The organism is Streptosporangium sp. LJ11 (assembly GCF_051918945.1).
GTDB lineage: Bacteria > Actinomycetota > Actinomycetes > Streptosporangiales > Streptosporangiaceae > Streptosporangium.
Window position 1 is genome coordinate 1 of record NZ_JBPXMB010000005.1, and the last position, 228,963, is coordinate 228,963.

Here is a 228,963-nt window from a genome sequence, read left to right on the forward strand (position 1 = left end):
TGATAGGCTGGAAGTGGAAGCGCAGTAATGTGTGGAGCTGACCAGTACTAATAGGCCGAGGACTTGACCACAAAGCAACATGCTTGGTCTGTGCAGCGCTCTGTCCCTTCGCCGGGTCCGGAGCAGCGCCAGACCAAGGTCTTGCTCGCGTCCACTACGCAATTCTGAGACAACAAACAGTGTTTGTGTGTTTCATAGGGTTACGGCGGTTATGGCGAAGGGGAAACACCCGGTTACATTCCGAACCCGGAAGTTAAGCTCTTCAGCGCCGATGGTACTGCACCGGGGACGGTGTGGGAGAGTAGGTCACCGCCGGACAATCTTTTGAAGGCCCCCACCAACGGTGGGGGCCTTCATGCTTTCACGGGTTCTTCCCGCTCACGGCCCGCTCAGGGCCCGCTCACGGCCTTGCTCATGGCCCGCTCACGGTCCTCTCGCGATCAGGCTTCTCGCGATCTTTTTACGGGGCTCTCTGGAGTTCACCGGTCTTCCCGAGGTCGCCCCGGGTGCCGGAAAGACGACCTCGTAATCGGAAGCCCGTTAACCGGGAACCCCGATGACCGGGAGCGCTGTGAACAAGAATCCCGGACGAACGAGAGCCCTGGACAACGGAGAAGCCCCGGCCCAGAAGGGCCGGGGCTTCTCCGTTTGATCACCGCTCGTCAGGGCGTGATGAAGAGACCGTCGCCCACGGTCCGCTCCGCTCCGTCCGAAGGCCGGTTCACGGCCTTGTGACCGACGACCATCACGCTGGAGCCGCCACCGTCGAAGTTGATGGCCTGCTTGGCTCCCAGCCACCGCATCAGCTGGGCCGCCTCCACCATCGAGGCGCCCACGGCGACGCCCGGGTTGCGCCCGTCGACGGTGGCCAGGATCAGCCCGCCCGACTTGTCGATACCGACCATCGTGCGCGGGTGGCGCCGGAGCATCATGTTGATCGAGGCGTGTCCGTCGGCCGCCGCGGTGATGCGTACCCGCCCGTTCCTGACCAGCCCGACCCCGCCACCCATGACGTGTGTCTCCGGGGTGAGCGGTATGGCCCGCTGGGTACGCAGGTCGATGACCTTGTTGTCCACCTTCATCCAGGTTCCCTGCGCGTGTTCCTGGAGCCAGACGGCCATGAGGCCGGTGCCGTGGAGGAGGTAGGTGCCCCGGGCGACGATGCCGCCGGCCTGGCGAACCTTGATGACCTTGCCCTGGGCGGCGTCGACGACGACCTCGATGCCGCCGTCGGCGGCCGTCTTGCCGCCGAACTCCTCGGTGTAGAGGACGAGCTCTTCGGCCCCGGCGGCTCGGTTGATGCCGTTGACCTCGGTCTTCGTCCCGTCGGAGGAGATCGCGGTGACCGTCGTCTTCAGCTCGGTGATCCGTGCCTTGCGGCCCTGGGTGATGACGAGACCGCTACGGCCGGGCACGGCCTCGCTGAGGAGCCTGCCGCCCACGACGGACACGCCGACCGGGTCGCCCTGCAGCGCCTTGGCCGTGTGGATGTTGAAGAAGCCGCCGTTGACCCCGGCGATGGCACCGGTCAGCTTCGACATCGAGCTGGTGCTCTCACGCTTGGCCACGCTCTTGCCGACGCTGGTCTTGAAGGACCCCCTGAACACCTTCGGGTTGACCATCAGCACGCGCATGTCCCAGGGGCCGGTGGTCTCGGTGCCGTCGTCACCGAGATAGTCGGTCTTGGCCCGGACGTCGAACTCCTTGAGCTCCTTCACGACCTTGTCGGCCTTGGCCCGCTGGCCGAACGACCAGAGGCCGGTCCGGACCATGTAACGCTCCACGGCCGGCGCGTCCGAGGCGGCGGGCTGCACGACCTTCAGGATCTCGGGAGTGAATCCCGCGGCCTCCACCGCCTGGGCCACCGTCTGTGCGGTGACAAGGGAACCGGCATCATGCCCGTTGGGCATAAGAGCGGAAACTGTCCATCCTTGGGTGGATTTGCCGTGTTTCACACTGAAAAGGGTAATTCCTGGCGCCACGCTCTGCTGGTTCTTCACCGGGGCCATGCTCACGCCCAGCGGGAACGCGGAGGAGGGAAACCCCGAACTCGCCTGCTCCGCCGCGGCGGGAATCGCCACGGCGGTGAGTGTCAGGGCCGTCAATCCAGCGACAAGGTGTCGCGACATGTGCATCTCTCCCCGTTGGTCTCCGACTTCGTGCACCATCGTGCCGAGATCCACGGGTGCAGGGGAGCGAAACACGCGAAACATCCCAAGAAAGTGTCATTACTCACGCGAGACCGTGTGGCCGGAGGGGATCGGCGAAGAGGAATTCGCATACCCGTGAAGGCCTCGGCCGAGTCAATGGGCCGGGTCAATGGGCCGATAGGCCTGGTCAATAAGGATTAGTCCCCGGATGTTTCGCCACGCGGGCGGGAAAGCGGCGCTACGGTGCGGTAGGCCGCATTTCCTCAGATCAAGCGGCACATCTTTACGAGAGGCAGCCGTCATGGGGCTGAGCGTTCTCATCGTGATCACCGCAAGTGTGTTCCTCGGTGTCATCCTCGGAGCGATCCTGACGCGTCCGCGCCGCTGGGATCTCCACATCTGCGCGGACGATCCCGTCGACCACGTCCGCATGGACACCGCGTCCGACAGACACGGTTAACCGGACACCATCGATTCAGGCGGGTCCGGTCGCGGGGAAGCCCGGAAGCGTCCTGAGAGAAGAATCCCGCTGAGTCACGGAGAGTCCGCGGAGGTCACCGCACGACTTCGAGAACCGTGCACCTTCGGCAGTCCGCACGACCGCGAGGGGCCGCATCCCTTCGAGGAGCCGTATGGCTTCGCGGGGGCCTCACGTGACAGGGCGGGGAACGGACCGACAGGCCGGCGAGACGCGGTCACCACGAAAACGGTGATCGCGGACGGCGGCCGGACATCCGCGGGTCGTACGGCGTCGAGGCGCCGTACGACCCGGGTCCCCGATGCGGGTCAGCCCACGCAGTGATACACCTTGCGCAGGGTCTCGTGGACGATCCAGACGGTCTTGGCGCCTTCGGCGAGCAGGCAGACCGACCCGGGGACGAGCTCCAGGGTGGCGCCGCCGTCGACCTCCAGCGTGGCGCGGCCGGACAGGACCACGAACATCTCGTCACGTTCCACATCGGTCACCGTGCCCGGCGTGATCTCCCAGATGCCCCGGCTCTGCTTACCGTCCGGCGAGGACCACAGCTCGATCGACGAGACGCGCGGGGAGCCCGCCAGGATCTGGTGGGGCTCCAGTTCGCCGGGTGACAGCCGTACGTCGTCGGTGGGGACGGAGAACGCCCCGGCGGCGGTGACCATCCGGGACAGATCGGCGGTCTCGGGGACGAAGATCTCGGTCATGGGGGCCTTTCAGGAACGGGGGCTGTCTCTTCGGAAGGACTCCAGCGCCAGGAGGGCGACATGGAGGGAGAGACAGGATTCGACATCGTCCAGATCGGTGTCGAGGACGCGCTCCAGCCTACGGAGGCGGTCGTAGAAGGCGGGCCGGGACAGGTGGGCCCGCTGGGCGGCGACGGCCTTGTTGCGGCCCGCGTCGAGATAGACCCGCAGGATCCTGGTGAGATCGCCGCCGCGCTGGGCGTCGTAGGCGAGCAGCGGGCCGAGCTCGCGCTCGGCGAAGGTCTGCAGCCGGGCGTCGTCGCGCAGAAGATGGAGCAGACCCCTCAGGCGGAGGTCGGGCAGCCGGTAGAAGGGGCGGCCGTCGGGCTGCCTGACGGCGACGTCGGCGACCTGCTCGGCCTCCAGGAAACTCCTCCGTACGTCGCGGACCGACTCGACCACGGAGCCGGCGGCGAGGACGAAGGGGGTCGTGAAGGCGACGCGAAGGTGGTCGGAGAGCGTGGTCAGCGCGGACTCGGGCAGGACGCGCGGCGGCAGGGGAAGCAGGACGCCGACCCGGTTCTGGTCCAGTGCGCCGATCAGGGCGGGAAGGCGGGCCTCGCGGCAGGCGGCGGAGGCCGCGTCCGCCAGCTCGCCCAGCCGGGCGAGCTGCTCCTGGCCGTCGGGTGGATTCTCCGCCGGCTCGGCCAGGCGGAGCACCACGCTGACGAGCTTGCGGCCGGTGAGCGGCACACCGACCGCGCGGGCGCGCGCCGCGGCCTCCTCGGGGTCGGCGTACGCGTGGGTCAGGATGCCGGTGATGATCGTGCCGTGCGCCTGGCGTTCCAGTGACTCCTGGTGGCGCTCCAGCAGGCGGCCCAGGGCGAGAGTGGTCGCGGCGCGCTCGGCGAGCACGATGTCGCGTGGCCCCGGCTCCGTGTCGCAGAGCAGGATCAGGCGGCCCCAGTCCTGGCCCCGCGCGCCGACCATGGTGACCAGCCAGCCGGAGGTCGCGTCGTAGGCGGTGCGCAGGTCGGGGGCGACCGCGCGGGAGCGGGTCTCCCAGCCCGCCAGCAGCGATCCGGTGTCGCGCCCGGCGGTCTCGCAGGCCAGCACCTGGTGCGCGAGGTTCTCCAGCAGTGCCGGGTAGCCGGACAGCCGGGTGACCTGGCCGAGGACCTCCGCGGGAGAGGCGCCCTCGACGGACAGCTCGGTGAAGACCTCGTGCAGCTGCTCGGAGGCGCGAAGCTCCTCCAGCTGGGCGTCGATGATCCGGGCGTGCACCGACTCGGTGATCTGCACGAACGGTGTCTCCCTGGCCAGGGTGACCAGGGGAAGGCCGTGATCCTCGGCGGCGCGGACCACGGCACCGGGCAACTCGCCGATGAACTTGCGGCCCAGCTCCACGATCAGCCCCGACGTGCCCACGGCGACCAGCTCGGCGATGTAGTCGGCCAGCTTGCCGGGGTCGTCGGGCAGCGCTATGCCGGTGGTGAGCACGAGTTCGCCGCCGCGCAGCAGGTGCGCGATGTCGGTGACCTCGCCCACGTGCACCCAGCGCACCCGGCTGTCCAGCCGGTCGGCTCCCGCCACGACCCGTGGGTTGCCCCGGCGGACGGTGTCCAGAGCGAGGACGTCGGCGACAGTAGGGAGCACCCGCCAAGAATATCCGATCAGCATGTAAGCGCGAGTGGCATGTACTTTACAGCCTGTTTGCCCCTCGCCCGTTTCCCTTCCGCCTTCTCGCCCGTATGCCCCCGTTCCCCCGTTTCCCGGTCGCTTTTCGCCCGCCTAGGATTACCTCACCTTTTACGGCCGAGGGGCGCGATGGTGGACATGGTTGAGACCGCCGGCACGGTGCGGAGCAGGGCCACGAAGGGCGCTTCAGGCGTGGAGGAGCTCGATCTCCGGCAGCTCCTGGCGGGCCTGACCGCGGTGCGCGACGGCGACTTCGGCACGCATCTGCCCGAGGACGGCGACGGGCTGCTGCAGGAGATCGCCACCGTCTTCAACGGGATGGTGGACCAGCTGTCGCTGTTCACCTCCGAGGTGACGAGGGTGGCCCGCGAGGTGGGCACCGAGGGGCAGCTGGGCGGGCAGGCCGAGGTGCCGGGCGTCTCGGGCACCTGGAAGGACCTCACCGACTCGGTGAACGCCATGGCGGGCAACCTCACCGACCAGGTGCGCGACATCGCCCAGGTCGCGACCGCGGTCGCCACCGGCGACCTGTCGCAGAAGATCACCGTGGACGTGCGCGGTGAGATCCTGGAGCTGAAGAACACGCTGAACACGATGGTGGACCAGCTGTCGTCGTTCGCCGACGAGGTGACGCGGGTGGCCCGCGAGGTGGGCACCGAGGGCAGGCTGGGCGGGCAGGCGGAGGTGACCGGCGTCGCCGGCACCTGGCGCGACCTCACCGACTCCGTCAACTTCATGGCGGGCAACCTCACCGACCAGGTGCGCAGCATCGCGCAGGTCACCACGGCGGTGGCGAAGGGCGACCTGTCACAGAAGATCACCGTGGACGCCCGGGGCGAGATCCTGGAGCTGAAGAACACCATCAACACGATGGTGGACCAGCTGTCGTCGTTCGCCGACGAGGTGACGCGGGTGGCCCGCGAGGTGGGCACCGACGGCAGGCTGGGCGGGCAGGCCGACGTCAAGGGCGTCTCGGGCACCTGGCGCGACCTCACCGACTCCGTCAACTACATGGCGGGCAACCTCACCGACCAGGTGCGCAACATCTCGCAGGTGGCCACCGCCGTCGCCCGCGGCGACCTGTCGCAGAAGATCACGGTCTCGGCGCGGGGCGAGATCCTGGAGCTGAAGAACACGCTGAACACGATGGTGGACCAGCTGTCGTCGTTCGCCGACGAGGTGACGCGGGTGGCCCGCGAGGTGGGCACCGACGGCAGGCTGGGCGGCCAGGCCGACGTCAAGGGTGTCTCGGGCACCTGGAAGGCGCTGACCGAGTCGGTGAACGTCATGGCCGACAACCTCACCGCCCAGGTGCGGAGCATCGCGCAGGTCACCACGGCGGTGGCCAAGGGCGACCTGTCGCAGAAGATCCGGGTCGACGCCCGCGGCGAGATCATGGAGCTGAAGGAGACCATCAACACGATGGTCGACCAGCTCTCGGCCTTCGCCGACGAGGTGACGCGGGTGGCCCGCGAGGTCGGCACCGAGGGCAACCTCGGCGGCCAGGCCACCGTGCGAGGGGTCTCCGGTACGTGGAAGGACCTCACCGACAACGTCAACTCGATGGCCAACAACCTGACCAGCCAGGTGCGGAGCATCGCGCAGGTCACCACGGCGGTCGCCCGCGGCGACCTGTCGCAGAAGATCACCGTCGAGGCGAAGGGCGAGGTCGCCGCGCTCGCCCAGACCATCAACACCATGGTCGACACGCTGAGCGCGTTCGCCGACGAGGTGACCCGGGTGGCCCGCGAGGTCGGCACCGAGGGCGAGCTGGGCGGCCAGGCGCGCGTGCCCAACGTGGCCGGCACGTGGAAGGACCTCACCGACAACGTCAACTCGATGGCCAACAACCTGACCAACCAGGTGCGCAACATCGCGCAGGTCACCACGGCGGTCGCGCAGGGCGACCTGACCAAGAAGATCGACGTGGACGCCCGGGGCGAGATCCTGGAGCTGAAGACCACCATCAACACGATGGTCGACCAGCTGTCGTCGTTCGCCGCGGAGGTCACCCGGGTGGCCCGCGAGGTCGGCAGCGAGGGGCGGCTGGGCGGGCAGGCCGAGGTCGAGGGCGTGTCCGGCACCTGGAAGCGGCTGACGGAGAACGTCAACGAGCTGGCCGGAAACCTGACCCGCCAGGTGCGCGCGATCGCCGAGGTGACCAGCGCGGTGACCTCGGGCGACCTCACCCGCTCGATCACCGTCGACGCCTCGGGCGAGGTGGCCGAGCTCAAGGACAACATCAACTCCATGGTGAAGTCGCTGCGCGAGACCACCCTGGCCAACCAGGAGCAGGACTGGCTCAAGTCGAACCTGGCCCGCATCTCCGGGCTGATGCAGGGCCACCGCGACCTCGCCGTCGTGGCCGAGCTGGTGATGAACGAGCTGGCCCCGCTGGTCTCCGCCCAGCACGGCACGTTCCTGCTCGCGGAGGAGAAGCCGGACGGCTCGGAGCTGCGGGTGGTCGGCTGCTACGGCCACCGGGAGACCGCCCGCCGCCACTTCTTCGGGGACTCCCTGGTGGGACAGGCCGCCGTGGCCAAGCGGTCCATCCTGGTCGAGGACATCGCCGCCGGATACATCACCGTCTCCTCGAGCCTGGGAGCGGCCGGCCCGGTCAACCTCATCGTGCTGCCGATCATCGTCGAGGACCAGGTCCTCGGGGTGATCGAGCTGGCCAGTCTCAACCGCTTCACCCAGGTGCACCGGGCCTTCCTGGAGCAGCTGGTGGAGACCATCGGCGTCAACGTCAACACGATCGTCGCCAACGCCCGTACCGACTCCCTGCTCACCGAGTCGCAGCGCCTCGCGACCGAGCTCCAGGTCGGGCAGGAGGAGCTGCAGCGCTCCAATGCCGAGCTGGAGGAGAAGGCGGAGCTGCTGGTCCGGCAGAACCACGACATCGAGACGAAGAACAGGGAGATCGAGCAGGCGCGGCAGGAGCTGGAGGACCGGGCCAAGCAGCTCGCGCTGGCCTCCAAGTACAAGAGCGAGTTCCTGGCCAACATGAGCCACGAGCTGCGCACCCCGCTCAACTCGCTGCTCATCCTGGCCCAGCTGCTGGCACAGAACCCGGCCCGCAACCTCACCGCCAAGCAGGTGGAGTACGCCAACGTCATCCACTCGGCGGGCACCGACCTGCTCCAGCTGATCAATGACATCCTCGACCTGTCGAAGATCGAGGCGGGCAAGATGAACATCAGCCTGGAGCCGCTGCCGCTGCGCCAGCTCCTGGACTACGTCGAGGCCACCTTCCGCCCGCTGACCACGGAGAAGGGGCTGCGGTTCGACGTCGTGGTCGCCCCCGACGTGCCCGAGGAACTGCTCATGGACGAGCAGCGGCTCAGGCAGGTGCTGCGGAACCTGCTCTCCAACGCGGTGAAGTTCACCGAGAAGGGCTCGGTGGAGCTCCGCATCGAGCGGGTGGGCACGATGAACCTGCCGGGGGCGTACGGGCAGGAGGCGCTCGCCTTCCAGGTCGTCGACACCGGCATCGGCATCGCCGAGGAGAACCTCTCCCAGATCTTCGACGCCTTCCAGCAGGCCGACGGCACGACCAGCCGCAAGTACGGCGGCACCGGGCTGGGGCTGTCCATCAGCCGCGAGATCGCCGCGCTCTTCAACGGCGAGATCCGGGCGGTCAGCGCTCTGGGCTCCGGCAGCACCTTCAGCCTCTACCTGCCGATCGCCGCCCTCACCCCGGGCGCCGCCCAGGCGCGCATCGGAGGCGACCTCGGCGCCGCGTCCGCCCCGGTCCCGCCGGTGCATCCCGCGCCGGTGGCCGTGCCTCTCGAGAGATTCCCGGGGGCGGACGGGCGGCGCCTGCTCGTCGTGGAGTCCCGCCCCAACGGGCTGCTCTCGCAGCTGGCCCAGAGCGTCGTGGCCGACCTGCCCGAGACGCACGGTCCCGTCCAGGTGTCGACCGCCAACGACCCGGTCTCCGCCCTGGAGATCCTGGCCGCGGACGACCACCACTGCATCGTGCTCGACCTGGGCATGCGCCAGGACGGGGCGGCCGACTTCCTGCGCATGCTGGACGACGACCCGGCGCTGCGCGGGCTGCCGGTGCTCGCCCACCACACCCGCACGCTCACCCGGCCGCAGGAGAACCTCCTCAAGGGGCGGTCCAACACCCAGCCGCTGGAGCGCCTGCCCAGCCTCGACGAGCTGCGCGAGCGCATCACCCTGCACCTGTCGGCGCCGGAGCCCGGCGACGTGCTGCCCCTGGTGCAGGCCAGCCCCGACGAGCGGCCGCAGCCGGTGGAGGAGGCGGACGCCGTGCTGGTGGACAGGAAGGTCCTGGTCATCGACGACGACGTCCGCAACGTCTTCGCGCTCACCAACATCCTGGAGCTGCACGGCATGCAGGTCCTCTACGCGGAGAACGGCCGCAAGGGCATCGAGATCCTGTCGCGCAACGAGGACATCGACCTGGTCCTGATGGACATCATGATGCCGGAGATGGACGGCTACGCCGCGACCGCCGCCATCCGCAAGATGGCCGACTTCGCGGATCTGCCGATCATCGCGGTGACCGCCAAGGCCATGCAGGGCGACCGGGAGAAGACCCTGTCCGCGGGGGCCAGCGACTACGTCACCAAACCCGTCGACGCCCAGGAGCTGCTCCGCCGCATCCAGCGGTGGCTGGAGATCTAGGGCGAGGGCGGGGGCCGGCCGCCGTCCGCGTACCGTCTCCGGCGTCCCCCCCGGGTTCACCCCCGGCGTCCCCCGGGGGCACTGCCGGCCTCGTCCCCGGCGGCCGGGGTGCCCGGCTCCGGGCGGCCCCGCGACGCCGGAGGTGACGCGGCGCGGTTCAGGCGGGCCTCCAGGCCGTCGAGGAGGCAGGTCAGGCCGAACTCGAAGTTGAGCGCCCTCGCGGTGTCGACGTCCATGCGCCTGAACTCGGCGTAGCGTGCGGTCAGCTCCGGATGGTCGGCCGCGGCCTTCTCCAGCGTGGGCTGGATGGACGCGTTCAGCTCGTTGGAGGTGAGGCCCGTCCGATCCAGCATGGACCGCCAGGAGAGCTCGGGCGCGGTGACCCCGAACACGTAGGCCATGAGCGTCGAGGCGGCGTAGTCCTGGTCGAGGCCGCGGAACCCGGCGTGGTCGAAGGTGGCGAGGAGACCGCTCATCATCCGCATCGCGTTGGGGCCGATGGCGGGGGTCGTCCCGATGAAACTGATGACCCAGGGGTGTCTGAAGAGCGCCTGGCGGATGCCGTACGCGAAGGAGGAGGCGGCGTTGCGCCAGGTGGTCTCCTGGACGTCCAGAATGGTGAACTCGCCGTAGACCTCGTCGAGGGCCAGTTCGAGCAACTCGTCCTTGTTGGCCACGTGCCAGTAGACGCTGGTCGTCCCCGAGCCGAGCCTGGCACCCAGGCGGCGCATGCTCAGCGCGTCCAGCCCCTCGGCGTCGAGCAGTTCCATCGCCGCGCGCACGATCTGCGCGCGGCTGAGGGTGGGGCTTTTCGCGGTGCGCCGCTCGCGGGTCCAGACGGAGCCCAGGTGCTCTTTCACCGTTCAAGCATAAATCCGATGGCACGCTGTTCGAGGTTATCGTACAGTGTGCGAGTGGAATCGAACACTGTACGAGTCGAACGCGATCCGAGGCGCTGGTGGATCCTCGGAGTGCTCTGCCTGAGCCTGCTGGTCCTCGTGGTGGACAACACCGTCCTGAACCTGGCGATCCCCGCTCTCATGGTCGACCTGGGAGCCAGCCCGTCGGACATCCAGTGGATCATCGACGCCTACGTCCTGGTCTTCGCCGGGTTGCTGCTCACCTCGGGCAGCCTGTCGGACCGCTACGGCCGCAAGCGCTTCCTGATCATCGGCCTGGTGCTGTTCGGCGGCGCCTCGCTGCTCGCCGTGCTGGTCACCGAGCCCTGGCACCTGATCGGCGCCCGCGCGCTGATGGGCGTCGGCGGCTCCATCCTGATGCCGAGCACCCTGTCGATCCTGATCACCGTCTTCGACGAGGAGGAGCGCCGTAAGGCGATCGCCGCGTGGAGCGCGGTGGCGATGGTCGGCGTGATCGCCGGTCCGACACTGGGCGGCTTCCTGCTCGAACACTACTGGTGGGGGTCGATCTTCCTGCTCAACGTGCCGGTCGCGGTCGTCGCCGTGGTCGCGGCGGCGCTGCTGATGCCCGAGTCGCGCGGTCCGGCGAGAAGGCTCGACCCGGCCGGCGTGGTGCTGTCCACGGTCGGCATGAGCGCCCTGGTCTACGTGGTCATCTCCGCGCCGACCGCGGGCTGGACCTCGGCGGAGTCGCTGGTCGCCGCCGGGGTGGCGGTGGTCGCGCTGACGGCGTTCGTGATCTGGGAGCTGAAATCGGGGCACCCGATGCTCCCGCTCGAACTGTTCCGCAACCGGAACTTCAGCGGGGCGTCGTTCTCGATCGTGCTGATGTCGTTCGGCACGGGCGCGCTGCTGCTGATGCTCACCCAGTACCTGCAGTTCGTGCTGGCCTACGGTCCCATGCAGGCCGGTCTCGCGCTGCTGCCGTACGCCGTGGCCGCCGCGCTGTTCAACGGGGTCGGCGCAGGGCTGGGGCAGAAGGTCAGCAACCGGGTGCTGGTCGCCGTCGGTCTCGCCGTGATGGCCGGCGGTTTCGGGGTACTCGCCTTCATGACCGCCGACACCGGGTACGGCCTGCTGATCACCGGTCTGATGCTCATGGGGATCGGTGGCGGTCTCGCGGGCCCCGCGGCCTACGCGACGCTGATGGGAGCGGTGCCGCCCGCGCACGCCGGTGTCGGGTCGGCGCTCAACGACACCGTCCAGCAGGTCGGCATGGCGCTGAGCATCGCCGTGCTCGGCAGCGTGCTGGCCGGGGTCTACACCTCGTCGATGCCCGCCGACGCCCCGGCCACCGCGCGCGAGTCGATCGGTGAGGCGCTGCGGCTGGGGGACGCGGGGCTGATCGGGACCGCGCGCGAGGCGTTCGTCTCGGCCATGTCGTTCGGCTCCTGGGTGGGAGTCGGCTTCACCCTCGCCGCCGCCACGCTGGCGTTCCTGGTGCTGCGCCCCGCACCCGCGCCCGTGCCCGGGGCCGGTTCGGACACGGGCCTGGTGAAAGCGGAGAGCTGAGCGGTTCTCCAGGCCGTCGATGCCGTGCGTTCGCCCGCCGGCGGCCGGCCCGCCCGGGCGGGCCGGCCGCCGGCACGTCGTTGCCGTGCCCGGGGGCCGTCGACGCCCGGGGCCGGCCGTGAAGCCCCGGCTCCGGGTGCCGGGCGACGTACGTCACGTGCGTGCCCGGCGGCGGGTGACCATGAGAACCGGCCATTATTCATGCATTTCAGGTTGTTTTGATAGGAAATATGGGTGATGCTGGACTCACCCGGCCTCATGACTGGTGAAGCTCGGACGGGGAACCTGGGGGGTGCTCCGTCCGGCCCTCCTGTGCGGCTCGCGCCATCCGTCGCGTGGCGCGAGCCGCACGGGACGCGTCGCGGGGCGTGAGCCGCACAGTCCTTTCACGGAGGGTGATCCGCGCCGGCGAGACCTGACAGTGTGATGGGTTAGGCGCGAACATCCCGACATGTTGCAGGTATGAGCGGTGGCATCGAGAGGTGATACTCGATGTATGTCGGACCTCCTTGCGCGCCATCGCGCGGTAATGCCCAACTGGCTGGCCCTTTACTACGACGAGCCCATCGAGATCGTCTCGGGCAAGGGAAACCGTGTCGTCGACGCGTCGGGCAAGAGCTACCTCGACTTCTTCGCGGGGATCCTGACCAACATGATCGGGTACGACGTGCCCGAGGTGCGGGAGGCCGTCGAGCGGCAGATCGCCACCGGCGTGGTGCACACCTCCACGGTCTACCTGCTGCGCGGCCAGGTGGAGCTGGCCGAGAAGATCGCCAGGCTCTCCGGCATCCCGGACGCGAAGGTCTTCTTCACCAACTCCGGCACCGAGGCCAACGAGACCGCGCTGTTGCTGGCGACCTATGCGCGCAAGTCCGACCAGGTGCTCGCCATGCGGCAGAGCTACCACGGCCGCTCCTTCGGGGCGGTCAGCGTCACGAGCAACCGCGCGTGGAAGAACAACTCGCTGTCACCGCTGAACGTGCACTTCCTGCACGGCGCCGACCGGCACCTCACCCAGTTCCGCGGCCTGTCCGACGAGGACTACATCGCGGCCTGCGTCGACGACCTGCGCCACGTGCTCTCCACCGCCGTCGCCGGCGACGTGGCGGCGCTGATCGCCGAGCCGATCCAGGGGGTGGGCGGCTTCACCATGGCCCCCGACGGGCTGTTCGCCGCCTACAAGGAGGTCCTCGACGCCGAGGGCATCCTGTTCGTCTCCGACGAGGTGCAGACCGGCTGGGGGCGCACCGGCTCCGCCTTCTTCGGCATCCGGAACCACGGCGTCACGCCCGACATGATGACCTTCGCCAAGGGGCTGGGCAACGGCTTCGCGGTGGGAGGCGTCGTCGCCCGCGGTGACCTGATGGACGGCCTCCACGCGGTCGGGCTGGCCACCTTCGGCGGCAACCCGATCTCCATGGCCGCCGCCAACGCCACCCTGGACTACGTCCTCGACCACGACCTGCAGGCGAACGCCGCCAGGACCGGCGCCCTGATCATCGACGGGCTGCGCGAGGCCGCGCCGCGCCTGCCGATCGTCGGCGACGTCCGCGGCAAGGGCCTGATGTTCGCCGTGGAGCTGGTCGACCCGGCGACCGGCGAGCCCTCGCCGGCCCTCGCCGCCCGGTTCATGGAGGAGACCAGGAAGTCCGGCCTGCTCGCGGGCAAGGGCGGCCTGAAGGGCAACGTGCTCCGGATGGCCCCGCCGCTCACCCTCACCCTCGACGAAGCCGCCGAGGGACTCGGGATCATCGTCAGCGCGCTCGAGACCATCAACGCCGAGGTCGCCTCGTGAAGAACGTCACCCACTGGATCGGCGGCGGCCCCGTAGAGGGCTCCGGCCGCACCTCCGAGATCTTCGACCCCGCGACGGGAGAGGTCTCCGGGCGGGTCCACCTCGCGTCCGTGGACGAGGTCGACGCGGCCGTGGCCGCCGCCGTCGCGGCCTGGCCCGCGTGGCGGGACGCCTCGCTGGTCAAGCGCTCGCAGGTGCTGTTCCGCTTCCGTGAGCTGATGTACGCCAACCGCGACGAGCTCGCCCGCCTCATCTCGGAGGAGCACGGCAAGGTCCACTCCGACGCGCTGGGCGAGGTCGCCAGGGGCCTGGAGGTCGTGGAGTTCGCCTGCGGCATCCCGCACCTGCTCAAGGGCGGTTTCTCCGAGGGCGTCTCCACCCGGGTCGACTCCTACTCGATCCGGCAGCCGCTGGGCGTCGTCGCCGGGATCACCCCGTTCAACTTCCCGGCCATGGTGCCGATGTGGATGTTCCCGATCGCGATCGCCGCGGGCAACGCCTTCGTCCTCAAGCCGTCGGAGAAGGACCCCTCGGCGTCGCTGCTGATGGCCTCGCTCTGGAAGGAGGCAGGGCTGCCCGACGGCGTCTTCGGCGTCGTCCAGGGCGACAAGGTGGCGGTGGACCGGCTGCTGGAGCACCCGGACGTGCGCGCGGTCTCGTTCGTCGGGTCCACACCCATCGCCAGGTACGTCTACGAGACCGGCACCGCCCACGGCAAGCGGGTCCAGGCGCTCGGCGGCGCCAAGAACCACATGCTGGTCCTGCCCGACGCCGACCTCGACCTCGTCGCCGACGCCGCGGTGTCGGCCGGTTTCGGTTCGGCGGGGGAGCGCTGCATGGCGATCTCCGTGGTGCTGGCCGTGGACCCGGTCGGGGATGAGCTGGTCGACAGGATCGTCTCCCGGGTCTCCGCGCTGACCGTCGGCCCCGGCGACGACCCGGCCTCCCAGATGGGCCCCCTCGTCACCGGGGCCCACCGCGACAAGGTCGTCTCCTACCTCGACCTGGGCGTCTCCGAGGGCGCGAAGCTCGTCGTGGACGGCCGTCTGACCCCCGTCCTGGGCGGCGGCGCCGCCCAGGAGACCCCCGGCTTCTGGCTGGGCCCCACGGTCCTCGACCACGTGCCCGCCGGTTCCCGGGTCCACCGGGAGGAGATCTTCGGCCCGGTCCTGGCGATCGTCCGCGTCTCCTCGTACGAGGAGGGCCTGGAGCTGATCAACGGCGGCGAGTTCGGCAACGGCACCGCGGTCTTCACCAACGACGGCGGCGCGGCCCGGCGCTTCCAGAACGAGGTGGAGGTCGGCATGATCGGCATCAACGTGCCGATCCCGGTGCCGATGGCCTTCTACAGCTTCGGCGGCTGGAAGTCCTCACTCTTCGGTGACACCCACGTCCACGGCACCGAGGGCGTGCACTTCTACACCCGGGGCAAGGTCGTCACCTCCCGATGGCTCGACCCGAGCCACGGTGGCGTCAACCTCGGCTTCCCGACCAACGGGTAACCTCCGGACCGCGAGCCCGCGCCCCTCCTGCCGGGGCGCGGGCTCGCGTATTCTCCGGTCTCTTCCGGCATCTCCGACTCCTCCGGCGCGGCGTGCGGATTCCGCGCGTTCGCGGGACCCCGGGGCGGGGGAGGGCCGGTAGGCTCCCGGGCAGATCGGTGGCGACGTCGGGAGGAGACCTCGTGGGCCTCGTGGGCAGGGACAGGCTCCGCCGGGCGCGTCTCGGAGCGCTGCTGGGAGTGGGAGGGCTGGCGCTCGCCGCCTGCGCCCAGGCGGGAGCCGTGAGCGCGGCCGGGCCGGCGCGCGGCCCTTCGCCCTCCGCCACACCCGTGACGCCCACCGCGACGCCCACCTCCGGGCCCGGCTCGACCCCCGGCTCGACACCGACACCTGCACCGACGCCGTCGGCGTCCATCGGCAAGGGCGAGGGCACGCTCCAGGTGCTGACCTTCCAGGGGTACGTCGAGTACGGCGGGACCAGCTCGCGGGCCAACTGGCTCGCCCCCTTCGAGCAGGAGACCGGCTGCGTCGTCAAGCTCGACCGGGTCCGTACGAGCGAGGAGATGGCCGCCAGATTCGCCGCGGGCTCCTACGACGCCGTCTCGCCCGCCCCCGACCTGGCCGGTGAGCTGGTGGCGCGGGGGAAGGTGGCGGCGCTGGACACGGCGCTGGTCGCGGGCTACAAGCACATTCCCAAGCGCCTGCGCGAGCTGCCCGGCCTGCGCGTGGACGGCAGGGTCTATGGGATCCCCTACCTGTGGGGGGTCAACCAGGTGGTCCACGAGGAGGGCGGGCCCAAGGAACCGTCGGCGCTCTACGGAGCGGCTCCGGCGGCGATCAGGAACAGCCCGCTGAGCATCGCCGACGCCGCGCTCGCCCTCGGCGGGACGCGTCCGGAGCTGGAAGTCGAGGATCCGTTCCAGCTCACCCCCGCCCAGCTCGACGCCGCCGTGAAGCTCCTGGCCGAGGGCGCCGGTCCCGACCGCGTCTACTGGGACAGTTCCCTGGAGCTGGTCAGGGCCCTGTCGGCGGGACCGGTGCGGATCGCCCAGGCACTCCCGTACCACCTGGACCTCTTCCGGCGCGCGGGCCGGCCGATGAAGGCGTCGACGGCGCCGGTGACCGGGTGGGCCGACGCGTGGATGCTCGCGGCCAGGCCCGCCAGCCCGAACTGCGCCTACCGGTGGCTGAACTGGATGAGTTCGGCGTCGGCGCAGCGCCCCGCCGCGGCCTGGACCGGGCTCGCCCCGGCCAACCCGGAGGCGTGCGGCGGGCACGCCCGCCGGATGTGCGAGATCTACCGCGTGCGTGACGGCCGGTGGCTGCGCGACGTCCGCTTCGCCACCCGCCCGACGCGCGATTGCGGGGGCCGGAGCGGGGAATGCACCGACTACGCCGACTGGGTGGAGCGCTGGAAGCAGCTCGTGAAGTGACCGGTCCCCCTCGGGGCCGAGCCTGACGGATCAGGGTCCGGCGGGGTCCTGACGGGGCCGGTTGGAGCCTGACGGGTCCTGGGCCCGTGCCCTTCCTCGCGGGGCCCTTCCCCTGGCATGTCCGAATGTCTTGCTTATGGCCGCGCTTTTCGTTGCCTTGATCGCTTTCAACGATGGATTCGGTGGGAAAATCATGTTTCGACTATCGACTGGTCAACCAGTCAGTGGGTAGGCTACCCGTTATGAGAATCCTTCTTGTTGGAGCGGGCGGCGTCGGGTCCGCTGTCGTGCCGATCGCCGCACGCCGAGATTTCTTCGAACACATCGTGGTCGCCGACTCTCAACAGGACCGGGCCGCCGCCGTCGTGGCCAGGATCGCGGATCCGCGCTTCAGCGCCATCGGGCTGGACGCCTCCGATCGGGCCGGGGTCGAGGCCGCCCTCGCCGAGCACCGCTGCGACGTGCTCTTCAACGCGGTGGACCCCCGCTTCACCATGTCCCTGTTCGAGGCGGCGCTCAACGCCGGCGCCCACTACCTCGACATGGCGATGTCGTTGTCGCGGCCCCACCCGCGCAGGCCGTACGAGCTGACCGGGGTGAAGCTCGGTGACGAGCAGTTCGCCCTCGGCGAGGCCTGGCGCCGGAAGGGCGGGCTGGCGCTGGTCGGCATGGGCGTGGAGCCGGGGCTGGCCGACGTGTTCGCGCGCTACGCCGCCGAGCACCTGTTCGAGACCATCGAGGAGATCGGCATCCGTGACGGCTCCAACCTGGTGGTCGACGGCTACGACTTCGCGCCGACGTTCTCCATCTGGACGACCATCGAGGAGTGCCTCAACCCGCCGGTGATCTGGGAGAACGGCGGCTGGCACACCACCGAGCCGTTCAGCGAGCCCGAGGTGTTCGACTTCCCCGAGGGGATCGGGCCCGTCGAGTGCGTCAACGTCGAGCACGAGGAGGTGCTCCTCGTGCCCCGCTACATCGACGCCAAGCGGGTGACGTTCAAGTACGGCCTGGGCGAGGAGTTCATCGGGGTGCTGAAGACCCTGCACAAGCTCGGCCTGGACAACGCGAACAAGATCAAGGTGGGCGGCGTCGAGGCCTCGCCGCGGGACGTGGTCGCGGCCAGCCTTCCCGACCCGGCCACACTCGGCGACCGGATGCGGGGCAAGACCTGCGCCGGGACCTGGGTGAAGGGCGTGGGCAAGGACGGCGCGCCGCGCGAGGTCTACCTCTACCACGTGGTCGACAACGAGTGGTCGATGCGGGAGTACGGCTGCCAGGCCGTGGTCTGGCAGACGGCCGTGCACCCGGTGGTCGCCCTGGAGCTGCTGGCCACCGGCGCCTGGTCGGGCAGCGGGGTGCTCGGCCCCGAGGCGTTCGACGCGGTGCCCTTCCTGGAGCTGCTCAACGCCTACGGCTCGCCGTGGGGCATGCGCGAGGAGACCACCAGGACGCTCCTGTCCGCCTGACGCCCTCTCCGCCGCCTCCCCGGCCCACCTCGAAGGCTTACTTCGTAAAGGCCGCCTAGGGTTCCGGCCGCGCCAGCCGGGCGGCCCTGCCCTCCAGGTAGCGCTGCTCGGGGAGGCTGGTGGTGCGGCGCGCGGCCTCCCGGTAGCCCGCGCGGGCGGCCTCGCGGTCACCGGCCGTCTCCAGCAGGTGCGCGCGCACCGCGTGCAGGCGGTGGTGCCCGGCCATCCGGTCGTCGCCCTCCAGGGTCGTGAGCAGGTCGAGCCCGGCCTCCGGGCCCCGCACCATCGCGAGCGCGACGGCGTGGTTGAGCGTGACCATCGGGTTGGGGGCGAGGCGTTCGAGCAGCCGGTACAGCGCGAGGATCTGCGGCCAGTCCGTCTCCTCCGCGCGCACCGCCTCGGCGTGCACCGCGGCGATAGCGGCCTGGAGCTGGTACGGGCCGAGCGGGGCCCGCGCCAGCGCGCCGGTGACGAGCGCCACCCCTTCGGCGATCGACGTCCCGCTCCACAGGCTCCGGTCCTGCTCGGCGAGCGGGATGAGCGCGCCACCGGGACCGGTGCGTGCCGCCCGCCGGGCGTCGGTGAGCACCATGAGGGCGAGCAGCCCGGTCACCTCGCCGTCGTCGGGCAGCAGCCCGTGAACCGCGCGGGTGAGCCTGATCGCCTCGCCGGTCAGCTCGCGGCGCTGCAGGTCCGGACCCGAGGTGGCCGTGTAGCCCTCGTTGAAGATCAGATAGAGCACGTGCAGGACCACCCGCAGCCGCTCGGCCCGTTCGGGCTCGGGCGGCGGCGCGAAGGGGATGGCCGTGCTCTTGATCCGCTGCTTGGCCCGGCTGATGCGCTGGGCCATGGTCGTCTCGGGGACGAGGAACGCGTGGGCGATCTGCGCGGTGGTCAGACCGCCGACGGCCCGCAGGGTGAGCGCGATCTGCGAGGCGGGGGTCAGGGCGGGGTGGCAGCACAGGAACAGCAGGGTCAGGGTGTCGTCCTGCCCGCCGGTCGGCTCGGCGTCGGCGGCGGGCGACAGGAACTCGTCGGCGGGCGCCCGTGCCGCGACCATGTTCTCCCTGCGGTTGCGCGCGTACTCGCTGCGCAGTTCGTCGGTCAGCCTGCGGGACGCGACCGTGATCAGCCAGCCTCGGGGGTTGTCCGGCGGCCCCTGCTCGGGCCACTGCAGGGCGGCGGCCAGCAGCGCCTCCTGCACCGCGTCCTCGCACGCGTCGAAGTGCCCGTAGCGCCGGACGAGCACGCCGAGGACCTGCGGCGCGAGCTCGCGCAGCAGGTCCTCGGCCTCGGTGGAAACGGTCATGCCTCGGTGCCGGCCCCGTCCATGATCGGCCGTACCTCCATCGCGCACAGCCGTGCGTCCGGCCAGCGCGCGGCGATCTCGGCCGCCCGCTCGGGGGTCTCGCAGTCGATCACGCAGTATCCGGCCAGGTGCTCCTTGGCCTCCAGGAACGGTCCGTCCGTGGTCGCGGGGACGCCGTCACGTACCCGCACGGTCCTGGTCTGCGACGGATCGGCCAGCGCCTCCCCGCCGACCCACTCTCCGGAGTCGGCGAGTTCCTTCATGAGGGCGTCGGCCTCGCCCATCAGGCCGTCGAGCTCCTCCTTGGAGAGGGTCTCCCAGATCGCGGTGTTGCTGTAGATCAGCAGCATGTACTTCACGGTCTCGCTCCTCGTGCTCGCGGCACCCGGTGCGGGCGCCTCTCACAGGCATGTCGGAGCGGGGGAGCCGGTCTCGACATCCGTCCGCGCGGGAGGGGTCCCGCCGGCCGGGGGCGCGCGTGCCGTTCCCGCCCGTACGGCGGCTCGATCCCGGGCGTGTGGGCGCGCTCCGCCGCTCCGATGTTTCGATGGGGAGAAACTACCGGAGTGACCGCTTCGGATGGGCTGTCGGGCGGGACGTCTCAGGCGGGCTGCCGGGGAGCCGGTCCCGGTGGCCGGCGCGGGGCCCGCGCCGGCGGTCCGGGGAGGTCCGGGATCCAGGAAGGGGCAGAAGTCCGGGAAGGTCAGAAGAAGGCCGCGCGCCGGGGGAGGGAGCGGGTGTCGTCCTGCTGCGGCAGCAGCGCGTCGGCGCACTCCGGGCAGGCGAAGAGGGCTGTGCCGTCGGGAAGGCGGCCGATCCTGATCCGCGGGCGGGGCCACTTCTTGTGGCAGGCCACGCAGGCGTCGCCCTCACGCTGGGTGCGGGTCAGCCCTTCCGGATCGAAGGTCATCGTGACGTGTGCCGTTCTGGGCGGCCCCCAGTTCATGCTAAATACCTCCAGCGTGGTGACTCCTTGTTTTCTCCCGTGGCTCGGCCGCGGGGAGGACGTCGACACGTTTCCTGTGTTGATCGCGCACTTTCTTATCGGAACCGTTATAACGCGGTCGCAGCCCGTGATCGCTGTGGCAGATGTCAAGCGGGGGTTAAATCACGGCCTACATGCGAGCCGCATAACGGCAAAAGGGACACTCGGCATCAAGCCGGGTGCCCCTTTTGGTGCGTTCTAAACGATCAGACCTCGTTCACGGCCTTCTCCAGGATCGCGAGCCCCTCCTCCAGGAGGTGGTCGGGGATGACCAGCGGCGGCAGGAAGCGCAGCACGTTGCCGTACGTGCCCGCGGTCAGCACGACCAGGCCCTCGGCGTGGCATCTTCTGGCGATCTCGCCCGCCGCCGTGGGGTGCGGCTCCTTGGTGCCGGGGACGACCAGCTCGATGGCGATCATGGCGCCCCGGCCGCGCACGTCGCCGATCACCGGGTTCCGCTCCGCCATGGCGCGCAGCCGGGGGAGCATGGTCTCGCCGATGCGGCGGGCCCTGCCGGTCAGGTCGTCGGCCTCGATGCTCTCCATCACGCCCAGCGCCGCCTCGCAGGCGAGCGGGTTGCCGCCGTAGGTGCCGCCGAGGCCGCCCACGTGGACCCTGTCGAGGATCTCGGCGCGGCCGGTGACGGCGGCCAGCGGCAGGCCGCCCGCGATGCCCTTGGCGGTGACGATGATGTCGGGCACGATGCCCTCGTCCTCGCAGGCGAACAGGTGGCCGGTACGGGAGAAGCCGGTCTGGACCTCGTCGGCGACGAAGACGATGCCGTTGGCGCGGCAGAACTCCAGGATCCTCGGCAGGAAGCCCCTGGCGGGCTCGATGAAGCCGCCCTCGCCCGCGATGGGCTCGATCACCACGGCGGCGACGTTCTCGGCGCCGATCTCCTTGGTGATCTGGTCGATCGCCTGGGCCGCGGCCTCCTCGGCGCAGTTCTCCGGGCCGGTGGGCCAGCGGAACGGGTAGGCCAGCGGCACCCGGTAGACCTCGGGAGCGAACGGGCCGAAGCGGTGCTTGTACGGCATGTTCTTGGCCGTCAGCGTCATCGTCAGCAGGGTACGGCCGTGGTAGCCGTGCTCGAAGACGACGACCGCCTGGCGGCCGGTGGCGTGGCGGGCGACCTTGACCGCGTTCTCCACGGCCTCGGCGCCGCTGTTGAGCAGGAAGGTGCGCTTCTCGTGGTCGCCGGGGGTGATCTCGTTGAGCCTCTCGGCGACCCGCACGTACGACTCGTACGGCGTGACCATGAAGCAGGTGTGGGTGAAGTCCGCCACCTGCCTGCGCACCCGTTCGACGACGCGCGGGGCGGAGTTGCCGGCGCCGGTCACCGCGATGCCGGAGCCGAAGTCGATCAGCGAGTTGCCGTCGGCGTCGACCACGACACCGCCTCCCGCGTGCGTCACGAAGACGGGCAGCGTGGTGCCGATGCCCGGGGGCACGGCGGCCTGCTTGCGCGCGAGCAGCTCGCGGGACCTCGGGCCGGGAATCTCGGTGACGAGGCGGCGCTCCTGCGGAAGCGAGGGGCCGCCCTCGGTGACGGTGCTCATGATGTGAAGCTATGTCGCGAATGCCGGTGTGCCGATGATGCACTATGGCAAAATTGCAGGGAGCAGAATAGACATAACGTATAAAACGGGGGTGGTGGTGGCGCCGACGCTGAACACCGTCGTACGACGGCTGCCGCTCGGGCTCGTCGTGCTCGCCGGGCGGGAGGCGCTCGACCGGCCGGTGCGCTGGGTGGCGGTCAGCGAGCTGGAGGACCCCACCCCGTTCCTGGAGGGCGGCGAGCTCGTCCTCACCACGGGCATGCGCCTGGACGCCGGCAACGCCGGTCCCTACGTCGAGCGCCTGGTCGCCAGGGGGGTCGCCGGGCTCGGGTTCGGCGTCGGGCTCGGACACGAGACGATCCCCGAGGCGCTGGTCGAGGCCGCCGCGCGGGCCGGGCTGCCGCTGGTCGAGGTGCCGCGCGACACCCCGTTCGTCGCCGTCGGCAAGACGGTCAGCGAGCTGATCGCCGCCGAGCAGTACGACGAGCTCAGCAACGCCTTCGCCGCCCAGGGCCGCCTCACCCGCGCCGCGCTGCGCCCGGAGGGCCCGCGCGCGGTGATCGACCGCCTGGCCCGCGAGCTGGGCGGCTGGGCGATCCTGCTCGACGAGGCGGGGACCGTACGGCACCTGGCGGGTAAGGGCGCGGCGGCCGCCGGAGACCTCGGCCCCGAGCTGGAGCGGCTGAGAAGGATCACGAGCCGGGGCGCTCCCGCGAGCGTGGCACTCTCCTCGCCCGAGGAGCACGTCATCGTGCGGCCCCTCGGGGCCCGCCGCGTCAGGGGATTCCTCGCCGTCGGCATCGGCCGGTCCTTCACCCCGGTCGCGCACACCGTGGTCAACGCCGCCGCGTCCCTGCTGACGCTCGCCGTCGAGCACGGCGGGGAGCACCTGGCCGCCGAGCGCCGGGTCCGCTCCGCGGTGCTGCGGCTGCTGCTGGCCGGGCAGGCGGACGCCGGGCGCGAGACGCTGGAACGGCTGGGGGAGCGGCTCGACGACGGGCCGCTGGTGGTGGTCGCCTGCGCCGGCGAGCCGGAGGCGCTGCTGGAGGCCGCGGGGAGCGAGTTCGCGGCGGCCGACGGTGACGCCGACGGTGACAGGGTGGTCCTGCTGGTCCCGGCCTCGCGGGCCGGTGCCGTGGCCGCGGCGCTCGGCGAGCACGGCCTCGTCGGCGTCGGCGATCCGGTGGGTCTCGGCGACCTGCGCGCGGGGCTCGACCAGGCCGACCGGGCGCTCGCCGCGGCCGGGCGCGGCACCACGCGGGTGGTGCGCTTCGCCGACCTGGCGGGTCAGGGACTGCTCTCCCTGCTCGACCCCGGCGTGGCGGAGGCGTTCTCCTCGGCGCTGCTCGCCCCCCTCAGGGCGTACGGCTCGCGCGCGGACCTGCTGGGGTCCCTGCGCGCCTACCTGGACTGCAACGGCCACTGGGACGCGGCGGCGCAGCGGCTCGGGGTGCACCGCCACACCCTGCGCTACCGCATGCGCCGGGTCGCGGAGCTGGTCGGCCGCGACCTCGAGGATCCCGCGGTCCGCGCCGAGCTCTGGGTCGCCCTGGCCGTCGCCAGGTGACGAGCGCGCCCGGGTCTCCGGCCCGAGTCCCCGGGAGGGGGTGACCGGCGGGCCCGTCCGGAGGGCGCCGTCAGGAGCGGCGGCGGTCGACGACCAGGTAGCGGGAGATGACGGCGTAGGTGACCGTGTCGTAGGTGTCGCCGTCGCGCAGGTGCCCGGCACGTTCCAAGCTGATCGCGCCCTGGGCGGCGGCCCACACGGCGTCGGCGATCTTCCTGGGCTGGGTGGGGACGATGTATCCGGCCGCGATGCAGTCGGCGATCACCCGGTCGACGATGTTCAGCGCCGCGCGGGCGAGGGTCCTGGCCCGCTCACTCGGCACGAAGCCGGGGATCGCGCGCTCGAACATCAGGGCGTAGTAGCCGGGCTCGTCCAGCGCGGCCTCCCGGTAGGCGGGGCCCAGGGCGATGAGGTGCTCCAGCGCGTCCTTGCGCGAGGGGACGGCCTCCAGGCGGCGCCGGAAGCGCTCGAAGCCCTCCAGGTACAAAGCCTCGGCCAGGCCTTCCTTGCTGCCGAACATGGTGTAGATGACGGTCGTCGAGCATCCCGCCTCGGTGGCGATGCGGCGCATCGACAGGCTCTCCGGCCCGACGGTGACCAGCAACTGGCTGGCGACGTCGAGCAGCCTGGCGCGAAGCTGGTCCTGGGACGCCCGTTCACCGATCAGATAGGCACCCTGAAGGCCGCGCGGCGCCGAGGAGGTCATGCGCCCACGCCCTTCCGCTCTCATCGTGCATCCGGTGACCTAGCCACGCTCGGGATCATTCAAACCGGTACCTGTAAGGAATATCCCCGAATACCCCTGTTTTCGTTACAGGGGTTGGGGGCGGATTTTATGCGGAACGGTGTGCCGTCCCGGGACTGTTGTGCGGAGTGGAGTAAGGCCGCTTCCGCGCCGGTGACATAGCGTCGAAACATGGACGTGCGCCCCTTCTGGCTCGCCGGACGCCCCGCCACGGGCGAGGCCGAGCTCACCGTGACCAACCCGCATGACGGCCGCGTCGTCGCCGTCTGCTCCGTGCCGACCGACGGCCAGGTCGAGGAGGCCGTCGCCGCGGCGGCGGCCGTGCGCAAACAGGCGGCCGCGCTCCCGATCCACGTGCGGGCCGAGGCTCTCGCGCACGTCTCGCGCCGCCTGGCCGAGCGGGCCGACGAGATCGCCGCCCTGATCACCGCCGAGAACGGCAAGCCGATCTTCTGGGCCCGCGGCGAGGTCGCCCGCGCGGTCTCCACCTTCAGGTTCGCGGCCGAGGAGGCCCGCCGCCTCGGCGGAGAGACCGTGCGCCTGGACACCGAGGCCGCCTCCGCCGGCCGCCTCGCCTACGTCTCGCGCGTCCCGTACGGCCCGATCCTGGGCATCAGCCCGTTCAACTTCCCGCTCAACCTGGTGGCGCACAAGGTGGCCCCCGCCATCGCCGCCGGGGCCCCGATCGTCCTCAAGCCCGCCCCCGCGACGCCGGTCTCCGCGCTGGTCCTGGGCGAGATCCTGGCCGAGACCGACCTGCCCGAGGGCATGTTCTCCGTGCTCCCGGTGTCCAACGACCGCGCCGCCGCGCTGGTCGAGGACCCGCGCCTGCCGGTCGTCTCCTTCACGGGTTCGGCCCCCGTGGGGTACGCGATCATCGATCGGGTCCCGCGCAAGCACGTGACCCTGGAACTGGGCGGCAACGCCGCCGCGGTCGTGCTCGCCGACGCCGACCTCGACTGGGCCGCCTCGCGGATCGCGCTGTTCTCCAACTACCAGGCCGGTCAGAGCTGCATCGCCGTCCAGCGCGTGATCGTCGAGGAGTCGGTCCACGACGACTTCGTGTCCCGGCTCGTCCCGGCCGTCGAGGCCCTGGTCACCGGTGACCCCGCGGACGAGAAGACGCAGGTCGGCCCGCTCGTGTCGGCCGAGGCCGCCGATCGCGTGGAGCGATGGGTCGGCGAGGCCGTCTCGGCGGGGGCCCGCCTGCTGACCGGCGGCACCCGCGACGGCGCCACCTTCGCGCCGACCGTGCTCGCCGACGCGCCGGCCGACGCCGAGGTCTCCCGCGAGGAGGTCTTCGGCCCCGTGATGGTCGTCCAGAAGGTGTCCGGGGTGGACGAGGCGTTCGCCGCGGTCAACGACTCCAGGTACGGGCTGCAGGCCGGGGTGTTCACCCGCAGCCTCGACAACGCCTTCCGGGCGAACCGGGAGCTCGAGGTCGGCGGCGTGATCATCGGTGACGTGCCGTCGTACCGTGCCGACCAGATGCCCTACGGAGGGGTGAAGGACTCGGGGGTCGGCCGCGAGGGCCTCCGCTCGGCCATCGCCGACTTCACCTACGAGAAGGTCATGGTGCTCACGGGCCTGACCCTTTAGAACCGGCCGCGCCTCAGCGCCGCCTCCGCGCCGGGGTCACGACGCGGAGGCGGTGGCGTAGAGGGTCTTGGCGGAGGCGCCGAAGTAGGGGCCGTACATGGTGTGGCGGTCGTCGCTGTACTTGAAGCTGCTGACCGAGACGATCGTGCCGCGGCCGGTGGAGGCGTCGAAACCGCTCAGCCACGGGCCTCCGCTGGATCCGGCGGTCATGTCGCAGCGCATGCCCTGGTCGCCGGTCTGCCCGTTCGGGTCGTCGCGCAGCGGGCCCGCGCAGTAGACCAGGTGCTCGCCGTCGTAGGGCGAGTCGGCGGGGAAGCCGAAACCGCTGGCGAGGCGTCCGCGGGGGGCGCCGAAGGCGATGTCCTGGCCGCCGACGGCGTCGCCGAGGTGCTTGCCGCCGCTGGTGCCGACCGCCACCATGCCGATGTCGTGGCTGTCGTCGCCCTCGCGCGACCAGGGGCCCGCGACGAACATGCGGCGCGCGGTGTACTGCCCGTACGGGCGGCGGCCCTGGCTGTAGCCGGGGACGAAGGTCCAGTTGTCGGCCCAGGCGCCGGTGCCGTCCTTGACGCAGTGGCCGGCGGTCACCACCAGGTCCTTGTTGGCGCTCTTGACCGAGCTGGCCGAGCACACGAAGTCGCTGCCCTTGATGGTGAGGAACACCCGCCCCGTGGTGCGCCCCACCGCCCCGCCGGAGGTCCAGCGGGCGCCCGCGGTGCGGGACGCGGCGCCGTGCGGGCTCCGGCGGGGGGCGACCCCCCGCCCGGCGGCGGAGAGCCGCCCGAGCATCCCGGTGACCTTGGCGAGCCGGTCGACGGGGAGCGCCGAGGCCATCCGGCGGGGGGTCCAGTAACCGAGCACGCGCTCCCGCTCCGACGCGGTGAGAGCGGTCGCGTGCCCGACGACGTCCGGCATGCCGGACGCCGCGCCTGTTGTCTGGGTGAGAGATGTGACGAGGGTCTTCACGGCCCGCTGCCCGGACGCGGTGGCCGTCTGCCAGGTGGCCGTCGCGCCGGTCGTCGGGGCGCTCAGCAACCCGGCGACGAGCGGGGCGGCCGCAAGCAGGGGGAGGCTTGAGGTCATGAAACCCGAGTTTGCACTACGAGGGGTGTTCTTGTGATTACTTCTGGTGAATATCAGGGGGCGCCGGTGGTCTGGGCGGCCTCGTAGACGGCCTGCGCCTCGGTCCCGAAGTAGGGGCCGAACATCCAGCCGGTGGCGAAGGCGTACTTGAAGCTGTTCACCGAGTTGAGGGTGCCCAGGCCGGTGCTCTCGTTGAAGTCGAGGAACCAGGGCCCGCCGCTCGACCCGCCGGTCATGTTGCAGTTCAGCCCGATGTCGCGGGACATCAGGAAGTCGTCGAACGCCCGGCCGGCGCAGTAGATCAGCCTGGAACCGTTGTACGGTGCGGCCGCCGGGTAGCCGAAGGAGTGCATCTGCCGGCGGCGCGCCTGGTTGAAGGAGACGCCCTGGCCGCCGACCACGTCGGTCAGCGACCTTCCGTTCAGCGGGGCCACCACGGCCGAGGCCACGTCGTAGTTGACGTCCTCGCTGTTGTTCCACTGGGGGGTGGTGTAGAGGGTGGTCGCCACCCAGGTGCCGTGCGGCCGGTCGCCGTTGTCGTACCCCGGCACGAACACCCAGTTGCCGTGGAAGGCGCCGCCCATCCGCACGCAGTGCCCCGCCGTGATCACGGTGCTCTTGTTCTCGCTGGTCACCGCGTTCGCCGAGCACGAGGCGTTGCGGCCCTGATAGGTGAAGAACACGCGTCCGGCGGTCTTGACGATCGCCCCGCCGCGGGTCCACGCCGCGCCGGTGGAGGCCCGGACGGCCGCCGAGCCCCTGGTGGCCGTGACGGGGTCGCCGCCGGGCTCGGTCGCGGGGACGGAGACGGGATCGGCCGCGGCCTGGGCCGCGATCGCCCCGGCGGTGAGCCGGGCGCCGTCCTTCTCGGGGACGAGGGCGGCGAGCGGCCGGGCCGCCTCCATCTTCGCCTCGGTCCAGTAGCGCTGGACGGTCTGCTGTTCCTTCCTGGTGTCGGCCGCCTCCTTCTCGACAGGCTGGGGAACGGCCCGTGCCGAGGTGACGCCGCCGCTCGCGCCCGCTGTGCCCGCCGTGCCCGCTGTGCCCGCCGTGCCCGCTGTGGCGCTCGCGCCGGCGTCCGCCGTGGCGCCGTGCGCGATCGTCGTGGAGAGCAGGGTGCTTCCCGCGATGGCGGTGAGAATAGGGACGAGCCGTGCCTTGCGCCGCATATGTACCTCCCGAGGGCCTGTTGCTGTTCCGGGAAGCTAGTGCGCCGTACGTACGCATTTCTCAGGCTTTACAACTATTGATATGACGAAATTCGGACTTAAATACTGACTTTTATCCTGTGTTCCACGCCTAACAGATTTTCGCCATGATCCAGTCCGATCACGAGTGGTACGGCCCGGTACGGCCGATTCGACAGCGCGGTCCGAGCCGGGAGAATGGGGCGGTGCAGCCAGACACCGTTCGTTCCGTCGTCCTGCTCGGCTCGACCGGGTCCATCGGGACCCAGTCCCTCGACGTCATCGCCCGCAACCCCGGCAGGTTCCGGGTGGCCGCGCTGGCCGCCTACGGCGGCCGGATCGACCTGCTCGCCAGGCAGGCGGCCGAGTTCCGGCCCGACGTGGTCGCCGTCGCCGATCCCTCCGCCGTGCCGGAGTTGCGCGAGGCCCTGACCGCGTACGGGGTGGGCGCGCGCGTGCTGGCCGGGCCCGAGGGGGTGGCGGAGGCCGCCGCCTGGCCCGCCGACGTCGTCCTCAACGGCATCACCGGAGCGCTGGGGCTGACCTCCACGCTGGCCGCGCTGGAGGCCGGCCGGGTGCTCGCACTCGCCAACAAGGAGTCGCTGATCGTCGGCGGGCCGCTGGTGAAGCGCCTGGCCAAACCCGGCCAGCTGATCCCGGTCGACTCCGAGCACGCCGCGCTGGCCCAGTGCCTGTGGGCCGCGGGGCCCACCGGCCCCGACGCCTCCGCCGTGCGCCGCCTGGTCGTCACCGCGAGCGGCGGGCCCTTTCGCGGCAGGTCGCGCGCGGACCTCGCGGACGTCACCCCCGAGCAGGCCCTCGCCCATCCCACCTGGTCGATGGGGCCGGTCATCACGGTGAATTCCGCCACACTCGTCAACAAGGGACTCGAGGTCATCGAGGCCCATCTGCTCTTCGACATCGGCTTCGACCGCATCGAGGTCGTCGTCCACCCGCAGTCGGTCATCCACTCGATGGTGGAGTTCGTCGACGGCTCGACCATCGCCCAGGCGAGCCCGCCGGACATGCGCCTGCCCATCGCGCTCGCCCTCGGCTGGCCCGAGCGGGTCGCCGACGCCTCCCCCGCGGTCGACTGGACCACCGCCCACACCTGGACGTTCGAGCCGCTCGACGACGAGGCCTTCCCCGCCGTCGCGCTGGCCCGGCGGGTCGGCGAGGCCGGCGGCACGGCCCCGGCCGTCTACAACGCCGCCAACGAGGTCTGTGTCGAGGCCTTCATGGCCGGGCGCCTGCCGTTCCCCGGCATCGTCGACACCGTGGCGGCGGTGGTCTCCGAGCACACCGTGACCGAGGCCGGTTCGGTGGCCGAGGTCCTCGACGCCGACTCCTGGGCGCGGATACGGGCACGCGAGCTCACTGGGACTGCCTAGACTGATGAGTGTCGTCGACTCTTCAAGGGCTGAAAATGACTTCTGTTGCTCTCGGAATCCCGTCCGTAAGGACCAGGCCGATCGCCGAGCGACGCATATCCCGTCAAATCATGGTCGGCTCCGTCCCCGTGGGCGGGGACGCACCGGTCTCCGTCCAGTCGATGACCACCACGGTCACCGCCGACGTCAACGCGACGCTCCAGCAGATCGCCGAGCTGACCGCCTCGGGCTGCCAGATCGTCAGGGTCGCCGTCCCCTCCCAGGACGACGCCGACGCGCTGCCGATCATCGCCAGGAAGTCGCAGATCCCGGTGATCGCCGACATCCACTTCCAGCCGAAGTACGTCTTCGCCGCGATCGAGGCGGGCTGCGCGGCGGTCCGGGTCAATCCCGGCAACATCAAGAAATTCGACGACAAGGTCGGTGAGATCGCGCGGGCGGCCGGCGAGCGCGGCGTGCCGATCCGGATCGGCGTCAACGCCGGCTCGCTCGACCCCCGGCTGCTGCAGAAGTACGGCAAGGCCACCCCCGAGGCGCTGGTGGAGTCGGCGCTGTGGGAGTGCTCGCTGTTCGAGGAGCACGGCTTTCGCGACATCAAGATCTCCGTCAAGCACAACGACCCGGTCGTGATGGTCCAGGCCTACCGCCTGCTCGCCGCCCGGTGCGACTACCCGCTGCACCTCGGCGTCACCGAGGCGGGCCCGGCCTTCCAGGGCACGATCAAGTCCGCGGTCGCGTTCGGCGCCCTGCTCGCCGAGGGCATCGGCGACACCATCCGCGTGTCGCTGTCGGCTCCTCCGGTCGAGGAGGTCAAGGTCGGCAACCAGATCCTGGAGTCGCTCAACCTGCGCGAGCGCGGCCTGGAGATCGTCTCCTGCCCCTCCTGCGGGCGCGCCCAGGTCGACGTCTACACCCTGGCCGAGCAGGTCCAGGCGGGGCTCGAGGGGCTGAAGGTCCCGCTGCGCGTCGCGGTGATGGGGTGCGTCGTCAACGGCCCCGGCGAGGCCCGCGAGGCCGACCTCGGCGTCGCGAGCGGCAACGGCAAGGGCCAGATCTTCGTCAAGGGCGAGGTCATCAAGACCGTCCCCGAGTCGCAGATCGTGGAGACCCTGATCGAGGAGGCCCTGCGCCTCGCCGAGGAGATGGGCGTGGAGGTCGACCTCGACGACGACGCCCCGGGTCCCCAGGTCGTCGTCGGCTGACCGCTCGCCCGGCCGCTCGATCCTCTGGTCCCTCCGGCCGCCCGGCCGGAGGGATTTCCGCCCGCCCCCGGGATCGCGCCGGGGCGCGGGCGGCTCCGTGTGGCGGCTTCTCCTCCACGGATCCGTACCGGGGTGGAACGGGCCTTTCGTGAGACCCCCGCGCGTGACCCGTACCGGGGTGGACCGGTCTTTCCGGGACGCCCCCGCGCGGGACCTCCGCCCGGACCTCGTGTCATTACACTTAGCAATCATCTGACTACACTTTGCCAGGCATCCGGCTGTGTTCCGGATGATCGCGCCGCCCCCGGGAGACCATCGCCTCTGCCGTACGAGTAGGGGGATCACACAGTGAAGAAGAGGGTCGTCGGGATCGCCGCGAGCATCGCGATGCTGGCCGCGGCGGTGGGGGTGCCGCAGGGGGCGGTGGCCCAGGAGAGACAGGGGCTGGTCTGGGGGCCCTGCGAGGGAGCGGCCCCGGTGACCGGGGCGGTGCCCGCTCCCGCCGGACGGGTGGACAACCCGATGGAGTGCGCCACCGTGAGGGTGCCGCTTGATTACGCCAACCCGCAGCAGACCATCGGCATCGCCCTGAACCGGATCAGGGGGAAGGCCACCCACGACCGTCTCGGCGCGCTGCTGGTCAACCCGGGTGGTCCCGGGGCGTCGGGCCGGGACCTGGTCAGGGGCGTCGCGGCGGGGCTTCCCGAAGGCCTGGCCGACCGGTTCGACGTGATCGGCTTCGACCCGCGCGGAGTGGGGGCGAGCGAGCCCGCGCTGAGGTGCGTCGACCCCAAGAAGTATTACGAGGCGCCCCGTCCCGACCAGGTGCCGGTCACCAGGCGCGACGAGAGCGTGCTGATCGCCCGGGCCCGCAAGTACGCCCAGGCGTGCGGCGAGCGGTGGAGCTGGATGCTGCCGCACATGACCACCGAGAACTCCGCCAGGGACATGGACGTGATCAGGGCCGCGCTCGGCGAGTCGAAGATCAGCTTTCTGGGTTACTCGTACGGGACCTACCTGGGCGCGGTCTACGCGACGCTCTTCCCCGACCGGCTCAAGCGGCTCGTCCTGGACAGCGTGGTCGACCCGCGCGGCATCTGGTACCGCTCGAACCTCGACCAGAGCATCGCCTTCCAGGACAGGCACGAGGACTTCCTGAAGTGGATCGCCCGCCACAACCCGGTCTACCGGCTCGGCGCCACCGAGAGGGCGGTCTCCTTCGCCTGGAACGCCATGCGGGACCGGCTGGGCGACCGCCCGGCCGGAGGGGTGGTCGGCCCGAGCGAGCTCGACGACGTCTACACCCTGGGCGGTTACTCCGACGCCGTCTGGCCGCAGCTGGCCAAGGCCTTCTCCGCCTACGTCAAGAAGGGCGAGGCGACCCCCCTGGTCAACACCTACCGCAAGCACGCGGTGAACGACGCCAAGGACGAGAACAGCTACGCGGTCTACCTCGCGGTGCAGTGCCGCGACGCCGCCTGGCCGCGCGACTGGGCGCGCTGGCGGGCCGACATGACCAAGGCCAACGCCAAGGCGCCCTTCCTCACCTGGCCCAACGCCTGGTACAACGCGCCGTGCGCGTTCTGGCCGCAGCCGGCGGGCAGTCCCGTGCAGATCCGTGACAACGCCGGGCTGCCGCCGATCCTGCTGATCCAGGGCGAGCGCGACGCCGCCACCCCGTACGCCGGGGCGGTGCGGATGCGCGCCATGTTCCACCGCTCCCGGCTGCTGGCCGTGCCGGGCGGCAACCACGGGGTCGCGCTCAACGGGAACGCCTGCGTCGACCGTCGCCTGGCCGCCTACCTCAGGGAGGGCACCCTTCCCGGCGGCCGACAGGGCTCCGGCGCACCTGACGCCCGGTGCCCCGGAATCCCCGCGCCCGTACCGGTGGTCGCCCCCGCGACCGTCCGCGTGCCCACCGGGCACACGGCAGGACGAGGTGACCAAAGCAGGTAGATGAGAGGCTCTGTGTTGGTTCCTGCCAAATTCGAGGGGGTCGCGTAGGCTGAGCACGTGATGCTGCGCACAACGGCGTCGCGCGTGCTCGACGACAACGATCGAGACGAGGTCCTGGCGCTTCTCGACACCGACCCCGTCGGCAATGTCTTCGTCGCCTCCAGGGTCCGTTCGGTCGGGCTCAATCCGGCCAGGCTCGGTGGCCAGATGTGGGGGTTCGGGCCGCGCGGCGGCCTGACCTCCATCTGTTACGCCGGGGCGAACCTGGTTCCGGTCAACGCCGGTACGGACGCCGTCTACGCCTTCGCCGATCGCGCGCGCAAGCAGGGCCGCCGCTGCTCCTCGATCGTCGGCCCGGCGGACGCCGTGGAGGTGCTCTGGGAGCGGCTGGAGCCGTACTGGGGGGCCGCCCGCGCGATCCGCTGGGCACAGCCGGTCATGGTGATCGGCGAGCCGTCGCCCGTCCCCGCCGACCCGCTGGTGCGCCGCGTCCGGCCCGACGAGTTCGACATCCTGCTTCCGGCCTGCGTGGCGATGTTCACCGAGGAGGTGGGCGTCTCCCCGGAACTCGGGGACGGCGGCGCCCTCTACCGGTCCAGGGTCGCCGAGCTGATCAGGATCGGCAGGTCCTACGCCCGCATCGAGGGCGGCAAGGTCGTCTTCAAGGCCGAGATCGGCGCGGTGACGCCGCACGCCTGCCAGATCCAGGGCGTCTGGGTCCACCCCGACATGCGCGGCCGCGGCCACGCGGTGGCGGGGATGGCCGCGGTGATCAAGCACGCGCTCGACTACTTCGCCCCGGTGGTCTCGCTGTACGTCAACGACTACAACGCCCCCGCCAGGGCCGCCTACCGCAGGGCCGGTTTCGTCGAGGTCGGCACCTTCATGTCGGTGCTCTTCTGAGATCTCTCGCGAGGCCGGGACTCAGGGGCTGCGGACCAGCCGGGTCACGAGGTGCTCCAGCTCGGCCTCCGGGTCCGCGGTGAGGCCGGCGTGGACCGGGCCGGTCTGCACGATCGTGCTGCGCGGAGCGGTCAGCCAGCGGAAGCGGCTGCCCAGCGGTTCCTCGGTCAGGGGCCCCGAGTCACTGCCGCAGGAGCGCTGGTAGGCGCCGAGCGCGTGCCGTACCCCGTCGAGGTCCACCTCGGTGTCGAGGGCGCGCAGGCGCGCCTCGTCCAGCTCCACCCGGGCGCACAGGTAGCCGCGGGACTGGCAGTACAGCAGCACGCCGGCGTTGATCAGCTCGCCGCGCTCCACGCGGGGGATGACCCGGATGACCGCGTACTCGTAGACGTCCTTCACCGGTTGTCCTTCCAGAACGCGCCCACCGAGCCGGTCTTCCTCTCCTGGTCCTGACGGGGCTCCTGGCCCGAGGGCCGCGGCAGCCAGGTGCGCGGTCCCTGGGCGCGGGCCAGCAGGTGCTCGACGTACGCCTGCCGCACGGCCTGCGCCCCGTCGAACCCCGGCTCGTCCTCCAGCCACTCGTCGGGGACCTCGTCCACCACCCCGTCGAGCAGGTCCCTGGTGATCAGCTCGCTGAACTCGGCGTCGGCCTCGGGCATCCGGGTGGCGAAGGGCGCCATCACGTGGTCGCTCGCGTCGAAGTCGCGCAACGGGTTGGCCGAGGGCCAGTTGTGGTGGAACCAGAGCGCCGCGCCGTGGTCGATCAGCCAGGTGTCGCCGTGCCACAGGAGCAGGTTCGGGTTGCGCCAGCTCCGGTCGACGTTGTGGATCAGCGCGTCGAACCAGAGCAGGCGGGAGGCGAACCCGGCCTCGGGGGGCCAGGCCAGTGGCTCGAAGCCCAGCGCGCCCGGCAGGAAGTCGACCGCCAGGTTGTTGCCCTCGCTGGCCTTGAGCAGGTCCTGGATCTCCTCGTCGGGCTCGCGGGCGCCGAGCTGCGGATCGACGTCGATCACCTTCAGCTCGGGCGTACGGAATCCCAGGCGCCGGGCCAGCCCGGCGGACACGATCTCCGCGACCAGGACCCGGCGGCCCTGCCCGGCACCGCGGAACTTCACGACGTGGGTGCCGAGGTCGTCCGCCTCCATGATCCCGGGCAGTGAGCCGCCCTCGCGCAGCGGCGTCACGTAACGGGTGGCTTTGATCGCTTCAAGCACCTCGCCAGGCTACCGGGTCGGCTCGCGGTTCCCGTCCAGGCGGGGGGACGGTCCGCGCGGGGCGGGGGCGGAGGGAAGGGGCCGGGAGAAGGGGGCGGTCCGTGCGGGAGATGGGAAAAGGGTGGGGGAGGGAGGGCGAAGAGAAAAACGGCACGGTGGGCCGGAAGAAAAGGCGGCCGCGTATTCGCGGGGGTGTGTTGTGTCTTGCCCTGACCTGAGCATCACATGAGTGTCACGGTGAGGAAGACAAGACCTTCATTCCCGTTGACTGTCGGCGATGCTTCTTCTTGAGTGAGAAGGGTGGCGGCGAGGGGAGGCTCGCGTGCCGTATGCGCAGCCGCTCAAAACGGGGGATCCGGCGGCGCTCGGTGAGTACGAGATCATCGGGCGTCTCGGAGAGGGTGGGCAGGGGGTGGTCTACGTCGGGGTGCGCCCCGACACCGGCTCCGAGCCCTACGCGGTCAAGCTTCTGCACGGTTCGGTGGGGGAGGATCCCGAGGTCTTCCTGCGCGAGGTGGAGCTGGCGAAGCAGGTGGCCCGGTTCTGCACGGCCCAGGTGATCGGCGCCGGGCTGGACGGCGACCGCCCGTACATCGTCAGCGAGTACGTCGACGGCCCGTCGCTCCACCGCGAGGTCGCGGTCAGCGGACCCCGCGAGGGAGGCAGGCTGGAGCGCCTGGCCATCGGCACGGCCACCGCGCTGGCGGCCATCCACCGGGCCGGGATCGTGCACCGCGACTTCAAGCCGCAGAACGTGCTGCTCGGTCCCGACGGGCCGAGGGTCATCGACTTCGGGCTGGCCAGGGCGCTGGACGCCGCGGCCACCCAGAGCGGGCGCGGCGCGGGCACCCCCGCCTACATGGCGCCCGAGCAGGTGGAGGGCGCCGAGATCAACCCGGCGGCAGACGTCTTCGCCTGGGGCGCCACGATGTGCTTCGCCGCCAACGCCCACGCGCCCTTCGGGCAGGACTCGATCGCGGCCGTCCTGAACCGGATCCTCACCGCGGCCCCTCAACTGGGCCGTCTCGACGGGCTGCTCGGCGCGCTGGTGGTCGACTGCCTGGACAAGAATCCCCGCAACCGCCCCACCAGCAGGGAACTGCTGCTCGCGCTGCTCGGTGACGACGGGGGCCGGTCGGTGATCGAGTCCCGATTCTCGCCGGTGCCGGGATTCCCGCCCGCGCCCGGCGGGCCTGACGCCTCCGGCCCTCCGGTCTCCTCCGGCCCTTCGGCTTTCTCCGCCCAGTCCGGTGCCACGGGCCTTTCCGGCCGGCGAGGCGCGACGGGGACCGGTTGGCGGGCCGGGCTCGGCGGGACCGGTGAATCGGGCGGTGCGTCCTCGGCGGGCGCGCCGCCCGGCGGGCGCGCGTTCCCCGCCGGAGGCGAGGACTTCGACGAGCCCAGGACCCACCCCGGGCAGGCGGCCACCAGGGCCTCGGTCGCGGTCTCCGGCGCGCTGCTGATCAGCGCGGCCGTGCTGGTGGGAGTCCTGGTCCCGGCGCTGAGCGGCGTCGCGCCGGGCGGCGCGCCCGTCCCGCCGGTCGTCCCGGCGGTGGAGTCCACCTCCCAGGGCGACACCACGTCGCACGAGGGCAGGGCGAGCGCTCCGATCAAACCGCTCCCGGCCCCGCCGACGGTCCCGGCCAAGCCCCCGCGCGCGGAGGGCGTCAAATCCTCTCCCCTGCCGCCCCCCGCCGCCACGGTGGTCGTGCCCGCGCTCGTCGGGCTGGATCGTTCCGAGGCGGCGCGTCTGATCAAACAGGCCGGGCTGGTCACCGGGGCCGTCAGGGCGGTCGACTCCGACCGGCCGCTCGGCGAGGTGCTCGCGAGCAGCCCGGCGCCGGGGACCGCGCTGCCGAAGAGGGGAAGGGTCGACCTGCGGGTCTCCGGTGGTACCCAGGTGCCCACGCTGGTCGGCCTCGCCAGGAGAGCCGCCCAGGCGGCGCTGGCCCAGGCAGGGCTGGTCGCCGGCGGGGTCAGCACGCGTTGCTCCGACCGGCCGGCCGGGCGGGTGCTCGCCAGCACCCCCGGCGCGGGCAGGCGCGTCTCCCCGGGGAGCGCGGTGGAGCTCGTCGTCTCCAGGCACGGTGTCCCGGTGCCACCGGTCGCCGGTCAGAGCGCGACCGACGCCTCCAACACCCTCGGCGGGGCGGGCTTCGCCGTACGGACGCGGGCGCGGCTGGTCACCGGCGCGGGCCAGGACGGGGTGGTGCTGGCGCAGAGCATGGCGCCCGGCACCTGTGCCAGGCCCGGTGCGACGATCGTGATCACGGTCGGTGTCGGGGGCCAGAGCGGACCCGGACCCGGGCCGGGGCCGGGGGAGAGCACCGAGCCTCCCGATCCCACGGTCCCGCCGGTACCCGTTCCCGGGGAGGCCGCCCCTTCCGGATGAGACGTCCGGGGTGACGGGACGCGAGGAGCCCCGGGAAGGGGTGCTTCGGAATCAGAAGGAGGCCAGGACGAAGGCCAGGAGGGTCTTCCTGACCTCTTCCTCGGGAAGCTCGATCGTCTTGACCACCGACTGGAGCGAGCCGAGTACGGCCCAGGCCCAGATCCGGCGGGCGGGGTCCGGGTCGGGTCCGGCCAGGCGGCGGTAGATCGCGTCGCGGAAGGCGCGGATGGCCTCGCCGGGGGAGCCGGGGGGCGCGTCGTCGGCGCCGCTGATGTCCTCCATGATCAGCCGGATGATCGCCCGATGCCTGACCGTGAAGGTCACCAGGGCCTCGACGAAGGCGCGGTCGTCGTCGAAGTCGTCTTCGATCAGGGCCACGATGTCCTGGCCGGCGGGTGCGATCAGCTCCGTGGCCAGGCGGTCCTTGGGATGGAAGTGGTAGGCGACGGCCGTCTTCGTCAGGCCGACGGCGGAGGCGATGTCGGCGAGCGAGGTCGCCGCGTAGCCGCGTTCGGCGAACAGCTGGCGGGCGGCGTCGAGGATCCGCTCCCGCGTGTCGTGCCCGTGCTCGAGTGTGGTCATCGTCTCAGTCCCACGCCGCCTAGAGCATTTCCGGATTTGTCCCCCTACTCTTATACCGTAGGTTCTGTACGAGCGTACAGTACGGCTTTTCAGGGCGTTTGACACTCTAAAGCGGGGCGGTCACCGATGTCTGGTTTGCTGGGGCGGCTGGGAAGCTGGTGCGCGCGGCACGGCAAGGCCGTGCTGGCCCTGTGGGTGGTCGCGGCGGCGCTGCTGACAGCGGGATCGGTGTTCTTCCCCGGCCCGGTCAGCAACGACGTCAGCATTCCCGGCACCGACGCCCAGCGGGCCGTCGACCTGATGAAGGACGGCTTCGGTCCCGGCTACGGGGCGGGGAGCTCGGCCCAGATCGTCCTCTACTCGCCCGACGGCCCCCTCATCTCCGAGGACAGGAAGCGCGCGGTGGAGCGCGCCGTGGACCGGATCCGCGAGGTGCCGCACGTGGTGGAGGTGAAATCCCCCTACCAGGTGGGTGGCCTCGCCCCCAGCCTGGAGATCGGCATCATCGCGGTCAAGCTGGAGGGGAACGACACCGCCAAGCCGGCCGAGACCACCAGGCTCCTCTCCGAGGCGGCCGAACCCGCACGGGCGGCGGGCATCGAGGCGGTGCCCGCCGCCTCGGGCAGCCCGGCGGACAAGGAGATCAAGACCGGGACCAGCGAGATCATCGGCGTGCTCTGCGCGCTGCTGGTGCTGCTGCTCGCGTTCGGCACCCTGGTCGCCGCGATGATCCCGATCTTCACCGCGTTGATCAGCATCGCGACCGGGCTCGGCGTGGTGAGCCTGCTCGGCCACGTCGTGGACGTGCCCAAGCAGGCGTCGATCATGGCGACGATGATCGGCCTCGGCGTCGGCATCGACTACGCGCTCTTCCTGCTCAGCAGGCACCGCAAGCTGCTGGCCGACGGCCTGCCGGTCCGCGAGGCGGTCCGCCGGGTGGTCGCCAGCTCCGGCGGCGCGGTGGTGTTCGCCGGGGGCACCGTGATCATCGCGCTCAGCGCGCTCATGCTCGCGGGCTTCCCCCTGCTGCAGACGCTCGGCTGGATCACCGGCATCTCGGTCGTCTGCGCGGTGTTCACCTCGGTCACGCTGGTCCCCGCGCTGCTCGGTCTGCTCGGGCACCGGGTCAACGCGTTGCGCCTGCCGTTCACGGGGCGGCGGGGCAGTCACGGCTCCTCCGGCTGGGCCTCGCTGGGCAACTGGGTGGCCCGGCGGCCGTGGAGCGTGCTCGCGCTCAGCGTCGCCCTCCTGGGCGCGCTGGCCGCACCCGCGCTCGCCCTCAAGCTGGGCCCTCTCGACAACGGCTACGCCGATCGCGGCACCGACACGCGGCGCTCCTACGAGCTCCTGCAGGCCGGGTTCGGGCCCGGCATGAACGGCCCGCTCGTCGTGGTGGCGGACCTGGACACCAGGGTCGTCGACCGGGAGCCGAGCCCGGCCGTGCTGCGGAACCTGAAGGATCGCGTCGCGGACGTCGAGGGAGTGGTCCACGTCGGCGACCCGGTCCTCAACAGAAGCGGTACGGCGGCGCTGGTGCAGGCGATCCCCGCCTACGCCCCCGGTGACCCCCGGGCGCTCGAGGTGGTCAGGGCGGTGCGCGCTCTCGACGTCGAGGGAGCCCAGGTGCACGTGGGCGGGCAGGTCGCCGGCATGGCCGACGCCGGTGACAGGATCGCCGGGCGTACGCCCCTGGTCGTCGGCGTCGTGGTCCTGCTGAGCGCGCTGCTGCTGCTCCTGGCGTTCCGCTCGCCGGTCGTCGCGATCAAGGCCGCGTTGATGAACCTGGTCTCCCTCGGTGCCGCGTTCGGCGCGCTCTCGCTGGTCTTCTCCCTGGGACTGGGCAGCCGCCTGGTCGGCATGGACCCGCCGGTCAGCGCGGACGGCTCCTACCTGAGCACGGTGTTCTTCACGGTGCCGATCGACAGCTACATCCCGCTGATGCTGTTCGCGATCCTGTTCGGCCTGTCGATGGACTACGAGGTCTTCCTGCTCACCGCCGTGCGGCAGGCGTACCTGAAGCACGGCGACAACCGCAGGGCGGTGGCCGAGGGGCTGGGGTCGACCGGCAGGGTCATCACCTCCGCCGCCCTGATCATGGTCGCGGTCTTCGTCGCGTTCGTCGCCTACCCCGATCCCATGGTCAAGATCTTCGGTGTCGGCCTGGCGGTGGCCATCGCGGTGGACGCCACGATCATCCGGGGCCTGCTGGTCCCGGCGACCATGGCCCTGCTCGGCAGGGCCAACTGGTGGTGCCCCGCCTGGCTGGACCGCATCCTGCCCGACCTCTCCGTCGAGGGCCACGAGGAGGACGAGGAGAGGCCGGAGAGGCCGGAGGAGCCGCGCAGGGAACTCGTCGGCGCCGGCCGCGGCTGACGGGAGCGGGCGTCCGCCCCGTGCCGCCGGGAACGCCGGCCGGTGTCCCAGTCGCTTCCAAGTCCTCCCCAAGCGGCCTCCGCCATGCTCTCGCCCGGGAAGCGAGTTTGGGGAGAGTACGAAGATGTGGGGAAGAATCAGCGCCGTCGCCGGCCTGGTGCTGGCGAGCACGCTGGCCCTGCCGGGCGCCGCGGTGGCGAAGCCGAAGGAGGTCGACGTCCCCGTCGGGACGTGGCTGGCGGCCAGGACGCATCCGGCCGTCCAGCTGACCTCGGTGTCCTACACGGCCGACGTGGCCGTGCCGACGCCCGAGGCGAACCTGGAGGCGATCAGGACCCTGACCCAGCAGGGGGTCAACGCCGTGCAGAGCGGCAAGATCTCCTCCGACGAGAACAGCATCTACCGCTGGGTCGTCCAGCAGATGGCCAAGGACCCGGGCCGCTACTTCTCGCCCGGCGGGCGGGAGCGGGTCGTCGAGGCGACGGCGGGCGGGCTGTGCACCGGCTGGTGGGTCACGCCGGACGGCTACATGGTCACCGCGGCGCACTGCGTCGGCCAGGAGGAGACCGAGCTGGCGCGGACCTTCGCGGCCCAGGCCCTCACGAAGATCAACGAGAAGGACGCCGCCGACCTGGTGGCCGACCTCGGTGAGATCGCCTCCGACGAGGAGATCCTCAGGACGGCGACGAAGATCTTCCAGGTCTGGAACGCGGACAACATCAAGATCCGCAACGTCAAGAGCTCGCTCTCGCTGCTGCAGAGCCTGCCGGGCGGTGGTGTCGACAAGACCACCAAGACGGTGCCGATCGAGCTGGTCGCCAAGGGCACCGTCTACCCGGGCAAGGACGTCGCGATCCTCAAGGCCAACGGGCAGAGCAACCTGCCGACCGTGCCGCTGGGCGAGGACTCCGACGTGCGTGTCGGCGACACCCTCTACATCAGCGGATTCCCCGGTACGGTGACGCAGACCTCGATCTTCAACCTGGAGTCCAAGCTCGATCCGGCGTTCACCGAGGGCCCCTACAACGCCGCCCGCCAGACCCCCGAGGGGGTGCCGTACATCCAGACCCAGGCGCCCTCGTACCCGGGCAACTCGGGCGGTCCGGTGTTCAGCAGGGACGGCAGGGTCATCGGCATCCTCGTCGGCGGCCTGATCCAGCAGGACGGCGGCTCCACCGAGGGCGAGAGCTTCGTGCTGCCGGTCAGCATCGTCAAGGAGAAGCTGAACGAGAAGAACATCAAGCCGGCCGAGTCGACGACGACGAAGGCCTACAACGAGGCACTCGACCTGTTCTTCCAGAACCGGTACTCCGACGCGCTGCCCAGGTTCCGCGAGACGCAGGCGCTGCAGCCGAACCACCCGTACGTCGCCAAGTACATCAGTGACTCCCAGCAGGCCATCACCGCCGGCAAGGACGAGAGCGGCACGCCGATCCTGCCGTGGCTGCTGTGGGGTGGCGGCGGCCTGATCGCCCTGTTCGTGATCGGTACGATCGCCTCGGTCGCCAGGGGCAGGCGCCGTGCCAGGGGGCCGGCCTCGTTCCCGCCCGTTCCGTACGGCGCGCAGCCCGGCCACCCGGCGCACGGCGGCCAGTACGGCCCGCCGCACCACGGGCAGCAGGGACAGCCGTACGGTGCGCCGCAGCAGTACCAGCAGCGGGCGCCCTACCCGCTCCCGGCCGCGCCCGAGGACACCCGGGTGGTCCACCCGCACTCGCCCTACGGCCCGCCGCAGCCCCAGCGGGGCCCGGGGGGTCCCGGAAGGCCGGGGGGTCCGGGGGCCAACACCCGGATCGCCGGGCTGGAGGCGGAGCTGGAGCAGCTGCGCCGCACCATGGGACACCCGCCCGAGCAGCGCTGAGCGCGCTCGCCCCGACGAGGCCGGGACGGCTCCCCCGCAAGGGGCCGGCCGGCTGTACCGACCACGGAGGCCGAGTACGGCTAGACCAGCGCCTCCGCCCGGCGGCGTCCCCGGTAGCCGCTGTGGACCAGGATGTCGCCCGGTTCGGCGAGTGGCGCGGCGGGGCGGGCCGTGATGGCCGGGCCGGCCGGATCGCCCTGACCTGTCCGGGCCGCCGGGACGGGAGCGGCCGCTCCCGGGTCGGTGACCGGGCGGACGGGCGAGGCGAAGCGGGCGGGCGCGGCAGGGCGGGTGGGACGGGCGGGACGCACGGGGAGGACCGGGATGGCGGTGGTGGCCACGGGGTCGGCCCGGCGGTGGCGGCGACCGCGCGGCGGGGAGTCCTGGACCAAGGTCGACGACTCCACCACGGCATGCTCGTGCAGGCGACGCCTGCCCCGGTAGGGGGCGCGGGGGCGGTCGTCGCGACGGTCGGGCACGTCGGGCTCCTCGACGTGGGCGACGGAGGTGGTGACCGAGGGGAACCCGGTGCTCGCGGCCGGGGCGAACGTGCTCTCGGGGGCGAACTCCCGGGGGGTGACGGACCCCCGGACCGGGGCGGGGGCGTTCCCGGCGGCGCGGGGGCCGGGCCTGTGGGGTGCGGCGAACAGGTTCTCGCTCGCGGGGGAGAGAGGGCTCTCCACGAGGTCGGGGGGGAAGGGCACGTTCGCGGCGGCGCGGGCCGGGGCCGGCGCGTGCGAGAGGTCGCGGGCGGGGGCGTTCCTGGGCATGCGGCGGCGGCCGGGGGCGCGGCGGCGGCCCGGGGTCCTGCGGGCCGAGGGGGAGAGGGAGAGGGCCGAGGCGGGTGCGAGGAGCCGTACCCGCGACTGCCGGGCCTTGCCGTGCGCGAGGATCGCGACCGCGGCGAGCAGCACCGGCGCGAGTACGGCGGGGGTGTCGAACCCAGGGGCGGGTGTGGCGAGGTCGCGGACGGTGGCGGTGGGCGTGACGGCGAGCGCGCCGGTGTCGGCGGTGGAGGCCTTGGCGTGCTTGCCCGGCGAGGTGCGGCCGGCGGAGGCCGGCGCCTGGGTTTTGACCGGCGCCTTCGCTGCCGTCCGGTCGCTCTGCGGGGCGCTCGCGGCGGGGTTCTTCCCGGACGCGGTCCTGCCGTCGTTCCCCGAGGCGGCCCTGACGTGCTCGCCGTCCTTCCCGGCTTTGCCGGTCGTCGTCCCGGCGGCGTGCCCGGGGGCGGCCTTGGGCCTGCCCGGACCCGTGCCCGGCCCGGTGGGCGTGCGGGTCTCCCGCGCGGGTACGGGGGCGGGGAGCATGGCGAGCAGGCCGGGCCCTGGACCGATCACCACCATGTTGTCCCCGGCCGCGTCGGCGGGCTTGACGAGCGTCTGCTTCTCGGTCGCCTCCCGGTCCAGCCGGGCCTTGATCTTCTCCGGATACCCGTAGCCGACGACCTTGCCGGTGTCGCGCTCCTTGCGCTTGGCGATCCCACCGTCGATGTTGCCCTCGATCGTGTGGATCCTGCCCCCCTCGACCCCGGTGACGATCCCGACGTGGTCGATGTGGTCGATCCTGTTCGAGCCGCTCCAGTCGAAGAAGACGATGGCCCCGGGCTTGGGGACGGTGCCCCAGGCGTCCTGCTGCCGGAACCACTGGGCGTGGTGGACGGTGTAGGCGAACTGGCCGACCCACTCCTGGTAGCCGAGCTTCTCCGCCGCCCACGACAGGTACATGTCACACCAGGGGGCGGCGGTGTAGTCGGCGTCGAACTCGACGTTCTTGCCGTACCACTCACCGAACTTGGTGTGGCCGCCGTTCTTCTCGGAGTATCCGAGCTGGCTCTCCAGCAGCTCGATGAACTTGCGCATCTCAGGTGTCATTGAGGGTTTCGGGGGACCCCCGGCGGCCGTGCGGGCATGGTCGCTCCGCCTCGCGACCTGGCCACCGGGAGACGAGGTTGAGCGACGGCGCGTTCACGCGAGCCCACCGGGGGTGTGGAGGGACGCGTGCGGCGGCACCACTGGCCAGTTGTCTTCCGTGACGAGGGAGGTTACCCGGCCCCAAGGACAGGTCACGACATACTAAAGGGCGCGTCAAGTCGCTCGACGTCACACATGCGGGCAAAAGACGACGTCAGGGGGCCTCCGGATGATCTCCGATGGTAAACCGTCCGGGAAAAAGATCTACCGGATCGCCGCGACCGGGGCCGGGACCGCCGTATCCGCCCCGTTCGATCTTGCCGATCGTTCTTTGCGCCAGCGCCCGGTTTCTTTACCTATCGGGGCAAATGGGTAGACATATGGGTATTTATCCCGCTATGTGCGTATGGCCGTTGGGAGATGCTGGTCACATCAGGAAAGGCTCAATCAACAACCACCAGCAAAGATTAAAAGGTACGAGCCATGTGTCAGCACCAGCCGCGCTGCCCACTCGCAAGCGCACCCGATCACGAAGCCGCGGCTCTCGTGGCCTTCCACCCCGAGCAGGGGTGGGGCCTGCTCTGCAACGGCGTGGTGGTCTTCGACGACACCGGAGCGCTCCTGCCTGACGGTCGCAGCACTCCCGTCCACGGCATGCCTCTGCACCGCGTCTCCTTGGGGCAGGCGGCATGATCTCGCCGCGTGTGCCCGCCGGATCGGGACCGAACACGCCACGCGGGCGAACCGCTCCGCGGCGGCCCGAGGTCTCCGGCGGCGGACGCGCGTGCGCACCGCACCCGATCGAGGTAACCGCCGACCACGTAGGTGAACGCTCATGAACGCTCTCCTCGGATCGCCGTACGGCCAGGTGACGTCGTGCTCCTTCGCACCCGAGTCGGCGTCTGTGCCCCAGGCACGCCATCTGACCCGCGCCTGCCTGGCGGACTGGGGACTGCACGAGCACAGTACGGTCGCCGAGCTGCTCGTCAGCGAGCTGGTCACCAACGCGCTGCGCCACTCGCGGGGAACCATCGGGTTCGCCCTCTCCTTCCAGGACGGCCTGCTGCGCTGCGAGGTCGAGGACGCGGACCCCTCCCTGCCCCGCGTGCACCGGGCACGCGACGACGAGGAGCGGGGACGAGGGCTGCACCTGCTCGAACTCCTGTCCTGCTGCTGGGGCAGTGCCCGTACGACCGACGGCAAGGCCGTCTGGTTCGAACTCATCGCGAACGACGCCGAGGCCTGACCGCGAGGTCGATCGACGCGCCGCCTCCGCACCGGCCGGCCCCGCGCCCGCCGTACACGCCGAGAGCCGACCGCGCGAGATCGGCCGCACGCGCCGCCCCGGAGATCTGCCCGGAGGCCCCGGCCGTGAAGCCCGGCCGCGCCGTCCCGGGCGTACAGAGACGCATACCCCGGCCACGGGCCGCAGGACCACCGCCCCGGGCCCCCGCCGCCCGGTTCCACGAGGGCCGGGCGCACAGACCACCTCCGAAGGCCGGAGCCGAGTCCCCCGACCCGGTTCCAGCCGGACGCCGGAGCCGACGGGATCATCGCACTCGTCGGCTCCGGCGTCCCAGCCTGTCCGTCAGGCGTCCTTGCCCGTCAGCCGTCGGGCGTGCGGTTCCCGCTCGCGTTCCGGATGCGCTCGCCGGTCCAGACGGCGATCTGGGCCCGCGAGTGGAAGCCGAGCTTGGTCATGATGTGCTCGATGTGACCTTCCGCGGTGCGCTGGGCGATCGTCAGCGAGGCCGCGATCTCCTTGTTGCTCAGCCCCTGGGCGACGAGCTTGGCGATCTCCGTCTCCCTGCGGGTCAGCGGCGACGGCTCCTCGGCCTCGCCGGAGGGCTCGCCGCCGGGCGCCTCCTCCTCGAGAGCGAAGGCGAAGGCCTCGTCGCACCGCATCTTCGAGCCCTGCCTGACCAAGGTGTCGAAGGCCTGCTTTCCGAGAGCCTCGCGCGTGCGCTCCTCGCACTCGTCGTGGTAGCGCGTCAGGTGCCCGTAACCGGACAGCGGCGCCCCGATCACCTGCCAGACCGTCTCCAGCACCCCCAGCAGCCTGGCAGCCCGCCGGTGGTCGCCGTCCGCGGCGGCGATCCAGGCCAGCACCTCCACGTTGACGCCGACGCCCAGAAGATCGTCGAGTGAGCGGTTGAACCTCAGGCTCTCCCTCTCCAGCTCCGTGGCGCGCGGGGCGTCGCCCTGGCACCAGACCCCGACGCCGAGCGCCATCATCGCGTACGCCCGGTGCCAGCGCTCCCCGTGGGCGTCGCACAGCGCGATGCACTCCTCGCCGGCGGAGACGGCGCTCGGCCAGTCGCCCCGGAAGGAGTGGGCGAGGCAGAGCCGGACGAGCGCCAGCGCCTGGCCCGCCGGGTCGTCGTCGGCGCGGTGGCGCGTCGCCGCCTCCTCGTACAGGCTGATCGCGAGATCGACGTCCCTCCGGAACATGGCGATCATCCCCGAGTAGAGCGCGACGTAGGCCAGGACCGGCTCGTGCCCGGGACGCCGGCCGAGTTCCCTGGCCTCCTCCAGCATCGTCGCGGCGGAGACGATGTCGGCCTGGATGACGGCCAGCCAGCTGTTGGACCACAGCGCGCGGCCCCGGATCTCGTCGGAGCCGGTGCCGGAGAGGAGGCTCTGGTCCAGCCAGTGGCGCCCCTCCCTGATGTAGTGGCTCGTGATCCAGTGGTAGAGCAGGTCGGTGGCCATGCCCAGGGCCGCGGAGGTCTCCCCGGGCTCGCCGAAGCAGTACTCCAGCGCGGTGCGCAGGTTGGCGTGGTCGAGGTTCAGCCTGCCCAGCCAGGACACCTGGCGCGGGCCGAACCGCTCCGCGTACGCCTCCGCCGCCAGCCGGCGATAGTGGTCGCGGTGCAGCCGCTGCAGGGCGCTCTCCTGCCCCGAGGCCACGAGCCTCTCCCGGCCGTACTGCCTGATCGTCTCCAGCAACCGGTAGCGGGTCGCGGTGGACGTCGCGGGAAGGTCCTCCCGGACCAGGATCGACTTGCCCACCAGCTCGATCACCAGGTCGACCACCTCCTCGTGCTCGATGCCGTTCCCCGAGCAGACCTCCTCGGCCGCGTCGAGGTCCAGGCCGTCGGTGAACACCGAGACGCGCTCCCACAGCAGCCGCTCCTTCTCGGTGCACAGGGCGTAGCTCCAGTCGATCAGCGCGCGCAGCGTCTGCTGGCGGGGCATCGTCGCGGGTGAACCGCCGGTCAGCAGCCGGAACCGGTTGTCCAGCCGGGCCAGCAGTTCCTCGGGGGAGAGCGCGCGCAGCCGCACGACCGCCAGCTCGATCGCGAGCGGGATGCCGTCCAGCCGGCGGCAGATCTCCTCCACCGCGGACCTGTTGGCCTCGGTGAGCGTGAAGTCCGGCAGGACGGCGGTGGCCCGTTCGGTGAACAGGCGTACCGCCTCCGACTGTGCCGGCGGCTCCGCGGACGGCCTGGGGCCGCCGGGGCCCGGCGGCGGTGGCAGCGGCAGGGTGGGCACGACCAGTGTCTGCTCGCCGGAGATGCCCAGTGCCTGCCGGCTGGTGGTGAGGACCCGCAGGGAGGGGGCCGCCCGGACGAGGGTTTCCGCCAGTACGGCGCAGGCTCGCAGGAGATGCTCGCAGTTGTCGAGGATCAGCAGTGCCCGCTTCTCCCGCAGGTGGTCGATGAGCACCTCCACGGGGGGCTGGTGGGAGACGTCCCTGATCGCCAGGGCCTCGTTCACCGACGCGGCGAGCAGCTCCGGGTTCTCCAGCCCGGCGAGCTCGACCAGCCACACCCCGTCGGGAAACGCCCGCTGGACGTCGGCGGCGACGCGCAGGGCCAGCCGGGTCTTGCCGACCCCGCCGGGGCCGGTGAGGGTCACCACGTGTGCTCCGGACAGCAGGCGCTTGACCTCGGCCATCTCGTGCCGACGCCCCACGAAACTGGTCACCTCGGGGGGCAGATCCGTCGCCTGCCACCGCTTCGGGGTGACCGATGCCACCTCATTCATCAGTGCCTCACGCCGGCTTCGGCGAGCGGATCGCCGTATGTCCGGATCCAACCGGCACAATCCACACTATGTGCAGGCCGTTTCCCCGCGCGTGTCCCGTGACCCGGGCGGGCACCGGCGGGGGCGCGGGCCGGTGAACCCGCCGCCCCGGACCGGGGGTCCCGGCGACCGGGTGTGCCGCCGGCCGGCGGGTCCGGTTCGGTGGCCGCCGCTCATCACGTCGGCGCGGACCCGATCACCTCACAGGAGGCCGTCCAGGAGGCCGCCCAGGTCGATGTCCACCAGGGCGGGCCCGTTCCCGGGAGGACTCTCCGAGTCCCGGGGTTCGCGCGGGCCCGGGTCCGTGCTCGTGTCCGGGGCCGGTTCCGTGTCCGGGCCCGTCTCCGGAGTCGTTTCCGGGTCCGGGTCCGGGTCCGGGTCCGGGTTCGTGCCCGGGTCGGGGGCGCAGGGGGGCAGGTCGATCCGGACGGTCCGGGAGGGCGTGTCGCCCATGGGATCGGTGTTGACCACCACCACCCGCGTGACGTGCCCCCCGCACCGGGGCGGGGCGGCGAAATCCCCGGTCACCTCCCGCTCGTACTCGGTGTCGCCGGACAGCTCCAGCTCCCGCGTGCTGCTGGTCAGCGTCTCTCGCGTGTCCCCGATCGTCTGGGCGAACCCGAGCCGCACGGTCACCGGCGAGGTGCTGGGGGCCTTCACCCGGAAGCCGACCGTGGTGCCGTCGAAGGAGGTGATCGAGACCGTGGACGGCGCGCACGGCTCGCCGCGGACCCTCTCCGTGCGGCCGGCCGCCCCGCCCGGAGAACGGGGCACGGTGGAGACCGTGACCCGGCGGTAGAGGGTCTGCTCGCAGGCGGGGACGGTGAAGTCGTGCGGGACGGTGTGGGAGTAGGTCTTCAGCCCGCCGATCACGGAGGTGCGCGGGGCCGCCCGGACGAGCCGGCCGGGATCGGGCCCCTCGGCGAAGGTGACGGTCACCGCGACCTTCCCCGTGGTGGAGGCGCGGAAGCCGACCGTGGTCCCGAGCGCGTCGATTCCCACGATCCTCAGGCCGCTGACCGCGTGCACGGGCCCCGTCGCCCCCGTCCCGGTGGGTTCCGGTACCGGCGGCCGGGTGGACGTGGGTACGGGCGTGGGCGGGCGGGTGGGGGCCGCGGTTCGCGAGCGCGTGGGCGACGGGGGCGGCGGCTGCGAGCCGGTCGGCGAGGGGGGCGAGGGAGGAGCGGGGGGCGGGGAGACCGGTGTCCGGGTGGGGGCCGGTGACGGGGGCGAGGTGACCTGGCCGGGGTTCGCGCCGTTCGAGGAGGAGCCGGGCTTCCTGGCGGCGGCACTTCCCGAGGGGCGGCCCGGCCCGGTGGAGGGGTCGGGAGGCGCCGACGCCTGGCTCCGCCGCCGCTGCGCGGGGGTCTCCTCGATCATCGCGGAACCGGGCGGCGGGGTGAAGATCGTGTCGGCGGAGAGCCGGTCCTGCGGCCGGTTGGCCGCGATCACACCGGCGGTCATCGCGACGGTGATCACTCCCAGCCCGGCCAGGGTCCTGGGGCCCAGCCGGGGACGGCGCACCCGCCCCACCCGGCCGAGTACCGTCTGGGCCACCGAGGAGGCGGCCTTCGGCGCGGGCTTGGCCAGCGGGAACGCCAGTGCCAGCAGCGTGGCGAGCTCGGCCAGGTGCCGCCGCCCGCGCTGCTCCCACTCCGGCCCGTACGCCGCCAGTGCCGCCGCCTCCAGCTCCTCCAGGAACGCCCGCGCGCTCTGCGGCCGGTCCGCCGGGTTCTTGGCCATGCCCCGCGTGACCAGCCCGCGTACCGAGCCGGGCACCTCCTCCACCGGGATCGCCTCGTGCCGGTGGCGGTGCATCAGCACGAGGCGGTGGTCGGCCAGGTAGGGCCTGCGCCCGGTGAGGCACTCGAAGAACACGCACGTGGCCGCGTAGACGTCGGTCGCCGCGCTCGCCGGCGCCCCCTCCCACTGCTCGGGCGCCATGTAGGCCGGGGTGCCGGCGGTCATCCCGGCCTCCCCGACGTGGGCGGCGATGCCGAAGTCGGCCAGCTTGCTGCCGCCGTCGGCCTGGATCAGCACGTTCTCCGGCTTGTAGTCGCGGTGCACGACACCGGCGGCGTGCGCGAAGGCCAGGCCGAGCAGCGAGCCCTTGAGCACGGCCAGCGCCGCCTCCGGGCTCGTGCTGCCGTGCTCGGACAGGATCCGCCTGAGCGCGACCCCGTCGACCAGCTCCATCACGATCGCGGCTTCGAGCACGTCCTCGTAGTACTCGTAGAGCTGGACCACGTTCGGGTCCTGCAGTTCCACCATGACGCGCGCCTCCGCGCGGAAGCGCGCCAGGAAGCGGTGATCGTCCTTGAGGGTCGCGTTGAGGTATTTGATGGCCACGTAGGCGCCGGTGGGGGCGTACGTGGCCAGCACCACGCGCCCGCCCCCGCCGGCGCCGAGTTCCCGAACCTCGCGGTATCCCGGAACCATCCCGTCCCCTTCCGAGTGCCGTCGACTTGTTCGACGGTCTCACCCCTGCGGTTGGTTGTCACGATTGGTCAACTTTTGCGAATGGGTGACGTTGGAATCGTGCGCGGTGGCCGACCGTGCCGGGGCAGCGGGCAGCGGGCAGCGGGCAGCGGGCCGGGTGGGTGCGGGGGTCAGCGGGCAGAGTGGGCGCGGGGGAGCGACTCGTAGACGGCCTCGGCCAGGCGGTGGGCGCGGAGGTTCCCCGAGGCGGCGCCCGCCATCCTGTTCATCGTGTACGCCATGCCCAGGCCGTGCTCGACGTCTCCGAGACCCAGCGACCCGCCCATGCCGGTGTGGCCGAACGCGGTCTCCGCGCCTCTCGCGGGGGTGAGGAAGGTCAGCGCCGGGCGCATGTAGCCCAGGCCGAAGGAGCTGTCGAGGAACAGCACCCTGTCCGGGCCGTTCACCCTCCTGCGCGTCGCGCCGCGCAGGGTCTCCGGGCGCAGGATCCGCCCGGCCACCAGGTCGCGGTAGAAACCCGCCAGGCCCCGAGCGGTGGTGACGGCGCCCATCGCGGGCCAGCCCGCGCGCAGCACGACCGGGTGGTTGGCGCCGCCCCGCAGCCGGTGGATCGGAGGGTTGCCCAGGGCCCGGTTCAGCAGGCTGTCCTTGTCGAGCGAGGCCCTGGCCATCTCGTAGACCGGGTCTCCCGGCCCCTGTCCAGGCAGCTCCGGCGCCGCGGGTTCCGCGGGCGGGGTGGACGGCGAGGCGACGGGCGGATCGGCGGGCGGGGCGGCGGGGGGCGCGGGACGATCCCCGGCGGACAGCCGGGCCGCCCGCGCCGCCACGTCGTCCGGGGCGCCGACCCAGAGCTCCAGGCCGAGGGGACCGGAGATCTCGGCGGCCACGATCTCGCTCACGGACTTGCCCGACACCCTGCGGACCACCTCGCCGACCAGGAACCCGTACGTCAGCGCGTGGTAGCCGTGCGCGGTGCCCGGCTCCCAGATCGGCTCCTGCCCGGCCAGCCGGTCCGCGATGGCGGCCTGGTCCTCGAACTCCTCGACGGGAACCTCCTCCTCGATCACGGGCAGCCCCACCTGGTGGGTGAGGAGATGCTCGACGGTGACGCGCTCCTTGCCGCGCCGCGCGAACTCCGGCCAGACGTCCGCGACCGGGGCGGCGACGTCGAGCAGGCCGCGTTCGGCCAGCAGCTGCGCGACCGTCGCGGTCACCGCCTTGGTGCACGAGTACGCCAGCACGGGGGTGTCGCGCTCCCAGGTCCGCCCGCTGCGGCGGTCGGCGACCCCGCCCCACAGTTCCACGACCGGCTCGCCGTCCAGGAAGACCGCGAACGCCGCGCCCAGCTCCTCGCCGCCGGCGAAGTGCGCGTCGAACACCTCCCGTACCCGCGAGAAGCGTGGGTCGCAGTGCCCGTACGTCTCCACACGACCCTCGGTCCCGCCGTCTGCCGCCATCGCCCGTCCTCGCCCGTCCCGGTGCCCTGGAGTGAGCACTTGCTTGGTGGCCGAGCCTAACAACCGGAGCCGTCCGCGCCCAGGAGACCAGGGGTTCTCCGCCCGCCGGTCCCACGGTGTGGCCGGGCATGGCGACGCGCGGCGCGACCTGGGAAACTCTCCTCACGCGCGATACGGGCGGGCCGTGCCCCGCCAGGTGGGAGCGTGGCAGAAAAGCCAGGTCCGGCAGTGACTAGAGTAGTTGTACTAACATCTGAAATTACTTCCCCGGGGGAGAAGCATGAGCCGTCCACAGCGGGGGACCCTTCGTGACGTGCGCAAGGGCAACCGGTCCGTGGTCCTGTGGACGCTGTACTTCGCCGGCGAGCTGAGCAGGCACGATCTGGCCCAGCTGACCGGCCTCAGCGCCGCCACGGTCAGCAACGTGATCGGCGACCTCATCACGGACGGCATCGTGGTGGAGACCGGTTCCGTCGACTCCGACGGCGGGCGACCGCGGATCATGCTCAAGGTCGACCCCTCGTACGGATACGTGGTCGGGGTGGGCGTCGGGGAGACGCGCGTCCGCGTGGAGCTGTACGACCTGGCGATGGAGGAGCGGGCGAGGAAGGAGTTCGCCCTCGACCCCAGCCACCACGAACCGGCCGTGGTGGCCCGGCACATCCTCGACGGTCTCCAGGCGGTCCTGTCCGACGCCGGAGCCACGGAGTCCGAGGTGCTCGGCATGGGCCTCGGCGTTCCCGGCGTCGCCGAGCAGGGCTCCGACCTGCTCATCCACGCCCGCGCGTTCGGCTGGGACGGCGTACCCCTGGGCGCGCTCCTCCGCGAGGGCACCTCGCTCCCGATCTTCGCCGACAACGGCGTCAAGACGACGGGCCAGGCCGAGCTCTGGTTCGGTGCGGGCAAGGGCGCCCAGCACCTGGTCATGACCTTCATCGGCACGGGGGCCGGGGCGAGCATCATCAACGGCGGCGTCACCTACCGGGGAACGGCGAGCGGCGCGGGCGAGTGGGGCCACACGAAGATCGTCCTCGACGGGCGCCCCTGCCGCTGTGGCGGCCAGGGCTGCCTGGAGGCCTACATCGGCGCCGAGGCGATCCTGGCCGGCGCGGGAAGGGACCTGGGGGGTGACGACGAGGAGAGCGTCTTCGCCGAACTCCTCGCCGACCCGCTGGCGCGGCCCGCGCTCGACGAGGCCGTCCGCTGCCTGGGGGCCGGGCTGGCCAACCTGATCAACCTCTTCAACCCCGAGCGCATCATCCTCGGCGGCTGGGCCGGATCCCTCCTCGGGCGGAGGTTCCTTCCCGAGATCCGCGCCGCCGCCGCCCGGTACGCCCTGCCCCTGCCCTTCTCGCAGGCGTCGATCGAGCTGGGCAGGCTCGGGGCCGAGGCGGTCGCCCTGGGCGCGGCCACCCTGGTCGTCGAGGACTTCCTGCTGCGCAGCCACGCGGTGCGCCCCGCGGGCCGCGTCACGCCCCCGACCCCGGAGCCGGCCGGGCACGCGCCCGTCTGACCTCGGGAGGCGAGGACCGCGACCGCCCTCACGGTGTCCCCTGGGACTGTTGACGCCGCCTCCGTTCAGGACTTATTTTGCATTCTGTACTAAGCGTGATGATGAAGTAGGGGATGGCTGTGGGCAGGTTGTACATCGACGGGACGTTCCAGGATGCCGCCTCAGGAGGCGCCGCCCCCGTGCACGAGAAGGCGACCGGTGCGCGGATCGGCACGTACGCGCTGGGAGGTCCCGCCGACGTCGATCGGGCCGTCGCCGCCGCCCGTGCCGCGCAGCCCGCCTGGGCCGCCCTGTCGGCACCCGAGCGGGCAGGATACCTGCGGGGCCTCGCCGAGCACCTCCAGGGCCGCTACGAAGAGCTGGTCGAGCTGAGCATCCGTGAGACGGGCGGCGTGCGGGCCAAGGCCGAGGACGAGGTGAGCACGAGCATCCGCCAGCTCCTCATCTCGTCGGTCCAGGCGACCGAGAACGCCGGGGACATCCTGCCCCCGTACAAGGCGGGCAAGCTCTCGCTGTCGCGCGCGGTGCCGCTGGGAGTGATCGGCGTCATCACGCCGTGGAACTACCCGATGAACCTCGCCATGCGGATGGTCGCGCCCGGCCTGGCGTTCGGCAACACCCTCGTGCTCAAGCCCGCCGAGCTGACCCCGCTGGTCGGCGGCCACGTGCTGGCCGAGGCCGCCGAGGCCGTCGGGCTGCCCGCCGGGGTGTTCAACGTGGTCACCGGGGACGGACCCGAGGCCGGCTGGGCACTGGCCGAGCACCGGGGGCTGGACCTGCTGGACTTCACCGGCTCCCGCGAGGTCGGCCTGCTCATCGCGGCCTCCGCGGCCACCGACCTGCGCGCGATCCGCCTGGAGCTGGGCGGCGACAACGCCTTCATCGTCCTGGAGGACGCCGACGTCGAACTGGCCGCCTCTCACGCCATGATCGCCTCGCTGGAGTTCCAGGGGCAGACGTGCATCAGCACCAGCCGGCACATCGTCGTCCGAGAGGTCGCCGACCGCTACCTGGAGGCCGTGACCAGGCGGGTCGAGGCACTGCGCCTGGGCGACCCGATGTCGCCGGACACCGATCTGGGTCCGCTGATCAGCGAGGGCCAGCGGACCCGGCTGCACGAGCGGATCGTCGCGCCCTCGATCGCCAAGGGCGCCCGGCTGGTCGCCGGCGGCACCTACGACGGGCTGTTCTACCGCCCCACCGTGCTGGCCGACGTGACCCCGGACATGCCCGCGTTCACCGAGGAGATATTCGGGCCGGTCATCCCGGTGACGGTGGTCGACTCCGAGGACGAGGCCGTCGAGCTGGCCAACCGGCACCCGATGATGATGGACTCGGTGTTCACCGCCGACCTGATGCGCGGCATGGACGTGGCCGAGCGGCTGCGGGCGGGCGAGGTCCACGTCAACGACGCGCACGCCCGTCACGGGGCGGAGAACCAGATGCCGGGCTTCACCAGGCGCCAGTGGATCGGGGTCCAGCGCACCCCGCTCACCCTGCCCGAGTGGGCGAGCGACCCGGCCGGCCGCCGATGAGGAGGGCGCTGGTCGTCCGCGGCGGCTGGGAGGGGCACGTCCCCGTCGAGGCGACCGAGCTGTTCGTCCCCGAGCTGGCCGCCGCGGGCTTCGAGGTGACCGTCGCCGACGACCTGGAGGTCTACGCCGACGGGCCGCTGCTGGCCGGGACCGACCTGATCGTGCAGTGCTGGACGGGCGGCGTCCTGACGCCGGAGCAGGAGGCGGGACTGGTGTCCGCGGTCCGCGCGGGCACCGGCTTCGCCGGCTGGCACGGCGGCCTGGTGGCGACCTTCGACGGCAGCCACGACTACCTGCGGATGGTCGGCGGGCTCTTCCTGCACCACCCCGCGGACTTCCTCACCTACGACGTCGTCATCGACCCCGCGCACGCCGGGCACCCGATCGTCGCCGGGCTGGACGACTTCACCGTCGAGACCGAGCAGTACTGGATGCTCACCGACGCCCACAACGAGGTCCTCGCCACCACGCGGTTCGTCTCCCCGCAGACCCCGATGCCCGTCGTCTGGACCCGCCGGTGGGGGAGGGGGAAGGTCTTCTTCTCCGCCGTCGGCCACCGGATGGAGGACCTGCGGCACCCCACCGTGTACGAGCTCACCCGGCGTGGCCTGATCTGGGCCGGCCGGTGACCGCCGGTCCGCCGTCGGTGGTGCTGGCGATGTATCCGGGGCTGCCCGCCCGCCTGTTCCCCCCCGGCGTCGGTGACCGCCTCCGCGCGGTCGCCGAGGCCGATCTGGCGGTGCCGCTCACCGAGTTCGGGTCCGACGAGGCGCGGGTGCGCCTGGAGCGGGCGGAGGTCCTGGTCACCGGCTGGGGCTGCCCGCTCATCGACGAGCCCGTGCTGCGGCGCGCGCCGCGCCTGCGGGCCGTCGTGCACGCGGCGGGGAGCGTCAAGGGCCACGTCGGCCAGGCCGTGTTCGCCCGGGGGATCCCGGTGAGCTCGGCCGCCTCGGCCAACGCGCTGCCGGTCGCCGAGTACACCGTGGCGATGATCCTGCTCACCGGCAAGTCCGTCCTCGCGCTCGCCCGCGAGTACCGGGCCAGGAGGGAGGACCTGCGCCTGTACCAGGGGCGAGACGGCCACGGCGACTACGGGGACTACGGCAACTACGGCAGGACGGTCGGCCTGGTCGGGGCCTCCAGGATCGGCAGGAGGGTCGCGGAGCTGCTCGCCCCCTTCGACCTGGACGTGCTGATCGCCGATCCGTACCTGGACGTCCGGGGCGCGCGGGCGCTCGGCGCCCGCCTGGTCGGGGTCGACGAGCTGTTCGCCGCCGCCGACATCGTCTCCCTGCACGCCCCGGCCACCGACGCCACGACGGGGATGGTCACCGCGGCCCGCCTGGCCGCGATGCGCGACGGCGCGACGCTCATCAACACCGCCAGGGGCTCCCTGGTGGACCACGGGGCGCTCGTCGCCGAACTGGTCACCGGCAGGCTGTCGGCGGTGCTCGACGTGACCGAGCCCGAGGTCGTCCCCGCCGACTCGGTGCTGTGGGACCTGCCCAACGTCATCCTCACCCCGCACGTCGCCGGGGCGCTGGGCAACGAGCTGGCCAGGCTGGGGGCGTACGCGGTGGACGAGGTGCTCCTGGCGCTGGCGGGCCGGCCGCTGCGCCACCCGGTGGACCCGGAACTGCTGGCGATCACCGCGTGACGCGCGGAGGGGCCGCCTGTCGGCGGTGGCCGCCGTGTCCGGCCGTACGAGGTGACGGAAACGGGCCTGCCTCGAAGACGTGAGGTTCGTACGGCATCACGGACACGGATCGGCTTTGCGAGGCGGCGAAAACGGATGCTCCCCCGTCCCTTTCCAAGGGCGGGGGAGCATCCGTGTCAGGTGATGTCCGGGACTCCCGGGTCAGATCCCGTTCCTGCCGATGACCCCGCTGTACCACAGGGCGCTGTCCTTGGGGATGCGCGTCTGGGTGTCGTAGTCGACGTGGACCAGCCCGAACCGCTTGTCGTAGCCGTAGGCCCACTCGAAGTTGTCCATCAGCGACCAGGCCAGGTAGCCGCGCAGGTCGGCTCCCTCCTGGATCGCCTGGTGGGCGGCGAGCAGGTGGGTGCGCAGGTAGTCGACGCGCTCGGCGTCGGCCACCCTGCCGTCCTCGGCGGAGTCGGGGTAGGCGGCGCCGTTCTCGGTGATCATCAGCGGGGTGGACGGGTAGTCCCGCGCCAGCCGTACCAGGAGCCTGCGCAGGCCGTCCGCCTCGACGGGCCAGCCCATGGCGGTCACCGGCAGGCCGGGGTCGGGGTGCTCGACGCCCTCGGTGCCGGGGAAGCGGTCGGAGGAGGGCGTGCCGACCTTCGCCGCGACGTGGGTCGGCGCGTAGTAGTTGACCCCCAGGAAGTCGATCGGGGCGCCGATGAGCTCCTCGTCGCCGTCGAGGATGTGGTCCAGGCCGGTGAAGCGGGCCGTGTGCTCCAGCATGTCGGCCGGGTAGCGGCCGTACACGATCGGGTCGAGGAAGATCCGGTTGTGCAGGCCGTCGACGAGCCTGGCCGCCGCGACGTCGTGCCGGTCCTGCGGGTCGCGGGGGGACACCGGGGTGAGGTTGACCGTGACCGAGACCTCCCCGGCGCCCGCCGCGCGCAGGGCGCGGGCCGCCAGGCCGTGGCCGAGCAGCAGGTGGTGCGCCGCGAGGAAGGCCGAGGCCGGCTCGGCTCGGCCGGGAGCCTGGTCGCGGGTGCCGTACCCGAGGAAGGCCGAGCACCACGGCTCGTTGAGGGTGGTCCAGGTCCTGATCCGGTCTCCGAGCCGGTCGTACACCGCCTCCGCGTACCCGGCGAAGTGGTGGGCGGTGTCCCGTACGGTCCACCCGCCCCCGTCCTCCAGGGTCTGCGGCAGGTCCCAGTGGTACAGCGTGGCCATGGGGTCGATCCCGGCGGCCAGCAGGGTGTCCACCAGCCGGTCGTAGAAGTCGAGGCCGCGGGGGTTCACCGGTCCGGTGCCGTCGGGCTTGATCCGGGGCCAGGAGACGGAGAAGCGGTAGGTGTTGACGCCGAGGTCCCTCATGAGGGCCACGTCCTCGGCGTAGCGGTGGTAGTGGTCGCAGGCGACGTCGCCGGTCTGCCCGAGGTGCACCCGGCCGGGGGTCCTGGAGAAGGTGTCCCAGATGGAGGGGGTGCGGCCGTCCTCCGCGGTGGCGCCCTCGATCTGGTAGGCGGCGGTGGCGACCCCCCAGCGGAAGGCGGGCGGGAACAGGGCCAGGCCGGTGCCGGTCCGGTCGTCGGTCTGGGTCATCCCTTGATCGCTCCTTGCGTGGTTACGCGGATGTGTCGCCTGACGAGCAGCGCCGGGACGACGATCGGTGGCCGGGCGCCGGGCAGTGCCCAGCCGATGCCCGGCCGGTGCCCCGCCGATGCTCTCTGCGCATCGAGTCACCCTCCCGCGCTTTGTGAGCGCTCACGGGGAGTGGCGACTGCTCAACTTCGAGGCTTAATTCATATTGAAATTTAAGAGGCAAAGCTCTGTCTGCGTCAAGGTGGTGTTATCGAGTCGTTTCCCAGGTTACGGACAGTGTCGATCCGTGCCGAAGGGACGGCCGAACCTCCGGTCGCCGCCCGCCACCTGGAGCGGAAGCCGTCGCCCGGGTCCGATAGCTTTCCGTGGGTGACTGTCCTTCTGCCCGGTGTGGCGCTCACCGACCACGTGTTCACCGTTCCCCTCGACCACGCCGACCCCGGTGGCGAGACGATCGAGGTCTTCGCCCGTGAGGCGGTGGACCCGGCGCGGCAGGGGGAGGACCTGCCGTGGCTGCTCTTCCTGCAGGGCGGTCCCGGGGGCAAGTCACCGCGCCCGGCCGCCGCCGACGGGTGGCTGGGGCACGCCTTGAAGACCCACCGGGTCCTCCTGCTCGACCAGCGGGGGACCGGCCGCAGCACCCCCATCACCGCGAAGACCGCGCGCGGCACGGACGCCGAGCTCGCCGCCCGCCTCGGGCACTTCCGGGCCGACTCGATCGTGGCCGACGCCGAACTGATCCGGCGCGAGCTCTGCGGCGACCGGCCGTGGGAGACCCTCGGCCAGAGCTACGGCGGTTTCATCACGCTGACCTACCTCTCCCGGGCTCCCGAGGGCCTGGCGGCCTGTTACGTGACCGGGGGCCTGTCCGGGCTCGACGCCACCGCCGACGACGTCTACTCCCGCACCTACCCGCGCGTTCGCGACAAGGTGAACCGCTACTTCGCCCGCTACCCGCACGACTCGGGCCGTCTGGACGCGATAGCCGACCACCTGCGCCTTCACGAGGTCCTCCTCCCGGACGGCGACGTGCTGACCGTGCGCCGCCTGCAGACCCTCGGCATGTGCCTGGGCATGAGCGACGGGGCCGAATACCTGCACTGGGTGCTGGAGGAGGCCTGGACCGGCGACAGGCTCTCCGACCTGTTCCTGTACGAGGTCATGATGGCCACCGGCTTCGTCGGCAACCCGCTCTACGCGGTCCTGCACGAGTCGATCTACGCCCAGGGCGCCGCCACCGGCTGGGCCGCGCACCGGCTGCTGCCCGAGGAGTTCGAGGAGGACGCGGCGACGACGCTGCCCACCGGGGAGATGATCTACCCGTGGATGTTCGACGAGATCGCCGCGCTCCGCCCCTTCAAGGGCGCCGCGGAGATCCTCGCCGCGGCCACCGGCTGGCCCGCCCTCTACGATCCCGCCCGGCTGGCCGCCAACCGGGTCCCGGTGGCCGCCGCCGTCTACTACGACGACATGTACGTCGACGAGGGCCTGTCCATGCGCACCGCGCGGGCGGTGGGCAACCTGCGGACCTGGGTGACCAACGAGTGGCAGCACGACGGTGTCCGCGTCTCCGGGGGCGCCGTCCTGGCTCGCCTGATGGACATCTCCCGCGGCGTCCACGGCTCCTGAACGTGCCCGGCTTCCTGGACGCCCACGGCTCCTGAACGTGCGCGGCTCCCGCGACGGCCAGGGCCCCCGGGCGTCCACGGCGCCCGGACGGCGTGGGCGTCATGGCACCTCCCGCCGCCGGGCGGGAGGTGCCGCCGGGCGGTCTCAGGTGGAGGAGTCGGCCGTCTCGGTGAGGGGGAGACGCACCTGGAAGCGGGTGTCGCCGGGCTCCGACTCCACGCGCAGGTCGCCTCCGTGGCGGCCGGCGACGATGCGGAAGGAGATGTCCAGGCCGAGACCCGTGCCCTCGCCGACCGCCTTCGTGGTGAAGAACGGCTCGAAGATCCGCTCGCGCAGGGCCTCGGGGACGCCGGGGCCGGTGTCGCAGATCTCGATCAGCGCGATCGTGTCGTGTTCGAGCCGGGTGCGGACGGTCAGGACGCCGGTGCCGGCCATCGCGTCCAGCGCGTTGTGGATCAGGTTGGTCCACACCTGGTTGAGCTCCCCGGCGTAGGCGGGGATGGGCGGCAGCTCGGGGTCGTAGTCGGTGGCGATGGTGATCCCCGGCGGGATCTTGCCGCGGAACATGGTGAGGGTGCTGTCCAGCAGCTCCCGCACGTCCACCGTCTGGTACGGCGCCCGGTCCATCTGGGAGTACTGCTTGGCGGAGGCGATCAGGGAGGAGATCCGCTCGGTCGCGTCGGTCACCTCGTTCAGCATCTGGGTGATCTCGACGGCCTCCGACAGCCAGTGCATCGCCCCGTCCAGGTAGCGCTCGCCCAGCGCCTCGCGGATCTTGTCCATCTTGGCGATCTTGAACCCGGCCGCCACCAGCGGCGGAGCGATCTCCCAGGCGTCCTCCACCCCCGCCTCCTCCAGGGCGTCGGCCAGCTCGTCCTCGGCGTCGGAGATCTCCAGCGGGGAGCGGGGCGACGGCTCGGAGATGCTGGCGGCGCACGCCTCCTGCAGGTCGATCAGGGCGCGCAGCCGCTGGGGCTCGATGCCGTCCTCGGCCAGCGCGGCCAGCCTCCTGCGCGTGCTCTTCACCTTCTCCCGCAGGTCGTCCACGGCCCGTACGGCCGCCGCGGCCGGGTTGTTGAGCTCGTGGGTGAGCCCGGCGGTGATCGTGCCGAGCGCGGTCAGCCGCTGCCGCCGGTCGATGAACTCCCGCTGGGCCATCCCGCCCAGCCGGGCCCCGTCCAGAAGGTGCACCGCCATCGGGAACCACTCGGCCATGATCATGCCGTACTTCCTGGCCGGAAGCATGAACATGCGCGTCGGCTTGGTGGCGCGCAGCGTGTGGCCGTAGGTGGCCGGGGCGCGGTCGCCCAGGTAGGCCAGGACCGCGCCGCCGTAGACGCCGGGTTGCGAGTTCGGGGTCATCGTGACCGGCCCGGCGGTGGTCTCGGTGATCATCACCACCTCGCCGTCGATGAGCACGGCGAAGCAGTCGGCCGGATCACCCTGCTTGACGATCGCCTCGCCCGCGTCGTACTCCTCCTCGTCGCCGTACCTCGCGAGCCACCGGAGCTTGTCGTCGTCGAGCTTCTCGAAGAGGAACAGCCCGCGGAGCACGTCGATGTCGATCATGTTCCCTCTCTCGTGGGCGCCGGGAGGGACCTGGTCCGGGGCGGTCATGTCTTCTCCAGGTAGCGGTGGACGAGGGCCACGGCCATCGCGCCCTCGCCGACCGCCGAGGCGACCCGCTTGATCGAGTCCGCCCGGACGTCGCCGGCGGCGAACACCCCCGGCACGTTCGTCTCCAGGTGGTACGGCTCCCGCCGGAGCGGCCAGTTGCGCGGCCTGCTCTCGTCGGCGGTCAGGTCGGGGCCGGTGAGGACGAAGCCTCTCGCGTCGCGCTCGATGGTGTCGCCGAGCCAGTCGGTGATCGGCTGGGCGCCGATGAAGACGAACAGCCACTCGGCCTCGACGGTGCGCTCGCCCTCGGGGCCCTTCAGCGTGATCCGCTCCATGTGGCCCTCGCCCTCGGCGCCGACCACCTCGGTCTCGGTGTGCACCTCGATGTTCGGGATCCGCGAGATCTGCTCGATCAGGTAGTGCGACATGGTCCGCTCCAGCCCCTCACCCCTGACGATCAGGTGGACCTTGCTGGCGTACCCCGACAGGTAGACCGCGCCCTGGCCGGCCGAGTTGGCGGCGCCGACGATGTAGACCTCGCAGTTCGCGCACTCGGGCGCCTCGGTCAGGGCCGCGCCGTAGTAGCAGCCGGAGCCGATGAAGTCCTCCAGGCCGGGGGCGTTCAGCCGCCGGTAGGAGACGCCGGTGGCCAGGATGACGGTGTGCGCGGCGATCGAGCCGCCGTCGGCGAAGCCGACCACCCGGGCCCGGCCCTTGACCTCCAGGCTGGTGACCGTGCGGGCGGTGAGCATCTCGGCGCCGAACTTCGCGGCCTGGCGTCGCGCCCGGTCGGCGAGCTGGGCGCCGGAGACGCCGTCGGGGAAGCCCAGGTAGTTCTCGATCCTGGAGCTCTGCCCCGCCTGCCCGCCCGAGGCGTGCTGCTCGACCATCACGGTGCGCAGCCCCTCGGAGGCGCCGTAGACCGCGGCGCCCAGCCCGCCGGGGCCGCCCCCGATCACGATCAGGTCGTAGAAGTCGGTGGCCGGGGCGGTGGACAGCCCCACGGCCTGGGCCAGTTCGGAAAGGCTCGGCGCGACGAGCTTCGTACCGTCGCCGGTGATGACCAGCGGCAGCCTGGCCGGGCTGACGGCCGCCTTCTCCCCCGCCGCCTTCTCCTGGGCCGCCGCGAGCAGCTCGGCGCCCTCCGGGGAGTCGGCCAGCATCCAGCGGTAGGGCACCTGGTTGCGCGACAGGAAGTCCCTGACCTCGTACGACGGGGCCGACCAGCGGGCGCCCACCACCCGCAGCTCGTCGGACTCGCGCCGGTCCGTCCGCTGCCAGGCGTCGAGCTGGGCGTCCAGCACCGGGTAGAACTTCTCCTCCGGCGGGTCCCAGGGCTTGAGCATGTAGTGGTCGAGGTCGACCACGTTGATCGCCTGGATCGCGGCCTCGGTGTCGGCGTAGGCGGTCAGCAGCACGCGGCGCGCGTAGGGATACAGGTCCATGGCCTGCTCCAGGAACTCCACGCCGTTCATCTGGGGCATCCGGTAGTCGGCGAGGATCGCCGCCACGTCGTCGCCCCGCAGCCGCAGCTCGCGGACGCTGGCCATGCCGTCGGCCGCTGTGTCGGCCCGGACGACGCGGTAGGAGTGGCCGTAGCGTCGCCGCAGGTCCCGGGCGACGGAACGGGACACGCCGGGATCGTCGTCGACCGTCATGATGACCGGTTTTTCCATGTCCTGCCTTCCCCCGATATAGAGACATCCGATATGGAGACAATCTCTCCAAAGGATGTCACATCCGTGTTAAACCCAACGTTCGTCAAGAGTGGTCGTGGGGGGCGAGGTGCCCAGGTGACGGGGGAGAACCGTAGGGACGGTGACCGGGTACCCCGGCGGCGCGCAGCAGGGCGGCCGGGCGCTCGCGGTCCGCGAGGAAGCGTCTGAGGTCGGGGTCGGTGGACCAGATCCCGCGCATGGTCTCGTGCCCGACCCGGTCGGCGACGATCTGCAGGGCGATGTCCTGCCTGACGTACTCGACCGCCATCGCGACGACGGCCGGATCCTCGGTGTAGACGCCCCACGCGGTGCCCCCGGCGAAGCCGCCGATCAGGGCCTCCCGCCGGTCACCCGCGACGACCAGCAGCCGGTGGTCCGGGTTCTCCTTCGCGGTCCCCTCGCCCTCGGGGACGGCGCCGGGGGAGGGGAAGCGGTGCTCGTACAGGTTGCCGACCGGTTCCCGTGCCGCCCCGAAGTGCATCACCGAGGTCTCGACGCCGCGCTCGACCGCCCGCCTGATCAACGAGGAGAGGAGTCCCATCTCCTCGGGCCAGATCGACAGGAACAGGTCGCCCCGTGCCCCGGCCACCACGTCCTCGGCCCGGGCGAGCAGCGCCCCGGCGTCCTTGAGGTTGTGGATCAGGTAGGCCTTGGGCGGCGCCACGATCACGGGCAGCGAGACCTCCAGCGACTCGATCGAGTCGGTGAACTCCCTGCGCATGCGCTCCAGCAGGGATCGCGGCGGCAGCGGCAGGTAGTCGGTGGCGTCGTCGGAGCCGCGCAACTCGTAGGCGGCCCCTTTGGCCACCAGCTTGCCGAGCGTCTCATAGACGGTGCTGCGCGGCACGCCTGAACGCTTGGCGACCTCGTAGCCGTTGAGGGGCTGTCCGGCGCCGACCAGGGTGACGTACGCCTTGGCCTCGTAGCCCGACATGCCCAAGCGCTGTAATTGCTCCACTACGTCCCGCATCGCAGTTATGGTACGGCGCGAGGTACCCGTTTAGCGCTGTCCTAAAGCACCTGTTTTGTAGGATTTTCGTGACGTTAGCTCGTTCCGACCCGTGGAACTGGGGTAACGGAACGGGTAAGCGCTCTCTGGGGAAACATTTTACTTTTCTCCGGTCCGGCGGATTCATCGTGCGTGCTCAGACGCCCGGTGACGATCACGCGCCGGAGCCGGTCCCGGTCCGGCACCCGCCCGGACCGGCGAGGGCCCCGGCGGGGCGCGCCGGGCGGCCGGAGCCCGTCCCGCGCGGATGGCGCGCCCGGTAATTTCGGTCCGGTCCGCGCTCCCGGTCGGCTCCCGGCCGGCTCCCGACCGCCGCTATCCCGCCCTCAGGGCCCTGAGGGCGAACTCCACGACCGTGTCGGCGTACTCGTGGGTGAGGGGGGCGGTACGCAGCATCCAGCGGTGGTAGATCGGCCCGTACAGCAACTCGACGGCCACGCTCAGATCCGCGTCCTCGGCCACCTGGCCCGCCCGCCGGGCGGCGCGCAGCCGCTCCCTCGTCGCCTCCAGATGCGGCCCCATGATCCGCTCGATGATCTCGGTGTTGATCCCGGGGTCGTTCAGCGCCTCGATGGTCATCGCCCGGCTCATCGTGTCGAGCCTGGGGTCGTTGTACTCGTCGACGATGGCCCGCAGCACGACGCGCAGGTCGGCGCCGAGGTCGCCGGTGTCGGGCAGCGCGAAGTGCCCCTTCTCGTCCCCGGTCACGGCGAGAACGGCGTCGACGAAAACGGCGCCCTTGGACGGCCACCAGCGGTAGATCGTCTGCTTGCCCACCCCCGCGCGGGCGGCGATCGCCTCCACCGTCAGCTTGGCGTATCCGGACTCGGCGACCAGGTCGAAGGCGGCGCTCAGGATGGCCTGGCGCGACTGCTCGCTGCGACGGGCCGGGTTCGGTGTTTTCACGTGCCCGAATGTATCATCCAGCGAGTCGGAACGTCTCGTCTTGCCTTCCTTCGTCTTTCTCGCCTTCGCCGTGCCCGGCCGTCTCGCTCGGTGGCCTCGCCGGCCGATCCGGCCTCGGGGGATCCGGACACCGGCGACCACGAGCCCGGGTTCCGGTCCCAGCGGGGAGAGCGAAGGCGGAATGCCGAAGGCCGCGGCCGCCCCCGGCAGGGCGTCCGCGGCCTTCGGAGTCCGTCGGTCGGGATCAGACCTGGTCGGCCTTCTCCAGAGCGGAGCAGCAGGTGCTCACGATGAGGCGGGTGACGAGGTAGGGGTCGACGTTGGCGTTCGGACGCCGGTCCTCGATGTAACCCTTCTTCTCCACCTCGACCTGCCACGGGATGCGGACCGAGGCGCCGCGGTCGGAGACGCCGTAGCTGAACTCGTTCCAGGGGGCGGTCTCGTGGAGGCCGGTGAGACGGTCCTCGATGCCGGAGCCGTAGTGCTTGACGTGCTCCAGGGCGTTCGCGGCGAGGGCCTCGCAGGCGGTGACGATCGGGTCGTAGCCCTCGCGCATCGCCTTGGTGGAGAAGTTGGTGTGCGCGCCCGCGCCGTTCCAGTCGCCCTTCACCGGCTTGGCGTCCAGGGTGGCGCCGACGTTGAAGTCCTCCGCGGTGCGGTAGAGCAGCCAGCGGGCGATCCACATGTGGTCGGAGACCTCGACGGGACCGGCCGGGCCGATCTGGAACTCCCACTGGCCCGGCATGACCTCGGCGTTGATGCCGGAGATGGCCAGCCCGGCCTCGATGCAGTAGTCGAGGTGCTTCTCGACGATCTCGCGGCCGAAGACCTCGTCGGCGCCGACGCCGCAGTAGTAGCCGCCCTGCGGGGCCGGGAAGCCGCCGATCGGGAAGCCGAGCGGGCGGCCCTCCTTGAAGAAGGTGTACTCCTGCTCGATGCCGAACCAGGACTCCTGGTCGGCGTACTTCTCGGCGACCTCGACGAGGGCGGCGCGGGTGTTGCTGGAGTGCGGGGTCATGTCGATGTTGAGCACCTCGCACAGCACCAGCACGCTGTCGCCGCCGCGAATCGGGTCCGGGCAGGTGAACACCGGCTTGAGCACGCGGTCCGAGGAGGAGCCGTCGGCCTGGTTCGTGCTGGACCCGTCGAAGCCCCAGATCGGGAGCTCCGCGCCGTCCGCCATCACCTTGGTCTTGGAACGAAGCTTGGCGGTCGGCTCGGTGCCGTCGATCCAGATGTATTCAGCCTTGAAGGTCATCGGCGGAGTCCTTGGGATGGAGGGATCTGCTGCTCCCAAAGATTCGCAAGTCGCGATTTCGCATCTGTTGCCCGTGTGTGAACAGGGTGTTACCCAGCCCTATATGAGCTGGCAGTGGCCGTGTTGGAAATCCGCACACCCGTGTTTCAGGGCTGTGAGCTGCCGTTTCGCGGGACGGTTGGAACGATGGAGACATGCGTCACAGGGGAGACCGATTATTGCTCTAGGGCGCTTGAATCCCCTTTGTCTTATATGAGGTAGGAAGTACCGAAGACTATGGCTCAGGAAGTGCCGAAGACGCGGGCCGAGACCGACTCGTGGGCGAGTCTCCGCATGATGTCGAGCACCCTGCCGTGCACGACGGTGCCCAGGACCATGGCCTCGACCGCGGCCTCGCGGGAGCCGCCGAGCGGGATGGTGCCGATCTCGTGTTCGGTCACGAGCCGCAGGGCGGCGTCGGCGTAGGGCCGCAGGGCCTCGCCGTCGGCGGGCATGCCGAGCCGGCCGAGGGTGAGGACGGCCTGGGCCAGCTCGTCGCGGGCCGGGGCGCCGGGATCCACCTGCCAGCCGAGATCGTCGATCATGGCGTCGGCCTCGGCGCGGGCGCGCGCCCACTCCTCGCCGGACGCGTGCGGCTCGACCGCCGGGGCGATGGCGTAATGCGCGGTGCCGAGCACGCGGTGCAGGTTCAGGCTCGTGTCGTCGACGGCGGCCGTCACCTTGGCGATGGAGGCGATGGACAGCCGTCCCACCTCCAGCAGTGCCCGGATCAGCCGCAGCCTGCGCAGGTGGTCCTCGCCGTAGCTCGCTCTGGTGGCCGAGATCTGCTCCCCGGCGGGAAGCATGCCCTCGCGCAGGTAGTACTTGATCGTCGGGATGGGCACGCCCGATGCGGCGCTGAGCTCGGATATCCGCATCATTGGATAGTACAGGTAGCCAACGTGGGGCCGTCCCCCGGCCGCGCCACGACGCCGCCGGAGGCGTACCCGGTGGAGCGGGGAGAACGTTCCAGCGGGGCGAGGGAGGGCCTTCTAGCGGAGCGAGGGGCGCACGTCGATGACGGTCATCCCGGCGGCGAGGGCGGAGGCCACTCCCTCGTCGGTGTCCTCGTAGGCGACGCAGGCGTGCGGGGCGACGCCGAGGCGGCGTGCCGCGAGGAGGTAGACGTCGGGGGCCGGCTTGCCGTAGCGGACGTCGTCCCTGGTGACCACGGTGTCGAAGAGGGGGCGCAGGCCGGTGACGCGCAGGGTCTCCTCCACGGCCTGGCGGGCGCCTCCCGAGGCCACGGCCATCGGCACCCGCCCCCGGTGCGCCTCCGCGACCGCGCTGACCGTCTGGTGCGGGGTGACCGTGTGGATCAGCCACTGGTAGGCGTCCAGTGCCGCCGCGCGCACCGCCTGGTAGTCGAGTTCGGCTCCGGTCTCGGTCTCCAGCTCGGCCAGCAGGCGGTCGGCGGACAGGCCGGTGCGGGCCTGGTACCAGGCGGGGTCGAGGTCCACCTGCCATCCGGCCAGCGCGGTCCGCCAGGCGCTCTCGTTGGCGGCGGCGGTGTCGACGAGGGTCCCGTCGCAGTCGAAGACCAGGGCGGCGTACGGCGTGGAGGGCTGGAGTCGCTGATGGAGCATGGTGGCCTAACGCGTGAAAGTGGATCTCCCTCCACTTTACCGCGCACGTAAGCGATCAATCGCTCGCCTGGGGGATGGTCGCGTCACCGTGATCGGGTGAGACCACGACGGCGGGCGCGGGGGCGCGAGGGCCTGCCGGGGAATCCGCCGGGGAACCGGCCGGGTGGGGAAAGGTCTAGCTGATATCGCCCCAGCCGTCGTGCCGGGCCCTGGCCAGCTCGGCCTCCATCTCCTCCAGCTCCTGCATGAACCCCTGGAACCCCCTCGGGCCCAGACGGCGCCAGACGAGCAGCTGCAAGGACCGGGTCTCCTCGTCGAGGGGCGGCTCCTGGCGGAGCGGCGCCAGCAGCTCCTGGGCCTGGCGGTCCGCCGCCTGGAGCTCCTCGACGGTGAAGCGGACGCCGTGCTCGCGCTCCAGCAGCCGGATGTGCGGGTCGTTGCGCAGTCTCTGGTCCCTGGCGCGCCTGGCGCGCCGGGCGGCCAGCTCGTCGTGGACGTGCGCGTTGGAAACCTGGTGCGGCGTGTCGGCCGGACGTGGAGTCATCGTGGGGTTCGCCTCCGTCGGGCGGCTCCTTTTCTGGAACCTCTGTTAGAAACGACGCTCGACAGGCGCCGAAGGTTGGCGGAATTTTTCCCCGAAGCCTCGGCGCCGTGGGCGTTGTGCCCCCAACCGTGCCCTCGACGGCCTTGACGCGAGCTTGACTTGAGAATAATTTTCACCCAGATGACTTCCGATGAAAGGAATGCTTGTGGCCGCAGGCGCGCTCGGACGCATACAGACCGAGACGCCCGCGCTGCCCGAGGCACTGCGCCGGGTGGGGGAGGCGATCCTGGCCGACCCCGCCGAGGCGGCACGCTCCACGATCATCACGCTGGCCGAGCGGAGCGGCAGCTCGCCCGCCACGGTGACCCGCTTCTGCCGGGTGTTCGGCTTCGCCGGGTACGCCGGGCTGCGGGTCGCGCTGGCCACCGAGAACGGGCGCGCCGCGCAGGCCAACTGGGACGCGGGGGTGGGCCACGAGATCGGCCCCACCGATCCGCTCGACGCGGCGATCGGCGTGATGGCCGCCGCCGACTCCCGGCTCATCCAGGAGACGGCGGCCCAGCTGGACGCGGGCACCGTCGCCAAGGTCGCCGAGGCCATCGTCGCGGCCCGCCGCGTCCTCATCTTCGGGGTCTCCACCAGCGGGGCGGTGGCCCTGATGATGGGCGGGCGGCTGCGCCGGATCCGGGTCCCCTGCTGGAGCCACGCCGACGCGCACGAGGCGCTCGCCGACGCCGCGCTGCTCGGCGAGGGCGACGTCGCGATCGGCATCTCCCACCAGGGCCGGACCCGCGAGGTGCTGGAGTCCCTCGGCGAGGCCGGCGACCGGGGCGCGCTGACCGTCGCGGTCACCTCCTTCGCCCGCTCCCCGCTGGCCGAGCTGTCCGACCTGGTGCTGACCACCGCCAGCCGCGAGACCACCTTCCGGCTGGGCGGCCTGGCCGCCGTCCACTCCCAGCTCTTCGTCCTCGACACCGTCTACGTCGCGGTCGCGCAGCGCACCTACGAGCAGACGAACGAGGCCTTCGAATTGACGATCCGGGCTCTGGAGAGCCATCGCGTGGAGAGGAGCTGACCGTGGAGATCGGGGCTTCCGAGTACGTTCACGAGATCAAGGCCCTGGTGGACGAGGTGTCCAGGACCCAGACGGCCGCGGTGGGGGACGCGGCGGCGCTGATCGTCAAGTCCCTGCACGGCGGCGGCGTGATCCAGGCGTTCGGCTCGGGCCACTCCGAGGCGATCGCGATGGAGATCGCCGGGCGCGCGGGCGGCCTGGTGCCCAGCAACCGCCTGGCCCTGCGCGACGTCGTCCTGTACGGGGACGCCCCGGTCGGCATCCTCCTCGGAGCGGCCGGCGAGCTGGAGCGCGACCCCTCGGTCGCCCGGCGGATCTACGACCTGGCCCCCGTCGAGCCGCGCGACGTGTTCGTGCTGATCTCCAGTTCCGGGGTGAACGGGTCGGTGGTCGAGCTGGCCTCGATCGTCAAGGAGCACGGGCACGACCTGATCGCCCTGACGTCGGTGCAGCACAGCACCGCGATGACCTCCCGCCACCCCTCGGGCCGCAAGCTGCTCGACCTCGCCGACGTGGTGCTCGACAACCGCGCCCCGTACGGCGACGCGGTCCTCCCGCTCCAGGACGGCGGCACGTTCGGGGCGGTGTCCACGATCACCTCGGCGCTGCTGGCCCAGATGGTCGTGGCCGAGGTGGTGCGCGGCCTGACCGAGGCGGGCCTGACCCCGCCGATCTACCGTTCCGCCAACGTGACCGGCGGCGACGAGCACAACCGCGCTCTCGAGAACCGCTACGCCGGAAGGATCCGGCGAGGTGCCTGACCACCGCCTTCCACTCCCAGGCCACTTCCAGGAGGAAGCATGACCCAGCTATCCAGGCGCGAGCTCCTGCGCAGCGCGGCCCTGGCCGGCCTCACCCTGCCGGTCATGTCCGCGTGCGCCACCCCCGCGGGCAACGGCGGTGGCGCCGCCTCCTCGGCGCCCGTCGTCGGGGCCACCAGCGCGGCCAACCCGCTCGGCTTCGCCGAGGACAAACCCCTGGAGGTCTGGATCTTCGACGGCGGTTTCGGCGACGCCTACGCCACGGACGTCCACGAGCCGCTGCTCAAGGCCAAGCACCCCAAGCTGGAGATCAAGCACAACGCCACCAAGGAGGTCGCCAAGACCCTCCAGCCGCGCTTCGCCGGCGGCAACCCGCCGGAGTTCGTCAACAACTCCGGCGCCAACGCGATGGACTTCGGAGCCCTGGTCCAGGACGGCCAGCTCGCCGACCTCACGCCGCTGTACGACGCGCCGAGCTGGGACGACCCCGCCGTCAAGGTGCGCGACACGATCGACCCGAACGCGATCGAGCTGGGCAGCTACGACGGCAAGCCGTACGTCCTCAACTACGCCAACACCGTCTGGGGCGTCTGGTACTCGCAGAAGCTCTTCGAAGCCGAGGGCTGGCAGGTCCCCAAGACCTGGGCCGACTTCCTGGCGCTGTGCGAGACCATCAAGAAGTCGGGCAAGATGGCGCCCTTCACCTACGCGGGCAAGCACCCGTTCTACATCTACGAGGCCATCCTCACGCTCGCCGCGAAGATCGGCGGCAAGGACGTGCTGAAGAACATCGACAACCTCCAGGACGGCGCCTGGAAGGCCGAGCCGGTCAGGCAGGCCGCGGAGGCCTTCGTCGAGATCGGGTCGAAGTACCTGTTGCAGGGCACCGCGGGGCTCGACCACGTGCAGACCCAGACGGCGCACAACAAGGGCCAGGTCGCGATGCTGCCCTGCGGCTCCTGGCTGGAGAACGAGCAGAAGGACTCCACCCCGGCCGACTTCGGCTACGCGATGTTCACGCTCCCCGACTTCGGCTCCTCCGACGCCCTCCCGTACGGCACCCTGCACGCCCAGCCGGGCGAGGAGTACGTCGTCCCGGCGAAGTCGGCCAACCCCCGCGCGGGCCTGGAGTACATGCGCGCCATGCTCTCCAAGGAGGGCGCGGGCAAGTTCATGGAGCTGGTCTCCACGCTCACGGTCGTCAAGGGCGCCGGCGAGGGCCGCACGCTCAAGCCCGGCCTGAAGAGCGCCTCGGCCGCGCTGGAGGCGGCGGGCGACAACGCCGTCTGGTTCCTGTTCCGCAAGTGGTACGTCGAGATGCACGACGAGGTGGCCGCCGCGACCGGGCAGCTCATGGCAGGCAAGCTCACCGTCGACCAGTGGGCGGAGCGCGCGCAGCGCAAGGCCGACGCCCTCAAGAAGGACTCCTCGGTGAAGAAGTTCAGCCGGTGACGACGGCACGCGGCGGCGGGCCGTCCGGGGGACGGCCGGCCGGCCACCGGGCACGGCGGGACGGGACGGCGAGCCGTCCCGGGAAGGACGACCAGGTCATGAACCATGGGGGAACGGCGCCGGCAGGCGGCGGCGAGCCACCGAGGGGAACGGCAGGCCGGCGATGAACCACGGCAGGACACGGTTCGTCACGGGATTCCTCGCGCTCCCGGTGGCGCTCTACCTGATCTATGTGATCGCGCCCTACGCGCAGGCCTTCTACATCGCGTTCACCGACTGGCGCGGGGTGAACGCGAGCCCGCGCCTCGTGGGCCTGGAGAACTTCCAGCGGCTGCTGGCCGACAACGTGTTCTGGCAGGCGGTCAGGCACAACCTCGTCCTGCTGGTCCTGATGCCGATCCTCACGCTGGGAATCGCGCTCTTCTTCGCCTTCCTCCTCAACGCGGGCGGGCGGGGCAACACCGGGGGCATCTGGGGGTCGAAGTTCTACCGCGTGGTGTTCTTCTTCCCACAGGTGCTCGCCGTCGCCGTGGTCGCCGTCCTGTTCCAGCAGGTCTTCAGGCCCGACCGCAGCGGCATGCTCAACGCGCCGCTCATCGCCCTGGGGTTCGAGCCGATCGGCTTCCTGTCCAGCACCGACGTCGCGTTCTGGTCGATCCTCGCCGTACTGGTCTGGCAGGCGGTCGGCTTCTACGTCGTGCTCTTCTCGGCGGGCATCGCCTCCATCCCGCGCGACCTGTTCGAGGCGGCGGCGATCGACGGCGCCGGGGGACCGCAGCTGTTCCTGCGGGTCACGCTGCCGCTGCTGTGGGACACCATCCAGGTCGGCTGGGTCTACCTCGGCATCGCCGCGCTGGACGTCTTCGCCATCGTGTGGGTGATGACGGCCGAGCACGGCGGCCCGGACCACTCCACGACCGTGATGGCGGCGGAGATCTACCGCACCGCCTTCCAGTACTTCAAGTTCGGCTACGCCTCCGCGATGGGCGTGGTGCTGTTCTTCTTCACCATCGGGTTCGCGGCGCTGGCCCTGCGCCTGTCGCGGCGTGAGCGGATCGAGTTCTAGTGGCGGACGTCGTGATTCCCCGGAGCAGGGCCCTGGCCCGCGAGGAGCGCAGGAGGCGCCTGGGACCCCTGTCGGCCCTGACGCACGTCGCGCTGCTGGTCTGGACGGTCCTGGTGGTCGTGCCGATCGTGTGGACGTTCCTCGCGTCGGTCAAGAGCGAGGACGAGATCTTCGGCGACGCCTGGTCGCTGCCGGCCTCCCTGCGCCTCGACAACTGGGCCCGCGCCTGGGAGCAGGCGCACATCGGCCAGTACATGATCAACAGCATCGTCGTGGTGGCCTTCGGCACCTTCGGCACGATGCTGTTCGGCTCGATGGCCGCGTACGTGCTGGCCCGCTACCGGTTCCGGGGCAACCGGACGATCTACCTGCTGTTCGTCTCCGGCCTGGCCTTCCCGGTCTACCTGGCGCTGACCCCGCTGTTCTTCGTCGTGCAGAACATGGGGACGGTCCCGGTGATCGGCCCGTACATCGGGCTGAACACGCACGGCGGGCTGGTGCTGGTCTACATCGCGTACTCGCTGCCCTTCACCGTCTTCTTCCTCGCGGCCTTCTTCAGGACGCTGCCGGGGGCGGTGGCCGAGGCGGCCTTCGTGGACGGGGCCTCGCACGCCCGGGTGTTCTTCCAGATCATGCTGCCGATGGCGAAGCCGGGCATCGTCAGCGTGACCATCTTCAACGTGCTCGGCCAGTGGAACCAGTACCAGCTGCCCCTGGTGCTGCTCAACTCCGACCGGGACAAGTGGGTGCTCACCCAGGGCATCGCCGACATCTCCACGGCCGCGGGCTACGACGCCGACTGGTCGGCCCTGTTCGCCGCGCTGAGTATGGCCATCCTGCCGATGCTGATCGTCTACACGCTCTTCCAGAGCCAGATCCAGAAGGGTCTCACCGCGGGCGCGCTCAAGTAGTGGCCGCCGTCCCGGTCCTGATCGCCCCCACCGGCATCGGGCACGCCGCCGCGCTCTCTCCCGCCGGGGCCCTGTCCGCGACACCCTGGATCGGCGTCGTTGACGCTCTCGAATAACGAGAGTTATCGTCAGCTATATGAGAGCGTTGGCTCCCGAGCTCATGCCCATCTTCCGGTCACGACTCCAGGCACGCCTTCTGGCCCACCTGTTCCTGGCCGCCGACGAGGAGTTCACGATCACCGACCTGGCCGGTTTGCTCGGTTCTCCTCTTCCCACCGTCCAGCGCGAGGTTCATCGCCTCGTGCGCGCCGGTCTCCTCGGGGAGCGCAAGATAGGCAGGGCGCGGCTTGTCAGGGCCAACACCGAGACCGCCGCCTCGCGGCCACTGGCGCAACTGCTGGCCGTCACCTTCGGTCCTCCCGCGATCCTCTCCGAGGAGTTCGCGTCGGTGTCCGGGATCGAAAGGCTCGTCATCTTCGGCTCCTGGGCCGCGCGCTATCACGGCCGGCCCGGCCCCCAGCCCAACGACGTGGACCTCCTGGTCATCGGCTCGCCATCCCGGGGGGACGTCTACGACGCGGCGGAGCGAGCCGAGCGCCGTCTGGGTATTTCCGTGAATCCGGTGTTACGGAGCGTATCCGCGTGGGAGTCTGGCGGCGAAGGCCTGCTCCGCGAGATCGCGAGCGGGCCGACGGTCGTGGTGGAGGTCTAGAGGGAGATCGGCAGTGCAGTGGACCATCGGCGAAGCCGCGATCCGCAAGCTTCTCGACAATCGTGAGCTCCAAAGCGTTCCTCTGGCCGATCACATGGCCGAGTCGATGCTCGAATCGGCGCGAAATCATCTCGAATCGGTGGAGCTGATCCGTGACACCGACCCCGACGGCGCGTACGCCCTCTGCTACGACGCCGCGCGGAAGGCTTCCGCCGCGCTCCTGCAGGCCCAGGGGCTGCGTGCCACGTCCGCCGGTGGTCACATCGCCCTCAGAGAAGCCGTCACGGCTCAGTTCGGGCAGACGAGGGAAGGCGCCCCTCTCCGCCGGCTCGACCACATGCGGCGCAGAAGAAACGTCCTCGAATACTCCGGCCAGCCCAGTGAGGCGGTCACCGGCGACGAACTCGACGAGGCGACCACATGGACAGCCGAGATCATCGACTTCTGTGAACGCCTTGTGCCGCGACTCGGCCTCTTCCCGTAGAAGCCGCTTCGCGGACAATGATCACCGGGATCATCGTTCGCCGCAGGACCGGCATGTCCGGGTCCGGAAGGGGCGGAGCACGGTCTTTCTGGGGAGATGACGCCGACGCGGCACCCGGGTCATCGGTTCGGGAGGTTCTTCAGGGCCTCGCGGCGGCTCAGGCCGCTGATGCGGGTGTGGTCGACATAGCGGACGACCTCGCCGGGGTTCGTCTTGGCGTACTCGCGCAGAGCCCAGCCGATCGCCTTGCGGGCGAAGAAGTCGTTGTCGGACAGGCTCGGCTCGATGCAGGCGTACAGCAGGCCGGTGTCGGTGGCGGACTTGAAGCGGTTCTGGCTGAGGATGGCCGTGCGGCGCTTCCACAGGTCGCTGCCGCGGGCCCAGCGGAGCATGAGGGGGCGCATGGTGTCGGGGAAGGCCGCGAGCAGGCCGCCGACGCGGTGGACGGCGAGCTCGTCGACGTAGTCCCACCAGGCTCCGGTGACGATCATCTCCTCGTACGCCGGCAGCGCGTCGAGCGTCTGGAAGGCGCGATAGAGGCGGAAGCCGGTCAGCTCGATCGCCGCGTAACGCTCCTCGCGGTATTCGGCCCCGCGCCACAGGGCCAGTGTCGCCTCCCGCCACGCGGACGCCGTGTCGACGGGATAGTCGGCGAAGACCCGCTTCAGCGCGGCGCGGCGGGGAGCGGCCTGCACGCCGAGGAACGGCATCGACGACTTCATGTAGGCCTGCATGACCGGTGCCTTGGCGGGGTCGGCCACGTCGGTGAGCGCCGTTCGCACGGCCTTCTGCAGTATCTCCATGCTCGCCCACCACTTCCCGTTCGCTTCGCGGACGCTTGATTCTCACAGGCCGCGCCGCTCGCCGCGCCGGGTTCCGCGGGCGTCATGCCTTCTGGCTGCTCCGCTCGCCGGTCGCGAGGCCGTCGAACAGGACGGTGATGTAGTGCTCGGCGAGGCCGGTGGTGTTGAGACGGCCTCCCGGGCGGAACCAGCGCACCGCCACCCAGATGGTGTCGCGGATCATGCGGTAGGTGAGCTTGGGGTCGACGTCGGCACGGAACAGGCCGTCGGCCTGGCCGAGCTTGATCTGCTCGACCCACATGCGCTCGACCTCGTCCTCGGCCTTGACCAGGTAGTCGAAACGGTCGCCGGGCAGGGACCTCAGGTAGTTCCAGTCGTTCTGCATGACGGTGATCGCCGCGCGGTGCGGCTCCAGCGTGCTGAACCCGATGCGCACCATCTCTGAGAGGATCGTGCGGGGGTCGCCGCTTCGGTCCAGGGCGGTGCGGTAACGGCCGACGAGGTCGTCGAGGAAGGTCGTCAGCACCTCGTCGACGATCGTCTCCTTGGAGTCGAAGTGGTGGTAGAGGCTTCCGGACAGGATGCCGGCCTCCTCCGCGATCTCCCGGACGGTGGTCGCCTGGAAGCCCTTGCGGGCGAAGAGCTCGGCGGCGAGCTTGACGAGATGGTCGCGGCGCTCCGAGGCGGGGCCGGATGTGGCCGCGCGCCTGGTCCCGCCCTGGCGCCTGACCGGGGTGGTGGTCGCGCCGCCGGAGTTCTTTCGCGTGTTCACGCCCCCATTATGAGCCCTTGCGCAATCGCTTGTTCACCGGAACGCGCCGGCTCACTCCTGTTCCCGGCTCTGGCCGAACGCTTGCCGCGTTCGCCGCGGGGCGGGCGGCGGACGGCTCTCGTTCCCGTCTCCGTACCAGCGGACCTCGAACCCCTCCATCGTCCCGATCCGCAAAATCATGAGCCGAAGGCCTATGGTCAGCCCACTAGCAATTAGGAAACTTTCCTATTAGATTTGCGCAAAGCCGCTGTGGGAGCGCTTTCCCCAGGGGTCCGGTACAACGTGGTGTCTGCGCGTCTTCGGCGGGAAAGCCGACCGGCCGTCAGGCGAGGAGGAGTGAATGAAGCGCGGCCCAGAGCTGCTCCGCCTGGCGGAGACGGTGGTCTTTCCCGGCTTCGAGGGCAAGTCCCCGCCCGACTGGCTCCGACGCCGGCTCGGCGAGGGGCTGGCCGGGGTGGTGCTGTTCTCCAGGAACATCGCCACCCCCTCCCAGGTGGCCGACCTCACGGCCGCGCTCCGGGAGGAGAACCCCCAGGTCCTGGTCGGCATCGACGAGGAGTCGGGCGAGGTCACCCGCCTGGAGGCCGCGGGCGGGAGCACCCGGCCCGGCAACTTCGCCCTCGGCGTGGTCGACGACACCGGCCTCACCGAGGAACTCGCCGCCGACCTCGGTCGCGACCTGGCCCGGGCGGGCGTCAACCTCAACTTCGCCCCCTCGGCCGACGTGAACTCCAACCCCGACAACCCGGTGATCGGCCTGCGCTCCTTCGGCGCGGATCCCGACCTCGTCGCCCGGCACACCACCGCCTGGATCCGGGGCATGCAGTCGGCGGGAGTGGCCGCCTGCGCCAAGCACTTCCCCGGCCACGGCGACACCTCGGTCGACTCCCACCACGGCGTGCCTCTCGTCGCAGCCCTCCCCGGGGAGCTGCGCGACGTGGCGCTGCGGCCCTTTCGCGCGGCCGTCGAGCAGGGGGTGCGCACGGTCATGACCGGGCACCTGCTCGTCTCCGCCCTGGACCCCGCGATGCCCGCCACCCTCAGCCGCCCGGTCCTGCACGACCTGCTCAGGGTCGAGCTGGGATTCGAGGGCGTCATCGTCACCGACGGCATCGAGATGGCCGCCGTCTCCGGCCCGTACGGCATCGGCGGGGCCTCGGTCCTCGCCGTCGCCGCGGGCGCCGACGCGATCTGCGTGGGCGGCGAGCACGCGGGGGAGGAGACCGCGATCGGGATCCGCGACGCGATCGTGGACGCCGTGATGGAGGGCAGGCTCTCCGAGGAACGGCTCGCCGACGCCTCCCGGCGCGTCTGCGAGCTCGCCCTCTGGACCACGACCACCCGCCGGAGCGCGCTCTCGGGCCCCGGCACCTCGGGCCGTCCCGGCACCCCGTCGATCGGCCTGGCCGCCGCCCGGCGGGCGCTGCGGATCACCCGCCGCTCCGCGGCCGCGGTGTTCCCGCCGGCCGCCCCGCCGCACGTCGTCGAGCTCGCCCCCGAGATGAACCTCGCCATCGAGAAGGACACCCCGTGGGGCGTCGGCGAGCCGCTCGGCAAGCTCCTCCCCGGCACCACGGTCACCCGGCTGGCCGCCTCCACGGCCACCGGAGGCGCCATCGAGGCCGTGCTCGCCGTGGCGGCCGAGCGTCCCCTGGTCATCGTCGTCCGCGACGCGCACCGCCATCCCTGGCAGGCCGACGCGCTCCGGCACCTGCTGGCCGCCCGCGCCGACGCCGTCGTGGTCGAGATGGGACTGCCCGGCCGCTCCGACCTCGGCGCCGTCCACATCGCCACCCACGGGGCCTCCCGCGTCTGCGGCCAGGCCGCCGCCGAGCTCCTCGCCGGAGACACGGGCACCGCCTGACCGGGCGGGCCCCGCCCGGAGTACGGCGGCCGGGATTCTGTCGGGGCGAGCTGCTTGAATCGCGGGATGAATGCGGCGCAGTTGCTGGCGGACCAGCGGGAGATTCACGGGGTCGATCTTGCGGGGCTCTCGCTCGGCGATCATCTGACCGGTGACGGGCCCTACGTGTTCAGGGAGTGCGATCTCACCGGCGCGGACCTCGCCGGGGCGTCGCTGGTGGAGGCCTCGTTCGAGAAGTGCGTGCTGGAGGGGGCCGACTTCCGCCGCGCGGACCTGGACGGGGCGCGTTTCTCCGGCGGCGGGGGAGCGGGGCTCAGGTTCGCGAACGCCGAGCTCGTCGACGCGACCTTCACCGACGTCGACCTGTCGGGCGCGCGCTTCGAGCTGGCCCTGCTCACCGACGTCACCTTCACCGGCTGCCGCATGATCGGCGCGGTGCTGTCCGCCTGCCGGGGCACCGGCTACCGGTTCGACGGGGCCAACCTGGCGCTGGCCGACCTCACCGGCTGCTCGTTCCGAGACCTCCACCTGCGGGGCGTTCGCTTCGACGACGCCAACCTGTCGGGCTGCGACTTCACCAAGGCCGTGTTCGAGGACTGCCGCATGATCGGCGCCCGGATCGTCGAGACGGTCTTCACCAAGGCGGACCTGCGCGGCGCCGACCTGGGAGAGGTCGACGACACCCGGCTCCGGTCGCTGCGCGGAGCGGTCGTCAGCCCCACCCAGGCCGCCCTGATCCTCGCCGCCCGCGGCCTCACCGTGAACTGACGGCTCGGGACCCTCCCGGCTTCGCCGTACCGGTTAAAGATCGCATCTAGACATGAAAGATGAACAGCCGGGAAACTCTGCATGATCGCGGCGAAAGGGGCCTGGCATGGGCGGGATCTGTGACGGGCGTGTGGTGATCGTGACCGGCGCCGGGCGCGGCATCGGCAGGGAGCACGCCCTGGAGTTCGCCAGGCAGGGGGCCAGGGTCGTGGTCAACGACCTCGGCACCGGCCGCGAGGGCGACGGGCGTTCCGCGGGGCCGGCCCTGGAGGTGGTCGAGGAGATCCGCGACCTGGGCGGCCGGGCCGTGGCCAACAGCGACGACGTCACCGAGTGGGGTGGCGCGGCCCGCCTGGTCAAGACGGCGCTGAGCGCCTTCGGGCGGCTGGACGTCCTGGTCAACAACGCCGGCTTCGTCCGTGACCGGATGCTGGTCTCGATGACCGAGCAGGATTGGGACGACGTGATCCGGGTCCATCTCAAGGGCCACTTCCTGCCGCTGCGGCACGCGGGCGCCCACTGGCGGGAGCGGTCGGAGGCGGGTGACCCCGTGGACGCCCGGGTGATCAACACCTCCTCCGGGGCGGGGCTGTTCGGCGGCGTCGGCCAGGGCAACCACTCCGCGGCCACGGCGGGCGTCGTGGCACTCAGCCGGGTCGCCGCGGCGGAGCTCGGCCGCTACGGCGTCACGGTGAACGCGATCGTCCCGACCGCCCGCACCCGGATGACCGAAGGGGTCCTCACCACGACGACGGCCGGGCCGGCGGACGGCTTCGACGCCATGCACCCGGCCAACATCGCGCCGCTGGTGACCTGGCTCGGTTCGGCCGGATCCCGGCACGTCACCGGCAGGGTCTTCGAGGTCGAGGGCGGGGCCGTCTCCCTCGCCGACGGCCGGCGGCGCGGTCCCCGTGCCGACCGGGGCGCCCGCTGGGACCCCGCCGACATCGGCGACGCCGTCGCCAAGCTCCTCCTCGACACTCCCGACCCGGAACCGGTTCGCGGAGCTTAGAACCTTTGACACATGGTCCGTCCGTCATGGTCGCGTGGCTTGACAGGCAGCCATATGGCTGCCTAATTTAAAGGCAGCCGAAAGGCTGCATATCGACAAGCGGCAACCTGGGTACGGGGGCGGGCATGGACGAGGTGTTCAAGGCACTGGCCGATCCGAGCCGGCGCGCGCTGCTCGACTCGCTCAACGCCCGCAACGGGCAGACGCTGCGCGAGCTGTGCGCCGGACTCGACATGGCCAGGCAGTCCGTCAGCAAGCACCTCGCGGTGTTGGAGGAGGCCGGGCTCGTCGCCACCGTGCGGCGGGGCCGGGAGAAGCTGCACTACCTCAACGCCGCGCCCGTGCACGAGATCGCCCACCGGTGGATCAGCCGCTACGACCGCGCCAGGGTCCAAGCCCTGGCGGACCTGAAACTCGCCCTGGAGGAGACCCCGATGGACGCGCCGACCTTCGTCTACACCACCTACATCCGCACCACCCCGCAGAAGCTCTGGCAGGCGCTGACCGAGCCCGCCTTCACCCGCCGCTACTGGGCCACGGAGTTCACCACGGACTGGTCCGTCGGCTCGCCGATGACCTGGGACAACCACGGCGTGCTGATCAGCGACCCGGAGCAGGTCGTGCTGGAGGCCGAACCCTACAGCCGGCTCTCCTACACCTGGCACACCATCACCCCGGAGCTCGCCAAGCGCTTCGACTGGGACGAGGAGCTGTTCGACCGGCTGTCCGGCGAGGCCCGCTCGAAGGTCACCTTCACGATCGAGGAGGCCTCGCAGGTCGTGAAACTCACCATCGTGCACGACGGCTTCGAGCCCGGATCGAGCCTGGCCGAGATGGTCAGCCACGGCTGGCCGAACGTGGTGGCGAGCCTGAAGTCGCTGCTGGAGACCGGCGAACCGCTGCCGGACGACGCGTGACCTCCCCGATCGAACCGCCCCACCTGCCACCGACGGCCGCCCGGCCGCCCGGCCGGGCATCGCCGGGCGCCTGACCTGGAGCGAGGTGGCGCCGGGCGGTGGCATAGGCTTCCAGAGCCTGACGGAGACAACGGGGACGACGGGGACACCGCCCGTGGTGTGCCCGGGTGGTGTGGCCGTCGGGTCCCGTTCGCCGTCGCGGCGCCGGTGGCAGGGCCACGAAGGTGCCGGGGGAGGAGATGCCGATGTCCGATCCGGTGCCGTGGCCGTTCAGGCTTCCGGTCGTGCAGGCTCCCATGGCCGGTGGGGCGTCCACGCCCGAACTGGCCGCGGCCGTGTCCGAGGCCGGCGGTCTGGGCTTTCTCGCGGCCGGCTACAAGACGGCCGCGCAGACGCGCCAGGAGATCGAGCGGACGCGCGAGCTCACCTCCCGCCCGTTCGGGGTGAACGTGTTCATGCCCACGGCCGACGACGTCGATCAGGCCGAGATCGACGCCTACGCGCGGGTCATCGAGGGGGAGGCGCTGCGGCTGGGCGCCGATCTGGGGGTTCCGCGTGGAGGCGACGACGATTTCCCGGCCAAGGTCGCGGATCTGCTGGCGGACCCGCCCGCGGTGGTGAGTTTCACGTTCGGCTGTCCGGAGGACGAGCTGATCCGGGCGTTCCGCGACAGGGGGACCACGGTGATGGTCACGGTGACGTCGGCCGCCGAGGCGCGGCTGGCCTCGGCGGCCGACGTTCTGTGCGTCCAGGGGGAGGAGGCGGGTGGCCACCGCGGGTCGTTCACCAACGCGGACGTCGAGGCGATGAGCCTGGAGCGCCTGCTGTCCCGGGTACGGGAGGCGTCACGGCTTCCCCTCGTCGCGGCCGGTGGCGTCACCACGGCCGCCGACGTCTCCCGGGTCCTGTCCGCGGGAGCGGTCGCGGCCGCGGCGGGCACCGCTTTCCTGCTCTGCCCCGAGAGCGGCACCGGCGCGGTCCACCGTGCGGCGCTGACCGATCCCCGCTTCACCCACACCGCCGTCACCAGGGCCTTCACCGGACGTCCGGCGCGCGGCCTGGCCAACCGGTTCATGACGGAGTACTCCACCCGGGCCCCCGCGGCCTATCCGCAGCTCCACCACCTGACGGCGCCGCTGCGGCGCGCCGCGGCGGCCCACGGGGACGCCGAGGCACTGCACCTGTGGGCCGGGACCTCCTGGAGCCGGGCACGGAACGCGCCGGCGGCGGACATCGCCGCGGACCTGTCCGCGATCTGAGAACGGCCTCCGAAATCTCCTGCGGCCTCTTCGCTGACGTACGGCAGGTTCCACCTAGCCGACGATGCGTCTTACTACTCCAGCAAACCTGTAGACAGGGCAGCTCCCGATCTTGTGACACGGCTCCGCGACGTTACCCGGGGGCGACCACGCGCGGGGAGGGGACGGGTGCCGGTCAGCGCGGGATGGTGTCGCGGTGGGCGGCCAGCCACGTGTCGAACGACTGCAGCCTCGGGTTGAGCTCGCGCAGCAGCTCGACGTCGATGAGCTCGGCGATGTCCGGGGCGGCCGCGATCAGGTACTGGAGCATGTTGCCGACCTCGCCCGCGCCCGGGAACCCCGCGGCCCGGATCATGTCGGGGCTGACCGCCTGGTAGGTGACGGGCTCGCCGAGCGCCAGGCTCAGCGCGGCGGCGTACTGCGCGCCGGTGAGCACGGACCCGGCGACGCTCACCCGCCTGCCGGCCATCCCGATCCCGTGGCGGAAGATCCCCAGCGCGGTCCTGCCGACGTCCTCCGCGGCCTGCGCGGCCACCCGCGCCTCGCCGAACCCGAGCGGCAGCACCAGCGCGCCCGTCTCGTCACGCCGGGGCGCGAACATGTCCCGGAACGCCTCGTAGTAGACGTTCGCCTGCAGGAAGGTGGTGGGCACGCCCGACTCCAGGAAGAACCGGTCGGCCTCGGCCTTGCCGTCGGCGTGCGGCACCTTATACGAGCCCTCGAAGCTCGGCGTCCCGTCGCCCGGCCGGAAGTAGCTGCGGGTGTCGGACAGCGTGGACCAGACGAAATGCCGTACACCGGCCTCCTGTCCCGCCCGCGCCGCGTTGCCGGCCTGCTCCTGCTCCTTGGTGGTCGCGGGCCGCGCCCGCTCCTCCTCGGGCGTGCGAGGCTCCCAGAAGTTGGTCACCACGAAGGCGCCGTGGGCGCCGTCGAACGCCTTGCGCAGGCTGCCCGCGTCGTCGAGATCGGCCCCGACGACCTCGGCCCCGAGCGCGGCCAGCTCCCCGGCCCGCGCCGAGCCCGGGTCCCGGGTCAGGGCTCGCGCGGCGAACCGCCCACTGCGGTCCTCGAGGATCGCGCGGACCAGCCCGCCCCCTTGCGCTCCGGTCGCACCCACCACGGCGATGATCTGCTGCTCGCTCATAGAGACAAAACCCTCACGTGTTCAGATTGATGTATCAACCCAGCCACCATACAGCGCCAGGTTGATGCGTCAAGCAAAGGGTAGAGTGGGCGTCATGGGATGGGAACAGGAACTCGGCGAGGCCGACCGGATGTGGCGCACGTACATCGAAATGGCCAAGCACCTCGGCTCGCACCTGCAGCAGCACCTGCAGCGCGAGTGCAACCTGTCCGCGGCCGACTTCGAGGTCCTGGTCCGGCTCACGGAGTCGGAGCGGCGGGAGATGCCCGTCGCGGAGGTGGCCGCCGCGACCCAGTGGGAGAAGAGCCGCCTGTCCCACCAGCTCACCCGGATGGCGCAACGCGGGCTGGTCGAGCGAGTGGACTCCAACGACCGCCGCTACCCCGACGTGCGGCTCACCGACAAGGGCTACGCGGCGATCAACAAGGCCGTCCCCGAGCACACCGAGATGGTTCACGCCCTGTTCGTCGACGTGCTGGGGCCTGAGCGGCTGGCCGGCTTCGCGCAGGCCTGCGCCGACGTGCTCCGCGCACTCGACGAGCACCGGGAGCGGGACTGCTCGTTGTGATCATGCTCCCGCGCCGCGGAAAGCACCCCTGGGGTGTGGCGAAAAACGGAGATCATTCGTGCCCCGACTACCCCTGCTCCCCCGGGTGGCCGCGCCGGCCGCCGCGTGTCTGCTGTGTCTGATCCGTTGGGCGGACGAGGATCTCGTTGACCGCGACGTGGTTCGGCTGGGTGATCGCGAAGACGACCGCACGGGCGGATGTCCTCGGGTCGCAGGGTGCGCATGGAGACGACCATTTCCCGCGCCATGTCCCCGATCGCGGGGTGGGTGATGTGACTGGCCAGCTCGGTGGCGACGAAGCCGGGCTCGATGATCACGACACGTAGGCCCTGGGTGGTGACCTCCTGCCGCAGCGATCCGGAGAAGGCGGTGATGCCGAACTTCGTCGCGGCGTAGACACCGGCGTTGGGCCGACGCGATCCGGCCCGAGGTCGAGGAGTGGCCTCCCGACTTGTGACGACCACCGCGACGAGCTGTCACAGATCGCGACTCCGTCCGGTCTTTCTTGGCGAACCGAACGCCGCAAGAGCGACAGGAGCGTGAGCGTGCCCTCAACCAGGACCACCACCCGGATCCGGGTCAGGATGAGCTCGCGGCCCGTCGACGAGCCGCATCGCGCGTCGAGCCAGCTCGAGCTCCTCTTCGATCTCACCTTCGTGGTCGCGGTCGCGGCCATCACGGCGCAGTTCGCGCACGCCATCGCTGAAGGTCATGGCCTGGCCGGGCTGGTCCCGTTCCTCCAGGTGTTCTTCGCGATCTGGTGGGCGTGGATGAACTTCACCTGGTTCGCCTCGTCCTACGACACCGACGACGTTCCCTACCGGCTGCTGACCATGGTGCAGATGGCGGGGGTGCTGGTCCTCGCCGCCGGCGTGCCCGCCGCGGCCGACCACTCCGACTACGGGATCATCACCCTGGGCTACCTCATCATGAGGATCGGGCTTGTAGCCCAATGGCTGAGGGCCGCGTTCGAAGACCCGGCGAGCCGCCGTACGGGGCTCCGCTACGCCGCGGGCATAGGTCTGGTCGAGTTGGGCTGGTTGCTCCGGCTCGCTCTCGCGGAGGCGGGCCTCCTGCCGGCGTCACTCCAGCTGCCGTTCTTCGCCTGCCTGGTCGTCCTGGAGCTGGCGGTGCCGTGGTGGGCGGAGCGGGTCAGGGCAACCACCTGGCACCCGCACCACATCGCCGAGCGCTACGGCCTGTTCACGATCATCCTGCTGGGCGAGAGTGTCCTGGCCGCGAGCAGAGGGGTTGAAGGGGCGCTCGAAGCGGGTCCCCTCGTCGTCATCGCCGGATCCGGTCTCGTCCTGCTGTTCGCCCTGTGGTGGCTGTACTTCCTGGTCGAGGCAGGGGAGGGGCTCAGCGACCGGCGTCATCGGTCGTACTGGTGGGGGTACGGCCACTTCGGCGTCTTCGCCGCGCTGGCGACTCTTGGCGCCGGGCTCGAGGTGGCGGTGGAGCAGAGCGGGCGCCAGGTGGCGGCATCGCCGATGGCGATCGGCTACGCGGTCGCCATCCCGGTCGGGGTGTATCTCATCCTGCTCCGGGCGGTGCACGCGCTGGTCGACGCGGACTCCGTCATTCCCCGCACCGCCGTGGCGGGGTGCGTCGGCGCCGTCGTGTTGTCGCCGCTCGCGGCGCCGTGGATCGGGGTGGCCGCCGTGGTCGCGCTGATCGCGACCGCCTGCGTCGCGCTGGTCGCTGTCGCCATCTGGGCGGCACGTGGCTGAAGGAGCATCATGCACGCATCAGAGAACAGAATCGCCACGTCCGTCCTGGTCATCGGGACCGGAGGGGCCGGGCTGCGGGCGGCCATCGAACTCGCCGAGCGCGGGGTGGATGTCCTCGCGGTCGGCAAACGGCCGAAGGCGGACGCGCACACCTCGCTCGCGGCGGGCGGCATCAACGCGGCCCTCGCCACGATGGACCCCGAGGACACCTGGCAGTAGCACGCGGCCGACACTCTCAAGGAGAGTTACCTGCCGGCCAGCCCCGAGACGGTGCGCATCGTGCGACAACGCGGTCTTCGGCGCGTACGGGTTCAACCTGACCGACGGCAGCCGCTACGTCATCCATGCCGATGCGGTGATCCTGGCCGTGGGCGGGCACACCCGGATCTGGCGGCGCACCTCCTCCCGGCGTGATGAGAACACCGGCGACTCCTTCCGCCTGGCCGGCCTGGCCGGCTGCCGCGTCCGCGACCCCGAGCTGGTGCAGTTCCACCCATCTGGTCTCATCGCGCCGGAGAACGCGGATGCTCTCCCGCTCCGACCACCCGGAACTCGCCCCCGCGCTGCAGGTCAACCTCGTTGGTCCGGCCCCGGATCGGTGGAGCGGGAGAGCATCCCGCCGATTCCCGCCGAGATCGCGGCGCTCATGCGCGAGGTCTCGGCCGTGGGAAAGCTCGTCGAGTAGCCGGATCTTGTCACAGGTGCCAGGGCTGTCCTGTCTTAGCTGGCGATCGGGCCACATCACTGAACGGGGGAAGTTGTTGTGACCGCGTCGGCGATGGTCGCCGAGTTCGACGATCGGGCTCGAGGTTCTCGAGCAGCTCGACCAGCCCGGCCGGGCGCCTCTGTAGTGGTCGTGGCGCGCCGACCAGGTCGCCGCGGTAGTCGCCCGCCTGTTCGCCACCGGCCAGATCGCCGTCCGGCTGATCCACGCGGTCAGCAGGCCGGCCGTAGAACCCATGGAGGAGACATGAGCACCCCGAACGGTGAGAACGAGTTCCTGTACGAGCTCCACGTCGAGATCGAGGAGGAGCTGATCATCGCCGAGGCCAGCCACCCTGAGGAGGAGATGGGGCAGCCGGTCACCGAGTGGCTGTACGACCCGACGGACGTCGAGCGCGAGAAGATCGCTCTGCGGGTGCTGCGCGACGCGGTCGAGGTGCTGGAGGACGGCCCGCGGCCGGGTGACGACGTTGCCTGAGCCGCGGATCGACACGCTCGCCGGCCTCCGCGAGCACCTGCAGTGGGCGATCGAGCTGGAGCACGCGACGCTGCCGCCGTACCTGACCGCGCTGTACTCCCTCGACCCGGAGCGCAACCCGGCGGCCGTCGAGGTGGTGAGCAGCGTCTTCGTGGAGGAGATGCTGCACCTGGCGCTGGCGGCGAACCTGCTCAACGCCGTCGGCGGCGCCCCGCGGCTCGACACGCCCGAGATGCTGCCGCCTCACCCCCGCAAGCTGCCCCACGGCGACCTCGAGCTGTCGCTGGTGCCGTTCGGCCCGGAGGCGCTGGAGATGTTCCTGCGCCTGGAACAGCCCGCACCGCCCGGCGCACCGCCGGAGGACGACAACTACGAGACCATCGGGCAGTTCTACGCCGCGATCGAGCAGGGGTTGCGCTACCTGTGCGACACGCTCGGCGAGAAGGAGGTCTTCTCCGGCGACCCGGCCCGGCAGGTGAGCGACGGCCACTTCCGCCATACCGGCGGCAGGCTGGTCGCCGTCACCGACCTCGCCTCCGCGCTGGACGCGCTTGAGGAGATCGTCGAGCAGGGGGAGGGCACCGCCCGCAGCGAGGTCTGGGACGGTGACCAGGACGAGGTCGCCCATTACTACCGCTTCATGGAGCTGAAGCTCGGCCGCCGCTACCGGCGCGGGGACACCCCTGAGTCCGGGCCCACCGGTGAGAAGCTCTCGGTGGATCTCACCGGGGTGTTCCTCCTGACGCCCAACCCTGCGGACCGCGCCGCGCAGGAGGAGTTCAACCACACCTACTGTGCGATCCTGCACCTGCTGGAGGTCGCCTTCAACGGCAGCCCGACGATGCTCGCCGTCGCTACCGGGGAGATGTACGCGCTCAGGGCCCAGGCGCAGAAGCTGATGCGGCTGGGCGGCCCCACCTTCGAGTACGTCCCGCCCGAGCTGCGCCGCTGGAGCGCGGGCGACCACCAGCGGATCGTCGTGCTCCGCAACGGGCCGTACGTCGTGTACGGCCGCATCCCCCTGCGGCGCAAGCGGAAGATCGTCTCCGCCGAGCAGAAGAACGCGCTCACCTGGAAGACCGGCGAGCCGCTGGAGACCGAGGAGATCTATGCGCTGTGCCGCTGCGGCCATTCGGGCGCCAAGCCGTTCTGCGACGGCACCCACGCCGCGATCGGCTTCGACGGCACCGAGGCCACACCGATGCGGCCCTACCAGGAGCTGCAGCACGTGCACGACGGCGTCGGCATCTCCGCGCAGCGGGTGGGCGAGCTGTGCATCCACGCCGCCTTCTGCATCGGCCGCACCAGGCCCATCGCCGAGACGCTCGACGACACCGCCGACAGCGACGTGCGCTCGAACATCATGGGCCGCATCGATCACTGCCCCTCCGGCTCCTACAGCTACGCCCTCGAACGCGGCGGAGAGACGATCGAAGCCGACCTCCCGCGCGCCATCTCGGTGCTGGAGGAGGAGGGCGGCCTGGCCAGCGCGCTTTGGGTGACCGGCGGCATACCCGTCACCCGGTCGGACGGCCGGCCCCTGGAGACCAGGAACCGGATGACGCTGTGCCGTTGCGGCCACTCCGGCAACAAACCACTGTGCGACGGCACCCACCGCGAGATCGGCTTCCACGAATGAACGACCAGAAAGGCAATCCCATGAACCAACCCGTCGTCCTCCTCGTCCACGGCGCCTTCGCCGAGTCGGCCAGCTGGAACCGCGTCATCCAGCGCCTGCGCAGCAACCAGCTCACCACGGTCGCCGTGGCCAACCCGCTGCGCAGCGTGGAGGGCGACGCCACCTACCTGCGCGACGTGATCAATGGCATCGACGGCCCTGTCGTTCTGGCCGGCCATTCCTATGGCGGCATGGTGATCAGCCAGGCGGCGGCGGGCAACCCGGCCGTGCGCGCCCTGGTCTACGTCGCCGCCTTCGCCCCCGAGCCCGGCGAGAGCGCGCTGCTGCTGTCGAGCAAGTTCGAGGGCAGCACGCTCGGCCAGGCGCTGCAGGCCTACCCGGTGGCCTCCGGCGGCAACGAGTTCCGCATCGACCCCGCGAAGTTCCACCGCCAGTTCTGCGCCGACCTCGACACCGAGGAGGCCACGCTGATGGCCGCGACCCAGCGGCCGGTGACCGAGCGCGCCCTGTCCGACGGGCTCGCCGTCGACGAGGCGCCCTGGCGCACCATCCCGTCCTGGTTCGTCCACGGCGACAAGGACCTCAACATTCCGGCCGCCGCACTGCGCTTCATGGCCGAGCGCGCGGACTCGCGCGGCACCCGCGAGGTCGCCGGCGCCTCCCACGCGCTCGCGGCCTCCCAGCCCGACGCCGTGACAGCGACTATCCTCGAGGCTGCCGACCACGCGCGAGGTTGACGAACCCCTGCCCAGGCCAACGGGCGAATCGATGTGGGGCACATGAACGCGGAATCCCCGGAACAGGCGGACGCTCTCGATCGAGCGGCGTCCGCCTTCATCGAGCTGCGCCCGCGGCTGTTCGGCATCGCGTACCGGATGCTCGGCAGCGCGGCCGAGGCCGAGGACATCGTCCAGGAGGCGTGGCTGCGCTGGCAGGACACCGACCGCGAGACCATCGAGAACCCGCCGGCCTTCCTGGCGCTGGTCACCACCCGGCTGGCCATCAATCTGGCCCGGTCGGCGCGCGTGCGGCGCGAATCCTACATCGGCCCCTGGCTGCCGGAACCCGTCGACACCAGCCTTGACCCCACCGTCGGCGCGGAACGGGGCGAAGCGCTGGAGCTGGCCGTCCTGCTGCTGATGGAAAGGCTCAATCCCACCGAGCGCGCCGCGTACGTCCTGCGCGAGGCCTTCGACTACCCCTACCCGCAGATCGCGGAGATCCTCCGGCTCACCCCCGTCAACGTCAGGCAGATCGTGAGCCGCGCCCGCAAGCGCCTGACCGCCGTACGGCACGAGCCCATCGACAGGGTTGAGCACCGACGCCTGCTGGAGACCTTCCTCGACGCCGCCCAGACGGGAAACGTCGGCGCCCTGGAGAAGCTCTTCGCCGCCGACGTCGTCAGCTCCTCCGACGGCGACGGCATCAGGGGATCGGCGAAGTTCCCCGTGCTGGGCAGCGAGCGGGTGGCCAGGTTCGTGGCCGCGTTCTCGCCGTGGTTCTGGCCGGGCGCCGCCGTCACGTGGGTCGAGATGAACGGCCTGCCAGGTGTGCTCGTCGACCGGGACGGCAGCGGCGTCGCCCTGCTCGCCATCGAGGCCTCCAGGGAGGGAATCCACCACCTGCTGTGGATACTCAACCCGATCAAGATCGAGGCATTCGAGCGGTCTCGTAGCCGCTTTGTCGGCTCTTCACAGATGAGGGTGTAGCCGTGGGCTGGGCCTGCGGGTCTTGGGCCACCCCTCATGCTGTCGTTGGGGGTTTCCATCCGGGAGCAGAGCCGTGGACGTTCGGGTCCGCCGCTGAGACTCTTGTCGGCCGTGCTGATGCCAGGATGGTCGAGGTGGGTCGACACATCGGCACTCCCTCCTTCGTTGTCCGTCCCGGGGACGCCTCGCGAACGCCCTTGGGGCCCACAGCCTCGATTGCTTAGGCAGCAGCTCCTTGGTGGCGGTGGGGCTCATTCGCGGTCGGCGGGATTCAGTCGTTGGTAGACGGCCCTGGTCCAGTCGCGGCGTACCGGGCGACGATGGTGCGGACGGCCTCGTCGACCACCTGAGCGACGCGTTCGGCGCTCACCTCCCAGCCCGGCACCAGGAGTGTCGGCCAGAAGACGTAGTTGGAGATCATGCCCAGGAACTGGGTGGCTGCGAGGTCCACGTCTTCGACCCGCACCGTTCCCGCCTCGTGCTCGGCTAGGAGGTAGCCGCGTACGGACTCGAAGTAGGGCATCTTCCCGTGCGAGAACTGCGCATTGGCGAGTTCGGGGAATCGCGGCAGCTCGGCGATGACGATTCGGAACAGGTCGGTCATCTGGGCGCGGCTCAACAGCTCGGCGTAGCGGCGACCGATGGTGCTGAGCCCATCGACAACGTTGCCTGCCGGCGGAGGATCCTCTTCGTCGGCGGTTGACCAGGACTCGGTGACCATGGCGTCGAACAGGGCAGCCTTGCTCGGAAACTGCTTGAACAAGGTGGCCCGCGAAACACCCGAGCGCTCTGCGATCCGCGCCAGTGACGTCCGGTCGTAGCCCAGCTCGAGGAACAGTGCGGTCGCGGCCGTCACGATCAGCGCGCGCTTCTCCTGGGCGATGCGCTGGTGATACGTCGTCACGACCCTGCTCATGGGCCGAGTATACGAGGTGAGTGGCTTGACTCACCATTGCCACCCACCTAGTGTCGGGGCAGTGGTGAGTCACTCGGCTTACCATCGGCCGCCGTTCATCACTGATGATCCCGGTCAGTCATCCACGTACCGAAGGAACATCTGATGCGCCGCTTCGACAACCAGACCGTGCTCGTGACCGGTGGGACCGGTGGCCAAGGCTCGAGCCACGTACGTGCCTTTCATGCGGAGGGAGCGAACGTGGTGATCGGCGACATCGACGCCGAACGCGGCGCCGCTCTCGCCGCCGAGCTCGGGACCCGCGCTCGCTTCACCCGCCTCGACGTCACCGACGAGAGCTCGTGGTCCGCCGCTGTGCTAGCCGCCGAGAGCGCCTTCGGCGCCCTGAACGTGCTCGTCAACAACGCGGGCGTCCAGAACCCGCCAGCGCCGATCGAGAAGACGGACCAGGCCACGTGGTCGCGCATCCTCGGCATCAACCTCACAGGGACCTTCCTCGGCATCAAGGTCGCCGCCCCCGCTCTGCGCCGCGCAACAGGGGGAGCCATCGTCAACATCGCCTCGACAATGGGCCTGGGCGGCACGGCGCACTACGCGCCGTACGTCGCCAGCAAGTGGGCCGTGCGCGGTCTCACCCAAACGGCAGCGCTCGAGCTCGGCCGGGACCACATCCGCGTGAACACCATCCACCCCGGCGTGATCGCGACCTCCTTCATCCAAGAACCAGCAGCTGGCGCCACCGCGGCAATCGCCGACTTCTACTCACCCGAGCCGTTTGCCATCCCCCGACTTGGAGAGCCGACCGACGTCACCCGGCTTCTCCTGTTCCTCACGTCATCAGACGCGTCGTTCATCACGGGGTCGGAGTACGTCATCGACGGTGGACTCCTCCTCGGGCCCGCCCTTCAGACCGAGACCGCATGAGCAGTCCAGACACGACCGGATGGAACGACTCCGTACGGGACGCGTCTTTGTCGCACCTGCCCGATCACATCCGGCGAGCCATCGAGATCACACCCGCCGCAGGCACCAGCGAACGGATCATCGACATCACGACGCTGGGGCGCCGCACCGGCCGACCACGCCGCATCGAGATCTTCTTCTACCGAGCTGTGGGCACCACCTACCTGTGTAGCGGCGCCGGCGGGGCCGCTACCGACTGGCATGCGAACCTTCTCGCCAATCCCACCTTCACCTTCCACCTCAAGAACGGGATCCGTGCAGATCTGCCTGCACGGGCCACGCCGGTCACCGCCCCAGCTGAACGTCAGGCCGTGCTGGCGGAGATCGTCGCGGATCTCAATCAGCCCCACGACCCCGGCACCATCCGGCCGACTCGGCTCGAAGACTGGGCCGACAGCCGGCTGATGCGCATCAGCTTCCGCCATCGGCCGTGATCGCGGACCCCTCGACAGATGACCTACTCCCAGAGACTGGGGTGTAGTCGCGGCTAGAGCGGCTCTTCGCCAGATGAAGGTGTAGCTGGCGCGGCGGTCCCGGGATAGATGTCGAGGTCTCCAGAGGGAAAGGCTCCTCCACGCTCATCCTGAGAGACCTCCACGTGCCCGACGCCACCGTCGGCGAGCGCTTGGATGCGTTCGCCCACCCCGATCTGACAACCTTCTGCCGCCTCGACGAGCTTGGGCTCGTCGTCACCGGCCAGCGCCTCGAGCCCGAGCGCACAGTCCTCGCGTGCCGGTTCGTCGAACCCGACCGTTGGTGTCACCGCGACCCGGCACGGTTCGACAACGTGTTGGTCGTCGGTGTAGATGGCACGTCTGGAGGCACACCCGTCACGGAGACAAGTACGTCACGGTCATCATCGACCTCACGCCGATCCGCGACGGCACCGGCCCACGGACGCTGCATACCAGGGCCGGGCTGCTCACCGACAAGCAGATCCACCGGCTGCGTGCTCTGTTCGCCGTCGAGGAGCATGTCGAGGTCGAGGCGACCTGGGGCATCCACCAGCGGATGATCGCCGCCTACCGCCACGAAGACCGCCGCTGTGGCCGGGACCTGATGACCGCACTGATCGACTCAGTCAGCCATGGTGTCCCGGCCGCTCTTGCCGAGGTCGTCACGCTCGGTCGGACACTGAAGAAGCGTGCCGACGACGTGCTCGCCTACTTCGACTGGCCCGGCACCGGCAACGGGCCCACGGAGGCGATCAGCGGACGCCTCGAACACCTTCGCGGCTCAGCACTCGGGTTCCGCAACCTCACCAACTACATCGCCAGAAGCCTGCTCGAGACCGGCGGGTTCGGACCACGACTACACCCTTAACCGTTAAGAGCCGCTTTGTCACAACGTAACGGGCTGTCCGGTCTTACTTGCCAACCCCGAAGGAGGCGGCAGACCATGACCGAGGCAGGCGCCGAGTCGCTGGCGGAGATGCTCGACGAACGGCAGCACCTGCTCGAGATCGCCCTGTGGATGTTCGGCTCGGACACCACGGCCGACCACATCGTCCAGGAGACCTATCGCCGCTGGTACGCCCTCGACCAGGAGGAACGCGCCGCCATCGCGGCGCCGCGCGCCTGGCTGACGCGGACAGCGGGAAGCATCTGCCTGGAGCTCCTCGCCGCCCCCGAAACCGACCCTGACCACATGCCCGGCGGCCCGGTGACCCCGGCCCAACCCGTGCCGGGTCCGGCCTCGTACCAGGTCGGGTATGGCCAGGCGATGCTCGCCAGGCACGACCGGGTGGCTCGCAGGTTCGCCGCAGCCTGCCAGGCGGGCGACACCGAGGCGCTGCGGGAGGTCCTGGCCGCCGACGCGATCGTCGTCAGCGACGGCGGCGGCAAGGTGCGCGTCGCGGTACGGCCGTCCTACGGCGTGGACGCGGTCGCACAGGTTGTCACGGCGCTGCTGGTCGACCAGCCCGGATCCGATCTGGCGATCGGATCGGTGAACGGCAGGGCAGGGCTCGTGCTGCGGCGGGCGGGCAAGGCCGTGGCGGTGGTCAGCGTGAGCGTGGCCGGAGCCGAGGTCACGGCGGTGTGGATCGTCCTCAACCCCGACAAACTCCAGCGTTGGCACTGAAGGGCATGCCGGTGAACGACCAGATCCTTTCCACGGATCACGACTACATCGGGGCGGAGTTCAAGCCGCTCTGCTCCACGCGCGTCGCTGTGACCGGCGGCAGCTCCTCCCACGGGCGGGCCAGCGGCCAGGCCAGGTCCGCCGACGGCACCCTCTCCCTGGAGCTGCGGATGCCCGACGAGCTCGGCGGCGACAACCTGGGGCCGAACCCCGAGCAGCTCTTCGCCGCCGGATACGCCGCCTGCCGGCCAGGCGGCACCTGCTCGACCCGGCCACGATTTCGGTGGAGGCCACCGTGGCCTTCGGCAGGGATCCCGCCGACGGCGGGTACCAGCTGCGCGCCGACCTCGTCGTGAACCGGCCGGGCGTAGAACCGGCGGCGGCCGCCCCGCCGCTGGAGCAGGCGACCGCGCTGTGCCCGTACGCGAAGATGACCCGGCAGAACATCCCTGCCGGCATCAGCCTCGCCTCCTGACCATGTCTCACCCGGCCCGCCGTTCGCGGGCGGCGCGGATGTGGCGGTGCTCCTCGGGGGTGGCGCCACCAACAAGCAGGTCGCCCTCGAACACGAGGCCGCCTGTCACAACTGAGGAGGCTGCCTTGTCTTAGCTGACGACCGGGGCGCACACGAGCGTCCCGGAAGACGAAGGGGCTGGTAATGAAGATCGTGGTCATAGGCGGCACGGGGCTCATCGGGTCGAAGCTGGTGAAGAAGCTCGGCGAGCACGGCCACGAGGCCGTGGCCGCCTCGCCGAACACCGGCGTCAACACGCTGACCGGCGAGGGCCTGGCCGAGGTGCTGAAGGGCGCCCAGGTGGTGATCGACGTGTCGAACTCGCCCTCGTTCGAGCGCGAGGCCGTCATGAAGTTCTTCCAGACCTCCACGGGCAACCTGCTGGCGGCGGAGGCGGCGGCGGGCGTGGGCCACCACGTCGCGGTGTCGATCGTGGGCACCGAGCGGATGCCGGAGAACGGCTACTTCGCGGCGAAGATCACCCAGGAGAAGCTGATCGAGAAGTCGGGCATCCCGTTCTCGCTGGTGCACTCCACCCAGTTCTTCGAGTTCGCCCGAGGCATCGCCGACGAGGCCACAGTCGACGGCAAGGTGCACATCGCGCCGGTGCTGTTCCAGCCGATCGCGGGCGACGACGTGGCCCAGGCGGTCGGCAGGACCGCGGTGGGGACGCCGCTGAACGCCCGGATCGAGATCGCCGGACCGACCCAGTACAAGATGGACGAGTTCTTCCGCAAGGCGCTGGCCGCCTGGGGCGACACCCGCGAGGTCGTCGCCGACCCGCAGGCGCGCTACTTCGGCAGCGTGCTCGACGAGCGGTCGCTGGTGCCCGGTGACGGCGCGCAGCTCGGCACCATCACCTACAAAGACTGGCTCGACCAGTCCACCGCGAAGTAGGGCCGGGCGATGGACAAGCCGCGATCGACCGCGTGGCAGACGGCGCTGACCGTGCTGCAGGAGGCGCAGCCGCCGTTCATCCCCGAGGGCGCGCAAGCGATGACGGTGGTGATCGAGTACCCGCCCGGAGACCCGGGCGCGCCTCCGCACCGCCATCCCGGTCCCGCCTTCGGCGTCGTGCTCGAGGGCGAGATGCTGATGGAGCTGGAAGGGGAGCCCGAGCGGGTGATCCGGGCCGGTGAGGCGTTCTGGGAGCCGGGTGGCGACGTCATCCACTACCAGGACGGCAACAACCGCGACGACGTCCCCCTACGGTTCACGGTCACCATGCTGTGCGAGCCGGGCAAGCCCATGTTCACGCTGGTGGAAGAGACCGAGCTGGCCCAGCGCAAGGACCGCCGCGCGCCGCGCCCGTCCTGAACCCGCGAAGTACCAGCAGCGTGACGCACCGGCTGCCGTCATCGCTGCCTGATCCCAGGATCGAACCAGGCCGCCGGCCCACCGGCCGGCGGTCCGATCCGCCATGCCAACAACCCGAGGTATGACACGAATGAACCACGAACAACCGGTTCGGATCGACACGCTCAGCAGCCTCCGCGAGCACCTGCAGTGGGCGATCGAGTTGGAGCACGCGACGCTGCCGCCGTACCTGACGGCGCTGTACTCGCTGGATCCGGAGCGTAACCCGGCGGCGGTGGAGGCGGTGAGCGGCGTCTTCGTGGAGGAGATGCTGCATCTGGCGCTGGCGGCGAACCTGCTCAACGCCGTCGGCGGCACGCCGCGCCTGGACATGCCGCAGATGCTGTCGCCGCACCCGCGCAAGCTGCCGCACAGCGATCTGGAGGTGTCGCTGGTGCCGTTCGGGTCGGAGGCGCTGGAGATGTTCCTGCGCCTGGAGCAGCCGGCGGCGCCGAGCGCGCCGCCGGAGGACGACGGTTACGAGACGATCGGGCAGTTCTACGCGGCGATCGAGCAGGGGCTGCGCCACCTGTGCGACACGCTCGGCGAGAAGGAGGTCTTCTGCGGCGACCCGGCCCGGCAGGTGAGCGGCGCCCGCTTCCGTCACACGGCCGGATCGCTGTTCGCCGTCGAGGACCTGGAGTCCGCGCTCGGCGCGCTCAGGGAGATCGTCGAGCAGGGGGAAGGCAACGCCCGCGGCGAGGTCTGGGACGGTGACCAGGACGTCTTCCACCCCGAGCGGGACGAGGTCGCCCACTACTACCGCTTCCAGGAGCTCAAGCTCGGCCGCCGCTACCAGCGGGGCGACACCCCGAAATCCGGGCCCACGGGGGAGGAGCTCGTGCTCGACCGGGCCGGTGTGCTCCCGATGACGCCCAACCCGCGGCCCGCCGAGCCGGGCACTGCCGTACGGGCTGCGCAGGATCTGTTCGACACCACCTACAGCACCCTGCTGAACCTGCTGGAGCAGGCATTCAACGGCGACCCGAGGCGGCTCGCGGACGCCACCCGCACCATGTTCACGCTCAGGGCCCACGCGCAGGCCCTGATGGCGCTGCCCGGCGGCGCCGGTCCCACCTTCGCCTACGTGCCGCGCGAAGCACGTAGCTGATCCATGGCGAAAGAAGGCACATCATGAACAAGCACATCATCGAGCCCGCCGCCTGGGAGCTGGCGCAGGCCAGGACACCGACAGCTACCGCGAGTTCGCCGACGGGCCGTACCTGACGGCAAAGGCGATGGCCTGGTTCCGGGACGCCTGCACCACCGACCCCACCCAGCGCGCTGAGATCACCGCCTCGCCGCTGCGCGCCTCTAGGTAAGGTGCCTTCTATTGATTTGGTGCTGACGTAAGGGGCTTCCGTGGGTGTTTCCGTGGCGTACGTGACCTTCGCCGACCCGGACGGGGTCGACGACGAGAAGGAGGTCGCCGTCGCGGCGTGGGCCGAGGAGGGGATCACCGGGCGGATCGCGCGCTGGGACGATCCCGAGGTCGACTGGGCCGCGTTCGACGCCGCCGTGGTCCGTACGCCCTGGGACTACGTGGAGCGGCGGGCGGAGTTCCTCGCGTGGGCCCACCGGACGGAGTCGGTCACGCGGCTGCTCAATCCGGCGGCCGTGCTGGAACGCAACACCGACAAGACCTACCTGCGGGAGCTGGGCGTGCCGTCCATCCCGACCTACTGGGCCGGGCCGGGGGAGGCCGTGGACTTTCCCGTCCTGGACGAGTACGTGGTCAAGCCCTCGATCTCGGCGGGGGCCCGCGACACGATCAGGACCGGGGACCGGAAGGAGGCCGAGGCCCACGCGGCCCGGCTGGCCGCCGGGGGGCGGACCGCGATGATCCAGCCGTACCTGGACATGGTCGAGACCGAGAGGGGGGGGGACCTCGCTGCTGTACTTCGGCGGCCGGTTCAGTCACGCCGTCCGGCGCAACGCGATGCTGGTGGAGGGCGCGGGCGAGCCGGAACAGGGCAACGACCACGGGGAGCTCCGTGTCCCCGAGCCCGACCAGCTCGCCCTCGCCGAGCGGGTGCTGGGCGAGTTTCCCGAGGTGCTCTACGCCCGGGTGGACCTGGTCCGCCTGGCCGGCGGGGCTCCGGCTCTCATCGAGGTCGAGCTCACCGAGCCGTACCTGTTCCTGCGGTACGCGCCCGGCGCCGCCGCCAACCTGGCCCGTGCCCTGGCCGGGGCGCTCTGAGCGTCCCCTGCGAAATTCCCGCGAAACGCGACGGCGCGCGTCCTGGGGAAGGGGACGCGCGCCGCATCGTTGCCGAAAAGTGCTACTGCGGCATCACCACCGCGAGCGGGGAGACCCCGGCGGTGCGCAGGGCGCCGGGGAGCTTCCGGGCCCAGGGGTGTTCGTGCAGATCGAGCTCCTCGGGGTTGGCGACCGTGAACCGGACGGCCCCGCCGGTGGCGGGCTGCTCGGTCCAGGTGGCGCCGAAGCCCTTCAGCGCCGCGGCGACCTTGTCGCGGTCGGCCGCGGGGACCGTGACGCGGATCGGCGACCCGAGGTCGGGGATGGCCGCGGCGGCCCGCGAGGCCTCGGGCGCGGGGGCGAGCGCCCGCGCCCGCGCGGAGGCGGACGGCAGGTCGGCGGTGATCGCGTTGGATACGATCTTCGCCGTGCCGTCGGTGAAGGCGCGGAAGTTCGGCTCGGCGGCGAACAGCACCGCGTGCCCGTCACCCACCGGCTCGTCGACCGCGGCCGCCGTCCCGCCGAGCTCCTCGGCGCCCAGCGCGAAACCGGACTGGAACCAGTCGGGCGAGTTCGCGGCCGGGTAGGAGGACACCACGTGTGCGGGGTCGGCGGCACGCATGACCAGGTCGTACGCGTAGAACTGCATGACGCTCGACCCGACGTCCTCGCTCAGCGGACCGGCGGCCACGGTGGTCCTGAAGAGCGAGCCGGGGATGTCCGAGGTCGGCTCGGACAGCGTCACGCCGGAGATCCCGGCCAGGACGGCCAGCTGGGTGCCGCCCGCCCAGCCGACGTACCGTCCGCCGCCGCCGACCCAGTCGCGCAGCGCCGCGCGCCCGGCGTCGCCGAGGGCGGTGTTCGCCGCGTTGGCCGAGCCGTCCGGCACGAGCACCACGTCCAGCCCTGTCAGCCTGCCCGCGGCGACGTCGGCCGGGGTGAGCACCGTGTAGGGCAGCTTCCAGTCGCGGTCGAGGCGGTGCCGGAGCCAGCCGGAGGACTCGGCGGCGTTCTGCGCCGTGCCGCCGGACAGCTGCAGGACCCCGATCCTGCGGGAGGTGGTCACCTTGGCGGACGGGGCGCCCACCGGCTGGACCGGCGTCGCGAGGGGCAGCAGCACCTGGCCGGAGGACCCGCCGGAGACGTTGCCGAGCAGCGGCAGGCTCCACGCGGTCACGTCGTAGAAGTACGGGAACGGCGTGTAGGTGTCCTCGTTCAGCATGGCCTGGACCCAGTGCTTCTGGCCCTGGGCCATCGGGATCCAGTAGGTGCCCCTGGGCAGGGTGGTCCTCGCCTCGGGCCTGCCGTACGCCTTGAAGTCCTTGACCGTGAGCGGCAGGGCCAGCTTGAACACCTGGACGTCCATGCGCTGGAGCCGCCGCACGATCAGCTCGGTCTCCGCCTTCTTGGCCGGGTCGTCGGCGCGCAGGAAGTAGTGGCGGACCTTGCGGTCGGGAACCTGGGTGATGACCTCGTTGCCCGGGTTGTAGACCTGGTTCGGCTCCAGCTCGCCGTCGAGGCCCTGCTTGAGCGCGTCGGCGTACATGCGGTGCCAGGCGGTGAGGATCTCGGTCTTCTTGGCCGCCGCCGCGGAGAGCGAGACCCACTGGGTCAGCCACTGCTCGAAGGTCCGGGCGGCGATCGGGGAGGCGTTCCCCTTCTCGAACGTCATGCCCGCCGCGTTGAACCCGGTCGTCGGGACCGTGTCGCCGTAGCCCATGTAGAACATGTCGTAGACGTCGCGGTTGAAGAACGGGATGCCGCGCCCGGTGAACTCGTCGATCATCGCGGCGCCGTAGGTGTTGTTGATCCAGTCGATCGTCGGCTCGGCGATGTCGTGGTAGAACGGGTCGGCGTTCGGCGGGAAGAAGTATTCGGTGCCGCCCATCTCGTGGGCGTCGATGAAGAGCTGCGGCGGATACCTGCGCATCAGCTCGATCTTGCCGTCGGTCTCCGGCTGGGTCCGCGCGAACCAGTCGCGGTTCATGTCGAACGAGTAGGCGTTGCGCCGGGTGTCGGCCTCGCGGCCGTCGGGGTTCTGCGTCGGCAGGATCACCACGACGGCGTTGTCCAGGATCCGCCTGGCCGCGCAGTCGTCCCGCCCGGCCAGGTCGTGCAGGGTCCTCAGCGCCGCGTCGGTGCCGCTCTCCTCGCCGCCGTGCACGTTTCCGGCGATCCACAGGATCGCGGGCGTGTTCCTGGCGAGGACCTTCGCGGCGGAGGCGGGGGTGAGGGGGTTGCGCAGCAGCTTGATCGAGGTCTCGATCGCGCGCAGGTTCCTGATGTTGTGCGAGGTGCCGACGATCGCGTACTTCAGCGGGCGTCCCTCGGCGCTCGTGGCCAGGGCGCCGGAGACGACCCGGTCGCTGGCCCTGTCGATCGCGGTGAGCAGGGTGTCCGACTCGGCCGAGGTGACCTCTCGCTCGCCGAGCTCGAAGCCGAGAACGCTCTTCGGCGTCGGCACCTTGCCGTTGTACGCGGGGGGAGTCCGGGTGGCGTCACAGGTGGTCACGGGGGGTGCGGCCGGGGTGGGTTCCGCCTGGGCGGCTCCGGCGGGGAGGGCGATGGCGACGGCCAGTACGGCCGGTGCCATCACCTTGAAACGCTTCAGCATGAGGTAAAGCTGTCATCTGAAAGAAATGACGGCAAGGGGGGAAATTTTACACTTGTGTTACGGGTGGCCCTTTTGGGGCTTTTATAGTTAGAGGTGCTTATAGGGGGATTATGGGTGAAAAATCCTCTTCTGTTGGAACGTCTCCCGGACCGTCGGGGCCCTCTCCCGCCGGCGGGCCTCCTCGTCGCCGGGAAGCTACGCGTGGCCGGAGATGCCGCCGTCGACCGGGATCACGGCCCCGGTGAGGTAGGCGCCGGCGCGCGAGGACAGGAAGATCGCGGTGCCCGCCATGTCCTCGGGGCTGCCGATCCTGCCCATCGGGACGTGGGAGGCGACCGCCGCGCGCATCTCCGGGTCGTCGAGCGCGAAGGCCATCATCTTCGACTCGAACGGCCCCGGGGCGATCGCGTTGACCGTGATCGACTCCCTGGCGAGCCGCTGGGACAGGTGCCGGGTGAGCATGTGCACGGCCGCCTTGGCCGCCGAGTAGGCGTAGTTCTCCATCGTCGGCACCCGGAGGCCGTCCACCGAGCCGATGTTGATCACCCTGGCCGGGTCCTCCGGGCTCGCGGCGGCGCGCAGCAGCGGCAGGAACCGCTGGGTCAGGTAGAACACGCCCTTGACGTTGATCCCCCAGAGCTTGTCGAAGGCCTGCTCGGGATACTCCTCCAGCGGCGCGCCCCAGGTCGCCCCGGCGTTGTTCACCAGCACGTCGAGCCGGGACTCGCGCTCCGCGACGGCCTCGAACAGCGCGGACACCCCGTCCTCGGTGGACAGGTCCGCGGGTATCGCGGTGCACCCCAGCTCGGCGGCCGTCTTGCCGACCTCGGCCGCCTTCCGCGAGGAGATGTAAACCGTGGCCCCCGCGTCGACGAACCCGGCCGCGATCATCCGGCCGATTCCCCGGGACCCGCCCGTGACGACGACGGTCTTGCCTTCCACCGAGAACAGAGTCATGTTCTGTAGCATGCCGCACCCCCGGCGAACCCGTCCATACCAACCGGTCGGTTCCGCGCGTTGGACATCCTGTTCCTGATCGATAATCCCTTTTGTGGCGATTTGTACCGGAAGACTTGAAAAATAATGTCGCCAAATAAAACGAGAGTGAAACAATCTTCCACCCCTCGTTGACACGCGCCGTTCATATGGTGTGCCTTCGTTGTCAGGGAGTCACCGATCCGGAAGTGGGGTACGGCATGCTCAGAACGGGTGCGCGCCTGATGGTGCTGGGCCTGGGACTGTCGATGGCGCTGTCGGCGACGACACTTCCCGTGGCGCACGCGTCACCTCAGGGACGTTCCGCGCCCCCCGCGCCTCCCGGGGTCCTCGCGCTTCCGGCGTCTCCCGTCCGGCACGTCCCGGCCGCGCGGGCGCCCCAGCCCGCGAAGAAGATCGTCCGGCTGGGCGCGACGCAGAGCATGGACTCGATGAACCCGTTCCTGGCGGTCCGGCTGATCTCGACGTCGATCCACCGCTGGACGTACGGCTATCTCACGGTGTCCGACTCGAAGACCCTGAAGCCCAGCCCCGACCTCGCCGAATCGTGGAAGACGTCACCGGACAAGCTGACCTGGACCTTCACGATCCGGTCCGGGGCGACCTGGTCGGACGGCAGGCCGGTCACCGCGGGGGACGCCGCGTGGACCTTCAACAAGATCATGACGGACGACGCGGCCAAGACGGCGAACGGCCCCGCCGTCGAGAACTTCGAGACCGTGACGGCGCCCGACGACCGGACCCTCGTCATCAAGACCAGGAAGCCGCAGGCCTCGATGCTGGAGCTGCCGATCCCGATCGTGCCCAAGCACGTGTGGGAGGGCGTGCCCGACATCGGCACCTTCGAGAACGAGACCTACCCCGCCGTCGGCAGCGGGCCCTACATCCCCGTCGAGCACAGCAAGAACAACTACGTGAAACTCAAGGCCAACCCGTCGTACTGGCGCGGCGCCCCCAAGATCGACGAGCTGCACGTCATCTTCTACGAGAACCCCGAGGCGGCCATCGCCGGGCTGAGGAAGGGCGACATCGACTGGATCGGGCGGCTGGCACCCCCGCAGTTCCAGGCCCTGGCGGGTGACCCCAACCTCGTGCAGTGGAACACCCAGGGCCGCCGCGCCGGCTACCTGCAGCTCAACCCGGGCGCCGAGACGGCGGGCGGCGAGCCGATCGGCGACGGGCACCCCGCGCTGAAGGACGCCAGGGTGCGCAGGGCGATCCATCACGCGATCGACAAGAAGACCCTCGTCGCGCAGGTGCAGAACGGGCTCGCCGTCCCCGCCGACGGCTCGATCATCCCGCCGATGTACCGGGAGTTCTTCTGGAGGGCCGAGGGCGACAAGGCCGTCACCTTCGATCCGGCCGAGGCCAACCGCCTCCTCGACGAGGCCGGGTACGCCAAGGGCGCCGACGGGATCCGGACCATGCCCGGCGGAGGCCGCAAGCTGGAGATGCGCTTCAGCATCCACACCGAGGACCCCGTCGAGGACAAGCTCGCCCAGTTCGTCACCGGCTGGCTCAAGGACATCGGCATCCAGATCACCACCCGCAAGCTCGACGCCAACAAGTTCACCGAGGAGACGGGCGGCACCGCGCTCTACGACATCGCGATCAGCGGCTGGTCGGTCAACCCGGACCCCGAGGAGATCCTGGCCACCCACCTGTGCAGCCGCCGGCCCACCGCGAGCGGCGAGGGCGGCGGGACCGAGTCGTTCTTCTGCGACGAGGAGTTCGAGAGGCTCTACCAGTCGCAGCTGGCCGAACTCGACCGAGCCGCGCGGGTCGGCCTGATCAAGCAGATGCAGGAGCGGCTCTACACCGAGGCCCCCGTCATCGCGCTCTACTATCCCAACAACCTGGAGGTCTACCGCAAGGACCGGATCGCCTCCATCACCCCGATCCCGGAGGACAAGGGCATCCTGTACGGCGGGAGCGGCTACTGGCCGGTCTACTCCCTGCGGGCGGTGGAGCGCGCGGCCCCGGCCGGCGACGACTCCGCGGGGGGCGTCATCCTGGCCGTCGCGGCGGGTGCGGCCGTGCTCGCCGGGGCCGGGATCTTCCTCTTCACCAGGCGGCGCCGCGCCACCGCCGACGACCGCGAGTAGCGGCCGATGAGCACACCGCCGGGCGAGCTGACGAAGGCGCCGCCGGACGACGGTCGAGACGGTGCCCGCCGGAGCCTGGCGCGCTACGCGCTGGTCAAACTCGGCGGGGCGCTGCTCGGCATCGGGCTGGTGATCGTCGCGACGTTCTTCCTGTTCCGCCTGATCCCCGGCGACCCCACCATCGCCTACACCCGCGACGTGCCGGTCACCCCGGAGCAGCTCGCCCTGCTCAGGCGGCAGATGGGCCTCGATCGGCCGCTGGGCGAGCAGTTCCTGGACTTCGTGCTGCGAACCCTGCGGCTGGACCTCGGCACCTCGTACGAGTACCGCAGGCCGGTCGCCGAGCTCATCGGCGACCGGGTGGGCCCCACGCTGCTGCTGGTGGGCACCGGGCTGGCCGTCGCGGTCGGCCTGGGCATGTGGCAGGGCACCAGGGCCGCCTGGCGCCACGGCGGCCGGTTCGACCGCTTCTCCACGGGGACCGCGCTGACCCTGTGGTCGGTGCCGACCTTCTGGCTGGGACTGCTGCTCCTCATGGTCCTCGCGGCGGGGATGGGGCCGATACCCGGCATGTTCCCCACCCGGGGCATGCAGGACGTCGACGCGCCGGACGGGCCGCTCTACCTCCTGCACGTCGCCCACCACCTGGTGCTGCCGTGCCTCACCCTGGTCGCCGTCGTCTACGCGCAGTACCTGCTGGTCATGCGCTCCTCGCTGCTCGACGAGATCGGCCAGGACTACGTGACCACCGCCCGCGCCAAAGGCCTGCGCGACGACGACGTCCGGCGCCGCCACGCGGTGCCGAACGCGCTGCTGCCGACGGTGACCCTGGTCTTCATGCAGATCGGCTTCGTGGTCGGCGGCGCGGTCTCGGTGGAGTTCGTCTACTCCTGGCCCGGCCTCGGCCTGCTGTTCGTCGAGGCGATCAAGGGACCCGACTACGCGGTCATGCAGGGGACCTTCATGCTCGTCTGCGCCGCGGTGATCGTCATGAACACGCTGGCCGACGTGGTCTACCACGTCCTGGATCCGAGGGTGAGGTCGGCGTGAGCACGAAGGAGGAGGACACGAGGCGGGAAGGTCCGGGGGAAGGGGAGGCGACCGGTGGCGCCGCCGGAACCCCGGGCGCGGCCGGCGGCGGCACCGGGACGCCGCGCGCGATCGCCAGGACGCGCCGCCGCGCCGCGCTCGTGCGGTTCTGCCGCGCGTACGCCGGGAACAGGGCCGGGCTGTACGGCGCGGCGATCCTGCTGGTCGCCGTCCTGGCGGCCCTCGTCACGCCGCTGGTCACCGACCCGTCCGGGATGGACGTGACCAGGGCGACGGGCGCCAAGATGGCACCGCCGAGCGTGGACTTCCCGCTCGGCACCGACGAGTCCGGCCGCTCGGTCCTGCTCATGCTCCTGTGGGGCGCGCGGGTCTCGCTGCTCATCGGGTTCATGTCGGCACTGCTCAGCATGGTGATCGGTACGGTCTTCGGCATCGCGGCCGGGCACTTCCGCGGCTGGGCCTCGGCCGTGCTGATGCGCGTCACCGACTGGTTCCTGGTGCTGCCCGCCCTGGTCCTGGCCCTGGTCCTCGCGGCCGTCCTCGGCGGCGGCACGTCCACGATCATCCTGGCGATCGGGGTGACCTCCTGGGCCTCCACGGCGAGGCTGATCAGGGCCCAGACACTGGCGGTCGAGGCCAGGCCCTACATCGAGAGGTCCAGGGCGCTGGGCGCGGGGCACTGGCACGTCATGACCCGGCACGTGCTGCCGAACGTCGCCCCGCTGGTCCTGGCCAACACCACCCTCACGGTGGCCAGCGCCATCGTCACCGAGTCCACCCTCGCCTTCCTGGGCGCCGACTCGGGCCAGGTGTCGTGGGGCGGCATGCTGCGCGGCTCCTACGACTGGGGCGCGGCCACCTCGGGCGCCTGGTGGTACGTGCTGCCGCCCGGCCTGTGCATCATCCTGGTCGTCCTGGCGTTCACCCTCTGCGGGCGCGCCCTGGAGACCGTACTCAACCCACGCCTTCGGGGGGCCTCGTGACCGTGCTCGATCCACACCCGGGGGAGGACTCGTGACCGTACTCGGCCCGCGGCCTCCGGGGACCCCGGCCGCGTCCGGCCCGTGGCCTCGGGAGGTCTCGTGACCCTGCTCGAACTGCGCGACGTGGCGGTGACCTACCGGAGCGCGGCCGGGGACGTCCCCGCCGTGCGGGGCGTCTCGCTCGCCCTGGCGGAGGGCGAGGCCCTCGGCGTGGCGGGGGAGTCGGGGTCGGGCAAGTCGACGCTGGCCATGTCGCTGCTGCGGCTGCTGCCCAGGGACGCGCTGGTGTCCGGGGAGATCCTGCTGGACGGCGAGGACGTCCTCACGATGAGCTGGGGGCGGCTGCGCGCGATCCGCTGGGCGTCGGCCTCCCTGGTCTTCCAGGGCGCCCAGCACGCCCTGAACCCGGTGCGCAGGATCGGCGACCAGATCGCCGAGCCGCTGCGGGTGCACGGCATGGCGACCGGCGCGGCGGCGCGGCGCAGGACGGCGGAGCTGCTGGAGCAGGTCGGCCTGCCCGCCTGGCGGGCGCGCGGCTACCCGCACGAGCTGTCCGGCGGGCAGCGCCAGCGCGTGATGATCGCGATGGCGCTCGCCTGTTCCCCGCGCCTGATCGTCGCCGACGAGCCGACCACCGCGCTGGACGTGATGATCCAGGCGCAGGTGCTCTCGCTGATCCGCTCGCTCGTCGCCGAGCACGGGATCGGCCTGATCATGATCTCTCACGACCTGTCGGTCCTGGCCGCGACGTGCGACCGGCTGGCGGTCATGTACGCGGGCCGCGTGGTCGAGTCCGGTCCCTCGCGCGAGGTCTTCCGGAACGCCGGGCACCCCTACGGCAGGGCGCTGGCCGGGGCCTTCCCCACCGTCGGCGACCCCGCCTCCAGGATGGCGCCCAGCGGGCTGGGCGGCGACCCGCCCGACCCGGCCCACCTGCCCACGGGGTGCTCCTTCCATCCCCGCTGCCCGGTGTCGCTCGTCTCGTGCGCGTCGGAGCCGGTCGAGCTCTGGCCCGTGGGCCGTGCCGGTGACCGTACCGGGGCGGGTCGCGCCGAGGCGTCGCACACCGCCGCGTGCGTCCACGTCCGCGTCCCCGAGGAGACCCGATGACCCTGCTCGAAGCGCGGGACCTGCGGGTGGAGTTCGTCTCGCGCGGGCGCCGCGCCCGCGCGGTGGACGGGGTGAATCTCGCCGTGGGCCAGGGAGAGATCGTCGCGCTGGTCGGCGAGTCCGGTTGCGGCAAGACGACGCTGGCCCGCACCCTGCTCGGCCTGGAGCGGCCCGCCGCGGGGTCGGTCCTGTACGGCGGGGCCCCGCTGGCCTACTCCTCGCGCGCGCTGCGGGCCCACCGGCGCGAGGTGCAGCTCGTGCTTCAGGACCCCACGGGATCGCTCAACCCCCGGCACACCGTCTACGAGGCGGTGGCCGAGGGGCCGCGCATCCACCGCCTGCCCGCGGAGGAGGAACGGGTCGCGTCGGCGCTGTCGCGCGCCGGGCTGCGGCCCCCCGAGCGGTTCTTCAACCGCTACCCGCACGAGCTGTCCGGCGGCCAGCGCCAGCGCGTCGTCATCGCCGGGGCCCTCGCGCTCGACCCCCGGGTGCTGGTCGCCGACGAGCCGGTGGCCTCGCTGGACGCTTCGGTGCGCGGCGAGATCCTCGCGCTGCTGCTCCGCCTCCGCGACGAGCTGGGCCTGTCGGCGCTGGTCGTCACCCACGACCTCGGGCTGGCCTGGAACATCGCCGACCGCGTCGCGGTGATGTATCTCGGCAGGATCGTCGAGTCGGGACCGGTGGAGCGGATCCTCACCGCGCCGTCGCATCCGTACACCCAGGCGTTGCTGTCGGTCCTGCCGGAGTCGCCGTCGCCCGTGGTGCTGGGCGGCGAGCCGCCGGACCCGACCCGGATCCCGCGGGGCTGCCGCTTCCACCCGCGCTGCCAGGTCCTGGCCTCGGGCGCGGCGGCAGAGACGGGGGTCGACGGGCTGTGCGTGTCACGGCCGCTGCCCGTCCTGCCGTCCTCGGCCGCCGCCCAGGTCGCCTGCCACCACGCCGAGGCCCGCTCCGCCTCCGCCCGGGGCGAGGTCGAGGCGGAGCGGCGGTGAGCGGCACCGAAACGCGGGCGGGCGGCGTGCCCGCGCGGGAGAGGTGGTTCGCGGAGGCCGGGGCGGCCGGGGTCAGAGGCCGGGCAGGCGGCCGTTCCTGAACAGGTCGACGAAGAGCCCGTGGTCGGCCCTGGCCCGTGCCCCGTAGGCGTGGGCGAAGTCGACGAGGGTGCGGGTGAAGCCCTCGGTGTCGCCGCCGATCACGGCCACGATCGCGTCCTCGGTGGAGAAGTCGACCAGGTCGTGGCTGGACTCGTCGTCGGCCACCGAGTGCATCCTGGCCACGGCCCGGCCCAGGTCGCGGACGACCGAGGCCAGCTCGTCCGGCTCGTTGACGTCGCCCCAGTTCAGATCGGCGGAGTAGGGGGAGACCTCGGCGACCAGCTGGCCGACGCCGTTCAGCGTGGTGTGGCCGAGCCACGGGTCGGCGTACGCCTGCAGGGCCCGCTGCGACTCCGCGGTGCGGTGGCCCTGGTGCCTGAAGTAGCCGTGCACCTTCTCGTCGGTGATGTGCCGCGCCACGGCCGGCACCTGGGCCTGCTTCATGTAGAGGATGACGTCGTTCTCCAGGGCCTGGGTGTGGCCCTCGAGGAGCATGTTGTACGAGGGCAGCCCGGCCGAGCCGATCCCGATGCCGGTGCGCAGCGCGAAGTCCTTGATCTTGTGCTCGATCGCGGAGGCCGTGGGAAGGGTCGTCAGGTAGTCGCGGAAGGCCGCCTCCACCGCCTCGCGGGTCTCCTGGTCCACCGGATGGCGGCCGTCCATGACGGCGAACCTGCGGTCGAAGTTCTCGACGGTCGTCTCCAGGTCCAGCAGCGCCACCCGGGTGTTCAGCCGGGCGAGCTGCAGCACCCGGTGGAGCACGCCGCTCGTGGTGTCCAGGGTCAGCGAGCCGATCGCGTCGTCCCCGCCGTCCGAGATGCCGTGCAGCTCGGAGAGATAGGAGTGGGCGAACTCGGCCACCAGCTCGCCGATGACGTCGTCCGACAGCGCCTTGGCGTACCCGATGAGCGCGACGCTGGCCGCGAACCGCCGCAGGTCCCAGATGTACGGGCCGACGTAGGCCTCGTCGAAGTCGTTGACGTTGAACACCAGGACGCCCGAGGCGTTCATGTAGGTGCCGAAGTTCTCGGCGTGCAGGTCACCGTGGATCCAGACGCGCCGCGTCTGCTCGTCCAGGAAGGCGTCGTCGGCGAACGCGCCGGTCATGTCCGCGTAGAACAGGCAGGCGCTGCCCCGGTAGAAGGCGAAGGGCGAGGCGGCCATCTTCCGGAACTTGCGCCGGAAGGCCGCGGGGTCACGCTTGATGGAATCACCGAACTCGGTGATCAGGACGTCGAGAATGTGCGCCGAGCGCCCATCGGTGTTCATGGTGGGCAGGTTAGGTCGCGGGACCGGGACTCCGCCAGATCCGCGGCATCACGATGTGGAACGTACCAATGGGCCCGTCCTGTTCCGATCCGGTTCGGAGGGGGGCGCACGGCGTCGCGGAAGGGCGGAAAGGCGTCGACAACCGTGCCGGTCGATCATAGGTTCGGCGGTGGGACCCGAAACCGCGCGGGAGGCCGAGGGGGATCGGAAGCGCGGTGGGTGCGGCGGGCGCGGTGGGCGCGGGGCCCCGCGACGTGGACACGGGGTCCGAAGGACGGCTGGAGAGCTCACGGGAGAGGCACGGAGGTCGGCATGGCGGTGCTGGAGGGCAGGACGGCGGTGGTCACCGGGGGGTCGCGGGGCATCGGCCGGGCGATCGTGGAGCGTCTCGCCCGCGACGGGGCGGACGTCCTCTTCACCTACGCGAACGCCGCCGCGTCCGCGGGCGAGGTGGAGCAGGTGGTCAAGGAGGCGGGCGGGAGCGCCCGCGCCGTCCGGGTCGACCTCGGCAAGCGGGGCGCCGCGGAGTGGCTGATGGAGAGCGCCGAGGAGTTTCTCGGCGGCCTCGACATCCTGGTCAACAACGCCGCGCTGAGCTTCACCCCGATCTCCCTCGCGGAGACCACCGAGAAGCTGTACGACCGCGCCATGGCGGTCAACGCCAAGGCCGCCTTCCTGACCATCCGCTACGCCGCCAGGCACATGCGCGACGGCGGCCGTATCGTCAACATCTCCACTCTCAACACCGTCCGCCCCGCGGCCGGCATCGCCCCCTACGCGGCGAGCAAGGGCGCCCTCGAACAGCTGACCGCGGTCGCGGCCCGCGAGCTCGGCGAGCGGGGCATCACCGTCAACACGGTCTCCCCGGGCGCCACGGACACCGACCTGCTGCGCGGCGCCAACCCTGAGGCGGTGCTGGCCCAGGTGGCCGCCATGACCCCGCTCGCCCGCCTCGGCGAGCCCTCGGACATCGCGGACGTCGTGGCCTTCCTGGTAGGTCCCGACGGGCGCTGGGTCACCGGCCAGAACCTCCAGGCCAACGGGGGTCTCAGCTGAGTCGCCCCCGGCGGCCGGCGGTCTTCGCCGGCCACGGCGCGGGCGGTTCCCGAGCTGCCCGGCCGTGGGCCGTGACCGGCGTCAGGTCAGCCGCCGGGTGCCGGTGAACAGGCCGCTGTAGGCGTTCAGCGCCGGCTGGCCGCCCAGGTGCGCGTACAGGACGGTGGCGTCGCGGGGGATCTCCCCGCCGGTGACGAGGTCGATCAGACCGGCCATCGACTTGCCCTCGTAGACCGGGTCGATGATCATTCCCTCGAGCTCGCCGGTGAGCCGGATCGCGTCCAGGGTCGATCGCACGGGGATCCCGTACAGGTCGCCGGCCCACCCGTCCAGGATCGTGATCTCGTCGTCCCGCAGGGGCCGGCCGACGCCGATGAGCTCGGCCGTGGCCCTCGCTATCCGGGCGACCTGGTCGCGGGTCTCCTCGAGCTTCGCGCTCGCGTCGATCCCGATCACCCGGCGCGGCCGGCCGCCGGCCTCCTCGAGCGCGGCGAAGCCGGCGATCATGCCGGCCTGGGTCGAGCCGGTGACCGCGCAGACCACGACGGTGTCGAAGAAGACGCCCAGCTCGCGTTCCTGCCGCGCCACCTCGTACGCCCAGTTCGCGAACCCGAGCCCGCCGAGCCGGTGGTCGGAGGCGCCCGCCGGGATCGGGTACGGCGTGCCGCCGCGCTCCCTCACGTCCTCGATCGCCCGGTTCCACGAGTCCTTGAAGCCGATGCCGAAGCCGGCCGGGTCGAGCCTGACCTCGGCGCCCATGATCCGGCTCAGCATGATGTTGCCGACCCGGTCGTTGACGCAGTCCGGCCAGTCGACCCAGTTCTCCTGCACCAGCACCGCCTTCAACCCCAGCGACGCGGCGACGGCGGCGACCTGGCGGGTGTGGTTGGACTGGTACCCGCCGATCGACACCAGCGTGTCCGCGCCCTGCGCGAGCGCGTCCGGGACGATGTACTCGAGCTTGCGGGTCTTGTTGCCGCCGTACGCGAGCCCTGAGTTGCAGTCCTCGCGCTTCGCCCAGATCGAGGCTCCGTCGAGGTGCCGGGTGAGTCGCGGCAGCGGGTGGACGGGGCTCGGCCCGAAGGTCAGCGGGTGGCGGGGGAAATCGGACAGGGTCATGCTCACTCCTCGGTGGCCGGCAGCGTGCGCCAGGTGTCGAAGGCGACCGCCGCCGCCTGGTCCGCGTCTCCGGCGGCACAGAGCCGGATCAGGTTGTCGTGCCGGGCGAGGGACGCGCGTCCGCCCAGCGACGAGAAGCGCAGCCGCTCGGCGCGGCGCAGTACCGGCGTGAACTGGTCGAGGACCGAGGTGAGGGCCCGGTTGGAGGCCACTCGCACGGGGATGCCGTGCAGCTCGTCGTCGGCGCGCAGGGCCGCCTCGACGTCGCCCTTCTCGATGGCCGCGCGGAACCGGTCGTTGGCCTGGCGCATCGTGTCGAGGTCGGCCTCGGTGAGGGCGCCCACCGCCTCACGGACGGCGAGTTCGTGCATCGCCGCCACCACGTCGCGGGCCTCGCGGACGTCGCGCAGGTTCAGCGAGCTCACCGTCGTGGAGCGTCCCGGCTGGGCCACGACCAGCCCGGCCTCCGCGAGACGCAGCAGCGCCTCACGGACCGGGGTGCGGCTGACCCCGAGCCAGGCCGCCAGCTCGACGTCGCGTAACTGCTCGCCGGGCGCGAGGCTGCCGTCGACGATGGCGTCGCGCAGGCGTTGGTAGACGTTGTCGCGCAGGAGGTGCCGGTCGATGGCGGGCGTGTTTTGCGGGATGGGCATGCAATATATTGCACACACCGAGCCGGAAACTTCAACCGGACCGCGATGTTGACAGTGCTAGCAATATATTGCATATTTCATTTCGGGACGGCGGCCGCCGTTCCCGTACCGAGAGGAAGATCCCGATGAGCATCACGTCCCGCGAGCCCGCCGCGGTGGGAACCCCCACCGTCGTCCTGGTCCACGGCGCCTTCGCCGAGTCCGCGAGCTGGAACGGCGTGGTGGGCAACCTCAAACGCCGCGGTTACCCGGTCGTCGCCGTCGCCAACCCGCTGCGCGGGCTGCGGGAGGACGCCGGGTACCTGCGCAGCGTGCTCGACAGCCTGACCGGTCCGATCGTGATCGCCGGCCACTCGTACGGCGGGTCGGTGATGAGCGAGGCCGCCGACGGTGCCGACGGCGTCGTCGCGCTCGTCTACATCGCCAGCTTCAACCTCGAGGTCGGCGAGAGCACCGGCGACCTGGCGGGCAGGTTCCCCGGCGGCGAGCTCGGTCCCGCCCTCAACCCGGTGCCGTACCCGGCGGCCAAGGGCGGCACGGGGACCGACCTGTACATCCGGCAGGACATGTTCCACGCGGTGTTCGCCGCCGACGTCGCCCCGGAGACGGCCGAGCTGATGGCGGCCACGCAGCGGCCCATCGAGGCGACCGCGCTGGCGGACAAGGCGACCAGGGCGGCCTGGAAGACCATCCCGTCCTGGACCATGGTCACCACCCAGGACCTGGCCATCCCCGCCGAATCCATGCGCTTCATGGCCAAGAGGGCGGGGTCGACGACCGTCGAGATCGACGCCTCCCACGCCGTCACCGTCTCCCGCCCGGACGCCGTCGCCGAGCTCATCGACGCCGCGGCCCGCGCCACCACCCGCTGATCACACCTCCGCAGAGCAGAAGGGAAGTTCCATGAACCTCAAGCCGAACCTCAAGCCGAACCTCAAGCGCGCGGCCGCCGCCACCGGTGTGCTCGTCGCCGCGCTCCTCTCCAGCGGTGTCGCCACCGCCGACGCGGGTTCGATCAAGCCCACGGTCGTCCTGGTCCACGGGGCCTTCGCCGACTCCTCCAGCTGGAACGGGGTGATCGCCGACCTCAGGCGCAAGGGCTACCCGGTCATCGCCCCGGCCAACCCGCTCCGCGGCCTGCGCCACGACGCGCAGTACCTCCGCAGCGTCCTGAACAGCGTGAACGGCCCGATCGTCCTCGCCGGCCATTCGTACGGAGGCACCGTGCTGAGCGAGGCCGCCGACGGTGACCGCGACGTGAAGGCCCTCGTCTACATCGCCAGCTTCCAGCCCGAGGTCGGCGAGAGCACCGCCGAGCTGGCGGGCAGGTTCCCCGGCGGCGAGCTCGGCGACGCCCTCAAAACCGTCCCGTTCCCCACCGCGGACGGTGGCACGGCGGACGACCTGTACATCCTGCAGGACAAGTTCCGCGCGGTGTTCGCCGCCGACGTGCCGCGCCGGACCACCGACCTGATGGCCGTCACCCAGCGGCCCATCGCCGCCGGCGCCCTTGAGGACAGGGCCATCAAGACCGCGTGGAAGACCATCAAATCCTGGAGCATGATCACCAGGCAGGACCTGGCCATCCCCGCCGAATCCATGCGCTTCATGTCCAAGAGGGCGAAGTCCACGACCGTCGAGATCGACGCCTCCCACGCCGTCACCGTCTCCGAACCCGGCGCGGTGGCCAACCTCATCCACAAGGCCGCCCGCGCCACCACCTGACGCCGCGCGGTTCCGGAGCGGTTCGCGCCGGTAGGGCGATCCGCGTGACCGATGGCACGGTCGCGGCCGGGGATCGGCACGGCCGGGGGGCCTGGCGGACCTGAACGCGCGGAGAGCGGTCATCGATCCGCGGCGGCACCTCTCAGGGAGCTCGTGGCGGATCCGACCCCGTCCGCTTCACCGGCGGGTCCTCCCGGCCCATGCTTTTGACCGACTCCGGCCGTGCCCTTCGGCTTACGTGGAGGGTTACCTGGCAAAGTGGATCTGGTTACGTGCGGGCCCGGTCGGACGGCCTTCGCGGAGCTTTTCGGAAGCCGGGCACGCCACACCACCCTCTATCCGCAAGGGACCTTCCACATGTCTGCCACCAGCCCCGCCGGCGAGCGGTTCTCCGTCCGCGTCTTCGGAGGACCGACCGCCCTCTTCGAGTACGGCGGCCTGCGTTTCCTCGTCGACCCGACCTTCGACGCCCCCGGCGACTACCAGACGCCGGGTGGCCCGCTCCTGGTCAAGACCGCCCCATCCACCGCCACCCCCGCCGAGCTGGGCCGTATCGACGTGGTCCTGCTCTCTCACGACGAGCACCCCGACAACCTCGACATCTCCGGCCGGACCCTGCTCGCCGACGTCCCCCTCACCCTCACCACCCCCGACGGCGGGCGGCGCCTGGGGAACGGGGCCAGGGGCCTGGCCGACTGGGAGTCGGTCGAGCTGGACCGCCCCGGCGGCGGCACCGTCACCGTCACCGGCGTGCCCGCGCTCCACGGCCCCGGACCGCGCGAGGAGGTCGAGGCGATCCTCGGCCAGGTCGTCGGTTTCGTCCTGACCGGCGAAGGAATGCCCACCGTCTACGTCAGCGGCGACAACGCCTCCCTCGGCCTGGTCAAGGAGATCGCCGCACGCTTCGGCCCCGTGGACACCGCCGTCCTCTTCGCCGGAGCTCCCCGCTTCCCCGTCCTCTTCGACGGCGAACCGATCGTCCTGGACAGCGCGCAGGCCGCCGAGGCCGCCAGGATCCTCGGCGCCCGCCGGGTGGTCCCCGTCCACTACGACAGCTGGGCCCACTTCACCGAGGGCCGCGACGAGCTGGTCGCCGCCTTCACCGCCGTCGGCCTGGCCGACCGCCTGGACCTCGGCGACCGGGACTGACCGGCCCGTTCCGCGCCCCCGGGCGCGCGTCTCGTTCAAGGTTCGCCACGGACGAGGGCGTTCGCCGGTGGCGTGAGGTTCGGCCGGGTCAACGCTCGTAGTCCTTCAGGGTGATGGCGTTCGCCGTCCGCCGGATGCTCTTGGCGATCAGTCCCTTCCACGGCACGTAGGGCAGGAGCTTGTAGTTCTGGTTGACGAACCAGGCCATGAACCGGCTCTCGGGAACCATCCACCTGCCCACCCCGTCGCCCGACTTCTGGCATCCCGCCGCGTACGCGCGCATGGCCTCCTCGTAGCCGGCGAGGCCCGCGCGGTGGTCGCCGCCCGCGGCGGCCAGCTCCCCGGGTTCGTCCGCTCGCGCCGGATGTCGTCCAGGATCCCCATCCGGGCGAGCACGGTGAGGTGTGCCTCGCCGCGGAAGTCGACCGCGTAGCCGCCGTCGCGGACGCCGGGCGCCCGTTCCACGACCGTGGGGGTGAAGCCGTGGCGGTGCAGCCAGTAGGCCAGTGCCGGACCGGCGACGCCGGCCCCCGAGATCAGGATGTTCTTGTTCTTGAGCCGCGGTGTGGTGTTCATGGGGCGAGCCTGTCCGAGGGCGCTCACCGCCCGATCACCGCGAGCTCACCGCTTTCACCGGAGGCTCACCGCGAGCCGCGAGCCGCGCACCCGCCGCACCGGTGCGCCGCATACCTCAGGCCTCAGGCCTCAGGCCGTGGGCCGGTCAGCCGGGCAGGGCCGGCCCGGGGTCGGCGAGGCCGTTGACCGGTGAGTTCCGGATGAGGGTCTCGGAGACGCCGGCCAGGCGCAGCGCGTCCGCCCCGGACAGCCGCGCCCCCTCGCGGCGGGCGGCCTCGTACGGCGTCTCGCCCAGCGCGGCCCGCGCGGCGGCGGCCGTACGGGAGACGTCGGGGTCGTCCTCGCCGGCGACTCCCCGCAGGGCGACGGCCGCGCCGAGCAGCAGGGCGGCGCCGGGGGCGTCCCCTTCGAGCAGGGCGATTCCCGCGAGGGCCTCGATCGGGCGGGCGCCCTCGGTGATCGCCCCCGTCTCCGCCGCCACCTCGGCGGCCCGCCGGTGCAGGGCGCGGGCCTCGCCGAGGTCGCCGGAGGCCTCGGCGATCCTGCCGAGCCCGAAGAGCGCGCTCGTCCGGTTGCCCGCGCTCCGCACCCAGTGCGTCTCGAACCGGTCGAGCGCCTGCTCGTACAGCAGGCGGGCCCCGGCCAGGTCGCCCTCCAGCCGCGCGATGTCGCCGAGGCCGCGCAGCGCCGCGGCCAGGTAGGTGGGGCTGCCCGCGTGGCGGGCGATCTCGGCGGCCCGCTCGTAGTCGGCGCGCGCCCGCCCGAGACCGGTGCCCGCGGGCTCCTTCCCGGTCCGGGCGGCCTGGACGCGGTAGTCGCCCCGGTTGCACAGCAGGTCGGGGACGTCCTCGAGGGCGCCGAGCCGCTCGGTGAGGGCGAGGGCCTCGTCGGTCAGGGCGATCGCCTTCCCGGGGTCGCCGCGCAGGGCCGCGAGACCGGCCAGCGCGTCCAGGGCGAGCGACGTCCCCCACCGGTCGCCCAGCGAGCGGAAGGCGTCGGCGGCCGAGGTGAACTCGTCCTCGGCCCGCGCCAGGTCCCCGGCCGCGAGCTGCGGGTATCCCCACAGCAGGTGGACGACGGCCCGCTCCCAGGGGTCGTCCCCCGCCCGGCCGCGGTCGATCACCGCGAGGGCGACCCGCGAATCCTCGTCGCCGGAGTTGATCATCGGCCAGAGGAAGGTGACGATCGGGTGGCGGTGCGGCCGGTCGGGGTCGACGACGACCGCCTCGGCCGTCGCCCGGTGGCGCTTCCACGCCTCCCGGCCGCCGCCACCGGCCGCCGCCGCCAGGGCACAGAGCACGTACCCGTCCCCGAGCCCGGGGGGCGGGCCGGCACCGATCATGTCCAGGAGCGCGACCGCCGGTGCCGTCGCCAGGGTCCGCATGCCGCGCATCCAGAAATATGGTGACAAGCAGGCGAACAGTGCGAGGGCGAGCTCGATCTCCTCCGCCTCGACGGCCCAGCGCAGCGCGGCCTGGAGGTTGGCGTGCTCCGCGACGAGGATCTCCAGCCACCGGAGCTGTTCGGCACGCCGCAGGTGGGGGTCCGCCTCCCGCGCCAGCTCCAGGAAGTGGTCCGCGTGCGCGCGCCGCAGGGCCTCGGCCTCCCCGGCCACCTCCAACTGCTCGGCGCAGTAGGCGTGGATCGTGTCGAGCATCCGGTAGCGCCCGCCGCCCACCTCCACCAGGGACTTGTCGGCCAGGGAGTCCAGCACGTCCTCGGCGTCGGGCACCCCGCAGACCCGGGCCGCGGCCTCGGCGGTCGCGCCGCCGGAGAAGACCGTCAGGCGCCTGGCCGTCACCTGCTCGGCTCCGGACAGCAGGTCCCAGCTCCACGCCACGACCGCGCGCAGCGTCCGGTGCCTGGCGTCGGCCGTGCGGCTGCCCCGCGACAGCAGGCGGAAGCGGTCGTCCAGGCGGGCGGCGAGCTCGGGGAGCTCGTACGTGCGAGCCCTGGCCGCCGCGAGCTCGATGGCCAGCGGCAGGCCGTCGAGCTCGCGGCAGATCCGCCGTACGGTCTCCGCTCCGGCCTCGTCCAGCGCGAAACCGGGACGCACGGCCGAGGCCCGGTCGGTGAAGAGCCGCGCGGCGGGGGACGGGCCGAGCGGCCGGACCGGCCACAGGTTCTCGCCGGTGATGCCGAGCGGCTCCCGGCTCGTCGCCAAGACGCGCAGCCGCGAACATCCGGCGAGCAGCCGCGCGGCCAGGTCCGAGGCCGCCTCGACGACGTGTTCGCAGTTGTCGAGGACGAGCAGCAGCGGCCGGTCGGCCAGCGCCGCGAGCAGCCGGGAGACGGGTTCCGTCTCCTCGGGCCCGGTGAGCAGCCCGCTCTCGCGGAGACCGAGCGCGCCGAGCAGGGTCTGCGGCAGCTGCCGCCCGTCGCGCAGCGCCGCGAGTTCGACGAAGCAGACGTCGGGCAGCCTGCTCGCGACCTCGATCGACAGCCTGGTCTTGCCCGCCCCGCCGGGGCCGAGCAGGGTGACCAGGCGCGCCGTCCCGAGCAGCCGGGTGACCTCGGCCAGGTCCTCGGCGCGGCCCACGAAGCTGGTCAGCTGCGCCGGTGGCGCGGGCGGCTCGTACGGCCGCTCGCCCCTGAGCAGTTCCCGGTGGACGGCCGCCAGCTCGGCCGAGGGGTCCGCGCCGAGCTCGTCGGCGAGCAGCAGCCGCGTCTCCTCGAACGCGAGCAGGGCCTCCGCCTGCCTGCCGCCCGCCCGCAGGGCGCGCATGAGCAGGCTCCTGAGCCTTTCCCGCAGCGGGTGCCCGGCGATCAGCTCCTGCAGCTCGGGCACCGCGGCCCGGTGCTCGCCCCGCCGGAGGTCGGCCTCGATCCGGTCCTCCAGGGCGCCGAGCCTGCGCTCCTCCAGCCGCAGCACCAGGGCCTGTACGGAGGCGGCGTCCGCGGCGTCGGCGAGCGCGGGCCCCCGCCACAGGGCCAGGGCCTCCCGCAGCAGCACGGCCGCCCCCGCAGGGTCCCCGCCGAGCAGGGCCCGGCGTCCCTCGTCCGACAGCCGCTCGAAACGGCGGGCGTCGAGGTCATCGGGATCGATCACGAGCCGGTATCCCGAGGGGACGGTCTCGATCTCGGCCTCGTCCCCCAGGACCTGGCGGAGCCGGGACACCTGCGACTGCAGCGCGTGCGCGGCCCCTCCGGGTGGCCGCGAGCCGTAGAGGTCGTCGATCAGGAGGTCGGCCGTCACCACCTCGCCGGCGCGGGCGAGCAGCAGGCCCAGCAGCGCCCGCCGGGCCGGCCCGCCGACGCGTACCTCGCCGCCGGTCGCCTCTCCGGCGGCTGTGACGGTTGTGGCGTCGGTGGCGCCGGTGGGGCCGTCGTGCCATGCCCGCGTGGTGCCCAGGATCCCGAACCGCATGAGGGTAATTGTCTTCCCTCGCGCGGTCTCACGTCTTCCGTCCCCGGCGGGCCGCTCGCCGCCGGAGGCGGGGGGTGGGCAGGCGAGCGGTCACGCCTTGGCGGGTCCCGTCCCGTGGACGCGATCCCGCGATGGGAATCGCGCCCTGGCGGGCGTGGGGGACCCGCCAGGACGCGTTCCGCCCCGGGCGCGGCGGCGGAGGACCCCGGCGAGGGATGGGGTCCTCGGCCTGCTAGTCGCGCTCGGAGTCTGTGGTGGTGAGGGTGCGGACCGGCTGGTCCGCACCCTCCTCGCAGAGGTCGTCGTCGGGGGCGGGCCGCCGGTAGTGCCGTGAGATGAGACGGGCCGCTCCCACCGGGTCGTCGGCCGGGTGGGACGACTCGACGCCGTCCTCGTTCCAGACGAACAGCCCGTTCTTGCACCAGACAGTCAGATCGGTCAGCACCGAGAGCACGGACATGCCGTTTCCGTTGCTCTGGTAGGTGTGCGTGAATCCCTGGCGGTGCAACGCGTAACGCAGTAAACGTGTTGCCTCGCGGGGATCGCGCCAGGGCAGGTACGGCGTATCCGTGCGGACCGACAGCACCGGCCTCCACCCCCTCGCTGACCTTTCGATGGATTTGTACCAACGATTGGATGATGCGGGTCTTGGGAGGTTGGGTCAAGGGGCTGTTCCCCGCTAGAACCAGATCGTCTAGTTTTGTTGGCACAAAGGGGACTTAATGGCACGGTCAACGCTGTATCAACAGGTGGCCTCCGACCTACGGAGGATCATCTACTCCGGTGCGCTCGGACCGGGGGATCAGCTGCCGACCGAGGCGGAACTCATGCTCGCCCACCAGGTCAGCCGCAACACCGTACGGCTGGCCCTCGGCGAGCTCGTGAACGAGGGCCTGGTCACCCGCACCCCCCGCAGGGGCACCGTCGTCAGGGAACGCCGCCCGCTGCTCATGCACCCCCAGCGCGAGCTGCAGCCGCGGCGCGAGGAGACCCTGGAGGCCTTCGCCTGGGCCGTCTCCCGCGAGGGACGCGCGCCGAGCCAGGAGATCGAGGTCTCGATCGTGCAACCGGCCGAGGAGATCGCCAGCAGGCTGGAGCTGTCCGACGACGAGCTCGCCGTGGTCCGCCGCCGGCTGCGCTTCGTGGACGGCCAGCCGTACAACACCAACGACTCCTACTTCCCCCTGGCCCTGGTCGCCGACTCCGAGATCACCCGGCCAGGCGACATCGTGCGCGGGGCCAACAAGGTCCTGGAGGAACTCGGCCACCGGCAGGTGCGGGTGGTCGACGACATCTGGGCGCGGATGCCCAACAGCGCGGAGACCGAGCGGCTCCAGCTCCAGCTCGGCACGCCGGTCGTCGTCTACATCCGGGTCGGCTACGACGAGGACGACACCCCGGTACGCGTGGCGGTGTCGGTCCTGCCCGCCGACAAGCACCTGATCCGGTACGAGCTGGAAAGCCGTTGACGTCTCCGTGACCGCCCTGACGGGCCGGCCCTCGTTCCGCCCGCGCCGCGGGCGAGCACCGGGCCGCGTCCGCCGGGTGGCTAGACGCCGCTCCTCCCTCTTCCCCGCGCCTTTCGCCCCGGCGGGCCGTTCTTCCCTCTTCTTCGCGCTCTTCGCCCCGGCGGGCCGCTCTCCGCTGCTCCCGCCGGCGCCTTCCGTCCCGGCGCGCCTCGCCCCGCCGCCTCTCCCGATCGCGGTCTCACCGCTCGCCTCAGGCCCCTAGGCATCCGCCTAGCCCGGCATGGACGCCGTGCGCCATCACATGGACACGCTCCGTGTCATCTCGTGCACCGAAAGCAACGAAGGGATGAACCATGCACTCGAACACCGCCAGTCCCACCGCCACGCGCCCGTTCACGCTGCGCAGGGCCACCGAGGGTGACCTCGACGGGGTGCTCGCGCTCCTCGCCGAGACCGCCGGGTGGCTGAACCGTCGCGGCGTGCGGCAGTGGCCCGCCGACGGGTTCCCCGCCGGGCGCATCACCCCGCTGATCGGCGAGGGCGTCCTGTACCTGCTGGACGGGGAGGACGGGCCGGGCCGGCCGGACGGGCCCGTCGCCACCGTCGCCCTGGACGGCCACGCCGACCCCGAGTTCTGGACCCGGGGGGACGACCCCGGTTCGGCGCTCTACGTCCACAAGCTGGCCGTGGCGCGCGACCACGCGGGCGCGGGGCTGGGGGAGGCGCTCCTGGACTGGGCGGGCCTGCGGGTCCTCACCCTGGGGAAAAGATGGCTCCGGCTTGACTGCTCCAAGGACAACCCGGGGTTGCAGGGCTACTATCGGAGGCAGCGTTTCACGCATCTCCGCACGGTCGACCTGCCGCATCGTGCCTCCGGTGCCCTGTTCCAGCGGCCGGGAGGCCTGCGCGCTCGCGCGTCCGGTCTCGCGCTGCCCATCTCGGACCGGCGCGGGTCGTCCGTCCCCGAGCATGTCTGAACCACGGCGATCCCAGGACAAAGCCATCCGATAGCCTCCATTCATGACCGGATCCTTGCTTGAGGTGATCACGCTCGACGTGCGCGACGCCGTCGCCGCGGAGGCGGGCGGCGCCGATCGCCTGGAGGTCGTCGCCGACATGGCCTCCGACGGGCTCACCCCGGCACCGGAAACGGTCGCGGCGATCTCCAAGGAGTGCGCGCTGCCGCAGATGGTGATGTTGCGCGGCGAGGCCTCGTTCCTGGCCACGCCCGAGTCGCTGAAGGCCCTGAGCCGCGATGCCAGGGCCCTCGCCGACGCGGGCGCGGCCGGGTTCGTGTTCGGTTTCCTCGACGAGGCGGGAGCGGTCGACCTGGCCGCCACCGAGGCGCTCATCCACGCGGTCGCGCCGCTGCCCTGGACCTTCCACCGGGCGGTGGACCACGCGGCCGACACCCAGGCGAGCTGGCGCGCCGTCCGCCTCCTGCCCAACCTCGCCACCGTGCTCACCTCGGGTGCGCCCGGTGGCGTGTCGGACGGGCTGCCGCTGCTCAAGACCCGGTGCGAGGCCGGGGACGGCCCGCTGATCATGGCCGGCGGCGGGCTGCGGCCCGGCCACGTCGGGGTGCTGATGGAGTACGGCGTGCGGGCCTTCCACGTCGGCAGCGCCGTGCGGGCGTCCTGGTCGGACCCGGTCGACGCCCGCCGGGTCCGCGAGTGGCGCGCCCTGATCGACTGAGGCCGCCGAGGCTCGTCGAGGCTCGCGGGCGGAGCTCCCCGGCGGGAGGCTTCCGGAGCGCCGGAGGTCTCGACGAAAGGCCCGGGGGGCGCCGGGCCTTTCGGCCGTACCGGCCGGACCGGGCGTTCCCCCGGCGGGGTGGGCGACCGGAGTCAGACCGGTCGTTCCGTGTGGTCGGTGTGGTCGGTGTGGTCGGTGCCCAGCGCCAGGTCCGCGCGGCGGAGGGCGGCGGCCATGGTCTTGACCGTGGCGGGCTCGTCCATCACGCCCTCCCCGGCGTCGCGCCGCTCCTCCCAGGCGCGCACCCGGCGGGCGTACTCCCCGTACCGGGACAGGTGGAAGGCGTACACCGCCGCGTACCGGCTGACCAGGTGGGAGGGGTGCATGTCCCAGCCCTGGTAGAAGCCGTGGGTCAAAGAGCGCCCGACCAGCTCCGCGTGGCGCCGCCACAGGGCCCGCACGTCACGCCCGTCGTCCGAGGCGGGGGAGGCGGCCAGCGAGCCGTCCGACAGCTCGACCCCGGTCCCGGCGAAGACCGTCTGCATGACGTGCCTGGCGTGGTCGCAGGCGGGGTGGTCCAGCCGCTGCTCGTGCGGGGGGAGGCCACAGCTCGCCGTGTAGTCGAAGACGCCGAAGTGCGCCGCAGCCAGCCTTCCCCACAGGGAGGTCGTCAGGCCCGCGTGGAGCATCGTCACCGTCTGCGGCGCCTCCACCTGGAGCTCGAACCTCAGCGTGTTCGGGCCGAGGCCCAGCCCGTCCTCCAGCGCGTCGAGGAAGTCAACGAACTGGTGCAGGTATCCCCTCATCAACACCTTCGGGAAGGTGACGACGAACCCGTCCGGCAGGTACCCGGCCCGTTCGGTCACGCCGGTGAGGAAACCGTCCAGGGTCCGCAGGGCGCGGACCGGGTCGCCGTCGGAGAACGACTTCACCCGCAACCCCCAGCGCCGGGGGAGCGTCCCGGCCGCGTGCATGGTCACGACCGCCTTGGCGGCGGCGGAGACGTGGCCGTCCTCCTCCTCGGGACGCGTCCCGTAACCGTCCTCGAAGTCGATCCGGAGGTCCTCGACGGGCTCCCGGGCGAGCTTGGCGGCCACCTTCCCGTGCACGGCCCCGGCGAGGTCCTCGCCCGCGCCGGGGGACACGCCGGGAGTCGTGCCGAGGATCGAGGCCAGGTCGCCTTCGGACAGGTGCCGCCGGAACGACTCCAGCGCGACGTCACCCCACTCCCGCGTCGTCCCGGCGTCGAACCGGTCGGCCGGGACGTAGACCGTGTGCACGGGCTGCCACTCGACCGGCCGGTACGGGTACAGCAGGATCTGATCGTCATGGGTCTCCTCGAAACCCGGGATCAGGGCGGACGGGTCGGCGAACGTGACGCGCATGCTGGTGCTCCTCCTGGACGTGCCGGTTCGGGCGGGGGCCGGTTCGGCCGGACGCGCGGGCTCGGACGGGCACGCCGAGGCGGACGCGTCCTGGCCACCGGCCGTCCCCGACGTCCGGCCGGTCCGGCCGGACCGGCCGGTTCAGCCGGTCCCCAGGTCGCTTCCCGGCCGCGGTTCCCGATCGCAGGCGGTGAGCATGGCGGTGAGGCCGAGGAGCTTCACCCGCTCGCCCCGGTCGAGGGATCTGGCCAGGGCCTCCTCCGCCGCCTCGATGGACAGCCAGTGCTCGTAGGTGATCGGCGAGACTCCCCGGGCGGCGAGAAGGTCGTCCAGGTCCGCGCGGCGTACCGGATCGCGACCGGCCAGGTCGGCGAGGAGGGTGCGGACCGTCTCCGCGGCGTCGGACTTGTTGGTGCCGATCACACCGGTGGGGCCCCGCTTGAGCCAGCCCGCCACGTACTCGCGGTCGCGGACCCGGCCGGCCTCGTTCGGCACGGTCATGCTGGTCTCGGAGAACGGGACGCCGGGCAGGGGGACGCTCTGGTAGCCGACCGAGCGCAGCACCATGCCGACCGAAAGGGTCTCGAACTCGCCGGTGCCGACGACCCGGCCGTCCACCAGCCGGGTGCGCTCCAGCCTGAGCGCCTCCACCCGCCCCTCGCCGAGGATCTCCACCGGGCGCATCCAGAACCGCACGTCCAGCCGCCGGGGGCGGCCCACGGGGGCGCGGGTGGTCCAGCTCCGCAGGACCTCGACGTTCCCCCGGACCTGCCGGGACGCCGTCGTGACGTCCGCCACGCACTCCTCGGGCCGTACGCGCACGTCCGCGTTGGTCAGCTCGCCCAGCTCCCTGAGCTCCTTCAGCGTGAACTTGGCGTGCTCGGGTCCCCGGCGTCCGATCATGTGGATGGTCTTCACCTCGCTGGCGGCCAGCCGGGTCAGCACCTCCTCGGGCACGTCCGTGGCGCGCAGTTCCTCGGCGGTCTTGGCCAGGACGCGCACCACGTCGACCGCCACGTTGCCCACGCCGATCACCGCGACCTCGGGACTGTCGAGGACGAAGCGGTCGGCGGGCATGTCGGGGTGGCCGCAGTACCAGTTGACGAAGTCGGTGGCGGCCACGCTGCCCGGCAGGTCCTCGCCGGGAATGCCCATCCGCCGGTCCACCATCGCGCCGGTGCAGTAGACCACGGCGTCGTAGCAGTCGAGCAGGTCGGCGACGTCGACGTCCTTGCCCAGCTCGACCCCGCCGAGGAACCGCACCTCGGGAAGCTCCAGCACGCCGCGCAGGTAGCCCGCTATCGACTTGATCGAGGTGTGGTCGGGAGCCACCCCGTAACGCACCAGCCCGTACGGCGTCGGCAGGCGCTCCAGGACGTCCACCCTGAGCGGCACGGCGGCCTGTCTCGTCAGGGCCTCGGCGGTGTAGATCCCGGCGGGTCCTGACCCCACGATCGCGACTCGCAGTGACATGTCGCCTCCCCGGCGTTGGATGTCATGAACGCGATGCCCTGCTTGATTCTGTATCACCCCGGGGCAACCCGCCAGACTCACGCGCCGACATGATCGATTCACCCGCCGTTTCTCCCGCCCCTCGCCCTTTCCCTTCCGATTCGCGAGGCGCGCGGTGGATCCCGGAGGCCGTCCGGGACCGGTGCCGCTCCACCGGAGAGGCGCGGCCGGCCGGCGTGACGAGAGGATCTTCGGGGGCAAGCCGGTCCTGCCGGCCGAGGCGCGGGGCGCCGCGGCCGCGCCGGCGACGACCGGTTCGGCCCGCCCCGTGGCGTCAGGCCAGGTGCCGAATCAGCACTTGCGGGGACAAGCCCGGCGGATCACAGTTGGTTCTCGTGAGTTCAGGAGCGGAGAAGCGCCGCAAAGCGAACGCCCGGCGTCCGAAGGACAGCCCGCTTCAGGACGCGAGAGGACCGCGCCGGACAGGACGCGCTCCCGGCTCCTCCGGCTCCCCGGGTTCTCCCGGTGCTCCCGATGTTCCTGGCGTCCCCGGCATACCCGGGATGTCCGGTGAGAGCCGGCCTTCGTGCGGGCTCCGGTACGAGGCGTTCGGGCGGGTGATGGCCGCGCTCGCCGGGGAGTCGGAGCTCATGGAGTCCTGCCGCGACCTGACCTGGTGGCGCGGGGCCGACCACGGCTGGCACATCGAGTGGCGCGACGGCCCCGGCGCGGCCGACATCGCCGCCGTCCTGGCCAGGCATGTCCGCGATCCGGGCTGCCCCGGCGCGCTGGTCACCCGCTCCGGTCCCGCCACGGCGGGTGACGCCACCCTGGACGTCATGGGCGTCCCGTTCGTCCTGCGCGCCGTCGACCCCGTGCACCGCGAGCGTTTCCGCGGCAGGGCCGGTCTGCGCCGCCTCGGCGAGGCGCTCGACACCACCCGCAGGACCACCTCCCGCCACCCCTGGGAGATCCTTCTCGGTGGCTGACGCCCCGGAGCGGCCGGGCCGCCGGCGTCGCCTCGCGAGGGCCACCGCCCGGGCGGCGGGCGAGGCTCGCTCATCCGGGCGGCGACCGGTACGGCGAACCGGCCGCGGGCGTCCGGGCGCCCGGCGAGAAAGGGGCGGACGGCGTCGCGGAGATCCCGGCCGCCCCCGGAAAGGCGCTGAGAAAGATCATGGAAACGGCTTGATCGAGCGGTCGTCAACCTTACCGTTATCAAGCGCTCGCTTGCTTTGTAAACTTGACGTGTTCGAGATGTTTCCCCAGGTCAGATACACTGCTGATAGCCACTAGCAAATGCGATCGGGGGATCAGTGGCTTTGGTGGAACGTAATTACACGCTTGACTTCGTCGCCGGGGACCGCCGGGATCGCGCCATTCTCCGGCACATGGTCCTCTCCCTTTTCGCGGGGATGCTGCTCGGGGGCGTCGGAGCGCTGCTGGCCTACGGGCCCGAGCTGCTGTACGCGCTTTACAATCCGTACGCCTACCTCCTGTTCGTCGTCGTCATGGGGCGGACGGCGGCCGGCTTCGGCTGGGCGGTCCTCTCCAGCATGCTGGCCGCGCTCGGCCCGATCCTCTCGCTGCTGGTCGCCACGATCTTCGAGAAGAACGCCTGGCTCCTGAGCCTCGGCGGCGACGGCGCCTCGATGAACCTCCTGATCGCGAACCTCGTCGCCGTCGGCGTCCTTTCCTACCTCGCCAAGCGCTACGACCGCTGGGGGGACATCGCGGCCGGGGGTGCGGCCGGGCTGGCCCTGTTCGACGGGATCGACAAGGCGATGCCCGGCGGGCCCGAGCACGTCTCCGGCTTCTGGCCGTGGGGCGTCGCGGTGGTGATCGCGATCGTGCTGGGGACGCTGATCTCGCTGGGACGCGGGTGCGACCGGGCCTGCTCCGCGCTGATCGCGCTGGTCCTCGGGGCCTCGTACTTCGTCTTCCTCACCGGGATCTGAGCCCTCACCGCCGGGCTCGGAAGCGGTCGACCACCGACAATCGGCTTGCGAGACTCGATAGCCTGTAGGGCATCGAACCTCGCCAACTAGGAGTAGCCGTGCTGCTGCGCATGTCGTCGCTGTTTCTTCGAACGCTGAGGGACGACCCGGCAGATGCGGAAGTCCCGAGCCACAAGCTGCTCGTCCGCGCCGGTTACGTCCGCCGTGTCGCGCCCGGCGTCTACTCCTGGCTGCCGCTCGGCAAGAGGGTCCTGGAGAACGTCACGCGCGTCGTGCGCGAGGAGATGGACCGCATGGGCGGCCAGGAGGTGCTCTTCCCCGCCCTGCTGCCCCGCGAGTACTACGAGGCGACCGGCCGCTGGACCGAGTACGGCGACACGCTCTTCCGCCTCAAGGACCGCAAGGGGGCCGACTACCTGCTCGGTCCCACCCACGAGGAGATGTTCACCGACATGGTCAAGGGGGAGTACGCCTCCTACAAGGACTATCCGGTGACCCTCTACCAGATCCAGACCAAGTATCGCGACGAGGCCCGTCCCCGGGCCGGCATCCTGCGCGGGCGCGAGTTCGTCATGAAGGACTCCTACTCCTTCGACCTCGACGACGACGGCCTCAAGCGCTCCTACGAGCGCCACCGCGAGACCTACATCAAGACCTTCGACCGGCTCGGCATCACGTACAAGATCTGCTTCGCCACGTCGGGCGCGATGGGCGGCTCGGCCTCCGAGGAGTTCCTCGCCCCCGCCGCCACCGGCGAGGACACCTTCGTGGCCTGCCACAACTGCGGCTACGCGGCCAACGCGGAGGCCGTCGTCACCACCGCGCCGGCCGCGATCACCGGCGAGCGGCCCGCGATGCGGGTGCTCGACACCCCCGACACCCCGACCATCGAGTCACTGGTCGACCACGTCAACGAGCACCACGGCCTCGGCGTCACCGCCGCCCAGACGCTCAAGAACATCGTGGTCAAGGTGACCGTCCCCGGCTCGGGCAAGACCGAGACCGTGATCATCGGCCTGCCCGGGGACCGCGAGGTCGACTTCAAGCGGCTGGAGGCCTCCCTCGCCCCCGGCGAGCCCGCCATCTTCGAGGCCGGGGACTTCGCGAAGCACCCCGGCCTGGTCCGCGGCTACATCGGTCCCCAGGTCCTCAAGGACCTCGGCATCCGCTACCTCGTCGACCCCCGTGTGGTCGACGGCAGCTCCTGGGTGACCGGCGCCAACGAGCCCGGCAAGCACGCCGCGGACGTCGTCGCCGGCCGTGACTTCGTCGCCGACGGCACCATCGAGGCCGCCGAGGTCCGCGCGGGCGACGCCTGCCCGGTCTGCGGCTCCGGCCTGTCCATCGACCGCGGCATCGAGATCGGCCACATCTTCCAGCTCGGCCGCAAGTACGCCGACGCCGCGAAGCTCGACGCCCTCGGCCCCGACGGCAAGCCGGTCCGCGTCACCATGGGCTCCTACGGCATCGGTGTCTCCCGGGCCGTGGCGGTGCTGGCCGAGCAGAGGCACGACGAGCTCGGGCTGGTCTGGCCCCGCGAGGTCGCCCCCGCCGACGTCCACGTCGTGGGCACCGGCAAGGACGGCCAGGTCGAGGCCGCCACCCGGATCGCCGAGGAGCTGGAGGGCCGCGGGCTGCGCGTCCTGGTGGACGACCGCCCCGGCGTCTCGCCGGGAGTGAAGTTCAAGGACGCGGAGCTGCTCGGCATGCCGACGATCCTGATCGTCGGCCGGGGGCTCACCCAGGGCGTCGCGGAGCTGCGCGACCGCGCCACCGGCGCCAAGGAGGAGATCCCGCTCGCCGAGGCCGTGGAGCGCGTCGTGGCGGCCTGCCGGGGATGACCCTCCGGCCGTCGCGACCCCGGCGACCCGCGGACGCCGGCGAGCGGTCCACCCCCGGGATCCGCCCCTGAAAGGCGGGTCACCCGGAACGCGAGAGAGCGGCCCGCCCCTTGGGAAAGGGGCGGGCCGCTCTTTCAGGTATATGGCCCCGCGTCAGTAGTGGTGGTGCCGGTGACGCCGGGAGCTCCGGCCGATCGCCTTGCCCACGTGGAACCCGCCCGGCAGGTTGACGGTCACGTACTTGCGGCCGTCAGGAGTTCTGCTGACGTGGAATCGGCGGTTGCCGAAGCTGTGGCCGACCCCTTGCGGGGACAGGTCGATCCTGAAGGGACCGACTTTGATCGACTTCCTGTATCCCCAGCCCATTGCCTTCTCCCCGGACTCCCCGAAATCTCGCGTCGTGTCATGAGAACGAGCGGCGTTCGCGAACGGTTCCCGGGTAATGCCCATCAGCGACGGCTGCCGTTACCGCTGAGCGTCTTGCGCCAGTGGAAACCGCCGGGAAGGTTGACGTTCAGAGTACGGCGCCCGTCGGCCGTCTTGGTGACCCTGAAGGCGCGGTTTCCCCAGCTGTGGCCCACTCCACTCCGCGAAAGGTTAAGACGGAACGGACCGAACTTCATGGATTTCCGGTATCCCCAGCCCATTGCTTCCTCCTCAGGCGTATTTCGCGAGATTCAGCTACCCGGCAGACGTGGTGCAAACATGTTTGAAAGCGGGTTCGAATCATGGCTCGCGAATCCGGGGCCTCCGGCCAGAGATCGTTTTCCACGCTGACCAGTCCGGTTCCGGCCTTTCGGCCGGGAGGCGGTCACCCGGGAAAAACGGCGGGAAACGTCACCGGGACGGGGTCACCGCGGGGGTGGCGGCGGGTTCGGGCGCCGTCCGGGGCGGCATGCCGGGAAAGGCCTCGATCTCGGGGCGCAGGCTGTAGGAGCGGACGGCGCATTCCTGCATGGCCAGCGCGGCCATCCTGCGCAGGGCCGGGTCCGGGGACGCCGCCAGCTCCAGGTAGGCACCGGTCACCCCCCGCTCGACCAGCACGGCCAGCTCCACCGCCTGCGCCGCGCTCGACGGCGTGACCGGGAGCGCGTAGACCGCCTTCGGCTCGGCGGGCGTGCCGCCCGCGGCGATGGTCATGGTGCGGAGCTGGTCGCGGCGGGCGCGGTGGGCGTTGTAGGCGGTCGTCATCGCCACGCGGAGCCTGCCCGTGGTCCTGGCCGCGAGGACCCCGTAGGCGTACACGGCGGCGTGCTCGGCCGCCAGCGCCGCGCCGAGCCCCTGATCGGCCCTGACCCCGGTCCTCCGGCCGCCTCTCACAGCGACCTCGACAGGGCCACGGCGTGCGCGGCCTCACAGGCGCCGATGGAGGCGAGCAACTGGGCCAGCGGGGGCGAGACCCCCTCGATCTGGCGGGTGCGCAGCGCCGCCGCCCTGCGTTCCAGGTCCCGCAGGGTCCGTACCGAGGGGCCGCCGCCCTGGGCCGCGCTCCCGGAGGGCGAAGGAGTGGGCGCCGGGGTCGCGGACGTGGCGGCCGGAGCGGGCGGGAGACGGCGGCGGAGCTCGGCCAGATGGGCCTCGTGCCGCTGCCTGAAGGGCTCCAGCCGGGCCGAGGCCGCCGAGGCGTACAGGGCGACGGTCCGCTCCTTGCCCGCGATCAGCTCACGCAGGAGCAGGGTCTCGGGGTCGGGCGGCGCGGCCGCGGGAGGCACCCGCTCCTCGGCGGCGCATCCCGTGACCGTCACGGCCGCGACCCCGAGAGCGCCGCCCCGCAGCAGGGCGCGCCGGGAGACGGAACGCACGACGACCTCCGGTTCTGTGTCGGCAGCTGACGCACTTAGCATCGTACGGGCTTGGAATAATGGCACTCACCTCGCTTCTCGGACGGCTCCGCCACACCGAGTGGCGCTGTTTCCACGCCCTGGTGTGGATAGGCTGGTTAATCGCATGGGCGAGGTCCGCCCGGCTGAGATCGTGACAATGGGAGGTCGGCATGGGCAGCGCCACATCCCGCGACCGCCTGATAGAGCTTCTGGAACCTGTCGTCGGAGCCGAAGGGCTCGACTTGGAGGACGTCACGGTCACCCCCGCGGGCAAGCGGCGGCTGCTGCGTGTCGTGGTCGATCGTGACGGGGGCGTGAGCCTCGACGACGTCGCGGAGGTCAGCCACGCCGTCTCCGCGACGCTGGACGCCGACGAGGCGATGGGGGCCACCCCGTACGTGCTCGAGGTCTCCTCTCCGGGGGTCGACCGTCCCCTCACCGAGCCGCGCCACTGGCGCCGCGCGGTGAAGAGGCTGGTCAAGGCCGACCTGAGGGACGGCAGCGCCGTGGAGGGCCGGATCGTCGCCACCGACGAGACCGGCGTGGAGCTGGACGTCGACGGCGCGCCGCGCCGCATCGACTATGAGGACCTGACCCGAGGACGGGTGCAGGTGGAATTCCGCCGGCTCGACGACGCCGAAGACGACGGCGAAGACGGCGACGAGGGCTAAGGGGGAAGCCTCGTGGACATCGACATGAGCGTCCTGCGCAGCCTGGAGCGGGAGAAGGACATCTCCTTCGACCTGGTCGTCAAGGCGATCGAGGACGCGCTGCTGATCGCATATTTCCGGAGTGAGGGCGCGGCGGCCAAGGCGCGCGCCGAGCTCGACCGCAAGTCCGGGCACGTGACCATCTTCGCCGCCGAGCTCGACGACGAGAGCGGGGAGGTGCTCAGGGAGTTCGACGACACCCCGGGCAACTTCAGCCGCATCGCCGCGACCACCGCCAAGCAGGTCATCCTGCAGCAGCTGCGCGACGCCGAGGACGAGATCAACTTCGGTGAGTTCGCCAGCCGCGAGGGCGAGCTGGTGGCGGGAGTCATCCAGCAGGGCAAGGACCCGCGAGTGGTCCTGGTCGACCTGGGCAAGATCGAGGCGGTGCTGCCGCACAGCGAGCAGGTCCCGGGCGAGGAGTACGTCCACGGCGACCGCATCCGCTGCTACGTGGTGCAGGTCAAGAAGGGCCACAAGGGCCCCTCGGTGACCCTGTCGCGCACCCACCCCGGCCTGGTGAAGAAGCTCTTCGCGCTGGAGGTGCCCGAGATCGCCGACGGCACGGTCGAGATCGCCGCCGTCGCCCGCGAGGCCGGTCACCGCACCAAGCTCGCGGTCAGGTCGCGGCGCCCGGGAGTGAACGCCAAGGGCGCCTGCATCGGCCCGATGGGCTCACGGGTACGCAACGTGATGACGGAGCTGCACGGCGAGAAGATCGACATCATCGACTGGTCGGAGGATCCCGCGGATTTCGTGGGGAATGCGCTGTCTCCGGCCCGCGTTTCCCACGTAGAGGTGATCGACTTCGACGGCCGCGCCGCGCGCGTGACCGTGCCGGACTACCAGCTCTCCCTCGCCATCGGCAAGGAGGGCCAGAACGCCCGGCTGGCGGCCCGCCTCACCGGCTGGCGGATCGACATCCGTCCCGACACCCAGCCGGGGGACGCGGCCGGTCCCGCAGATGCGCCCACACGGTAAGCTGGAATATGGTGGCCAGGCTGCCCCACTGAGAACATGTGTGGGGTGCCGGGTTCGCACGGTTTCCTCCGAGCTGCTCCGCCTGGTGGTGGTCGAGGGCGTTATCGTCCCTGACCTGCGAAGACGGCTCCAAGGTCGTGGTGCTTCACTGCATCCCACCTTGAGCTGTCTCGAACTCGCAGAGCGTCGCCGAGCGTTTCCGCGTGCTTTTCGCGTCGCGGAATCGCTCGACCTGTCGCGGCTGCGTGGCCACCTGGAAGAGCAACACGATGAAAGGATCGGGTGAAATGGTTACCGACTGTCATGTAGGACGCCGATTTGATGGGCTGGTCAGATAGCTATGAGCGCCTGATGAGCATGCGGCGATGAGTACGTCAACGTAACGACGGTCCGGCGGCACCGCCTCCCGGGCCGAGACAAGGGAGTGCAGTGGCGAAGGTCCGGGTATACGAGCTCGCCAAGGAGTTCGGTGTGGAGAGCAAGGTCGTCATGGCCAAGCTCCAGGAGATGGGCGAGTTCGTGCGTTCGGCGTCCTCGACTATCGAAGCACCGGTAGTCCGCAGGCTCACGGAAGCTTTGGGCGGCCCCAGTAAGGGCTCGTCCGACAGGGGCAGAGGCCCCAGGCCGCCTCAGGCGGCCCCTCGGCCGGGAGACGGCCAGCCCAACGGCGCCTCCACGGCGTCGACATCAATCCCCAAGCCGGGACCGGCCCCCAGGCCGGGTCCTCGTCCGGGTCCCGCACCGGCTCGTCCCGCGGCCCCCGCGCCGCAGGCGGCCCCGCCGGTCGTCCCCCCGGCTCCGCCGGTCCAGCCCCCGCAGCCGCCGCGTCAGCAGCCGCCGCAGGTGCAGGCCCCGCGGTTCGAGGCACCCCGCACCGACAGCGCGCGTCCGGCGGCCTCCGGCCCCGGTCCCAAGCCGGGTCCCAGGCCCGCTCCGCGTCCGGGTCCCGCCCAGCGCCCCGAGGCGCGTCCCGAGGGCGGTCGTCCGGCGGGCGGTCCGGGTGGAGCGCCTTCGGGCCCCAGGCCCGGTGCCGGTGCCCCCGGTGCCGGTGCGCCCAAGCCCGGTCCGCGTCCGGGCCCGCGTGGCCCGCGCCCCGGCAACAACCCGTTCTCGTCGAACGCCAGCGGCATGGGTCAGGCCCGTCCGCCGCGGGCCGGCGGCCCCGGTGGTCCCGGTGGCCCCGGCCGTGACGGCGGTCCCGGCGACAGGGGTCCGCGTCCCGGTCCCCGCGAGGACCGCGGTCCTCGTCAGGACCGCGACAACGCCGGTCCCCGTCCGCCCGGCGCACGTTCCGGCCCGCCCGGATCCGGTGGCCCGCGTCCGGGTCCCGGTGCCGGTGGCCCGCGTCCCGGCGGCGGTGCGGGCGGCCCCGGCGGCCCGCGTCCCGGCGGTCCGCGTCCCAGCCCGATGATGATGCCCCAGGGCCGGCCCGCCGGTCCCGGTGGCGGCGGTGGCGGCGCCGGCCGTCCCGGCGGCGGTGCGGGTGCCGGTCGTCCCGGTGGCGGCGCCGGCCGTCCCGGCGGTGGCGGCGGTCGTCCCGGTGGCGGCGGCGGTTTCGCCGGTCGCCCGGGTGGCGGTGGCGGCGCAGGCCGTCCCGGCACCGGAACCGGTGGTCCCGGTGGTGGCGGCGGCGGTTTCGCCGGCCGTCCCGGCGGCGGTGGCCGTGGTCGCGGTGGAGGCACCGCGGGCGCGTTCGGCCGTCCCGGAGGACGCCCGACCCGCGGTCGCAAGTCCAAGCGCCAGCGGCGCCAGGAGTTCGACAACATGCAGGCCCCGGCGATCGGCGGCGTGCAGGCCCCCCGCGGCAACGGGCAGACGATCCGCCTGTCGCGCGGCGCCTCCCTGTCGGACTTCGCCGACAAGATCGGCGCGATCCCGGCGTCCCTGGTGCAGATCATGCTGCACCTGGGCGAGATGGTGACCGCCACGCAGTCGGTCAACGAGGAGACGCTCCAGCTTCTGGCCGCCGAGCTCGACTACAACCTGCTTGTGGTCAGCCCGGAGGAGGAGGACCGCGAGCTCCTGGAGACCTTCGACATCGAGTTCGGCGAGGACGAGGGCGACGAGTCCGACCTGGTCGCGCGTCCGCCGGTGGTGACCGTGATGGGTCACGTCGACCACGGTAAGACCAAGCTGCTCGACGCCATCCGCAACACCAACGAGGTGGCGCGGGAGGCCGGTGGCATCACCCAGCACATCGGTGCCTACCAGATCGCCACCGTGCACGAGGGCGAAGACCGGAAGATCACCTTCATCGACACCCCGGGTCACGAGGCGTTCACCGCCATGCGTGCCCGAGGCGCCAAGGTGACCGACATCGCCGTCCTGGTCGTCGCGGCCGACGACGGTGTGAAGCCGCAGACCGTCGAGGCGCTCAACCACGCCCAGGCGGCCGACGTGCCGATCGTCGTCGCGGTCAACAAGGTCGACAAGGAGGGCGCGGACCCGGGCAAGGTGCGGGCCCAGCTCACCGAGTACGGCCTGGTCGCCGAGGAGTACGGCGGCACCACGATGTTCGTCGACATCTCCGCCAAGAACGGGATCGGCATCGAGCAGCTGCTCGAGGCCATCCTGCTCACCGCGGACGCCGAGCTCGACCTGCGGGCCAACGCCACGATGGACGCCCAGGGCGTCGCCATCGAGGCGCACCTCGACAAGGGCCGCGGCCCGGTCGCGACCGTGCTGGTCCAGCGCGGCACGCTCCGCGTCGGCGACTCGATCGTCTGTGGCGAGGCCTTCGGCCGCGTCCGGGCGATGCTCGACGACAAGGGCGAGGCGATCCCGGAGGCCGACCCGTCCCGTCCGGTGCAGGTCCTGGGTCTGACCGCGACGCCGGGAGCCGGTGACAACTTCATCGTCGTCACCGACGACCGGATGGCGCGCCAGATCGCCCAGCAGCGCGCCGCGCGCAAGCGCATCGCGGACATGGCCAAGTCCGGCCGTCGCCGCACCCTCGAAGAGCTCTTCAGCGAGATGGAGAAGGGCCAGGTCGACGAGCTCAAGCTCATCATCAAGGGTGACGTCTCCGGTTCCGTCGAGGCCCTGGAGGACGCGCTGCTCAAGATCGACGTCGGCGACGAGGTGCGCCTGCGGGTGCTCCACCGCGCCGTCGGTGCGATCACCGAGTACGACGTCAACCTGGCGGTCGCCGACGACAACGCCGTCATCATCGGCTTCAACGTGCGTCCCGAGGTCAGGGCGCGCGACCTGGCCGAGCGCGAGGGCGTCGACATCCGCTACTACTCGGTCATCTACCAGGCGATCGAGGAGATCGAGGCGGCCCTCAAGGGCATGCTCAAGCCGGAGTTCGAAGAGGTCCAGATGGGCACCGCCGAAGTCCGCGAGGTCTTCAAGGTGCCGAAGATCGGCAACATCGCCGGTGCTCTGGTCCGCTCGGGCACGATCGTCCGCAACAGCAAGGCCCGGATCATCCGCGGCGGGGTCGTCATCTCCGACAACCTCACCGTCTCCTCGCTGCGCCGTTTCAAGGACGACGCGACCGAGGTCCGTGAAGGGTTCGAGTGCGGTATCGGTGTCGGCTACAGCGACATCAAGATCGATGACGTCATCGAGACCTTCGAGATGCGGGAGAAGCCGCGAGCCTGATGCCTCGACAGGCGAAGGAACCGTTCCGCCGGCCGCGCCCCCTCGGGTGCGCGGCCGGCGGGCGGGGCCCGCGCCCCGTGGCACGGTGCCGACCGTGGCGAGTGACCCACTATGTATGTAGGTGCCCTGACATTGGACATCCTGCTCGGCGACGTCCACTCGCTGAAGCAGAAGCGCTCGGTGGTGCGTCCCATCGTCGCCGAGGTGCAGCGACGGTTCCCGGGTGTGGCCGTCGCGGAGACCGGCCATCTTGATCTGCATCGCCGTACCGAGATCGGGATCGCGGTCGTCTCCTCCACCGCCGCCAACTGCGGCGCGGTGCTGGACGACTGCGAGCGACTGATCGCCTTCCACCCGGAGATCGAGCTGCTGTCCGCCAGGCACCGGCTCTACAACGAGGACGAGGACTAGATACGGAGACGGCCGGTCGGCGGAAGCACCCCTACCGCCACCGGCCCTCCCCGTGAGAAGGGGGGAGCTATGGACGCCGCACGCGCACGCAAGATCGCCGATCGGATCCAGCAGATCGTGGCGGAGATGCTGGAGCGCCGCATCAAGGACCCCAGGCTGGGGTTCGTGACCGTGACGGACACGCGCATCACCAACGACCTGGGCGAGGCCACGGTGTTCTACACCGTGTTCGGCTCCGAGGCCGAGCGGGCCGACTCCGCCGTGGCCCTGGAGAGCGCCAAGGGGCTCATCCGCTCGGAGGTGGGCCGCCAGACGGGCCTGCGCCACACCCCGACGCTGACGTTCACCCATGACCCGCTTCCCGACACCGCCCGCCACCTGGAGGACCTGCTCGCCGAGGCGAAGGCCAGGGACGTGGAGATCGCCAAGCGGGCCGAGGGAGCCTCGCACGCCGGGGACGCCGACCCCTACCGCAAGCCCGAGGACCGGGAAGACGGCGACGACTCCGGGGACGAAGAAGACGAATCCTCGGAACGCGCGGGACACTCCGCGACGTGACGCCCGACCTGCGTGACGACGGCTCGGCGGGCCCGGTGTCCGGTCAAGACTGGGCCCGGGCCGTCGAGCTCATCTCCGCCGCGGACGAGATCGCGCTGGCCTGCCACGTCTCGCCCGACGGCGACGCGCTCGGCTCCATGCTGGGCGTCGGGCTCGCGCTGCGCGCGGCGGGCAAGCGGGTCACCGCCTCCTTCGGCGACCGGCGCTTCACGGTGCCCAGGCTGCTGCGCTTCCTGCCGGGGCAGGATCTGCTCGCCGATCCCGCGCACTACCCGGCCGCGCCCGAGGTGATGGTCACCTTCGACGTTCCCGCCGTCGGGCGTCTCGGCGTGCTGACCGGCAACACGGCCAAGGCACACGAGCTGGTCGTGCTGGACCACCACCCGTCCAACACCGGGTTCGGCACCCTCAACCTGGTCGACCCCGGCGCCGCGGCCACCGCCGTGCTCGCCGAGGAGCTGATCCACCGGCTCGGCCTGCCGGTCGACAAGGACATCGCGACCTGCCTGTACGTCGGGCTCGTCACCGACACCGGCTCCTTCAGGCACTCCTCCACCACTCCTGACACGCACGCCATGGCCGCCCGGCTGCTGGACACCGGGCTCGACCCCGAGAAGATCGCCCGTGAGCTGTGGGACCGTTCCCCGTTCGGCTACCTGAAGGTGCTCGGCGCCGTGCTCGACAGGGTGCGGCTGGAGCCCGAGGTGGGCGGCGGCCTGGTCTGGACGTTCGTCACCCGCGCCGACCGCGCCGCGTACGGGCTGCCGTACGACGAGATCGAGGGGATCATCGACGTGATCCGGCGCACCGACCAGGCGGACGTCGCCACCATCCTCAAGGAGGACGACGAAGGCGTCTGGCAGGTCTCCATGCGCTCCAAGGGCGGGGTGGACGTCTCGCGCGTCAGCGCCGCGCTGGGGGGCGGCGGGCACGCCAAGGCGGCGGGTTTCACCTCCCACCAGCCCGTCGAGGAGACGATCGCGAGTCTCCGGGCCCTGCTGTAAAACCCTTCCCGGCACGCCTGTAAGGACCGAAATGAGTACGGCTCGCGCCAAGCGCACCCCGCCGCCGAGCGGGTTGATCATCGTCGACAAGCCCGCCGAGTGGACCTCGCACGACGTCGTGGCCAAGCTCCGCGGCATCGCGGGCACCCGCAAGGTCGGCCACGCCGGCACCCTCGACCCGATGGCCACCGGCGTGCTGGTGGTCGGCGTCGAGAAGGCCACCCGCCTGCTCGGCCACCTCGCGCTCACCGAGAAGGGCTACGACGCGACGATCCGCCTCGGCCAGACCACCAACACCGACGACGCCGAGGGCGAGATCATCGCCACCGCGTCGGCGGCACAGGTCGCCGAGGAGGAGATCAGGAAGGGTGTCGCCACGCTGACCGGCCCGATCATGCAGATCCCGCCGCAGGTCAGCGCCATCAAGGTGAACGGCGAGCGGGCCTACAAGCGGGCCAGGGCGGGCGAGGAGGTCGAGCTCAAGGCTCGCCCGGTGACCGTGTCGGGCTTCGAGATCACCGCCGTACGCCGGCACGGCGACCTCGTCGACGTCGACGCCTCGGTGTCCTGTTCCAGCGGCACCTACATCCGCGCGCTCGCCCGCGACCTGGGCGCCGGCCTGGGGGTCGGCGGCCACCTGACCGCCCTGCGCCGTACCCGGGTGGGCCCCTACGACCTGTCGGCGGCCCGCACCCTGGAGCGGCTCGCCGCCGAGTGCGTGATCCTGCCGATGGCCGACGCGGTCGCGGTGGCCTTTCCCCGCCGGGACGTGACCGCCGAGGAGGCGGCCTCCGTCGCGCACGGCGGGCGGTTGCCCGCGCTGGGCCTGGGAAGCGGGCCGATCGGGGTGTTCGGCCCCGACGGAACCCTGGTGGCGCTGGTCGAGGAGCACGGCCAGATCGCCAAGTCCCTGGCGGTCTTCGTCTCCTGACGGGCTGCCTGTCATCGCCTGTCCGGTTCGTCCTGCGAAGTCCGTCGAAAGTCCGTCGAAAGTCCTCCGACGCTCTTCGACGTTCTCCGAGGTCCCGCGTGGCCGGCGGCGGTCGCGGCCAAGGGGCTCCCCGATTGGGGAGAAGGACTCGGAGCATGGCAGTCTTTAGGGGTTCATCCGCTACGAGGGAAGAGGCTGCGGTGCGAGGCTGGCACGGATTGGACGACGTGCCCGAAGACTGGGGCAGGTCCGTCATCACCATCGGCGTCTTCGACGGCGTTCATCGCGGGCACCAGCAGATGGTGACCCGTGCCGTCGCGATGGCCGCGCGTCTCGGGGTGTCCTCGGTGGTGGTGACCTTCGACCCGCATCCGGAGGAGGTCGTGCGGCCCGGCACGCACCCGCCGAGGCTGACGACGGCCAGGCACCGCACCGAGCTCCTCGCGGGGCTGGGCGTCGACGCGGTGTGCGTCCTGCCGTTCACACTGGAGTTCTCCCGGATGAGCCCGGACGAGTTCGTGCAGACCGTGCTCGTCGACCGGTTGCACGCCGCCGGGGTCGTGGTGGGGGAGAACTTCCGCTTCGGGCACAAGGCCTCCGGTGACGTGGAGACGCTGCGCACCCTCGGGGAGAAGTACGACTTCGTGGCCGAGGCGGTCCCGCTGGTCAGCGAGGGGGAGACGATCTCCTCCACCCGGATCCGCGAGCAGATCGCCGCCGGGGACATGGAGGCGGTCACGCGGACGCTCGGCCGCCCCCACCGGGTCGAGGGCGTGGTGGTCCGCGGTTACCAGCGCGGCCGGCAACTCGGTTTCCCGACGGCGAACCTGGAGTCGCCGGAGTTCACCGCGATCCCCGCCGACGGCGTCTACGCCGGCTGGCTGCAGGGGGTCTCGACCGGAAACCTGCCCGCCGTCTACGGCGGCGAGCGCTGGCCGGCGGCGATCTCGGTGGGCACCAACCCGACCTTCGAGGGCGTGCCCCGCACGGTCGAGGCGTACGCGCTCGACCGCGACGACCTCGATCTCTACGGCGCGCACGTGGCCGTGGACTTCGGGCCGAGGTTGCGGGGCAACACCAGGTTCGACTCGATCGAGGCGCTCGTCGCGCAGATCCACGCCGACGTGGACGAGGTGCGGCGCTTGACGAGCTGACCTTTCCCGCCTGCCACCGCCTGCTCCCGTCCTGCTCCTGTCCGGTCCCGCCGGGGTTTCCTGACAGGGCTCGCCGGTGCTTTCGTACGATGTGCGAGGGCACTGAAGCCGGTGGTAACCTGGCATGTCAGCTCTGTAACCGGCGATCGATGATCCCGGTGCTGATCTCGCCACGGCGACTGTAGGCACGCACGGTCGTTCGGGGAGCCGGAATTGCGCGTGCCCGCAGAGGTTCAAGGAGAAAAGTGTCGCTCGACACCGCAGCAAAGAAGCAGATCATCGGTGACTACGCCAAGGGTGAGACCGACACCGGTTCCCCCGAGGTGCAGATCGCGCTGCTCAGCAAGCGCATCAGCGAGCTCACCGAGCACCTGAAGGTGCACAAGCACGACCACCACAGCCGTCGTGGCCTGCTGCTGCTCGTCGGCCGCCGTCGCCGGCTGCTGAAGTACCTGCAGAGCAAGGACATCGCGCGCTACCGCTCGCTCATCGAGCGGCTCGGCCTGCGCCGATAGTGTTGTGAGGGAGTGGCGTTCGCGCCGCTCCCTCATATCTCATACGGGGTGGTGTCGGCGCGTCGCGCCACGAAGACGCCGCCCCGGTGAGCAAACTGAATAGCCGAGACAGTGCCCCGCGTCCGCAAGCAAGCGCGCCCCACGGCGTCGGAGGGCCGGTCCTCGGTAGTGGCCCCCGGTCATCATGGCACAAGCCATACGGAACCGGGCGCTTCGATCGAAGACCGGCGCTGCACCTACGGGGAGCCGGCAACATGACGAACCAGGCGCGACACGTGCGTCTGGCCGGACGCGGGCGACCGAAACAAGGAGGTCCCCCGTGGAGGGTGTCCACAGCAGCGAAGCCGTTATCGACAACGGCTCATTCGGCACGCGTACCATCCGGTTCGAGACCGGGCGGCTCGCGCGCCAGGCGGCGGGTTCCGCCGTCGTCTATCTCGACGACGACACGATGGTCCTCTCCGCGACCACCGCGTCCAAGAATCCCAAGGAGAACCTCGACTTCTTCCCCCTCACGGTGGACGTCGAGGAGCGAATGTACGCCGCGGGCCGCATCCCCGGCTCGTTCTTCCGGCGTGAGGGCCGTCCCTCCGAGGACGCCATCCTCACCTGCCGCCTGATCGACCGGCCGCTGCGCCCCTCGTTCGTCAAGGGTCTGCGCAACGAGATCCAGGTCGTCGCCACCATCATGGCGCTGCACCCCGAGCACCTGTACGACGTCGTGGCGATCAACGCCGCGTCCCTGTCCACCCAGCTCGCCGGGCTGCCGTTCTCCGGCCCGATCGGCGGCGTCCGCGTCGCGCTGATCGAGGGCCAGTGGGTCGCCTTCCCGACCAACACCGAGCTGGCCAGTGCCACCTTCGACATGGTGGTCGCGGGCCGCGTCCTGGACGACGGCGACGTCGCGATCATGATGGTCGAGGCCGAGTCCACCCGCGACACGCTCAAGCTGGTCGCCGAGGGTGCCGTGGCGCCGACCGAGGAGACCGTGGCCCAGGGCCTCGAGGCCGCCAAGCCGTTCATCAAGGTGCTGTGCGAGGCGCAGGCCAAGGTCGCGAAGGTCGCCGCCAAGGAGACCGCCGAGTACCCCCTGTTCCTCGACTACCAGGACGACGTCCTAGAGGCCGTGACCGGCGCGGTGCGCAGCGAGCTCGCCGCCGCGCTCACCATCGCCGGCAAGCAGGAGCGCGAGACCGAGCTCGACCGGGTCAAGGCCCTGGTGCTGGAGAAGGTCGGCCCCGACTTCGAGGGCCGCGAGAAGGAGATCGGCGCCGCGTTCCGGTCGCTGACCAAGAAGCTCATGCGCGAGCGCGTCATCGCCGAGGGCGTCCGCATCGACGGCCGCGGCGTCAAGGACATCCGGCAGCTCAGCGCCGAGGTCCACATCGTGCCCCGCGTGCACGGCTCGGCCCTGTTCGAGCGCGGCGAGACCCAGATCCTGGGCATCACCACGCTCAACATGCTCCGCATGGAGCAGATGATCGACACGCTCAACCCCGAGCGCACCAAGCGCTACATGCACAACTACAACTTCCCGCCCTACTCCACCGGTGAGACCGGCCGGGTGGGCTCGCCCAAGCGGCGCGAGATCGGTCACGGCGCGCTCGCCGAGCGGGCGCTCCTGCCGGTGCTGCCGGCGCGCGAGGAGTTCCCGTACGCGATCCGCCAGGTCTCCGAGGCGCTGAGCTCCAACGGCTCGACCTCCATGGGGTCGGTCTGCGCCTCGACGATGGCGCTGCTCGACGCGGGCGTCCCGCTGAAGGGCATCGTCGCGGGCATCGCGATGGGCCTCATCAACGAGGGCGACCAGTACGTCACGCTGACCGACATCCTCGGTGCCGAGGACGCCATGGGCGACATGGACTTCAAGGTCGCCGGCACCAAGGACGTCATCACCGCCCTCCAGCTCGACACCAAGCTGGACGGCATCCCGGCCTCCGTGCTGTCGGCCGCGCTGCGGCAGGCCAAGGGCGCCCGCCTGGCGATCATCGACGTGATGCAGGAGGCCATCGACTCCCCGGCGGAGATGAACGCGACGGCCCCGCGCATCATCACGATCAAGATCCCGGTGGACAAGATCGGAGAGGTCATCGGCCCGAAGGGCAAGATGATCAACCAGATCCAGGACGACACCGGCGCCGAGATCACCCTGGAAGACGACGGAACCATCTACATCGGCGCCACCGACGGCCCGTCCGCCGAGGCGGCCAGGTCGGCGATCAACGCCATCGCGAACCCGCACATGCCGGAGGTCGGCGAGCGCTACCTGGGCACGGTCGTCAAGATCGCCGCCTTCGGTGCCTTCATCTCCCTCATGCCGGGCAAGGACGGCCTCCTGCACGTCTCCCAGATCCGCAAGCTGCACGGCGGCAAGCGCATCGAGAACGTCGAGGACGTCATGAACGTCGGCGAGAAGGTCCAGGTGGAGATCGCCGAGATCGACTCGCGCGGCAAGCTCTCCCTGGTGCCCGTCGAGGTCATCGAGAAGGAGGCCGCGGCCAGGGCCGAGTCCGGTGACGCCGAGCCGTCGTCGGCCCCGGCCGCCGAGGCGTCCGCCGCCGCCGACGAGCGGCCCCGCGAGGAGCGGCCCCGCCGCACCCGCACCCGCAGCAGCAACGGCGGTGGCGGTGGCGGCAACCGTGGTGGCGGCGGAGGGGAAGACCGCAACTCGTGATCACCACCACTCTGCACCCCGGCAAGGACGGCGCCGGGGTCGTGAAGCGCACCGTCCTTCCCGGTGGGCTCCGGGTGGTGACCGAGTCCATGCCGACCGTGCGTTCCGTCGCGGTCGGCATGTGGGTCGGCATCGGATCGAGAGACGAGTCCCCCCAGCACATGGGCTCCTCCCACTTCCTCGAGCACCTGCTGTTCAAGGGCACGCCCACGCGGGACGCCCTGGAGATCTCCGCGGCCATCGAGGGCATCGGCGGCGAGATCAACGCGTTCACCGCCAAGGAGTACACCTGCTACTACGCGCGGGTCCTCGACGAGGACCTGCGGGTGGCGATCGACGTGCTCGCCGACGTGGTGACCTCCTCGCTCATCAGCGAGGAGGACGTCGAGGCCGAGCGTGGCGTGATCCTGGAGGAGATCGCCATGCACGACGACGATCCCTCGGACGTGGTGCACGAGCAGTTCTCCGCCGAGCTGTACGGTGACACGCCGGTCGGCAGGCCGATCCTCGGCACGGTCGACTCGATCACCGCGGTCACCCGCGACCGGATCGCCGAGTACTACCGGCGCTACTACCTGCCCACCCACACCGTGGTGTCGGTGGCGGGCAACGTCGATCACGAGCGGGTCGTGGCCCTGGTCGCCGCGGCCTACGAGCGGGCCGGGGCCCTGGGCGGGGACGCCTCGCCGGTGCCCCCGCGCGTGTCGGGTCCCGGCGTCGAGCTCCGCTCCGGCACGCGGGTGGTGCACCGGCCGACCGAGCAGGCCAACCTGGTCCTCGGCACGACGGCGCTGACCCGCACCGACGAGCGCCGCTTCGCGCTCGGCGTGCTCAACGCGGCGCTGGGCGGCGGCATGTCCTCACGGCTGTTCCAGGAGATCAGGGAGAAGAGGGGCCTGGCCTACTCGGCCTACTCCTACACCTCCGCCCTCGCCGACACCGGCCAGTTCGGCATCTACGTCGGCTGCCTGCCGTCGAAGATCGACGACGTGCTGAAGATCTGCCGCGAGGAGGTGCTCCGCGTGGTCGCCGACGGCATCACCGAGGAGGAGATCGTCCGCGGCAAGGGCCAGATGCGCGGCGGTCTCGTGCTCGGCCTGGAGGACACCGGTTCCCGGATGTCCAGGATCGGCAAGGGCGAGCTGGTCTTCGACGAGCTGCTCTCGGTCGACGACCTGCTCGCCAGGATCGACGCGGTGACCCCGGAGCAGATCGCCGAGGTCGCCTCGGAGGTCCTCACCCGCCCGATGACCCTCGCGGTCATCGGCCCCTACGAGGAGGACAGGGACTTCAGCGCGGCCGTCACCGGCTGACGGTTCCCTCACAGCTCCCTGTACGAGCGGCCCCGGCGTTCCGCGCCGGGGCCGTCCGTCGTCCCGGGGTCTTCGGTATAGCCTTGGGCCCGTGATCAGGGTTGGAGTTCTCGGCGCCCGAGGGCGCGTCGGTGTCGAAGTGTGCAGGGCCGTCGAGGCGGCGGACGATCTGGAGCTGGTCGCGGCCGTCGACCAGGGTGACCCGATCGAGGGGCTGGAAGGCGCCGAGGTGGTGGTCGACTTCACCCACCCCGACGTCGTCATGGGCAACCTCGAATGGTGCGTCTCCCACGGCATCCACCCGGTGGTCGGCACCACCGGCTTCGACGCGGGACGGCTGGCGACCGTCAGGGGCTGGCTGGACGCCAACCCCGGGGTCAACGCGCTGATCGCCCCCAACTTCGGCATCGCGGCCGTGCTCATGATGCACTTCGCCCAGCAGGCGGCCCGCTACTTCGAGTCGGCCGAGATCGTCGAGCTGCACCACCCCAACAAGGCCGACGCGCCCTCGGGCACCGCCCGCCGCACGGCCGAGCTGGTCGCCGAGGCCCGGCGCAAGGCGGGTTCTGCGCCGATGCCGGACGCCACCAGCACGGAGCTCGACGGGGCGCGCGGCGCCGACGTCGACGGGGTCCGCGTGCACGCGGTCCGGCTGGCCGGGCTCATCGCCCACCAGGAGGTCATCCTGGGCGGCGACGGCGAGATCCTCACCATCCGCCACGACACCATGAACCGCTCGTCGTTCACCCCGGGCGTGTTGCTGGGCGTGCGCCGGGTGCGCGAGCTCCCCGGCCTCACCGTCGGCCTGGAGCATCTTCTCGACCTCTAGCGCGTGACCCGCCGGGCCCGCCGGTTCCGCCGTCTCCGGAACCCCGGGCCTTGCGCCGCTCGTTGCTCGACCATGACACCTTCCGAGCTCGCCTGCCCGCTCTGTCACGGCACCGCGTTCCAGCAGGAGCAGGGCAGGCTCGACAGCCGCTGGGGTATCACGTCGCACCGGTTAACCCTGATGATCTGCGAACGGTGCCGCTATATCCTCCACTTCTATGACAAGCACTCCATCTTCGACTTCGACTGAGGTCCGCTGGGCGCGGCCGGAGGAGCTGGCCGGGCTGGTGGCGGTGGAGTTGGCGGCCGACGGGGTCTTCGCCCAGGTGGGGATCACCTTCCCGCCGGGGACCACGATGGTCGAGGAGGCCGGCGACCCCTCCCGGGTGCTCGTGGCCGGCGACCCGCCGATCGGGTTCGCCCTGTTCGGCCTGGTCGACGGGCAGGTCCACCTCGACCAGCTCGCCGTCCACCCCGACCACGGGCGCAGGGGGGCCGGTGGGCGCCTGCTGGAGGCCGTCTGCGAGCACGCGGCCTCGACCGGTTTCGCCGCCGTGACGCTGACGACCTACCGCGACGTGTCCTGGAACGCGCCCTGGTACGCCCGGCGCGGCTTCTCCGTGCTCGATCCGGCGGAGTGGGGGCCGGAGCTGGCCGAGCTGGTGCGCCACGAGCGCGAGCTGGGCATCGAGATCGTCCCCCGCGTCGTGATGCGCCGCATCCTGTGACGGGGCCGGTTCAGCGGGCCGCGAAGCCGGGCTTCGGCAGGGCCGGGTGGAGGGGCCTCGGGGGCCTCGGCGGGGCCGGCGAGCCGGTCCTTCGCGGGCTCAGAGGGCCAGGCCGATGGTGAGCAGCAGGCCGTACACGAGCTGGAAGCGGCCCGTCTGCTGGAGCGTGGCGATGAGCACGGAGCCGGTCGCGCCCGCCCGTACGGCCTTCACCGGGGCGACGGCGAGCGGGGCGGCGAGCAGCGCCAGGGCCGCGAACGGCCGCCACGGCGCCAGCGCGGGCGCGATCACCAGGGGCAGCAGCAGGCACAGGGTGTAGAGGACCCGGGTGCCGCGGTCACCGAGCACCACGGCCATGGTGCGCTTGCCCGCGGGCCCGTCGGTCACGATGTCGCGCAGGTTGTTGACCACGAGCATCGCGCAGGCCAGCAGGCCCGCCGGGACGGCCGCCGCCACCGCGAGCCAGGGCAGGTACTCGAGCTGGACGTACGTGGTGCCCGCCACCGCCACCAGGCCGAAGAACACGAAGACCGAGATCTCGCCGAGCGCCCGGTAGCCGTACGGGCTGGAGCCGCCGGTGTAGAACCAGGCCGCGGCGATCGCCAGCGCGCCGACCAGCAGCAGCCACCACGCCCCGGTGGCCACGACGAGCACCAGCCCGGCCACCGCGGCGGCCAGGAAGCAGGCGAGGGCCGCGGTGAGGACCTGGCGGGGCGAGGCGGCGCGGGAGCCGACCAGGCGCATCGGGCCGACCCGGTCGGAGTCGGTGCCGCGCACCCCGTCGCTGTAGTCGTTGGCGTAGTTGACGCCCACCTGGAGGGCGAGGGCCACGAACAGGGCCAGCAGGGCCCGCCACCACACCCCTCCGGAGTGCCCGATCGCGACTCCGGTGCCTATGGCGACGGGGACGACGGCGGCGGGAAGGGTGCGCGGACGTGCTCCGGCGATCCACTGGCTCGGGGTGGCCATGGGCGTGCGAGGTTCCTCTCCGGCTCTAGCTGATGTCGGTCGCCAGGCGGATCATCCGCACCGTACGGCCCATGTCGATGACCCGCTCGGCCCCGTCGGCGCCCCACCCGGCGGACTCCAGGAAGCCGAGCACCGCGTAGTTGTCGGCGAAGACCCAGGTCACGATGGTGTGGTAACCGTCGTCACGGAGGTAGTCGACCGTGGCGTTCAGCAGCCTGCTGCCGTGGCCGCGCCGGACGTGGTCGGGGTCGATCAGGAAGGTGAGCATCTCCCCGGCGGTGGTCGGGTCGAGGTCGGGATCCTCCGCCGGGGCGTGTGAGGCCAGACCGGCGACCTTCTCCGCGCCCTGCAGCGCGGCCATGGCCTCGATGCCGCCGGGACCGAGCGCCGGGAAGGCGTCGGTGTCGAGGACGACCTGCTCCACGGCCACCAGCACGCGGTGCCGGCGGCTGGGCGGCGAGGTGATCGCGTCCTCCCACTGCTGGCGCCACATCTTCTCGGCCGCCGGGCCGGTCATCTGCTCCAGCGGTCCTTCGGGAAGGAAGTCCCGGTAGCCGTACTTCCACGCGCGGATCTGGGTGCCCGTCACCGCGGCGACATCCTCGTGCCGAGCCGCCCGCACGCCTACGTCTGCCATCTCGGCCCGCTCCTTCTCTGCCGTCTGCCGTCGCCTCGAAACGCGCTGTCTCGTGGATCTCGTGCCACGCGAGCGGGCATCAGGCGGGTGGATCCGTGAGGCAGGCTCTTACACCGTATCGGGGAATCCGACTCAGAGATGACGTGAACCCGGCTCCGTCTGCCGTCGGGCCCGATATGCCCTTGTCTTCGTGCGGTTGCCGCAGACCCTCATGGAACACCACGAGCGTGAACGATTCTTGGACGAGTCGACGAACGCCCACTGGCAGGTGCTCTCGGTGCAGACCTTCAGACGGGGCCACATCCCGCCGGAGTGGGCGCCCATCACGGCGGCGACGATCCCGGCCAGGCCGCCGGGCACCCCCGTCGCGACCGGTTCGAGCACCGGCCCACCGGCGGTCAGGGCGACGCGCAGCGGGAGGGCGCCGAAGGGCCGCGACGGCCCGGGGTCGTGATCACCGCCGCCGGGGCGGTCGTGGTTGTGGCGGAGGGCCTCGCGGAGGGTCTCGCGGAGCTCGACGGCCGTCGCCAGATCGGTATCGGTGGCCGTGTCTCCCGGGCCGATCAGGCCTCGTCCGGCCAGCCAGGCGGTCAGCGCGGCCGGGGAGGGGATCGAGTCGGTCTCCTCCTCGACGTCGTACGTGTTCACGAAGTCGATCACCAGCTCGGAGGGATCGTCCATGTCGTCGCTTACCTCCTCCCTGTTCGCAACCACTGTACGCCATTAGGGGGTTGTGTTCCCTGCGACACCTCCATAGGGTCATAGATGGTGTTTTGAGGAGGTCGTCATGTGGTACCTGGCCTATCTCGCGTTCAAGGAGACCGTCCGGCGCGCGTCGTACCGGAGGAGAGACCATGATCATGAGGGTGTGGAGAGGCCGGACCAGCGCCGAGGACGCCGCCGGTGAGGGTGCTCCCGGTCAGAGGGTGTCCAGGGCCGTCGCCAGCCTGCGTACGCCCTCGACCAGCTCGGCCGTGTGGACGGCCGCCGAGTGGGTCACCCTGATGCGCGGGCCCGGCGGCTCGGCGGGGTAGTAGATGCGCCCGGGACTCACCAGGGCGCCCGCCCTCCTGGCGGTCTCCACCACGGTCTCCTCGTCCCGGTCCTCGGGGAGCCGTACCCACACGTGCAGACCGCCACGGGGGACGAGGTGGATCCCGGCGCCGGGCATCCGGGCGGTCAGGGCGGCGGCGAGGGTGTCCCTGCGAAGCGCCAGCTCGGTGCCCAGGGTGGCCAGGTGGCGACGCCAGGCGGGCGAGCCGACGAACTCCAGCGCCGTCTCCTGGAGCGGCCTGGCCACGAAGAACGACTCCACGAGCTGGTTCGCCCGGAGGCGCCGGGCGGCGGGGCCCCGGGCGACGACCCCGGCGACCCGCAGGCTCGGCGACAGGACCTTGGTCAGGGAGTTGATGTGCACGACCGTGCCGTGGGCGTCCAGCGCGACCAGCGGCGGCGGTACGGGGGAGGTGGTGAAGTAGCGGGCGTAGTCGTCCTCGATCACGAACGCCCCGGCGGCGCGGGCGATCGCCAGCACCTGCTCGCGGCGCTCCGGGGGCAGGGTCGCGCCGGTGGGGTTGTGCAGGGTCGGCTGGCACAGGAAGACCCGCGCGCCGGTCACGGCGAACGCCTCCGCGAGGAGCTCGGGCCGCACCCCGTCGCGGTCGACGGGCACGGCCGTCGCGCGGAGCCCGGCGGCCCGCGCCGCCGCGAGCGCGCCCGGGTAGGTGGGGGTCTCGACGAGGACGGGGGTGCCGGGGGCGGCGAGGGCGCGGAAGGCGTGGATGAGCGCCGCCTGCCCGCCGCTGACGATGAGCACGTCCGAGGGGGTGACGTCGCCGCCCAGCTCCTGGGCGAACCACCTGCGCAGCTCGGAGAGACCGGCCAGCGGCGGCATCGCCCAGACGTCGGGGCGGCGCAGCGCCCGGGAGGCGGCGGCCGACAGGGCCCTGGAGGGGCGCAGGACCGGGTTGAGGTAGCCGCCGGTGAGCGGGATGACCCCCTCGGGCGGGGCGGTGAGCAGGCCGCTGACCTCGCTGTCGTCCACCACCCTGTCACCGAGCGCCACCGTCTGCCACGACATGTCGGCGTTGTCGCCGCCCCGCGTGATCGCCGGGGCCACGTAGGCGCCGCTGCCGGGCTTGGTGATCACCCTTCCCTCGGCGGCGAGCCTGCCGATCGCGCGCGACACGGTCACCGGGCTCACGTTGTGCAGCCGGACCAGCTCCCGGCTCGACGGCAGCCGGTCGCCCGGACGGAGCCGCGACACCTCCTCACGGAGCGTGGCGGTGAGCCGGACGATACTGCTATCGTCATTCATGAGTGAAAAGAGTAGCGCTATCGTGCCAAATCGGATAGCGGCGGGTACGGTCTCGCCGGTCTCGCCCGGAGAGGTGCTGCCCGGTGTGGTGCCTCCACGGGAGGCACGCCACGATCGGCGGACGGCCGGCGCTGTGCCGCCCGGGGCGCCGGGCAGAGCCTGGCGGGGAACCCTGCTGGCCGGGCTCGGGGTGCTGGCGTTCTCGGGGTCGTTCCCGGCGACCGTCTTCGCGATGGAGGGCTTCGACCCCTACCTGGTGGCGGTCGGCCGGGCCGCCGTCGCCGCCGTCGCGGCCGCCGCGTTCCTGCTCGTGGCCGGGGTGCCGCTGCTGCCGCCCAGGTCCCAGCTCCGGTCGTACGGCGTCATCGTGGCGGGCGTGGTGTTCGGCTTCCCCCTCTTCAGCGGCCTGGCGCTCTACGCCGGGGCCTCCACCTCGCACGCCGCCGTGGTGATCGGGCTGCTGCCCGCGGCCACCGCCGCCTGCGCGGTGCTGCGGGCGGGGGAGTGGCCCAGGGCGCTGTTCTGGGTGTCCTGCGGCCTCGGGGCCGTGTCGATCACCGCCTTCACCCTCAGCATGGGCGGCGGCCACGTCACCGGGGCCGACCTGCTGCTCGTCGGCGCGCTGCTGTCGGCCGCCGTCGGCTACACCGAGGGCGGGCGCCTGGCCCGCGCGACCCCCGGCTGGCGGGTGATCTCCCACACCCTCGTCCTCGCCACCCCGCTGACCGTGCCGATCACCGTCGCGCTCGCGCTCACCACCGACGTGCGGCCCACCGCCGCCTCGCTGGCCGGATTCGCGTACGTCGGCCTGGTCTCGATGTTCCTCGGCTTCATCCCCTGGTACGCGGGCCTGGCCATGGGCGGCATCGCCCGCGCCGGGCAGACCCAGCTCGCCCAGCCGCTGCTGACGCTGCTGTGGGCCTGGTTGCTGCTCGGCGAGCTCTTCGGCCCGGTCACGATCGCGGCGGCGCTGGCCGTCCTCGCGTGCGTCGCCCTGACCCAGCGGGCCCGCTCCTGAAAATCTTCGGGGTCGGGACGGATCCTGTGCCGGGTCCCGAGGTGGGGCGCGCCGGGCCGGACCCCGGGGCGTCCTTGAAAGACGTGACATACAGGCGCAAGATGTGAGACGAAGCCGTCACAGGGGGTGTGGCCATGGCGGACCTGACGATTCCCGAGGGCGGTTTCTGGCCCGCTCCCGAGATCCCTCAGCCGAATATCTACCCGATGGAGTGGCGGGTCGAGACCGAGAAGCTCGCCGCCATCTACGAGAAGTCCAAGCGGACGGTCTGGAACCCGGCCGACCTGCCCTGGGAGGATCTCAGGCCGAGCGACTTCACCCACGAGCAGCGCCTCGGGATCATGTACTGGTTCTCCGTGCTCGCCAACTTCGACGCCTCGGGCCCGGCCGTCTTCGCCCGCGCCACCATCCAGGCGTTCGAGAAGCATGAGGAGGACCCGGTCAGGAAGTGCTTCTTCTCGATCACGCGTGACGAGATGAACCACGAGGAGTGCTGTCAGCGCACCATCGCCAGGCTCTGGCCGGGCGGGCCGCTCGACTGGACCCCCGTCACCGACCTGGAGAAGGCCGCCCACAACAACATCGGCTGGCTCTATCACAACGGTGGCCGCTACTGGACGGGCTACAGCGGCGCCGTCGGCAGGTACAGCCTGCCGGTGCTGTTCACCAGCTTCATGATGGGGGAGATGGCCGCGTCCACCCTGTTCCGGGGCATGGCGACCGGGACCAGGCATCCCGTCTTCGGTGACATGTTCCACCGCATCGGCCGCGACGAGTCGCGCCACCTGCAGATCTGCATGACCATCCTGGAGAACGAGTGGCCGGGCCTCACCGACGACACCCGTTCCCTGATCACCCGCCAGCTGCGCGCGGGCTTCGTCTTCCTCTCGATGATCCTCTGGGAGCCTCCCGGCGGCTTCTGGGAGCTCCCGCCGTACTTCCTGCCCAACCACCGCGTCCTGATGGACCACGCCCGCGACGCGGGCCTCGGCGTGCTCTCCTACGAGGAACAGGCGGACAACTGGCGCGTGGCCATGGCCAGGATCCGCGCCATCGTCGAACGCTGGGGCATCGAGTTCCCCGCCATCCCCGAACTCGACATCGACGGCGTCCAGGTCGAAGCCCTCGACCCCGAGGACATCATCCCGGTGTTCTAGAGCCCGTACGGACTCCGGACCCCTCCCGCGTCGCGCGGTCAGACCGACGCCGTGATCCCGGCCTTTGCGGCGTTCCCGGCATTCTCGGTGTTCCCCGCGGCCGACTGCTCGCGCAGTGCCGGGCAGTGCTCCGGATCCGGGCGCACGGCGAGCTCGATCACCTGATCCAGCCTCCGCCCCGCCCCCTCCAGCTCGGCGATGCTCGCGGTGATGCGGGCACGCTCGGCGCGCAGGATCTCGATCACCTCAGGTTCCGCGTGCCCGGCATCGACGCAGGGCAGGATGGTCGCGATCGTGCGGCTGCCGAGCCCGGCGGCGTACAACTGCCGGATGAGCCGCACCCGGTCGATCGCCGAATCCGCGTAGAGCCGCTGACCGCTCGGCGTGCGCTCGGAGCTGAGGATGCCCTGCTCCTCGTAGTAGCGCAGCGCGCGCGTGCTCACCTTCGACCTGCCGGCCAGCTCGCCGATCCGCATGTGCGCACCCTTCGATCTCGTCTTTCGTCTCTCGTCTCGACCGGTGACACCCGCCGGCGCGTACGACTTGCCCTTGACGTCAACGTCAAGTCTTAACGTACTCGACAGCGGGCGGACGCGACCGCGTCCGTCACGGATCGAAAGGAACCCCCATGGATGTCACCGGCTCGATCGCACTCGTCACCGGGGCCAACCGCGGCATCGGCCGCCGCTTCGTCGACGAGCTGCTCGCGCGCGGCGCCGCGAAGGTCTACGCCACGGCCCGCCGCCCCGAGCTGATCGAGGTGTCCGACCCGCGGGTCGAGGTGCTGCGCCTCGACCTCCTCGACGCGCGGTCGGTGGCGGACGCGGCCGCCGCGGCCCCCGATGTCACCCTGCTGGTCAACAACGCCGGCATCACGACTGGCACGAACCTTCTGACCGGCGACCTCGACGCGATCCGGCTCGAGCTCGACACGCACCTCTTCGGGACCCTCGGCGTGATCCGCGCGTTCGCGCCGGTTCTCGCGTCGAACGGCGGCGGGGCGATCGTGAACATCCTGTCGGCGCTGTCGTGGTTCGCCTCCGACGGAGCGGGCGCCTACTCGGTGGCCAAGGCCGCCGAGTGGAACATGACGAACGGCCTGCGCCTCGAACTCGCCGGTCAGAAGACCCTGGTGCAGGGCGTGCACCTCGGAGCCGCCGACACCGACATGATGGCCGGCTACGACATCCCGAAGATCGACCCGCTGGACGTCGCCCGAGCGAGCCTCGACGGCGTGCGGTCAGGTGCGATCGAGGTGCTGGTCGATGACACGAGCCGTTACGTGAAGGCCTCGCTCGCGGCGGACCCCGCGCAGTTCTACGCCGGGTCACTGGTGAGTTGACCCGGACCCCGCCGAGCCGGCGCGACGGGCCGGCCGGCCACCTGGCCGCTCCTCTCGGCGATGGCGGCCTTGATGTGGCGTCGGCGCGGGCGGGTGCGGACATACGAAAGCCCCGGCCTTCCCCGGGCCGGGGCTCGCTGCTGCCCGGGTCTCGTACGGGCTACGAGGCCACGCCCTCCAGCCGCACGACGACGCGAGCGAGCAGGTCGCGGATCCCGATCTGCCCGGCTTTGAGCTCGGCGACGTCCTGGGACACGCGGTTGAGCTTCAGCTCCATACCGCTCTGCCCGGCTTTGATCGCTGCGATGTCGCTTTTGATCTCAGCGATGTCGGATTCGACGGTGTCGATCCGATCCTCGATGTACGGCGTGCGGCCAGGATAGGACGATTCCCCGCAAACGTGAGGCCGATTCGGAAGGAAGCATCGCGTCACCCGCTTTCGAAGGCGGAAAGCCGGGTGAAACCGCTCCGAGCTGGGAAAATTCATCGTGCGCGCAACCGCATGACTACGGAGGACGGCAGATGGCCGATCAGCCCCATGACTCGCCGTGAGGGAGAAGACCCCTCGTTACCTTTCGGTCCGTCTTCCGTGCCCATTCCCAATCCGTCTTCCGCGTCCGGTTCGACACGGACGCTTGGGACGAGGTCCGTCCAGCGGCGGAGTCATGTCGCTCTCGTGCTGCTGACGCTGGCGTCGGGGGCGACGGACGCGATCGCCTTCCTCGGGCTCGGCGGTGTCTTCACCGCGAACATGACCGGCAATCTCATCCTTTTCGCCCTCGCGGGCCGCGAGGACTGGGCGCTCCACGCACTGCGCTCCGGACTCGCCTGCGCGGGGTTCTGCGCGGGACTTCTCATCGGCTTCACAATGCCGGGGCGTCGCGAGGGGCACGCGTTGTGGCCGTTGGCCGCCGTCAGGCTCCTGTGGGCCGATCTGGCCCTCCAGATCGCCTTCCTCACCGGTTGGGCGCTCATCGCGGGAGCCCCCAGCCCTGTCGCGATCCTCGCGCTGATCGGGGCGGGATCCTGCGCCATGGGCATGCAGGCCGCCGCGGCCCGCCGCGTCAACCTCGCCGGCATCACGGCCACGTTCGTCACGGGCACCCTCACCTCGCTGTTCGAGACCTCGGCGTCAGGCTGGTCCACCGACAACCGGCGTCGCGCCGCCATCGTGATCGCCCTCGTCCTCGGCGCCCTCTGCGCGTCCCTGCTCCTGCGTTTCGTGCCGCCCTGGGCCGGTGTGGTCGCCCCGTTCTGCACGTTCCTCGCGCTCGCCGTCGTACATCCGTACATGCGGGGGCGCATCCCCAGGACCGCTGAGGGGCAGCGGTGATTCGCAGCCGGTTCACGGGGTTTTCGCGGGATGAGAACGGATATTCCAGGGTGGGTCGGTTATGGGCCTGTCGCTCGGCCGGTGAATCGCTTAGAAATGAGGCTGGGACTCCGACTTCCACTCTCGCCCGATCACGACGGCCAGGGGCGAGCGGAGATCCTCCGATGACATAAGGAGATGACTCGTGGGCGTGGGCCTCTCGGTGGGAGATGTGGTCGAGGACTTCGAGCTTCTTGACGAGACGGGCACGCGGCGGCGGCTCAGCGAGTTCCTGGCGAAGGGGCCGGTGGTGCTCTTCTTCTATCCGGCGGCCATGACCTCCGGATGCACGGCCGAGAGCTGCCACTTCCGTGACCTGGCGGCCGACTTCGCCGCCGAGGGGGCGACCAGGATCGGGATCAGCCGCGACCAGGTGGACAGGCAGGCGAGGTTCGCCCAGGCCAACCAGCTGGGCTTCCCGCTGCTCTCCGACCCCGACGGCACCGTCGCCCGGCGCCTCGGCGCCCGCCGCACCGTCGCGGTGGGCCCCTTCCTCACCCGCCGGATGACCTTCGTCATCGACGTGGACCACCGCCTCCTGGAAGTGATCCACAGCGAGAGCTCCATGGAGGCCCACGCCGACCGCGCCCTCGAAGCCCTCCGCTCTCGTCCTCACCCCTGACCCTCATCCACTCGAAGAGTCGCGCTCCTGGGTCTGTGTCGGCCAATCCTCCGGTGGCAACACGTAGGTGCCGCGATAGGGCACTGTGAAAACCCAGCCTTGACTGCGCAGGAACGCGACGGCATGCCGGACGGTGGCCTTGGCGACGCCGTACTCGCACATGAGTAGTTTCTCGCTGGGAATTCGGCGATTGACCTTGATCTTGCCTCGCTGGATCATGTCGGCAACTTGGTTGGCGATCTCCTCGTAGATGGGGGTTTTCCGTCGCCGAAGCGGAACCCCCGCAGGACCTACGAAAGTCCCCTTGCCTTGGATGGTGTGTGCGAGACCCCGGGCGCGAAGTTCCCGAGTCACGCGGCGGGCAGTGGTGCGTGCGATGCCGTAGTCGACTTCGAGGTCGGCCTCGCTAGGGATGGGGTCACCAGGGACAAGATCGCTCTCATCAATGTGACCCTGCACAATGTCGGCTACCTGCTTGTACAGGGGAACCGGTCCATCTCTGTCGAGCACGGCCACGCATTAGACGTATCGATACGGCTGACCAGGATGAATCCATAAACGTCTTCGCTACTCCTGCGGCCATTTCTCCTCAGGAGAGACATAACTCCCGCGCTGAGGCACGGTGTAGATCCATCCTCGCTCACGGAGGAGTCCCACCGCGCGACGCGCGGTCTCTCGTGCCACGTCGTATTGCTGCATCAGTGTCGTCTCGCTTGGGATGGGGCGGCGCTGTTGCAGGGAGCCGTTGCGAATACGCTCGGCGATCTCATCCGCGATCTGCTGATACATGGGTGTTCTGCGAGGTTGGCGAACTCCTTCGTCGGGCGGACCCACGAACGTTCCCTCACCCTGAACGGTGTAGACGAGTCCCTCGTCCCGCAGTGTTTGAACCGCTCGTCTCGCGGTTGTTCGTGCGACACCGAATTCGCTCCTGATGTCGGTCTCGCTTGGAACGGCATGCCCTGACGGAAGGTTCGCCTCCGTGATCCGCTGGCGGATGATCTCTGCGATCTGGAGGTAGAGGTGGGTGTCTCCATCATGATCGAGCACATTCAAAATATAGACGAACGCCTACGGAGGTAGTCATAACGGTACCTCTGATTTCCCGAAGCTCAATATCAATTTTGACGAGACGATACGACTAGACGTACTGTCATCACATGGGCGCGTGGGGGATGGGAGTCCTCGTGGTGGCGGGGGTGCCGGTCGGGCGGCATCACGGGCATCACGTGGCGCCGTTGCAGGTGGGTTACGAGCCGATCGACTGGAGGCCCGAGCGGCCGAGGGCCGACCGGTTGCGGATCAAGGAGCACACCTGTGACTGCCTCCCCACCTTCTACGAGCTCTGTCAGGCGGGTGGGCTGATGTTCGTACGGCGAACGGAACGGGCGAGAAAGGGAGTGGTCGTGCACGAGTCGCCCTGGGTGGTCGCCAGGCGGACACAGGAGCTGTGGCTTCGGCTCCTGATGGGCGCCGCCCACTGACGATCGGGCGCCGGGAGGAGGACGACTCCGGACCGGCGCCCACAAAAGCCCCCGAGCTCCCTGAAGGAGGCCATGTCGTCCGGGGAGGTCGGGCGGCGGTCCCGCATCGGTCGGAGGGTCCGGTGCGGGACCGCCGGACAGCGGCCCGGCAGGCGTCCCTTCCCACACTCACCTGCCGGGCCCCCTTCTCCTGTCACGGAGGGACGCGACGCCAGGCGGTGTCGGTGACGACGAGGTGGTCGAGGAAGCGCAGGCCGACGGTCTCGGCGGCGTCGCGCAGGCGGGCGGTGACCTCCAGGTCGGCGAGGCTGGGGTCGAGGGAGCCGCTGGGGTGGTTGTGGGCCAGGCCGAAGGAGGAGCCGCCGGAGGTGAGGACGGTGCTCATGATCTCGCGGACCGGGGCGGGCGCGTGGTCGCTGCCGCCCTCGCTCACGATCGCCTTGCGGGTCACCGCGCCGCTCGGGTCGCAGACCACGACGACCACCCGCTCGTGGCTGAGGCCGCGCAGGAGCGGGGCCGCCACGGCGGCCAGATCCCCGGAGCAGGTGACGCGGCGGCGCTCGGGCTCCGCCTGCGCCTGCCGTACGAGATGGAAGGCGGCGATGACCCGGGCGGCCTTCGCGGGGCCGATGCCCGGCACCCGCATCAGGCGGTGGGCGTCGGAGCGGGCCAGGCCGTGCAGGTCGCCGCAGTGGGCGATCAGGTGGGAGGCCAGCTCCATCGCGTTGGTGCCCCGGCTGCCGGAGCCGATCAGCAGGGCGAGCAGCTCCCGGTCGGCCAGCGCGGTCGCCCCGCCGGCCAGGAGGCGCTCGCGCGGCTGGTCGTTGGCGGGCATGTCCTTGACGCGCAATCGGCACCTCCGGCTCGGGAAACTAGGTCGGTTCTACCAGGTGGCGCCGACATTCCGGCCGGATGGGGAACCGGATGGAGAGAGGCCGGGCGGCGGTCCCGCATCGGTCGGAGGGTCCGGTGCGGGACCGCCGTACAGCGGCCAGGCGGTCCTGTGTGGGACCGCCGGACAGCGGCCAGGCCGGCGTCCCTTCCCGCCCTCACTCCAGGGCGGGCGCGTGGTCGCCGGGCCAGGGCGGTGAGCTCGGCGCGGTCGCGAAACCGGCGCGGGAACCCCGGTCGGGACTACCTGAGGGAGTACTGCCGGGGAAGCTCGAACCCGCGGTCGGACATCACCTTCCGCAGGCGGTCGGGGTAGTCGGTGATGATGCCGTCGACGCCGTCGTCGATGAGCTTGTTCAGCGTGGGCTCGTCGTCGACGGTCCACGGGATCACCTTGATGCCGAGGCGGTGCGCCTGGTCGACCATCTCCTTGGTGACGTAGGGCTGGTAGCCGGGGTCGGTGATCTTCCCGTTCTGCGGGGTGCCGTGCACGGGGGAGAAGGCGGTCGCGCCGAAGGACTTGATCGCCTTGAGCGGGTCGCCGCCGAAGTCGTCGATGTCGATCCCGCCGAGCCAGGGGGACGCGCCGGGCTGTCCGGTCTGCAGGAAGTCCCGGTTGGTCAGGGCCACGAGAGGCAGCTTCCGGTCGACCTGGCGCATCCGCATCAGGGCGCCCCAGTCGAAGCTCTGGACGGTGACCTGGCGCCGCATCCCGGCCTTGCGGATCTCGGCCGCCGTGACCTGGACGAACTGCTCCCTGGGGGCCGTCTGCTGCGGCGCCCCGGCCTCGACCTTGGTCTCGACGTTGAGCATGACGTCGTGCGCGCGGTAGCGCTTGACCAGGTCGAACACCTCGCTCAGCAGGGGCATCCGGGCTCCGGGGTCCGGCCGCTGGCCGGGGAACTCCGCCAGCGTCTGGCTGCCGCAGTCCATGGTCCTGACCTGCGCCAGGGTCAGCGTGTTGATGAACTTGCCGACGTAGGGGAACTCGGGGTCGCCGTCGAACGCGGGGGCGGTGTCCCGGCACTTCCTGCCGTTGATCTGCCGGTCATGGGTCACGACCGCCTTGCCGTCCTCGGTGATCTGCACGTCGAGTTCGAGCGTGCTGACCCCGAGTTCCAGACCGTTGGCGAACGAGGCGAGAGTGCTCTCCACGACCAGCCCCAGCCCACCCCGGTGGGCCTGCAGGTCGAAGGTGCGGCGGTGGTGCCTGTCGTCGTCGCCGTGCCCGTCGGCCGTCGCCGTCCCGGACAGCGCCCCCATCGCGACACCGATCGTCGCGATCACTGCGGCCGCACGCCATCTACGCATCTGTTGTCCCTCTTCGTGGCTGATCTGTCAGGTGACCGGATCATGGTTGGACGATCCGTTCCGTTCGAGAGTCAGCCACATGTGCGGCCAGAGGGGATATTGGGGCTGAAGGGAATTTTAAGGCTTTATGACCGTTTCCCTGTCCGGCGTGGTGTCGCAGGCCGGCGGACGTCCTCGCGGCTTCCGGGGCCTGTGGGGCTTCCACGGCGGGCGACAGGCGGGTGCCGCGACACGAGACGGTGAGGACCCGCCCCCGGTCGCACGGAAACGCCCTCGCCCGCCGCGCCGGCCTTCGGGACGAGGCGTCAGGGGTGCAGGGGGTGGGTGTAGACGAGGCGGAAGCGGTCGCCGGGGACGACGATGTCGCTGGTCTCCACCGGGCGGTCTCCGGCCCAGTGGGTGCGCTCGACGTGCAGGACCTGGACGCCCGCGGGCAGGGCGAGGGCGTCGCTCTCGGCCGGTTGCGGGACGCGGGTGTAGACCTGCTCGACGATCTCGGTGACCTTGACGCCGATGGCCGACAGACGGGCGATCAGGCTCCGGGGGCTCTCCTCCGCGGTCTCGCCGAACTCGGCGGGCTCGTAGGAGGTGGCCAGCTGGATCGGCTTGCCGTCGCCGCGGAAGACGTAGTGGGTGCGGGTGACCGGGGCCGACTCGTCCAGCCGGAGGCGGTGGGCGATGTCCGGGGTGGCGCCGGCGGGCTCGGCCCGCCAGTCCCAGGTGGCCCGGGTGCCCTGTGACTGGATGTCCGCGCCGAAGGGGGCGTGGTGGTCGTGGAAACGCCATCGGTGCAGGGGGAGCAGCACCGGCTGTTCTCGTACGTAGTGACCCGAGCCGACGCGGCCGACGATCAGGCCCTCGGCGACGAGCACGCGCAGCGCGTGCCGGGCGGCGGTCTCGCCCACGCCGTACTTCCTGGTCAGCTGGGCGCGCGAGGGGATCGGGGCGCCGGGGGGAAGGGAGCCGTCGACGATCTGGCGCCGGATGTCGGCGACGACGCGCAGGTAGACAGGATCGGAGCTTGCCACGTGTCCATCCCTGGGGGTCTGGGGCGTTGTCCCATCCTGTCGTATTCAATGCGCAACACAGGGTAATGGCTCCGATTTGGAGCTCCAACTTTACCGCCGCTCCCAGAAGTGGCCAAAAATATCTCAGAGACCCTGTAACGCCCGCGTAAGGATCGCCGATTCAACGGTAGAGGTCGTCGATGTGTGTACCCCCGAGCACATATCGGCGGCCTCTTTCTCGTTCAAGGATGTCCCCGCCGCCGTCAAAGCGGACAAAGTTCTCGTTATTTCACATAATCGGGCGCGAGGCCTGCGGAAGCCGTTTTCTGGCCGCCTTCCTTCCGCTCTTCGGCGGTGACCGGCCTCATCCGCACCGAACCCGCACTGAACCCGCACCGAACCCGCACCGACGGAGACCGTCCGGATCCGCGTCCCGATCACCCCGGCCCTCCCGCCGCCCGGGACGCCCGGCCCGGTCGCCGTTCCGCCCCGTACGGCAAGGCCGGAACGGCCCGCGGGGAGCGTCGGCCGGGGTCCGTCGCCGCGGCGGTGTATATCCGCGTGTACGGTGTGCAGCGGGCACCTCGGGGGGATGTTCGCTCTTAGGCCCATCGGTGGACGGAGGTTAGGCGGGGTGGCGGGGTCCACCGTTTCAGCGGATCCAGGTAGCGTTCGGTCTATGGCAGCGCCAACTGGAACCTCCGACGCCCCCTTCGGCCGCATGCTGACCGCGATGGTCACACCGTTCACGAGTGACGGAGCGGTCGACTACGAGACAGCGGGGCGCCTCGCCACCTACCTGGTGGACGAGCAGCGTAACGACGGCATCGTCGTGAGCGGCACGACGGGGGAGTCCCCGACGACCACGGACGACGAGAAGGAGCGCCTGCTGCGCGCCGTCGTCGAGGCGGTCGGCGACCGCGCCACGGTCGTCGCCGGAGCCGGGACCAACGACACCCACCACAGCGTGGGGCTGGCCAAAGCCGCCGAGCGCGCCGGGGCGCACGGTCTCCTGCTGGTGACGCCGTACTACAGCAAGCCCCCCCAGGAGGGGATCTACCGCCACTTCACCACCGTGGCGGACGCGACGGCCCTGCCTGCCATGCTCTACGACATCCCTGGCCGGAGCGGCGTGCCGATCCGGCGTGAGACGCTGGCGCGGCTCGCCAGGCACGAGCGGATCGTCGCGGTGAAGGACGCCAAGGCCGACCTGTTCGAGGGATCGCAGATCATCGCGTCCACCGGTCTGGCCTACTACTCGGGTGACGACACGCTCAACCTGCCGTGGCTGTCGGTGGGAGCCGCGGGGTGCGTCAGCGTGATCGGCCACGTCGCGGGCGCGGAGATCGCCGCGATGATCGAGGCGTACCGCTCCGGGGACGTCGCGGGCGCGCTCGCCATCCACCGCAGGCTGCTTCCCGTGGTCTCCGCGATCATGATGCAGGCCGGTGGTGCGATCATGGCGAAGGCGGCGTTGTCCCTGGTCGGGCAGCCCGCGGGACCGATGAGGTTGCCCCTGGTGGAGGCGACCCGGGAGCAGCTCGCGAGGCTGCGCGAAGACTTGATCGCGGGCGGTGTGAAGCTGTCCGACGAAGTTGTGACATGAGATAAAACACCGCGGCCCTCACCGGCCGCATTCGGGAGGAACGAGAGTTTGCGAGAAAGAAGACACAACGGTCCGCTGGGGGACGGAGTGCTCGGCGAGGGAGTAGTCCTGCTGCCTACCGGGGCCTCCGTCGCATGTGAGACCTCTGAGAGAGGTGTGGCCGGATGAGTCACCCCCATCCCGAACTCGGGCTGCCGCCCGCGCTGCCCGAGGGTGCCCTGCGCATCGTCGCGCTGGGCGGTCTCGGCGAGATCGGCCGCAACATGGCCGTGTTCGAGTACGAAGGCCGTCTGCTGATCGTCGACTGCGGGGTGCTGTTCCCCGAGCCCGACCAGCCCGGCATCGACCTGATCCTGCCCGACTTCGAATACATCCGGGGCCGCCTGGACGACATCGAGGCCGTGGTCCTGACCCACGCGCACGAGGACCACATCGGTGCCGTGCCCTACCTGCTGCGCGAGCGCCGCGACATCCCGATCGTGGGATCCAGGCTGACGCTGGCGCTGATCGAGGCCAAGCTCACCGAGCACCGCATCCAGCCGACCAAGCGCGAGGTCGTGGAGGGGGAGCGGCACCGGTTCGGGCCGTTCGAGTGCGAGTTCCTCGCCGTCAACCACTCCATCCCCGACGCGCTGGCCGTCGCGATCAGGACGCCCGCGGGCATCGTCCTGCACACCGGCGACTTCCGGATGGACCAGCTGCCCAGCGACGGGCGGCTGACCGACCTGGGCGGGTTCGCCAGGCTCGGCGCCGAGGGCGTCGACCTGCTGATGTCCGACTCGACCAACGCCGAGGTGCCGGGCTTCGTCACCAGCGAGCGGGAGATCGCGCCGGTCATCGACGAGGTCATCCGCACCGCGGGCAAGCGTGTGATCGTGGCGAGCTTCGCCTCCCACATCCACCGCGTCCAGCAGGTCATCGACTCGGCGGAGAAGCACGGCCGCAAGGTCGCGCTGGTCGGCCGCTCGATGGTGCGCAACATGGGCGTCGCCCGCGACCTGGGCTACCTGCGGGTCTCGCCGGGTCTGATCGTCGACTCCAAGGAGATCGAGGGCTGGCCGCCGGAGGACGTGGTGCTGATCTGCACCGGGTCCCAGGGCGAGCCGATGGCGGCGCTGTCGCGCATGGCCAACCGCGACCACCCGATCCGCATCGCCGAGGGCGACACGGTCCTGCTGGCCTCCTCGCTGGTGCCGGGCAACGAGACCGCGGTCAACAACGTGATCAACGGGCTGTCGCGCTGGGGCGCCCGCGTGGTGCACAAGGGCAACGCGAAGGTGCACGTCTCCGGGCACGCCGCCGCCGGTGAGCTGCTGTACGTGCTCAACCTGACGCGGCCGTCCAACTTCATGCCGGTGCACGGCGAGTGGCGCCACCTGCGGGCGCACGCCAAGCTCGCCGCGCTGACCGGGGTGCCCGACGACCACATCGTGATCGCCGAGGACGGCGTCGTGGTGGACCTGGTCGACGGCCGGGCCAAGATCGTGGGCGCGGTTCCCGCCGGTTACGTCTACGTGGACGGCACCTCGGTGGGCGACGTCACCGACTTCGCGCTGAAGGACCGCCGCATCCTGGGCGAGGAGGGCTTCATCTCCATCGTCATCGTGGTCGACACCGCCACCGGCAAGCTCGCCGGGGGCCCGGAGATCCACGCCAGGGGATCGGGCATCGACCCGGCCATGTTCGACGACATCCTGCCGCAGGTCGAGAGGGCCCTGCAGGAGAACGCGGCCGACGGGGTGGTGGACATCCAGCAGGTCCGCCGCGTGGTCCGCAGGACCGTGGGGCGCTGGGTGAGCGACACCTACCGCCGCCGCCCGATGATCATCCCCGTGGTGGTCGAGGTCTGACCCTCGCACCGTACGGCGGCCGCACCGGCCGCCGTACGGGCCATCGGGCCGCCCGGATCGGCGGTCCCCGTCCCGCGTGGCCCTGTCGCGGGCCCGTCCCGCCCGGCCCTGCCGCGCCCGCCCGTCGTGCGGGCGGGCGCGCCGGTTCTGTGGGCCTTTCCCGTGCCGGTCAGCAGACGCCGCGCAGGGAGCAGACCTTGGCCGCCATCTTCCTGGCGTCCTTCAGCTGCCGGGTGAAGTCGGAGCCGCGTACCTTGCCGTACTCGCCCGCCAGCAGGTAGATCGCGACGGCCCGGCCCTCGCGGACGACGACGGCCCGCTGCCCGCCGATGATCGGACGCACGCCCCTGGCGTCGTAGCCCTGGAGGGTGATCCGTACGGCCCGGTCCCCGGCCCGGACGGGTTCGGCCCAGGTCCTGGTGACCGTGCCCTCGGACTTGACGCGGGCGCACCTGTCGACCTGCCCGAGGAGCCCGGTCAGCGCCCTGCGCGCGGCGGCCGTGGAGCGGTAGATCACCAGCTGCTCGCCGGAGTGGTACTCGGGGGCCTGGTAGACGACGGTCCGCATGGCCACCCGGTCGCGATCGGCGGGGCGGCGCAGGCCGCACGGGTTCGTCTCCAGGTTCCCTCCCAGCCTGTCGCTGATGGTCCACTTCTCCTCGCCCGGATACCTCACCGGCTTGCGGGCCTGGGGCTCGTGCAGGAGGAAGTTTCTCGGGATCCCCGCGGCGGTCCTTCCCGTCTCGCCCGTTCCGCCCGGTTCGCCTGTCTCGGCGAGGGCGGTGCCGCCCGCGAGGGCGGTCGCGAGGACCGTGCCCGCGACCGCGCCGGCCGCCGCCAGCCGGATCGTCGTCCGTGCCATGCCAGTCGTCATCGGTCTCTCCCGTGTGCTCGGTGGTCCGTTCGGTGGCGATTCCCTATGTGGGACCCGGTCGCGGCGGGAAAAGTTCTCGTTTCCGGGATCGTTTTCCGGGCGCCCGCGCGTGGTGGGAATCGCGGTGAGTGCGCGGGGAAGAGGGCCGTTGTATGCTCACAATGTTCTATGTAGCAGCTTCTAATTTCATGTAATAGAACAATGGAGGGGCGATGGAGGTACGGCACGCCACGGCACCCGACCAGATCACCGGGGCGACCACCGACTGGCTGCGCCGCCGGTTCCTGGTGGAACAGCTCTTCGTGCCAGGGGAGGTCCGGCTGCTCTACTCCCACGAGGATCGCATCGTGGTCGGCGGGGCCCTGCCGGACGACGGGCCACTGAGACTGCACTGCCCCGACCCGCTCAGGTCGGAGTACTTCCTGGAGCGCCGCGAGCTCGGCGTGGTCAACATCGGCGGGCCCGGCACGGTGACCGTCGACGGCACCGCGTACCCCCTGGCCGCCAAGGAGTGCCTCTACGTCGGCAGGGGAGCCCGCGAGGTGGTCTTCGAGGGCGGCGCGTTCTATCTGGTCTCCACCCCCGCGCACGCGACCCTCCCGACGACCGCCGCGACCCTGGAGGACGCCGAGCCGGTACGGCTGGGCGGCCAAGATGGCTCCAACGACCGGACGATCTACAAGTACATCCACGCCAAGGGCATCCGGAGCTGCCAGCTCGTACTCGGCGTGACGGTGCTGGAGCCCGGCAGCATGTGGAACACCATGCCCTGCCACACCCACGAGCGCAGGACCGAGGTATACCTCTACTTCGACCTGCCACCCGGCGAGCGGGTGATCCATCTGATGGGACGGCCGGACGAGACGCGCAACCTCGTCGTCGCCGACCGTCAGGCGGTCGTCTCCCCGCCCTGGTCGGTGCACTGCGGCTTCGGCACGAGAAGTTACTCCTTCGTCTGGGCGATGGGCGGGGAGAACCAGGCCTTCGAGGACATGGAGCAGGTCGAGATCGGCGAGCTGCGCTGATGTTCTCGCTGGAGGGCAGGACCGCGCTCGTCACCGGCGCGCGGACCGGGATCGGCCGGGCCCTCGCCGTGGGCCTGGCGGCGGCCGGGGCCGACATCGTGCTGCACGGCCGCGACGACGACCTGGACGAGGTCGAGACGGAGGTCCGCAAGACCGGCAGGCAGGCCTCCCGGTGGGTCCTGGACCTGTCGGACCCGCGGGCCGTCCCCGAGGCGGCCGGGCGGCTGGGCCCGGTCGACGTGCTGGTCAACAACGCCGGGATCATCCGCAGGGCCCCGGCCGCCGAGCACTCCCACGAGTCCTTCCGCGAGGTGCTCGACGTCAACCTGGACGCGGTCTTCCTGCTCAGCCAGGTCCTCGGGGCGCGGATGCTCGCCCGGGGCTCCGGGAAGATCATCATGATCGCCTCCATGCTGTCCTTCCAGGGCGGCGTCAACGTCGTCGGCTACACCGCGGCCAAGCACGGTGTCGCCGGTCTCACGCGGGCGCTGGCCTGCGAGTGGGCGGGCTCGGGGGTGCAGGTCAACGCGATCGCCCCCGGCTACATCAGGACCGGCAACACCGAGCGGCTCTGGGACGACCCCGAGCGGGAGGCCGAGATCAGGGGCCGCATCCCGGCGGGGCGCTGGGGCACCCCCGAGGACCTCGTGGGCGCCGCCGTCTTCCTGGCGTCCGGCGCCTCCGATTACGTCAACGGGCATCTGCTGGCCGTCGACGGAGGTTGGTTGGCACGCTGACCAGTAGGCTCACGATCGTGGTCAGGGAAGGTAGTTCCATCGACAAGGCGCTGGCGGTGCTGGAGGCGATCGCCGAGCACCACCGCGTGACCGACATAGCCGCCGCGACGGGCGTGTCCAAGTCGACCGTCCATCGCATCCTCCAGTCGCTCGTCGAGTGGGGGTTCGCGCGGGCCGACGGCCGCGGCGGCTACGAGCCGGGCCCCCGGATCCTCACGCTGGCGGGCCGGGTCATGAACCGCTTCGACCCGGCCCGCCAGGCCTCCGGCGCGCTCCACGCGCTGCACGAGCGGATCGGCTACACCACGCACTTCGCGATCCGCAGCGGGGACGAGGCCGTCTACGTCGACAAGCTGGAGGGCCGGCGGCCCTACCAGATGCCCTCCCGCGTCGGGATGAGCCTGCGCCTGCACTGCACCGCGATCGGCAAGGCGGTCCTCGCCCAGCTCGGTGCCGACGAGGTCCGCGCCATCTGCGCCCGTACGGGCATGCCCGCCCCGACCCCCACCACGCTGGCGACGCCGGAGGACCTGCTGGCCGACCTGGCGTTGGTACGGTCCCGCGGCTACTCGCTCGACAACGAGGAGAACCTGCCCGGCATCCTCTGCGTCGGCGCCCCGGTCTTCGACCACACCGGTCAGGTGCTCGGCGGCATCTCCATCTCCGCCCTCGCGATGGACATGGGCCGCGACGACCTGGAGCGGTTCGCGCCCGACGTCGTCGCCGCGGCCCGCGAGGTCTCCGCGGCCCTCGGCGCGCCCGGTGCTCCCGCCGCCCCGGCGCTCAACGGCTGAGCCGATCCGCCCGCGTCCCGATTGCTAAGACGGTTACGCCCTTCAGTTGTTCCATGTAATGGAATGTGATCTCATGTTATGCAACAACCTGACCTGGAGGATTCAGCATGCCGAACATCACCGTGGAACTCCTGTCCGGCAGGACCCTCGACCAGCGCCGCGAGTTCGTGGCGGCGCTGACCGAGGCGGCCGTGGACATCCTGAAGGCGCGCCGCGAGGCGGTGCGCATCGTCTTCACCGAGATCGAGAAGTCGGACGTGGCCAACGGCGGCGTCCTGGAGTCCGACAAGTAGTTCACGTAGCCGGAGTCCGGCGGGTGGCCCGGATCCGGGGAGTGGTCCGGCAAGGGGGTCGGCGGGGCCCCGGTTCCCGGACCCGCCGAATTCCCGGTCCGCGTGTTTTCCCTTCCCCTCCCGGTGGAAGGAGCATGTTCCCGGGCGGGCGGGTCCTGGAGCCCGCCGCGCCCGGGAACAGTCGCGCGGCCGCCGCGCCGCGCCGTGGAGGCCCTCGCCGAAGCCCCACGAGGTCGTGGAGGTCCGCCCCTGCCGCGCGGGCCCGGCGCGCCGTGGGGCACTCCACGCCGTGAAGGCCCCCACCACGCTGTGGGGGCCCACGCCGTACCGGAGGGGGCGTCAGCCGACCGCTCCGGCCCGCTGATGCTGCTCCGGGTCGGTGGACCCGGGCTCGGTGGACAGGGAGTCGACGAGCGCGTCGCGGTCCTCGCGGTTCTCCGGCCTCAGGAAGCCGATCGCCACGTACAGGACCAGCGAGGTCACCAGCGGCACGCCGACGACCATCGCCGTGTCCTTGGACTCGATGATCCACTTGACGTACGCCCAGACGCCCAGGCCGGCGGCCCAGGAGACGATGGCCGCGGTCGGGCCGCTCCGCTTGAACCACGGCAGCATGCCCAGCATCAGCGGGATCGAGATCGGTCCCATCGTCGCGGCGACCAGGTCGACGACGATCTTCAGGACCACGCCCTGACCCTCGGTCGAGATCGCGATCGCCATGCTGATCAGGACGAAGGTGAACGTGGTCACCCGGGCGAAGGTCAGTTCGGCCCGCGCCGACAGCTCGCGCACCTTGCGGACGATCACCGGGGCGATGTCCCTGGTGATGACCGAGGAGATCACGTTGGCGTCGGAGGCGACCATGGCCATGGTGTGCGAGAAGAAGCCCGCGAGCACCAGCCCGATCACGCCCTGCGGCAGCAGGGTCTGCGCCAGCCGTACGTACGCCTCCTCGGCGTTGGCCAGGCCCGGCACGATGAGCGGCGCGGCGAACATCGGGATGAACAGGATCAGCGGCCAGACCAGCCACAGCGCGCTGGACAGCAGTGCCGAACGCTTCGCGGCCGAGCCCGAGGGCGAGGCCATGTAGCGCTGGGCCAGGTTCCACATGCCGCCGTTGTACTCGAAGGTCTTGATGAAGAGCAGGGCGAGGAAGAACGTCGTGGTGTACGGCCCGGCGAACGGGTCGCCGTGGCCCGGGGGCAGCTTGTCCCACATGGTCCACAGGGTGGCGACGCCGTCCAGCTGGACCATGATGGCGACGAACATGGCGATGCCCGCGACGCCCTGGATGACGAACTGGCCGAAGTCGGTGAGCACGTCCGCCCACAGCCCCCCGGCGGTGATGTAGACCAGCGTGACGGCCCCGGTGACCAGGATGCCCCACTGAATCGGGATGCCCGCGAAGCCCCGGAGCAGGATGGCGATCGCCACCCACTTGGCCGCGATGTCCACGACCTTCAGCAGCGCGCCACTGTAGGCCAGCACCTGCTGGGTCGGCAGGTTGTAGCGCCGGGCGAGGTATTCCAGCGGGGAGACCACGCCGTGTTTGGAACGCAGCCGGTTCCATCGGGCCGCCCACACGAAGGCGCCGATCCCGACGCCGATGCCGATGGTCAGCGCCCACCAGACGTACATCGCGAGCCCGTAGTTGTAGGCCACGGCCGCGAACGCCACGAACATGATCGCGCTGTATCCCGACATGTGGTGCGAGATGCCGGACAGCCACCAGGGGATACGGCCCCCGGCGGTGAAGAAGTCGATCACGGTTTTGACGCGGCGCTTCGACCACACGCCGATACCGATCATGACAAGGAAGTACGCGCCCAGAACGGACCAGTCGAGTGCGGACATATGTCTCCTCCCAACGCCCTGTTGGTGAGGAGGTTCTACTACATGAAACGCAATGTCAATACATGGAATGGAAGACGCTTTCCAGCAGGCCAATGGGACCTTTAGCACCCCTCATCACTGTTCACGAAGTATCGACCGATCTTGTGAAACGTCGGCGAGGGTCGGGCGGCTGCGGCGAGTCGGCGCGCAATCCACCACCCGTCTCGTTAACCTCCCTAACATGGCCACCCGTACGTCTAAAGGCTCCTCAGGAAAGCCCCCCGGCAAGGGGTCCTCCGGCCGTTCGGGCGCCTCCCAGGCCCGTACGGCCCCCGCGAGGCGGGCGCCCGCCGGCCGGGGGAGGAGCACGAGCCAGGCCCGCAGGCCCTCACCCCAGCACGACCCGATCAGCTGGGTGCTCATCATGATCGGCAAGCTGTTCATGGGCATCTGGATGCTCCTCGCCGGGGGCATCGGCAGCGCCGCGCGGGCCCTGGGGCAGAACGCGCGCGAGCTCGACCCCGTGCACCGCCGCGACGGGCTCGGCCTGGCGGTCTTCGCCGGGGCGGTCGTGCTGGCCGCGATGACCTGGCGGAAGAACACCGGCACGGTCTCCACCGTGGTCGACGGGGTGATGCGCGGCGTCTTCGGCTCGCTGACCTGGGTGATCCCGATCCTGCTCGTGCTGCTGGCCTGGCGGCTGCTGCGCCACCCCGACCAGAACGCCGACACCGGCCGGATGATCATCGGCTGGTCCGCCCTGACCATCGGCGTGCTCGGCGTCGTGCACGTCGTCCACGACACGCCGTACCCCTCGGGGGGCAGTTCCGACGGCATGGACAAGGTGGCGGCCGCCGGAGGCATGATCGGCTTCATCGTCTCGGCGCCCCCGGCGAGCATCCTGCCGTCCTTCATCACCATCCCGCTGCTGCTGATCCTGTCGGGCTTCGGCATCCTGGTGATCACCGCGACGCCGGTGCACCGGGTACCCGAGCGGCTGGCCGAGATCCGGCACATGCTCTTCAACCGCGACCTGCCCCCCACGCCGCGCGCGTCCAGGAAGAAGCCCTCCACCCGCAAGAAGCCGGAGCCCGAGGGCACCGAGCTGGGCGACCACGTCAAGCCCTACGACACGCCCCTGATCGCCGAGACCCCCGGCCGCCCCTCCGGGCACTCCCCGGAGATCGTGCCCGGCCTGGTGGACGAGGAGGCGGCCGAGGCCGTGGCCGGGGTCGAGTCGTCGGCGCCTCCGGAGCCGACCCCGGCGCCGCGCAAGGTCGAGCAGCTCGTGCTGTCCCCCCAGGCGGGCCCGTACACCCTGCCCGAGTCGCAGCTGCTGCGCCCGGGCACCGCGCCCAAGCCGCAGACGAAGGCCAACACCGTCGTCGTCAACGCGCTGACCAGCGTGATGGAGCAGTTCGCCATCGACGCCCAGGTGATCGGTTTCACCCGGGGGCCGACGGTGACGCGCTACGAGATCGAACTCGGCCCGGCGGTCAAGGTCGAGAAGGTCACCGCGCTCACCAAGAACATCGCGTACGCGGTCAAGTCGGCCGATGTCCGGATCCTGTCCCCGATCCCCGGCAAGTCGGCGATCGGGGTCGAGATCCCCAACACCGACAAGGACCTCGTCTCGCTGGGCGACATCCTGCGCTCCCCGGTCGCCCAGGCCGACCACCACCCGATGATCGTCGGGCTCGGCAAGGACGTCGAGGGACGCACGATAGTGGCCAACCTGGCCAAGATGCCGCACCTGCTCATCGCGGGCGCCACCGGCGCGGGAAAGTCGGTCTGCGTCAACGGGCTGATCACCTCGATCCTGATGCGGGCCACCCCCGACGAGGTCCGCATGGTCCTGGTCGACCCCAAGCGGGTCGAGCTCAGCGTCTACGAGGGCATCCCGCACCTGATCACGCCGATCATCACCAACCCCAAGAAGGCCGCCGAGGCCCTGGAGTGGGTCGTCGGGGAGATGGACCGCCGCTACGACGACCTGGCCGCCAGCGGCTTCCGGCACGTCGACGACTTCAACAAGGCGGTCCGCGCCGGCAAGCTGGTGCCGCCGCCGGGCAGCGAGCGGGTCTACCAGCCCTACCCGTACCTGCTGGTGATCGTCGACGAGCTCGCCGACCTGATGATGGTCGCCCCGCGCGACGTCGAGGACTCCATCGTCCGCATCACCCAGCTCGCCCGCGCCGCCGGGATCCACCTGGTCATCGCCACCCAGCGCCCCAGCGTGGACGTGGTCACCGGCCTGATCAAGGCCAACGTGCCCTCCCGGCTCGCCTTCGCCACCTCCTCGCTGGCCGACTCCCGGGTCATCCTGGACCAGCCGGGCGCCGAGAAGCTCGTCGGGCAGGGTGACTCGCTCTTCCTGCCGATGGGTGCCAGCAAGCCCATGCGGCTGCAGAACGCCTTCGTCTCCGAGAAGGAGATCGGCGAGATCGTCGGGCACTGCAAGGTCCAGATGGCGGTCGAGTACCGCGACGACGTGGCCGCCGTGGCGACCGCCAAGAAGGAGATCGACGAGGACATCGGCGACGATCTCGACCTGCTGGTCCAGGCGGCCGAGCTCATCGTGACCACCCAGTTCGGCTCGACCTCGATGCTCCAGCGCAAGCTGCGGGTCGGTTTCGCCAAGGCGGGTCGCCTGATGGACCTGCTGGAGAGCAGGAACGTCGTCGGGCCCAGCGAGGGGTCGAAGGCGCGAGAGGTCATGGTCAAGCCGGACGAGCTTCCCGGCCTGCTGGCCGACCTGCGCGGGGGCTGACGGCGCCGTACGGGGGCTCCGGCCCGACCTGCGCGGTGGGCCGGCGGCGCGGTGCGGGGGGCTCCGGCCGCCCGCACCGGGAAGTGCCGGTACATATCAGGGAATACCGCCCCCCAACCGGCTCGCCCGGGGATGACGGCGCCGTGCGGGAATGGGACCCCCGCCGCGCATCCTCCACGCGGTTACTGATTGAATAGGTATCGCTACGCAACGTCGGGGGCTGAGAGGCGTGCGCCATGGGCATTGGAAGCGATCTGGCGGATGCCCGGCGGTCAAAGGGGATGACCGTCGGGCAGTTGAGCGCGCGGACACGCATTCGCGAGGTGCTCATCCAGGCAATCGAGAGGAATGATTTCTCCCAATGCGGGGGAGATTTCTACGCGCGGGGCCATATAAGAAACATCGCCAAGATCGTTGACCTCGATCCCGAGACGCTGGTGCACCGCTACGACGAGCAGCACGGGGGCGTGCCGCTGCCGGTGCGGGCCTCCAGCGTCTTCCAGGCCGACATGCCGCTGAAGATCCGCGAGCGTCGTTCGCCCAACTGGACGACGGCGATGGCGGTGGCTCTGGGCATCGTGGTCATCTTCGGCGTGGTGCGGACCATGGGCGGGGGTGACACTCCCGTGGCGGACCCGCGCCCGATGCCGGTGCCCGCCGCGCCGCCGCCCACGACCGGTTCCGGCCCCGACTCGCCGCGCCGGGCCTCGTCGCTGGCCGAGGAGAGACGGCGTGACATCGTCGTCCTCCAGGTCAGGGCGAAGCGCACCTCCTGGCTCGACGTGCAGGACGCGGGCGGCCGGCGCCTCTTCTCGGGAACGCTAGCGGCGGGCAAGACCTCGACCTGGAAGGCGAAGACCGGGATGCGGGTCACCTTCGGCGACGGGGGAGCCGTCTCGCTGAAGGTGAACGGCAAGAACCTGGGCGCCCCCGGCCGCCGGGGGCAGGTCGTGAACCGCTCCTACGAGGCCCCCGCCACCAAGAAGCGCTAGGTCACACCGTACGGAGCACTTCTCCGCGCACTCTCCGGGCGCCCCCGGGCGTCCGTGCCGCCGCTGTCCGGCCGGGCGTCCGGGCCGTCCCGGCGGCGGGACGTCCGGGGCGGGGCGGGGGGTGCGGCGGTGCCTGAATGGGGGGAGGTGCATCGGGTAGTGGCCAACTCCCGATACCGTAGTGTTCACCATGTCATCCCGCCGAACCGCATCGCTGATCACGCTTGGTTGCGCACGCAACGAGGTCGACTCCGAGGAACTCGCCGCCCGTCTCGAGGCTGCCGGTTGGCAGCTGGGCGACGACGACCCCGATGTCGTCGTCGTCAACACGTGTGGCTTCATCGACTCGGCGAAAAAGGACTCCATCGACACGCTGCTCGCCGCGGCCGACTCCGGTGCCAAGGTGGTCGCCGCGGGCTGCATGGCGGAGCGGTACGGTGACCAGCTCGCCGACGCGCTGCCCGAGGCCGCCGCCGTCATCTCCTTCGACGACTACACCGACATCGGCACGCGCCTCGACGACGTGCTGGCGGGCAAATCGCTCGTCCCGCACAGTCCTCGCGACCGCAGGACCCTGCTGCCCATCTCGCCGGTGGAACGCGCCGCCGCCCCCAAGACCGCCATTCCCGGCCACGGAGAGCTGCCCGAGGGTCTGGCCCCCGCCAGCGGCCCCCGGCCGCTCCGCAAGCGCCTGGGCGACGGCCCGGTGGCCTCGCTGAAGCTGGCCTCCGGCTGCGACCGCCGCTGCACGTTCTGCGCCATCCCCGCCTTCCGTGGGGCGTACGTCTCGCGCCGCGCCGAGGAGCTGCTCGGCGAGGCCGCCTGGCTGGCCGAGCAGGGCGTCAAGGAGCTGGTGCTGGTCAGCGAGAACTCCACCTCCTACGGCAAGGACCTGGGCGATCTGAGGGCGCTGGAGAAGCTGCTGCCCTCCCTCGCCGCGACCGAGGGCGTCGAGCGGGTGCGCGTCAGCTACCTGCAGCCCGCCGAGCTCCGCCCGGGGCTGCTGGAGATCATCGCCTCGACCGAGGGCGTGGCCCCCTACTTCGACCTGTCCTTCCAGCACGCCAGCGGGACGGTGCTGCGCCGGATGCGGCGCTTCGGCGACCCCCGGCGCTTCCTGGACCTCCTGGAGTCGATCCGTGCCCACGCCCCCGAGGCGGGGGTGCGCTCCAACTTCATCGTGGGCTTCCCCGGCGAGACCGAGGAGGAGTTCGGCGAGCTGGTGGGCTTCCTGGAGGAGGCCAGGCTCGACGTGATCGGCATCTTCGGTTACTCCGACGAGGACGGCACCGAGGCGGCCTCGCTGCCCGGCAAGCTCGACCAGGAGGTCGTCGACGCCCGCGTGTCCGCGCTCAGCGAGCTGGCCGAGGAGCTCATGGCCCAGCGGGCCGAGGAGCGGATCGGCACCGAGGTCGACGTCCTGATCGAGGAGGACCTGGGCGACGGCGGTTACGAGGGCCGTGCCGCCCACCAGGGGCCCGAGGTCGACGGTTCTGTAACGGTCCAGGGCATCGGGCTGGTCCCCGGCCAGATCGTCCGGGCCGTCGTGGTCGACTCGGAGGGGGTCGACCTGATCGCCCGCATCAAGGCGGCCCCATGAGCGCGCCGCCGGGCCGGGAGAGCGTATGACCAACACGCCAGAGACCGGCACCGACTCGACCTCGGCATCCGCGCGCCCCAAGGTGAGCGCCTGGAACATCGCCAACGTCGTGACGGTGATACGGCTGGCGATGGTTCCGTTCTTCGTGGCCTGCCTCTTCCTGCCGGGGTCCGGCTGGCGGGCCGCGGCGCTGGTGGTCTTCATGGTGGCCTCGCTCACCGACCTGCTCGACGGCGAACTGGCCCGCCGCTACGGCCTGATCACCGACTTCGGGAAGATCGCCGACCCGATCGCCGACAAGGCCCTCATCGGCGCCGCCCTGATCAGCCTCTCGGTGCTGGAGGAGCTGCCCTGGTGGGTCACCGTCGTGATCCTGGGCAGGGAACTGGGCGTCACCGCGCTGAGGTTCGCCGTCATCCGGCACGGCGTCATCCCGGCCAGCTACGGCGGCAAGGTGAAGACCGTCCTGCAGATCGCCGCGATCGTCTCCTACATCTGGCCGGGCGTGCCCGACCTGATCCGCTGGATCGTGATGGGCGCGGCGGCGCTGGTCACCGTCGCCACCGGTCTCGACTACGTGATCCGGGCGATCAAGCTGCGGCAGGTCGCGAAGCGGGCGCGGGCCATATGAAGGCGGGCCGTATGAAGGCGGGCGGCGTGGGCCGCGACACGAGGCGGGTCACATGAGCCGGCACCTGCTCGCGGCCACCGAGGTCCTCTCCCTTCTCGTCCGCAGGGGCGAGACGGTGGCGGTGGCCGAGTCGCTGACCGCCGGGCTCGTCTGCGCGTCCCTCACCGGCCCCCCGGGGGCCTCCGCGGCCTTCCTGGGCGGGGTCGTCTCCTACGCCACCGAGCTCAAGCACCGGCTGCTGAACGTCCCCGCGGACCTGCTCGCCCGCGAGGGGGCGGTGCACCCGGAGGTCGCCGCCGCCATGGCCGACGGGGTGCGCCTTCTCGCCGGTGCCACGTACGGGCTGGCGGCCACCGGAGTGGCCGGCCCGGACCCCCAGGACGGTAAACCGGTGGGCACCGTGCATCTCGCCGTTAGCGGACCGGACGGGCGGGTATGGCACCGGGATCCGCGGCTCGCCGGGACGCGTGACCAGATCCGGGAGATGACCGTGAACGAGGCCGTGGACCTCCTCCGAGGTGTGCTGGAGACGAACGTGAGGGAACATTCAGGATGATTACCGCGTTACGTCCCCAGCGAACATGCTCCACATGGTCTGCCGCGTTGTCGGTCCATACAGGTACGGTGGAACGGTGAGTGAGGTAAAGGTCAAGCGATGATGACGGCGAGGAGTATGTACCAAGGGTCGCGTTCGAAGAACGGGCGGCACGAACCGATAGCGCGGAGTGTCGTGAAGACATCCGCGCCGGGGAGGGAGCGACAGATGGTCCTGCTGCGTCAGCTGCTCGGTGACGTGCTGCGGCGGCTGAGGGTGCGGCAGAGTCGCACCCTGCGTGAGGTGTCCACACTGGCTCGGGTTTCTCTTGGCTATTTGTCCGAGGTTGAGCGTGGTCAGAAGGAGGCCTCTTCAGAGCTGCTCGCGTCGATCTGCGGTGCCTTGGGCGTGCCGCTTTCACAGGTTCTCCGTGAGGTTTCCGATCAGTTCGCCCTGGCCGAGCTGCAGCATGCTCCGGTGCTGGCGGGAGACGTCCCCGAACGGGAGCGTCTACCGATTCCCGAAACCGTGCCTGATTCCGTGTTTCCCGAAGTCAACGACATGGTCGCCGCCTAGCCGGTCGGTTCTTCCGGCTGGCAGTGACGGCACCAGACGATCAGCCGTTCCTGCGGCTGTGCGCCCATCTCCCCACGACTGATCCGACGCCCGCAGCGCAGGCAAGGCCGCCCGGCCCTGCCGTAGACCCAGGTGCTCCGTCCCGGACGGAGGTCGCCTGTCGTCGTCCTGCTCGGGCGTTCCTTGTTGGCGTCCAGCAGCCGCCACGCGATCGACACGATCGTTCTCAGGTCCTCAACCGCCTCCACGGGTCGCCACGGCGACACTCCGGCGAGGAAAAGCGTCTCGGCGCGATAGATGGTGCCGATTCCCGCCAGGTTGCGCTGATCGAGCAGCGCGACCCCGATGCTCGTCTCAGGCCGTCCTGCCAGCCGTCGCACGGCCTCCGCCTCGTCCCAGTCCTCTCCGAGCAGATCGGGGCCGAGATGCCCGACGAGCCGCCCCTCCTCCGCGGTCGAGACCAGGTCGACCATGCCCAGCCGCACCCCGGCCGCCTGCCATCGCTCGTTGGCCAGCACCAGGCGGACGACGTCGCCCCCGGGCAGCCTCCGCCCCGCGGGTGAGATCTGCCAGCTGCCCTCCATCCGCAGGTGGGTGTGGACGGTCAGCCCGCCCTCGACCCTGGTGAGCAGGTGCTTGCCGCGCGAGACGGTCTCCAGCACCGCGCGCCCGGTCAGGTCGGCCGTGGAGTGACGCGGCACGCGAAAGTCCGAGCGGGTCAGCACCCGCCCGTCGAGCGCCCGGCCGAGACGCAGGGCGGAGAGATGGATGACGTCACCCTCGGGCACGGCGCCCCTCCCGGGGCGCGGGCCGGTTCCGGGGCGCGGGCCGGTCCTGTGCGGCGAGCCGGTTCCCGGACATGAGCCGGTTCCGGGGCGCGGGCCGGTCCTGTACGGTCAGTCGGCTCCGGGGCGCGGGCCGCTCCCGGGAGGTGAGCCGGTGCCGTGCGGGCCGGGCCGGCCGGACCCCGGTGGGTGGCCACACCGGCATGGTCAGTCCCAGGCCGCGGGGTCGGCCGACAGGCTGCGGACCCGGTCGGGAAGGGCTCCGGTGGCCACGTTCTCGAGGGTGACCTCCTCCAGGATCGCCCGCTCGCTGGCGCGCAGCGCGATCCAGACCTGCTGCAGCGACTCGGCGGGACCCCGGTAGCCGACATGCTCGGGCCGTTCCCCCCTGACGTTGGCGAGCGGGCCGTCAACGGCGCGGATCACGTCGGCGAGGCTGATCTCGGCGGGCGGGCGGGCCAGCACGTAGCCCCCCTCGGGGCCGCGCTGGCCGCGTACCAGCCCGGCGCGGCGCATCTGGAGCAGGATGTTCTCAAGATACTTGGGAGGCATGTCCTGCTCCTTGGCCAGCTCACCCACCGTGGTAGGGCCGTCACCCGCGGCGGCGAGTTCGGCGGCGGCACGGAGGGCATAGTCGACACGAGCGGATAGGCGCATGTAACCGATTATCCCGCCTGCTATTGGTTACTTACGCGCGCGGGGCCGACGGAGATGGAGTGGCGTCCGTCCCCCTCGGTGACGACGGGCCCGTAGAGCGACGCGCCGGTGGGCTCCGGCGCGTGCACGACGTAGTGGTGAGGCGCCATCGCGGAGGTGCGGCCCGGCAGCAGGGCGAGGCAGGCGGCGCGGATCTCCTCGGGGGTTCCTGAGGTGACGTGGCAGGTCAGACGCCCTTCCGGGTCGTGCGTCACCAGGTGGGGACGTCCCTGGACCGCCTCGCCGACGAGCCGTTCCACCGCGCCGAGGTTCACCCAGCAGAAGTCGGTGTAGATCCATTCCGGGCCGCGCTCGATAGGTGAAATTCCCGACATATACGAAATGTCGGCAGCCTGGACGTCTCCGTCTCCGGCCGCGATCAGCAGCCGGATGATCCCGATCCCGAAGCCCTCCGCCTCCGCCCGGCTCATCACCCGTGGATCGATCCAGAGTGTCAGGTCGACCACGTCCTCCAGCCGGTTGGCCCAGAGCGCGAGGTGTGCGGGGAGCGAGGCCGCCGGAAGCCAGTCGCACTCGACCTCGGCGGACGGCTCGGGTTCGGGCTCGGGGACGGTGACGCCGCTCATGTCGTTGAAGACGCAGTCACGGGCGAAGTCCACCCCCCGTTCGGCGTTGACGGCCTCGATCACCTCCCACAGGGCGGTGGAGTCGAAACGGCTGTGCTGGTATCCGGACAGGGACGCGGCGCGGAAGCGGCGGATCGCCTCGTCGAAGGTGGAGACGTCGAGATCCGCGGTCATCAGCGCGTCCTGGGCCAGTGGCCCGACGTAGTCACGCAGCTCGGGTCGCACCCGGTTGCTCGCCAGCGACGCGATCACGCAGGACCGCTGGGTGGTGCGCAGGCCGATGAGGACCCCCAGGGCGGCGAGCGTGATCGCCGAGCGGCTGGCGCCCGTGCGGCTCGCGACGGCGTCCAGCGCCCTGGCCGCCACCGCCGAGCGGACCCGCAGCCGGGACCGGATCGCGTCGGCGTCGGTCCCGGCCGCCTCGGCGATCGCGAACATCGACTGCGGTGCCCGCCTGAGCCCGTTCTCCCAGTGCCGCAGGGCGGCCTCGGTCCGGCGCAGGGCGGCCGGGGTGCCCTCCGCGGTCGCGAGGTCCAGCGGCTGCATCGGGCACGGCGACGGGACGGCGATCCCCCGGATCAGTCGCTCCCACTCCCTCATGACGGTGGCCAGCCCGATGGCGTCGACCGAGGTGTGGGGCAGGACGAAGGTCACCAGACGGGGCGCCTCCCCATCGGTGATCACGGCGACCCTGATCGGGAGCTCGGTCCGCAGGTCGAACCGGGTGCCCTGCATGCGCAGGCCCACCTCCTCGGCGACCTCGTCGAGGAGCCCGGTCTCCGCGCCGTGCACCTCGACGGGCAGGAAGCCGGAACCGGCCACGACCTGGACGTCCGAGTGGATGGTGGCTCGCAGTCCCTCGTGCCGGGAGAGCAGGCGCCCGATCGCCTCGGTGACGGCGGACAGGGGCGTTCCCCCGGGGAGGCGCTTGGTGACGCGGAAGTTCATGTGGAGCGGCGGGTCGCGGAGCACGCAACGCGCCATGTTGGCCTGGCCCATGGTCATGGGCCCCTGCCGGGCCCGCAGACCCGTGTATTCGGCTGGGATCGTGATGACGGTGTCCATGTCGAAACCTGCCTCGCCACCCGACGGCAAGGGTCTTACTGAAAAGAACCTTTACCGTTTTCGGGAGTGTTCCACGTGCCGGGCCGACGTCGCAAGCCCTTGGTTTCCGGGCATCGTGGTGGTGGGCGGGAGAGCGGTGCCGGCGAAACGGCGATGAGCAGGGACGCGACGCGGCCGGGAGGCCCCCGGTAGCCCTCCGTGGCGTCCGGGCGGCGCTAAACTATCAGGAAGCCTTATTAAGAATAGAACCGTTATTCTTGATCGAAAGTAATCGCGACGGGGAAGCGGCGAACAAGAGAGCATGCGTATGGAGCGACGTCCTGGCGTGCCCAGGCTATTGAGGGAGATCAACGACAGGGCCGCCCTGGAGCTGCTGCTCGCCTCCGGGCCACTGACGCGGGGGCAGATCGGCGAGCTCACCGGCCTGTCCAAGGTGACGGCGTCGCAGACGCTCGCCCGGCTGGAGGGGCGCGGACTGGTCGAGGTGGCGGGGGAGCAGGCGGGGGGCCGCGGGCCCAATGCCGCGCTTTATGGAATTATTTCCTCCTCGGCCTATGTGGCGGGTCTGGACGTCGGCCCGGAATTCGTGACGACCGCCATCGCCGATATCCACGGAGAGATCGTGGCCGAGGTGCGGGTGGCGCCGAGCGGGCACGACGATCCGGTGGCCCTCGTGCACAACGCGGTGGTCAAGGCGTGCCGGTCGGCCAAGGTCGCGCTCTCCAAGCTGCGCTCGGTCGTCATCGGCACCCCGGGCGTGGTCGACCCCCGCACCGGCGACGTGCGGTTCTCCTTCGACCTGCCCGGCTGGCACGAGGGCATCCACGAGGCGCTCGCGCGTGACCTGCGACGCGACGTCAGGATAGAGAACGACGTGAACCTCGTCGCCATCGCCGAGCGCACGTTGGGTGCCGCCCGCGAGGTCGACGACTTCGTGCTGCTCTGGGTGGGCCGCGGTATCGGCCTCGGCGTCGTGCTCGGAGGGCGGCTGCACCGGGGCCGGTCCGGCAGCGCGGGCGAGATCGGCTACCTGCCGGTGCCGGGGGTGCCGCTGGCCGAGGACGTACGGGCCGTGCCCGGCAGGCTGCCGTCGCTCGCCGGGGGCCTGCAGTCCCTGGTCAGCGCCGAGGCGGTCGCCGAGCTCGCCGCGACGTACGGCTTCGAGGGGGAAAGCGCCGCCGAGTGCGTCGCGGCGGCGGTCGCGGCGGGCAAGCGGGGAGAACCTTTGATCGACGACATCGCGGGGCGGCTGGCGCTGGGGGTGGCGTCGGTGTGCGTCGTGCTCGATCCGGGGCTCGTGGTGCTCGCGGGGGAGGTCAGCAGGGCCGGGGGTGACGAGCTCACCTCCAGGATCGAGGAGGCGGTGGCCAGGAGCTGCCCGGTCCGGCCGCAGGTGGTGGCGAGCGAGGTGGGCGGCAATCCGGTGCTGCGCGGGGCCGTCATCGCCGCCCTGGACCAGGCCAGGGAGGAGATCTTCGCCTCCTGAGCCCCGGATCCGGGATGTCCGGCGGGTGGGAGCCCTTCTCGGCGAACGGCCGTCGCGCGACGGGTAAGACCCCCTATGCTGGCGCGGAAATGTCATGAAAAAGACATCTTTCCGTGATCGGGGATGGGAACAAATGACGGCTGTCATCGCCGTGCTGCATGCCGAGGACGTCGCCCTGGAGTTCGTCTCCGTCCTGCGGGACCACGCCGACCAGGACGTCCTGGTGGTCGTCGGGCAGGCGAGGGCGAGCGTGACCCTGCCGGGAGGGCTGTCCCTGCGGGAGCGCCTGGAGCTGCTCGGGCCCCTGGTGGAGCCCGGGGGCAACACCGCGGAGCTGCCCGTCCCCGCCGACGTCGCCGCCCTGCTCGGCGAGGCGCCGGCGCCGGCGCCCGATGAGATCTGGACCCACTCGCCCGCCGACCACCGCATCCGCCGGGCACGGTTCGGCTGGATCGTCTCCCGCGCCGTGTCGCCGTTCCCGGGGTCCTCGGCGTCCTCGGCGTCCTCGGCGTCTTCGCCCTCCTCGCTGTCCTTACCGGCCGTGACCTGCTCGGTCGGTGACAATCCCTTCCTGCAGACGATCGCCGGCACGGCGACCGCGATCACCGGCGCCGAGGCGGAGGCGAAGATCGGTTTCATCAACCGGCGCGCCGGTGAGCTGCTGCGTAGCCGGGTGGCCGACCGGCTCGTCACCACCGACCGGGTGCCGGCCGTCGAGAGGTTCTTCACCGCGAGCGCCGCGCAGGCCAACCGCCTGTATGCGCTGATCTCCAGCCTCGGGGACGACGCCGCGGTGGCCGACGACCCGTGGGAGTTCGGGCGCTCGGCGTACGAGGCCGCCCGGCTGGACGCGACCGCCGCGTGGACCGCCCGCTGGTGCTCCCCCCAGGACGGGCCGATCGTGGAGGTCGGGGCGTGCCAGGGCGAGCTCACCCGGCGGCTGTCGGGGAAGGGTTACCGGGTCCAGGCGACCGAGCCCAACGCGGGGTTCCGCGCCCGCCTGGCCGAGCGGGCGGAGCCGGGCGTGGAGGTGCTCCCGGACAGCCTGGAGGATCTCGCCGACCACGGTGAGCGCCAGGCGGCGGCGTACCTGCTCGTCGAGATGCTCTACCACGACCAGGATCTGGCGCTCCTCGACCGGCTGCCGACCGATCTGCTCCTCGTCGCGCTGGAGAGCGGTCAGCTCAACGAGCGGATCTGGCCCTGGCTGCGCGAGCAGTCCACCTGGCGGGTCGCCGAGCGCGTCGAGCTCGCTCCGCCGACCCTGGAGTCCGTCTGCGACGGGCTCGCCTACCTGCGCAAGCGGGGCAGCCGCGGTCTCGTCCTGGCCAGGGCCGGGTGGCGGCGATGAGCCGGGAGACGGTCGTGGCCTCGCCGCGCGTCACGTCTCATCGTGAGACGCGCGGCAGGTCCAGCCCGATCTCGCGGGCGGCCCGCTCGGCCGGCACGGGGTCGTCCACCGCGCCGAGCGCGAGGTTGCCGGGACCGGGCTGCCGGTGCGCGCCTCCAGCCGGGTGACGTCGCCCGCCTCCTCGTCGGTGGCGATCACCAGGTCCGGGTTCTCCGCGTGCGGCGCGGCGGTCAGCGCCCTGATCTGCTCGCTGTCCACAAGATTCCGGGAGTAGAGCGCAACCCCGCCGGGTCCTTCGGCGAGCCGCCTGCGTAGCCGGTCGGGCACTTCCACGCCCACGAACCCGGGTTGCGACACGGTGTCGGCAAGCCCGGCCGGTTCGGGGCTCGCGCCGCTCGTCCGGCCACCGTGAACGATCATCAAATCCTCCAGGTCGGTTCGTGGCAAGCCGCTTGTCTCGGGCGTACCGCATGTGTAGCATTCGGTTGCGTAAATAGACAGGAAAGTTTCCTAATAATTCCTTGTCGGGACCGCATGTCAGGGGCGACGCAGCCCCGGCGCCTGCCCGAAGCGAGTCACCCACGAGGGAGACGGACAGGATGTCGCACGCCCCCTTCGACCTGCGGGGAATCCCGCTGGCGCTTCACCTGAACGGTCCCGTCGACGTTCCGGCGCTGGTGGGCGCGTGCGCCGCCGTGGCCGGCAGGCATCCGGTGCTCGGCCGCGTCAGGGTCACCCGCACGGAGTCGACCCCGGAGCGCTATCCCGGGATCGCCGCGGCCGAGGCCGCCCGCCCGTTCGACCTGGAGCGCGGCCCGCTCGCCCGGTTCACGCTCGTCACGGTGGGTCCCGAGCGCGTCAGGCTGCTCTTCACGGCGCACGGGCGGGTGTTCGACGGGGACTCCAAGGACGTCCTGATCCGCGATCTGGCCGACGCCTACTTCGCGCGGGCCGCCCTGCCGGGGCCGGCGTCGCCGTCCTGCCCGGTCCCGCGGCCGTACGGGCCGTCACCGGGCCCGCCGTCCGGGCGGGCGGACCGGCCCGGCGGTTCCGGGGTGGACGGCTGGGCCTCCCCGGCACCGCCCGACGGCGCCGAGGAGTTCTGGAAGGAGCGTGACCGCGCCCCCTGGGAGCTGGTCCTGCCCGGCCTGCGCGCCGTCCCGCACGGCATCGGTCCCGGGGAGATCGTCGAGATGGTGCTCGGCGGCACGGAGTCCGGAGCCCTCACCGAGGCCGCCGCGGCGCTCGGCGCCACCAGGTTCGAGCTGCTGCTGGCGGCCGTGGGCGTGCTGCTGCGACGGTACGGCACCTCCGCGTCGCCGCTCGCCCTCGACCTCGGCACCCGCACCCGCGAGACGCGCGACCGCATCGGGCCGTTCGTGGCGCGGGTGCCGTTCGTCCCGCACCCCGACCTCGGCGAGGGGTTTCCCGACCACCTGCGCACGGTCCGGGCCGAGCTGCGCGCCATGTACCGGTTCCGGCACGCGCCGCCGGACCCGCCCTCCTCGCCGGTCCTGCTCAGCTACCGCAGGAGGGCGGCCGTCCCGGAGTTCCCCGGTGTCGGGGTGGGTGTGGAGTGGACGGTCTTCAACGGGGCCGCCCGCGGCGCGCTGCACATCCAGGCCGTGGACGCCGGCCCGAGTCTCACCCTGGGCCTCCGCTTCAACCCCGCCGCGATCGGCCACGACGACGTGTCCGGGATCGCGGGTCACCTGCGCGCGCTGCTGCGCGCCATCTCCGTGGAACCCCGCGCGAAGGTCGCGGATCTGGCGGAGCCACCCCACCCCACGCTCCATGAGGAGCCTTCCGTGACCGACCTGTTCGTCCCGGCCGCCGACGACGTGACGGAACCTCCCGCCGGGGAGGATCCGGTCACCGTGTAGGTGCGGAGATCTGGCGGGAGGTACTCCGCCTCGACGACATGAGGTGTCGCCCGCGAGCGGAGCAACCGGCCGTTCGGCCTGGCCGACGGGCCGCCGCCGCGGGCGGCCCCGGTACGTACCGGGGCCGACGAGCGCGTCCTGCGCGCCGTCCCTGACGGCGTCCTGATCGTCCTCGGCGCCTTGACGGGGAGTACGCGTCTTGAAGGGGGGTACGCGACGCGCGAGGAAAGACGAGGAAAGGCACGGCCCGCCCCCGCGGTTCTCGCGGGGGCGGGCCGTGCCGTCGCCGGTACGTCTCGTCGGCCCGGTGTTTCCGGTCGACGGGACGAGCCGGTGGGATGTGGCCGGTTCCGTCAGACGCCGAGGAGCTCGGCGGCGGCCTGGGCGTTGGCGCGGGCGGCGCCGTAGGTGGCCAGGTAGGTGACGCCCTCCGGGCGCCAGATCGGCAGGCCCATCTCGACCACCGTGGCGTCGGGACGGGCGGCCAGCAGCGCGGAGACCACCGACTGGCTGGCCTCGTAGCGGTGGGCGTCCTTGACGACGACGATCAGGGAGCGGCCCGAGGCGCGTTCCAGGATGTCCGGCACGTCGGCCGCCTCCGGCTTGACCCGCAGCACCTCCGCCTGCGGCAGCAGCGGCGTGAAACCCCACGGCACGTCGCCGACCGCGATGGTCGGCGGGGTGTCCACCTCGACCACCAGCGGGTCGACCAGGGGAGACGCCGAGCCGGTGAGGCTGACCGCGCGGCGGGCGGCGGTGAGGCCGATCACGTCCCGCTCGGCCTCACCGGTGCGGGGCGTGCCGAACCAGCCGCGCAGGGCGGCGACCCGCTCGGCCGCCGCCTCCAGGCGGGCCGCGGGAAGCCGTCCGTCGTGGACGGCCGCGACGATCTCGTCCACGATGCGGCGGACGTCGTCCTCGGTGGGGATCGGGCCGAGGCAGAGCAGATCGGCTCCGGCGGCGAGGGAGAGCACCGAGCCCCCGGCGAGACCGTACGCGGCGGTGACGGCCTTCATGTCGAGGGCGTCGGTGACGATCACACCTTCGTAGCCCATCTCGCCGCGGAGCAGGCCGGTCAGGGCGGCGGGGGAGAGCGTCGCGGGAAGCGCGCCGGTGACGGCGGGCACGCGTACGTGCGCGGTCATGATGGATCTGGTCCCGGCGTCGATCGCGGCGCGGAAGGGCACCAGCTCGCGCTCGCGCAGCAGTTCCACGGAGGCGTCGACGAGCGGGACCTCCAGGTGGGAGTCCTGCCGGGTCGCGCCGTGGCCGGGGAAGTGCTTGACGCAGGCGGCCACCCCCGCCGACTGCAGGCCGTGGACCGCGGCGACGGTGTGCCGGGCGACGAGCGCGCTCTCCGCCCCGAACGAGCGGGTGCCGATCACCGGGTTGTCCGCGGCGGTGTTGACGTCCGCGGACGGGGCCATGTCCAGGTTGACGCCGCAGCGGGCCAGGTCGTCGCCGATGGACCGGTAGACCCGCCGGGTGAGCTCGACGTCGTCCACGGCGCCGAGGGCGGCGTTGCCGGGGTACGGGCTGCCGACGTGGTAGGCGAGCCGGGTGACGTCACCCCCCTCCTCGTCCAGCGATATGACCGGATCGGCGGCCTCGCGCAGGCGGGAGGTGAGAGCGGACAGCTGTGCGGCGTCGGCGACGTTGAAACCGAAGAGGGTGACGCCGCCGAGACCGTTCTCCAGCTCCCGCAGGACCCACTCGGGTGCCTCGGTGCCCTGGAACGCGGCGAGCAGCGTGCCGGCCGCGAGACGACGCAGCCCCTGATCGCCGCGATCCGCGATGAACTCAGACATGGCGGTAGGTGTTCCTTACCTGAGATGTAGGGGGGTGTCGGACATGGATGTAAGCAAAGAAAACAGAACAGTGCCGGTACGGCCCGCGCCTTGTGGGTGCGTGCCGTACCGGCACCAGTGGGATCAGCCCTTGACGGCACCCGCGACGAGGCCGGAGACCATCCGCCGCTGCACCAGAAGGAAGAAGACGATGACCGGGATGGTCATCAAGGTGGAGGCGGCCATGATGGCGCCCCAGTCGACCGACCGCTGGCTGACGAAGTAGCGCAGCGCCACGGGCATGGTGTAGCTGCCCTGGTCGCTGATGAGCGTCAGCGCGAACACGAACTCGTTCCACGCGGTGATGAACGAGAAGATGCTGGTCGCCACCAGCCCGGGGGCCACCAGAGGGAACAGCACCTTCCAGAAGGTGGCGAACCGGCTGGCGCCGTCGATCCAGGCGGCCTCCTCCAGTTCCTTGGGCACCGCCGCGACGAAGGTACGCAGCATCCAGATGGCGAACGGCAGCGTCATCGCGACGTTCACCACGATGAGGCCGAGAAGCTGGTCGTACAACCCGGCCCGCCTGACCATGATGAACAGCGGGATGAGCAGCGCCTCGCCGGGGACCATCTGCACGATGAGCAGCAGGATCAGGAACGAGGTGCGGAAGCGGAACCGGAAGCGGGCCACCGCGGTCGCCGCCAGCAGGGAGAACACCGCGCCGATGAGCACGGTGCCGAGGGCCACGATGGAGCTGTTGAGCAGGTAGCGCCAGATGGAGTGGCCGGCGACGCCCTCGGTGAAGACTCGCGTCACGTGTTCGAGCGTGGGGTCGGTGGGGAAGGGGATGAAGTCCGTCGTGAAGATCTGCTCGCTGCTCTTGAAGGCCGTGGTCACCATCCAGTAGACGGGGAACACCGCGAACAGGAACACCACGACGGCCAGGGTGTTCAGGCCGATCTTGCCGAGCCGCTTGCGCCTGCCCGGGTTTCCCCTGGGCGCGCGGGCGGGCGCCCTGCGGGGTGCCCGTGTGTCGTAGGTGGTCATCGCACGTCCTCCGTCTTCACGATCTGGCGGACGTAGAAGAAGGTGATGACGAGCAGGATCAGCGTCAGCACCACCGCGATGGCCGCGCCCATGCCCATCTTGGGCGGCGCGCTGAAGGCCTGGGTGAAGGCGAACAGCGACAGGTTGAACGCCTCCCGGTTGGACGTGCCGCCCGCCAGCACGAACAGCTGGGTGAAGACCTTGAAGTCCCAGATCACCGAGAGCACCGTCAGCACCGCGAAGACCGGCTTCAGCAGCGGGAAGGTGATCTTCCAGAAGATCCGCCACGCGGAGGCGCCGTCCACCCTGGCGGCCTCGTACAGCTCCTGGGAGATGCTCTTCAGCCCGGCCAGGATCGAGACGGCGATGAACGGGAACGACGCCCAGACCACCGCGAGGATCAGCACGACGTAGATGGTGAACGCGTCGTTCAGCCACGGTTCGCCGGTCCAGTCGGAACGGCCGAACAGCAGCGAGGAGAACCAGTCGGGCAGCGCGTTCAGCAGCCAGTTGATGACGCCCGACTCCGCGTCGAACAGCCAGCGCCAGATGATCGCGGTGGCGATCTGCGGGGTGGCCCAGGCGGCCATGATGCCGACGATCAGGAAGGTCGACATCTTCTTGCCCAGCTTGTGCAGGAGCAGGCCGACCAGCGTGCCGAGGATCAGGGTGCCCGCCACCGTGACGACGGCGAAGACGACGGTGTTGCGCAGCGACGTCCAGAACAGTTCGGACTCGACCAGCTTCTGGTAGTTCTCGAAGCCGACGGACTCGGCCGGCGCTCCCCGGACCTGTCGCAGTCCCACGTTGTGGAAGGACATGACGACCATCTGGTACAGCGGGTAGAGCAGCAGGCCGGCGATGACGAGCAGGCCGGGGACGAGCAGCGCGTAGGGGACCACCCAGGCGGGCAGTCCGCCGGACCTGCGCGGGGGCGTGGCGCCTCGGTGCCCCCGCGCCGGGACGGAGGGGGTGCCCCCGTCCCGGGCGATGGTTGAGGTGTTGGCCATGGTTACTGGTTCAGGATCTCTTCGAGTTCCTTGTTGGCGTCGGCCAGCGCGGTGTCGACGTCCTTCTTGCCCTCGATGACCGAGCGGGCCGCGCTCTGCAGGACCGCCTTGGTGTCGTTCGCCTCGGCCCAGTTGGTGTCGTTCGGGAAGCCCTTGGCGACCTTGAAGGTCTCGGCGAACGGCGCCTGCACCGGGTCGGCCGCGTACTCGGTCAGAGCCTCCGGGTAGAGCGGGAGCAGGCCGCCCTCCTTGGCGTAGCGGGTGCCGAACTCCTTGCCGGCGGCCAGCTTGACGTACTCGGCGGACAGCTCGACGTTCTTGGTGTCCTTCCAGATGGCGATGTCGTTGCCGCCCTGGAAGGCCGGGGCCGGGCCGCTGCCGTCCTTGGCCGGGAGCGAGAAGAAGGCCATCTTCGCGTCGTCGACCTTGCCGCCGCTCTGCTCCTTGATGGTGGTGATGTCCCAGCCGCCGGTCACGTACATGCCGACCTTGCCGTTGGCGAAGCGGGTCGCGATGTCCACCGAGTTCTGGGTCAGGGCGGACTTGCGCGAGACGCCGTGCTTGGTCACCAGGTCGGTGTAGTACTGGAAGCCCTCCTTGAAGCCGGGCTCCGTCAGCTTGCCGACCCACTTGCCGCCCTCGAACGCGGCGAAGTCGCCACCGGCCGACCAGACGAACGGCGACAGCGACATGTTGGCGTCGGAGCCGCCGTTGAAGGCGAAGCCGTCGACGTCCTTGCCCTTCTCGGCGACGATCTTCTTGCCCGCCGCGACGAGGTCCTCCCAGGTCTTGGGCACCTCGATCTTCAGGTCCTCGAACCAGTCCTTGCGGTAGAGGACGGCGCGGGTGCCGCCGCCCCACGGGGCGGCGTAGATCTTGCCGTCCACCGTCTCGTAGCCCCACAGGTTCTGCGGGATCTGCTGGAAGTCGGGCGTGGCCTTGACGACGTCGGTGATGTCGGTCAGCGCGTCCTGCGCGACCCACGCGGCCACCTGGTCGTTGCCGAACTCGGTGACGTCGGGGCCCTCGCCGCCGGCGAGCGCGGCGGTCCACTTGGCCTGCGCGTCGGGCCAGGGCACCCACTGGAGCTTGACGTCGGCGCCGGTGGTCTCCTTGAACTTGGCGTTCAGGTCGGCCATCAGCTTGTTCTGCTTCTCGTCGGGAGCGCCGAGGCGCCAGACGGTCAGCGTCTGACCTGCGAACTTGGGGCCGGACGCGGCGGGCGCCGACGCCTGGTTGTCGGCGGCCGGTGCGGGCTCGCTGCTTCCACACGCGGCGAGACCCAGGGCGAGGGCGGCGGTGGTTGCCGTCGTGGTGGCGATTCTCGCGAACTTCACTGGAGTTCTCCCTTTCAGGCTTTCGCCGGGGTTTGCGCTCTGCTATGGCCGGGGTCCCCCGCGACCCTCTGCACTCACTGGGAGCGGTCGGAACTACCGCAACCCGCGGTTCCGATCGCTTGCCTGCGGGCTGACTAGGGTTAAACTAACAAGAAACTTTCTTAAAAGAAACGATCGTTAGCGGATCGTGACGGGGAGGACGACCTTGCCCACACGCCCGGGGACCCCCCGGTTGTTGCGCCGGCTCAACGATCGCGCGGCGCTGGAACTCCTGCTGTCCAGCGGCCCTCTCACCCGGGCTGAGCTGGGAGAACATACCGGGCTGTCCAAGGTGACCGCGGGTCAGCTGCTCTCCAGGCTCCAGGAGCGCGACCTCGTCGCCGTGGTCGGCGAGCAGGCGGGCGGCCGCGGTCCCAACGCCGCCCTCTACGGGGTGGTGCCCTCCTGCGCGTACGTGGTCGGGCTCGACGTGCTGCCCGACAGGATCAGCGCCGGGGTCGCCGACATCACCGGCACCCTCGTCGCCGAGGTCTCCGCCGACCCCAGCGGGCACGAGGACCCGGCACGGCTGGTGCGGAGCGCGGTGAGCCAGGTGTGCGCGTCGGCGGGCATCGGCGTCGACCGGCTGCGCGCCTTCGTGATCGGCACCAGGGGCGTCGTCGACCCCCGCACCGGTGACGTGCGCTTCTCCTTCGACCTGCCCTCCTGGCACAACGGCGTGCTCGCCGAACTCCGCCGTGACCTGGGTGTCCCGGTGACGATAGAGAACGACGTGAACCTGGCCGCGCTGGCCGAGCGCGCGTACGGGGCCGCGCTGGGCGTCGACGACTTCGTGCTCGTCTGGGCGGGGGTCGGGCAGGGGCTCGGCGTCATGCTGGGCGGGCGGCTGCACCGCGGCTTCACCGGCGGCGCGGGCGAGATCGGCTGGCTCCCCGTGCCCGGCGAGCCGCTCCCCACCGACGTGAGCGAGCCCCAGTCGGGCTCGTTCCAGCGCCTGGTAGGCGGCGACGCCGTGACCGGGCTCGCGAACGCCCACGGCATCGGCTCCTCCGTCTCCGGGAACTCGGGGGCCTCCGGGGCCGGTTCCGTGGGAGAACACGTCCGCACGGCCGTCGCGGAGGGCGCCGAGGCGTTCCTGGACGAGCTGGCCGGGCGGCTGGCCGTCGGCGTCGCCGCCGTCGCGGTGGTCCTGGACCCCGGACTCATCGTGCTCAGCGGCGACGTCGGCAGGGCCGGCGGCGACGCGCTCGCCGCCAGGGTGCAGGACGCCGTCGCCCGGGTCTGCCCGAGCCAGCCCCGGGTCGTGGTCTCGCGGGTCCAGGGCAACCCCGTGCTGCGCGGCGCCCTGGTGTCGGCGCTGCAGCAGGCCCGGGAGCAGGTGTTCTCGGACACGATCTGACGTCCCGCGCGACGGATCGCACCGGGGTCCGCGCACTGTGGCGCTTGGGGAAGAATTGCCACCATGCCTGACATCGTTCTGATCTCCGATGCCCGAGTCGCCGCGATCCCCGTCGAGGAGTCAGGGGAGCGGCTGGTCGACGTCCGGGGGCGGCTGCGGACGGACGGGCGGCTCGCCGACCCCCAGGGGGCCTTCGCCCACCTCAGGCTCGGGCTGCTGACCAGGCTGGAGGAGGCGCAGGCGCAGCTTCCCGGGGGATACCGGCTGCTGGTCGTGGAGGGGTACCGGCCACCGGCGACGCAGAAGGAGATCTTCGACGGATACTCGGCGGAACTCCGTGCGCTGTATCCGGATATGTCGCCCGCGGAGCTGCGAGCCGCGGCGAGCCGCTACGTGTCGCCCGTCGAGATCGCCCCGCACACCGCGGGAGCGGCGGTCGACCTGACCCTGTCCACCGAGGACGGGACCGAACTCGACATGGGCACCCGGCTCAACGCCACCCCCGAGGAGAGCGGCGGCGCCTGCTACACCGACGCCCCCGGACTGTCGCCCGAGGCCCGCCACCACCGCAAGCTCCTCGGCGTCGCCCTGGAGGCGGCCGGCCTGGTCAACTACCCCACCGAGTGGTGGCACTGGTCCTACGGCGACCGCTACTGGGCCCTGACCACCGGCGCCCCCGCCGCCCTCTACGGCCCCCGCGCCTTCTGACCTTTCCGTACGGCGGTTGAGAAGCGGTACTTCGCGATCGTGGGGTTGTACTGATCAATGAACGCGGAGCAGGTCGGTTCTACTCGCCGAACGTGAGCGGTGGGACGTCGTACCTGCTCAGGATCTTGGGTCGGGGTTAACCGTGCGCAGAACGCTTCGCCTTCTACGACTCGGTGAGGACGTAGAGCAGCGCGGCCATGCTGGTGCCGCTCACGATGTCACCCTTGCCGACCAGCTCGTGGATGTCGGCGAGGGGCACCCACTCGACGCGCTCGGCCTCCCATGTCTCGGTCGGCGGGCCGATGTGGGTGGAGCTGTCGGCGCGGAAGATGTGGTGGACCGAGTCCGAGATCCCGTTGGTCGGCTGGATGCACAGCAGCGGGCGCAGCGCTCCGGGTCGCCATCCGGTCTCCTCCTCGACCTCCCGGGCGGCGGCGGCGATCGGCTCCTCGCCGTCTTCGATCTTGCCGATGGGGATCTCCCAGCCCCACGAGTCGGTGATGAAGCGATGCCGCCAGATCAGCAACACCCGGTGCCGATCGTCGGTGACGACGGCCCCGGCCCCGGGCGCGGTACGGATCAGCCGGTGGTCCAGATGCCTGCCGTCGGGAAGCTCCACATCCGCCACCCGGACATCGAGCCACCGGTCGGTGTAGAGCGGTTCTTCGGAGTGAACCTGCCAGCGCATGCGGCGTACTCCCAGCGTGGGTGTCTGATCTCGGCACCACGCTACAAGGACACGCGTGCCTGCCGGTGTGCACGCGTCAGAAACTCTTCGACCACGCGGGCATCGAAGGGCCGTAGCGCGTCGGATCGTCGATCACCAGAAGCTGACGACGAGGTGCTTGGGCGGGGCCGTGATCCTGACGGGGGTTCCCCACCCTCGATAGATGAAGTTCATCGTCATGGTCTCGACCTCATCGCCGGCGTACTTCGAGGTGAACCTCATGATGGCGTGGAAACGTCTCGGCAGGTCGTCCGGGCCCACCCAGAGTTTCCAGGTGATCGGCTCGTTCCACGACGCTCCCTCTTCCTCCTCGGTCCTGAAGTACATTCCGGCCTGTCTCTCGTCCAGGCCGGGAACCGTCACCGTGCCGCTGTGGAGGGTCGTCCTCACCCCCTCGAAGGTTCCGCCGTCGGAGCTGGTCGCACCGTGGGAGGCGACCAGCTTGAGGAAGCCCGGGTTGATCCCGTTGATCAGGTCCTCTCCCCAAATGACCCCGGCGAAATTCCGCCCGGACTCCCATTTCCCCACTGTCGACGGTGACTTCCAGACGTACTTGCCGTCCTTGGAACGCACGTAGGCCTGTGAGTAGAAGTCCCGGCCGATGCTGATTCCCCGGGACCGGCCTGTCCCCTCTGGTTCCTGGGAGATCGTCGTGGTGTCGGCGGCGTACACGCCCGAAGCTTTGAAGCGGTACGCGCCGGACGCCTTCATATCCGAGGTGGGTGGGGGTCCGCCACGTCGCTTGACGGAGAAGCGCACGCCGCTCTGCTTCGCGAACTGCTTCTTGATCGCTTTGACGACGGAGTCGAGGGACTTCGCTTCGGGAGCCGCGTGCACGGCGCCGCCGGGAATCGCGACGCTCAGCAGGCCGGCCACCACCAGGGCGACGCTCATGCGTTTCATGCGCCGATCATCACGGGTGATCATCTCGATCTCGTCACGGCAGGTCCTTACTCGATCGGCCGGATCGGGAAGAAGTCGGTGACGGTCTATCCGACTCCATGGAGGCGTGGGACACGGAGAACCGACGGTGAACCGGCCTGGCCGAACCGGTCGAGTTCGGTGCGGCGGTGTGGGATTCAGGGGGCCTGCGCCGCCGCGCTTACGGACGCAGGTGAGCCAGAAGCTCGTCCCCGGCGGGGTAGGGACGTTCCTCGGGCAGGAGCCGGGCCGCGGTACCCGGTTCGCCCTCGCGCAGGAGAGCGTGGATCTCGCGGACGAGTGGAGTGACGTCGGTAATGGCGACCGTCCACTCGTCCGAGTACCGGCGCGCGCTCTCACCCGAGAGGCCGAGTTGCAACGAGCGGTAGGGCAGCGGCCGCAGGTGGAGATCGCGTTCGGGGTCCCACTGCACCCGGACCGGCGCGTGCTTCAGCCGCCGCCTCCAGGCGGTCCGGTCGAGGTGAAGCCCGGACTCGTAGTGCGACAGGCACGCGTGGCGCAGGGCCCATTCGAACCCCTCGCGGGTGATCTCGATGGCCAGGACGGTTTCCTGTTTCTCCTTGGTGCCCCAGCCGCAGCGGTACATCATCCATAGGAACGATGGTTTGACCCACGTCATCCTGTCTCGCTTCCAGGTGGCCGGGAAGCGGCCGCAACGAGCGGCGGGGAGACCGATCTCCGGAGTGTAGGCCTGGTAGACGGTGATCGTGGACGCGCTGTGGACCGCCCGGATCCCGTGCTTCGGTTCTTCCATGGTGGACAGGATGGGCCCGGCCACACGGGAGAAGCCATCCGTTTACCGTCATGATCGATCGGTGGCGCAATCCGTGTGATCCGGCCGGCGGCCGGAGCGGCGTCAGGCGGTGTGCTGGTACGTCGAGTAGGTCAGGTAGCCCGCGTCACCGCCCTGGTAGTACGTCGCCTCGTCGACGGGAGCGATCGGCAGGCCGGTACGCAGCCGCTCGACCAGGTCGGGGTTGGCGAGGAACCCGCGGCCGAAGCTGATGAGGTCGGCGCCCAGCCCGAGCCAGTGGTCGGCCTCGGCCCGTCCGGTCTGTTTGGGGCCCATCGGCAGCACCGGGTTCAGGATGAGGGTGCCCGGCCACGCGCGGCGCAGCCCGATCAGCACGTCCTCGTCGGTGGTGGCCTCGAGATGGACGTAGGCCAGGTCGAGGTGGGACAGCTCGGTCAGCAGCGCGGTGTACAGCTTCGGAACATCGGTCTCCCGCACCCCCCAGAACGTCCCGCCCGGGGAGAGGCGGATCCCGGTCCTGGCCCCGCCGACGGCTTCGGCGGTCGCGGACACCGCTTCGACGACGAATCGGATCCGGTTGGTCACCGAGCCTCCGTAGCGATCCGTGCGCAGGTTGGCGTTCGACGAGAGGAACTGCGAGATCAGGTAGCCGTTCGCGCCGTGCAACTCCACGCCGTCGAAGCCGGCCTCGACGGCCCGGCGGGCGGCCCGGCCGTAGGACTCGGCGTGCTCGGGCACCTCGGCGGTGTCCAGGGCGCGCGGTGTCGGCGCGGGCCGGGGCCCGGATGGTGTGAACACGTCGCCGACGGCCGGGACCGCCGAGGGCCCGACCGGCCGCATGCCGGTGGTGGCGGGATGGGAGACCCGTCCGCCGTGCATGAGCTGGGCGAAGATCCGCCCGCCGCTGGAGTGCACGGCGGCGGTCACCGGGCGCCACGCGGAGACCTGCTCATCGGTGTGCAGTCCCGGCGTGCCCGGGTTGGACTGCCCGATCAGGCTCGGCTGCACGCCCTCGGAGATGATCAGCCCGGCCGTCGCGCGCTGGGCGTAGTACGTCGCCATCGACGGTGTCGCCAGCCCGCCGGCGGCGGCCCGGACTCGCGTCATCGGGGCCATCACCATCCGGTTGGGTAGCGTCAGGTCGCCGAGCCGATAGCTGTCGAAAAGGGTCGTCACGTCTTCCTCCATGGTCGTCGATCCCGGATTGCGGGTACGGCGAGTACGCTAGAAGCTCACATCCATGTCAGGGGCAAGTCCTGTGCCGCAGATCACAGTGGGAGGGCGACGTGCGCATCGGTGAACTCGCGTCACGGACCGGGGTCAGTGTCCGGTCGCTGCGCTACTACGAGGAGCAGGGACTGCTCACCAGCACCCGCAGCGCCAGCGGACAGCGGCACTACACGGACGACGAGGTCGAACGGGTCGCGTTCATCCAGCGCCTGTACACCGCGGGCCTGTCGAGCCGCACCATCGCCGAACTGCTCCCGTGCACCGAATCGCCCAGCACGGAGAACTCCGACGCCGCCCTGGAACGGATGGCGCAGGAGCGCGACCGGCTCTCCGCGCACATCGCCGATCTCATCCGCACCCGCGACGCGCTCGACGGGCTGATGGCCACGAACCGAGCACATCGTGAGCAGCTGCGGGCACCGCTGGCCGGCTGACCACCGCCGACGGCCCAGCGGGCGGCCGAGGGTGTCATGGACGGGCCACGCCCGGGTTCGCCGGCGCGGTGCCGGGGACGGGCTCGGCGGTCTACTCGGTAAGCCCTTCGGGAGTGTTCTGGCCGTGGTCGGCAGGACGCACCGAGTGCCTGAGGTCTCCACGGCCGACCGGCTCCTACCGGTACGCCGGGCGCGAATCCCGGCGTCGGCGGCGGCCATCGCGGTGTCGAACCCGGACCGGTCCTCGGTGGCCTTCCGCATCGGAGGCGTGGGAGACAATCGGGGCCATGCGGTTCGGCGTCCTCGGTCCCCTGGAGGTGCGGTCCCCCACCGGTGAGGAGATCTCCGTGGGCGGGCCCAGGCCGCGTGCCCTGCTCGTGATGCTGCTGCTGGACGCGGGCAGGGTGGTCGGCGTCCAGCGCCTGATCGACGGCCAGTACGGTGACGATCCCCCCGCCGGTGCCGCCAACGCGGTACAGGCCCAGGTCTCCCGGCTGCGCCGGAGCCTGCCCGGCGAGGTGATCGAGTTTCACGGGACCGGCTACCGGCTCGTGGCCGACCCCGACGACGTCGACGCCCACCGGTTCGAACGGCTGGCCCGCGATGGCCGGCGGCTGCTGGCGGAGGGGCGTCCCGCGGTCGCCGCCGGTCCGCTGCGGGAGGCGCTCGGCCTGTGGCGCGGGCCCGCGCTGGCCGACCTGCCCTTCGGGCGGACGTGGGCGGCCCGGCTGGAGGAACTCCGGCTGACCGCGACGGAGGATCTCGCGGAGGCGGAGTCGGCCCTCCCCGAGGGCGGCTCGGTGGTCTCGGTGGCCGAACTGCGGCGGCTGGTGGCCGAGCATCCGCTGCGGGAGCGGCTGCGGGGCCGGCTGATGCTCGCCCTGCGGGCGGCGGGGCGGCAGGCCGAGGCGCTGGCGGTGTTCGAGGAGGCCAGGCGGCTGCTCACCGAGGAACTCGGCACCGATCCCTCACCCGAGCTCGCCGCGATCCATCTGGACGTCCTGCGCGCCGGGCGACCCGCGCCGCCGCCACGGCGGAGGCTCGCGGCCCAGCTCACCAGCTTCGTGGGACGCGAGCGGGAGCTGGAGCGGATCGGCGCGCTGCGCGACTCACGGCTGATCACGATCACCGGACCCGGCGGCACCGGCAAGACCCGGCTGGCGATCGAGGCGGCCGGACGCGGACGGCGCGAGGTGTGCTTCGTCGACCTCTCCCCGCTCGACGGGCCGGGCGGCGGTGACCAGGCGGCGCGGGCGGTGCTGGGCGCGCTCGGGCTGCGTGAGCCCGGGTTCCACACGCCGCGCCCGGCCGACCCCGTGGAGCACCTGGTGGCGGCACTGGCCGAGCGCGAACTGCTGCTGGTCCTCGACAACTGCGAGCACGTGAACGCCGCCGTCGCCACGCTGGCCCGCAGGCTGCTGGGAGAGTGCCCCGGGCTGGCCGTCCTGGCCACCGGGCGCGAGCCGCTCGGCATCACCGGCGAGACGCTGGTGCCGCTGGCACCGCTGGAGACCCCGCCGCCGGACTCCTCGCCGCCCGCCGCCCTGGCCTCTCCGGCCGTGAAGCTGTTCGCCGACCGGGCGGCGGCCGTACGGCCGGGATTCGAGGTGCGGCAGGCCAACGTGGAGACGGTCATCCGGATCTGCGCGGCGCTGGACGGGCTGCCGCTGGCCGTCGAGCTGGCGGCCGCGCGGCTGCGCTCCTTCACCGTCGAGGAGATCGCCACGCGCCTGGCGGAGCACGGCCGGTTCCGGCTGCTGTCGCGCGGCGACCCCACGGCGGCGGCCCGTCACCGGACCCTGCGCGCGGTGGTGGAGTGGAGCTGGGACCTGCTCTCGCCCGCCGAGCAGGTGCTGGCCAGGCGGTTCTCCGTGTTCGCGGGAAGCGCGTCCCTGGAGGCGGCCGAGGTGGTCTGCGGGGTGGAGGACGCGGCCGGGCTGCTGGCCGACCTGGTCGACAGGTCGCTGGTCGTGGCGGACGGCGACCGCTACCGGATGCTCGACACGATCAGGCTGTTCTGCGCGGAACGGCTGGCCGAGGCGGGGGAGGAGGACCGCCTGCGCCGTGTCCACGCCCGCCACTTCCTCGACCTGGCGCGGCGCGCCGACCCCCACCTGCGCCGGGCCGAGCAGCTCCGGTGGCTGGCCAGGCTCTCCGCCGAGCACGGCAACCTGACGGCCGCGCTGCGCTGGGCCGTGCGCGACGACAGGGAGACGGGGCTGCGGCTGGTCGCCGCGCTGGCGGCGTACTGGTGGCTGGGAGGCCGGCGCGATCAGGCGGGGGAGGCGGCGGCCGAGCTGCTCGAGGCGACCGGTCGTCCCATCGCCGGGCTGGAGGAGGAGTACGTCATGTGCGTGGCGCACGCCGTACCCCGGGCGCTGCCCGACCACTGGGAACGGGCCGAGACGATCATGAGGTCGCGGGACCGGCCGCTGCGGTACCCCTTCGCCGAAGCGTTGTGGGGCATGTCCGCCGGGCCGCCTGAGCCGGCGCCGCCCGCCGGGCCCGAGACCGACCGGTTGTTCGGGTCCGATCCGTGGAGCCTGGCCCTGGTCGGGCTGGGTCGCGCCCTGCTGAAGGTGTTCGGCGGCGATCCGGCCGGGGGCGAGCGGGAGCTGGAGGAGGCGCTGGCCCGCTTCAGGTCCCTGGGGGAGCGCTGGGGGACGGCTCAGGGACTCGACTGGCTGGCCCTCGTCGCGGGCCGGCGCGGGGAGTGGGCGTGCGCCCGGGACATGTGGCGGGAGGCTCTGGAGCTGCTGGAGGAGCTCGGTGCCCTGGAGGAGACCGCGGACGTGCTGGGGCACCGGGCCGAGGCGCTGGCGCGCGAGGGCGACCTCGCCGCCGCGGCGGCCGACCGCCGGCGCGCCGGGGAACTCGCCAGGAAGGCGGGCGCGCCGGGCGTGCCCGCCGCGACGCATCTGGGGCTGGGGGAGATCGCGCGGCTCGAAGGCGATCTCCCCGGGGCCCGTCGCCGGATCGGCCTGGCGCTCCGGGAGGCGGAGGCCGGGGCCTTCGGCATGGAGTCGGTGCGGACGCGCGCGTTCACCGCGCTCGGACGGCTGGCCGAGGCCGAGGGCGATCTCGCCGGGGCCCTGCTCCACCATCGCCGGGCGCAGGCCCGCGCGCGCAGGTCGCCGCTGGGGATGGACCTCGCCGACGCCGTCGAGGGCCGGGCGGGGGCCGCCCTGCTCGAAGGGGCGGGGAGCCGGGCGGCGCTGCTGCTCGGTATGGCGGTGGCGCTGCGCGGGACGGCCGTGGCCGGTGACCGCGACGTCGCCCGGGTCGCCGCGGGCGCCCGCGATCTCATCGGCGCGGAGGCGTTCGCGTCGGCGTACGCCCGAGGGGCCGCGATGCGCCGCGACGAGGTGTTCACGGCGCTCGACGCGCTCGACGTGGACGGTGCGGGTGACGGCTGACGGCGCTCGACGCGGGCGACGGCTGACGGCGCCCGGCGCCGGGGAGACCCGGCTGTCAGCCGATGGTCGGCGAACTGTCAGCGCCCCCCTCGACGCTCGTGAGCATGAAGAACACCACCGTCCTCATCTCCGGTGCGAGCATCGCGGGACCCGCGCTCGCGTACTGGCTGAGCCGTTCCGGCCACACCGTCACCGTCGTCGAGAGGGCGCCCGCGCTCCGTCCCGGCGGCCAGGCCGTCGACTTCAAGGGCGAGACCCACCGTGTCGTGCTGGAGCGGATGGGAATCCTCGACGAGGTGCGGCGGCGCCAGACCGGCGGTACCGACCAGACCATCGTCGACGCGGACGGCAGGCGGCTGGCGGTCATGCCCGGCGAGTTCACCGGCGGCGACATCGAGATCCTCCGCGGCGATCTCTCCGCCCTGCTGTACGAGAGGACCGCGGGGGAATGCGAGTACGTCTTCGGTGACTCCCTCACCTCGCTGACCGACACGGCGGGCGGCGTGCACGTCACCTTCGAGCGCGGCGCGCCGCGTACCTTCGACCTCGTGGTGGGTGCCGACGGCATCCACTCCAACGTGCGGCGGCTGGCCTTCGGCCCCGAGTCCGACTACGTGCGCTTCCTCGGCCACTACTACGCGCTGGCCGACCTCGGCGCGGATTCCGGCAACGTGATGTACAACGAACCCGGCCGGATGGTGGCGATCGGCGGCCCCAAGTCCCCCGCGTTCTTCGTCTTCGCCTCCGAGCGGCTCGACTACGACCGCTACGACGTGGAGCGGCACAGGCGCATCCTGGCCGACGCCTACCGGGGCATGGGCTGGCGGGTTCCCGAGCTCGTCGCCAGGCTGCCCGAGGCGCGCGACCTCTACCTCGACTCGATCAGCCGGGTCGAGGTCGACCACTACGCCAGGGGCCGGGTGGTGCTGCTCGGCGACGCCGCCTACGGCAACACCCTGGGCGGGTTCGGCACCGGCCTGGCGATCGTGGGCGCGTACGTGCTGGCCGGGGAGCTGACGGCGGCCGGTGGCGACCACCGGGCGGCGTTCCGCGAGTACGAGGAGGCCTTCCGCGGCTACGCCAGGGTGGCCAGGCAGGGCGGCGCCGGCCCCTTTCTCGCCCCGGCGACGTGGCGAGGGATCAGGATGCGGAACCGGCTCTTCAAGCGCCGGGTCCTGCTGCGGGCGATGCTCTGGATGACGGACAGGTTCGCCACGGACATCAGGCTCAAGGACTATCCGGCGCTCACCGGAACCTCCACCGCGACCTGAGAGGCGGCTTCGGACAGGAAGCTCGCGCGCCGGAGCAGGGGCCGGTCGCGGGCGGTGCCGATCAGGGTGCCCGCGTGCCCGGTCAGCACGGTGCAGCCGCCCGCGTCGCACAGGTCGGTCCATCCGGCGGGGGTCGCCACCGGCAGCCGCGTGCGGATCCGGCCGTCCGCGTCGGCCATGTACAGCCGGCCGTTCATCGCGGTCAGCGCCACGGCCTCGGCACCGGCACCGGCCTCGACCAGGCTCCAGCCGGAGGTCTCCGGGTCGAACAGCCACAGGCCCTCCGCGGCGGCGGCGAACAGCTCGCCGTTCACCATGCCCAGGCCGACCCCGCCGCGGGGTCCGTCGGCGAGGGTGATCCAGCCGTGCTCGGGGTCGCGGTAGACGAGCCGGTCGTCGGCGGTGAGACCGTACAGGCCGATCGGGTGGACGGCGGTGGCCTCCCTGGGGGTGGCCAGGGCGACCAGCGCGGGGGCGGTCCCCGCGGGGCGCCAGCGCAGGTTCTGGTCCGAGACCTCGCGGGTGAGCAGCGAGCCGCCGGAGGTGGCGCCGTACAGCAGGGAGTCGAACACGGTCAGCGCGCCGACCTCGTCCGCGCCGCCGATGGTCTCCCAGCCGCCCGCGCGCACCGACAGCCGGTCCAGCACGTTGCGGGTGATCCGGTCCACCGCCGGGTCGTGCAGGGTGTTGCCCCAGTTCACGGTGGAGGCGGTGAACACCGTCCCCGCGCCGAGGCCGAAGACGCCCATGGTGGCCATGCCGCCCTGGCCGTACCGGTGCCAGTGCCGCAGGTCGGCGGTGGCGAGGATGACGAAGGACGGCGGGGTGCCGTCGCGCCCGGTGGCCACCGGCACGCCGTCCTCCTCGACGAAGTCGCAGGCGTCCGTCTCGTAGCCGATGGCGCCCTTGCCGAACGTGTCGCCCTCACCCAGCTTGGTGCCCTCGAACACCCAGTGCTCGGGGAACCGGACGGTGTAGGACTCCTCGTGCATGAGCTGCATGTACGGCCCCCAGGTCCCGGCGCCGCGCCGGAAGCTGACCCCGGTCAGGCCGTTCTCCGGGCGGTTCACCGGCGCGCTGGACCACTCGACCGTGGTGAGGGCCGGATCCACGGCGGCCATCGGGTCGGCGATCGCGTCGCGGTAGCAGACCATGGTGCGCCCGTCGTCCTCGAGCCGGAACTGCCACCAGCAGGTGTTGCCGGAGAAGACGGCCAGGTTGCCGCCCCGGCGCACGAACTCCTCGACGCTGTCGCGCATCCCCGCCGACCAGTACTCGTCGTGCCCGCTGACCATCAGCAGCCGGTAGCCGGAGAGCAGCTCACGCCCCTCGTGCAGGTCCAGGGCCGAGCAGTGGTCGACGTCGTACCCGGCGGGCCCCAGCCAGCGGATCATGCCCTCCTCCCAGCGCTCGGGCGGCGGCCCGCCGCCGGGCCGGTCGAAGGACACCCGCGAGGCGCGGGTCGGCTGCTCGCTCCAGTAGATGGACTCGCCGGGGATGCCCGCCCGGTTGTAGGCCTGCCAGGTCGGGAACGGGATCGACAGCAGGATCGGTGAGCGGGGACGGGCGGCCCGTACGACGAAGTAGACCTCGCTGCTCTCCTCGTCGGCGGTGAAGACCGCGCGGTAGAGCGAGCTGGGCCAGCCGGCGGAGACGTCGAGCGTCCACACCGGGCCGGTGAACTCCCCGTCGAGTACGGCCAGGTCGGTGGCCACGTCCTCGACCAGCACCGAGCCGCGCAGCGGGGCGCGGGAGGCGCGGGCGAGGTGGAAGCGGAGCGCGCCGCCCTGGACGCAGGACGTCGACTCCGCGTAGGCGTGGACCGTCATCGGACCCCTCCGGCGTGCGTCCCTCGGGATCCGGCCGCGGGAAGGGCGTTCGGCCGGGCGGCTCCGGTCCTGGGGAGAGTGCTCGACCGGCCGGTTCCGGGCTTGGGCGGGACGCTCAACCGACCGGCTCCAGCACCTCGCGGAACGCGGCCTCGACCAGCAGCGACTCCAGGTCGAGCAGGTAGCGTTCCATGGCGGGACGGGGAAGGTGGCCGGTGTCGGCGGTGAGCGAGACGCCCAGCCCGCCGGGCTCGCCGGTCACGTGCAGGCAGAACCGGCAGTTGAGCCGCTCCTGGCTGAGCGGCCAGGTGAGCGTCGTCTCGTCCAGGGTCCGCCGCACGCTCGGCTCGTCGGGGGAGGCGTCCACCCGGTCGGTGAAGCGCATGTCGTTGAAGCAGCAGTACGGGTGGATTCTCACGCCCCGCTCCCGGCCGGCCCGCTCGGTGATCCGGTCCCGGTCGTCCGGGTCGTGGTAGGCGGACCGGTAGGCGCGCAGCGCGGCGGGTTTGGCCGCGCGCAGCAGCTCGGTGAAGCCGCCCCCGCGCAGGTCCAGCACGAACAGGCCCTCCTGGGAGAGCGTGGTGACCGCGTTGACGGTGCCGCCGCGGAAGCGGTTGCCCACGATCGGCAGCATCGCGCTCACGTCGTGCCCGGTCACCCTTCCGGCCAGCGTGGCCGCGGCGGCCAGCAGGACGGTCGAGGTGCTCGTGCCGCTCAGCGCGGCGATCCGCCGCACGGCCAGGTCCATCGCCCGGGAGACGAGGTGCGCCCGCCAGATCGGCGGATCCGCGGGGACGCCCGCCCGCCGGTCGAACATGGTCGGGGGGATGCGCCGGTACTCGCTCTCCCAGTGTTCCGCGGCCACCGCCGCGACCTTCAGACCCTGCTCGGAGCCCTGCCAGCGGGCCAGCTCCAGCGGGGAGGGCGGGGGCGGTCCGGGTACGGAGCCGCGCAGCAGGAGCAGCCGCAGCTCCGTGACCGCGACCTCGGCTCCGAGACCGTCGGCGGCCAGGTGGCAGAAGACGAGCACGATGTGGGTGACCTCGTCGCGGTCGACGACGAGCCCGATCCTGAGCGGCCACTCGTTCCCGTAGTCGAACGCGGTCTCCGCCAGCGTGTCCCGCAGCCGCTCGGGGTCGCCCTCCGACACGGTGACCGGGATGGAGCCGCCAGTCGCGAGCACCTGCCACGGCTCCGCGCCGTCGCCCTCCCCGGCGCCGCCTCCGTACGGTTCCGCGCCGTCGCCCTCCCCGGCGCCGCCTCCGTACGGTTCCGCGCCGCTCGCGCGGACGGCCCTCCCGCGCGGCGCCTCGCCCAGCCTGGTGCGCAGGGACTCGTGCCGTTCCACCAGCGCGCGCAGGACCTCGGCGGCCCCCGCCACGGTGAGCGGCCTGGCCCGTCCGGGCACGGCGAGCACGCGGCCGAAGTTGAAGTAGTGGTCGTCCGGCGCCGTCTTCCGGATCGTGTCCCAGATGGCCCGCTGCCCCCAGGTCAGCGGTGCCGTCTCCGACCGGCTCCCCGAGAACCGGATGTCCATGTGCTTCCCCCGTTCGGAAATGCGTTCAGGAGTGCGCGCGTCGCGCCTCGTTGATGTGGCGTTCCAGCGCGTCGAGGTCTTCCAGCAGGTCGAGCCCGTCGCCCGACAGGTCGATCTCCACCCCGAACTCGGTCTCCACCGCGTCGATCAGCCGCATCTGCGCCAGGGAGGTGACTCCCAGCGCGGACAGCGGGACCGTGGCGGTGAGCGCCTCCCTGGCCGTGACGGCTCCGTCGGAGGCCGAGGCCACCATCGCCGCCAGCCGTTCCCTAACCATTGCCAGCCCCTCTCGTACGGTCTCCGGCGCCGCTCGCCGGGATCCGGGTCCAGTCGCCGTGCATCTCACGCCCCTCTCGCGCTGAGGGGGCGCAGGTCGGTCCAGACACGGTCGATGTGGGCGAGACACTCCTCCTTGGTGCCGGAGACGCCCTCCTCGCGCCAGCCGTCCGGGAGGTCCCGGCCGTCCGGCCAGATCGAGTACTGCTCCTCGTGGTTGACCACGACGCGGTGACCCATCTCAGCTCCCGGTTTCCATGAGGCGCTCGGCCTCCTCGTCGGACATCTCGGCCAGCTCCGCGACGAGCAGTTCCTCCACCGCCGCCGCGAGGTCGGCCACGGTGCTGCGCGCGAACAGGGTGCGGATCGGCACGTCCACCTCGATGGCGGCGCGGAGCCTGGCGACGGCGCGGGTGGCGAGCAGCGAGTGCCCGCCCAGCGCGAAGAAGTCGTCGAAGGCGCCGATCTCCTCGATGCCCAGCACCTCGCCGAAGATCTCGGCCACCAGCTCCTCGGCGTCGCCGCGCGGGGCGGTCCTCGTCCGGGGCCCGGCCTCGGGCGCGGGCAGCGCGGCCCGGTCGAGCTTGCCGTTCGCGGTCAGTGGCAGCGCGGTGAGGCTCACCCAGAGCGCGGGGACCATGTAGGCGGGCAGCGTCCCGGCCAGGTACCCGGCCAGCTCGTCTCCCGTGGCCGTGCCGACGACGTAGCCGACCAGCGTCTCCCTGTGCACGGCCACCGCCGCCTGGCCGACGCCGGGGTGGGCCAGCAGCCGCGCCTCGATCTCGCCGGGCTCGATCCGGAAGCCGCGGACCTTGACCTGGTCGTCAAGGCGGCCGAGGAACTCCAGCTGCCCGTCGGCCCGCCAGCGCGCCAGGTCACCGGTCCGGTAGATCCGCTCCCCGCCGGGAACACCGGGAACACCGGGAACACCGAAAGCGCTGGGAACGCCGGAGCCGCCAAGGAGGTTGTCGTCAAGAGTGCGGAAGCGCTCGGCCGTGAGGTCCGGCCTGCCCAGGTAGCCGACGGCCACCCCGGCCCCGCCGACGCACAGCTCGCCCGGCGCCCCCGGCGGCACGGCCTCGCCCGAGCCGTCCAGGATCAGGATCGAGGTGTCGGCGATCGGGACGCCGATGGGCGGGCGCCCGGGGGAGCCGTCCAGCTCGGCGGCGGTGGCGATGATCGTCGCCTCGGTCGGGCCGTAGGTGTTGACCAGCCGCACCCGGTCGCCGAAGCGCTCACGCCAGCGGGTCACGGCCGCCTCGTGCACCTGCTCGCCGCCGAGGATCACCAGCCGCAGGGTCGGCGGCCAGGCGATCTCGCCGATGTCGTCGACGAGCGCGTGCCAGTACGCCGTGGGCAGGTCGAGCACGGTGACCCGGTCGAGGTGGTCGGGCAGGGTGACGCCGCCCTCGGGCAGCAGCTCCAGCCGGGCCCCGGCGGCCAGCGCCGGATAGATCTCCTCGGCGTGGGTGTCGAAGCTCAGCGAGGCGAACTGGACCACCCGGTCGTCGGGCCGCAGCCCGTACGCCTCGCGCATCCACCCGACGCGGGCGGCCAGGTTGCGGTGCGAGACCACGACCCCCTTGGGCGTTCCCGTGGACCCGGAGGTGTAGATCACGTAGGCGGCCGAGCCGGGCACCGGGGCGCTCACCGGGACGAGGGGGCTCTCGTCCGCGTGCGCGCGTGGCGTGCCGGGAGGCAGCCGGTCGCCCAGGCTCGCCGTGGTGAGGACGAGGGAGGCGCCGCTGTCGTCCAGCATGAAGGCGAGCCGCTCGGCGGGGTGGTCCGGGTCGAGCGGCAGGTAGGCCGCCCCCGCCCGCCAGACGGCGAGCAGGGCCGCGACGGCGTCGGGCGACCTGTCCAGGCAGACGCCGACCACGTCGCCGGGCGCGACGCCCCGCCCGCGCAGCAGCGCCGCCAGCTCGTCCGCGCGGGCGTCCAGCTCGGCGTAGGTGAGCGTGGTGTCCCCGCATCCGATCGCCACCGCGCCCGGCGTGGCCCGTACGGTCGCCGCGAACAGGTCCGGCACCGGGGGAGCGGGCGGTCGCGCGGGTCCCCGCGAGAGGCGCCGCAGCAGGGCGTCGTCGTCCCCGGTGCGCAGCGGCAGCTCGGAGACCCGGTCGCCGGACGCGTCCGGCAGCGCGGTGAGCAGCAGGCGGAACCGCGCGGCCATCGCCTCGACCGTGGCCCGGTCGAACAGCTCGGCGTCGTAGACGAAGCCGAGCGTCAGCTCGTGCTCGTCCTGCCAGGCCTCCAGCATCAGCTCGAGCTTGGCCTGCCGCATGCCGTGCTCGAACCCCGTGGTGGTCAGCCCCGCGAAGGCGTCGCGAGCCTGCGCGACGTCCTGCGTGTGCAGGATGAGCATGGTCTGGAACAACGGCGTGCGGGTCAGGTCGCGCTCGACCCTCAGCGCCGCCACCAGCTCCTCGAACGGCACGCCCTGGTGGGAGAAGGCGTCCAGGACGCCGATCTGGGTCTCGCGGAGCAGGTCCGCGAAGGTGGGATCGGCCGACAGGTCGCCGCGCATGACCAGGGTGTCGCTGAGGTAACCGACGACCGGTTCGAGCTGGACCCGGTCCCGGCCCGCGGTGGCCGTGCCGACCAGGATGTCGTCGCGCCCGGTGTGCCGCGACAGCAGGACCTGGTAGGCGGCGAGCAGGACCATGAACACGGTGGCGCCGTGCTCCCTGCCCAGCCGGGCCAGGGCGGCGGCCTCCGCCGCGTCCAGCCGGACGCTCGCCACGTCGCCGCGCCTGGCGGCCCCGGCGGTGCGCGGACGGTCGACCGGCAGGTCCAGCGGGGTGGGGTCGGCGAGCCTGTCCCGCCAGTAGCCGAGCAGGTCGCCGAGGTCGCGCCCGCGCTGCCAGAGGGCGACGTCACCGAACTGGAGCGGGACCGGCGGCAGGGCGGTGGCACCGGAGTACAGCCGCGACACCTCGTCGAAGATGAGGTTGAGCGACCAGCCGTCGCCGAGGATGTGGTGGAGCACGACGCACAGGACGTGGTCGTCCTCGGCGATCCTGATCAGGGTGACGCGCAGCGGCGGCCTGGCGCCCAGCTCGAAGGGCGCGTTGGTCAGGGCCGCGACCAGTTCCAGCGCCCCGGCCTCGCCCGCGGCGTCCGTCTCCTCGACGGTCACGGGACCCGGCGGGTCGACGACCACGACCGGCACGCCGTCCACCTCGGGGAAACGGGTGCGCAGGCTCTCGTGCCTGGCGACCGTCCCGGTCAGCGCCCCGGCGAGCGCGTCCCGGTCCAGCGGCCCGCGCAGCCGCCTGACCAGGCACATGTTGTACGACGCGTCGTCCGGGTCGAGCCGGTTGAGGAACCAGAGCCGCTCCTGGCCGAAGGAGAGCGGCGGTACGGTTCCCTCGGGCCTCGGCCGCGGCCCGTCGCTCCTCCCGCCGGACGCGGTGGCGATCAGTTCCGCCAGCCCGGCGACCGTCGGCCGGGTGAACACCTCCCGGACCGGCACCTCCGTCCCGGACAGCGCCGCCAGCCGCGCGGTGACCATGGTGGCGAGCAGCGAGTGCCCGCCGAGGGCGAAGAAGTCGTCGTACGCGCCCACCTCCGCCGTCCCGAGCACCTCGGCGAAGACCTGCGCGACCATCCGCTCGCCCGGGGTGCGGGGAGCGATCGCGTCCCGCGCGGGCGCCGCGTCCACGTCGGGAAGCGCGTTGCGGTCGATCTTCCCGTTGGGGGTGAGCGGCAACGCCTCCACCTCGACGAACACGCTGGGCACCATGTAGCCGGGCAGCTCGCGCGCGGCGCGCTCCCCGAGCCCGTCGAGCGCTCCCGCGCCGTCCGTCTCCACCCGTGATGACGAGGTGGGCGCGGTGGGCACGACGAAGGCCACCAGCCGGTCCCCGCGCACCGCGACGACCGCCTGCCGCACGCCGGGGCAGGCGTCCAGCACGGCCTCGATCTCGCCCAGCTCGATGCGGTGACCCCGGAGCTTGACCTGGTTGTCGGTCCGGCCGAGGAACTCCAGGGTGCCGTCGTTGCGGAGGCGGACGCGGTCTCCGGTCCGGTAGTGCCGCGAGCCGCCGGGACCGGGGACGAAGCGCTCCGCGGTCAGGGCCGGGCGGCCGAGGTAGCCGGTGGCGACCCCCTCGCCGCCGATGAGCAGCTCTCCGGCCACCCCGATCGGGCACGGCCCGCCGCCCGGGTCGGCGACGTGGACGACGGTGTTGGCGATCGGGCGGCCGATGACGATCTCGCCCGGGTCCTCCGGGACGTCCCAGGCCGTGGACCAGATGGTGGTCTCGGTCGGGCCGTAGACGTTGACGAGCCGGTCCACCCGGGGACGCAGCTCGCGGGCGAGCCGGGGGGCGAGCGGCTCGCCGCCGGTCAGCCCCACCACGCGCGGCAGGTCCCCGGCGAGCAGGACCCGCCACCCCGAGGGCGTCGCCTGGACGTGCGTCACGCCCTCGTCCCCGACGAGGCGCGCGAGCCGCACCCCGTCGCGGGCCGTCTCCGCGTCGGCGACGACCACCCGCCCGCCCGTCACCAGCGGCAGGTAGAGCTCCAGGGCGGAGATGTCGAACGACAGCGAGGTCAGCGCCAGCCACACGTCCCGCGGCGAGGACCGCACCAGGTCGCGCATCGCCAGCAGGAAGTTGGTCAGCGCCCGGTGAGGCACCACCACTCCCTTCGGCCGTCCGGTGGACCCCGAGGTGTAGAGCACGTACGCGGTGTCGCCGGGAAGCGGCCGCGCGGGCGCGGCGGTCGCAGTGCCGGTCGCAGTGCCGGTCGTCGCGCCGGTCACCGGGGGGAGGTCGTCGAGGCCGGTCAGCACCAGCGCCGCCGCGGAGTCCTCGATCACGTACGCGACGCGCGCCTCGGGGTAGTCGGGGTCGACGGGGAGGTAGGCCGCGCCGCTCATCGCCACGCCGAGCAGGGCGACGAGCATGTCGATGCCGCGTTCCATCCGGACCGCGACCAGCGAGCCGCGCCCGATCCCGGCCGCGCCCAGCCGCCCGGCCAGCTCCGCCGACCGCCCGGCCAGCTCCGCGTACGTCAGCTCCCGCGCGCCGGCCCCGTCCACCGGTCTGTCCATCGGCCCGCCGGCCGGCGCGCTCACCGGTGTGGTCGCGGGCGTGGAGGTGTGAGCGGACGTGGCGCGTACCGCGACCGCGTCGGGGGTCGCCGCGGCCTGTTCGAGCAGCAGGTCGACGAGGGTGACCTCGGGCGGCTCGGCCGCGGTGTCGTTCCACCCCTCCAACCGGGCGAGCTCCGCGTCCGGCAGCATCCGCAGCGAGCCCACGGGGGAGCCGGGATCCGCCACGACGGCCGTGAGCAGCTCCTGGAAGCGGGCGACCATCCGTTCCACGGTCTCGCGGTCGAACAGCTCGGTGCTGTAGATGGCGGTGCCGTGCAGGGCGCCGTCGCCGCCGGGGTAGATGTCCACCGACAGGTCGAGCCTGGCGCGGGCCCAGCCGTTGGGGAAGTAGGTGGCGTCGAGGCCGGGCAGCGGATCGGCCGGCTCGCCGTGGGTGTGCAGGGCGAACAGGGTCTGGAACAGGGGCGTGCGGCTCAGGTCCCGCTCCACGTCGAGTTCCACCACGAGGCGCTCGAAGGGGACGTCCTGCCGCGAGAGCCCGTCCAGTACGACCCTGCGGGTGCGCCGGAGCAGCTCCTCGAAGGTGGGGTCGCCGGAGACGTCGCAGCGCAGGGCCAGCGTGGTCGAGAGGAAACCGATCATGGTCTCCAGCTCGGTGCTGCCGCGACCGGCCGAGGGGGTGCCCACGCAGAAGTCGGTCTGGCCGGTGTGCCGGTGCAGCAGCACCTGGTAGGCGGAGAGCAGCACCATGAACGGCGTGCACCGGGTGCGGCGGGCGAGGTCGCCGATCGAGGCGGCCACGTCGGAGGCGATCCGGAACTCGACCTCGGCGCCCGCGCCGGTCCGCCGGGCGGGACGCGGCCGGTCTGCCGGGAGCTCCAGGGGAGGCACTCCGGCCAGCCGTTCGGTCCACCAGCGGAGCTCGGAGTCCGCGGGGCGCAGGGCGCGCGCGTACTCGCCGTACTGCAGCGGCAGCTCGGGCAGCGGGGCGGTGCCCCGGCTCCCGTAGTGGGTGGCCACCTCGGAGCGGAGCACGTTCAGCGACCAGCCGTCGCCGTTGATGTGGTGCAGGACGACGCAGAGCACGTGGTCGGCGGGGCCGAGCTCGATCAGCGAGACGCGGAACGGCGGTGCGGCGGCCAGGTCGAAGGCCGTGTTGGTGAGCGCCGAGACCAGGGCCGCGACCTCCTGCTCGCCCTGGACGGTGAGCCGATGGACCGTCACCGGTGACGGCGGCTCGACGATCGCCACGGGCTCCCCGGCGATCTCGCGGAACCGGGTCCGCAGGCTCTCGTGCCGTGCCGCCACCGCGGTGAAGGCGGCCTCTAGGGCGATCTTGTCAAGGCGACCTTTCAACCTGTAAACATAGGAGGTGTTGTAAGCAGAGTCGCCTGGATCGAGCCGATGGAGAAACCAAAGCCGCTGCTGGCCATACGACAGGGGGTATTCCGTCCCTGATTGGCCGGTCGAAACGGTCTCCGGTGGGAACACGCAGGGCTCCTTTTTCGGCCGCGGGCCCGGTAGTTCACGCAATCGCGTTGGAGGTTAGTACGCAAAAGACCCGCTCTGTGCACATATGACCAGCTTGGGCGGGCATCGGGAAGGGTCTCTTTCTGGAAAGAAACCTTTCAGTTAGTTCTGCGGTCGTCAGTGTTACACCTTCGTCCCAAGGGCGCAAGGGTCACTTTCGTGTGGTTTTTGTTGCCTCTGTGAACCTCTCCCCAAAGTCTTGCGCACCCCTTACGATCATGTAAGACTGACGCTCGATTTTAAATAGTAAAGATTCTTTCCTGTAGTGCCCCCGGTGCCCGCACACACCGAGTGCATATACATCCGATCTTTAGTGGGAGGTTCACTTGGTGAACCTGACCGTCCCCCAGCTGCTCGGAGACCGGGCCCTCACCGACCCCGACGGGGTCGCGCTGATCGTGCACGGCTCGGCTCAGCTCACCTACCGCCAGTGGCACGAGCGCTCCACCGCGCTCGCGAACAGCCTGGTCACGCGAGGTGTCGTCCGGGGCGACCGGGTGGGCCTCGTGTTCGGGGCCGCGGACTGGGCCGACTACGCCGTGGCGTTCTGCGGGGTCCTGGCGGCCGGAGCGGTGGCCGTACCGCTCTCCGACCGCCTCACCCTCGACGACCTGCGCTTCATGCTGGAGAACTGCCGGGCGACCGGCGTCGTCCACGCCACGGGCCTCGCCGTGCCCGAGATCGGCTGGAGCGCCACGGTCGACGGCCTGAACGTCGAAACGTCCTATGAGAAGGCCGATATCGCGCCTCCGGAGCCCGGGGATCTCGCCCAGATCCTCTACACCTCCGGTACGACCGGCCGTCCGAAGGGCGTCTCGGCGACCCATGCCAATCTGGCCTACGGCTGCGGTGGCAAGCGCCGCCCGTTCGCGCACTCCAGGCACCTCGTCCACGCCTTCCCGATCGGGACCAACGCCGGGCAGGCGATGCTGATCAACGCGCTCGACGCCCAGCCGGCCGTCGTGACGCTGCCGCGCTTCACCCCGGCCCGCTTCGCCTCGCTGATCGAGTCCTACCGCGCGGGGACGGTCTTCCTGGTCCCCGCGATGGCCATCGAGCTGATCAACGCGGGGGTGGCCGAACGGCACGACCTGTCCAGCGTGCTGCTGCTCGGCTCGGCCGCCGCGCCGCTGCCCTCGGCCGTCGCCCAGGCGCTGACCACGGCCTTCCCCAACGCGACGATCACCAACTACTACACCTCGACCGAGGCCGCCCCGGCTCAGACGATCATGATGTTCGACCCGGACCGGCCGGGAAGCGTCGGCCGCGCCATCGCCGGGGGACGGGTCAGGATCGCCACCGCGGAGGGGGAGCCGCTGGCGCCGGGGGAGACCGGGGAGGTCTGGATGCGATCCCCCGCGGCGCCGCGCGCCTACTACGGCGACCCCGACAGCGGGACCTTCCGCGACGGCTGGGTGCGGATGGGCGACCTCGGCTACATCGACGCCGACGGCTACCTCTATCTCGTCGACCGTGAGAGCGACGTGGTGAAGTCAGGGGCCTTCAAGGTCTCCACGATCCACGTCGAGGAGGTCGTCTACCGGCATCCGGCCGTGATCGAGGCCGCCGCGTTCGGGGTTCCGCACCCCGTGCTCGGAACCGTCGTCACCGTGGCCCTCGCCACCAGGGAACCCCTCACCCCCGAGGACCTGCGGATCTTCCTCAAGGACCGCCTGGCCCCGCACGAGCTGCCCGCGCACGTCATCACGGTCGACGCCCTGCCGCGCAACGCCGGCGGCAAGGTCGACAAGAAGGCCCTGCGCCGGACGATGGAGGGCGCGTGATGGCCGGGGTCCCGTCCGAGAACACCTCCGGGCCGCCGCGGGAAAGCACGTCCGGGCCTGGGCCCGCGAGCGCGTCCGAGCCCGCGCCCGCGGGCCTGCCGGAGGTGACGTTCACCCAGCAGGGGATGTGGGTGACCGAGCAGACCGTGGGCGGGGGCGCAGCCTATCACATGCCGATGCTCGTCCATCTGCGCGGCGACCTGGACACCGGCGCGCTCCTGGCGGCCTGCGCGGCGGTGGTCGCACGCCACCCGATGCTGGGCAGCGTGGTGGCGGAGGTGGACAACGAGCTGCGGCTGGTGCCCGGAGCCGGGGTTCCCGTACGCGAGGCGGTGATCTCTTCCGGCTCTGCCGACCCCGACGCCGTCACCGGTGGTTCCCCGCCGGACGCGCCGGACGCGCCGGATCCGTCGTCCGAGAACACCGAGAACGCCGAGAACGCCGAGAACCGCGGGAACCGCGGGAACGCCGAGGGCGGTGAGAGCGGCGAGCGGTACGGACGGGCCGTGCGGGCGGCGGTGCGGGAGGAGATCCTGCGCGAGTTCGACCTGGAGAAGGGCCCGCTGGCCAGGTTCACCCTGTTCGGGATCGGTCCCGGGCGGCACCTGCTCCTCTTCGTCGCCCACCACCTGATCTTCGACGGCCAGTCGAAGGACATCCTGGTGCGCGACCTGGCCGCCTTCTACAACGGCGAGCCGCCGCCCCCGCTGCCCGCGATCGACCACGGCCGGGCCGAGCGCGAGCGGGTGGCCGCCCTGCTTCCCGGCGCGCGGGAGTTCTGGAAGCCCCGCTGGCGCGATCCGGGCGAGACCGTCGTACTCGGCCGCGCGCTGCGATCCCGGCGGGCGGGCGAGGGCCGGGTGCTGCGGTTCACCGTCGATCCGTCGATCACGCCCCGCCCGTCCTCCGTTCCGTCTTCGGGCTCCTCTTCCGCGTCCGTTCCGTCTTCGGGCTCCTCCTCCGCGTCCGTTCCGTCTTCGGATTCCCTTTCCGCGTCCGGTCCGTCTTCCGCCCCCTCTTCGGGCACGCAGACCCCCGGCCTGACCCGGTTCGAGGTGCTGCTCGCCGCGCTGCACACCCTGCTCCTCGGCTACGGCAACACCGCGGTGACCACCGCCGTCGACCTGTCCACCCGGCCCCCCGAGGCCGCCGGCCACATCGGCCTGTTCGTCAACGAACTCCCGGTCGCCTCCAGCCCGTCCCCGGAGGCGACCTTCCGTGAGTTCGCCACCGCCCTGCGCGCCGAGCTGCGGGAGGTCTACCGGTTCCGCCAGGTGCCGCTCTCCCGGGCGATGCCCCGCCTCCGTCCGCACGCCGCGCTGGTCCCCGTCTCCGTCAGCTACCGCACCCGCCGCGACGCGGACCCGGTGTTCGCCGGGCTCGACACGTCGGTGGAGTGGACCGTCTTCAACCACGCGGTACGCGGCGCGCTGCACCTGCAGTGCGTGGACGGCCCCGGCGGGCTGCGGATCAGCCTGCGTCACGACCCCGAGACGGTGCCCGACGCCGACCGGTTCGCCGACGACCTGCGTCTCCTTCTGGAACGCGCCATGCATGACCCTGACCTGTCACTGCACGAAATTCTGGAGAACGAGATGGGTTCCGTCACCACGCTGACCGACCAGGTGCGCGAGATCTGGGAGGAAGTACTGGGCATCTCACCGATCGCCGACGACGACGACATCTTCGATCTGGGTGGCCACTCCCTGACCATCACGCAGATCATCGCCCGCATGCGCAAGCGCCTGGACATCGAGGTCTCCCTGGACGCCTTCTTCGACAACCCGACGATCGCCGGGATCGTAGATTCACTCGGCGATGACTGAGACCCTCGACGGGCTCCGTCTCTCCCCCCTCACCGACGACGACCTGAAGCTTCTGCTCCTGGTCAGGCACTTCGAGCTCAAGCTCCTGGAGCTGTACGGCAGAGGCGACCTCAACGGCACCACGCACACCTGCCTGGGCCAGGAGTACGTCCCGGTCGCGCTGCGGTCCCTGCTCGGCCCGGCCGACCACGTCTTCAGCAACCACCGGGGACACGGTCACTACCTGGCCAGGTTCCGCGACCCCCACGGCCTGCTCGCCGAGATCATGGGCAGGGAGGGCGCGGTCTGCGGAGGCGTCGGCGGCAGCCAGCACATCCACCGCGACCGCTACATGTCCACCGGCGTGCAGGGCGAGAGCATGCCGGTCGCCGCCGGGGTCGCGCTCCACCTCAAGCGCTCCGAGCCCGGCACCCTGGCCTGCGTGCACATCGGCGACGGCACCTGGGGCGAGGGCGCGGTCTACGAGGCGCTGAACCTCGCCGCCCTCTGGAAGCTCCCGCTGCTCGTCGTGGTGGAGAACAACGGCATCGCCCAGTCCACCCCGACCACCGCGCAGATGGCCGGCACGGTGGCCGGCCGGGCGGCGGCCTTCGGCATCCCGCACCGGCTGGTCCCCTCCACCGACGTCAACGAGATCCGCCTCTCGCTGGAACGCGAGATCGCGCGGGTGCGCGAGGGGCAGCCGCTGGTGGTCGAGTTCGTCACCCACCGCCTCGGGCCGCACAGCAAGGGCGACGACATCCGCCCGGCCGACGTCGTACGGGCCGCCAGGGACAACGACTGGTACGCCCGCTACGCCCACGACCATCCCGAGCACTTCCACCGGTTCGACGGCGTCGTCAAGGCCGAGGTCGAGGCCGTCGCCGACGAGGTGGCCGCGCGCCCGCCCTCCCGATGGGAGGGATCGTGCGCGTAGCGGAGAACCTCAACGCCGCCCTGCACGGGCTGCTGGACGACGATCCCACCGCCTACGTGCTCGGCGAGGACATCCTCGACCCGTACGGTGGCGCCTTCAAGGTCACCAAGGGGCTGTCCACCCGCTTTCCCGAGCGCGTGATCGGCACCCCGATCAGCGAGGGCGCGCTGACCGGCGTCGCGGCGGGACTGGCGCTCACCGGCAACACGGCCGTGGCCGAGATCATGTTCGGCGACTTCGTGGCGCTCGCCTTCGACCAGCTCTGCAATTTCGCGAGCAAGTCGGTGTCGATGTACGGCAGGCGGCTGCCGCTGCGGATGGTGGTGCGCTGCCCGACCGGTGGCGGCCGGGGCTACGGTCCCACGCACAGCCAGAGCCTGCAGAAGCACTTCGTCGGCATGCCGGGACTGTCGCTGTACGAGATGTCCCCCTTCCACGACAACCGCGCGGCGTTCGCGGCGATGCTGGAACGGGGCGAGCCGTGCGTGTTCTTCGAGGACAAGGTCCTCTACACCCGGCAGATGGAGCGGGTGGACCCGCTGTTCCTGATGAGCCGCGACGGGGACCTGGCGGTGGTGGACGTCCGCGACGCGGGCGGCCGCCCCGACTGCGTGGTCATCGCTCCCGGCGGGATGGTCCACCGGGTGCTGGGCGCGATGCGCTCCCTGATGATGGAGGAGGAGATCTCGGTCCGGCTGCTGGTCCCCTCCCGGCTCTACCCGCTGGACGCCGACGCGCTCCTGCCCCACCTCGGGGACGTCGTCCTGGTCGCGGAGGAGAGCACCGCCGGGGGCACCTGGGGCAGCGAGGTCGCCCACCTGCTGCACGCCCGCCTCTGGGGTCGCCTGCGCGGACCCGTCCGCCTCGTCCACTCGCGAGCCTCCGTCATCCCCACCGCCGCTCACCTGGAGAACGAGGTCCTGGTCGGGGAGTCCACGATCCACCACGCCGTACGGGAGGCCCTGCGTGGCTGACATCCACGTCCCCAAGCTCAACAACAACGACACCGAGTACCTGATCGTCGAGTGGCTGGTGGGGAACGGCAAGCCCGTCATCGCCGGGGAGCCGATCGCCGTCCTGGAGACCTCCAAGGCGGCCGACGAGCTGGAGGCGGAGGAGACCGGCTACCTGCACCACGCCGCCGCCCTCGGCACCTGGATCGCTCCCGGCGCGCTCCTCGCCCGCGTCACCGCCGAGGCGGCCCCGCAGTCCGCCTCTGTGCCCGCCCCTGGGCCCGCCTCCGTGCCCGATGACGCGCCCGAGGTCGTGGCCTCCGCGGACGCGGTGGGGCAGGAGGACGCGCCGGTGGCGGAGCCGGTCGTCACCGCTCCCGCCCGCGCCGCCATGGAGGAGCTCGGTGTCTCCCACGCCGAGGTCGCGTCCCTGGGACTGGCCGTCATCCGCAGGGCCGACGTGGAGGCCGTGGCCTCCCGCCGTACCGGACAGACGGCCTCCGACGTGCGTGAAGACGTGCGCGAGGACGTGAGGGAGGGCGCGCCGCAGGACACGCGGCAGGCCATGCGGGAAGTCGTGCCGGGAGACGTGCTGGAGGACGTGCCGGAACCGGTCGTGAACGCGGGGGCGCACCGCCTCTCGCGGGTACAGCGGGCCGTCGCGCGCGCCGTCACCACCTCGCACGGCACCATCCCCGCCGCGTACACCGTCGTGAGGTTCGAGGTGGGCCCGCTGCTGGAGCGGGCCAGGGGGCTGAGCAGGGAGGTGCGCAGGCCGGTCGGCCTGGCGGAGCTGTTCGTCCAGGCCGTGGCCGCGCTGCACCCCGCGTTCCCGCTGTTCTTCGCCTCGCTCGACGGGGACCGGGCGCATCCGGCCGACGCCCCGCGCGTCGGCGTCACGTTCGACATGGGCGAGGGCCTGTACGTGCCGGTCGTCCACGACACCGGCTCGCTCAAGGCCATCGCCGACGCGCTCATGCGCTACCGGCTCGCCGCCACCGAGGGCGACTTCCGCGAGAAGGACCTCACCGGTGCCAACATCGCCGTCACCCTGCACACCGACGCCGACGTCATCCTCGCGATCCCCCTCATCTTCCCCGGGACGGTCTGCGCTCTCGCGATCACCTCGCCGCAGCCCGAACTGACACTCGCCGAGGACGGCACGGTGACCTCGAGGACCGTCGCCAACATCGGCCTCGCCTACGACCATCGGCTGATCAACGGCAGGGACGCCGCGCTCTTCCTCGCGGCCCTCCGGACGGAGTTACAAGCGTGACCGAGACAACGCTGTCGGACGCCAAGAAGGCGCTGCTCGCCAGGCGGCTGAAGAGCAGGGGAGCGGCGCGGGCCGCCGTCGCCCGCCGCGCCCCCGGAACCGTCCCGCCCCTGTCCCACGCCCAGGAACGCCTGTGGTTCCTCGAGCAGTACCGGCCGGGCACCACCACCTACACCGTCCCCGTCGCGGTGCGCCTGCGCGGGGACCTGGACGCCGACGCGCTGCGCCGGGCGCTGGACGAGATCGTCGCGCGTCACGAGGCCCTGCGGACGCGGTTCCTCACCACCGACGACGGCACCCCCGAGCTGGTCATCGACGAACCGGGGCCCGCCGCGCTGCGCGTCGCCGAGGCGGACGACGTGGACGCCGCGATCGAGCTGCTCGACGCCGACCTCGCCGTCCCGTTCGACCTGGAGCGCGGCCCGCTCCTCCGCACCGTGCTGGTCAGGATCGCGCCCGACGACCACGTCCTCCTCATCGCCGCCCACCACACCGTCATCGACGGCTGGTCCAGCGACCTGCTCATCCGCGAGCTGCTCGCCCTGCACGACGGCGGGACCCCGCCGCCCGCGCCGGTCGGCTACGGCGACTACGCCCTCTGGCAGCGGGGCCGCGACCACCGCCGCGAGATCGACCACTGGCGCGACCGGCTCGCCGGGCTGCCCGCCATCGAGCTGCCCACCGACCGGCCGCGCCCCGCCGAGCAGCGCCACGAGGGAGCCGCCCTCGACGTCCGGGTGGGCGCCGATCTCACCCGGCGGCTCGCCGAGCTGGGCGCCGCGGCCGGTGCCACGCCGTACATGACGCTGCTCGCCGCCTTCCAGGTCCTGCTGGCCCGCTACTCGGGGCAGACGGACTTCGCGGTCGGCTCCCCGGTCGCCGGGCGCGGGCTGCCCGAGCTGGACGGGGTCGTCGGCATGTTCGTCAACACCCTGGTCATGCGCGCCGACCTGGCCGACGACCCGTCGTTCACCACCTTCCTGACCCGGACGCGCGAGACCGCGCTGGACGCCTACGCGCACCAGGAGCTCCCGTTCGACCAGCTGGTCAACGAGCTGAACGTGGTCCGCGACGTGAGCCGGTCGCCGCTCGCGCAGGTCACCTTCGCGCTGCAGAACTTCAAGGCGGGCGAGGAGGACGGGCGCGTCTCCTACCTCACGCTCCCGGCCAGGACCACCCGCTTCGACCTCGGCCTCTACCTGTTCGAGAGCCCCGACGGCGGGCTGGTCGGCCACATCGCCTACGGCACCGCGCTGTTCGACCCGGAGACCGTCGAGCTGCTGGCGGCGCGCTTCGAGACGCTGCTGCGCTCGATCGTGGCGGACCCGGACACGCGGGTGGGAGAGCTGTCGCTGCTCTCCGACGACGAGCGGGACCTGGTCCTGGGCTTCGGCTCGGGACCCACCCTGCGGCCGTCCGGCCACGACCTGCTGCACGACCTTGTCACCGCGCAGGCCGCGCTCACCCCCGGCGCGACGGCCGTGGTCCACGAGGGCTCGCCCGCCCCGGGCACGGTGCCCGCGGCGCGCGGCGTCTCCGGTCCGCGGAAGGCGTCCGCGGCGCGCGGCGGTTCGGGGACGGCGTCCGCGGCGGGCGGCGGCTCGCTGACGTACGCCGAGCTCGACGAGCGCTCCACCGGGATCGCCGCCCTGCTGAGGAACCGTCACGGCGTGGGCCCCGACACCAGGGTGGGCGTCTTCCTCGAACAGTCCACCGACCTGGCGGCGGCCGTCATCGGCGTGCTGAAGGCCGGTGGCGCCTACGTGCCCCTCGATCCCAAGCAGCCCCGCGACCGGCTGGCGTACATGCTCGCCGACGCCGGGGCCGTCGCCGTCCTGACCACCTCCGCGCTGCGCGACCTGCTCCCCGACGTCCCCGGCGCCCCGGTGATCTGCCTGGACTCCGAGGCGCTGGACGAAACCGGGTTCGAGCCCCCGGAGGTCTCGCCCGGCCACCTCGCGTACGTGATCTACACTTCGGGCACCACCGGGCGGCCGAAGGGCGTCGGGGTGCAGCACCGGCAGGTGCTCAACTACCTCGCCGGGGTCAGGGAGCGCTTCGAGGTCGAACCCGGCGCGGTCTACACGCTGCTGCAGTCGCTCTCGTTCGACTTCGGGGTGACTATCTTCTACCTGTCGCTCATGACCGGCGGAGAGCTGCACCTGGCCGACCCCCAGGCCCCCGCCGAGGAGCTCGCCGGGCTGCTGAGGGGCACCGACTACCTGAAGATGACCCCCTCCCACCTCGCCTCGCTGCTCGCCGCGGTCGACGACCCCGCCGAGCTGCTCCCGCGCAAACTCCTCGTCCTCGGCGGCGAGGCCTCCAGGTGGAGCTGGGCGCGCGAGCTGACCGCGCACACCACGGTGGTCAACCACTACGGCCCCACCGAGGCCACGGTCGGCATCTCCACCCACGCCGTCACCGGCGAGCACGAGCGGGCGCTGAACCTGCCGATCGGCAGGCCGCTGCCCGGCGCCGGGGTCTACGTGCTCGACGAGCACCTGCGGCTGGTCCCGCCCGGCATGACCGGCGAGATCTACCTCGGCGGCGACCGGCTCGCCCGCGGATACCTCGGACGCTCCGGCATGACGGCCGAGAGGTTCCTGCCCGACCCGTACGGCGGGCCCGGCGCCCGCATGTACCGGACCGGCGACCTCGGCCGGTGGCTGCCCTCCGGCGACCTGTGCTTCCTCGGCCGCCGCGACCTGCAGGTCAAGGTCAGGGGCTACCGGGTGGAGCTGTCGGAGATCGAGTCGGTGCTCGCCGGCGAGCCGGGGATCGCGCACGCCGTCGTCGAGCTGCGCGCGGACCGGCTGGTCGCGTACGTGGTCGGCGAGGTGGGCGGGGAGCAGATCAGCGTCAGCGAGCTGCGGGCGCGGCTGGGCGAGCGGCTTCCCGAGTACATGATCCCCGGGCGGTTCGTCTGGCTGGACGAGCTGCCCCTGAAGTCGCACGGCAAGGTCGACCGGGCCAGGCTGCCCGAACCCGACGAGGCGCGACCTGACCAGGAAGCCGGATTCGTCCCGCCGGAGACGCCCCTCGAAGAGGCGATCGCGGCGGTGTGGGCGAAGGTGCTCGGACTGGTCCAGGTCGGTGTGCTGGACGACTTCTTCGACCTGGGTGGTCATTCGCTGCTCGCCGCGCAGGTGGTCGCCCGCCTTCGGAAAGCCATTCCCGAAGGCGGGCGCCAGGTCACGATCCTGGACCTGTTCAAGCACCGGACCGTCCGCGAGCTGGCGCGGCTCGCCGAGACGGCCGACGACGGCCCGCGGATGCTCCTGCACCGGCTCACCCCGCCCCGCGCGGCCACCTCGACCCTGGTCTGCGTGCCGTACGGCGGCGGCAGCGCGGCCATCTACCAGCCGCTGGCCGACGCGCTGCCGCAGAACTGGGCGCTGCACGCGGTCGCCGTCCCCGGCCAGGAGATGGGGCTGATCGAGGCGACCCGGCCGGTGGGGGAGGTCGCGCGGGACTGCGTGGAGGAGATCCTCAAGGAGGTCCGCGGCCCGCTCGCGCTGTACGGGCACTGCGGGCTCGGCGTCATGCTGATCGTGGAGATCGCCCGCCGCCTGGAGGAGATGGGCCGCCCGATCGAGGCTCTCTACTTCGGCGGTGTCTTCCCCTTCGCCCGTCCCGCCTCGGTGCTGGCCAAGCTGTCGAACCTGACCGACCGCCTGCGCAGCGACCAGATCTGGGCCAACGCCCTGCGGGCCGCGGGTCTCGAAGTGGACGACCTGGAGCCCGACCAGCTCAAACTGGTGATCGACAACCGTCGCAAGGGCACCAGGGAGGCGGAACGCTACTTCACCCGCCTCTTCGAGGAGGGCGTCGAGCCGCTCGGGGCGCCGATCATCTCGGTGGTGGGCGACCGCGACCCGGTCACCGAGTTCCACCAGGAGCGCTACCGAGAGTGGCATCTCCTGAGCGACTCCACGGCCGTGGTCGTCCTCGACGAGGCCGGGCACTTTTTCCTGAAATATCGGGCGGAGGAGCTCGCCGCCGTCGTCACCGGCACCCACCGGGCCATCGCCTCCGGCGACACGGCGAAGCTGGCCCGTACCGACCGGTCCACCTGGTGGCTCGGCGGCGTCTCCACCCAGGACGCCCTCACGGAGATCGCCCCGGCGACGACGGCACCGGCGCTCATCGGTGCGGGACCGACCGCGTCCGCTTCCACCGGTCAGGGGACGTCCGCGCCCGCTCTTCCCGGCCCCGGCACGGGCGGGGCCCCACCGGGGACGGGACAGCCGGTCGCGACGGACCCCCCGGCGCGCTCCGGTCCGCCGCCCAGCATGAAGCGGTTCGCCACCGTGGCGGCCGGACAGCTCGTCTCGATCGTCGGGTCGTCGCTGACCGAGTTCGCCATCCCGCTGTGGATCTACATCACCACCGGCTCGCTCCCCATGATGGCCCTGTTCTCCGTCCTCGCGCTGGTCCCCGGCATGCTGGTGTCCCCCCTGGCCGGTGCCCTCGTCGACCGCCACGACCGGCGCAGGGTCATGCTCGCCGGAGACATCGGCGCGTTCGGCACCCAGCTGGCGCTGGGCGTCCTGCTGTGGACCGGCAACCTGCAGATCTGGCACATCTACCCGCTCCTGGTCCTGCTGTCGGTCGCGCTGACCTTCCAGCGCCTCGCCTACAACTCCGCCATCCCGCAGCTGGTCCCCAAGCGCTTCCTCGGCCACGCCAACGGCGTGGTCCAGATGGTCACCGGTACCGCCCAGCTGGTCGTCCCGCTGGCCGCGGTCGGCCTGATGGCCGTGATCGGGCTGGAGGGCATCCTCGTCCTGGACGTCGTCTCGTACGTCTTCGCGATCGGGGTGCTGCTCTTCGTCCGCTTCCCGAAGACCATGGCCTGGAAGCGCAGGGAGTCGCTGGTCGCCGAGATGGTCGAGGGCTGGAAGTTCTCCTGGGGCAACCGGGGCTTCCGCGGCATGCTGTTCTTCTTCGCGGTGCTGAACATCTTCCTGTCCCCGCTGTTCCTGCTCATCTCGCCGCTGGTCCTGGGCTTCGCCACGCTGGAGGACGTCGGCCGGATCTCCTTCTTCGGTGGCCTGGGTGTCTTCCTCGGCGGCCTGACCATGACCGTCTGGGGAGGCCCGCGACGGCACCGGCTGCGCGGCGTCATGCTCTCCACCCTCGTCCTGAGCCTCTTCTGCCTGGTCACCGGCCTGCAGCAGAACCTGGTCCTGATCGCGGTCGGCGCCTTCGGGATGTCGTTCTGGCTGACCATGCTCAACGGCGTCTACGCCACGATCATCCAGGTCAAGGTGCCGCAGCGCTTCCACGGCCGTGTCATCGCGCTCAACACGCTCATCGCCTGGTCCACCCTGCCGGTCGGCTTCGGCCTGGTCGCCCCGTACGGCAGCAAGCTGTTCGAACCGCTGCTGGTTCCCGGGGGGCCGCTGGCCGACACGGTCGGCCTCGTGCTCGGCACCGGCGAGGGCCGGGGCGTCGGCCTGATGTACGCGCTGTTCGCCGTCGCCATCGCGGTCACGGTGCTGGTCGCGATGCGGACCCGCACGCTGTCCAGGTTCGACATGGACGTCCCCGACGCGCTCCCTGACGACCTGGTCGGCTTCCAGGCCATCCAGAGGCGTCAGGAACGCGAGCGTGACGAGCCGGTCGCCGAGGTGATCTCGATCAGAAGGTGACCTCGCCCTGACCGGCGGAACACCGGTTCTCCCTGGCCCTTCCCGGCGATCCGCCCGGACGGGACCGGGAGAACCGGAGGACCTGGAAAGAACAGGTGGGAAAAGCGCGGACGGGGCGCGGCCGGTGGCCGCACCCCGTCCTCTCGCGTCTGCCCGGCTACGCTTCTCGCGTCCGCCCGGCTACGCGCGCGATGTCAGGGGCGGTACGCCCAGCCACCGGGAGCGAAGTCCTCCCAGTGGTACCAGTCCCAGTAGTAGCCACCGTTGACCTGCGCGAGCTGACTCTCGTCCAGCTCGGTGCCGATCCCGGACAGCGCGGACAGCTCCGGCTTGGCCTTGGCCATGTTGTTTCCCCTTTCGATCTAACAACGTGGCCAATCTCCCAATCCCCGGTTGTGAACCAGTGGTGGGTGGCTGCAACCGCCTCGCGGGACACGCGCCGGACGCGGGCGGGACCGGACGACGCGTCACGGCGCTCTAGGCCCGCAGGCGCAGCCCTCTCGGCGTCGGGTGAAAACCGGCGGCCTCCAGGGCGGCGCCGAGGGGGGAGTCGTTGATGGCGGTGCCGTCCGCCCGCTCGACGGTCAGCTTGCCCAGCGCGCCGTCGCGCACGGCGAGCGCGAGGGCGTCGACGGCGGGCCGGAGGCGGTCGTCGCCGGAGAAGGACAGCAGGGTCTTGCCGCCGCGCTCGACGTAGAGGATCAGATGCCCGTCGACGAGCACGACCAGGGAACCGGCCTTCCTGCCGGGCTTGTGGGACACCTCCCCGGGATGGGCCGGCCACGGCAGGGCCGCCCCGTACGGACTGGCCGGGTCGGCGGCCGCCAGCACCACCGCCCGCCGGGCGTTCCCGTCCGCCCTCTCCGGCTTCCGCGCGCTCCACGGGTCGGGCGCCGGTGCCGTGTCCGGGTGGGCGGGCGAGGGGGACGTGGCGCGCATCCGGTCGACGGCACCGGGGAGGGCGAACTGGGCACCGCCCAGCCCCTCCACGAAGTAACCCCTGCGGCACCGGCCGCTCTCCTCGAAGGCGCGGAGCACCTGGTAGACGGCGGCGAAACCGCCCGGCGGCCGCTCGGCGGTCACCGCACCCCTGGTCACCACGCCGTGCCGCTCCAGCAGCACCTCGGCCTGGGCGTGGGCGCGCTGGGTGGAGTCCTCCGCGAGGGCGGGCAGTGCCCACCAGCGCCCGCCCACCGTGGGCGGGCCGCTCCTGGTCGGCAACACCGCCCGCCGTCGCCGGGTCGGGGCCGGGCGGTGCGCGGGGCGTCCCGTCCCGAGGACGGCCCGCAGCGGCGCCAGCGTGTCGCCGGTGATCCGGCCCGACCACACCAGGTCCCACACGGCGGCGGACAGGGCACGGTCGTCCGGGACGGCACCGGCCAGGAGGGCGCCGGCCCGGCCGCCCAGCTCGCGGAAGAACAGCGCGCCCCCGCCGCCCAGAATCTCCAGCACCGCCTCGTGCACCGGCGTCAGGGTGATGTCGGCGGGGCCGGGCATCAGCAGCGGCGCGGTGTCGGCGAAGTAGAGCGACACCCAGCCGTCGCCGCCCGGCAGGGACCCCTGCCCCACCCAGATCACCTCGCCGGAGGCCGTCAGCTCGTCCAGGAACGACGGGTCGTATCCGGGCACCCGCGAGGGCAGGATCAGCGTCTCCAGCGCCGACGCGGGCACCGCCGCGCCCTGCAACTGCTCGATCGCGCCCACCAGCGCGTCGATCGGCGGCCTGCCCCGCTGCGGGGTGCCGGTGATGCCGTGCCAGGCGGGTGCGAAGGCGGCCAGGGTCTCCGGGGAGACCGGCTCCACCTCCTTGCGGAGCCTGGCCAGGGACCTGCGGCGCAACATCCGCAGCACCCCCGCGTCGCACCACTCCTCGCCCCGGCCACCCGGCCGGAACTCCCCGCTCACCAGCCGCCCCGAGGCGGCCAGGCGGCGCAGCGCGTCGGTGACGACCGCGGGGCCGAGGCCGAACCTGGCCGCGGCGGTGCTCGCGAGGAAGGGGGTGCGCGTACGGGCGTGCCGGGCCAGCAGGTCGCCCAGCGGATCGTCGACCGGTTCGAGGAACGCGTGCGGAATCCCCACGGGCAGCGGCACGCCGAGCGCGTCGCGCAGCCGGGCGGCGTCCTCGATCGCCGCCCACCGCTCCTGCCCCGCCACCCGCACCCTGATGGCCCGCCGGGAACCCTCCAGCACGGTCAGCCACGCCGGGTCGCCCTCGCGCACACCGACGTCCTCGGCCACCAGGGGGCCGTGGGATCGGAGCAGGTCGGCCAGGTCCTCGGCGTCGCGCAGCGGCCGGTCCAGCCGGGCCAGCTCCCGCTCGGCGTCGGTGATCACGTCGAGGTCGAGCAGCTCGCGCAGGTCCGCCTGGCCCAGCAACTCGGCCAGCAGGGTCGTGTCGAGCGCGAGCGCCTGGGCGCGGCGCTCGGCCAGCGGGGCGTCGCCCTCGTACATGAACGCGCCGATGTAGTTGAACAGCAGCGACGCCGCGAACGGCGACGCCTTGTCGGTCTCGACCTCCACCAGCCGGACCCGCCGCGCCTCGATGTCGCGCATCAGCCGGACCAGCCCCGGCACGTCGAACACGTCCTGAAGACACTCGCGCATCGTCTCCAGCACCACGGGGAACGACCCGTAGCGGCCCGCCACGCTCAGCAGGTGCGAGGCGCGCTGCCGCTGCTGCCAGAGCGGCGACCGCCTGCCCGGCACGCGGCGCGGCAGCAGCAGGGACCGCCCGGCGCACTCGCGGAACCGCGCCGCGAACAGCGCCGAACCGCCCAGCTCCTCGGTGACGATCCGCTCGATCTCGTCCGCGTCGAAGACCGCGACGTCGGACGGGGGGTCGGAGAGCGTGTCGGGAATGCGCAGCACGATCCCGTCGTCGGAGTGCAGGGCCTGCACGTCGACGCCGTAGCGCTCCCGCAGCCGCCGCCCGATCGCCAGCGCCCACGGGGCGTGCACCCGCGCCCCGTACGGGGAGTGCACCACCACCCGCCAGTCGCCCAGCTCGTCGTGGAACCGCTCGACCAGCAGCGTCCTGTCGTCCGGCACGTAGCCGGTCGCCTGCCGCTGCTCGGCCAGGTAGGAGAGCAGGTTGGCGGCGGCGTACTCGTCCAGTCCCGCCGCCCTGATCCTCCCCAGGGCCTCCTCACGCGCGGCGCTTCCCGCTCCCGCGTTCTCCGCCGTCCCGTTTCCCGCTTCGGCGCCTTCCGCTCCCGTGTTCCTTCTCGCCGGGTCTCGGGTGCGCCCGCTTCCCGTCTCGGCGTCCGCGCCCGCCGCCGACATCTCGCGGAGGAACGCGCCGATGGCCCTGCCCAGCTCCGCCGGTCTTCCGGCGGTGTCGCCGTGCCAGAAGGGGAGCTTTCCCGGCTGGCCGGGGGCGGGTGTGACCAGCACCCGATCGGCCGTGATCTCCTGGATCCGCCAGGAGGTCGCGCCCAGCACGAACACGTCACCGGCCCGCGACTCGTAGACCATCTCCTCGTCCAGCTCGCCCACCCGGGAGGACTTCTCCCCGACCAGGAACACGCCGAACAGCCCCCTGTCGGGGATCGTGCCGCCGTTGGTGACCGCCAGCCGCTGGGCTCCGGGACGGCCCCGCAGGGTGCCGGTCACCCGGTCCCAGACGATGCGCGGCCGCAGCTCGGCGAACTCCTCGCTCGGGTAGCGTCCGGCGAGCATGTCGAGCGTCGCCTCCAGCGCGCTCCTGGGCAGCGTCCGGTAGGGGGCCGCTCGCCGCACGACCTCCTCCAGCTCGTCCACCGTCCACTCGTCCAGCGCGGTCATCGCCACGATCTGCTGGGCGAGCACGTCGAGAGGGTTGCGCGGGTAGCGCAGGTCCTCGATCTCCCCGCTCCTCATCCGCTCGGCCACCACGGCCGTCTGGACCAGGTCCCCCCGGTACTTGGGGAAGATCACGCCACGTGAGACCGCTCCCACCTGGTGCCCGGCCCGGCCGATCCGCTGCAGGCCGCTCGCCACGCTCGGCGGCGCCCCGACGCAGGCCACCAGGTCGACCGCGCCCATGTCGATGCCGAGCTCCAGGCTGGAGGTCGCGACCACGGCGGGCAGCCGCCCGGACTTGAGCGCCTCCTCGATCTGGGAGCGCTCCTCCTTCGACACCGAACCGTGGTGGGCCCGCACGATCTCCGGGGCGACCCCCTTGGCCGCCCCGGCCTGCGCCATCATCGCCGCCGGAGTGGAGAGGGAGGCCGGGGGGACGGGGAACCCCTCGGCCCAGTGCACCGGCTCCGCCCCCGCTCCCTCCTCCGCGTCCTGCCCGGCCGGCTCCTCGCCGGTCTCCCGCCGCTCCCACGCCAGCTCGTTGAGGCGGGTGCACAGCCTCTCGGCCAGTCGCCGGGAGTTGGCGAACACGATCGTGGAGCTGTGGCCTCCGATCAGCTCGAACAGCCGCTCCTCCACGTGCGGCCAGATCGACCGCCTGGCCGGGGTCTCGGTCAGCCAGCGGTCGTCGTCGGGGGCGGGCGGGGCGGGAGGCGTGTCGAGCTCGGTCATGTCCTCGATCGGGACGACCACCTCGACCTCGATCTCCTTGTCCGAGGGCGGCTGGACCACGGTCGCCGGGCGCGATCCGCCCAGGAAGGCGGCCACCTCGCTCACCGGCCGGACGGTCGCCGACAGGCCGATCCGCTGGGCGGGCCGGGGCAGGAGGGTGTCGAGCCGCTCCAGGCTGAGGGCCAGGTGCGCGCCGCGCTTGGTGGCCGCCACCGCGTGCACCTCGTCGACGATGACCGTCTCCACGCCGCGCAACGCCTCGCGGGCCTGGCTGGTGAGCAGCAGGAACAGCGACTCGGGGGTGGTGATCAGGATGTCGGAGGGCCGGGTCGCGAACCGCCGCCGCTCCTCGGGGGCGGTGTCACCCGACCGGATCGCCACCGAGATCTCCGGCACCGGGAGCCCGAGCCGCCGCGCGGTCTGCCTCAGCCCGGCCAGCGGCGCCCGGAGGTTGCGCTCGACGTCGACCGCCAGGGCCTTGAGCGGCGAGACGTACAGGACCCGGCACCGCCTCACCGGCTCGCCGTCCCCCCGGTCCCCCCGCGAACGCCCTCGCCCGCCCCGGGCGCTCGTACCGGCCGTATCACCGGTGCCACCCGTACCGGCCGTCAGGTCCGTATCGGAGGATCCGGCGTCCAGGGGGGAGCCGGGAGCGGAGGAGGCGAGCCGGTCGAGCGACCACAGGAAGGCGGCCAGCGTCTTGCCGGATCCGGTGGGTGCGACCACCAGCGTGTTGTCGCCCCGCGCGATCGCCGCCCACGCCCCCTCCTGCGCGGCGGTCGGCGCGGCGAACGCCCCGGTGAACCAGTCTCTGGTCATCCGGGTGAAGTGATCGAGCGCCCCGCCCGCGCTCGCCGTCTCGCTCATCGCCGCCCCCTAGCTCCCGGTCCGGACGACCGACCGGCTCACCGCCCATACTGCACGGCCCCACCGACAGAACCCGTGACCGCCCGTCCGGCGACCGGGCGGCGGACGGGAGCAGGTGGCCCGCGCATCACCTGCGGACGCACGGTTCGTCGGTGCTGCGGCAGCTCCTAGGGAGAGCGGATCCGCGGCGTTCGCCGGGACGGTGACCATTCGCCACCATGACGTGACGTCCGGGATAGGTTGGCTCCCTGCCGTTGAGGACATGGCTTTGACGAACACACGACGTATTGAGTGGTGAGCTAACGGTGAGCATCGACCATCAGGCCATCGAGGCGACGCGCGAGCGGATCAAGGCGGAGCACC

At 71.4% G+C, this 228,963-nt stretch carries 191 protein-coding genes, 1 rRNA gene and 3 pseudogenes (1 of these 195 only partly in view); 116 read left to right on the top strand and 79 right to left on the bottom strand.

The genetic code is table 11. From position 1 onward, the window contains the following. Positions 1-201: 201 nt before the first annotated feature. A 5S ribosomal RNA gene (gene rrf / locus ACTOQ3_RS09050) occupies positions 202-318 on the top strand. 344 nt (positions 319-662) lie between these two features. On the opposite strand, the gene ACTOQ3_RS09055 is transcribed toward rrf, so the two are convergent. Next, on the bottom strand, positions 663-1,910 hold the full coding sequence (locus tag ACTOQ3_RS09055; protein ID WP_440082905.1) for a phosphodiester glycosidase family protein: 1,248 nt from the start codon (positions 1,908-1,910) through the stop codon (positions 663-665). 562 nt (positions 1,911-2,472) lie between these two features. Between ACTOQ3_RS09055 and ACTOQ3_RS09060 the strand changes: the two genes are divergently transcribed. Next, positions 2,473-2,610 carry a hypothetical protein gene (locus ACTOQ3_RS09060; protein ID WP_440082906.1) on the top strand — a complete coding sequence of 46 codons (138 nt, stop codon included), beginning with the start codon at positions 2,473-2,475 and terminating at the stop codon, positions 2,608-2,610. 326 nt (positions 2,611-2,936) lie between these two features. On the opposite strand, the gene ACTOQ3_RS09065 is transcribed toward ACTOQ3_RS09060, so the two are convergent. Beyond that, a complete protein-coding gene (locus ACTOQ3_RS09065) occupies positions 2,937-3,332 on the bottom strand; it encodes a cupin domain-containing protein (protein ID WP_440082907.1) in 396 nt (131 codons plus the stop codon). A gap of 9 nt (positions 3,333-3,341) precedes the next feature. Next, on the bottom strand, positions 3,342-4,967 hold the full coding sequence (locus ACTOQ3_RS09070; RefSeq protein ID WP_440082908.1) for a PucR family transcriptional regulator: 1,626 nt from the start codon (positions 4,965-4,967) through the stop codon (positions 3,342-3,344). 180 nt (positions 4,968-5,147) lie between these two features. Between ACTOQ3_RS09070 and ACTOQ3_RS09075 the strand changes: the two genes are divergently transcribed. Then, positions 5,148-9,665 carry a HAMP domain-containing protein gene (locus tag ACTOQ3_RS09075; RefSeq protein ID WP_440082909.1) on the top strand — a complete coding sequence of 1,506 codons (4,518 nt, stop codon included), beginning with the start codon at positions 5,148-5,150 and terminating at the stop codon, positions 9,663-9,665. Between the two features lie 56 nt (positions 9,666-9,721). On the opposite strand, the gene ACTOQ3_RS09080 is transcribed toward ACTOQ3_RS09075, so the two are convergent. After that, on the bottom strand, positions 9,722-10,525 hold the full coding sequence (locus ACTOQ3_RS09080) for a TetR/AcrR family transcriptional regulator (RefSeq protein WP_440082910.1): 804 nt from the start codon (positions 10,523-10,525) through the stop codon (positions 9,722-9,724). 54 nt (positions 10,526-10,579) lie between these two features. Between ACTOQ3_RS09080 and ACTOQ3_RS09085 the strand changes: the two genes are divergently transcribed. From ACTOQ3_RS09085 to ACTOQ3_RS09105, 5 genes are all read left to right on the top strand, one after another. Continuing rightward, positions 10,580-12,097 (top strand): MFS transporter, encoded by a 1,518-nt coding sequence (locus tag ACTOQ3_RS09085; RefSeq protein ID WP_440082911.1) that lies wholly within the window; start codon positions 10,580-10,582, stop codon positions 12,095-12,097. A gap of 496 nt (positions 12,098-12,593) precedes the next feature. Next, entirely contained in the window at positions 12,594-13,892 is a 1,299-nt protein-coding gene (locus ACTOQ3_RS09090; protein WP_440082912.1) for an aspartate aminotransferase family protein, read from the top strand. Further along, a complete protein-coding gene (locus ACTOQ3_RS09095) occupies positions 13,889-15,394 on the top strand; it encodes a CoA-acylating methylmalonate-semialdehyde dehydrogenase (RefSeq protein ID WP_440082913.1) in 1,506 nt (501 codons plus the stop codon). Before ACTOQ3_RS09090 ends, ACTOQ3_RS09095 begins: the two co-directional genes overlap by 4 nt. 182 nt (positions 15,395-15,576) lie before the next feature. Then, positions 15,577-16,827 carry a hypothetical protein gene (locus ACTOQ3_RS09100; protein WP_440082914.1) on the top strand — a complete coding sequence of 417 codons (1,251 nt, stop codon included), beginning with the start codon at positions 15,577-15,579 and terminating at the stop codon, positions 16,825-16,827. A 242-nt stretch (positions 16,828-17,069) separates the two neighbouring features. Next, positions 17,070-18,296, top strand: coding sequence for a saccharopine dehydrogenase family protein (locus ACTOQ3_RS09105; RefSeq protein WP_440082915.1), 1,227 nt, complete (start codon positions 17,070-17,072; stop codon positions 18,294-18,296). A 55-nt stretch (positions 18,297-18,351) separates the two neighbouring features. Here the strand turns inward: ACTOQ3_RS09105 and ACTOQ3_RS09110 are convergent, their stop codons facing one another. The 4 genes from ACTOQ3_RS09110 to gabT all read right to left on the bottom strand — a co-directional run bounded on the left by ACTOQ3_RS09110 (position 18,352) and on the right by gabT (position 22,149). Next, positions 18,352-19,605 carry an RNA polymerase sigma factor gene (locus tag ACTOQ3_RS09110; protein WP_440082916.1) on the bottom strand — a complete coding sequence of 418 codons (1,254 nt, stop codon included), beginning with the start codon at positions 19,603-19,605 and terminating at the stop codon, positions 18,352-18,354. Further along, complete coding sequence (locus tag ACTOQ3_RS09115) at positions 19,602-19,955, bottom strand: YciI family protein (RefSeq protein WP_362834476.1); 354 nt, start codon at positions 19,953-19,955, stop codon at positions 19,602-19,604. Before ACTOQ3_RS09115 ends, ACTOQ3_RS09110 begins: the two co-directional genes overlap by 4 nt. A gap of 353 nt (positions 19,956-20,308) precedes the next feature. Then, positions 20,309-20,551 (bottom strand): hypothetical protein, encoded by a 243-nt coding sequence (locus ACTOQ3_RS09120; protein ID WP_362834458.1) that lies wholly within the window; start codon positions 20,549-20,551, stop codon positions 20,309-20,311. A gap of 245 nt (positions 20,552-20,796) precedes the next feature. Next, entirely contained in the window at positions 20,797-22,149 is a 1,353-nt protein-coding gene (gabT, locus tag ACTOQ3_RS09125; RefSeq protein ID WP_440082917.1) for a 4-aminobutyrate--2-oxoglutarate transaminase, read from the bottom strand. Between the two features lie 91 nt (positions 22,150-22,240). On the opposite strand from gabT, the gene ACTOQ3_RS09130 reads away from it, so the two are divergent. Continuing rightward, the gene (locus ACTOQ3_RS09130; protein WP_440082918.1) at positions 22,241-23,716 is read left to right on the top strand and encodes a PucR family transcriptional regulator; all 1,476 of its coding nucleotides are present in this window, start codon (positions 22,241-22,243) and stop codon (positions 23,714-23,716) included. Between the two features lie 70 nt (positions 23,717-23,786). Here ACTOQ3_RS09130 and ACTOQ3_RS09135 read toward each other — a convergent pair whose 3' ends face one another. Continuing rightward, entirely contained in the window at positions 23,787-24,422 is a 636-nt protein-coding gene (locus ACTOQ3_RS09135) for a TetR/AcrR family transcriptional regulator (protein ID WP_440082919.1), read from the bottom strand. A 210-nt stretch (positions 24,423-24,632) separates the two neighbouring features. On the opposite strand from ACTOQ3_RS09135, the gene ACTOQ3_RS09140 reads away from it, so the two are divergent. Next, complete coding sequence (locus tag ACTOQ3_RS09140) at positions 24,633-26,060, top strand: aldehyde dehydrogenase family protein (RefSeq protein WP_440082920.1); 1,428 nt, start codon at positions 24,633-24,635, stop codon at positions 26,058-26,060. 36 nt (positions 26,061-26,096) lie between these two features. Here the strand turns inward: ACTOQ3_RS09140 and ACTOQ3_RS09145 are convergent, their stop codons facing one another. Next, on the bottom strand, positions 26,097-27,143 hold the full coding sequence (locus ACTOQ3_RS09145) for a trypsin-like serine peptidase (protein ID WP_440082921.1): 1,047 nt from the start codon (positions 27,141-27,143) through the stop codon (positions 26,097-26,099). Positions 27,144-27,196: 53 nt separating this feature from the next. Then, positions 27,197-28,312: a trypsin-like serine peptidase gene (locus ACTOQ3_RS09150; RefSeq protein ID WP_440082922.1), complete on the bottom strand. Its 1,116-nt coding sequence runs from the start codon at positions 28,310-28,312 to the stop codon at positions 27,197-27,199. 224 nt (positions 28,313-28,536) lie between these two features. Here ACTOQ3_RS09150 and dxr point away from each other — a divergent pair, with 224 nt between their 5' ends. The 4 genes from dxr to ACTOQ3_RS09170 all read left to right on the top strand — a co-directional run bounded on the left by dxr (position 28,537) and on the right by ACTOQ3_RS09170 (position 33,782). Beyond that, positions 28,537-29,721 carry a 1-deoxy-D-xylulose-5-phosphate reductoisomerase gene (gene dxr / locus ACTOQ3_RS09155; RefSeq protein WP_440082923.1) on the top strand — a complete coding sequence of 395 codons (1,185 nt, stop codon included), beginning with the start codon at positions 28,537-28,539 and terminating at the stop codon, positions 29,719-29,721. 35 nt (positions 29,722-29,756) lie between these two features. Beyond that, positions 29,757-30,923 (top strand): flavodoxin-dependent (E)-4-hydroxy-3-methylbut-2-enyl-diphosphate synthase, encoded by a 1,167-nt coding sequence (ispG, locus tag ACTOQ3_RS09160; protein ID WP_440082924.1) that lies wholly within the window; start codon positions 29,757-29,759, stop codon positions 30,921-30,923. Between the two features lie 348 nt (positions 30,924-31,271). Continuing rightward, entirely contained in the window at positions 31,272-32,879 is a 1,608-nt protein-coding gene (locus ACTOQ3_RS09165) for an alpha/beta hydrolase (RefSeq protein WP_440082925.1), read from the top strand. 60 nt (positions 32,880-32,939) lie between these two features. Continuing rightward, entirely contained in the window at positions 32,940-33,782 is an 843-nt protein-coding gene (locus ACTOQ3_RS09170) for a GNAT family N-acetyltransferase (RefSeq protein ID WP_440071148.1), read from the top strand. Between the two features lie 21 nt (positions 33,783-33,803). Here the strand turns inward: ACTOQ3_RS09170 and ACTOQ3_RS09175 are convergent, their stop codons facing one another. Next, on the bottom strand, positions 33,804-34,181 hold the full coding sequence (locus ACTOQ3_RS09175; RefSeq protein WP_440082926.1) for a DUF3037 domain-containing protein: 378 nt from the start codon (positions 34,179-34,181) through the stop codon (positions 33,804-33,806). After that, positions 34,178-34,996: a HipA family kinase gene (locus ACTOQ3_RS09180; protein WP_440082927.1), complete on the bottom strand. Its 819-nt coding sequence runs from the start codon at positions 34,994-34,996 to the stop codon at positions 34,178-34,180. The genes ACTOQ3_RS09175 and ACTOQ3_RS09180 overlap by 4 nt, the downstream gene beginning before the upstream one ends. 322 nt (positions 34,997-35,318) lie before the next feature. Between ACTOQ3_RS09180 and ACTOQ3_RS09185 the strand changes: the two genes are divergently transcribed. Continuing rightward, positions 35,319-37,388, top strand: coding sequence for a protein kinase domain-containing protein (locus tag ACTOQ3_RS09185; RefSeq protein ID WP_440082928.1), 2,070 nt, complete (start codon positions 35,319-35,321; stop codon positions 37,386-37,388). Positions 37,389-37,439: 51 nt separating this feature from the next. Here ACTOQ3_RS09185 and ACTOQ3_RS09190 read toward each other — a convergent pair whose 3' ends face one another. Beyond that, positions 37,440-37,970: a TetR/AcrR family transcriptional regulator gene (locus tag ACTOQ3_RS09190; RefSeq protein ID WP_440082929.1), complete on the bottom strand. Its 531-nt coding sequence runs from the start codon at positions 37,968-37,970 to the stop codon at positions 37,440-37,442. A gap of 126 nt (positions 37,971-38,096) precedes the next feature. On the opposite strand from ACTOQ3_RS09190, the gene ACTOQ3_RS09195 reads away from it, so the two are divergent. Beyond that, positions 38,097-40,343: an MMPL family transporter gene (locus ACTOQ3_RS09195; protein WP_440082930.1), complete on the top strand. Its 2,247-nt coding sequence runs from the start codon at positions 38,097-38,099 to the stop codon at positions 40,341-40,343. Between the two features lie 124 nt (positions 40,344-40,467). Beyond that, positions 40,468-42,204, top strand: a complete 1,737-nt coding sequence (locus ACTOQ3_RS09200) for a trypsin-like peptidase domain-containing protein (RefSeq protein WP_440082931.1) — start codon at positions 40,468-40,470, stop codon at positions 42,202-42,204. Positions 42,205-42,284: 80 nt separating this feature from the next. On the opposite strand, the gene ACTOQ3_RS09205 is transcribed toward ACTOQ3_RS09200, so the two are convergent. Next, positions 42,285-44,063 (bottom strand): CHAP domain-containing protein, encoded by a 1,779-nt coding sequence (locus tag ACTOQ3_RS09205; RefSeq protein WP_440082932.1) that lies wholly within the window; start codon positions 44,061-44,063, stop codon positions 42,285-42,287. 534 nt (positions 44,064-44,597) lie between these two features. Between ACTOQ3_RS09205 and ACTOQ3_RS09210 the strand changes: the two genes are divergently transcribed. Together ACTOQ3_RS09210 and ACTOQ3_RS09215 are read left to right on the top strand one after the other, a co-directional pair. Beyond that, a complete protein-coding gene (locus ACTOQ3_RS09210) occupies positions 44,598-44,807 on the top strand; it encodes a DUF5999 family protein (protein WP_350972900.1) in 210 nt (69 codons plus the stop codon). A gap of 142 nt (positions 44,808-44,949) precedes the next feature. Next, positions 44,950-45,360 (top strand): ATP-binding protein, encoded by a 411-nt coding sequence (locus tag ACTOQ3_RS09215; RefSeq protein WP_440082933.1) that lies wholly within the window; start codon positions 44,950-44,952, stop codon positions 45,358-45,360. A gap of 359 nt (positions 45,361-45,719) precedes the next feature. Here the strand turns inward: ACTOQ3_RS09215 and ACTOQ3_RS09220 are convergent, their stop codons facing one another. The 3 genes from ACTOQ3_RS09220 to ACTOQ3_RS09230 form a co-directional block, all read right to left on the bottom strand. Further along, positions 45,720-48,104, bottom strand: a complete 2,385-nt coding sequence (locus ACTOQ3_RS09220; protein WP_440082934.1) for an ATP-binding protein — start codon at positions 48,102-48,104, stop codon at positions 45,720-45,722. Positions 48,105-48,344: 240 nt separating this feature from the next. Next, a complete protein-coding gene (locus tag ACTOQ3_RS09225; protein ID WP_440082935.1) occupies positions 48,345-50,582 on the bottom strand; it encodes a protein kinase domain-containing protein in 2,238 nt (745 codons plus the stop codon). A 170-nt stretch (positions 50,583-50,752) separates the two neighbouring features. Beyond that, the gene (locus ACTOQ3_RS09230; RefSeq protein WP_440082936.1) at positions 50,753-52,039 is read right to left on the bottom strand and encodes a serine hydrolase domain-containing protein; all 1,287 of its coding nucleotides are present in this window, start codon (positions 52,037-52,039) and stop codon (positions 50,753-50,755) included. A 280-nt stretch (positions 52,040-52,319) separates the two neighbouring features. Between ACTOQ3_RS09230 and ACTOQ3_RS09235 the strand changes: the two genes are divergently transcribed. From ACTOQ3_RS09235 to ACTOQ3_RS09250, 4 genes are all read left to right on the top strand, one after another. Next, complete coding sequence (locus ACTOQ3_RS09235; RefSeq protein WP_440082937.1) at positions 52,320-53,552, top strand: ROK family transcriptional regulator; 1,233 nt, start codon at positions 52,320-52,322, stop codon at positions 53,550-53,552. Positions 53,553-53,671: 119 nt separating this feature from the next. After that, positions 53,672-55,087: an aldehyde dehydrogenase family protein gene (locus ACTOQ3_RS09240; RefSeq protein ID WP_440082938.1), complete on the top strand. Its 1,416-nt coding sequence runs from the start codon at positions 53,672-53,674 to the stop codon at positions 55,085-55,087. Then, a complete protein-coding gene (locus ACTOQ3_RS09245; RefSeq protein WP_440082939.1) occupies positions 55,057-55,716 on the top strand; it encodes a ThuA domain-containing protein in 660 nt (219 codons plus the stop codon). The genes ACTOQ3_RS09240 and ACTOQ3_RS09245 overlap by 31 nt, the downstream gene beginning before the upstream one ends. After that, on the top strand, positions 55,713-56,744 hold the full coding sequence (locus ACTOQ3_RS09250; RefSeq protein WP_440082940.1) for a hydroxyacid dehydrogenase: 1,032 nt from the start codon (positions 55,713-55,715) through the stop codon (positions 56,742-56,744). Before ACTOQ3_RS09245 ends, ACTOQ3_RS09250 begins: the two co-directional genes overlap by 4 nt. A gap of 201 nt (positions 56,745-56,945) precedes the next feature. Here the strand turns inward: ACTOQ3_RS09250 and ACTOQ3_RS09255 are convergent, their stop codons facing one another. Further along, positions 56,946-58,331: a GH1 family beta-glucosidase gene (locus ACTOQ3_RS09255; protein ID WP_440082941.1), complete on the bottom strand. Its 1,386-nt coding sequence runs from the start codon at positions 58,329-58,331 to the stop codon at positions 56,946-56,948. 369 nt (positions 58,332-58,700) lie between these two features. Here ACTOQ3_RS09255 and ACTOQ3_RS09260 point away from each other — a divergent pair, with 369 nt between their 5' ends. Next, entirely contained in the window at positions 58,701-59,960 is a 1,260-nt protein-coding gene (locus tag ACTOQ3_RS09260; RefSeq protein ID WP_440082942.1) for an alpha/beta fold hydrolase, read from the top strand. Positions 59,961-60,104: 144 nt separating this feature from the next. Here ACTOQ3_RS09260 and ACTOQ3_RS09265 read toward each other — a convergent pair whose 3' ends face one another. The 8 genes from ACTOQ3_RS09265 to ACTOQ3_RS09300 form a co-directional block, all read right to left on the bottom strand. After that, entirely contained in the window at positions 60,105-61,577 is a 1,473-nt protein-coding gene (locus ACTOQ3_RS09265) for an ATP-binding protein (RefSeq protein WP_440082943.1), read from the bottom strand. Continuing rightward, positions 61,574-63,253, bottom strand: a complete 1,680-nt coding sequence (locus ACTOQ3_RS09270; RefSeq protein WP_440082944.1) for an FAD-dependent oxidoreductase — start codon at positions 63,251-63,253, stop codon at positions 61,574-61,576. The genes ACTOQ3_RS09265 and ACTOQ3_RS09270 overlap by 4 nt, the downstream gene beginning before the upstream one ends. A gap of 85 nt (positions 63,254-63,338) precedes the next feature. Beyond that, positions 63,339-64,265: a TrmB family transcriptional regulator gene (locus ACTOQ3_RS09275; RefSeq protein ID WP_440082945.1), complete on the bottom strand. Its 927-nt coding sequence runs from the start codon at positions 64,263-64,265 to the stop codon at positions 63,339-63,341. Positions 64,266-64,619: 354 nt separating this feature from the next. Next, the gene (locus ACTOQ3_RS09280) at positions 64,620-65,210 is read right to left on the bottom strand and encodes a TetR/AcrR family transcriptional regulator (RefSeq protein ID WP_440082946.1); all 591 of its coding nucleotides are present in this window, start codon (positions 65,208-65,210) and stop codon (positions 64,620-64,622) included. 244 nt (positions 65,211-65,454) lie between these two features. Further along, a complete protein-coding gene (gene glnII / locus ACTOQ3_RS09285; RefSeq protein ID WP_440082947.1) occupies positions 65,455-66,468 on the bottom strand; it encodes a glutamine synthetase in 1,014 nt (337 codons plus the stop codon). 281 nt (positions 66,469-66,749) lie between these two features. Then, on the bottom strand, positions 66,750-67,385 hold the full coding sequence (locus ACTOQ3_RS09290; RefSeq protein ID WP_440082948.1) for a MerR family transcriptional regulator: 636 nt from the start codon (positions 67,383-67,385) through the stop codon (positions 66,750-66,752). Between the two features lie 114 nt (positions 67,386-67,499). Beyond that, a complete protein-coding gene (locus tag ACTOQ3_RS09295; protein ID WP_440082949.1) occupies positions 67,500-68,093 on the bottom strand; it encodes an HAD family hydrolase in 594 nt (197 codons plus the stop codon). A 175-nt stretch (positions 68,094-68,268) separates the two neighbouring features. After that, a complete protein-coding gene (locus tag ACTOQ3_RS09300; RefSeq protein WP_440082950.1) occupies positions 68,269-68,637 on the bottom strand; it encodes a hypothetical protein in 369 nt (122 codons plus the stop codon). Positions 68,638-68,836: 199 nt separating this feature from the next. Between ACTOQ3_RS09300 and ACTOQ3_RS09305 the strand changes: the two genes are divergently transcribed. The 7 genes from ACTOQ3_RS09305 (at position 68,837) to ACTOQ3_RS09335 (ending at position 75,098) form a co-directional block, all read left to right on the top strand. Then, positions 68,837-69,712 (top strand): MurR/RpiR family transcriptional regulator, encoded by an 876-nt coding sequence (locus tag ACTOQ3_RS09305; RefSeq protein WP_440082951.1) that lies wholly within the window; start codon positions 68,837-68,839, stop codon positions 69,710-69,712. Between the two features lie 2 nt (positions 69,713-69,714). After that, positions 69,715-70,473 (top strand): sugar isomerase domain-containing protein, encoded by a 759-nt coding sequence (locus ACTOQ3_RS09310; RefSeq protein ID WP_440082952.1) that lies wholly within the window; start codon positions 69,715-69,717, stop codon positions 70,471-70,473. A 39-nt stretch (positions 70,474-70,512) separates the two neighbouring features. Further along, positions 70,513-71,925 (top strand): N-acetylglucosamine/diacetylchitobiose ABC transporter substrate-binding protein, encoded by a 1,413-nt coding sequence (ngcE, locus tag ACTOQ3_RS09315; RefSeq protein ID WP_440082953.1) that lies wholly within the window; start codon positions 70,513-70,515, stop codon positions 71,923-71,925. Between the two features lie 163 nt (positions 71,926-72,088). Next, positions 72,089-72,991 carry a carbohydrate ABC transporter permease gene (locus tag ACTOQ3_RS09320; RefSeq protein WP_440082954.1) on the top strand — a complete coding sequence of 301 codons (903 nt, stop codon included), beginning with the start codon at positions 72,089-72,091 and terminating at the stop codon, positions 72,989-72,991. Then, positions 72,991-73,902 carry a carbohydrate ABC transporter permease gene (locus tag ACTOQ3_RS09325; RefSeq protein ID WP_440082955.1) on the top strand — a complete coding sequence of 304 codons (912 nt, stop codon included), beginning with the start codon at positions 72,991-72,993 and terminating at the stop codon, positions 73,900-73,902. The genes ACTOQ3_RS09320 and ACTOQ3_RS09325 overlap by 1 nt, the downstream gene beginning before the upstream one ends. A gap of 136 nt (positions 73,903-74,038) precedes the next feature. Continuing rightward, a complete protein-coding gene (locus ACTOQ3_RS09330) occupies positions 74,039-74,614 on the top strand; it encodes a hypothetical protein (protein ID WP_440082956.1) in 576 nt (191 codons plus the stop codon). Between the two features lie 13 nt (positions 74,615-74,627). After that, positions 74,628-75,098 (top strand): hypothetical protein, encoded by a 471-nt coding sequence (locus tag ACTOQ3_RS09335; RefSeq protein ID WP_440082957.1) that lies wholly within the window; start codon positions 74,628-74,630, stop codon positions 75,096-75,098. 119 nt (positions 75,099-75,217) lie between these two features. Here ACTOQ3_RS09335 and ACTOQ3_RS09340 read toward each other — a convergent pair whose 3' ends face one another. Continuing rightward, positions 75,218-75,901, bottom strand: coding sequence for a DNA alkylation repair protein (locus tag ACTOQ3_RS09340; RefSeq protein WP_440082958.1), 684 nt, complete (start codon positions 75,899-75,901; stop codon positions 75,218-75,220). An 82-nt stretch (positions 75,902-75,983) separates the two neighbouring features. Continuing rightward, the gene (locus ACTOQ3_RS09345) at positions 75,984-76,673 is read right to left on the bottom strand and encodes a TetR/AcrR family transcriptional regulator (RefSeq protein ID WP_440071073.1); all 690 of its coding nucleotides are present in this window, start codon (positions 76,671-76,673) and stop codon (positions 75,984-75,986) included. 340 nt (positions 76,674-77,013) lie between these two features. Between ACTOQ3_RS09345 and ACTOQ3_RS09350 the strand changes: the two genes are divergently transcribed. The 5 genes from ACTOQ3_RS09350 to ACTOQ3_RS09370 all read left to right on the top strand — a co-directional run bounded on the left by ACTOQ3_RS09350 (position 77,014) and on the right by ACTOQ3_RS09370 (position 82,493). Further along, positions 77,014-78,537: a glycoside hydrolase family 3 protein gene (locus tag ACTOQ3_RS09350; protein ID WP_440082959.1), complete on the top strand. Its 1,524-nt coding sequence runs from the start codon at positions 77,014-77,016 to the stop codon at positions 78,535-78,537. A 66-nt stretch (positions 78,538-78,603) separates the two neighbouring features. Beyond that, a complete protein-coding gene (locus tag ACTOQ3_RS09355; RefSeq protein WP_440082960.1) occupies positions 78,604-79,305 on the top strand; it encodes a pentapeptide repeat-containing protein in 702 nt (233 codons plus the stop codon). 106 nt (positions 79,306-79,411) lie between these two features. Further along, entirely contained in the window at positions 79,412-80,317 is a 906-nt protein-coding gene (locus ACTOQ3_RS09360) for an SDR family oxidoreductase (RefSeq protein WP_440082961.1), read from the top strand. A gap of 125 nt (positions 80,318-80,442) precedes the next feature. Beyond that, positions 80,443-81,234: an ArsR/SmtB family transcription factor gene (locus tag ACTOQ3_RS09365; protein WP_440082962.1), complete on the top strand. Its 792-nt coding sequence runs from the start codon at positions 80,443-80,445 to the stop codon at positions 81,232-81,234. A 245-nt stretch (positions 81,235-81,479) separates the two neighbouring features. Next, complete coding sequence (locus ACTOQ3_RS09370; protein WP_440082963.1) at positions 81,480-82,493, top strand: nitronate monooxygenase; 1,014 nt, start codon at positions 81,480-81,482, stop codon at positions 82,491-82,493. Between the two features lie 175 nt (positions 82,494-82,668). Here the strand turns inward: ACTOQ3_RS09370 and ACTOQ3_RS09375 are convergent, their stop codons facing one another. Next, positions 82,669-83,637 (bottom strand): NmrA/HSCARG family protein, encoded by a 969-nt coding sequence (locus ACTOQ3_RS09375; protein WP_440082964.1) that lies wholly within the window; start codon positions 83,635-83,637, stop codon positions 82,669-82,671. Between the two features lie 94 nt (positions 83,638-83,731). Between ACTOQ3_RS09375 and ACTOQ3_RS09380 the strand changes: the two genes are divergently transcribed. Next, the gene (locus ACTOQ3_RS09380; RefSeq protein WP_440082965.1) at positions 83,732-84,205 is read left to right on the top strand and encodes a MarR family winged helix-turn-helix transcriptional regulator; all 474 of its coding nucleotides are present in this window, start codon (positions 83,732-83,734) and stop codon (positions 84,203-84,205) included. Here ACTOQ3_RS09380 and ACTOQ3_RS09385 read toward each other — a convergent pair. Then, positions 84,091-84,669, bottom strand: a complete 579-nt coding sequence (locus tag ACTOQ3_RS09385; RefSeq protein WP_440082966.1) for an SDR family NAD(P)-dependent oxidoreductase — start codon at positions 84,667-84,669, stop codon at positions 84,091-84,093. The two genes, ACTOQ3_RS09380 and ACTOQ3_RS09385, sit on opposite strands and share 115 nt — an antisense overlap. A gap of 81 nt (positions 84,670-84,750) precedes the next feature. Here ACTOQ3_RS09385 and ACTOQ3_RS09390 point away from each other — a divergent pair, with 81 nt between their 5' ends. The 7 genes and pseudogenes from ACTOQ3_RS09390 to ACTOQ3_RS09420 all read left to right on the top strand — a co-directional run bounded on the left by ACTOQ3_RS09390 (position 84,751) and on the right by ACTOQ3_RS09420 (position 90,484). Further along, the gene (locus tag ACTOQ3_RS09390; protein WP_440082967.1) at positions 84,751-85,935 is read left to right on the top strand and encodes a low temperature requirement protein A; all 1,185 of its coding nucleotides are present in this window, start codon (positions 84,751-84,753) and stop codon (positions 85,933-85,935) included. Positions 85,936-85,944: 9 nt separating this feature from the next. Further along, positions 85,945-86,154 (top strand): FAD-dependent oxidoreductase, encoded by a 210-nt coding sequence (locus ACTOQ3_RS09395; protein WP_440082968.1) that lies wholly within the window; start codon positions 85,945-85,947, stop codon positions 86,152-86,154. Positions 86,155-86,230: 76 nt separating this feature from the next. Beyond that, positions 86,231-86,620, top strand: a pseudogene (locus tag ACTOQ3_RS09400) (FAD-binding protein); the annotation flags it as partial. Positions 86,621-86,905: 285 nt separating this feature from the next. After that, entirely contained in the window at positions 86,906-87,136 is a 231-nt protein-coding gene (locus ACTOQ3_RS09405) for a hypothetical protein (protein ID WP_440082969.1), read from the top strand. Next, positions 87,120-88,775, top strand: coding sequence for a ferritin-like domain-containing protein (locus ACTOQ3_RS09410; protein ID WP_440082970.1), 1,656 nt, complete (start codon positions 87,120-87,122; stop codon positions 88,773-88,775). Before ACTOQ3_RS09405 ends, ACTOQ3_RS09410 begins: the two co-directional genes overlap by 17 nt. 20 nt (positions 88,776-88,795) lie before the next feature. Further along, complete coding sequence (locus tag ACTOQ3_RS09415; RefSeq protein WP_440082971.1) at positions 88,796-89,512, top strand: alpha/beta fold hydrolase; 717 nt, start codon at positions 88,796-88,798, stop codon at positions 89,510-89,512. 42 nt (positions 89,513-89,554) lie between these two features. Beyond that, complete coding sequence (locus ACTOQ3_RS09420) at positions 89,555-90,484, top strand: RNA polymerase sigma-70 factor (protein ID WP_440082972.1); 930 nt, start codon at positions 89,555-89,557, stop codon at positions 90,482-90,484. 271 nt (positions 90,485-90,755) lie between these two features. On the opposite strand, the gene ACTOQ3_RS09425 is transcribed toward ACTOQ3_RS09420, so the two are convergent. Next, positions 90,756-91,400, bottom strand: a complete 645-nt coding sequence (locus ACTOQ3_RS09425) for a TetR/AcrR family transcriptional regulator (RefSeq protein WP_440082973.1) — start codon at positions 91,398-91,400, stop codon at positions 90,756-90,758. 144 nt (positions 91,401-91,544) lie between these two features. On the opposite strand from ACTOQ3_RS09425, the gene ACTOQ3_RS09430 reads away from it, so the two are divergent. The 9 genes and pseudogenes from ACTOQ3_RS09430 (at position 91,545) to ACTOQ3_RS09470 (ending at position 97,426) form a co-directional block, all read left to right on the top strand. Beyond that, complete coding sequence (locus ACTOQ3_RS09430; protein WP_440082974.1) at positions 91,545-92,324, top strand: glucose 1-dehydrogenase; 780 nt, start codon at positions 91,545-91,547, stop codon at positions 92,322-92,324. Continuing rightward, positions 92,321-92,797, top strand: a complete 477-nt coding sequence (locus tag ACTOQ3_RS09435; protein WP_440082975.1) for a nitroreductase/quinone reductase family protein — start codon at positions 92,321-92,323, stop codon at positions 92,795-92,797. The genes ACTOQ3_RS09430 and ACTOQ3_RS09435 overlap by 4 nt, the downstream gene beginning before the upstream one ends. 164 nt (positions 92,798-92,961) lie before the next feature. Continuing rightward, positions 92,962-93,686 (top strand): annotated as a pseudogene (locus ACTOQ3_RS09440) (transposase). A 75-nt stretch (positions 93,687-93,761) separates the two neighbouring features. Beyond that, positions 93,762-94,445: a hypothetical protein gene (locus ACTOQ3_RS09445; RefSeq protein ID WP_440082976.1), complete on the top strand. Its 684-nt coding sequence runs from the start codon at positions 93,762-93,764 to the stop codon at positions 94,443-94,445. After that, entirely contained in the window at positions 94,436-94,801 is a 366-nt protein-coding gene (locus ACTOQ3_RS09450; RefSeq protein ID WP_440082977.1) for a hypothetical protein, read from the top strand. The genes ACTOQ3_RS09445 and ACTOQ3_RS09450 overlap by 10 nt, the downstream gene beginning before the upstream one ends. After that, positions 94,741-94,920, top strand: coding sequence for a hypothetical protein (locus ACTOQ3_RS09455; protein WP_440082978.1), 180 nt, complete (start codon positions 94,741-94,743; stop codon positions 94,918-94,920). Before ACTOQ3_RS09450 ends, ACTOQ3_RS09455 begins: the two co-directional genes overlap by 61 nt. A 183-nt stretch (positions 94,921-95,103) precedes the next feature. Continuing rightward, entirely contained in the window at positions 95,104-95,856 is a 753-nt protein-coding gene (locus tag ACTOQ3_RS09460) for an SDR family oxidoreductase (protein ID WP_440082979.1), read from the top strand. A 9-nt stretch (positions 95,857-95,865) separates the two neighbouring features. Beyond that, positions 95,866-96,276, top strand: coding sequence for a cupin domain-containing protein (locus tag ACTOQ3_RS09465; protein ID WP_440082980.1), 411 nt, complete (start codon positions 95,866-95,868; stop codon positions 96,274-96,276). A gap of 130 nt (positions 96,277-96,406) precedes the next feature. Beyond that, positions 96,407-97,426, top strand: a complete 1,020-nt coding sequence (locus tag ACTOQ3_RS09470; protein WP_440082981.1) for a ferritin-like domain-containing protein — start codon at positions 96,407-96,409, stop codon at positions 97,424-97,426. 568 nt (positions 97,427-97,994) lie between these two features. Here the strand turns inward: ACTOQ3_RS09470 and ACTOQ3_RS09475 are convergent. Beyond that, positions 97,995-98,177: a hypothetical protein gene (locus ACTOQ3_RS09475; protein WP_440082982.1), complete on the bottom strand. Its 183-nt coding sequence runs from the start codon at positions 98,175-98,177 to the stop codon at positions 97,995-97,997. A gap of 77 nt (positions 98,178-98,254) precedes the next feature. Here ACTOQ3_RS09475 and ACTOQ3_RS09480 point away from each other — a divergent pair, with 77 nt between their 5' ends. After that, positions 98,255-98,515 carry a hypothetical protein gene (locus ACTOQ3_RS09480; protein WP_440082983.1) on the top strand — a complete coding sequence of 87 codons (261 nt, stop codon included), beginning with the start codon at positions 98,255-98,257 and terminating at the stop codon, positions 98,513-98,515. Positions 98,516-98,597: 82 nt separating this feature from the next. Here the strand turns inward: ACTOQ3_RS09480 and ACTOQ3_RS09485 are convergent, their stop codons facing one another. Beyond that, positions 98,598-101,129, bottom strand: coding sequence for a M14 family zinc carboxypeptidase (locus ACTOQ3_RS09485; protein WP_440082984.1), 2,532 nt, complete (start codon positions 101,127-101,129; stop codon positions 98,598-98,600). A 195-nt stretch (positions 101,130-101,324) separates the two neighbouring features. Beyond that, complete coding sequence (locus tag ACTOQ3_RS09490) at positions 101,325-102,086, bottom strand: SDR family oxidoreductase (RefSeq protein WP_362677700.1); 762 nt, start codon at positions 102,084-102,086, stop codon at positions 101,325-101,327. Between the two features lie 239 nt (positions 102,087-102,325). On the opposite strand from ACTOQ3_RS09490, the gene ACTOQ3_RS09495 reads away from it, so the two are divergent. From ACTOQ3_RS09495 to ACTOQ3_RS09515, 5 genes are all read left to right on the top strand, one after another. Further along, positions 102,326-104,230: an ABC transporter substrate-binding protein gene (locus ACTOQ3_RS09495; RefSeq protein WP_440082985.1), complete on the top strand. Its 1,905-nt coding sequence runs from the start codon at positions 102,326-102,328 to the stop codon at positions 104,228-104,230. A 6-nt stretch (positions 104,231-104,236) separates the two neighbouring features. Beyond that, complete coding sequence (locus ACTOQ3_RS09500) at positions 104,237-105,280, top strand: ABC transporter permease (RefSeq protein ID WP_440082986.1); 1,044 nt, start codon at positions 104,237-104,239, stop codon at positions 105,278-105,280. A gap of 110 nt (positions 105,281-105,390) precedes the next feature. After that, entirely contained in the window at positions 105,391-106,263 is an 873-nt protein-coding gene (locus ACTOQ3_RS09505; RefSeq protein WP_440083176.1) for an ABC transporter permease, read from the top strand. 99 nt (positions 106,264-106,362) lie between these two features. Further along, positions 106,363-107,373, top strand: coding sequence for an ABC transporter ATP-binding protein (locus tag ACTOQ3_RS09510; RefSeq protein ID WP_440082987.1), 1,011 nt, complete (start codon positions 106,363-106,365; stop codon positions 107,371-107,373). Beyond that, positions 107,370-108,365: an ABC transporter ATP-binding protein gene (locus tag ACTOQ3_RS09515; protein ID WP_440082988.1), complete on the top strand. Its 996-nt coding sequence runs from the start codon at positions 107,370-107,372 to the stop codon at positions 108,363-108,365. Before ACTOQ3_RS09510 ends, ACTOQ3_RS09515 begins: the two co-directional genes overlap by 4 nt. A 72-nt stretch (positions 108,366-108,437) precedes the next feature. Here ACTOQ3_RS09515 and ACTOQ3_RS09520 read toward each other — a convergent pair whose 3' ends face one another. Then, positions 108,438-109,736, bottom strand: coding sequence for a DUF2252 domain-containing protein (locus ACTOQ3_RS09520; protein WP_440082989.1), 1,299 nt, complete (start codon positions 109,734-109,736; stop codon positions 108,438-108,440). A gap of 312 nt (positions 109,737-110,048) precedes the next feature. Here ACTOQ3_RS09520 and ACTOQ3_RS09525 point away from each other — a divergent pair, with 312 nt between their 5' ends. Next, on the top strand, positions 110,049-110,792 hold the full coding sequence (locus ACTOQ3_RS09525) for an SDR family oxidoreductase (protein WP_440082990.1): 744 nt from the start codon (positions 110,049-110,051) through the stop codon (positions 110,790-110,792). 81 nt (positions 110,793-110,873) lie between these two features. On the opposite strand, the gene ACTOQ3_RS09530 is transcribed toward ACTOQ3_RS09525, so the two are convergent. Together ACTOQ3_RS09530 and ACTOQ3_RS09535 are read right to left on the bottom strand one after the other, a co-directional pair. Then, complete coding sequence (locus ACTOQ3_RS09530; RefSeq protein ID WP_440082991.1) at positions 110,874-111,911, bottom strand: 1-aminocyclopropane-1-carboxylate deaminase; 1,038 nt, start codon at positions 111,909-111,911, stop codon at positions 110,874-110,876. Positions 111,912-111,913: 2 nt separating this feature from the next. After that, on the bottom strand, positions 111,914-112,564 hold the full coding sequence (locus ACTOQ3_RS09535; protein WP_440071100.1) for a GntR family transcriptional regulator: 651 nt from the start codon (positions 112,562-112,564) through the stop codon (positions 111,914-111,916). Between the two features lie 125 nt (positions 112,565-112,689). Here ACTOQ3_RS09535 and ACTOQ3_RS09540 point away from each other — a divergent pair, with 125 nt between their 5' ends. The 3 genes from ACTOQ3_RS09540 (at position 112,690) to ACTOQ3_RS09550 (ending at position 115,438) form a co-directional block, all read left to right on the top strand. Then, a complete protein-coding gene (locus tag ACTOQ3_RS09540) occupies positions 112,690-113,436 on the top strand; it encodes an alpha/beta hydrolase (protein ID WP_440082992.1) in 747 nt (248 codons plus the stop codon). A gap of 31 nt (positions 113,437-113,467) precedes the next feature. After that, complete coding sequence (locus ACTOQ3_RS09545) at positions 113,468-114,289, top strand: alpha/beta fold hydrolase (protein ID WP_440082993.1); 822 nt, start codon at positions 113,468-113,470, stop codon at positions 114,287-114,289. A gap of 357 nt (positions 114,290-114,646) precedes the next feature. Next, positions 114,647-115,438, top strand: a complete 792-nt coding sequence (locus ACTOQ3_RS09550; protein WP_440082994.1) for an MBL fold metallo-hydrolase — start codon at positions 114,647-114,649, stop codon at positions 115,436-115,438. An 88-nt stretch (positions 115,439-115,526) separates the two neighbouring features. Here ACTOQ3_RS09550 and ACTOQ3_RS09555 read toward each other — a convergent pair whose 3' ends face one another. From ACTOQ3_RS09555 to ACTOQ3_RS09570, 4 genes and pseudogenes are all read right to left on the bottom strand, one after another. Further along, positions 115,527-115,721, bottom strand: a complete 195-nt coding sequence (locus ACTOQ3_RS09555; protein WP_440083183.1) for a hypothetical protein — start codon at positions 115,719-115,721, stop codon at positions 115,527-115,529. A gap of 65 nt (positions 115,722-115,786) precedes the next feature. Beyond that, a pseudogene (locus tag ACTOQ3_RS09560) lies at positions 115,787-116,014 on the bottom strand (hypothetical protein); the annotation flags it as partial. A gap of 145 nt (positions 116,015-116,159) precedes the next feature. Beyond that, positions 116,160-119,381 carry a BTAD domain-containing putative transcriptional regulator gene (locus tag ACTOQ3_RS09565; protein ID WP_440082995.1) on the bottom strand — a complete coding sequence of 1,074 codons (3,222 nt, stop codon included), beginning with the start codon at positions 119,379-119,381 and terminating at the stop codon, positions 116,160-116,162. A gap of 232 nt (positions 119,382-119,613) precedes the next feature. Beyond that, positions 119,614-119,841 (bottom strand): hypothetical protein, encoded by a 228-nt coding sequence (locus ACTOQ3_RS09570; RefSeq protein WP_440082996.1) that lies wholly within the window; start codon positions 119,839-119,841, stop codon positions 119,614-119,616. Between the two features lie 262 nt (positions 119,842-120,103). Here ACTOQ3_RS09570 and ACTOQ3_RS09575 point away from each other — a divergent pair, with 262 nt between their 5' ends. From ACTOQ3_RS09575 to ACTOQ3_RS09585, 3 genes are all read left to right on the top strand, one after another. Next, the gene (locus tag ACTOQ3_RS09575; protein WP_362834392.1) at positions 120,104-120,850 is read left to right on the top strand and encodes a GntR family transcriptional regulator; all 747 of its coding nucleotides are present in this window, start codon (positions 120,104-120,106) and stop codon (positions 120,848-120,850) included. A gap of 353 nt (positions 120,851-121,203) precedes the next feature. After that, positions 121,204-121,827 carry a GNAT family N-acetyltransferase gene (locus tag ACTOQ3_RS09580; RefSeq protein WP_440082997.1) on the top strand — a complete coding sequence of 208 codons (624 nt, stop codon included), beginning with the start codon at positions 121,204-121,206 and terminating at the stop codon, positions 121,825-121,827. A gap of 43 nt (positions 121,828-121,870) precedes the next feature. Next, a complete protein-coding gene (locus tag ACTOQ3_RS09585; RefSeq protein WP_440071107.1) occupies positions 121,871-122,545 on the top strand; it encodes a copper homeostasis protein CutC in 675 nt (224 codons plus the stop codon). A 152-nt stretch (positions 122,546-122,697) separates the two neighbouring features. On the opposite strand, the gene ACTOQ3_RS09590 is transcribed toward ACTOQ3_RS09585, so the two are convergent. Together ACTOQ3_RS09590 and ACTOQ3_RS09595 are read right to left on the bottom strand one after the other, a co-directional pair. Next, positions 122,698-123,930 (bottom strand): DUF6986 family protein, encoded by a 1,233-nt coding sequence (locus ACTOQ3_RS09590; RefSeq protein WP_440082998.1) that lies wholly within the window; start codon positions 123,928-123,930, stop codon positions 122,698-122,700. A gap of 141 nt (positions 123,931-124,071) precedes the next feature. Then, positions 124,072-125,403, bottom strand: a complete 1,332-nt coding sequence (locus ACTOQ3_RS09595; RefSeq protein ID WP_440082999.1) for an FAD-dependent oxidoreductase — start codon at positions 125,401-125,403, stop codon at positions 124,072-124,074. A 542-nt stretch (positions 125,404-125,945) separates the two neighbouring features. On the opposite strand from ACTOQ3_RS09595, the gene ACTOQ3_RS09600 reads away from it, so the two are divergent. From ACTOQ3_RS09600 to ACTOQ3_RS09610, 3 genes are all read left to right on the top strand, one after another. Next, complete coding sequence (locus ACTOQ3_RS09600) at positions 125,946-126,371, top strand: hypothetical protein (RefSeq protein WP_362834382.1); 426 nt, start codon at positions 125,946-125,948, stop codon at positions 126,369-126,371. Between the two features lie 402 nt (positions 126,372-126,773). Beyond that, positions 126,774-127,340, top strand: coding sequence for a hypothetical protein (locus ACTOQ3_RS09605; RefSeq protein ID WP_440083000.1), 567 nt, complete (start codon positions 126,774-126,776; stop codon positions 127,338-127,340). Between the two features lie 98 nt (positions 127,341-127,438). After that, positions 127,439-129,181 (top strand): proline--tRNA ligase, encoded by a 1,743-nt coding sequence (locus tag ACTOQ3_RS09610; protein WP_440083001.1) that lies wholly within the window; start codon positions 127,439-127,441, stop codon positions 129,179-129,181. Between the two features lie 153 nt (positions 129,182-129,334). Here ACTOQ3_RS09610 and ACTOQ3_RS09615 read toward each other — a convergent pair whose 3' ends face one another. From ACTOQ3_RS09615 to ACTOQ3_RS09630, 4 genes are all read right to left on the bottom strand, one after another. Then, entirely contained in the window at positions 129,335-129,547 is a 213-nt protein-coding gene (locus ACTOQ3_RS09615; protein ID WP_440083002.1) for a DUF4236 domain-containing protein, read from the bottom strand. Positions 129,548-129,630: 83 nt separating this feature from the next. Beyond that, the gene (locus ACTOQ3_RS09620; protein ID WP_440083003.1) at positions 129,631-129,828 is read right to left on the bottom strand and encodes a DUF4236 domain-containing protein; all 198 of its coding nucleotides are present in this window, start codon (positions 129,826-129,828) and stop codon (positions 129,631-129,633) included. A 190-nt stretch (positions 129,829-130,018) separates the two neighbouring features. Then, positions 130,019-130,501 carry a ferritin-like domain-containing protein gene (locus tag ACTOQ3_RS09625; RefSeq protein WP_440083004.1) on the bottom strand — a complete coding sequence of 161 codons (483 nt, stop codon included), beginning with the start codon at positions 130,499-130,501 and terminating at the stop codon, positions 130,019-130,021. Continuing rightward, the gene (locus tag ACTOQ3_RS09630) at positions 130,498-130,983 is read right to left on the bottom strand and encodes a hypothetical protein (RefSeq protein ID WP_440083005.1); all 486 of its coding nucleotides are present in this window, start codon (positions 130,981-130,983) and stop codon (positions 130,498-130,500) included. Before ACTOQ3_RS09630 ends, ACTOQ3_RS09625 begins: the two co-directional genes overlap by 4 nt. A 191-nt stretch (positions 130,984-131,174) precedes the next feature. Between ACTOQ3_RS09630 and rimP the strand changes: the two genes are divergently transcribed. The 14 genes from rimP to ACTOQ3_RS09700 all read left to right on the top strand — a co-directional run bounded on the left by rimP (position 131,175) and on the right by ACTOQ3_RS09700 (position 146,417). Further along, the gene (gene rimP, locus ACTOQ3_RS09635; protein WP_350972788.1) at positions 131,175-131,675 is read left to right on the top strand and encodes a ribosome maturation factor RimP; all 501 of its coding nucleotides are present in this window, start codon (positions 131,175-131,177) and stop codon (positions 131,673-131,675) included. A gap of 24 nt (positions 131,676-131,699) precedes the next feature. Further along, positions 131,700-132,695 carry a transcription termination factor NusA gene (gene nusA / locus ACTOQ3_RS09640; RefSeq protein ID WP_350972934.1) on the top strand — a complete coding sequence of 332 codons (996 nt, stop codon included), beginning with the start codon at positions 131,700-131,702 and terminating at the stop codon, positions 132,693-132,695. Then, positions 132,679-132,981, top strand: a complete 303-nt coding sequence (locus tag ACTOQ3_RS09645) for a YlxR family protein (protein WP_362677636.1) — start codon at positions 132,679-132,681, stop codon at positions 132,979-132,981. Before nusA ends, ACTOQ3_RS09645 begins: the two co-directional genes overlap by 17 nt. Before the next feature lie 143 nt (positions 132,982-133,124). After that, positions 133,125-136,301, top strand: coding sequence for a translation initiation factor IF-2 (infB, locus tag ACTOQ3_RS09650; RefSeq protein ID WP_440083006.1), 3,177 nt, complete (start codon positions 133,125-133,127; stop codon positions 136,299-136,301). Between the two features lie 111 nt (positions 136,302-136,412). After that, entirely contained in the window at positions 136,413-136,712 is a 300-nt protein-coding gene (locus ACTOQ3_RS09655; RefSeq protein WP_329091737.1) for a DUF503 domain-containing protein, read from the top strand. A gap of 69 nt (positions 136,713-136,781) precedes the next feature. Continuing rightward, the gene (gene rbfA, locus ACTOQ3_RS09660; RefSeq protein ID WP_344745459.1) at positions 136,782-137,270 is read left to right on the top strand and encodes a 30S ribosome-binding factor RbfA; all 489 of its coding nucleotides are present in this window, start codon (positions 136,782-136,784) and stop codon (positions 137,268-137,270) included. Continuing rightward, a complete protein-coding gene (locus tag ACTOQ3_RS09665; RefSeq protein ID WP_440083007.1) occupies positions 137,267-138,274 on the top strand; it encodes a DHH family phosphoesterase in 1,008 nt (335 codons plus the stop codon). The genes rbfA and ACTOQ3_RS09665 overlap by 4 nt, the downstream gene beginning before the upstream one ends. Positions 138,275-138,305: 31 nt before the next feature. Continuing rightward, complete coding sequence (gene truB / locus ACTOQ3_RS09670) at positions 138,306-139,205, top strand: tRNA pseudouridine(55) synthase TruB (RefSeq protein ID WP_440083008.1); 900 nt, start codon at positions 138,306-138,308, stop codon at positions 139,203-139,205. A gap of 200 nt (positions 139,206-139,405) precedes the next feature. Continuing rightward, the gene (locus ACTOQ3_RS09675; protein ID WP_440071124.1) at positions 139,406-140,359 is read left to right on the top strand and encodes a bifunctional riboflavin kinase/FAD synthetase; all 954 of its coding nucleotides are present in this window, start codon (positions 139,406-139,408) and stop codon (positions 140,357-140,359) included. A 245-nt stretch (positions 140,360-140,604) separates the two neighbouring features. Further along, a complete protein-coding gene (gene rpsO, locus ACTOQ3_RS09680) occupies positions 140,605-140,874 on the top strand; it encodes a 30S ribosomal protein S15 (RefSeq protein WP_030904195.1) in 270 nt (89 codons plus the stop codon). 319 nt (positions 140,875-141,193) lie between these two features. Further along, positions 141,194-143,548, top strand: a complete 2,355-nt coding sequence (locus ACTOQ3_RS09685) for a polyribonucleotide nucleotidyltransferase (RefSeq protein ID WP_440083009.1) — start codon at positions 141,194-141,196, stop codon at positions 143,546-143,548. Continuing rightward, positions 143,548-144,861, top strand: coding sequence for a M16 family metallopeptidase (locus ACTOQ3_RS09690; protein ID WP_440083177.1), 1,314 nt, complete (start codon positions 143,548-143,550; stop codon positions 144,859-144,861). The genes ACTOQ3_RS09685 and ACTOQ3_RS09690 overlap by 1 nt, the downstream gene beginning before the upstream one ends. Before the next feature lie 91 nt (positions 144,862-144,952). Continuing rightward, the gene (gene dapB, locus ACTOQ3_RS09695) at positions 144,953-145,690 is read left to right on the top strand and encodes a 4-hydroxy-tetrahydrodipicolinate reductase (protein ID WP_440071126.1); all 738 of its coding nucleotides are present in this window, start codon (positions 144,953-144,955) and stop codon (positions 145,688-145,690) included. A gap of 217 nt (positions 145,691-145,907) precedes the next feature. Then, complete coding sequence (locus ACTOQ3_RS09700) at positions 145,908-146,417, top strand: GNAT family N-acetyltransferase (protein WP_440083010.1); 510 nt, start codon at positions 145,908-145,910, stop codon at positions 146,415-146,417. Positions 146,418-146,516: 99 nt separating this feature from the next. On the opposite strand, the gene ACTOQ3_RS09705 is transcribed toward ACTOQ3_RS09700, so the two are convergent. The 4 genes from ACTOQ3_RS09705 to ACTOQ3_RS09720 form a co-directional block, all read right to left on the bottom strand. Then, positions 146,517-147,386: a 1,4-dihydroxy-2-naphthoate polyprenyltransferase gene (locus tag ACTOQ3_RS09705; protein WP_440083011.1), complete on the bottom strand. Its 870-nt coding sequence runs from the start codon at positions 147,384-147,386 to the stop codon at positions 146,517-146,519. A 25-nt stretch (positions 147,387-147,411) separates the two neighbouring features. Continuing rightward, on the bottom strand, positions 147,412-148,023 hold the full coding sequence (locus ACTOQ3_RS09710) for a GNAT family N-acetyltransferase (RefSeq protein ID WP_362677609.1): 612 nt from the start codon (positions 148,021-148,023) through the stop codon (positions 147,412-147,414). A gap of 132 nt (positions 148,024-148,155) precedes the next feature. Further along, positions 148,156-148,704, bottom strand: coding sequence for a CGNR zinc finger domain-containing protein (locus ACTOQ3_RS09715; RefSeq protein WP_440083012.1), 549 nt, complete (start codon positions 148,702-148,704; stop codon positions 148,156-148,158). 238 nt (positions 148,705-148,942) lie between these two features. Further along, positions 148,943-150,340 (bottom strand): PLP-dependent aminotransferase family protein, encoded by a 1,398-nt coding sequence (locus ACTOQ3_RS09720; protein ID WP_440083013.1) that lies wholly within the window; start codon positions 150,338-150,340, stop codon positions 148,943-148,945. 22 nt (positions 150,341-150,362) lie between these two features. Here ACTOQ3_RS09720 and ACTOQ3_RS09725 point away from each other — a divergent pair, with 22 nt between their 5' ends. Together ACTOQ3_RS09725 and ACTOQ3_RS09730 are read left to right on the top strand one after the other, a co-directional pair. Next, complete coding sequence (locus ACTOQ3_RS09725; RefSeq protein ID WP_440083014.1) at positions 150,363-151,358, top strand: DMT family transporter; 996 nt, start codon at positions 150,363-150,365, stop codon at positions 151,356-151,358. 134 nt (positions 151,359-151,492) lie between these two features. After that, entirely contained in the window at positions 151,493-152,515 is a 1,023-nt protein-coding gene (locus ACTOQ3_RS09730; protein WP_440083015.1) for a hypothetical protein, read from the top strand. A gap of 38 nt (positions 152,516-152,553) precedes the next feature. On the opposite strand, the gene ACTOQ3_RS09735 is transcribed toward ACTOQ3_RS09730, so the two are convergent. Then, positions 152,554-152,991 (bottom strand): MerR family transcriptional regulator, encoded by a 438-nt coding sequence (locus tag ACTOQ3_RS09735; protein WP_440083016.1) that lies wholly within the window; start codon positions 152,989-152,991, stop codon positions 152,554-152,556. A 152-nt stretch (positions 152,992-153,143) separates the two neighbouring features. Here ACTOQ3_RS09735 and ACTOQ3_RS09740 point away from each other — a divergent pair, with 152 nt between their 5' ends. From ACTOQ3_RS09740 to ACTOQ3_RS09750, 3 genes are all read left to right on the top strand, one after another. Continuing rightward, positions 153,144-153,857: an SDR family oxidoreductase gene (locus ACTOQ3_RS09740; RefSeq protein ID WP_440083017.1), complete on the top strand. Its 714-nt coding sequence runs from the start codon at positions 153,144-153,146 to the stop codon at positions 153,855-153,857. 676 nt (positions 153,858-154,533) lie between these two features. Continuing rightward, a complete protein-coding gene (locus tag ACTOQ3_RS09745; RefSeq protein ID WP_440083018.1) occupies positions 154,534-155,190 on the top strand; it encodes a YoaK family protein in 657 nt (218 codons plus the stop codon). 184 nt (positions 155,191-155,374) lie between these two features. Further along, on the top strand, positions 155,375-155,851 hold the full coding sequence (locus ACTOQ3_RS09750) for a peroxiredoxin (RefSeq protein ID WP_440083019.1): 477 nt from the start codon (positions 155,375-155,377) through the stop codon (positions 155,849-155,851). Positions 155,852-155,854: 3 nt separating this feature from the next. On the opposite strand, the gene ACTOQ3_RS09755 is transcribed toward ACTOQ3_RS09750, so the two are convergent. Further along, positions 155,855-156,367 (bottom strand): GntR family transcriptional regulator, encoded by a 513-nt coding sequence (locus tag ACTOQ3_RS09755; protein ID WP_440083020.1) that lies wholly within the window; start codon positions 156,365-156,367, stop codon positions 155,855-155,857. 51 nt (positions 156,368-156,418) lie between these two features. Continuing rightward, positions 156,419-156,901, bottom strand: coding sequence for a GntR family transcriptional regulator (locus ACTOQ3_RS09760; protein WP_440083021.1), 483 nt, complete (start codon positions 156,899-156,901; stop codon positions 156,419-156,421). 110 nt (positions 156,902-157,011) lie between these two features. Between ACTOQ3_RS09760 and ACTOQ3_RS09765 the strand changes: the two genes are divergently transcribed. Then, a complete protein-coding gene (locus ACTOQ3_RS09765; protein WP_440083022.1) occupies positions 157,012-157,335 on the top strand; it encodes a hypothetical protein in 324 nt (107 codons plus the stop codon). A gap of 193 nt (positions 157,336-157,528) precedes the next feature. Here the strand turns inward: ACTOQ3_RS09765 and ACTOQ3_RS09770 are convergent, their stop codons facing one another. From ACTOQ3_RS09770 to ACTOQ3_RS09780, 3 genes are all read right to left on the bottom strand, one after another. Then, positions 157,529-158,185, bottom strand: a complete 657-nt coding sequence (locus ACTOQ3_RS09770) for a JAB domain-containing protein (RefSeq protein ID WP_440083023.1) — start codon at positions 158,183-158,185, stop codon at positions 157,529-157,531. Between the two features lie 284 nt (positions 158,186-158,469). After that, entirely contained in the window at positions 158,470-159,537 is a 1,068-nt protein-coding gene (locus tag ACTOQ3_RS09775) for a glycerophosphodiester phosphodiesterase family protein (protein ID WP_440083024.1), read from the bottom strand. A 305-nt stretch (positions 159,538-159,842) separates the two neighbouring features. After that, a complete protein-coding gene (locus tag ACTOQ3_RS09780) occupies positions 159,843-160,565 on the bottom strand; it encodes a GntR family transcriptional regulator (RefSeq protein ID WP_440083025.1) in 723 nt (240 codons plus the stop codon). Positions 160,566-161,223: 658 nt separating this feature from the next. Between ACTOQ3_RS09780 and dapA the strand changes: the two genes are divergently transcribed. Further along, positions 161,224-162,150, top strand: coding sequence for a 4-hydroxy-tetrahydrodipicolinate synthase (gene dapA / locus ACTOQ3_RS09785; protein WP_440083026.1), 927 nt, complete (start codon positions 161,224-161,226; stop codon positions 162,148-162,150). Between the two features lie 164 nt (positions 162,151-162,314). Beyond that, on the top strand, positions 162,315-164,000 hold the full coding sequence (locus ACTOQ3_RS09790; RefSeq protein WP_440071143.1) for a ribonuclease J: 1,686 nt from the start codon (positions 162,315-162,317) through the stop codon (positions 163,998-164,000). Between the two features lie 169 nt (positions 164,001-164,169). Here the strand turns inward: ACTOQ3_RS09790 and ACTOQ3_RS09795 are convergent, their stop codons facing one another. Next, positions 164,170-164,874, bottom strand: coding sequence for a hypothetical protein (locus ACTOQ3_RS09795; protein WP_440083027.1), 705 nt, complete (start codon positions 164,872-164,874; stop codon positions 164,170-164,172). Between the two features lie 212 nt (positions 164,875-165,086). Here ACTOQ3_RS09795 and kduI point away from each other — a divergent pair, with 212 nt between their 5' ends. The 4 genes from kduI to ACTOQ3_RS09815 all read left to right on the top strand — a co-directional run bounded on the left by kduI (position 165,087) and on the right by ACTOQ3_RS09815 (position 167,723). Then, complete coding sequence (gene kduI / locus ACTOQ3_RS09800; protein ID WP_440083028.1) at positions 165,087-165,899, top strand: 5-dehydro-4-deoxy-D-glucuronate isomerase; 813 nt, start codon at positions 165,087-165,089, stop codon at positions 165,897-165,899. Continuing rightward, positions 165,899-166,636 carry an SDR family oxidoreductase gene (locus tag ACTOQ3_RS09805; protein WP_440083029.1) on the top strand — a complete coding sequence of 246 codons (738 nt, stop codon included), beginning with the start codon at positions 165,899-165,901 and terminating at the stop codon, positions 166,634-166,636. The genes kduI and ACTOQ3_RS09805 overlap by 1 nt, the downstream gene beginning before the upstream one ends. A 17-nt stretch (positions 166,637-166,653) precedes the next feature. Beyond that, on the top strand, positions 166,654-167,430 hold the full coding sequence (locus ACTOQ3_RS09810; RefSeq protein WP_440083030.1) for an IclR family transcriptional regulator: 777 nt from the start codon (positions 166,654-166,656) through the stop codon (positions 167,428-167,430). A gap of 107 nt (positions 167,431-167,537) precedes the next feature. Then, complete coding sequence (locus ACTOQ3_RS09815; protein WP_344745492.1) at positions 167,538-167,723, top strand: tautomerase family protein; 186 nt, start codon at positions 167,538-167,540, stop codon at positions 167,721-167,723. Positions 167,724-168,062: 339 nt separating this feature from the next. Here ACTOQ3_RS09815 and ACTOQ3_RS09820 read toward each other — a convergent pair whose 3' ends face one another. Beyond that, complete coding sequence (locus tag ACTOQ3_RS09820; RefSeq protein WP_440083031.1) at positions 168,063-169,577, bottom strand: sodium:solute symporter family protein; 1,515 nt, start codon at positions 169,575-169,577, stop codon at positions 168,063-168,065. 220 nt (positions 169,578-169,797) lie between these two features. On the opposite strand from ACTOQ3_RS09820, the gene ACTOQ3_RS09825 reads away from it, so the two are divergent. The 6 genes from ACTOQ3_RS09825 to ACTOQ3_RS09850 all read left to right on the top strand — a co-directional run bounded on the left by ACTOQ3_RS09825 (position 169,798) and on the right by ACTOQ3_RS09850 (position 176,660). Beyond that, positions 169,798-172,326 (top strand): DNA translocase FtsK, encoded by a 2,529-nt coding sequence (locus ACTOQ3_RS09825; protein ID WP_440083032.1) that lies wholly within the window; start codon positions 169,798-169,800, stop codon positions 172,324-172,326. A gap of 236 nt (positions 172,327-172,562) precedes the next feature. Continuing rightward, a complete protein-coding gene (locus ACTOQ3_RS09830; RefSeq protein ID WP_440083033.1) occupies positions 172,563-173,318 on the top strand; it encodes a helix-turn-helix domain-containing protein in 756 nt (251 codons plus the stop codon). Between the two features lie 190 nt (positions 173,319-173,508). Further along, on the top strand, positions 173,509-174,918 hold the full coding sequence (gene rimO / locus ACTOQ3_RS09835; RefSeq protein WP_440083034.1) for a 30S ribosomal protein S12 methylthiotransferase RimO: 1,410 nt from the start codon (positions 173,509-173,511) through the stop codon (positions 174,916-174,918). Positions 174,919-174,943: 25 nt separating this feature from the next. Beyond that, on the top strand, positions 174,944-175,549 hold the full coding sequence (gene pgsA / locus ACTOQ3_RS09840; RefSeq protein WP_440083035.1) for a CDP-diacylglycerol--glycerol-3-phosphate 3-phosphatidyltransferase: 606 nt from the start codon (positions 174,944-174,946) through the stop codon (positions 175,547-175,549). Positions 175,550-175,601: 52 nt separating this feature from the next. After that, a complete protein-coding gene (locus ACTOQ3_RS09845) occupies positions 175,602-176,105 on the top strand; it encodes a CinA family protein (protein ID WP_440083036.1) in 504 nt (167 codons plus the stop codon). A gap of 207 nt (positions 176,106-176,312) precedes the next feature. Continuing rightward, a complete protein-coding gene (locus ACTOQ3_RS09850; protein WP_030904158.1) occupies positions 176,313-176,660 on the top strand; it encodes a helix-turn-helix domain-containing protein in 348 nt (115 codons plus the stop codon). On the opposite strand, the gene ACTOQ3_RS09855 is transcribed toward ACTOQ3_RS09850, so the two are convergent. The 3 genes from ACTOQ3_RS09855 to ACTOQ3_RS09865 all read right to left on the bottom strand — a co-directional run bounded on the left by ACTOQ3_RS09855 (position 176,657) and on the right by ACTOQ3_RS09865 (position 179,793). After that, complete coding sequence (locus ACTOQ3_RS09855; RefSeq protein ID WP_440083037.1) at positions 176,657-177,448, bottom strand: DNA-formamidopyrimidine glycosylase family protein; 792 nt, start codon at positions 177,446-177,448, stop codon at positions 176,657-176,659. The genes ACTOQ3_RS09850 and ACTOQ3_RS09855 overlap by 4 nt on opposite strands. 204 nt (positions 177,449-177,652) lie before the next feature. Beyond that, positions 177,653-178,102, bottom strand: a complete 450-nt coding sequence (locus tag ACTOQ3_RS09860) for an RrF2 family transcriptional regulator (protein ID WP_362677550.1) — start codon at positions 178,100-178,102, stop codon at positions 177,653-177,655. 20 nt (positions 178,103-178,122) lie between these two features. Then, a complete protein-coding gene (locus ACTOQ3_RS09865) occupies positions 178,123-179,793 on the bottom strand; it encodes a condensation domain-containing protein (protein ID WP_440083038.1) in 1,671 nt (556 codons plus the stop codon). Positions 179,794-180,100: 307 nt separating this feature from the next. Between ACTOQ3_RS09865 and ACTOQ3_RS09870 the strand changes: the two genes are divergently transcribed. Together ACTOQ3_RS09870 and ACTOQ3_RS09875 are read left to right on the top strand one after the other, a co-directional pair. Continuing rightward, the gene (locus tag ACTOQ3_RS09870; RefSeq protein WP_440083039.1) at positions 180,101-181,279 is read left to right on the top strand and encodes an ROK family protein; all 1,179 of its coding nucleotides are present in this window, start codon (positions 180,101-180,103) and stop codon (positions 181,277-181,279) included. Between the two features lie 133 nt (positions 181,280-181,412). Further along, positions 181,413-182,630: a hypothetical protein gene (locus ACTOQ3_RS09875; RefSeq protein WP_440083040.1), complete on the top strand. Its 1,218-nt coding sequence runs from the start codon at positions 181,413-181,415 to the stop codon at positions 182,628-182,630. A 30-nt stretch (positions 182,631-182,660) separates the two neighbouring features. Here ACTOQ3_RS09875 and ACTOQ3_RS09880 read toward each other — a convergent pair whose 3' ends face one another. After that, on the bottom strand, positions 182,661-183,050 hold the full coding sequence (locus tag ACTOQ3_RS09880; protein WP_440083041.1) for a hypothetical protein: 390 nt from the start codon (positions 183,048-183,050) through the stop codon (positions 182,661-182,663). Between the two features lie 179 nt (positions 183,051-183,229). Here ACTOQ3_RS09880 and ACTOQ3_RS09885 point away from each other — a divergent pair, with 179 nt between their 5' ends. Beyond that, a complete protein-coding gene (locus ACTOQ3_RS09885; RefSeq protein WP_440083042.1) occupies positions 183,230-184,513 on the top strand; it encodes a condensation domain-containing protein in 1,284 nt (427 codons plus the stop codon). Positions 184,514-184,866: 353 nt separating this feature from the next. On the opposite strand, the gene ACTOQ3_RS09890 is transcribed toward ACTOQ3_RS09885, so the two are convergent. The 4 genes from ACTOQ3_RS09890 to ACTOQ3_RS09905 form a co-directional block, all read right to left on the bottom strand. Beyond that, positions 184,867-186,321, bottom strand: a complete 1,455-nt coding sequence (locus ACTOQ3_RS09890; protein WP_440083043.1) for a glycoside hydrolase family 3 protein — start codon at positions 186,319-186,321, stop codon at positions 184,867-184,869. Between the two features lie 123 nt (positions 186,322-186,444). Beyond that, positions 186,445-187,350, bottom strand: coding sequence for a carbohydrate ABC transporter permease (locus ACTOQ3_RS09895; RefSeq protein WP_440083044.1), 906 nt, complete (start codon positions 187,348-187,350; stop codon positions 186,445-186,447). Beyond that, on the bottom strand, positions 187,347-188,360 hold the full coding sequence (locus ACTOQ3_RS09900) for a carbohydrate ABC transporter permease (RefSeq protein ID WP_440083045.1): 1,014 nt from the start codon (positions 188,358-188,360) through the stop codon (positions 187,347-187,349). The genes ACTOQ3_RS09895 and ACTOQ3_RS09900 overlap by 4 nt, the downstream gene beginning before the upstream one ends. A gap of 2 nt (positions 188,361-188,362) precedes the next feature. After that, positions 188,363-189,697, bottom strand: coding sequence for an extracellular solute-binding protein (locus ACTOQ3_RS09905; protein WP_440083046.1), 1,335 nt, complete (start codon positions 189,695-189,697; stop codon positions 188,363-188,365). 205 nt (positions 189,698-189,902) lie between these two features. Here ACTOQ3_RS09905 and ACTOQ3_RS09910 point away from each other — a divergent pair, with 205 nt between their 5' ends. Continuing rightward, complete coding sequence (locus tag ACTOQ3_RS09910) at positions 189,903-191,096, top strand: ROK family protein (RefSeq protein WP_440083047.1); 1,194 nt, start codon at positions 189,903-189,905, stop codon at positions 191,094-191,096. Positions 191,097-191,159: 63 nt separating this feature from the next. Further along, positions 191,160-191,804 carry a M15 family metallopeptidase gene (locus tag ACTOQ3_RS09915; RefSeq protein WP_440083048.1) on the top strand — a complete coding sequence of 215 codons (645 nt, stop codon included), beginning with the start codon at positions 191,160-191,162 and terminating at the stop codon, positions 191,802-191,804. Between the two features lie 163 nt (positions 191,805-191,967). Here ACTOQ3_RS09915 and ACTOQ3_RS09920 read toward each other — a convergent pair whose 3' ends face one another. The 4 genes from ACTOQ3_RS09920 to ACTOQ3_RS09935 all read right to left on the bottom strand — a co-directional run bounded on the left by ACTOQ3_RS09920 (position 191,968) and on the right by ACTOQ3_RS09935 (position 195,403). Further along, on the bottom strand, positions 191,968-192,492 hold the full coding sequence (locus ACTOQ3_RS09920; protein ID WP_440083049.1) for an NUDIX domain-containing protein: 525 nt from the start codon (positions 192,490-192,492) through the stop codon (positions 191,968-191,970). Positions 192,493-192,624: 132 nt separating this feature from the next. Further along, a complete protein-coding gene (locus tag ACTOQ3_RS09925) occupies positions 192,625-193,434 on the bottom strand; it encodes a hypothetical protein (RefSeq protein ID WP_440083050.1) in 810 nt (269 codons plus the stop codon). A gap of 199 nt (positions 193,435-193,633) precedes the next feature. Then, positions 193,634-194,227: a DUF4291 domain-containing protein gene (locus tag ACTOQ3_RS09930; protein ID WP_440083051.1), complete on the bottom strand. Its 594-nt coding sequence runs from the start codon at positions 194,225-194,227 to the stop codon at positions 193,634-193,636. A 102-nt stretch (positions 194,228-194,329) separates the two neighbouring features. Further along, positions 194,330-195,403, bottom strand: coding sequence for an alkene reductase (locus ACTOQ3_RS09935; protein WP_440083052.1), 1,074 nt, complete (start codon positions 195,401-195,403; stop codon positions 194,330-194,332). A gap of 110 nt (positions 195,404-195,513) precedes the next feature. Between ACTOQ3_RS09935 and ACTOQ3_RS09940 the strand changes: the two genes are divergently transcribed. From ACTOQ3_RS09940 to ACTOQ3_RS09950, 3 genes are all read left to right on the top strand, one after another. Then, a complete protein-coding gene (locus tag ACTOQ3_RS09940; protein WP_440083053.1) occupies positions 195,514-195,891 on the top strand; it encodes a MerR family transcriptional regulator in 378 nt (125 codons plus the stop codon). 287 nt (positions 195,892-196,178) lie between these two features. Continuing rightward, positions 196,179-199,307, top strand: a complete 3,129-nt coding sequence (locus ACTOQ3_RS09945) for a BTAD domain-containing putative transcriptional regulator (RefSeq protein WP_440083054.1) — start codon at positions 196,179-196,181, stop codon at positions 199,305-199,307. A 104-nt stretch (positions 199,308-199,411) separates the two neighbouring features. After that, entirely contained in the window at positions 199,412-200,578 is a 1,167-nt protein-coding gene (locus tag ACTOQ3_RS09950; RefSeq protein ID WP_440083055.1) for an FAD-dependent monooxygenase, read from the top strand. On the opposite strand, the gene ACTOQ3_RS09955 is transcribed toward ACTOQ3_RS09950, so the two are convergent. From ACTOQ3_RS09955 to ACTOQ3_RS09975, 5 genes are all read right to left on the bottom strand, one after another. After that, positions 200,542-202,407 carry a N,N-dimethylformamidase beta subunit family domain-containing protein gene (locus tag ACTOQ3_RS09955; RefSeq protein ID WP_440083056.1) on the bottom strand — a complete coding sequence of 622 codons (1,866 nt, stop codon included), beginning with the start codon at positions 202,405-202,407 and terminating at the stop codon, positions 200,542-200,544. The two genes, ACTOQ3_RS09950 and ACTOQ3_RS09955, sit on opposite strands and share 37 nt — an antisense overlap. Before the next feature lie 115 nt (positions 202,408-202,522). Further along, positions 202,523-203,944, bottom strand: a complete 1,422-nt coding sequence (locus tag ACTOQ3_RS09960; RefSeq protein WP_440083057.1) for a hypothetical protein — start codon at positions 203,942-203,944, stop codon at positions 202,523-202,525. Between the two features lie 25 nt (positions 203,945-203,969). Further along, a complete protein-coding gene (locus tag ACTOQ3_RS09965) occupies positions 203,970-204,221 on the bottom strand; it encodes an acyl carrier protein (protein ID WP_440083058.1) in 252 nt (83 codons plus the stop codon). 65 nt (positions 204,222-204,286) lie between these two features. Further along, entirely contained in the window at positions 204,287-204,460 is a 174-nt protein-coding gene (locus ACTOQ3_RS09970; protein ID WP_350972660.1) for an MbtH family protein, read from the bottom strand. A gap of 1 nt (position 204,461) precedes the next feature. Continuing rightward, entirely contained in the window at positions 204,462-210,773 is a 6,312-nt protein-coding gene (locus ACTOQ3_RS09975) for an amino acid adenylation domain-containing protein (RefSeq protein ID WP_440083059.1), read from the bottom strand. 368 nt (positions 210,774-211,141) lie between these two features. On the opposite strand from ACTOQ3_RS09975, the gene ACTOQ3_RS09980 reads away from it, so the two are divergent. From ACTOQ3_RS09980 to ACTOQ3_RS10005, 6 genes are read left to right on the top strand one after another with little or no spacing between them, the layout of a single operon-like run. Beyond that, entirely contained in the window at positions 211,142-212,596 is a 1,455-nt protein-coding gene (locus ACTOQ3_RS09980) for a class I adenylate-forming enzyme family protein (protein WP_440083060.1), read from the top strand. Beyond that, positions 212,596-214,422 carry a condensation domain-containing protein gene (locus ACTOQ3_RS09985; RefSeq protein ID WP_440083061.1) on the top strand — a complete coding sequence of 609 codons (1,827 nt, stop codon included), beginning with the start codon at positions 212,596-212,598 and terminating at the stop codon, positions 214,420-214,422. Before ACTOQ3_RS09980 ends, ACTOQ3_RS09985 begins: the two co-directional genes overlap by 1 nt. Beyond that, entirely contained in the window at positions 214,415-215,338 is a 924-nt protein-coding gene (locus ACTOQ3_RS09990; RefSeq protein WP_440083062.1) for a thiamine pyrophosphate-dependent dehydrogenase E1 component subunit alpha, read from the top strand. Before ACTOQ3_RS09985 ends, ACTOQ3_RS09990 begins: the two co-directional genes overlap by 8 nt. Next, a complete protein-coding gene (locus tag ACTOQ3_RS09995; RefSeq protein ID WP_440083063.1) occupies positions 215,329-216,312 on the top strand; it encodes an alpha-ketoacid dehydrogenase subunit beta in 984 nt (327 codons plus the stop codon). The genes ACTOQ3_RS09990 and ACTOQ3_RS09995 overlap by 10 nt, the downstream gene beginning before the upstream one ends. Next, on the top strand, positions 216,305-217,567 hold the full coding sequence (locus ACTOQ3_RS10000) for a 2-oxo acid dehydrogenase subunit E2 (protein WP_440083064.1): 1,263 nt from the start codon (positions 216,305-216,307) through the stop codon (positions 217,565-217,567). Before ACTOQ3_RS09995 ends, ACTOQ3_RS10000 begins: the two co-directional genes overlap by 8 nt. Next, a complete protein-coding gene (locus ACTOQ3_RS10005) occupies positions 217,564-223,221 on the top strand; it encodes an amino acid adenylation domain-containing protein (protein WP_440083065.1) in 5,658 nt (1,885 codons plus the stop codon). Before ACTOQ3_RS10000 ends, ACTOQ3_RS10005 begins: the two co-directional genes overlap by 4 nt. Before the next feature lie 194 nt (positions 223,222-223,415). Here the strand turns inward: ACTOQ3_RS10005 and ACTOQ3_RS10010 are convergent, their stop codons facing one another. Continuing rightward, a complete protein-coding gene (locus tag ACTOQ3_RS10010; protein ID WP_440070167.1) occupies positions 223,416-223,565 on the bottom strand; it encodes a hypothetical protein in 150 nt (49 codons plus the stop codon). 133 nt (positions 223,566-223,698) lie between these two features. After that, positions 223,699-228,600, bottom strand: coding sequence for an ATP-dependent helicase (locus tag ACTOQ3_RS10015; RefSeq protein ID WP_440083066.1), 4,902 nt, complete (start codon positions 228,598-228,600; stop codon positions 223,699-223,701). A gap of 305 nt (positions 228,601-228,905) precedes the next feature. Here ACTOQ3_RS10015 and ACTOQ3_RS10020 point away from each other — a divergent pair, with 305 nt between their 5' ends. Next, positions 228,906-228,963: the 5' portion of a VOC family protein gene (locus ACTOQ3_RS10020; RefSeq protein ID WP_440083067.1), read on the top strand. Its footprint extends 431 nt past the window's final position; 58 of the gene's 489 nt are visible here — the first part of the coding sequence; it begins with the start codon at positions 228,906-228,908; the stop codon falls past the right edge of the window.

Coding starts and splice junctions, on each gene's coding strand:
- ACTOQ3_RS09330 (WP_440082956.1), top strand. CDS start 74,039: ATGAGAGCGTTGGCTCCCGAGCTCATGCCCATCTTCCGGTCACGACTC.
- ACTOQ3_RS09225 (WP_440082935.1), bottom strand. CDS start 50,582: ATGGTTCCGGGATACCGCGAGGTTCGGGAACTCGGCGCCGGCGGGGGC.
- ACTOQ3_RS09360 (WP_440082961.1), top strand. CDS start 79,412: ATGGGCGGGATCTGTGACGGGCGTGTGGTGATCGTGACCGGCGCCGGG.
- ACTOQ3_RS09605 (WP_440083000.1), top strand. CDS start 126,774: ATGGTCCTCTCCCTTTTCGCGGGGATGCTGCTCGGGGGCGTCGGAGCG.
- ACTOQ3_RS09320 (WP_440082954.1), top strand. CDS start 72,089: ATGAACCACGGCAGGACACGGTTCGTCACGGGATTCCTCGCGCTCCCG.
- ACTOQ3_RS09195 (WP_440082930.1), top strand. CDS start 38,097: ATGTCTGGTTTGCTGGGGCGGCTGGGAAGCTGGTGCGCGCGGCACGGC.
- ACTOQ3_RS09475 (WP_440082982.1), bottom strand. CDS start 98,177: ATGTCCAGGTACGGCTGGATCATCGCGGTCCGCCCCCCGGCGGCCAGC.
- ACTOQ3_RS09645 (WP_362677636.1), top strand. CDS start 132,679: ATGCGCCCACACGGTAAGCTGGAATATGGTGGCCAGGCTGCCCCACTG.
- dapA (WP_440083026.1), top strand. CDS start 161,224: ATGGCAGCGCCAACTGGAACCTCCGACGCCCCCTTCGGCCGCATGCTG.
- ACTOQ3_RS09105 (WP_440082915.1), top strand. CDS start 17,070: ATGAGAATCCTTCTTGTTGGAGCGGGCGGCGTCGGGTCCGCTGTCGTG.
- ACTOQ3_RS09435 (WP_440082975.1), top strand. CDS start 92,321: ATGAGCAGTCCAGACACGACCGGATGGAACGACTCCGTACGGGACGCG.
- ACTOQ3_RS09350 (WP_440082959.1), top strand. CDS start 77,014: ATGAAGCGCGGCCCAGAGCTGCTCCGCCTGGCGGAGACGGTGGTCTTT.
- ACTOQ3_RS09920 (WP_440083049.1), bottom strand. CDS start 192,492: ATGCGCTGGCAGGTTCACTCCGAAGAACCGCTCTACACCGACCGGTGG.
- ACTOQ3_RS09990 (WP_440083062.1), top strand. CDS start 214,415: ATGACTGAGACCCTCGACGGGCTCCGTCTCTCCCCCCTCACCGACGAC.
- ACTOQ3_RS09255 (WP_440082941.1), bottom strand. CDS start 58,331: ATGACCCAGACCGACGACCGGACCGGCACCGGCCTGGCCCTGTTCCCG.
- ACTOQ3_RS09655 (WP_329091737.1), top strand. CDS start 136,413: ATGTATGTAGGTGCCCTGACATTGGACATCCTGCTCGGCGACGTCCAC.
- ACTOQ3_RS09730 (WP_440083015.1), top strand. CDS start 151,493: ATGGCGGACCTGACGATTCCCGAGGGCGGTTTCTGGCCCGCTCCCGAG.
- ACTOQ3_RS09585 (WP_440071107.1), top strand. CDS start 121,871: ATGACCGGATCCTTGCTTGAGGTGATCACGCTCGACGTGCGCGACGCC.
- ACTOQ3_RS09805 (WP_440083029.1), top strand. CDS start 165,899: ATGTTCTCGCTGGAGGGCAGGACCGCGCTCGTCACCGGCGCGCGGACC.
- ACTOQ3_RS09965 (WP_440083058.1), bottom strand. CDS start 204,221: ATGGTTAGGGAACGGCTGGCGGCGATGGTGGCCTCGGCCTCCGACGGA.
- ACTOQ3_RS09735 (WP_440083016.1), bottom strand. CDS start 152,991: ATGCGGATCGGCGAGCTGGCCGGCAGGTCGAAGGTGAGCACGCGCGCG.
- ACTOQ3_RS09795 (WP_440083027.1), bottom strand. CDS start 164,874: ATGACGACTGGCATGGCACGGACGACGATCCGGCTGGCGGCGGCCGGC.
- ACTOQ3_RS09150 (WP_440082922.1), bottom strand. CDS start 28,312: ATGCGGCGCAAGGCACGGCTCGTCCCTATTCTCACCGCCATCGCGGGA.
- ACTOQ3_RS09960 (WP_440083057.1), bottom strand. CDS start 203,944: ATGGACATCCGGTTCTCGGGGAGCCGGTCGGAGACGGCACCGCTGACC.
- ACTOQ3_RS09420 (WP_440082972.1), top strand. CDS start 89,555: ATGAACGCGGAATCCCCGGAACAGGCGGACGCTCTCGATCGAGCGGCG.
- ACTOQ3_RS09465 (WP_440082980.1), top strand. CDS start 95,866: ATGGACAAGCCGCGATCGACCGCGTGGCAGACGGCGCTGACCGTGCTG.
- ACTOQ3_RS09895 (WP_440083044.1), bottom strand. CDS start 187,350: ATGACCACCTACGACACACGGGCACCCCGCAGGGCGCCCGCCCGCGCG.
- ACTOQ3_RS09705 (WP_440083011.1), bottom strand. CDS start 147,386: ATGGCCACCCCGAGCCAGTGGATCGCCGGAGCACGTCCGCGCACCCTT.
- ACTOQ3_RS09115 (WP_362834476.1), bottom strand. CDS start 19,955: ATGCTGCTGATCTACAGCAACACCGCGATCTGGGAGACCCTCTCCAAG.
- ACTOQ3_RS09930 (WP_440083051.1), bottom strand. CDS start 194,227: ATGGAAGAACCGAAGCACGGGATCCGGGCGGTCCACAGCGCGTCCACG.
- ACTOQ3_RS09290 (WP_440082948.1), bottom strand. CDS start 67,385: ATGCGGATATCCGAGCTCAGCGCCGCATCGGGCGTGCCCATCCCGACG.
- ACTOQ3_RS09415 (WP_440082971.1), top strand. CDS start 88,796: ATGAACCAACCCGTCGTCCTCCTCGTCCACGGCGCCTTCGCCGAGTCG.
- ACTOQ3_RS09845 (WP_440083036.1), top strand. CDS start 175,602: ATGAGCCGGCACCTGCTCGCGGCCACCGAGGTCCTCTCCCTTCTCGTC.
- ACTOQ3_RS09875 (WP_440083040.1), top strand. CDS start 181,413: ATGACGGCTGTCATCGCCGTGCTGCATGCCGAGGACGTCGCCCTGGAG.
- ACTOQ3_RS09340 (WP_440082958.1), bottom strand. CDS start 75,901: ATGGAGATACTGCAGAAGGCCGTGCGAACGGCGCTCACCGACGTGGCC.
- ACTOQ3_RS09380 (WP_440082965.1), top strand. CDS start 83,732: ATGGGATGGGAACAGGAACTCGGCGAGGCCGACCGGATGTGGCGCACG.
- ACTOQ3_RS09300 (WP_440082950.1), bottom strand. CDS start 68,637: ATGACTCCACGTCCGGCCGACACGCCGCACCAGGTTTCCAACGCGCAC.
- ACTOQ3_RS09545 (WP_440082993.1), top strand. CDS start 113,468: ATGAACCTCAAGCCGAACCTCAAGCCGAACCTCAAGCGCGCGGCCGCC.
- ACTOQ3_RS09950 (WP_440083055.1), top strand. CDS start 199,412: ATGAAGAACACCACCGTCCTCATCTCCGGTGCGAGCATCGCGGGACCC.
- ACTOQ3_RS09775 (WP_440083024.1), bottom strand. CDS start 159,537: ATGCGTAGATGGCGTGCGGCCGCAGTGATCGCGACGATCGGTGTCGCG.
- glnII (WP_440082947.1), bottom strand. CDS start 66,468: ATGACCTTCAAGGCTGAATACATCTGGATCGACGGCACCGAGCCGACC.
- ACTOQ3_RS09865 (WP_440083038.1), bottom strand. CDS start 179,793: ATGGACACCGTCATCACGATCCCAGCCGAATACACGGGTCTGCGGGCC.
- ACTOQ3_RS09715 (WP_440083012.1), bottom strand. CDS start 148,704: ATGGACGATCCCTCCGAGCTGGTGATCGACTTCGTGAACACGTACGAC.
- ACTOQ3_RS09970 (WP_350972660.1), bottom strand. CDS start 204,460: ATGGGTCACCGCGTCGTGGTCAACCACGAGGAGCAGTACTCGATCTGG.
- ACTOQ3_RS09945 (WP_440083054.1), top strand. CDS start 196,179: ATGCGGTTCGGCGTCCTCGGTCCCCTGGAGGTGCGGTCCCCCACCGGT.
- ACTOQ3_RS09765 (WP_440083022.1), top strand. CDS start 157,012: ATGGGCGCGTGGGGGATGGGAGTCCTCGTGGTGGCGGGGGTGCCGGTC.
- rimP (WP_350972788.1), top strand. CDS start 131,175: ATGGGCAGCGCCACATCCCGCGACCGCCTGATAGAGCTTCTGGAACCT.
- ACTOQ3_RS09490 (WP_362677700.1), bottom strand. CDS start 102,086: ATGACTCTGTTCTCGGTGGAAGGCAAGACCGTCGTCGTCACGGGCGGG.
- ACTOQ3_RS09055 (WP_440082905.1), bottom strand. CDS start 1,910: ATGCCCAACGGGCATGATGCCGGTTCCCTTGTCACCGCACAGACGGTG.
- ACTOQ3_RS09265 (WP_440082943.1), bottom strand. CDS start 61,577: ATGACCGCCCCGGACCAGGTCCCTCCCGGCGCCCACGAGAGAGGGAAC.
- ACTOQ3_RS09295 (WP_440082949.1), bottom strand. CDS start 68,093: ATGCTCCATCAGCGACTCCAGCCCTCCACGCCGTACGCCGCCCTGGTC.
- ACTOQ3_RS09565 (WP_440082995.1), bottom strand. CDS start 119,381: ATGCGGTTCGGGATCCTGGGCACCACGCGGGCATGGCACGACGGCCCC.
- gabT (WP_440082917.1), bottom strand. CDS start 22,149: ATGAGCACCGTCACCGAGGGCGGCCCCTCGCTTCCGCAGGAGCGCCGC.
- rimO (WP_440083034.1), top strand. CDS start 173,509: ATGTCATCCCGCCGAACCGCATCGCTGATCACGCTTGGTTGCGCACGC.
- ACTOQ3_RS09470 (WP_440082981.1), top strand. CDS start 96,407: ATGAACCACGAACAACCGGTTCGGATCGACACGCTCAGCAGCCTCCGC.
- ACTOQ3_RS09540 (WP_440082992.1), top strand. CDS start 112,690: ATGAGCATCACGTCCCGCGAGCCCGCCGCGGTGGGAACCCCCACCGTC.
- ACTOQ3_RS09200 (WP_440082931.1), top strand. CDS start 40,468: ATGTGGGGAAGAATCAGCGCCGTCGCCGGCCTGGTGCTGGCGAGCACG.
- ACTOQ3_RS09535 (WP_440071100.1), bottom strand. CDS start 112,564: ATGCCCATCCCGCAAAACACGCCCGCCATCGACCGGCACCTCCTGCGC.
- ACTOQ3_RS09615 (WP_440083002.1), bottom strand. CDS start 129,547: ATGGGCTGGGGATACAGGAAGTCGATCAAAGTCGGTCCCTTCAGGATC.
- ACTOQ3_RS09555 (WP_440083183.1), bottom strand. CDS start 115,721: ATGCGCGCGTACGCGGCGGGATGCCAGAAGTCGGGCGACGGGGTGGGC.
- ACTOQ3_RS09985 (WP_440083061.1), top strand. CDS start 212,596: ATGGCCGGGGTCCCGTCCGAGAACACCTCCGGGCCGCCGCGGGAAAGC.
- ACTOQ3_RS09925 (WP_440083050.1), bottom strand. CDS start 193,434: ATGAAACGCATGAGCGTCGCCCTGGTGGTGGCCGGCCTGCTGAGCGTC.
- ACTOQ3_RS09600 (WP_362834382.1), top strand. CDS start 125,946: ATGTCCGGTGAGAGCCGGCCTTCGTGCGGGCTCCGGTACGAGGCGTTC.
- ACTOQ3_RS09445 (WP_440082976.1), top strand. CDS start 93,762: ATGACCGAGGCAGGCGCCGAGTCGCTGGCGGAGATGCTCGACGAACGG.
- ACTOQ3_RS09230 (WP_440082936.1), bottom strand. CDS start 52,039: ATGGCGGCAGACGGCGGGACCGAGGGTCGTGTGGAGACGTACGGGCAC.
- ACTOQ3_RS09525 (WP_440082990.1), top strand. CDS start 110,049: ATGGCGGTGCTGGAGGGCAGGACGGCGGTGGTCACCGGGGGGTCGCGG.
- ACTOQ3_RS10010 (WP_440070167.1), bottom strand. CDS start 223,565: ATGGCCAAGGCCAAGCCGGAGCTGTCCGCGCTGTCCGGGATCGGCACC.
- ACTOQ3_RS09375 (WP_440082964.1), bottom strand. CDS start 83,637: ATGAGCGAGCAGCAGATCATCGCCGTGGTGGGTGCGACCGGAGCGCAA.
- ACTOQ3_RS09215 (WP_440082933.1), top strand. CDS start 44,950: ATGAACGCTCTCCTCGGATCGCCGTACGGCCAGGTGACGTCGTGCTCC.
- ACTOQ3_RS09190 (WP_440082929.1), bottom strand. CDS start 37,970: ATGACCACACTCGAGCACGGGCACGACACGCGGGAGCGGATCCTCGAC.
- ACTOQ3_RS09515 (WP_440082988.1), top strand. CDS start 107,370: ATGACCCTGCTCGAAGCGCGGGACCTGCGGGTGGAGTTCGTCTCGCGC.
- ACTOQ3_RS09140 (WP_440082920.1), top strand. CDS start 24,633: ATGGACGTGCGCCCCTTCTGGCTCGCCGGACGCCCCGCCACGGGCGAG.
- ACTOQ3_RS09885 (WP_440083042.1), top strand. CDS start 183,230: ATGTCGCACGCCCCCTTCGACCTGCGGGGAATCCCGCTGGCGCTTCAC.
- ACTOQ3_RS09275 (WP_440082945.1), bottom strand. CDS start 64,265: ATGCGGGACGTAGTGGAGCAATTACAGCGCTTGGGCATGTCGGGCTAC.
- ACTOQ3_RS09145 (WP_440082921.1), bottom strand. CDS start 27,143: ATGACCTCAAGCCTCCCCCTGCTTGCGGCCGCCCCGCTCGTCGCCGGG.
- rbfA (WP_344745459.1), top strand. CDS start 136,782: ATGGACGCCGCACGCGCACGCAAGATCGCCGATCGGATCCAGCAGATC.
- ACTOQ3_RS09305 (WP_440082951.1), top strand. CDS start 68,837: ATGCTTGTGGCCGCAGGCGCGCTCGGACGCATACAGACCGAGACGCCC.
- ACTOQ3_RS09120 (WP_362834458.1), bottom strand. CDS start 20,551: ATGAACTGGGGGCCGCCCAGAACGGCACACGTCACGATGACCTTCGAT.
- ACTOQ3_RS09830 (WP_440083033.1), top strand. CDS start 172,563: ATGGGCATTGGAAGCGATCTGGCGGATGCCCGGCGGTCAAAGGGGATG.
- ACTOQ3_RS09405 (WP_440082969.1), top strand. CDS start 86,906: ATGAGCACCCCGAACGGTGAGAACGAGTTCCTGTACGAGCTCCACGTC.
- ACTOQ3_RS09495 (WP_440082985.1), top strand. CDS start 102,326: ATGCTCAGAACGGGTGCGCGCCTGATGGTGCTGGGCCTGGGACTGTCG.
- truB (WP_440083008.1), top strand. CDS start 138,306: ATGAGTACGGCTCGCGCCAAGCGCACCCCGCCGCCGAGCGGGTTGATC.
- ACTOQ3_RS09820 (WP_440083031.1), bottom strand. CDS start 169,577: ATGTCCGCACTCGACTGGTCCGTTCTGGGCGCGTACTTCCTTGTCATG.
- ACTOQ3_RS09740 (WP_440083017.1), top strand. CDS start 153,144: ATGGATGTCACCGGCTCGATCGCACTCGTCACCGGGGCCAACCGCGGC.
- pgsA (WP_440083035.1), top strand. CDS start 174,944: ATGACCAACACGCCAGAGACCGGCACCGACTCGACCTCGGCATCCGCG.
- ACTOQ3_RS09210 (WP_350972900.1), top strand. CDS start 44,598: ATGTGTCAGCACCAGCCGCGCTGCCCACTCGCAAGCGCACCCGATCAC.
- ACTOQ3_RS09790 (WP_440071143.1), top strand. CDS start 162,315: ATGAGTCACCCCCATCCCGAACTCGGGCTGCCGCCCGCGCTGCCCGAG.
- ACTOQ3_RS09870 (WP_440083039.1), top strand. CDS start 180,101: ATGGAGCGACGTCCTGGCGTGCCCAGGCTATTGAGGGAGATCAACGAC.
- ACTOQ3_RS09065 (WP_440082907.1), bottom strand. CDS start 3,332: ATGACCGAGATCTTCGTCCCCGAGACCGCCGATCTGTCCCGGATGGTC.
- ACTOQ3_RS09860 (WP_362677550.1), bottom strand. CDS start 178,102: ATGCGCCTATCCGCTCGTGTCGACTATGCCCTCCGTGCCGCCGCCGAA.
- ACTOQ3_RS09205 (WP_440082932.1), bottom strand. CDS start 44,063: ATGCGCAAGTTCATCGAGCTGCTGGAGAGCCAGCTCGGATACTCCGAG.
- ispG (WP_440082924.1), top strand. CDS start 29,757: ATGACTTCTGTTGCTCTCGGAATCCCGTCCGTAAGGACCAGGCCGATC.
- ACTOQ3_RS09170 (WP_440071148.1), top strand. CDS start 32,940: ATGCTGCGCACAACGGCGTCGCGCGTGCTCGACGACAACGATCGAGAC.
- ACTOQ3_RS09485 (WP_440082984.1), bottom strand. CDS start 101,129: ATGCTGAAGCGTTTCAAGGTGATGGCACCGGCCGTACTGGCCGTCGCC.
- ACTOQ3_RS09425 (WP_440082973.1), bottom strand. CDS start 91,400: ATGAGCAGGGTCGTGACGACGTATCACCAGCGCATCGCCCAGGAGAAG.
- ACTOQ3_RS09570 (WP_440082996.1), bottom strand. CDS start 119,841: ATGTCCGTGCTCTCGGTGCTGACCGATCTGACTGTCTGGTGCAAGAAC.
- ACTOQ3_RS09590 (WP_440082998.1), bottom strand. CDS start 123,930: ATGCGCGTCACGTTCGCCGACCCGTCCGCCCTGATCCCGGGTTTCGAG.
- ACTOQ3_RS09955 (WP_440083056.1), bottom strand. CDS start 202,407: ATGACGGTCCACGCCTACGCGGAGTCGACGTCCTGCGTCCAGGGCGGC.
- ACTOQ3_RS09430 (WP_440082974.1), top strand. CDS start 91,545: ATGCGCCGCTTCGACAACCAGACCGTGCTCGTGACCGGTGGGACCGGT.
- ACTOQ3_RS09815 (WP_344745492.1), top strand. CDS start 167,538: ATGCCGAACATCACCGTGGAACTCCTGTCCGGCAGGACCCTCGACCAG.
- ACTOQ3_RS09890 (WP_440083043.1), bottom strand. CDS start 186,321: ATGTCTGAGTTCATCGCGGATCGCGGCGATCAGGGGCTGCGTCGTCTC.
- ACTOQ3_RS09700 (WP_440083010.1), top strand. CDS start 145,908: ATGACAAGCACTCCATCTTCGACTTCGACTGAGGTCCGCTGGGCGCGG.
- ACTOQ3_RS09620 (WP_440083003.1), bottom strand. CDS start 129,828: ATGGGCTGGGGATACCGGAAATCCATGAAGTTCGGTCCGTTCCGTCTT.
- ACTOQ3_RS09365 (WP_440082962.1), top strand. CDS start 80,443: ATGGACGAGGTGTTCAAGGCACTGGCCGATCCGAGCCGGCGCGCGCTG.
- ACTOQ3_RS09220 (WP_440082934.1), bottom strand. CDS start 48,104: ATGAATGAGGTGGCATCGGTCACCCCGAAGCGGTGGCAGGCGACGGAT.
- ACTOQ3_RS09550 (WP_440082994.1), top strand. CDS start 114,647: ATGTCTGCCACCAGCCCCGCCGGCGAGCGGTTCTCCGTCCGCGTCTTC.
- ACTOQ3_RS09355 (WP_440082960.1), top strand. CDS start 78,604: ATGAATGCGGCGCAGTTGCTGGCGGACCAGCGGGAGATTCACGGGGTC.
- ACTOQ3_RS09900 (WP_440083045.1), bottom strand. CDS start 188,360: ATGGCCAACACCTCAACCATCGCCCGGGACGGGGGCACCCCCTCCGTC.
- nusA (WP_350972934.1), top strand. CDS start 131,700: ATGAGCGTCCTGCGCAGCCTGGAGCGGGAGAAGGACATCTCCTTCGAC.
- ACTOQ3_RS10015 (WP_440083066.1), bottom strand. CDS start 228,600: ATGAGCGAGACGGCGAGCGCGGGCGGGGCGCTCGATCACTTCACCCGG.
- ACTOQ3_RS09915 (WP_440083048.1), top strand. CDS start 191,160: ATGCCTGACATCGTTCTGATCTCCGATGCCCGAGTCGCCGCGATCCCC.
- ACTOQ3_RS09825 (WP_440083032.1), top strand. CDS start 169,798: ATGGCCACCCGTACGTCTAAAGGCTCCTCAGGAAAGCCCCCCGGCAAG.
- ACTOQ3_RS09575 (WP_362834392.1), top strand. CDS start 120,104: ATGGCACGGTCAACGCTGTATCAACAGGTGGCCTCCGACCTACGGAGG.
- ACTOQ3_RS09580 (WP_440082997.1), top strand. CDS start 121,204: ATGCACTCGAACACCGCCAGTCCCACCGCCACGCGCCCGTTCACGCTG.
- ACTOQ3_RS09530 (WP_440082991.1), bottom strand. CDS start 111,911: ATGACCCTGTCCGATTTCCCCCGCCACCCGCTGACCTTCGGGCCGAGC.
- ACTOQ3_RS09710 (WP_362677609.1), bottom strand. CDS start 148,023: ATGGCAGACGTAGGCGTGCGGGCGGCTCGGCACGAGGATGTCGCCGCG.
- ACTOQ3_RS09395 (WP_440082968.1), top strand. CDS start 85,945: ATGCACGCATCAGAGAACAGAATCGCCACGTCCGTCCTGGTCATCGGG.
- ACTOQ3_RS09370 (WP_440082963.1), top strand. CDS start 81,480: ATGTCCGATCCGGTGCCGTGGCCGTTCAGGCTTCCGGTCGTGCAGGCT.
- ACTOQ3_RS09520 (WP_440082989.1), bottom strand. CDS start 109,736: ATGAACACCGATGGGCGCTCGGCGCACATTCTCGACGTCCTGATCACC.
- ACTOQ3_RS09595 (WP_440082999.1), bottom strand. CDS start 125,403: ATGTCACTGCGAGTCGCGATCGTGGGGTCAGGACCCGCCGGGATCTAC.
- ACTOQ3_RS09480 (WP_440082983.1), top strand. CDS start 98,255: ATGCTGGTGGAGGGCGCGGGCGAGCCGGAACAGGGCAACGACCACGGG.
- ACTOQ3_RS09090 (WP_440082912.1), top strand. CDS start 12,594: ATGTCGGACCTCCTTGCGCGCCATCGCGCGGTAATGCCCAACTGGCTG.
- ngcE (WP_440082953.1), top strand. CDS start 70,513: ATGACCCAGCTATCCAGGCGCGAGCTCCTGCGCAGCGCGGCCCTGGCC.
- ACTOQ3_RS09135 (WP_440082919.1), bottom strand. CDS start 24,422: ATGACCTCCTCGGCGCCGCGCGGCCTTCAGGGTGCCTATCTGATCGGT.
- ACTOQ3_RS09720 (WP_440083013.1), bottom strand. CDS start 150,340: ATGAATGACGATAGCAGTATCGTCCGGCTCACCGCCACGCTCCGTGAG.
- ACTOQ3_RS09235 (WP_440082937.1), top strand. CDS start 52,320: ATGAGCCGTCCACAGCGGGGGACCCTTCGTGACGTGCGCAAGGGCAAC.
- ACTOQ3_RS09850 (WP_030904158.1), top strand. CDS start 176,313: ATGGTCCTGCTGCGTCAGCTGCTCGGTGACGTGCTGCGGCGGCTGAGG.
- ACTOQ3_RS09075 (WP_440082909.1), top strand. CDS start 5,148: ATGGTTGAGACCGCCGGCACGGTGCGGAGCAGGGCCACGAAGGGCGCT.
- ACTOQ3_RS09110 (WP_440082916.1), bottom strand. CDS start 19,605: ATGACCGTTTCCACCGAGGCCGAGGACCTGCTGCGCGAGCTCGCGCCG.
- kduI (WP_440083028.1), top strand. CDS start 165,087: ATGGAGGTACGGCACGCCACGGCACCCGACCAGATCACCGGGGCGACC.
- ACTOQ3_RS09460 (WP_440082979.1), top strand. CDS start 95,104: ATGAAGATCGTGGTCATAGGCGGCACGGGGCTCATCGGGTCGAAGCTG.
- ACTOQ3_RS09880 (WP_440083041.1), bottom strand. CDS start 183,050: ATGATCGTTCACGGTGGCCGGACGAGCGGCGCGAGCCCCGAACCGGCC.
- ACTOQ3_RS09270 (WP_440082944.1), bottom strand. CDS start 63,253: ATGGAAAAACCGGTCATCATGACGGTCGACGACGATCCCGGCGTGTCC.
- ACTOQ3_RS09500 (WP_440082986.1), top strand. CDS start 104,237: ATGAGCACACCGCCGGGCGAGCTGACGAAGGCGCCGCCGGACGACGGT.